At 64.5% G+C, this 225,140-nt stretch carries 214 protein-coding genes, 4 tRNA genes, 2 pseudogenes and 1 riboswitch (2 of these 221 cut by a window edge); of the genes and pseudogenes, 103 read left to right on the top strand and 117 right to left on the bottom strand.

What is annotated here, in order from left to right; all coding sequences use genetic code 11:
• The 16 genes from SIDU_RS15060 to mnmA form a co-directional block, all read right to left on the bottom strand.
• A protein-coding gene (locus SIDU_RS15060; RefSeq protein WP_007685218.1) for a hypothetical protein crosses the window boundary here: on the bottom strand, nt 1-887 show its 5' portion. Its footprint begins 103 nt before the window's first position; only the first 887 of its 990 coding nucleotides appear in the window; its start codon is at nt 885-887; its stop codon lies beyond the left edge, outside the window.
• A 6-nt stretch (nt 888-893) separates the two neighbouring features.
• The gene (locus SIDU_RS15055) at nt 894-1,466 is read right to left on the bottom strand and encodes a Maf family protein (protein ID WP_037508018.1); all 573 of its coding nucleotides are present in this window, start codon (nt 1,464-1,466) and stop codon (nt 894-896) included.
• A 12-nt stretch (nt 1,467-1,478) separates the two neighbouring features.
• Entirely contained in the window at nt 1,479-1,697 is a 219-nt protein-coding gene (gene infA, locus SIDU_RS15050) for a translation initiation factor IF-1 (protein WP_003049127.1), read from the bottom strand.
• 59 nt (nt 1,698-1,756) lie between these two features.
• Nucleotides 1,757-3,046 (bottom strand): adenosylmethionine--8-amino-7-oxononanoate transaminase, encoded by a 1,290-nt coding sequence (locus tag SIDU_RS15045; protein ID WP_007685236.1) that lies wholly within the window; start codon nt 3,044-3,046, stop codon nt 1,757-1,759.
• 238 nt (nt 3,047-3,284) lie between these two features.
• Nucleotides 3,285-3,719 (bottom strand): DUF4168 domain-containing protein, encoded by a 435-nt coding sequence (locus tag SIDU_RS15040; RefSeq protein WP_007687267.1) that lies wholly within the window; start codon nt 3,717-3,719, stop codon nt 3,285-3,287.
• A gap of 219 nt (nt 3,720-3,938) precedes the next feature.
• Nucleotides 3,939-5,948 carry a M13 family metallopeptidase gene (locus tag SIDU_RS15035; protein WP_007687270.1) on the bottom strand — a complete coding sequence of 670 codons (2,010 nt, stop codon included), beginning with the start codon at nt 5,946-5,948 and terminating at the stop codon, nt 3,939-3,941.
• Between the two features lie 220 nt (nt 5,949-6,168).
• Complete coding sequence (gene bioD / locus SIDU_RS15030) at nt 6,169-6,783, bottom strand: dethiobiotin synthase (protein WP_007687272.1); 615 nt, start codon at nt 6,781-6,783, stop codon at nt 6,169-6,171.
• Nucleotides 6,780-7,904, bottom strand: coding sequence for an 8-amino-7-oxononanoate synthase (locus tag SIDU_RS15025; protein ID WP_007687274.1), 1,125 nt, complete (start codon nt 7,902-7,904; stop codon nt 6,780-6,782). Before SIDU_RS15025 ends, bioD begins: the two co-directional genes overlap by 4 nt.
• Before the next feature lie 238 nt (nt 7,905-8,142).
• Nucleotides 8,143-8,823, bottom strand: a complete 681-nt coding sequence (locus SIDU_RS15020; protein ID WP_007687275.1) for a DUF2490 domain-containing protein — start codon at nt 8,821-8,823, stop codon at nt 8,143-8,145.
• Between the two features lie 111 nt (nt 8,824-8,934).
• A complete protein-coding gene (locus SIDU_RS15015) occupies nt 8,935-10,854 on the bottom strand; it encodes an alpha/beta hydrolase family protein (protein WP_007687276.1) in 1,920 nt (639 codons plus the stop codon).
• A 106-nt stretch (nt 10,855-10,960) separates the two neighbouring features.
• Complete coding sequence (locus tag SIDU_RS15010; protein WP_007687277.1) at nt 10,961-13,084, bottom strand: sodium-translocating pyrophosphatase; 2,124 nt, start codon at nt 13,082-13,084, stop codon at nt 10,961-10,963.
• 229 nt (nt 13,085-13,313) lie between these two features.
• On the bottom strand, nt 13,314-14,228 hold the full coding sequence (thiL, locus tag SIDU_RS15005; RefSeq protein WP_007687278.1) for a thiamine-phosphate kinase: 915 nt from the start codon (nt 14,226-14,228) through the stop codon (nt 13,314-13,316).
• Nucleotides 14,229-14,348: 120 nt separating this feature from the next.
• Entirely contained in the window at nt 14,349-14,795 is a 447-nt protein-coding gene (nusB, locus tag SIDU_RS15000; protein WP_007687279.1) for a transcription antitermination factor NusB, read from the bottom strand.
• Nucleotides 14,796-14,832: 37 nt separating this feature from the next.
• Nucleotides 14,833-16,122 (bottom strand): histidinol dehydrogenase, encoded by a 1,290-nt coding sequence (hisD, locus tag SIDU_RS14995; protein WP_007687280.1) that lies wholly within the window; start codon nt 16,120-16,122, stop codon nt 14,833-14,835.
• Between the two features lie 120 nt (nt 16,123-16,242).
• Nucleotides 16,243-16,905, bottom strand: coding sequence for an ATP phosphoribosyltransferase (hisG, locus tag SIDU_RS14990; protein WP_007687281.1), 663 nt, complete (start codon nt 16,903-16,905; stop codon nt 16,243-16,245).
• An 87-nt stretch (nt 16,906-16,992) separates the two neighbouring features.
• Complete coding sequence (gene mnmA, locus SIDU_RS14985) at nt 16,993-18,114, bottom strand: tRNA 2-thiouridine(34) synthase MnmA (RefSeq protein WP_007687282.1); 1,122 nt, start codon at nt 18,112-18,114, stop codon at nt 16,993-16,995.
• Between the two features lie 124 nt (nt 18,115-18,238).
• Between mnmA and SIDU_RS14980 the strand changes: the two genes are divergently transcribed.
• The 3 genes from SIDU_RS14980 (at nt 18,239) to SIDU_RS14970 (ending at nt 19,354) form a co-directional block, all read left to right on the top strand.
• A complete protein-coding gene (locus SIDU_RS14980; RefSeq protein ID WP_007687283.1) occupies nt 18,239-18,535 on the top strand; it encodes a hypothetical protein in 297 nt (98 codons plus the stop codon).
• Between the two features lie 106 nt (nt 18,536-18,641).
• The gene (gene sciP / locus SIDU_RS14975) at nt 18,642-18,941 is read left to right on the top strand and encodes a CtrA inhibitor SciP (protein WP_007687284.1); all 300 of its coding nucleotides are present in this window, start codon (nt 18,642-18,644) and stop codon (nt 18,939-18,941) included.
• Nucleotides 18,942-19,099: 158 nt separating this feature from the next.
• A complete protein-coding gene (locus SIDU_RS14970; protein ID WP_007687288.1) occupies nt 19,100-19,354 on the top strand; it encodes a GlsB/YeaQ/YmgE family stress response membrane protein in 255 nt (84 codons plus the stop codon).
• A gap of 60 nt (nt 19,355-19,414) precedes the next feature.
• On the opposite strand, the gene SIDU_RS14965 is transcribed toward SIDU_RS14970, so the two are convergent.
• Nucleotides 19,415-19,663, bottom strand: coding sequence for a GlsB/YeaQ/YmgE family stress response membrane protein (locus SIDU_RS14965; protein ID WP_007687290.1), 249 nt, complete (start codon nt 19,661-19,663; stop codon nt 19,415-19,417).
• A 187-nt stretch (nt 19,664-19,850) separates the two neighbouring features.
• Here SIDU_RS14965 and SIDU_RS14960 point away from each other — a divergent pair, with 187 nt between their 5' ends.
• From SIDU_RS14960 to ribH, 9 genes are all read left to right on the top strand, one after another.
• Nucleotides 19,851-21,023, top strand: a complete 1,173-nt coding sequence (locus tag SIDU_RS14960; protein WP_007687291.1) for an efflux RND transporter periplasmic adaptor subunit — start codon at nt 19,851-19,853, stop codon at nt 21,021-21,023.
• Nucleotides 21,024-21,075: 52 nt separating this feature from the next.
• Nucleotides 21,076-24,234 (top strand): efflux RND transporter permease subunit, encoded by a 3,159-nt coding sequence (locus SIDU_RS14955; RefSeq protein WP_007687292.1) that lies wholly within the window; start codon nt 21,076-21,078, stop codon nt 24,232-24,234.
• A gap of 225 nt (nt 24,235-24,459) precedes the next feature.
• A complete protein-coding gene (locus SIDU_RS14950; protein WP_007687293.1) occupies nt 24,460-25,722 on the top strand; it encodes a DUF445 domain-containing protein in 1,263 nt (420 codons plus the stop codon).
• Between the two features lie 463 nt (nt 25,723-26,185).
• The gene (locus SIDU_RS14945) at nt 26,186-26,875 is read left to right on the top strand and encodes an energy transducer TonB (RefSeq protein ID WP_007687294.1); all 690 of its coding nucleotides are present in this window, start codon (nt 26,186-26,188) and stop codon (nt 26,873-26,875) included.
• 23 nt (nt 26,876-26,898) lie between these two features.
• On the top strand, nt 26,899-27,426 hold the full coding sequence (locus tag SIDU_RS14940) for a hypothetical protein (protein ID WP_007687295.1): 528 nt from the start codon (nt 26,899-26,901) through the stop codon (nt 27,424-27,426).
• Nucleotides 27,427-27,458: 32 nt separating this feature from the next.
• Nucleotides 27,459-28,451 (top strand): bifunctional diaminohydroxyphosphoribosylaminopyrimidine deaminase/5-amino-6-(5-phosphoribosylamino)uracil reductase RibD, encoded by a 993-nt coding sequence (gene ribD, locus SIDU_RS14935; RefSeq protein ID WP_257787155.1) that lies wholly within the window; start codon nt 27,459-27,461, stop codon nt 28,449-28,451.
• A 155-nt stretch (nt 28,452-28,606) separates the two neighbouring features.
• Nucleotides 28,607-29,221 (top strand): riboflavin synthase, encoded by a 615-nt coding sequence (locus SIDU_RS14930; protein ID WP_007686997.1) that lies wholly within the window; start codon nt 28,607-28,609, stop codon nt 29,219-29,221.
• Nucleotides 29,222-29,291: 70 nt separating this feature from the next.
• Nucleotides 29,292-30,575 (top strand): 3,4-dihydroxy-2-butanone-4-phosphate synthase, encoded by a 1,284-nt coding sequence (gene ribB / locus SIDU_RS14925; protein ID WP_007686996.1) that lies wholly within the window; start codon nt 29,292-29,294, stop codon nt 30,573-30,575.
• Between the two features lie 12 nt (nt 30,576-30,587).
• A complete protein-coding gene (gene ribH / locus SIDU_RS14920; protein ID WP_007686994.1) occupies nt 30,588-31,010 on the top strand; it encodes a 6,7-dimethyl-8-ribityllumazine synthase in 423 nt (140 codons plus the stop codon).
• A gap of 54 nt (nt 31,011-31,064) precedes the next feature.
• Here ribH and SIDU_RS14915 read toward each other — a convergent pair whose 3' ends face one another.
• Nucleotides 31,065-32,147 carry an alkene reductase gene (locus SIDU_RS14915; RefSeq protein ID WP_007686992.1) on the bottom strand — a complete coding sequence of 361 codons (1,083 nt, stop codon included), beginning with the start codon at nt 32,145-32,147 and terminating at the stop codon, nt 31,065-31,067.
• A 203-nt stretch (nt 32,148-32,350) separates the two neighbouring features.
• Here SIDU_RS14915 and SIDU_RS14910 point away from each other — a divergent pair, with 203 nt between their 5' ends.
• From SIDU_RS14910 to SIDU_RS14870, 9 genes are all read left to right on the top strand, one after another.
• Nucleotides 32,351-32,995, top strand: a complete 645-nt coding sequence (locus SIDU_RS14910; protein WP_007686990.1) for a COQ9 family protein — start codon at nt 32,351-32,353, stop codon at nt 32,993-32,995.
• 88 nt (nt 32,996-33,083) lie between these two features.
• A complete protein-coding gene (locus tag SIDU_RS14905) occupies nt 33,084-33,341 on the top strand; it encodes a FeoA family protein (protein WP_007686988.1) in 258 nt (85 codons plus the stop codon).
• A complete protein-coding gene (gene feoB, locus SIDU_RS14900; RefSeq protein WP_007686987.1) occupies nt 33,338-35,197 on the top strand; it encodes a ferrous iron transporter B in 1,860 nt (619 codons plus the stop codon). The genes SIDU_RS14905 and feoB overlap by 4 nt, the downstream gene beginning before the upstream one ends.
• 26 nt (nt 35,198-35,223) lie before the next feature.
• A complete protein-coding gene (ssb, locus tag SIDU_RS14895; RefSeq protein ID WP_007686985.1) occupies nt 35,224-35,781 on the top strand; it encodes a single-stranded DNA-binding protein in 558 nt (185 codons plus the stop codon).
• Nucleotides 35,782-36,139: 358 nt separating this feature from the next.
• Nucleotides 36,140-37,729 (top strand): bifunctional phosphoribosylaminoimidazolecarboxamide formyltransferase/IMP cyclohydrolase, encoded by a 1,590-nt coding sequence (gene purH / locus SIDU_RS14890; protein WP_007686983.1) that lies wholly within the window; start codon nt 36,140-36,142, stop codon nt 37,727-37,729.
• A 568-nt stretch (nt 37,730-38,297) separates the two neighbouring features.
• Nucleotides 38,298-38,639 carry a UrcA family protein gene (locus SIDU_RS14885; RefSeq protein ID WP_007686981.1) on the top strand — a complete coding sequence of 114 codons (342 nt, stop codon included), beginning with the start codon at nt 38,298-38,300 and terminating at the stop codon, nt 38,637-38,639.
• Between the two features lie 145 nt (nt 38,640-38,784).
• Nucleotides 38,785-40,311, top strand: a complete 1,527-nt coding sequence (locus tag SIDU_RS14880; RefSeq protein WP_007686979.1) for an NAD(P)/FAD-dependent oxidoreductase — start codon at nt 38,785-38,787, stop codon at nt 40,309-40,311.
• A gap of 5 nt (nt 40,312-40,316) precedes the next feature.
• The gene (locus tag SIDU_RS14875) at nt 40,317-40,736 is read left to right on the top strand and encodes a GtrA family protein (protein ID WP_007686977.1); all 420 of its coding nucleotides are present in this window, start codon (nt 40,317-40,319) and stop codon (nt 40,734-40,736) included.
• A complete protein-coding gene (locus SIDU_RS14870) occupies nt 40,714-42,564 on the top strand; it encodes a hypothetical protein (protein WP_007686975.1) in 1,851 nt (616 codons plus the stop codon). Before SIDU_RS14875 ends, SIDU_RS14870 begins: the two co-directional genes overlap by 23 nt.
• Here the strand turns inward: SIDU_RS14870 and msrB are convergent.
• From msrB to SIDU_RS14855, 3 genes are read right to left on the bottom strand one after another with little or no spacing between them, the layout of a single operon-like run.
• A complete protein-coding gene (gene msrB / locus SIDU_RS14865; protein WP_037508194.1) occupies nt 42,522-42,995 on the bottom strand; it encodes a peptide-methionine (R)-S-oxide reductase MsrB in 474 nt (157 codons plus the stop codon). The genes SIDU_RS14870 and msrB overlap by 43 nt on opposite strands.
• A gap of 19 nt (nt 42,996-43,014) precedes the next feature.
• Nucleotides 43,015-44,205 carry an ABC transporter permease gene (locus tag SIDU_RS14860; protein WP_007686971.1) on the bottom strand — a complete coding sequence of 397 codons (1,191 nt, stop codon included), beginning with the start codon at nt 44,203-44,205 and terminating at the stop codon, nt 43,015-43,017.
• On the bottom strand, nt 44,202-45,158 hold the full coding sequence (locus tag SIDU_RS14855; protein ID WP_007686970.1) for an ABC transporter ATP-binding protein: 957 nt from the start codon (nt 45,156-45,158) through the stop codon (nt 44,202-44,204). Before SIDU_RS14855 ends, SIDU_RS14860 begins: the two co-directional genes overlap by 4 nt.
• Before the next feature lie 43 nt (nt 45,159-45,201).
• Here SIDU_RS14855 and queG point away from each other — a divergent pair, with 43 nt between their 5' ends.
• Complete coding sequence (gene queG, locus SIDU_RS14850) at nt 45,202-46,224, top strand: tRNA epoxyqueuosine(34) reductase QueG (RefSeq protein ID WP_007686968.1); 1,023 nt, start codon at nt 45,202-45,204, stop codon at nt 46,222-46,224.
• A gap of 66 nt (nt 46,225-46,290) precedes the next feature.
• Here the strand turns inward: queG and SIDU_RS14845 are convergent, their stop codons facing one another.
• Together SIDU_RS14845 and SIDU_RS14840 are read right to left on the bottom strand one after the other, a co-directional pair.
• Nucleotides 46,291-46,665 (bottom strand): hypothetical protein, encoded by a 375-nt coding sequence (locus SIDU_RS14845; protein ID WP_007686966.1) that lies wholly within the window; start codon nt 46,663-46,665, stop codon nt 46,291-46,293.
• Nucleotides 46,662-47,342 (bottom strand): EI24 domain-containing protein, encoded by a 681-nt coding sequence (locus SIDU_RS14840; RefSeq protein ID WP_007686964.1) that lies wholly within the window; start codon nt 47,340-47,342, stop codon nt 46,662-46,664. Before SIDU_RS14840 ends, SIDU_RS14845 begins: the two co-directional genes overlap by 4 nt.
• Nucleotides 47,343-47,452: 110 nt before the next feature.
• Between SIDU_RS14840 and SIDU_RS14835 the strand changes: the two genes are divergently transcribed.
• Complete coding sequence (locus tag SIDU_RS14835; RefSeq protein ID WP_007686961.1) at nt 47,453-48,454, top strand: adenosine kinase; 1,002 nt, start codon at nt 47,453-47,455, stop codon at nt 48,452-48,454.
• Nucleotides 48,455-48,493: 39 nt separating this feature from the next.
• On the opposite strand, the gene SIDU_RS14830 is transcribed toward SIDU_RS14835, so the two are convergent.
• The 3 genes from SIDU_RS14830 to tsaD form a co-directional block, all read right to left on the bottom strand.
• Complete coding sequence (locus SIDU_RS14830) at nt 48,494-50,014, bottom strand: lipopolysaccharide biosynthesis protein (RefSeq protein ID WP_409349296.1); 1,521 nt, start codon at nt 50,012-50,014, stop codon at nt 48,494-48,496.
• 64 nt (nt 50,015-50,078) lie between these two features.
• A complete protein-coding gene (locus SIDU_RS14825) occupies nt 50,079-51,050 on the bottom strand; it encodes an NAD(P)H-dependent glycerol-3-phosphate dehydrogenase (RefSeq protein ID WP_007686958.1) in 972 nt (323 codons plus the stop codon).
• Nucleotides 51,047-52,081: a tRNA (adenosine(37)-N6)-threonylcarbamoyltransferase complex transferase subunit TsaD gene (gene tsaD / locus SIDU_RS14820; protein ID WP_007686956.1), complete on the bottom strand. Its 1,035-nt coding sequence runs from the start codon at nt 52,079-52,081 to the stop codon at nt 51,047-51,049. Before tsaD ends, SIDU_RS14825 begins: the two co-directional genes overlap by 4 nt.
• Before the next feature lie 45 nt (nt 52,082-52,126).
• Between tsaD and hemC the strand changes: the two genes are divergently transcribed.
• The 4 genes from hemC to SIDU_RS14800 all read left to right on the top strand — a co-directional run bounded on the left by hemC (nt 52,127) and on the right by SIDU_RS14800 (nt 55,487).
• Nucleotides 52,127-53,053, top strand: a complete 927-nt coding sequence (gene hemC, locus SIDU_RS14815) for a hydroxymethylbilane synthase (protein WP_021223358.1) — start codon at nt 52,127-52,129, stop codon at nt 53,051-53,053.
• Nucleotides 53,050-53,718 (top strand): uroporphyrinogen-III synthase, encoded by a 669-nt coding sequence (locus SIDU_RS14810; RefSeq protein ID WP_007686951.1) that lies wholly within the window; start codon nt 53,050-53,052, stop codon nt 53,716-53,718. The genes hemC and SIDU_RS14810 overlap by 4 nt, the downstream gene beginning before the upstream one ends.
• A 10-nt stretch (nt 53,719-53,728) precedes the next feature.
• Nucleotides 53,729-54,613 carry a hypothetical protein gene (locus SIDU_RS14805; RefSeq protein ID WP_007686949.1) on the top strand — a complete coding sequence of 295 codons (885 nt, stop codon included), beginning with the start codon at nt 53,729-53,731 and terminating at the stop codon, nt 54,611-54,613.
• 124 nt (nt 54,614-54,737) lie between these two features.
• Entirely contained in the window at nt 54,738-55,487 is a 750-nt protein-coding gene (locus SIDU_RS14800; protein ID WP_007686947.1) for an esterase/lipase family protein, read from the top strand.
• Between the two features lie 153 nt (nt 55,488-55,640).
• On the opposite strand, the gene gltX is transcribed toward SIDU_RS14800, so the two are convergent.
• On the bottom strand, nt 55,641-56,972 hold the full coding sequence (gene gltX, locus SIDU_RS14795; RefSeq protein WP_007686945.1) for a glutamate--tRNA ligase: 1,332 nt from the start codon (nt 56,970-56,972) through the stop codon (nt 55,641-55,643).
• Nucleotides 56,973-57,098: 126 nt separating this feature from the next.
• Nucleotides 57,099-58,760 (bottom strand): NAD+ synthase, encoded by a 1,662-nt coding sequence (locus tag SIDU_RS14790; protein WP_007686943.1) that lies wholly within the window; start codon nt 58,758-58,760, stop codon nt 57,099-57,101.
• A gap of 131 nt (nt 58,761-58,891) precedes the next feature.
• On the opposite strand from SIDU_RS14790, the gene SIDU_RS14785 reads away from it, so the two are divergent.
• Nucleotides 58,892-59,827, top strand: a complete 936-nt coding sequence (locus tag SIDU_RS14785; protein ID WP_007686941.1) for a ribose-phosphate pyrophosphokinase — start codon at nt 58,892-58,894, stop codon at nt 59,825-59,827.
• Nucleotides 59,828-59,919: 92 nt separating this feature from the next.
• Here SIDU_RS14785 and SIDU_RS14780 read toward each other — a convergent pair whose 3' ends face one another.
• Nucleotides 59,920-60,156, bottom strand: coding sequence for a hypothetical protein (locus SIDU_RS14780; RefSeq protein ID WP_007686938.1), 237 nt, complete (start codon nt 60,154-60,156; stop codon nt 59,920-59,922).
• A gap of 55 nt (nt 60,157-60,211) precedes the next feature.
• Nucleotides 60,212-60,640 (bottom strand): VOC family protein, encoded by a 429-nt coding sequence (locus SIDU_RS14775; RefSeq protein WP_037508239.1) that lies wholly within the window; start codon nt 60,638-60,640, stop codon nt 60,212-60,214.
• Between the two features lie 128 nt (nt 60,641-60,768).
• Between SIDU_RS14775 and hisN the strand changes: the two genes are divergently transcribed.
• Nucleotides 60,769-61,554 (top strand): histidinol-phosphatase, encoded by a 786-nt coding sequence (gene hisN, locus SIDU_RS14770; RefSeq protein WP_007686935.1) that lies wholly within the window; start codon nt 60,769-60,771, stop codon nt 61,552-61,554.
• A gap of 212 nt (nt 61,555-61,766) precedes the next feature.
• Nucleotides 61,767-63,536: an AMP-dependent synthetase/ligase gene (locus SIDU_RS14765; RefSeq protein ID WP_007686933.1), complete on the top strand. Its 1,770-nt coding sequence runs from the start codon at nt 61,767-61,769 to the stop codon at nt 63,534-63,536.
• Nucleotides 63,537-63,588: 52 nt separating this feature from the next.
• On the opposite strand, the gene SIDU_RS14760 is transcribed toward SIDU_RS14765, so the two are convergent.
• Genes SIDU_RS14760 through SIDU_RS14750 form a run of 3 tightly spaced genes read right to left on the bottom strand, consistent with a single transcriptional unit; the run spans nt 63,589 to nt 65,221 of the window.
• Entirely contained in the window at nt 63,589-64,005 is a 417-nt protein-coding gene (locus SIDU_RS14760; protein ID WP_007686932.1) for a hypothetical protein, read from the bottom strand.
• Between the two features lie 54 nt (nt 64,006-64,059).
• Entirely contained in the window at nt 64,060-64,782 is a 723-nt protein-coding gene (gloB, locus tag SIDU_RS14755) for a hydroxyacylglutathione hydrolase (RefSeq protein ID WP_007686930.1), read from the bottom strand.
• A 4-nt stretch (nt 64,783-64,786) separates the two neighbouring features.
• Nucleotides 64,787-65,221: a VOC family protein gene (locus tag SIDU_RS14750; protein WP_007686928.1), complete on the bottom strand. Its 435-nt coding sequence runs from the start codon at nt 65,219-65,221 to the stop codon at nt 64,787-64,789.
• Between the two features lie 103 nt (nt 65,222-65,324).
• On the opposite strand from SIDU_RS14750, the gene SIDU_RS14745 reads away from it, so the two are divergent.
• Nucleotides 65,325-66,029: an SIMPL domain-containing protein gene (locus tag SIDU_RS14745; protein WP_007686926.1), complete on the top strand. Its 705-nt coding sequence runs from the start codon at nt 65,325-65,327 to the stop codon at nt 66,027-66,029.
• Nucleotides 66,030-66,032: 3 nt separating this feature from the next.
• On the opposite strand, the gene SIDU_RS14740 is transcribed toward SIDU_RS14745, so the two are convergent.
• The 3 genes from SIDU_RS14740 to SIDU_RS14730 all read right to left on the bottom strand — a co-directional run bounded on the left by SIDU_RS14740 (nt 66,033) and on the right by SIDU_RS14730 (nt 67,932).
• Nucleotides 66,033-66,242 carry a glycine zipper domain-containing protein gene (locus SIDU_RS14740; RefSeq protein ID WP_007686923.1) on the bottom strand — a complete coding sequence of 70 codons (210 nt, stop codon included), beginning with the start codon at nt 66,240-66,242 and terminating at the stop codon, nt 66,033-66,035.
• 77 nt (nt 66,243-66,319) lie between these two features.
• Nucleotides 66,320-67,177, bottom strand: a complete 858-nt coding sequence (locus SIDU_RS14735; RefSeq protein ID WP_007686921.1) for a tetratricopeptide repeat protein — start codon at nt 67,175-67,177, stop codon at nt 66,320-66,322.
• Nucleotides 67,177-67,932 carry an alpha/beta fold hydrolase gene (locus SIDU_RS14730; RefSeq protein WP_007686919.1) on the bottom strand — a complete coding sequence of 252 codons (756 nt, stop codon included), beginning with the start codon at nt 67,930-67,932 and terminating at the stop codon, nt 67,177-67,179. Before SIDU_RS14730 ends, SIDU_RS14735 begins: the two co-directional genes overlap by 1 nt.
• Nucleotides 67,933-68,074: 142 nt before the next feature.
• On the opposite strand from SIDU_RS14730, the gene SIDU_RS14725 reads away from it, so the two are divergent.
• Both SIDU_RS14725 and SIDU_RS14720 read left to right on the top strand, forming a co-directional pair.
• Nucleotides 68,075-68,161: transfer RNA gene (locus SIDU_RS14725), tRNA-Leu, on the top strand.
• A gap of 176 nt (nt 68,162-68,337) precedes the next feature.
• Complete coding sequence (locus SIDU_RS14720; protein WP_007686917.1) at nt 68,338-69,567, top strand: tyrosine-type recombinase/integrase; 1,230 nt, start codon at nt 68,338-68,340, stop codon at nt 69,565-69,567.
• A gap of 60 nt (nt 69,568-69,627) precedes the next feature.
• Here the strand turns inward: SIDU_RS14720 and SIDU_RS14715 are convergent, their stop codons facing one another.
• The 13 genes from SIDU_RS14715 to SIDU_RS14655 form a co-directional block, all read right to left on the bottom strand.
• Nucleotides 69,628-69,861: a helix-turn-helix domain-containing protein gene (locus SIDU_RS14715; RefSeq protein WP_007686915.1), complete on the bottom strand. Its 234-nt coding sequence runs from the start codon at nt 69,859-69,861 to the stop codon at nt 69,628-69,630.
• Nucleotides 69,858-70,088 (bottom strand): DUF2274 domain-containing protein, encoded by a 231-nt coding sequence (locus SIDU_RS14710; RefSeq protein WP_007686914.1) that lies wholly within the window; start codon nt 70,086-70,088, stop codon nt 69,858-69,860. Before SIDU_RS14710 ends, SIDU_RS14715 begins: the two co-directional genes overlap by 4 nt.
• 1 nt (nt 70,089) lies before the next feature.
• Entirely contained in the window at nt 70,090-71,289 is a 1,200-nt protein-coding gene (locus SIDU_RS14705) for a TraB/TrbI/VirB10 family type IV secretion system protein (protein ID WP_007686911.1), read from the bottom strand.
• Nucleotides 71,286-72,119 carry a P-type conjugative transfer protein TrbG gene (gene trbG / locus SIDU_RS14700; protein ID WP_007686909.1) on the bottom strand — a complete coding sequence of 278 codons (834 nt, stop codon included), beginning with the start codon at nt 72,117-72,119 and terminating at the stop codon, nt 71,286-71,288. Before trbG ends, SIDU_RS14705 begins: the two co-directional genes overlap by 4 nt.
• Complete coding sequence (gene trbF / locus SIDU_RS14695; RefSeq protein WP_007686907.1) at nt 72,116-72,937, bottom strand: conjugal transfer protein TrbF; 822 nt, start codon at nt 72,935-72,937, stop codon at nt 72,116-72,118. The genes trbG and trbF overlap by 4 nt, the downstream gene beginning before the upstream one ends.
• Before the next feature lie 3 nt (nt 72,938-72,940).
• Complete coding sequence (gene trbL / locus SIDU_RS14690; RefSeq protein ID WP_007686905.1) at nt 72,941-74,254, bottom strand: P-type conjugative transfer protein TrbL; 1,314 nt, start codon at nt 74,252-74,254, stop codon at nt 72,941-72,943.
• Between the two features lie 141 nt (nt 74,255-74,395).
• A complete protein-coding gene (gene trbJ / locus SIDU_RS14685) occupies nt 74,396-75,151 on the bottom strand; it encodes a P-type conjugative transfer protein TrbJ (RefSeq protein WP_007686903.1) in 756 nt (251 codons plus the stop codon).
• The gene (trbE, locus tag SIDU_RS14680; RefSeq protein ID WP_007686901.1) at nt 75,151-77,610 is read right to left on the bottom strand and encodes a conjugal transfer protein TrbE; all 2,460 of its coding nucleotides are present in this window, start codon (nt 77,608-77,610) and stop codon (nt 75,151-75,153) included. The genes trbJ and trbE overlap by 1 nt, the downstream gene beginning before the upstream one ends.
• On the bottom strand, nt 77,604-77,876 hold the full coding sequence (locus tag SIDU_RS14675) for a VirB3 family type IV secretion system protein (RefSeq protein ID WP_007686900.1): 273 nt from the start codon (nt 77,874-77,876) through the stop codon (nt 77,604-77,606). Before SIDU_RS14675 ends, trbE begins: the two co-directional genes overlap by 7 nt.
• Entirely contained in the window at nt 77,873-78,214 is a 342-nt protein-coding gene (locus SIDU_RS14670) for a TrbC/VirB2 family type IV secretion system protein (RefSeq protein ID WP_007686898.1), read from the bottom strand. The genes SIDU_RS14675 and SIDU_RS14670 overlap by 4 nt, the downstream gene beginning before the upstream one ends.
• A 3-nt stretch (nt 78,215-78,217) precedes the next feature.
• The gene (gene trbB, locus SIDU_RS14665; RefSeq protein ID WP_007686894.1) at nt 78,218-79,204 is read right to left on the bottom strand and encodes a P-type conjugative transfer ATPase TrbB; all 987 of its coding nucleotides are present in this window, start codon (nt 79,202-79,204) and stop codon (nt 78,218-78,220) included.
• Nucleotides 79,201-79,614, bottom strand: a complete 414-nt coding sequence (locus tag SIDU_RS14660; protein ID WP_007686893.1) for a hypothetical protein — start codon at nt 79,612-79,614, stop codon at nt 79,201-79,203. The genes trbB and SIDU_RS14660 overlap by 4 nt, the downstream gene beginning before the upstream one ends.
• 3 nt (nt 79,615-79,617) lie before the next feature.
• Nucleotides 79,618-81,660 carry a conjugal transfer protein TraG gene (locus SIDU_RS14655; RefSeq protein WP_007686891.1) on the bottom strand — a complete coding sequence of 681 codons (2,043 nt, stop codon included), beginning with the start codon at nt 81,658-81,660 and terminating at the stop codon, nt 79,618-79,620.
• 288 nt (nt 81,661-81,948) lie between these two features.
• Here SIDU_RS14655 and SIDU_RS14650 point away from each other — a divergent pair, with 288 nt between their 5' ends.
• From SIDU_RS14650 to SIDU_RS14620, 7 genes are all read left to right on the top strand, one after another.
• Nucleotides 81,949-82,563, top strand: coding sequence for an RNA polymerase sigma factor (locus SIDU_RS14650; RefSeq protein ID WP_025771216.1), 615 nt, complete (start codon nt 81,949-81,951; stop codon nt 82,561-82,563).
• On the top strand, nt 82,532-83,551 hold the full coding sequence (locus SIDU_RS14645) for a FecR family protein (RefSeq protein ID WP_025161200.1): 1,020 nt from the start codon (nt 82,532-82,534) through the stop codon (nt 83,549-83,551). Before SIDU_RS14650 ends, SIDU_RS14645 begins: the two co-directional genes overlap by 32 nt.
• A gap of 125 nt (nt 83,552-83,676) precedes the next feature.
• Complete coding sequence (locus SIDU_RS14640) at nt 83,677-86,349, top strand: TonB-dependent receptor domain-containing protein (RefSeq protein WP_233431833.1); 2,673 nt, start codon at nt 83,677-83,679, stop codon at nt 86,347-86,349.
• A 191-nt stretch (nt 86,350-86,540) separates the two neighbouring features.
• Nucleotides 86,541-89,042, top strand: a complete 2,502-nt coding sequence (locus SIDU_RS14635; protein ID WP_007686883.1) for a TonB-dependent receptor — start codon at nt 86,541-86,543, stop codon at nt 89,040-89,042.
• A gap of 113 nt (nt 89,043-89,155) precedes the next feature.
• The gene (gene treF / locus SIDU_RS14630) at nt 89,156-90,853 is read left to right on the top strand and encodes an alpha,alpha-trehalase TreF (RefSeq protein WP_007686882.1); all 1,698 of its coding nucleotides are present in this window, start codon (nt 89,156-89,158) and stop codon (nt 90,851-90,853) included.
• Between the two features lie 31 nt (nt 90,854-90,884).
• Complete coding sequence (locus tag SIDU_RS14625) at nt 90,885-92,240, top strand: ComEC/Rec2 family competence protein (protein ID WP_007686881.1); 1,356 nt, start codon at nt 90,885-90,887, stop codon at nt 92,238-92,240.
• Nucleotides 92,241-92,377: 137 nt separating this feature from the next.
• Entirely contained in the window at nt 92,378-93,694 is a 1,317-nt protein-coding gene (locus SIDU_RS14620; RefSeq protein ID WP_007686880.1) for an MFS transporter, read from the top strand.
• Here the strand turns inward: SIDU_RS14620 and SIDU_RS19445 are convergent.
• Nucleotides 93,633-94,076: an ROK family protein gene (locus tag SIDU_RS19445; protein ID WP_158514635.1), complete on the bottom strand. Its 444-nt coding sequence runs from the start codon at nt 94,074-94,076 to the stop codon at nt 93,633-93,635. The two genes, SIDU_RS14620 and SIDU_RS19445, sit on opposite strands and share 62 nt — an antisense overlap.
• A gap of 92 nt (nt 94,077-94,168) precedes the next feature.
• On the opposite strand from SIDU_RS19445, the gene SIDU_RS14615 reads away from it, so the two are divergent.
• The 6 genes from SIDU_RS14615 to SIDU_RS14590 all read left to right on the top strand — a co-directional run bounded on the left by SIDU_RS14615 (nt 94,169) and on the right by SIDU_RS14590 (nt 104,682).
• Nucleotides 94,169-94,933 (top strand): IS6-like element IS6100 family transposase, encoded by a 765-nt coding sequence (locus tag SIDU_RS14615; protein WP_001389365.1) that lies wholly within the window; start codon nt 94,169-94,171, stop codon nt 94,931-94,933.
• Between the two features lie 83 nt (nt 94,934-95,016).
• Nucleotides 95,017-98,130, top strand: coding sequence for an SNF2-related protein (locus SIDU_RS14610; protein WP_007682684.1), 3,114 nt, complete (start codon nt 95,017-95,019; stop codon nt 98,128-98,130).
• Nucleotides 98,127-99,890, top strand: a complete 1,764-nt coding sequence (locus SIDU_RS14605) for a hypothetical protein (protein WP_007682682.1) — start codon at nt 98,127-98,129, stop codon at nt 99,888-99,890. Before SIDU_RS14610 ends, SIDU_RS14605 begins: the two co-directional genes overlap by 4 nt.
• A 67-nt stretch (nt 99,891-99,957) precedes the next feature.
• Nucleotides 99,958-101,559 (top strand): hypothetical protein, encoded by a 1,602-nt coding sequence (locus SIDU_RS14600; protein WP_233431832.1) that lies wholly within the window; start codon nt 99,958-99,960, stop codon nt 101,557-101,559.
• Entirely contained in the window at nt 101,537-104,005 is a 2,469-nt protein-coding gene (locus SIDU_RS14595) for a phospholipase D-like domain-containing protein (protein ID WP_007682678.1), read from the top strand. Before SIDU_RS14600 ends, SIDU_RS14595 begins: the two co-directional genes overlap by 23 nt.
• A gap of 131 nt (nt 104,006-104,136) precedes the next feature.
• Nucleotides 104,137-104,682 (top strand): hypothetical protein, encoded by a 546-nt coding sequence (locus tag SIDU_RS14590; protein ID WP_007682677.1) that lies wholly within the window; start codon nt 104,137-104,139, stop codon nt 104,680-104,682.
• Nucleotides 104,683-104,788: 106 nt separating this feature from the next.
• Here SIDU_RS14590 and SIDU_RS14585 read toward each other — a convergent pair whose 3' ends face one another.
• Complete coding sequence (locus SIDU_RS14585) at nt 104,789-105,310, bottom strand: hypothetical protein (protein WP_007682675.1); 522 nt, start codon at nt 105,308-105,310, stop codon at nt 104,789-104,791.
• A gap of 93 nt (nt 105,311-105,403) precedes the next feature.
• Nucleotides 105,404-105,568, bottom strand: a complete 165-nt coding sequence (locus SIDU_RS14580) for a hypothetical protein (protein ID WP_007682673.1) — start codon at nt 105,566-105,568, stop codon at nt 105,404-105,406.
• Between the two features lie 306 nt (nt 105,569-105,874).
• Between SIDU_RS14580 and SIDU_RS14575 the strand changes: the two genes are divergently transcribed.
• The gene (locus tag SIDU_RS14575; protein ID WP_037508858.1) at nt 105,875-106,309 is read left to right on the top strand and encodes a thermonuclease family protein; all 435 of its coding nucleotides are present in this window, start codon (nt 105,875-105,877) and stop codon (nt 106,307-106,309) included.
• Nucleotides 106,310-106,384: 75 nt separating this feature from the next.
• Here SIDU_RS14575 and SIDU_RS14570 read toward each other — a convergent pair whose 3' ends face one another.
• The 5 genes and pseudogenes from SIDU_RS14570 to SIDU_RS14550 all read right to left on the bottom strand — a co-directional run bounded on the left by SIDU_RS14570 (nt 106,385) and on the right by SIDU_RS14550 (nt 113,030).
• Nucleotides 106,385-106,792: a single-stranded DNA-binding protein gene (locus tag SIDU_RS14570; RefSeq protein WP_007682669.1), complete on the bottom strand. Its 408-nt coding sequence runs from the start codon at nt 106,790-106,792 to the stop codon at nt 106,385-106,387.
• 432 nt (nt 106,793-107,224) lie between these two features.
• A complete protein-coding gene (locus SIDU_RS14565) occupies nt 107,225-107,860 on the bottom strand; it encodes a hypothetical protein (protein WP_007682667.1) in 636 nt (211 codons plus the stop codon).
• A 110-nt stretch (nt 107,861-107,970) separates the two neighbouring features.
• Nucleotides 107,971-108,384 (bottom strand): annotated as a pseudogene (locus SIDU_RS14560) (DUF2493 domain-containing protein); the annotation flags it as partial.
• 53 nt (nt 108,385-108,437) lie between these two features.
• Nucleotides 108,438-109,202, bottom strand: coding sequence for an IS6-like element IS6100 family transposase (locus tag SIDU_RS14555; RefSeq protein WP_001389365.1), 765 nt, complete (start codon nt 109,200-109,202; stop codon nt 108,438-108,440).
• A 351-nt stretch (nt 109,203-109,553) separates the two neighbouring features.
• A complete protein-coding gene (locus SIDU_RS14550; protein ID WP_025771300.1) occupies nt 109,554-113,030 on the bottom strand; it encodes a DUF3857 domain-containing transglutaminase family protein in 3,477 nt (1,158 codons plus the stop codon).
• 314 nt (nt 113,031-113,344) lie between these two features.
• On the opposite strand from SIDU_RS14550, the gene SIDU_RS19430 reads away from it, so the two are divergent.
• The 3 genes from SIDU_RS19430 (at nt 113,345) to SIDU_RS14540 (ending at nt 115,734) form a co-directional block, all read left to right on the top strand.
• Nucleotides 113,345-113,758: a hypothetical protein gene (locus SIDU_RS19430; RefSeq protein ID WP_129965703.1), complete on the top strand. Its 414-nt coding sequence runs from the start codon at nt 113,345-113,347 to the stop codon at nt 113,756-113,758.
• 79 nt (nt 113,759-113,837) lie between these two features.
• The gene (locus tag SIDU_RS14545) at nt 113,838-115,187 is read left to right on the top strand and encodes a DNA modification methylase (protein ID WP_073507163.1); all 1,350 of its coding nucleotides are present in this window, start codon (nt 113,838-113,840) and stop codon (nt 115,185-115,187) included.
• Complete coding sequence (locus SIDU_RS14540) at nt 115,171-115,734, top strand: DUF5681 domain-containing protein (RefSeq protein ID WP_129965701.1); 564 nt, start codon at nt 115,171-115,173, stop codon at nt 115,732-115,734. The genes SIDU_RS14545 and SIDU_RS14540 overlap by 17 nt, the downstream gene beginning before the upstream one ends.
• 44 nt (nt 115,735-115,778) lie before the next feature.
• On the opposite strand, the gene SIDU_RS14535 is transcribed toward SIDU_RS14540, so the two are convergent.
• The 3 genes from SIDU_RS14535 to SIDU_RS14525 all read right to left on the bottom strand — a co-directional run bounded on the left by SIDU_RS14535 (nt 115,779) and on the right by SIDU_RS14525 (nt 117,651).
• A complete protein-coding gene (locus tag SIDU_RS14535; protein WP_129965699.1) occupies nt 115,779-116,312 on the bottom strand; it encodes a hypothetical protein in 534 nt (177 codons plus the stop codon).
• A complete protein-coding gene (locus SIDU_RS19690; protein WP_007686770.1) occupies nt 116,309-116,878 on the bottom strand; it encodes a hypothetical protein in 570 nt (189 codons plus the stop codon). The genes SIDU_RS14535 and SIDU_RS19690 overlap by 4 nt, the downstream gene beginning before the upstream one ends.
• 410 nt (nt 116,879-117,288) lie before the next feature.
• Nucleotides 117,289-117,651 carry a hypothetical protein gene (locus tag SIDU_RS14525; RefSeq protein ID WP_007686769.1) on the bottom strand — a complete coding sequence of 121 codons (363 nt, stop codon included), beginning with the start codon at nt 117,649-117,651 and terminating at the stop codon, nt 117,289-117,291.
• A 191-nt stretch (nt 117,652-117,842) separates the two neighbouring features.
• Here SIDU_RS14525 and SIDU_RS14520 point away from each other — a divergent pair, with 191 nt between their 5' ends.
• The 3 genes from SIDU_RS14520 to SIDU_RS14510 are packed head-to-tail and all read left to right on the top strand — an operon-like array spanning nt 117,843 to nt 121,175.
• Entirely contained in the window at nt 117,843-119,336 is a 1,494-nt protein-coding gene (locus SIDU_RS14520; RefSeq protein ID WP_037507754.1) for a recombinase family protein, read from the top strand.
• Nucleotides 119,336-120,229, top strand: coding sequence for a plasmid partitioning protein RepB C-terminal domain-containing protein (locus SIDU_RS14515; RefSeq protein WP_007686767.1), 894 nt, complete (start codon nt 119,336-119,338; stop codon nt 120,227-120,229). The genes SIDU_RS14520 and SIDU_RS14515 overlap by 1 nt, the downstream gene beginning before the upstream one ends.
• Nucleotides 120,222-121,175, top strand: a complete 954-nt coding sequence (locus SIDU_RS14510; RefSeq protein ID WP_050983552.1) for a plasmid partitioning protein RepB C-terminal domain-containing protein — start codon at nt 120,222-120,224, stop codon at nt 121,173-121,175. Before SIDU_RS14515 ends, SIDU_RS14510 begins: the two co-directional genes overlap by 8 nt.
• 228 nt (nt 121,176-121,403) lie before the next feature.
• Here SIDU_RS14510 and SIDU_RS14505 read toward each other — a convergent pair whose 3' ends face one another.
• Nucleotides 121,404-122,678, bottom strand: a complete 1,275-nt coding sequence (locus SIDU_RS14505) for a DUF6946 family protein (protein ID WP_007686763.1) — start codon at nt 122,676-122,678, stop codon at nt 121,404-121,406.
• A gap of 273 nt (nt 122,679-122,951) precedes the next feature.
• Here SIDU_RS14505 and SIDU_RS14500 point away from each other — a divergent pair, with 273 nt between their 5' ends.
• From SIDU_RS14500 to SIDU_RS14480, 5 genes are all read left to right on the top strand, one after another.
• Nucleotides 122,952-123,959 carry a helix-turn-helix transcriptional regulator gene (locus tag SIDU_RS14500; protein WP_007686761.1) on the top strand — a complete coding sequence of 336 codons (1,008 nt, stop codon included), beginning with the start codon at nt 122,952-122,954 and terminating at the stop codon, nt 123,957-123,959.
• Between the two features lie 67 nt (nt 123,960-124,026).
• A complete protein-coding gene (locus SIDU_RS14495) occupies nt 124,027-125,532 on the top strand; it encodes an ATP-binding protein (protein ID WP_007686759.1) in 1,506 nt (501 codons plus the stop codon).
• Nucleotides 125,525-128,278, top strand: coding sequence for a Z1 domain-containing protein (locus tag SIDU_RS14490; protein ID WP_007686757.1), 2,754 nt, complete (start codon nt 125,525-125,527; stop codon nt 128,276-128,278). The genes SIDU_RS14495 and SIDU_RS14490 overlap by 8 nt, the downstream gene beginning before the upstream one ends.
• Nucleotides 128,265-129,230 carry a PD-(D/E)XK motif protein gene (locus SIDU_RS14485; RefSeq protein ID WP_007686755.1) on the top strand — a complete coding sequence of 322 codons (966 nt, stop codon included), beginning with the start codon at nt 128,265-128,267 and terminating at the stop codon, nt 129,228-129,230. Before SIDU_RS14490 ends, SIDU_RS14485 begins: the two co-directional genes overlap by 14 nt.
• A gap of 5 nt (nt 129,231-129,235) precedes the next feature.
• A complete protein-coding gene (locus tag SIDU_RS14480) occupies nt 129,236-131,296 on the top strand; it encodes an AIPR family protein (RefSeq protein WP_007686753.1) in 2,061 nt (686 codons plus the stop codon).
• A 16-nt stretch (nt 131,297-131,312) separates the two neighbouring features.
• On the opposite strand, the gene SIDU_RS14475 is transcribed toward SIDU_RS14480, so the two are convergent.
• Nucleotides 131,313-132,827 (bottom strand): DNA cytosine methyltransferase, encoded by a 1,515-nt coding sequence (locus SIDU_RS14475; protein ID WP_007686752.1) that lies wholly within the window; start codon nt 132,825-132,827, stop codon nt 131,313-131,315.
• A 65-nt stretch (nt 132,828-132,892) separates the two neighbouring features.
• Here SIDU_RS14475 and SIDU_RS14470 point away from each other — a divergent pair, with 65 nt between their 5' ends.
• The 4 genes from SIDU_RS14470 (at nt 132,893) to SIDU_RS14455 (ending at nt 136,118) form a co-directional block, all read left to right on the top strand.
• A complete protein-coding gene (locus SIDU_RS14470) occupies nt 132,893-133,330 on the top strand; it encodes a very short patch repair endonuclease (protein WP_007686751.1) in 438 nt (145 codons plus the stop codon).
• Between the two features lie 128 nt (nt 133,331-133,458).
• The gene (locus tag SIDU_RS14465; protein WP_007686749.1) at nt 133,459-133,785 is read left to right on the top strand and encodes a hypothetical protein; all 327 of its coding nucleotides are present in this window, start codon (nt 133,459-133,461) and stop codon (nt 133,783-133,785) included.
• Nucleotides 133,786-133,788: 3 nt separating this feature from the next.
• Nucleotides 133,789-135,183, top strand: a complete 1,395-nt coding sequence (locus SIDU_RS14460; protein WP_007686748.1) for a hypothetical protein — start codon at nt 133,789-133,791, stop codon at nt 135,181-135,183.
• On the top strand, nt 135,180-136,118 hold the full coding sequence (locus tag SIDU_RS14455) for a tryptophan synthase subunit beta (RefSeq protein ID WP_007686746.1): 939 nt from the start codon (nt 135,180-135,182) through the stop codon (nt 136,116-136,118). The genes SIDU_RS14460 and SIDU_RS14455 overlap by 4 nt, the downstream gene beginning before the upstream one ends.
• A 401-nt stretch (nt 136,119-136,519) precedes the next feature.
• Here the strand turns inward: SIDU_RS14455 and SIDU_RS14450 are convergent, their stop codons facing one another.
• Nucleotides 136,520-137,206: a pentapeptide repeat-containing protein gene (locus SIDU_RS14450; RefSeq protein ID WP_007686744.1), complete on the bottom strand. Its 687-nt coding sequence runs from the start codon at nt 137,204-137,206 to the stop codon at nt 136,520-136,522.
• Between the two features lie 221 nt (nt 137,207-137,427).
• Nucleotides 137,428-137,577: pseudogene (locus SIDU_RS14445) on the bottom strand (helix-turn-helix domain-containing protein); the annotation flags it as partial.
• A 169-nt stretch (nt 137,578-137,746) separates the two neighbouring features.
• Here SIDU_RS14445 and SIDU_RS14440 point away from each other — a divergent pair.
• The 7 genes from SIDU_RS14440 (at nt 137,747) to SIDU_RS14410 (ending at nt 151,566) form a co-directional block, all read left to right on the top strand.
• Nucleotides 137,747-138,754, top strand: coding sequence for a hypothetical protein (locus SIDU_RS14440; RefSeq protein ID WP_007686740.1), 1,008 nt, complete (start codon nt 137,747-137,749; stop codon nt 138,752-138,754).
• A gap of 34 nt (nt 138,755-138,788) precedes the next feature.
• Nucleotides 138,789-144,002 (top strand): phosphorylase family protein, encoded by a 5,214-nt coding sequence (locus SIDU_RS14435; RefSeq protein ID WP_007686738.1) that lies wholly within the window; start codon nt 138,789-138,791, stop codon nt 144,000-144,002.
• Nucleotides 144,003-144,143: 141 nt separating this feature from the next.
• Entirely contained in the window at nt 144,144-144,944 is an 801-nt protein-coding gene (locus tag SIDU_RS14430; protein ID WP_007686737.1) for a hypothetical protein, read from the top strand.
• A 174-nt stretch (nt 144,945-145,118) separates the two neighbouring features.
• Nucleotides 145,119-148,925 (top strand): SIR2 family protein, encoded by a 3,807-nt coding sequence (locus SIDU_RS14425; RefSeq protein WP_007686735.1) that lies wholly within the window; start codon nt 145,119-145,121, stop codon nt 148,923-148,925.
• A gap of 339 nt (nt 148,926-149,264) precedes the next feature.
• Nucleotides 149,265-149,501 (top strand): DUF3489 domain-containing protein, encoded by a 237-nt coding sequence (locus tag SIDU_RS14420; protein WP_007686733.1) that lies wholly within the window; start codon nt 149,265-149,267, stop codon nt 149,499-149,501.
• Nucleotides 149,501-149,932: a DUF2924 domain-containing protein gene (locus SIDU_RS14415; protein ID WP_050983549.1), complete on the top strand. Its 432-nt coding sequence runs from the start codon at nt 149,501-149,503 to the stop codon at nt 149,930-149,932. The genes SIDU_RS14420 and SIDU_RS14415 overlap by 1 nt, the downstream gene beginning before the upstream one ends.
• Nucleotides 149,929-151,566 carry a recombinase family protein gene (locus SIDU_RS14410; protein ID WP_007686730.1) on the top strand — a complete coding sequence of 546 codons (1,638 nt, stop codon included), beginning with the start codon at nt 149,929-149,931 and terminating at the stop codon, nt 151,564-151,566. Before SIDU_RS14415 ends, SIDU_RS14410 begins: the two co-directional genes overlap by 4 nt.
• A 201-nt stretch (nt 151,567-151,767) precedes the next feature.
• On the opposite strand, the gene SIDU_RS14405 is transcribed toward SIDU_RS14410, so the two are convergent.
• Nucleotides 151,768-151,854, bottom strand: a tRNA-Leu gene (locus SIDU_RS14405).
• 148 nt (nt 151,855-152,002) lie between these two features.
• On the opposite strand from SIDU_RS14405, the gene SIDU_RS14400 reads away from it, so the two are divergent.
• A complete protein-coding gene (locus tag SIDU_RS14400; RefSeq protein WP_007686728.1) occupies nt 152,003-152,479 on the top strand; it encodes a hypothetical protein in 477 nt (158 codons plus the stop codon).
• A 23-nt stretch (nt 152,480-152,502) separates the two neighbouring features.
• On the opposite strand, the gene gltB is transcribed toward SIDU_RS14400, so the two are convergent.
• The 9 genes from gltB to SIDU_RS14355 form a co-directional block, all read right to left on the bottom strand.
• Nucleotides 152,503-157,026, bottom strand: a complete 4,524-nt coding sequence (gltB, locus tag SIDU_RS14395; protein WP_007686726.1) for a glutamate synthase large subunit — start codon at nt 157,024-157,026, stop codon at nt 152,503-152,505.
• Nucleotides 157,027-157,037: 11 nt separating this feature from the next.
• On the bottom strand, nt 157,038-157,625 hold the full coding sequence (locus SIDU_RS14390) for a DUF2059 domain-containing protein (protein ID WP_007686724.1): 588 nt from the start codon (nt 157,623-157,625) through the stop codon (nt 157,038-157,040).
• Nucleotides 157,622-159,073 carry an NAD(P)-dependent oxidoreductase gene (locus tag SIDU_RS14385; protein WP_025771319.1) on the bottom strand — a complete coding sequence of 484 codons (1,452 nt, stop codon included), beginning with the start codon at nt 159,071-159,073 and terminating at the stop codon, nt 157,622-157,624. Before SIDU_RS14385 ends, SIDU_RS14390 begins: the two co-directional genes overlap by 4 nt.
• 166 nt (nt 159,074-159,239) lie before the next feature.
• Nucleotides 159,240-160,049 (bottom strand): undecaprenyl-diphosphate phosphatase, encoded by an 810-nt coding sequence (locus SIDU_RS14380; protein WP_007686720.1) that lies wholly within the window; start codon nt 160,047-160,049, stop codon nt 159,240-159,242.
• Nucleotides 160,050-160,194: 145 nt separating this feature from the next.
• Nucleotides 160,195-161,121 carry a complex I NDUFA9 subunit family protein gene (locus tag SIDU_RS14375; RefSeq protein WP_025771321.1) on the bottom strand — a complete coding sequence of 309 codons (927 nt, stop codon included), beginning with the start codon at nt 161,119-161,121 and terminating at the stop codon, nt 160,195-160,197.
• A gap of 80 nt (nt 161,122-161,201) precedes the next feature.
• Nucleotides 161,202-161,780: a TMEM165/GDT1 family protein gene (locus tag SIDU_RS14370; RefSeq protein ID WP_025771323.1), complete on the bottom strand. Its 579-nt coding sequence runs from the start codon at nt 161,778-161,780 to the stop codon at nt 161,202-161,204.
• An 18-nt stretch (nt 161,781-161,798) separates the two neighbouring features.
• Nucleotides 161,799-161,995: riboswitch (yybP-ykoY riboswitch) on the bottom strand.
• A 62-nt stretch (nt 161,996-162,057) separates the two neighbouring features.
• A complete protein-coding gene (locus SIDU_RS14365; protein ID WP_007686714.1) occupies nt 162,058-162,957 on the bottom strand; it encodes a UTP--glucose-1-phosphate uridylyltransferase in 900 nt (299 codons plus the stop codon).
• 83 nt (nt 162,958-163,040) lie between these two features.
• Complete coding sequence (locus SIDU_RS14360) at nt 163,041-163,469, bottom strand: hypothetical protein (RefSeq protein WP_013038885.1); 429 nt, start codon at nt 163,467-163,469, stop codon at nt 163,041-163,043.
• A 200-nt stretch (nt 163,470-163,669) separates the two neighbouring features.
• Nucleotides 163,670-163,843, bottom strand: a complete 174-nt coding sequence (locus tag SIDU_RS14355; RefSeq protein WP_007686711.1) for a DUF1674 domain-containing protein — start codon at nt 163,841-163,843, stop codon at nt 163,670-163,672.
• 87 nt (nt 163,844-163,930) lie between these two features.
• Here SIDU_RS14355 and htpX point away from each other — a divergent pair, with 87 nt between their 5' ends.
• On the top strand, nt 163,931-164,860 hold the full coding sequence (htpX, locus tag SIDU_RS14350; protein WP_025771325.1) for a zinc metalloprotease HtpX: 930 nt from the start codon (nt 163,931-163,933) through the stop codon (nt 164,858-164,860).
• Nucleotides 164,861-164,909: 49 nt separating this feature from the next.
• Here the strand turns inward: htpX and SIDU_RS14345 are convergent, their stop codons facing one another.
• The 10 genes from SIDU_RS14345 to SIDU_RS14300 all read right to left on the bottom strand — a co-directional run bounded on the left by SIDU_RS14345 (nt 164,910) and on the right by SIDU_RS14300 (nt 175,350).
• On the bottom strand, nt 164,910-166,676 hold the full coding sequence (locus SIDU_RS14345; RefSeq protein WP_007686707.1) for a heparinase II/III family protein: 1,767 nt from the start codon (nt 166,674-166,676) through the stop codon (nt 164,910-164,912).
• Nucleotides 166,673-167,335 carry a ribulose-phosphate 3-epimerase gene (gene rpe, locus SIDU_RS14340; RefSeq protein WP_007686706.1) on the bottom strand — a complete coding sequence of 221 codons (663 nt, stop codon included), beginning with the start codon at nt 167,333-167,335 and terminating at the stop codon, nt 166,673-166,675. The genes SIDU_RS14345 and rpe overlap by 4 nt, the downstream gene beginning before the upstream one ends.
• A 104-nt stretch (nt 167,336-167,439) precedes the next feature.
• On the bottom strand, nt 167,440-167,925 hold the full coding sequence (locus SIDU_RS14335) for a hypothetical protein (protein WP_007686705.1): 486 nt from the start codon (nt 167,923-167,925) through the stop codon (nt 167,440-167,442).
• 44 nt (nt 167,926-167,969) lie between these two features.
• Nucleotides 167,970-169,259 carry an RsmB/NOP family class I SAM-dependent RNA methyltransferase gene (locus tag SIDU_RS14330; RefSeq protein ID WP_007686704.1) on the bottom strand — a complete coding sequence of 430 codons (1,290 nt, stop codon included), beginning with the start codon at nt 169,257-169,259 and terminating at the stop codon, nt 167,970-167,972.
• Between the two features lie 79 nt (nt 169,260-169,338).
• Nucleotides 169,339-170,574 (bottom strand): murein hydrolase activator EnvC family protein, encoded by a 1,236-nt coding sequence (locus tag SIDU_RS14325; protein ID WP_073507162.1) that lies wholly within the window; start codon nt 170,572-170,574, stop codon nt 169,339-169,341.
• Between the two features lie 269 nt (nt 170,575-170,843).
• Entirely contained in the window at nt 170,844-171,266 is a 423-nt protein-coding gene (locus SIDU_RS14320; protein WP_007686702.1) for a 23S rRNA (pseudouridine(1915)-N(3))-methyltransferase RlmH, read from the bottom strand.
• 146 nt (nt 171,267-171,412) lie between these two features.
• The gene (gene rsfS / locus SIDU_RS14315) at nt 171,413-171,802 is read right to left on the bottom strand and encodes a ribosome silencing factor (protein WP_007686701.1); all 390 of its coding nucleotides are present in this window, start codon (nt 171,800-171,802) and stop codon (nt 171,413-171,415) included.
• Between the two features lie 12 nt (nt 171,803-171,814).
• Nucleotides 171,815-172,447, bottom strand: coding sequence for a nicotinate-nucleotide adenylyltransferase (locus tag SIDU_RS14310; RefSeq protein ID WP_257787154.1), 633 nt, complete (start codon nt 172,445-172,447; stop codon nt 171,815-171,817).
• Nucleotides 172,448-172,644: 197 nt separating this feature from the next.
• Entirely contained in the window at nt 172,645-174,078 is a 1,434-nt protein-coding gene (rmuC, locus tag SIDU_RS14305; RefSeq protein WP_007686697.1) for a DNA recombination protein RmuC, read from the bottom strand.
• Between the two features lie 84 nt (nt 174,079-174,162).
• Nucleotides 174,163-175,350 carry an aminotransferase gene (locus SIDU_RS14300; RefSeq protein WP_007686695.1) on the bottom strand — a complete coding sequence of 396 codons (1,188 nt, stop codon included), beginning with the start codon at nt 175,348-175,350 and terminating at the stop codon, nt 174,163-174,165.
• A 104-nt stretch (nt 175,351-175,454) separates the two neighbouring features.
• Between SIDU_RS14300 and SIDU_RS14295 the strand changes: the two genes are divergently transcribed.
• Nucleotides 175,455-175,715 carry a DUF6356 family protein gene (locus tag SIDU_RS14295; RefSeq protein WP_007686694.1) on the top strand — a complete coding sequence of 87 codons (261 nt, stop codon included), beginning with the start codon at nt 175,455-175,457 and terminating at the stop codon, nt 175,713-175,715.
• Between the two features lie 227 nt (nt 175,716-175,942).
• On the opposite strand, the gene guaA is transcribed toward SIDU_RS14295, so the two are convergent.
• The 10 genes from guaA to rpsM form a co-directional block, all read right to left on the bottom strand.
• On the bottom strand, nt 175,943-177,502 hold the full coding sequence (gene guaA, locus SIDU_RS14290; protein WP_007686691.1) for a glutamine-hydrolyzing GMP synthase: 1,560 nt from the start codon (nt 177,500-177,502) through the stop codon (nt 175,943-175,945).
• A 42-nt stretch (nt 177,503-177,544) separates the two neighbouring features.
• On the bottom strand, nt 177,545-178,204 hold the full coding sequence (locus SIDU_RS14285) for a YoaK family protein (RefSeq protein WP_007686689.1): 660 nt from the start codon (nt 178,202-178,204) through the stop codon (nt 177,545-177,547).
• An 18-nt stretch (nt 178,205-178,222) separates the two neighbouring features.
• Nucleotides 178,223-179,938: a flotillin family protein gene (locus SIDU_RS14280; RefSeq protein ID WP_007686686.1), complete on the bottom strand. Its 1,716-nt coding sequence runs from the start codon at nt 179,936-179,938 to the stop codon at nt 178,223-178,225.
• A gap of 9 nt (nt 179,939-179,947) precedes the next feature.
• The gene (locus SIDU_RS14275) at nt 179,948-180,547 is read right to left on the bottom strand and encodes a YqiJ family protein (RefSeq protein ID WP_007686684.1); all 600 of its coding nucleotides are present in this window, start codon (nt 180,545-180,547) and stop codon (nt 179,948-179,950) included.
• Between the two features lie 92 nt (nt 180,548-180,639).
• Nucleotides 180,640-181,170 (bottom strand): hypothetical protein, encoded by a 531-nt coding sequence (locus SIDU_RS14270; RefSeq protein ID WP_007686681.1) that lies wholly within the window; start codon nt 181,168-181,170, stop codon nt 180,640-180,642.
• A gap of 71 nt (nt 181,171-181,241) precedes the next feature.
• Nucleotides 181,242-183,407 carry a prolyl oligopeptidase family serine peptidase gene (locus SIDU_RS14265; RefSeq protein WP_007686679.1) on the bottom strand — a complete coding sequence of 722 codons (2,166 nt, stop codon included), beginning with the start codon at nt 183,405-183,407 and terminating at the stop codon, nt 181,242-181,244.
• A 262-nt stretch (nt 183,408-183,669) separates the two neighbouring features.
• Nucleotides 183,670-184,095 (bottom strand): 50S ribosomal protein L17, encoded by a 426-nt coding sequence (gene rplQ, locus SIDU_RS14260; RefSeq protein ID WP_007686677.1) that lies wholly within the window; start codon nt 184,093-184,095, stop codon nt 183,670-183,672.
• Between the two features lie 211 nt (nt 184,096-184,306).
• On the bottom strand, nt 184,307-185,371 hold the full coding sequence (locus SIDU_RS14255) for a DNA-directed RNA polymerase subunit alpha (RefSeq protein WP_007686674.1): 1,065 nt from the start codon (nt 185,369-185,371) through the stop codon (nt 184,307-184,309).
• Nucleotides 185,372-185,492: 121 nt separating this feature from the next.
• On the bottom strand, nt 185,493-185,882 hold the full coding sequence (rpsK, locus tag SIDU_RS14250) for a 30S ribosomal protein S11 (RefSeq protein WP_004208752.1): 390 nt from the start codon (nt 185,880-185,882) through the stop codon (nt 185,493-185,495).
• A gap of 103 nt (nt 185,883-185,985) precedes the next feature.
• Nucleotides 185,986-186,354: a 30S ribosomal protein S13 gene (gene rpsM, locus SIDU_RS14245; RefSeq protein ID WP_007686665.1), complete on the bottom strand. Its 369-nt coding sequence runs from the start codon at nt 186,352-186,354 to the stop codon at nt 185,986-185,988.
• 318 nt (nt 186,355-186,672) lie between these two features.
• Between rpsM and SIDU_RS14240 the strand changes: the two genes are divergently transcribed.
• Entirely contained in the window at nt 186,673-187,212 is a 540-nt protein-coding gene (locus tag SIDU_RS14240) for a hypothetical protein (RefSeq protein WP_007686664.1), read from the top strand.
• Between the two features lie 624 nt (nt 187,213-187,836).
• Here the strand turns inward: SIDU_RS14240 and SIDU_RS14235 are convergent.
• The gene (locus SIDU_RS14235; protein ID WP_007686662.1) at nt 187,837-189,348 is read right to left on the bottom strand and encodes an acetyl-CoA hydrolase/transferase family protein; all 1,512 of its coding nucleotides are present in this window, start codon (nt 189,346-189,348) and stop codon (nt 187,837-187,839) included.
• Between the two features lie 99 nt (nt 189,349-189,447).
• Here SIDU_RS14235 and SIDU_RS14230 point away from each other — a divergent pair, with 99 nt between their 5' ends.
• Nucleotides 189,448-190,080: a LysR family transcriptional regulator gene (locus SIDU_RS14230; RefSeq protein WP_007686661.1), complete on the top strand. Its 633-nt coding sequence runs from the start codon at nt 189,448-189,450 to the stop codon at nt 190,078-190,080.
• 18 nt (nt 190,081-190,098) lie between these two features.
• Here SIDU_RS14230 and SIDU_RS14220 read toward each other — a convergent pair whose 3' ends face one another.
• Nucleotides 190,099-190,863 carry an IS6-like element IS6100 family transposase gene (locus SIDU_RS14220; RefSeq protein WP_001389365.1) on the bottom strand — a complete coding sequence of 255 codons (765 nt, stop codon included), beginning with the start codon at nt 190,861-190,863 and terminating at the stop codon, nt 190,099-190,101.
• 28 nt (nt 190,864-190,891) lie between these two features.
• Here SIDU_RS14220 and SIDU_RS14210 point away from each other — a divergent pair, with 28 nt between their 5' ends.
• The 3 genes from SIDU_RS14210 (at nt 190,892) to SIDU_RS14200 (ending at nt 193,015) form a co-directional block, all read left to right on the top strand.
• Nucleotides 190,892-191,551, top strand: a complete 660-nt coding sequence (locus tag SIDU_RS14210; protein ID WP_007682378.1) for a LysR substrate-binding domain-containing protein — start codon at nt 190,892-190,894, stop codon at nt 191,549-191,551.
• A gap of 84 nt (nt 191,552-191,635) precedes the next feature.
• A complete protein-coding gene (locus SIDU_RS14205) occupies nt 191,636-192,409 on the top strand; it encodes a DUF2384 domain-containing protein (protein ID WP_007682377.1) in 774 nt (257 codons plus the stop codon).
• On the top strand, nt 192,410-193,015 hold the full coding sequence (locus SIDU_RS14200) for an RES family NAD+ phosphorylase (RefSeq protein WP_007682376.1): 606 nt from the start codon (nt 192,410-192,412) through the stop codon (nt 193,013-193,015). It abuts the gene before it with no gap.
• A gap of 21 nt (nt 193,016-193,036) precedes the next feature.
• Here SIDU_RS14200 and SIDU_RS14195 read toward each other — a convergent pair whose 3' ends face one another.
• The 4 genes from SIDU_RS14195 to SIDU_RS14180 all read right to left on the bottom strand — a co-directional run bounded on the left by SIDU_RS14195 (nt 193,037) and on the right by SIDU_RS14180 (nt 195,946).
• Nucleotides 193,037-193,324 carry an FAD assembly factor SdhE gene (locus SIDU_RS14195; protein WP_007682375.1) on the bottom strand — a complete coding sequence of 96 codons (288 nt, stop codon included), beginning with the start codon at nt 193,322-193,324 and terminating at the stop codon, nt 193,037-193,039.
• Nucleotides 193,325-193,518: 194 nt separating this feature from the next.
• On the bottom strand, nt 193,519-193,926 hold the full coding sequence (locus SIDU_RS14190; RefSeq protein ID WP_007682374.1) for a single-stranded DNA-binding protein: 408 nt from the start codon (nt 193,924-193,926) through the stop codon (nt 193,519-193,521).
• Nucleotides 193,927-194,613: 687 nt separating this feature from the next.
• The gene (locus tag SIDU_RS14185) at nt 194,614-195,498 is read right to left on the bottom strand and encodes a S1/P1 nuclease (protein ID WP_039979393.1); all 885 of its coding nucleotides are present in this window, start codon (nt 195,496-195,498) and stop codon (nt 194,614-194,616) included.
• Between the two features lie 79 nt (nt 195,499-195,577).
• A complete protein-coding gene (locus tag SIDU_RS14180; RefSeq protein WP_007682371.1) occupies nt 195,578-195,946 on the bottom strand; it encodes a hypothetical protein in 369 nt (122 codons plus the stop codon).
• Nucleotides 195,947-196,040: 94 nt separating this feature from the next.
• Here SIDU_RS14180 and SIDU_RS14175 point away from each other — a divergent pair, with 94 nt between their 5' ends.
• Entirely contained in the window at nt 196,041-196,514 is a 474-nt protein-coding gene (locus SIDU_RS14175; RefSeq protein ID WP_007682369.1) for a RusA family crossover junction endodeoxyribonuclease, read from the top strand.
• The gene (locus SIDU_RS14170; RefSeq protein ID WP_007682367.1) at nt 196,511-197,539 is read left to right on the top strand and encodes a hypothetical protein; all 1,029 of its coding nucleotides are present in this window, start codon (nt 196,511-196,513) and stop codon (nt 197,537-197,539) included. The genes SIDU_RS14175 and SIDU_RS14170 overlap by 4 nt, the downstream gene beginning before the upstream one ends.
• Here the strand turns inward: SIDU_RS14170 and SIDU_RS14165 are convergent.
• Entirely contained in the window at nt 197,526-197,777 is a 252-nt protein-coding gene (locus tag SIDU_RS14165) for a hypothetical protein (RefSeq protein WP_148663261.1), read from the bottom strand. The genes SIDU_RS14170 and SIDU_RS14165 overlap by 14 nt on opposite strands.
• A gap of 213 nt (nt 197,778-197,990) precedes the next feature.
• On the opposite strand from SIDU_RS14165, the gene SIDU_RS14160 reads away from it, so the two are divergent.
• The 4 genes from SIDU_RS14160 to SIDU_RS14145 all read left to right on the top strand — a co-directional run bounded on the left by SIDU_RS14160 (nt 197,991) and on the right by SIDU_RS14145 (nt 202,702).
• A complete protein-coding gene (locus SIDU_RS14160; protein ID WP_158514634.1) occupies nt 197,991-198,920 on the top strand; it encodes an AraC family transcriptional regulator in 930 nt (309 codons plus the stop codon).
• 215 nt (nt 198,921-199,135) lie between these two features.
• Nucleotides 199,136-200,551 carry an aldehyde dehydrogenase family protein gene (locus tag SIDU_RS14155; protein WP_007682355.1) on the top strand — a complete coding sequence of 472 codons (1,416 nt, stop codon included), beginning with the start codon at nt 199,136-199,138 and terminating at the stop codon, nt 200,549-200,551.
• A gap of 95 nt (nt 200,552-200,646) precedes the next feature.
• Nucleotides 200,647-201,756 carry an NAD(P)-dependent alcohol dehydrogenase gene (locus SIDU_RS14150; RefSeq protein ID WP_007682352.1) on the top strand — a complete coding sequence of 370 codons (1,110 nt, stop codon included), beginning with the start codon at nt 200,647-200,649 and terminating at the stop codon, nt 201,754-201,756.
• Entirely contained in the window at nt 201,749-202,702 is a 954-nt protein-coding gene (locus tag SIDU_RS14145; protein ID WP_007682349.1) for a LysR family transcriptional regulator, read from the top strand. Before SIDU_RS14150 ends, SIDU_RS14145 begins: the two co-directional genes overlap by 8 nt.
• A gap of 41 nt (nt 202,703-202,743) precedes the next feature.
• Here SIDU_RS14145 and SIDU_RS14140 read toward each other — a convergent pair whose 3' ends face one another.
• From SIDU_RS14140 to SIDU_RS14130, 3 genes are read right to left on the bottom strand one after another with little or no spacing between them, the layout of a single operon-like run.
• On the bottom strand, nt 202,744-203,130 hold the full coding sequence (locus SIDU_RS14140) for a VOC family protein (RefSeq protein WP_007682346.1): 387 nt from the start codon (nt 203,128-203,130) through the stop codon (nt 202,744-202,746).
• A 13-nt stretch (nt 203,131-203,143) separates the two neighbouring features.
• Complete coding sequence (locus SIDU_RS14135) at nt 203,144-204,256, bottom strand: S-(hydroxymethyl)glutathione dehydrogenase/class III alcohol dehydrogenase (RefSeq protein WP_007682343.1); 1,113 nt, start codon at nt 204,254-204,256, stop codon at nt 203,144-203,146.
• A gap of 2 nt (nt 204,257-204,258) precedes the next feature.
• Nucleotides 204,259-204,639, bottom strand: a complete 381-nt coding sequence (locus tag SIDU_RS14130) for a nuclear transport factor 2 family protein (RefSeq protein ID WP_007682338.1) — start codon at nt 204,637-204,639, stop codon at nt 204,259-204,261.
• 283 nt (nt 204,640-204,922) lie between these two features.
• Between SIDU_RS14130 and SIDU_RS19685 the strand changes: the two genes are divergently transcribed.
• Nucleotides 204,923-205,438, top strand: coding sequence for a cytochrome P450 family protein (locus tag SIDU_RS19685; RefSeq protein WP_158514633.1), 516 nt, complete (start codon nt 204,923-204,925; stop codon nt 205,436-205,438).
• A gap of 18 nt (nt 205,439-205,456) precedes the next feature.
• Here SIDU_RS19685 and SIDU_RS14120 read toward each other — a convergent pair whose 3' ends face one another.
• The 6 genes from SIDU_RS14120 to yajC all read right to left on the bottom strand — a co-directional run bounded on the left by SIDU_RS14120 (nt 205,457) and on the right by yajC (nt 210,783).
• A complete protein-coding gene (locus SIDU_RS14120; RefSeq protein ID WP_001389365.1) occupies nt 205,457-206,221 on the bottom strand; it encodes an IS6-like element IS6100 family transposase in 765 nt (254 codons plus the stop codon).
• 39 nt (nt 206,222-206,260) lie between these two features.
• Nucleotides 206,261-207,334, bottom strand: a complete 1,074-nt coding sequence (locus SIDU_RS14115; protein ID WP_007681860.1) for a Ppx/GppA phosphatase family protein — start codon at nt 207,332-207,334, stop codon at nt 206,261-206,263.
• 102 nt (nt 207,335-207,436) lie between these two features.
• Nucleotides 207,437-207,781: an MTH938/NDUFAF3 family protein gene (locus SIDU_RS14110; RefSeq protein WP_073507200.1), complete on the bottom strand. Its 345-nt coding sequence runs from the start codon at nt 207,779-207,781 to the stop codon at nt 207,437-207,439.
• Nucleotides 207,782-207,834: 53 nt separating this feature from the next.
• On the bottom strand, nt 207,835-208,821 hold the full coding sequence (gene secF / locus SIDU_RS14105; protein WP_025771335.1) for a protein translocase subunit SecF: 987 nt from the start codon (nt 208,819-208,821) through the stop codon (nt 207,835-207,837).
• Between the two features lie 15 nt (nt 208,822-208,836).
• Nucleotides 208,837-210,438 carry a protein translocase subunit SecD gene (gene secD / locus SIDU_RS14100; protein ID WP_007681878.1) on the bottom strand — a complete coding sequence of 534 codons (1,602 nt, stop codon included), beginning with the start codon at nt 210,436-210,438 and terminating at the stop codon, nt 208,837-208,839.
• Nucleotides 210,439-210,447: 9 nt separating this feature from the next.
• Nucleotides 210,448-210,783, bottom strand: a complete 336-nt coding sequence (gene yajC, locus SIDU_RS14095; RefSeq protein WP_007681879.1) for a preprotein translocase subunit YajC — start codon at nt 210,781-210,783, stop codon at nt 210,448-210,450.
• Nucleotides 210,784-210,973: 190 nt separating this feature from the next.
• Here yajC and SIDU_RS14090 point away from each other — a divergent pair.
• The 3 genes from SIDU_RS14090 to SIDU_RS14080 all read left to right on the top strand — a co-directional run bounded on the left by SIDU_RS14090 (nt 210,974) and on the right by SIDU_RS14080 (nt 212,006).
• A tRNA-Pro gene (locus tag SIDU_RS14090) sits at nt 210,974-211,050 on the top strand.
• 136 nt (nt 211,051-211,186) lie between these two features.
• The gene (locus SIDU_RS14085; protein ID WP_007681880.1) at nt 211,187-211,726 is read left to right on the top strand and encodes a glycoside hydrolase family 108 protein; all 540 of its coding nucleotides are present in this window, start codon (nt 211,187-211,189) and stop codon (nt 211,724-211,726) included.
• A 10-nt stretch (nt 211,727-211,736) separates the two neighbouring features.
• Nucleotides 211,737-212,006: a 3TM-type holin gene (locus SIDU_RS14080; RefSeq protein ID WP_007681881.1), complete on the top strand. Its 270-nt coding sequence runs from the start codon at nt 211,737-211,739 to the stop codon at nt 212,004-212,006.
• Between the two features lie 46 nt (nt 212,007-212,052).
• Here the strand turns inward: SIDU_RS14080 and SIDU_RS14075 are convergent, their stop codons facing one another.
• Nucleotides 212,053-212,376, bottom strand: coding sequence for a LysR substrate-binding domain-containing protein (locus tag SIDU_RS14075; protein ID WP_007681882.1), 324 nt, complete (start codon nt 212,374-212,376; stop codon nt 212,053-212,055).
• Nucleotides 212,377-212,424: 48 nt separating this feature from the next.
• Here SIDU_RS14075 and SIDU_RS14070 point away from each other — a divergent pair, with 48 nt between their 5' ends.
• From SIDU_RS14070 to SIDU_RS19680, 4 genes are all read left to right on the top strand, one after another.
• On the top strand, nt 212,425-213,189 hold the full coding sequence (locus SIDU_RS14070; RefSeq protein WP_001389365.1) for an IS6-like element IS6100 family transposase: 765 nt from the start codon (nt 212,425-212,427) through the stop codon (nt 213,187-213,189).
• Nucleotides 213,190-213,347: 158 nt separating this feature from the next.
• Nucleotides 213,348-213,731 (top strand): hypothetical protein, encoded by a 384-nt coding sequence (locus SIDU_RS19910; RefSeq protein WP_202969600.1) that lies wholly within the window; start codon nt 213,348-213,350, stop codon nt 213,729-213,731.
• 471 nt (nt 213,732-214,202) lie between these two features.
• Complete coding sequence (locus SIDU_RS14055) at nt 214,203-214,526, top strand: hypothetical protein (RefSeq protein WP_007686647.1); 324 nt, start codon at nt 214,203-214,205, stop codon at nt 214,524-214,526.
• A 353-nt stretch (nt 214,527-214,879) separates the two neighbouring features.
• Nucleotides 214,880-215,053 (top strand): hypothetical protein, encoded by a 174-nt coding sequence (locus SIDU_RS19680; RefSeq protein WP_158514632.1) that lies wholly within the window; start codon nt 214,880-214,882, stop codon nt 215,051-215,053.
• A 6-nt stretch (nt 215,054-215,059) separates the two neighbouring features.
• Here SIDU_RS19680 and SIDU_RS14045 read toward each other — a convergent pair whose 3' ends face one another.
• Nucleotides 215,060-215,683, bottom strand: coding sequence for a hypothetical protein (locus SIDU_RS14045; protein ID WP_007686644.1), 624 nt, complete (start codon nt 215,681-215,683; stop codon nt 215,060-215,062).
• Between the two features lie 255 nt (nt 215,684-215,938).
• On the opposite strand from SIDU_RS14045, the gene SIDU_RS20250 reads away from it, so the two are divergent.
• Nucleotides 215,939-216,067 (top strand): hypothetical protein, encoded by a 129-nt coding sequence (locus SIDU_RS20250; protein ID WP_257787140.1) that lies wholly within the window; start codon nt 215,939-215,941, stop codon nt 216,065-216,067.
• Nucleotides 216,068-216,173: 106 nt separating this feature from the next.
• On the opposite strand, the gene SIDU_RS14040 is transcribed toward SIDU_RS20250, so the two are convergent.
• Together SIDU_RS14040 and SIDU_RS14035 are read right to left on the bottom strand one after the other, a co-directional pair.
• On the bottom strand, nt 216,174-216,647 hold the full coding sequence (locus SIDU_RS14040) for a hypothetical protein (RefSeq protein WP_007686642.1): 474 nt from the start codon (nt 216,645-216,647) through the stop codon (nt 216,174-216,176).
• A gap of 11 nt (nt 216,648-216,658) precedes the next feature.
• Nucleotides 216,659-217,240 carry a thermonuclease family protein gene (locus SIDU_RS14035; RefSeq protein ID WP_084191201.1) on the bottom strand — a complete coding sequence of 194 codons (582 nt, stop codon included), beginning with the start codon at nt 217,238-217,240 and terminating at the stop codon, nt 216,659-216,661.
• 154 nt (nt 217,241-217,394) lie between these two features.
• Between SIDU_RS14035 and SIDU_RS14030 the strand changes: the two genes are divergently transcribed.
• The 3 genes from SIDU_RS14030 to SIDU_RS14020 all read left to right on the top strand — a co-directional run bounded on the left by SIDU_RS14030 (nt 217,395) and on the right by SIDU_RS14020 (nt 218,762).
• The gene (locus SIDU_RS14030; RefSeq protein WP_007686638.1) at nt 217,395-217,610 is read left to right on the top strand and encodes a hypothetical protein; all 216 of its coding nucleotides are present in this window, start codon (nt 217,395-217,397) and stop codon (nt 217,608-217,610) included.
• Entirely contained in the window at nt 217,600-218,094 is a 495-nt protein-coding gene (locus SIDU_RS14025) for a DUF3489 domain-containing protein (RefSeq protein WP_007686636.1), read from the top strand. Before SIDU_RS14030 ends, SIDU_RS14025 begins: the two co-directional genes overlap by 11 nt.
• 95 nt (nt 218,095-218,189) lie before the next feature.
• On the top strand, nt 218,190-218,762 hold the full coding sequence (locus tag SIDU_RS14020) for a hypothetical protein (RefSeq protein ID WP_007686635.1): 573 nt from the start codon (nt 218,190-218,192) through the stop codon (nt 218,760-218,762).
• Nucleotides 218,763-218,896: 134 nt separating this feature from the next.
• Here SIDU_RS14020 and SIDU_RS19675 read toward each other — a convergent pair whose 3' ends face one another.
• Nucleotides 218,897-219,082, bottom strand: a complete 186-nt coding sequence (locus SIDU_RS19675; protein WP_158514631.1) for a hypothetical protein — start codon at nt 219,080-219,082, stop codon at nt 218,897-218,899.
• Nucleotides 219,083-219,121: 39 nt separating this feature from the next.
• Here SIDU_RS19675 and SIDU_RS14010 point away from each other — a divergent pair, with 39 nt between their 5' ends.
• The 4 genes from SIDU_RS14010 to SIDU_RS13995 all read left to right on the top strand — a co-directional run bounded on the left by SIDU_RS14010 (nt 219,122) and on the right by SIDU_RS13995 (nt 221,993).
• Nucleotides 219,122-219,685 carry a hypothetical protein gene (locus tag SIDU_RS14010; RefSeq protein ID WP_007686633.1) on the top strand — a complete coding sequence of 188 codons (564 nt, stop codon included), beginning with the start codon at nt 219,122-219,124 and terminating at the stop codon, nt 219,683-219,685.
• Complete coding sequence (locus tag SIDU_RS14005; RefSeq protein ID WP_007686631.1) at nt 219,663-220,409, top strand: terminase large subunit domain-containing protein; 747 nt, start codon at nt 219,663-219,665, stop codon at nt 220,407-220,409. Before SIDU_RS14010 ends, SIDU_RS14005 begins: the two co-directional genes overlap by 23 nt.
• Nucleotides 220,406-221,098, top strand: coding sequence for a hypothetical protein (locus tag SIDU_RS14000; RefSeq protein WP_007686629.1), 693 nt, complete (start codon nt 220,406-220,408; stop codon nt 221,096-221,098). Before SIDU_RS14005 ends, SIDU_RS14000 begins: the two co-directional genes overlap by 4 nt.
• 145 nt (nt 221,099-221,243) lie before the next feature.
• Nucleotides 221,244-221,993 carry an MT-A70 family methyltransferase gene (locus SIDU_RS13995; protein ID WP_073507197.1) on the top strand — a complete coding sequence of 250 codons (750 nt, stop codon included), beginning with the start codon at nt 221,244-221,246 and terminating at the stop codon, nt 221,991-221,993.
• Here SIDU_RS13995 and SIDU_RS13990 read toward each other — a convergent pair.
• The gene (locus SIDU_RS13990) at nt 221,917-222,516 is read right to left on the bottom strand and encodes a MunI family type II restriction endonuclease (protein ID WP_007686624.1); all 600 of its coding nucleotides are present in this window, start codon (nt 222,514-222,516) and stop codon (nt 221,917-221,919) included. The two genes, SIDU_RS13995 and SIDU_RS13990, sit on opposite strands and share 77 nt — an antisense overlap.
• A gap of 124 nt (nt 222,517-222,640) precedes the next feature.
• Between SIDU_RS13990 and SIDU_RS20380 the strand changes: the two genes are divergently transcribed.
• The 3 genes from SIDU_RS20380 to SIDU_RS13975 all read left to right on the top strand — a co-directional run bounded on the left by SIDU_RS20380 (nt 222,641) and on the right by SIDU_RS13975 (nt 223,899).
• Entirely contained in the window at nt 222,641-222,913 is a 273-nt protein-coding gene (locus tag SIDU_RS20380; RefSeq protein ID WP_007686623.1) for a DUF7662 domain-containing protein, read from the top strand.
• A 111-nt stretch (nt 222,914-223,024) separates the two neighbouring features.
• Entirely contained in the window at nt 223,025-223,549 is a 525-nt protein-coding gene (locus tag SIDU_RS13980; RefSeq protein ID WP_007686621.1) for a hypothetical protein, read from the top strand.
• 77 nt (nt 223,550-223,626) lie between these two features.
• A complete protein-coding gene (locus SIDU_RS13975; RefSeq protein ID WP_007686618.1) occupies nt 223,627-223,899 on the top strand; it encodes a hypothetical protein in 273 nt (90 codons plus the stop codon).
• A 392-nt stretch (nt 223,900-224,291) separates the two neighbouring features.
• On the opposite strand, the gene SIDU_RS13970 is transcribed toward SIDU_RS13975, so the two are convergent.
• A tRNA-Gly gene (locus tag SIDU_RS13970) sits at nt 224,292-224,366 on the bottom strand.
• Nucleotides 224,367-224,620: 254 nt separating this feature from the next.
• Between SIDU_RS13970 and paoA the strand changes: the two genes are divergently transcribed.
• Nucleotides 224,621-225,140, top strand: partial view of an aldehyde dehydrogenase iron-sulfur subunit PaoA gene (gene paoA / locus SIDU_RS13965; protein ID WP_073507196.1) — the 5' portion only. Its footprint extends 119 nt past the window's final position; 520 of the gene's 639 nt are visible here — the first part of the coding sequence; its start codon is at nt 224,621-224,623; the stop codon falls past the right edge of the window.

Below are 225,140 nucleotides of genomic sequence, written 5' to 3'. Positions count from 1 at the left end.
TGCAGGCGGTCGATGATCGCGGGGGCGGCGGCGATCGTCGCCGGGCCGCCATTGCCGTGGCGTTCGGCGCGGCGCAGCAGGGCGAGCGCCGCCGTCTCGACCGGGTCGGCGCGGAGCAGCTCCATGAGGTTCATGCGTTCCCGGCGGCGGATGATCTGGACGAAGCCGAAGCCGTTGACCGCCGTGCGTTCGAAGGGGAGCGGCAGATATTTGTCGATCTGGGCGGAGGCGACGGCGCGCTCGTCCTTGTTGTTCATCGTCGGCAGGTCGATGCCGATGGAGCCGGTCAGCCCCAGGCGGCGGATCGCCTGCGCGGCCAGCTTCGCCCCCTTGGGACCGAGCTTGGCGGGCGGGAGCGAACCGTCGACGTCGATCAGGATCATCGCGGGCGTGGGAAAGATGCGCAGCGCGGCTTCCTCCGTGCCGATCTCGCCGGAAATCGCCTCTTCCATCAATTCGCTCCAGCCATGGGCTTCGAAGCGGTCTTCCTCATGCGCCGGACAGGGGATGACGGGCAGGCCGGTGGCGCGCAGGCGCTGGAGCAGGCTGGGCGCGGGATGCGCCTTCGAGCCGGGCTGGGCGATGCGGGCCTTGGCGAGCTTGGCGCGGCCTTCCTCCGGGATCGCCTCGCGCAGGATTTCGAGCAGGACGGTCGCGCCCTCCGCGATTTTCGGCGGGATGGGTTCGACCAGCACTTCCTCGCCGGAGATCAGACGGGCGATGCCGCGCTTCTTCGGGATGACGGTGCGGACGAGTTTGCCCTGGACGACCGCGCCTGCGCGGGCGGCATCGCTTTCGCGTTCGATCTGTGCTTCGACCAGGCGGCCCTTTTCGATCAGCGCGGCGCGGGCTTCGCCAATGCCTTCTTCATAGAGCCATTCGGCCATGTTCGGTCAATCCAACGGATAGCCCGCTGCCCGGAGCAGCGCGCGGGTTTCGTAGAGGGGCAGGCCCATGATGGCGCTGTGGCTGCCCTGGATGGCGCGGATGAGGCCCGCGGCGCGGCCCTGGATCGCATAGCCGCCTGCCTTGCCCTGCCATTCCTGCGACGCGAGATAGGCGTCGATCTCGGCGCGATCCAGGCGTTTGAAGGTCACGATATTGGTCGAGAGGCGGTGGCGCGCCCTGCCCTCCGCGTCGATCAGGGTGATCGCGCTCAGCACGCGGTGGCGGCGGCCGGAAAGGAGCTGGAGGCATTGGCGCGCTTCGGCCTCGCTCTCCGTCTTGGGCAGGATGCGGCGGCCCGCGGCGACCACCGTGTCGCCGGAAAGGACCAGCGCGCCGGGATGGCGAGCCGCGACCAACGCGCCCTTTTCGGCGGCCACGCGGGCGGCGTAGGCGGCGGGAAGTTCGCCCTTCAGGGGCGTTTCGTCGAGGTCGGCCGGGTCCACCGCGTCCGGAGACGCGCCGATCTGACCCAGAAGTTCACACCGTCTGGGAGAAGCAGAAGCTAGGATGAGCCGCATGCGTGAGGCGGCTTATTTGAAGCGGTAGGTGATCCGACCCTTGGTCAGGTCGTAGGGGGTGAGTTCGACCAGCACTTCGTCGCCCACCAGCACGCGGATGCGGTTCTTGCGCATCTTGCCGGCAGTGTGGCCGAGGATCTCGTGATCATTTTCAAGCCGCACGCGGAACATGGCGTTGGGGAGAAGCTCCACAACCTGTCCGCGCATTTCAAGCAGTTCTTCTTTTGCCATAATATCCTGGGAAACCGAAAAATCGCGCCGCCATAGCGCCAAAATGCCGAAAAAGAAAGTCAGGCTGACGCGCCGAATGCATCGCCGGCTTTTTGGAGCACCGCGAAGACGCGATCCAGTTGATCCGCATCGAGGCAATAGGGCGGCATGAGATAGATGGTGTTGCCGAGCGGGCGCAGCAAGAGGCCCCTTTCTTCGGCGAAGGCGCGCAGGCGCGGGGCCAGGTCGGAAAGATATCCGGCGTCGGGCGCGATCAGGTCTATCGCGGCGATGACGCCCAGTTGGCGGGGGTTGGCGAAGGCGGGATGCTGCGCCAGTTTTGCGAGTCGCTGCGCCATGCCCTGGCCGAGAGCGGCGATGCGGCCCAGCACATCCTCCTCCCGCCAGATGGCGAGGTTGGCGGCGGCGGCGGCGCAGGCGATGGCGTTCGCGGTGTAGCTGCTCGAATGGTAGAAGAGGCGGGCGCGGTCGGCGGATCTGTGCGCTTCGAAGATGCGCGGGCTGGCCAGCGTCGCGGCGAGCGGGATCGCGCCGCCGGTGATGCCCTTCGCCACCGCCATGATGTCCGGGACGACGCCCGCCTGTTCGCAGGCGAAGAGCGTGCCGGTGCGGCCCCAGCCGGTCATCACCTCGTCCGCGATGAAGAGGACGTCGTGGCGGGCGCAGATCGCCGCCATCTCCCGCAGGACATGCGCCGGATAGATCAGCATCCCCCCCGCCCCCAGGATCAGCGGTTCGACGATGAAGGCGGCTGGCTTTTGCGCGCAGGCGGCCTCCAGCGCGTCGAGGGTCGCCTGTTCCTGGTCCGCATGGGGGAAGGGGATGGTGCCGACGTCGAACAGCAGGGGCGACCAGGCGGCGTTATAGACGCCGCGCTCGCCCACCGACATCGCGCCGATGGTGTCGCCATGATAGCTGTGCTGGAGGACGAGGATGCGGTGGCGCGGTTCGGACAGGCCGTCCAGCGCCCGATTATGCCAATAGCCGAGCGCCATTTTCAGCGCGACCTCGACCGCCGTGGAGCCGCTGTCGGAGAAGAAGACATGGGCGAGCGGGTCTCGGTTCGCGGCGCGGGGGGCGATGTCGACAAGCCCTTGCGCCACTTCTTCGGCAGGGCCGTGGGTGTAGCCCGCGAAGATGAGCTGGTCGAGCTTGCCCGCCTGATCGGCGATGGCCGCCGCGATCCGGGGATGGCAATGGCCGTGGGTCGTCACCCACCAACTGGCGATGCAGTCGATGAGCGTGCCGCCGTCCGCCAGATGCAGCAAGGCCCCCTCCGCCCGTTCGACATGGGGGATTGGCTCGTTCAGGCCGTGCTGGAAGAAAGGGTGCCAGACAGGGGAGGTCATGGCCGTTGCGTAGAGGGATTTGCCCTCTGATGGAACATCTGACGGGAAATTGCCGGGATCGGCTGGGGGTGTGGGTTTCGGATTGTGAATCCTATTCCTCCCCATCGGTAGATGGGGAGGGGGACCAGCCGCAGGCTGGTGGAGGGGAAAGGGGCACGACCTGCGTATTTCCCCTCCACCACCGCCTTCGGCGGCGATCCCCCTCCCCACGCTTCGCGTAGGGAGGAATTTGTCGCGTTTATTGGGCGGGCGGGGTGGCCGGAGCAGCGGGGGCAGCGCCCGCGGCCGGAGCAGCAGGCGCGGCTGAGGTCGGCGCTGCCGCCTGGATCTTCTGCTGGAGCGCCGGGTCAGCGGCGGCGGCCTGGCCGATCTGGTTGAACTTTTCCGGCGGGATGCCCGACGCCTGGAGCGCCGCCAGCATCTTGGGCTGCTTGTCGGCGGCGGCGATGCTGCTGTCCTGCTGAATCTTCGTCACCTCGACGGCGGCGGCGGCGAACTGCTTGATTTCAGCGTCGGTGAAATTGCTGGCGCCAGCGGCCGGGGCAGCGGGCGCGGCCTGGGCAGGCGTGGACGGAGCCGGAGCGGCGGCGTCCTGGGCAAGGACCGGGGCGGCGGCGGCCAGCGCGACCGATGCGATCCCGGCCTTCAGAAGGATGGTGTTAAAACCCGACAAATTTCTTCTCCTCAAACTTAACCATGGTTTGAACGCCAAGCTGTGGAAGAGGTTGTCGGGATTAAAGAGCGATCCGATAAAATGTTGCATTTAAGAGACGGTCATCCAGCAAAATGCAGTTGATCGCAGGACCAAAACGCTTCGCCGTTGCGGAAAGTCATTGCGTTGGCGGAACTAAAAAAGGGGCCGGATTCGCGCCGATCCGGCCCCTTTCGAGTCTTACCAGATCTTCACCCGGTCTTGCGGCGCAAGATAGATTTTGCCGTCCGCCTCCGGCTTGAAGGCAGAATACCATTGGTCGAAGTTCCGCACGGTGTCGGCGCGATATTGCGATGGGGAATGCGGATCGGTGACGAGTCGCTGCCGCAGATTGGGTTCGCGATAGTTGCGCCGCCACACCTGCGCCCAGCCCAGGAAGAAGCGTTCGTCGCCGGTGGTGCCGTCGATCACCGGCGCGGGCTTGCCGCCCAGCGAGGCGTGATAGGCGTCCAGCGCCACCGCGACTCCGGCCAGGTCGCCGATATTCTCGCCCAAGGTGAAGGCGCCCTTCACATGCGCGCCGGGGAAGGGTTCATAGGCGTCATATTGCTTGACCAGCCTGTCGGTCAGCGCCTTGAAATTGGCGACGTCCTGATCGCTCCACCATTGGTTGAGCTTGCCCGTCTCGTCATATTTCGCGCCCTGATCGTCGAAATGATGGCTGAGTTCATGGCCGATCACCGCGCCGATGCCGCCATAATTGACCGCCGGATCGGCATGGGGATCGAAGAAGGGCGGTTGCAGGATGGCGGCGGGGAAGACGATCTCCACCATGCCGAAATTGGCGTAGGCGTTGATCTCCATCGGGGTCATGCCCCATTCCCAGCGATAGATGGGCTTGCCGAGCTTGCCCATCTGATAGTCGAATTCGAACTGGTTGGAGCGCAGTGCGTTGCCGAACAGGTCGTCGCGCTTCATTGTCAGGCCGCTATAATCGCGCCATTTGTCGGGATAGCCGATCTTGGGCGTGAAGGCGGCCAGCTTCTTGTGGGCGCGGGCCTTGGCCGGGTCGCTCATCCAGCTGAGGCCGTCGATGCGGCGGCCCATGGCGGCGATCACATTCTTGACGAGCCGGTCCATCGCCGCCTTGGTTTCGGGCGGGAAATATTGGGCGACATAGACCTTCCCCACTTCCTCCCCCATGGAGGATTTGAGGAAGTCCACGGCGCGTTTCCAGCGGGCTTCGCGTTCCGGCGTGCCGGACAGGGTGGTGCCGTAGAAGGCGAAATTCTCGTTCGCGATGGCGTCGGGCAGGGTGTCGGCAAAGCCGTGCAGCGTGCGCAGCAGCAGCGCGTCCTTGAGCAGGCCGACCGGGGCCTTGGCGATCAGCGCGGCTTCCCCGGCGACGGCGCTGGGCTGCGACACCAGCAGATCCTTGGGCGCGAGCTTGTTGGCGGCGAAATAAGCGGCGAAGTCGAAGCCGGGCGCGGCCTTTTGCAGGTCGGCCAGCGTCATCTTGTTGTAGGTCTTGTCGGCGTCGCGGCTGTCGACCTGGGTCCAGTGGACCTTGGCCACTTCGGTTTCGAACGCCATCAGCGCGGCGGCGCGCGCCTTGGCGTCGGCTTCGCCCGCCAGCGTCAGCATCTTTTCCAGATGGGCGACATAGGCGGTGCGGATCGCCGCCATCTTGGCGTCCGGCTCCAGATAGAAGTCGCGGTCGGGCAGGCCGAGGCCCGACTGGTGCAGGACGAGGATATAGGTTTCGGGGTCTTTGTCGTCCTGATTGACGTAGAAGCCGAAGGGACCGTCTATGCCTGCGCGAGCAGCTTCGGCGGCGAGTCTGGCGTAGGCGGCCTTGTCCTTCACCGCCCTGATCTTCGCGAGCCAGGGCTGGGCGGGGGTCAGGCCCTTCTTCTCCACCGTGGCGGCGTCGAGATAGCTGGCATAGGCGTTGCCGATCTTGCTGTCCGGGTCGGCCTGCGCGGCGTCGAGAATGGCCTTGGTCCGTTCGCGCGACAGGTCGTCCAGCGTGTTGAAGGCGCCGTAATTGGACTTGTCGGCGGGGATCGGCGTGTTCTTTGTCCAGGCGCCGTTGGCGTAATCGTAGAAATCGTCGCCGGGCTTTACCGACTTGTCCATGCCTGCGCTGTCGAAGCCGTAGCTGCCGTAGGTCGGCTTCTGATCCACTTGGGCGACGGACGCGCCCGCGGCCAGCGCAACTGCCGCTGCGCCGAGGAGGAGATATTTCATCAAAGCTTTCCCTTGCTTTATGCGATGCGGGGAATTGAGCGCCCCGAAGCGGGGATGTCCATGTCGTTGGTCGAAAAAATCGGCGGGTGTGGTTTTCCGGGAGAGGGATTCGAGTCACCCACTTCCGTTCGGGCTGAGCTTGTCGAAGCCCTTCACTTCTTTTGAAAGGAAAGTGGAGCCCTTCGACAGGCTCAGGGCGAACGGAGGTGGGGATGGGGCCTTAAGGCAGGCGGATCGAGGTCTTGAAGGCGGTTTTCAGAGTCTCCGCATCCAGCGGATCGAGATGGGGCAGGCGGCCAAGACTGGGCACTTTCCCCAGCAGCGGAACGATCCGCTCATTCTCCTCATGCGGTTCGCCGATGAAGGCGATCCCGGCGACGGGTATGGCCCGCGCCCGCAGCGCCTCCAGGCTGAGCAGGCTGTGGTTGATCGTGCCCAGTCCCGTCCGGGCGCAGAGGATGAGCGGCGCGCGCCAATATGCGAACAGGTCGATCATCAGCAGCGTCTCGCTGACCGGCACCATCAGGCCGCCCGCGCCTTCCACCACCAGCGGGCCGTCGACCTGCGGCAGGGCCAGCCGGTCGAGGTCGATCTCCACCCCGTCGATCCGCGCCGCCAGATGGGGCGAGGCGGGGGTAGTCAGGCGATAGGCTTCGGGCAGAATATGCGAGGCGGAAAGGCCGGAGAGGGCGGCCACCCTTTCCTTGTCGCCTTCGGGGTCGACGCCCGCCTGCACCGGCTTCCAATAATAAGCGCCCAGCGCTCCGGCCAGGCCTGCGGCGAACACCGTCTTGCCGATGTCCGTGTCGGTGCCGGTGACGATGAAGACGCTCATGCCGTCACCCGGCGCAGCGCCTCGCCCAGGGCGGCGATGTCGGCGCGGCCGACATTCAGGGTGAGCGAGATGCGCAGGCGGCTGGTGCCCGGCGGCACGGTCGGCGGGCGGATGCCGCGCACGTCGAACCCTGCCTCCTGCAGGGCGGCGGCGGCGGCCATGGCGCGGCGATCCTCGCCCAATATGACCGGGATGATCTGGCTGCGCGGCGCGGGCATGCCAAGCGGGGCGCAGATCGATTCGGCGGCGTCGACCTGCAGGGTCTTCAAGCGGGCGCGCAGGTCGCTCGCCTGTTCGATCCGGTCGAGCGCGGCGGACACCGCGACCGCCATCAGCGGCGAGGGCGCGGTGGAGAAGATGAAGGCCCGCGCCCGGTTGATCAGATAGTCGATCAGCAGGCGCGGCCCGCAAATCAGCGCGCCCTCCACCCCCATCGCCTTGCCGCAGGTGTGCAGCGTCACGACATTGTGGAGGCCGTCGAGACCCGCCGACAGGCCGCGACCGGACGGGCCGAAGACGCCGGTGCCATGCGCTTCGTCCAGGATCAGCATGGCGTCGTGCCGGGCCGCCAGCGTCGCCAGGTCGCCGAGCGGGGCCATGTCGCCGTCCATGGAATAGAGCGTTTCCACCGCGATCCAGACGCGGCCCTTGCCCCCCTCCTGCCGCCAGGCCACGATCAGGTCGGCGAAGCTCTGCACGTCATTATGGCGGGCGAAGACCGCCGCCGCCTTCGACATGCGGATGCCGTCATGGACGCTGGCGTGGATCAACTCGTCCGCGACGATCAGGTCGCCCCGCTGCGGCAGGGTGGAGAATAGCGCGAGATTGGCGGCGAAGCCGTTCGCCATGAACAGCGCGCCCTGGGTCTTGAAGAAGTCGGCGGCCTTCGCCTCCAGCCCCTCATGCTCCGGCGCATTGCCGCGCAGCAGGCGCGATCCGCCCGAACCCACCGGCACGCCCCGCGCCACCGCGTCCGCCACCGCCTGCGCGACGATAGGGTCGGAAGCAAGGCCGAGATAGTCGTTGGAGGCGAAATCCCGCCCGGCCCGCGGCATCAGGCGGCGCAGGCGGCCGCGCTTCTCTAGCGCCGCCAGTTGCGAGCGGAAGGGTTCGCTGGTCATGGCGCAGCGTATAGGCTGGCGGGGGCGGGCTGGGCAAGTCTGGCGGGTTGGGGGGAGAGCGGACCTATCCTATTCCTCCCCATCGGGAGATGGGGAGGGTCGAAGAGAGGCACGTGACTCTCTTCGACGCCGCTGAAAGCGGTGGTGGAGGGGAAAGGGGCACGACCTGCGCATTTCCCCTCCACCATGCTTCGCATGGTCCCCCTCCCCACGCTGCGCGCAGAGAGGATTAGGTTCGTTAGAAGCTGAAGCCCAGCGAAAAGGACGCCACATGGTCGTTGCTGTCGTCGGCGTCCGGCCGAAAGCCGTGCTGGTGCAGATAGCCGATCTCCGCATTCACATTCTTCGCGATCGGGGTGGTGATGGCGATCAGGTTGCGCATCCGCTCCTCGCCCTGCACCCGCTGGAAATTGGTGGTGTTCAAGTCGATGAAGCTCTCATGGCTGAGCAGCAGCGCGGTTTTGCCGCCTTCCCGGAACGGCAGCACATATTTGACATAGGGACGCAGCCGCCAGGCCGTGCCGTCGATCCCCTCGCGCCAGCGTTCCTCCAGCCGCAGTCGGGCGCTGAGCTGGCCGGGGCCGACCTTCACGATATTGTCGAAGGTCACCTGCTGGCGCCCGCGATGCTCCATGACCGCGAAGTCCCCGCCATTATAATTGGGATCGTGGGTGTAGCCCGCCCAGACCGTCACCTTCCCGCCGATCCTGTAGCCGATCAGCGAATTCATCTCGACCTCGTACAGCCCGTCGCGATCGTCGCTGAACCGGGCAACGACCTCTTGCGAAAAGCGCCAGCGATCGCTGAGCTTCACCGTCGCGCTGGCGGTGGTCCAAAGCTGTTCGTCCTCGCTGGCATGCGCCGCGGTGGCGGCGGCCAGCAGGGCGAGCGCGGGCAGCAGCTTGTGGATCGATCGCATGATGTCATTCTCCCTCGCCATGGTGGCGGACGGGCGCGAACTATGACCGATGCGTTACAATCATGTGACTATATCATTTCTTATTTGTGACGCGCCCCTGCCCGTCATGGTTCAGGCGGGATTATGCTCCTTCAGAAAGGCGTCGAGGCGCTGGAGGAATTCCAGCCGGTCGGCCTGGCGGGAGAAGAAATGGTCGGCCAGCGGCTGTTCGACATAGATATAGTCGCGCCCGGCGACCTTGCCCGCCGCCTTCAACTTTTCCGCCATCTCGCGCGACTGGTTCACCTGCACCCGCCGATCCTTCCTGCCGTGCATCAGCAGGATGGGGGTGGAAAATTGGGCGGCGAAATGGATGGGGGAAACGGCGGCGAAATCGGGCGCCTGCTCCTTCAGCCAATCCTTGCGCCCGCCATGATTCAGGAAACGGCTGTCATAGCGCATCATGGCCGAAAGGTCCGACACGCCGGCATAGGACACGGCGCAGCGATAGCGCGCGCCGTCGCGTTGCGCGCCGCGCATCGCCGCATAGCCGCCATAGGAGGCGCCGACGATGCAGACCCGCTTCGCGTCGGCGATCCCCTCCTTCACCGCCCAGTCAACCGCGTCGTTGAGGTCGTCCTGCATGGCAAGGCCCCATTGCCCCTCGCCCTTTTCCGCGAAGGCTGTGCCGTAGCCGGAAGAACCGCGATAATTGGGTTGCAGCACCGCATAGCCGCGATGGGCCAGGAACTGCGCCCACCAGTCCCATTCCTCGCTGTCGCGGGCGAAGGGGCCGCCATGCGGCATCAAGATCAGCGGCAGATCCTTTGCATCCCTGCCCGCCGGCAGGGTCAGCACCGCGGCGATCTCCAGCCCGTCGCGCGCCTTGTAGCGGATCGTCCTGACCGGCGAGAGATGGACCTTGGGACCGAATTTGTCGCTGATCTTCGCCAACATGCTCATCGCGCCGACGGCGGTGTCGTAATAATAATAGGTGCCCGGCTGGTCCGCGCCGCCGACATGCACGATCATGCGCTGCTGGTCCCGGCTGGTGGACACGATCCGGGCACGCCGGCCTGCCCCCACCGCCTTGTCGATGTCGGCCTGGACCTTCGCCAGCCCCTCGTCGAACCAGTGCACGCCCGGCCCGTCCGCGGTATAGCGCACGCCCGCAAGGCCGGTGCCGGCGGTATCGCGTTCGATCCGGTCGATGTCGAAGCCCGGCGCGGCGAAGATCTTTCTGCCCAGTTCCAGCCTGGACAGGTCATATTCGTACAGGGCGTCGGTGCCCTCATGATCGTCGCTGGCGATGGCCTTGGCCGGATCGGCGGTGAACAGCAGCGGCACGACCATGGATTCGTCGCGGCGGCGGTCTGCCCGGTCGATCATGCGGAAGCCGGAGCGGCCGTCGGCGCGATAGAGCAGCTTCGACGTGCGCGTCGCATCGTCATAGCCCACCCCCATGCGCACCATGCCCGCCGCATCGGCATACCAGGACATGACGTTCTGGCGCGGCTGCACCACGGTGCGCAGCTTGCCGGTGGAGACGTCCACCTCGTCCACCTGAGGCCAGAAGCCGGCGGCATTGCTGTAGATCGACGTCTGATAGGCCAGCAGGATGCGCGGGCTGCCGTCCTGGGCGACCCATATGACGTCGTCGCCATTCTGCGCCGCGACATTCTTGGCCAGCATGTTGATCTTCGACCCGTCCCGCTTGATGCTGGCGACCCGGCTGATCGACCAGGGCATGCCCTGGACATTGGCCTCGCTGCCGATGCCCGCGATCAGCCAGTCGTCATTGACCCAGCGCCACCAGTTGAGGTCATGTTCCCCCAATGGCAGGGCATGGAGCCGGTCTGGCCCATCCGCGATGGCGGCGATCAGCAGCAGCAGTTCGCCATTGCGCGCCACCCTGGCGGCCACGCGCATCCCATCGGGGGAGAGTTGCGGTTCCACCATCGCCGGCAGTTCGGCAAAGGCCTCTATCGGCCATTCCTTGGACGCGGGCGCCGTTTGCGCGCTGGCGGACAGGCAAAGCTGCGCGAGCGCCATGCCCGCGACGATAGAAAACCCCCTCAATCTTTCCCCCGTAAAATAATGGCCCCGCCTTTCTATAAGGCGGAGCCATTTCCCTGTCTTTCCCTTTTTTACCGGGGCGTTACGCGCCGTGCGCCAAAGCCGCCAGCAGCAGCAGGGCGACGATGTTGGTGATCTTGATCATCGGATTCACCGCCGGTCCCGCCGTGTCCTTGTAGGGATCGCCGACCGTGTCGCCGGTCACGGCCGCCTTATGGGCTTCGCTGCCCTTGCCGCCATGATGGCCGTCCTCGATATATTTCTTCGCATTGTCCCACGCGCCGCCGCCCGAAGTCATGGACAGCGCCACGAACAGGCCGGAGACGATGACGCCCAGCAGCAATGCGCCCAGCGCCGCGAAGCCGTTGGGCGTGCCCGCCACCGCGGAGATCGCGAAATAGACGACGATCGGCGCCAGCACGGGAAGCAGGCTGGGCACGATCATCTCCTTGATGGCGGCGCGGGTGACCAGGTCCACCGTGCGGGCGTAGTTGGGCCGCGACGTGCCCTCCATGATGCCCTTGTTGGTGGCGAACTGCTCGCGCACATCCTTGACCACGTCACCGGCTGCTCGTCCCACGGCGGTCATGCCCATCGCGCCGAACAGATAGGGCAGCAGCGCCCCCAGCAGCAGGCCGACGATGACATAGGGGTTGGAAAGGCTGAAATCGACCGGCTCGGTCAGGCCGAGAGCCGAGTTGTAGAATTTCAGATCCTCCGTATAGGCGCCGAACAGCACCAGCGCGGCCAGCCCCGCCGAACCGATGGCATAGCCCTTCGTCACCGCCTTGGTGGTGTTGCCCACCGCGTCCAGCGCATCGGTCTTGACCCGGACGCTGTCGTCCAGATGCGACATTTCCGCGATGCCGCCCGCATTGTCGGTGACGGGGCCGTATGCGTCCAGCGCCACGACCATGCCCGCCAGCGCCAGCATGGCGGTCGCGGCGAAGGCGATGCCGATCAGGCCCGCAAGCTGATGGGCGACGATGATGCCCGCCACGATCACCAGCGTCGGCAAAGCGGTGGCCTCCAGGCTGACGGCCAGCCCCTGGATGACGTTGGTGCCATGGCCGGTTTCCGAAGCGCGGGCGATGCTGCGCACCGGGCGGTAGTTGGTGCCGGTATAATATTCGGTGATCCAGACGATCAGGCCCGTGACCGCCAGGCCGACCATCATAGCCCAGAACAGCGCCATGCCGGTATAGCCGCCCGCCCCGTCCAGATCGGCGCCGAAACGGGCGTCGAGGTCGCCCAGCGCGAAGCGGGTCACGGCATAGAGGGCCGGGATCGACAGGATCGCGGTGGTCCAGAAGCCCTTGTAGAGCGCGCCCATGATCGACTGGCTCGCGCCCAGCCGCACCATATAGGTGCCGATGATGGAGGTGATGATGCACACGCCGCCGACGATCAGCGGCAGCGACATCAGGCGCATCAGGAAGGCGTTGTCGACGCCCGTCACCAGCAGCGCGGTCAGCACCATGGTCGCGCCCACCGTCACCACATAGGTTTCGAACAGGTCGGCCGCCATGCCCGCGCAGTCGCCGACATTGTCGCCGACATTGTCCGCGATGACGGCGGGGTTGCGGGGATCATCCTCCGGAATGCCCGCCTCCACCTTGCCGACCAGGTCCGCGCCGACGTCGGCCGCCTTGGTGAAGATGCCGCCGCCCAGACGGGCGAAGATGGAGATGAGGCTGGCGCCGAAGGCCAGCGCGACGAGGGAGTCGATCACGATCCGGTCGTCGGGCGCATGGCCCGCCGGTCCGGTCAGATACCAGAAGAAGACGCTGATCGCGAGCAGGGCCAGCCCCGCCACCAGCATGCCGGTGATCGCGCCCGCCCGGAAGGCGACGGTCAGCCCGCTTTGCAGCGTGCCGCGCGCGGCCTCCGCCGTGCGGACGTTCGCGCGCACGGAGATGTTCATGCCGATGAAGCCCGCCGCGCCCGAAAGGATCGCCCCGATCAGGAAGCCGACCGCCGACGTCGCGCCCAGGAAGAAGAAGACCAGCGCCGCGACGACGACGCCGACCACGGCGATGGTGGCATATTGGCGGCTGAGATAGGCCTTTGCCCCCTCCTGTATCGCGCCTGCTATCTGCTGCATGGTTTCATTGCCGGCGGACGCCGCCAGCACCTGTCGACTGGTGAACAGGCCGTAGAGCACGGCCAGCAGGCCGCACCCTATGGCAATCGTGACAATCTGCATGGATGTTCCTCTCCCCCTGTCATGTCTGTCATCGGCCGCTCCGCAGGGAATGACGGGCGGGCGAAGGGCATAGGGGCGGGCGGCCGGAACATGCGCTTCCGGCTTCGGGCACCGCGTCGATCAGCATCGTAGCTCACGCATGTCATGCGGTCCTACCGGGCTGAGAAAGGTCGGGGGTGAAGCTACAGGGCGGACGGGCTGCGTCAACCCGTTACGATATTAAGCCAAATCAGCCATGTTCCCAGCCGAGCCGGTCCGGCAGCGGGATCGCCACGCCGTCGATCTTCAGCGTCAGCCCCCTGCCCTTGGCGAAGCGGCCGATGGGTATGGCGCGCACGGGCGGCTTGACCGCGGCGGGCAGGGCGAAGAGCAGTTCATAATCGTCCCCGGCCCGCGCCGCCGCGATCTGGACCGCGTTGCTGGCGCCCCGCGTGGCCTCCAGCGCGGGGGAGAGGGGGATATGGTCGATGGTGACCGCCAGCCCGCTTGCCTCCGCCATGCGGGCGGCGTCGATCAGCAGGCCGTCCGACACGTCCATCATCGCATGGACGTGCGGCGCGAGCAGCGCCCCTTCGGCCAGGCGCGGGCGCGGGCGGCGATAGGCGTCCACCAGCGGGCCGGACGCCCCCTTCACGGTTTGCAGCAGTTCCAGGCCGATGCCCGCATCGCCCACCGGGCCGGTCAGATAGAGCCTGTCCCCCGCCTTCGCGCCGCCGCGCAGGGGGACGGGGCCGGTCGCTTGGCCCAGCGCGGTCAGGCTGTAGCTGCGCGGCGCGCCACGCGGCATCTGCACCGTGTCGCCGCCCAGCAAAGGCATGGCGTGACGCGCCAGCGCCTCGCCCAGCCCTTCCAGAAAGGCGGCGTCCCAGGATTCATCGCCGGACAGCGCATAGTTGAGCAGGCAGCCGAGCGGCTTCGCGCCCTTGGCGGCGAGATCGGAAAGGTTCACGGCGGCGAGCTTCCAGCCGATGTCGGCGGGCGGATCGGCGGGGAGATGATGCACCCCCTCCACCATCGTGTCGCTGGTCAGGATCAGCCGGGCGCCGCCGACCTCCAGCACCGCCACATCGTCCCGCAGGCCCTGAGCGGCCGGATCGTTCGCCAGCAGGCGGAGCAGGGTCAGGAAACGGGATTCAGCGGACATGGTGCCACCGCCCCTCTTTAGCGTTCCGTGCTCCTGCGCAGGCAGGAGCCCAGGCCCACCGTCTGAACTGGGCTCCTGCCTGCGCAGGAGCACATTGTTCTGTCGAGGATAGAACAGCCCCTATTTCCGCACATCCTTCGCCACCGCGTCCAGCAGGCCGTTGACGAAGCCCGCCTCGCGCTTGTCGTAGAAGGCGTGGGCGACGTCGACATATTCGCTGATCGCGGTGCCGGTCGCCACATCCTTGCGGGCGAGCAGTTCATAGGTGCCGGCGCGCAAAATCTGCCGCATCGGCTTGTCGAGCCGTTCCAGGCTCCAGCCCTTGGAAAGGCGCGCCACGATCAGCGCGTCGATCTCCTCGCGGCGGCGGTCCACGCCCTGCACGACATCGTCGAAGAAGCTCTCCTCCGCCTGCGCGTAGGTCACGTCTTCGATGGTGGCGCCCAGGCGGTGCTGGTGGAATTCATGCAGCAGCAGGTGGAGCGGCGTGCCCTCCATCTCCAGCTGGTACAGCGCCTGGACCGCGGCAAGGCGCGCGGCGGAGCGGGATTTGGAGCGGTCGTTCATCGGGATTCCCTATAGCCGTTCGGGCGGTTTGAACGAGTCATTTCAATCTCAAGGCCACCGAAGCCGCATGGGCAGGAAGCCCCTCCGCCTCCGCCAGCGCGACGGCGGCGGGGCCGATGGCGTCAATGGCGCGCCGGTCGAGGCTGAGGAAGCTGGTGCGCTTCATGAAGTCCAGCACCGACAGGCCCGAAGAGAAGCGCGCCCGGCGGCCGGTCGGCAGCACATGGTTCGGCCCGGCGACATAATCGCCCACCGCCTCCGGCGTCATCCGGCCCAGGAAGACGGACCCGGCGTGGCGCACCTGCGCGAACAGGGCGTCGGGGTCGTCCACGGCCAGTTCCAGATGCTCGGCGGCCAGGCGGTCGACCAGCGGCATGGCCTCGTCCAGGTCGCGCACGACGATGATCGCGCCGTTGGCGGTCCAGCTCGTCGTCGCCACCGCCTGCGTCGACAGCAGCGGCAGGCGCCGGTCCACCGCCGCCGCGACCGCATCGGCGAAGGCCGCGTCGTCGGTGAAGAGGATGGACTGGCTGGTCGGGTCATGTTCCGACTGGCTGAGCAGGTCGGCGGCGATCCAGTCGGGATCGTTCTTCGCGTCCGCGACCACGACGATCTCCGACGGGCCCGCCACCATGTCGATGCCGACCACGCCGTAAAGCTGGCGCTTCGCCTCCGCCACCCAGGCGTTGCCGGGGCCGGTGATGACGTCGACCGGCCTGATCCGGTCCGTGCCATAGGCGAGCGCGGCCACCGCCTGCGCCCCGCCGACGCGCCAGATTTCCTCGATCCCCGCGATGGCGGCGGCAGCGAGCACCAGCGGGTTGATCTCGCCATCGGGGGTCGGCGTGACCATGGCGATGCGCCGGACGCCCGCGACCCTGGCGGGGATGACGTTCATCAGCAGCGAACTGGGATAGGCGGCGCGGCCGCCGGGCACGTACAGCCCCGCCGCGTCCACCGCGCTCCAGCGGGCGCCGAGGCGCGCGCCCGCCGCGTCGACGCTGTCGCTGTCCTGCGGCTTCTGCTTTTCATGATAGGCCGCGATGCGCGCCGCCGCGAGTTCCAGAGCGTCGCGCAATTCGGTGGAAATGCTCTCCAGCGCCTTGCGGCATTGGGCAGGCTCCACCGCCCAGCCGCTGACGTCCAGGTCGTGCCGGTCGAAGCGGCTGGTATAGTCCGCCAGCGCCGCGTCGCCCTCTGCGCGGACGCGCTTCAGGATCGCGGCGACGTCGCGGGATACATCCTCATCGGCTTCGCGCCGGGCGTCGACCAGGGCGGCGAAGGCTGCGGCGAAGTCGCTGTCGGTGGTGGAAAGGCGGAAGGTCATCGGCCCTTTCCTTCTTTTTCCGTCATCCCCGCGGAGGCGGGGATCCATCTCCCATAAGAAGCGTCAGGCATGACGCTCTGGAGATGGGTTCCCGCCTGCGCGGGAACGACGATGCGGGGATTACGCCGCATCCTTGCCTCCCACGGCCTTGCGGAAGGCCTCCACCAGCGGCACCAGTTCGGCCGAGCGCATCTTGTAGGCGGCGCGATTGACGATCAGCCGCGCCGACACAGCCATGATGACGTTCGTCTCCACCAGCCCGTTGGCCTTCAGCGTCGCGCCGGAGGACACAAGGTCCACGATCCGCCGCGACAGGCCCAGCGACGGCGCCAGTTCCATCGCGCCGTTCAGCTTCACGCATTCGGCCTGGATGCCCCGCGCCTCATAATATTTGCGGGTAAGGTAGGGATATTTGGTCGCGACCCGGACATGGCTCATGGCCGCCTCATCCTCATCCGCCAGGCCTTCGGGTTCGGCGACCGACAGGCGGCAATGGCCCATGTCGAGGTCCACCGGCGCGTAGATTTCGGAATAATCGAACTCTTCCAGCACGTCCGATCCCACGATGCCGATCTGCGCCGCGCCATGCGCCACGAAGGTCGCCACGTCGAAGGCGCGCACGCGGATGATCGACACGTCCGGCCGGTTGGTGGCGAAGCGAAGGGCGCGGCTCTTCTTCTCATGGAACTCCGCCTCCGGCTCGATACCGGCCTGGGCGAGCAGGGGCAGCGCCTCATCGAGGATGCGCCCCTTGGGAATGGCGAAGGTGAGCGGACGAGTCATGACGCGCGGGCCTTACTTGGCGGGGCGGGAAAGGGCAAGGTCGCGCTGGCCCACCCCCAACCCCTCCCGCCTGCGGGAGGGGAGTTTTCAGGCCGCCTCCGCCAGCGCCGCCTCGGTCGCCGCGATCCAGCCGCCGCCCAGCACCCGGTCGCCCGCATAGAGCACCGCCGCCTGCCCCGGCGCGACGCCATATTCGGGCGCGTCGAAGACCAGCCGGTCTCCCTCCAGCCGCGCGGGCACGGGTTTCGCCATGGAGCGGACCTTGGCCGTCAAGGGTCCGGCAAAATCCCCGCCCAGCCAGTTGATGTCGCTCAGTCGCGCCGCCGACACCGCCAGCGCCGCCTTCGGCCCGACGATCACGCGCCGCGCCTCCGCGTCCAGCCGCACGACATAGAGCGGCTCGGCCTGGCCGCCGATCTCCAGCCCCTTGCGCTGGCCGACGGTGTAGTGGATCATCCCCTTGTGGGTGCCCATCAGGCGGCCGTCGATATGGACGATGTCGCCGCCCTCGTCCGCGTCGGGGCGCAGCTTGCGCACGATCTTCGCATAGTCGCCGTCGGGCACGAAGCAGATGTCCTGGCTGTCCGGCTTCAAGGCGACCGACAGGCCCAGTTCCGCCGCGATCTCCCGCACCTGCGGCTTGGGCAGGCCGCCCAGGGGGAAGCGCAGATAATCGAGCTGCGCCTGAGTCGTGGCGAAGAGGAAATAGCTCTGGTCCCGCGCCGGGTCGGCGGCGCGATGTAGTTCGGCGCCCTGCGGCCCTTCCACCCGGCGGACATAATGGCCGGTGGCCAGGCAGTCGGCCCCCAGGTCGCGCGCGATCTGGAACAGGTCGGTGAACTTCACCCCCATATTGCATTTCACGCAGGGAATGGGCGTGCGCCCGGCCATATATTCGTCGGCGAAGTCGGCGATCACCGAATCCCGGAACCGGCTTTCATAATCGAAGACATAATGGGCGATGCCGATGCGGTCGGCGACCGCCCGCGCATCGCGTATGTCCTGCCCCGCGCAGCAGCTTCCCGTGCGGCCCACCGCCGCGCCATGATCGTAAAGCTGGAGCGTCACGCCGATGGTTTCCGCCCCGGTGCGCGCCGCGAGCGCGGCGACGACGCTGGAATCCACGCCGCCGGACATGGCGACGACGATGCGCCGCGCATCGGGCGGAGCCTTCAGATCGAACTGGGCAGGCTGAAAAGGGGTCTGCATGGGCGCGCATATAGTCGTCCCGATCCCCGTCCACCAGACGGATTCAACGCTTTGTCGCATCCCTCCGCCATTTCGGGGTCCAAATTTACCGGACCTTATCCTTTGCTCCGTAAACCCTCCTCCCATGGATCTGGGATTCCTTCGGACGAGCGGGCTCAAGGCCGGCTTCGTCAAGCCTTCGGGCCGGCGGCGCGTGCCGGTCTGGCCGTCCTTGCGGGCCGCTTCGGCGGCGGCGCAGGCGGCCAGCCCCACCGCGCTGGCGGTCGCGGGCGTCCTGCGGGGGCAGGAAATCGAAGGGGACTGGGTCCAGGAACTGGCCGATATCCTCGCGCCACGTTCCGGCGGCAATATCGAGGCCGTGGGGCTCGCGGGCAGCTTCAACCCGTTGATCGCGAACCTTTTAAAAGTGGGACAAGGATGATGAAGGGGGCGTTTACCGTGGCGCTTTAGGGCCTGTTCAGGGCTTGAAGCGCAAACAGGGAACACTGCTGAAATCGGCAACGCCAGTGCCGCTATTGAGGGTGATAATGATCGAAAACCAGAAAATCAGACCTGCACAGGTCGTCGGGCCGCTAGGAGAACCCCTGACTCTGGAAAGCCTGCCGCCTGTCGACACCACGCGCTGGGTCGTGCGTCGCAAGGCGGAGGTCGTGGCGGCCGTGAATGGCGGCCTGCTGACCGTGGACGAAGCCTGCGCCCGCTATTCGCTGACGCTCGAGGAATTTGCGAGCTGGCAGCGCGCCGTCGACCGTTCGGGCATGCATGGCCTGCGCGTGACGCGCATCCAATATTACAAGTCCCTCTACGAACGGCAGCAGAAATACTGATCAACCGTTTCAGCAATGAAGGGTCGCACAGGAGGGCCGCCGGACATGACGTCCGGCGGCTCTCTTCTTTGTCAAGAGCGAAAGGGAACGTAACGCCGACTTCTCCGTTGAACAGATCAGCCCACCCGAAAGGGGCTATGGTCCAAGGAGAGTAAGAAATGGGCATCATCTTGTGGCTCGTCGTCGGCGGCATCATCGGCTGGCTCGCCAGCATGGTCATGCGGACCGACGCACAGCAGGGAATCCTGCTCAACATCGTCGTCGGCATTGTCGGCGCGTTCGTCGGCGGCCTGATCTTCAGCGGCGGTTCGATCAATGATGGCCTGACGCTCTACAGCTTCCTGGTGTCGCTGGTCGGCGCCATCATATTGCTGGCGATCGTCAACCTGGTTCGGCGCGGTTCGGTCCGCTAAGCAGCAGCATGGACGAGCAAAAGGGCCGCGCCCGGTAAGGGCGCGGCCCTTTTTCATGCCTCAGCCGCGCCGGGCGAAGAAGCGGTACAGCGCCAGAACGCCGATCGACCCCAGCACTGCCGCGATGAAGCTCGCCCGCTCTCCGGGCGCATAGACGCCCAGCAGCCGCCCGACATAGCCCGCCAGCAGCGCGCCGGCGATGCCCAGCAATATGGTGAGGACGCAGCCTCCCGGATCGCGCCCGGGCATGACCAGCCGCGCGATGGCGCCCGCGAACAGGCCGACCATTATCCATCCGAGCAATTCCATCGCCGCCCTCCGCCCGCTATACCGGCCATAGCGCCATAGTCGGGCCGTTTTGGCAAGGGCCCGCATCGGCGGGGGCAAGGGCTTTGCGTCCCTCCGCGCCGCCGTGACGAAGGGGGCTTGAGCCGGGTGATGTATTCATATAATACAGCAACCCGAACGGCGCCTATGGCCGAAAGATGGGTTCAGGATGAATTACGAAACTTCGTTGGTCGGCGATGCTCCGGCAAATGTCCTTGGCGAGCAGGAGGAGCGCTCCGTCTGGCGCCGCCGGCTGACGATCGGCGCCGTGGTCGCGATCGTGCTGATCGCCGTCGCCACCTGGGTCGGGATGCGCGGCAACGGCGCCGACGCGCCCGCCAATGCGGCGCAGGCGCCGGTCGTGACGGTGATCAGCCCCGGCCGGTCGACCGTGTCGAACACCGTCAGCGCCACCGGGTCGCTCGCGGCGCGGGTGGAGATGCCGGTGGGCGTGGTCGGCGAAGGCGGCGCGGTGACGCGGGTGCTGGTGCAGCCGGGCGACTGGGTGCGCGCCGGGCAGGTGCTGGCGACCGTCGAGCGTTCCGTCCAGACCGAGCAGATCCGCTCCCTCGCCGCGCAGGTGGAGGTCGCGCGCGCCGACGCCAAGCTGGCGCAGGCCCAGCTCGACCGCGCCAAGTCGCTGGTCTCGCGCGGCTTCATCAGCCAGGCCGACATCGACCAGCGCACCGCCACCCGCGACGCGGCCAATGCGCGCGTCAACGTGGCCGCCGCGCAACTGGCCGAGCAGCGCGCCCGCACCGGCCGACTCGACATCCGCGCCCCTGCCGCCGGGCTGGTGCTGACCCGCGCCGTGGAACCCGGCCAGATCGTGAGCGCGGGCAGCGCCGTGCTGTTCCGCATGGCCAAGGGCGGGGAGATGGAGATGCTGGCCCAGGTCAGCGAGGGCGACCTGGCCGCGATCCGTCCGGGCAACAGCGCCACCGTGACCCCGGTCGGCGGCACGGCGCAATTTGCCGGACGCATCTGGCAGGTGTCGCCGGTGGTCGACAACCAGACCCGCCAGGGCATAGCCCGCATCGCCATCCCCTATGATCCGGCGATCCGTCCGGGCGGCTTCGCCTCCGCCGCGATCGTCAGCGGCAGCGGCTCCGCGCCGATGCTGCCGGAATCGGCGGTGCAGAGCGACGAGAAGGGCAATTTCGTCTATGTCGTCAACGGCCGGGACGAAGTGCAGCGGCGCGACGTCAAGATCGGCCAGGTGACCGATGCGGGCGTGTCGATCCTGAACGGCCTCAACGGCGATGAACGCATCGTGGCTTCGGCCGGCGCCTTCCTGACGCCGGGGCAGAAGGTGAAGCCGGAAGCCGGCAAGTCGAAATGAAGCCGCGGAACGCGCCCATCCGGCGCTTCCACCGGCAGGCGAGGAAGCCGTCATGAGTTTTCGCAATATCTCCGCCTGGGCCATCCGCAACCCGGTGCCGCCGATCGTGCTGTTCGTCGCGCTGCTGCTGGCCGGGCTGGTCAGCTTCAGCCGGATGGACGTCAACCAGAATCCCGACGTCAGCTTCCCCATGGCCAGCGTCGTCGTGCGCCAGCCCGGCGCCGCGCCGACCGAGCTGGAAACGCAGGTGACGCAACGCGTCGAAGCCGCCGTGCGCGGCATCAGCGGCGTGGACGAGATCACGTCCTGGGTATCGGAAGGCCAGTCCAACACCAATGTGCAGTTCCAGATCGGAACGCCCGTCGACCGCGCCGTCAACGATGTGAAGAACGCCGTCGACCAGATCCGCAGCGACCTGCCAGAGGGAATATTGGAGCCGCAGGTCAGCCGCGTCGACATCGACGGCGGGCCGATCGCCTATTTCAGCGCCGAAGCGACCGACATGACGCTGGAGGAGCTGTCCTGGTATGTCGACAATACGGTGGCGAAGCGGCTGCTGGCCGTGCCGGGCATGGCGGCGGTCAAGCGCGGCGGCGGCGTTTCCCGCGAGATCCGCGTCATCCTGGACCCCACCAAGCTGCAATCGCACGGCATCACCGCTAGCCAGGTCAACCAGCAGCTCCAGCAGGTGAACCTAAACGCGGCGGGCGGCCGGACCGAGATCGCCGGCGCCGAACAGGCGATCCGGGTGCTCGGCAACGCCCGCGACGCCTATGCGCTGGGCCAGACCCAGATCGCCATTTCCGGCGGCCGCACCGTCAAGCTGGCCGACCTGGCCGACGTGCGCGACATGTATGCCGAACAGCGTTCGCTGTCCCTGATGAACGGGCGGCAGGTGACCAGTTTCAGCATGGAAAAGGCCAAGGGGTCGTCCGACGTCACCGTGTTCGACGAGGCGATGAAGGTGCTGGACCAGCTTCGGAAGGAAAATCCGAAGGTCCAGTACAAGCAGCTCTACACCAGCGTCGAATATACCAAGGGCCAATATCACAGCGCCATGCAGGCGATGATCGAGGGCGCGGTGCTGGCCGTGGTCGTCGTCTTCCTGTTCCTGCGCGACTGGCGCGCGACCATGATTTCCGCGCTGGCCATTCCGCTGTCCGCGATTCCCGCCTTCTGGTTCATGGACATGATGGGTTTCACGCTGAACGGCATCTCGCTGCTGGCATTGAGCCTGGTCGCGGGCGTGCTGGTCGACGACGCCATCGTGGAGATCGAGAATATCGTGCGCCACATGCGCATGGGCAAAAGCGCCTATCAGGCCTCCATCGACGCCGCCGACGAGATCGGCCTCGCCGTGCTGGCGACCACCATGGCGATCGTCGCGGTGTTCCTGCCCGTCGCGCTGATGCCGGGCATTTCGGGCCAGTTCTTCATCCAGTTCGGCATGACCGTGGTGGTCGCCGTGCTGCTCAGCCTGGCCGTGGCGCGCCTGATCACGCCGATGATCGCGGCCTATTTCCTGAAGGCGCATGGCCAGGAAAGCCATGGCGAGGGTTGGCTGATGGACGCCTATATGGCGGTGCTGCGCTGGTCGCTGGACGAGCGCAAGGCCATCGCCCATCGCGCGCGGGGCGGCATGGCCCGCTTCACCGCCTGGCTGCGCGACCATCGCATCTGGACGATGGGCATGGGCTTCCTGGCCTTCGTCGCCACGATCTTCGCCTTCGGCACGCTGCCCATGTCGTTCCAGCCGACGATCGACACCGATTTCAGCCAAGTGAAGATCGAAACCGTGCCCGGCAGCACGTTGCAGCAGACGACGGCGATCACGCGCAAGGTCGCCGACATGCTGGCCGCCGACAAGGACATGGTGGAGGCCGCCTTTGCCGACATCCAGACCACAGGGGCCGACATCTTCCTGACGCTCAAGAAGGACCGGCCGATCTCCTCCGTCCAGTGGGAGCGCAAGATCGCGCCCCAATTCCAGCAGGTGGCCGACGCCCGCGTCAATTTCCAGTCGCAGTCGGGCGGCGGCTTCGGCCGCGACATCATCATCATGTTCGGCAGCGACGATCCGGCGAAGCTGGAACAGACCGCCAACAAGCTGGTGGCGGAAATGGCCGGCATCCATGAAATCCGCGCGCCGCGGGTCGCGGGCGACATGAACCGGCCGGAAATCGTCATCAAGCCGCGCTTCGACCTGGCCGCCAGCCTGGGCGTCACCACCGCCGCGCTCAGCCAGACGATCCGCGTCGCGACCATCGGCGACATCGACCAGAACAGCGCCAAATTCTCCCTGTCCGACCGGCAGATCCCGATCCGCGTGGCGGTGGCGGAAAACAGCCGGCGCGACCTGGCGACGATCCAGAACATGCCGGTGCCCACGGTCAACGGCGGTTCCGTGCCGCTGAAGGTCGTGGCCGACATCGAATTCGGCGCCGGGCCGACGCAGATCCGCCGTTACAACCAGATCCGCCGCATCGTCGTGGGCGCGGACCTGGCGCCGGGCATCGTCACCAGCCAGGCCATGGCCAAGATCGACGCCCTGCCGACCATGAAGGCCATCGCCGCCGGCAAGATACCGGGCGTGCAGAAGCTGAACACCGGCGACAGCAAGTGGCAGGCGGAGATGATCCAGAATTTCGTCATCGCCGTCATTTCCGGCATCATGCTGGTGCTGGCGGTGCTGACGCTGCTCTACAAGCGGCTGATGCCGCCCTTCGTCAACCTGGGGTCGCTGCTGCTGGCGCCGCTGGGCGGGGCGCTGGCGCTGCACCTGACCGGCAATCCGGTGTCGATGCCGGTGCTGATCGGGCTGCTGATGCTGCTGGGCATCGTCGCCAAGAACTCCATCCTCGTCATCGACTTCGCGCTGGAGGAGATGGGCAAGGGCGTGCCGAAGCTGGAGGCGATCATCGACGCCGGGCACAAGCGCGCCCAGCCCATCGTCATGACCACCGTGGCGATGGTGGCGGGCATGGTGCCGACGGCCCTGTCGCTGGGCGGCGACGGCGCATGGCGGGCCCCGATGGGCATCACCGTGATCGGCGGCCTGATCCTGTCGACCGTGCTGACGCTGGTGATCGTGCCCGCGACCTTCAGCCTAGCGCTGGGGATAGAGGAATGGGTCGGCCCGCGCCTTGGCCGCCGCCTGCTGACCTACAAGCCGGGGGACGACCGCGCCGGAGCCGCGCAACCGGCGGAATAGGAAGGCGGACCTATCCGATTCCTCCCCATCGAGAGATGGGGAGGGGGACCATGCGAAGCATGGTGGAGGGAAGGGCGCGCAACCTGCGTATTTCCCCTCCACCACGCTTCGCGCGGTCCCCCTCCCCACGCTTCGCGCAGGGAGGATTTTGAAAGCCATCCCGCCGCACCCCACCGAAAAGAAGCGCTTGCCTGAACGAAACGGCGGCGTAACCGTTGGCTGGTCATGAAGATGCTCGCCCCGCCCCGTCCCGCCGCCAGCCCCGTCCATCCGGCGCGGCGCATGCGGATCGCGGCGACGGGCATGCTGATCGCCATGGCGGCGCTGTTCCTGGCGGCGCGGGCGACGGTTCACCTCCACCCCGTCATCGGCTTCGTCCAGGCCTTTGCCGAGGCAGCGATGGTCGGCGGGCTGGCCGACTGGTTCGCCGTCACCGCCCTGTTCCGCCATCCGCTGGGCCTGCCCATCCCGCACACGGCGATCATCCCGCGCAACAAGGACCGGATCGGCGACACGCTCGCCCTGTTCCTGCGCGACAATTTCCTGACCCCCGCCGTGGTGGCGCGGCGGATGCAGCGGCTGGACATGGCGGCGGCGGCCGGGCGCTTCCTCGCCAGCCCCTCCGGCGGCGACGGGCGGCTGCGGGAGGGCGCGTCCCGCCTGGCCGCCGACATATTGGAGGCGCTGGACCAGGAACGGCTGGGTGGCATGGTGAAGGGCGCCATCGCGCAAAGGCTGCGCGCCATGAACCTCGCCCCGCTGATCGGCCAGGCGCTGGAGGCGGCGATGCGCGACGGCCGCCATGCGCCGGTGATGGACGGCATCATCCTGTGGGCGGACCGGACATTGGAGGCTAACGACCATCTGATCCGCCAGATGGTGCACGACCGTTCCGGCAAGATTTTGCGCTGGACCGGCCTGGACGAGAATCTGTCCAACGCGATCATCGATGGGCTGCGCAAGCTGCTGGCGGACATGGCGCAGGACCCCGGCCACAGCCTGCGTCTGAAGGCGGAGGAGGGGCTGGCGAAGCTCGCCGCCGACCTGCAATTCGACCTGGAGATGCAGGCCCGCGTGGCGCGCATCCGCGACGAGATCGTCGACAATCCGGCGATGCAGCGCTGGATCGACGGCCTGTGGGAGCAGGCGCGGAGCGGCCTGCTGCGGGCTGTGCGCGATCCCGGCAAGGCGATGGCGGGGCGGCTGGGGGAAGCGCTGCACCAGCTTGGCGCGACCCTGCAGTGGGACGCCCGGCTGCGTTTCCTCATCAACCGCTTCGCGCGCCGCGCCGCAGTCGGGGCGACGGCGGCCTATGGCGATTCCATCGTCAAGCTGGTCAGCGAGACGGTGCGCGGATGGGATGCGGGCACCGTCACCAGCCGGCTGGAACATGCGGTCGGGCGCGACCTGCAATATATCCGCGTCAACGGGACGCTGGTGGGCGGGCTGGTGGGGCTCGCCATCCATGCGGTGGATACGCTGCTTTAGGGCGTGTGGGGATTCAGCCCATGGCGGGCTGCAAATAGCGGCTTTCTCCGCTTTCGGTGCTCACGTACTGAAGTACGCTGCGCGCCGGTTCTCGAAATCCACTATTTTCGCCGCGCCCTGAACTGAATCCCCACACACCCTAGGATAAGCGGGATTGGGCCATGAGCGGGCATTAATTCCTCCCTACGCGAAGCGTGGGGAGGGGGACCGCTCGCGAAGCGAGTGGTGGAGGGGAAATTCGGAGGTCGTGCCCCATTCCCCTCCACCAGCCTTCGGCCGGTCCCCCTCCCCATCTCCCGATGGGGAGGAATAGGATGGGTCAGCTTTCCACCTAAACGGCCAGCAACATCCCGCAGCACGTCTCTCCCCGCGCCTTAAATTTAATGTTGCAACATATCATAGAAATATGTTGTAACGTTACACATCAGTTTTCGAAGAGGAAGCGAACCACAGGAGGGCAGATATGCAGTGGATCAGCACGGGTGCGGCAGGCGGCGAGACCATTTCCGGCTATAGCGGCGGCAGGCGTTCCCCCATCGGCATAGGCGGCGCGGTGGCCGTGCATGCGCTGGTGTTTGGCGCCTATCTGCTGATGCCCAAGGAGGTGATCGACACCTTCCACAGCTCTCCGTTCACGACCTATGCCGTTCCTGAAACGCCCCCGCCGCCGCCCGAAGAAGCGGCCCCGGGAACGGACAGCAAAATCCAGCCCAAGGCCCGTTCGCAACCGACCACCGTCTCCGACCCCATCGTCGACACGGTCATCAAGGGCGGCTTCACGGCGAAGACCGACGATCATCCCACCGGAGATTCCGGCACGGGCACGATCACTCCGCCCATCATCCCGCCGGTTCCCGAACCGGTCCTGGCGGAGGCCAGCATCGATCCCCGCGCCCTGGCGGCGTTCCAGCCCGACTATCCCGGCGCAATGATCCGGCAGGGGATGGAGGGCAAGGTCGTGGTCCGCGTCACCATCGGCCCCGACGGGCGCGTCATCGACATAGAGCGGCTGTCGGCGGTCGACGAGGCCTTCTGGATCGCCACGCAGCGCCATGCCCTGCGCAAATGGCGCTTCCGTCCGGCGACTCGGGACGGCGTGCCGGTCAGTTCGACCAAGGTGCTGACCGTCCACTTCCGGCTGGCGGACGTCTGAAATCGAAGGAAAGGGGCCGGAACATGACCGCAGGCGACAGCGCTTTTGCATCCGGCCCCGCCTTCCCCTATATCGGCGGCATGGCGATCTTTCCCCGTCCGGTGTCTCCCAAGAGCGCGATGAGCGACCTGTGGAGCTATTTTCGCGAGAACCGGCCCCATAAATGGCCGCTGCTCGGCCTGTCCGTCGCGTTCACCTGGGTCATCATCTGGGCCTTCATCGTCGACGCGAACACCAACACCATGCCGACCCGCAACCAGATCTTCTATGTGCAGAGCTGGGACGCCAACCGGACCGACGCGGCGATCATCCTGCAGCAGAAGATCGACCTCGCCAAGCGCGAGGCGGCGATCCAGAAGCGGCAGAGGGAAATGCAGGGCGTGGCCGATATTTTCGGCATCGACTGGAAGAAGGACGAGGCGCGCAACACCGCCCGCCGCAAGGAAGCGCTGAAGCAGATCAACGCGCAACTCGACCGGCGTCTGGCCAAGGCTGAAGCCACGGAAAAATCCGCCCCCGCCCCCACCCAGAGCGGAGCGGCCCAGCCCTGAGCGCCCGATCCAAAACCGTCCGATCTGAACCCATATTGGCCCCCGCCGATCCCGCGCAGGACCGGCGTTACATGGCCGCCGCCATCGCCCTTTCGGAACGCGGGCGGGGGCTTTCCACGCCCAATCCCAATGTCGGCTGCCTGATCGTGAAGGACGGCCATGTCGTCGGGCGCGGCTGGACGCAGAGGGGCGGCCGCCCCCATGCGGAGGCGCAGGCGCTGGACGAGGCGCTGGACCGCGCCCGCGGCGCCACCGCCTATGTGACGCTGGAGCCATGCTTCCACCTTTCCCCGCGCGGCCCGCGCTGCGCCGACCTGATGGCCCGCGCCGGGGTGCGGCGGGTGGTGATCGCCCTGCGCGATCCCGATCCGCGCACCGACGGGCAGGGCGCCGCATGGCTGCGCCAGCACGGCGTCGCCGTCGACATGGGGCTGATGGAGGAGGAGGCCGCCGCCGCGATGCGCGGTTTCGTGCTGCGCCAGACCCTGGGCCGCCCGGCGGTGACGCTGAAGCTCGGCCTGTCGCTCGACGGCCGGATCGCGCTGGCCGACGGCAGCAGCCGCTGGATCACCGGCCCCGAAGCCCGCGCCCATGCCCATATGGAGCGGGCGCGGCATGACGCCATATTGGTGGGCGGCGGCACGCTGCGCGCCGACGCGCCCCGGCTGGACGTGCGGCTGCCGGGGCTGGAGGACCGCTCGCCCCGGCGCGTGCTGCTCAGCCATGGCGACGCGCCCGACGGCTGGGAAGTGATCGCCGCGCCGGAGGACATCGCCGCCCTGCCGCAGGTCGACCATCTGCTGGTGGAGGGCGGCGCGCAGGCCGCCGCCGCCTTCCTGCGCGCCGATCTGGTCGACCGGCTGCTGCTCTATCGCGCCCCGATCCTGATCGGCGCGGGGCTGGCGGGCGTGGGCGACATCGGCCTGACCGATCTGGCCGGGGCGCATGGCCGCTGGCGGCTCGACGACGAACGGCGGCTGGGCAATGATCGGCTGGAGGTTTACCTGCGCAGCCGGAACGCCTAGAGCGGGTTTCGATCTGATTGAATCAGATCGCCGCTCTAGATTCTTTGTTTGCCGCGATTTCTTAACCAGCGATCGGTTCCGATCGCTTGGAAATCGCTCTAGATCACCCCGAAAGCATCGCCCTTCAGGGGCACCACAAATAACAGGCGCTCTTCATGTTCACCGGCATCATCACCGACATCGGCACCATCCACACCCATGAACAGCGCGGCGACCTGCGCCTGGTGATCGGTTGCGCCTATGACATGGAAACGGTCGCCATCGGCGCGTCCATCGCCTGTTCGGGCGCCTGCCTGACGGTGGTGGAAAAGGGCGCGGACTGGTTCGCGGTCGACCTGTCGGCCGAAACCGTCGCCCGCACCGCGCCGGGCCTCTGGGAATTGGGCGGCCGACTCAATCTGGAGCGCGCATTGAAGGTTGGCGACGAACTGGGCGGCCATATCGTCACCGGCCATGTCGACGGCATCGGCACCCTGGTGTCCGCCGCGCATGAAGGCGATTCCACACGCCTCATCATCTCCGCGCCCGCCGCACTGGCGCCCGCGCTGGCGGCCAAGGGATCGATCACGGTCGACGGCATCTCGCTGACCGTCAACACGGTCGAGGACCAGGCGGACGGCTCCGTGCATTTCGGCCTCAACATCATCCCGCATACCGCCGCCGCGACCACGCTCGACAGCTTGACGCCCGGCCGCGCCTTCAACCTGGAGATCGACGTGCTGGCGCGCTATCTGGACCGGATGCAGAGCCTTCGCGCAGCCTCAATGTGATTATCGCTTGCCATAATCACATCTTGATGTGATATGCCGCTCCACCCGTCCTGGGGAAGGAGTCGTTAGCATGTCGTCAGCCCTTATCGATACCGTCCGTTCGCTGGTCACGGAGGGCGGCATGTCCCGATCCGGCCTGGCGCGCGCGGCGGGCCTTCACGCCAATTCGCTGCGCAGGCTGGGCGAGGCGGACTGGAACCCCACCGCCGAAACGCTCGGCAAGCTGGAAGGCTATCTCGCCCGGCGCGAGGGCGGCACCGCGCTCGCCAGCCCCGAAGAGATCATCAACGAGGCGCGCAACGGCCGCATGTTCATCCTGGTCGACGACGAAGACCGGGAAAATGAGGGCGACCTGGTCATCCCGGCGCAGATGGCGACGCCCGACGCGATCAACTTCATGGCGACCCATGGCCGCGGCCTCATCTGCCTCGCGCTCAGCAAGGAACGGGTCGACCATCTGGGCCTGGGCCTGATGAGCCGCAACAACGGCACCCGCCACGAAACCGCCTTCACCGTGTCGATAGAGGCGCGCGAGGGCGTCACCACCGGCATCAGCGCCGCCGACCGCGCCCGCACCATATCCGTCGCCATCGACGGGTCGAAGGGGCGCGACGACATCGTGACGCCGGGCCATGTCTTCCCGCTGGTGGCGAAGGACGGTGGCGTGCTGGTCCGCACCGGCCATACGGAGGCGGCGGTGGACGTCGCCCGGCTGGCCGGGCTCAACCCGTCCGGCGTCATCTGCGAGGTGATGAAGGACGACGGCACCATGGCGCGGCTGGACGACCTGATCCCCTTCGCGCAGAAGCACAGGATGAAGATCGGCACGATCCGCGACCTCATCGCCTATCGCCGCCGCCACGACCATATGGTGGAGCGCCGCGCCGAAACCGTCTTCAACAGCCAGTGGGGCGGCGACTGGAAGGCGATCAGCTTCTACAACAAGGCGACCCAGACCGAGCAGCTCGTGCTGCAAAAGGGCCATGTCGTGCCCGACGAGCCCACGCTGGTCCGCATGCATCAACTGTCATTGCTGGACGACGTCTATGGTTCGACCGGGCCGCGCAACGGCCTGCTTGCCAGGTCGATGGACATCATCGCCCGCGAAGGCGCCGGGATCATCGTCGTGCTCACCGTTCCGGTGCCGAGCGATTTCGTCAGCCGCAGCCTGCGCCACCATGCCGGCCAGCCCGATACGGGCATGGACGAACTGCGCGACTATGGCGTGGGGGCGCAGATCCTGGCGGAACTGGGCGTTCATGACATGATCCTGCTCAGCAACACCCATCACAGCCTGATCGCGCTTGACGGCTATGACCTGGCCGTGGTTGGGCAGCGGCCGATCGAGCTTTAAGGAACCCTATCCATGGCAAAATTCCTGATCGTCGAAGCGCGCTTCTACGAGCATCTCAACGACCTGCTGATCGAAGGCGCCGTCGCCGCGCTGGAGGATGAGGGGCATAAATATGAAGTGGTGACGGTTCCCGGCGCGCTGGAAATCCCCGGCGCGGTGGCGCTGGCGGCGGAAACCGGCCGCTATGACGGCTTCATCGCCATCGGCGTGGTGATCCGCGGCGAAACCTATCATTTCGAAGTGGTGTCGAACGAAAGCGCGCGGGGCCTGATGGCGCTCAGCATGGACGGCATCCCCATCGGCAACGGCATATTGACGGTGGAGAACGAGGCCCAGGCGCTGACCCGGGCGAAAAAGCAGGAAAAGGACAAGGGCGGCGAAGCGGCCAAGGCGGCCATGGCCATGCTCGCCCTGCGCGAGAAATTCGGCGCCTGACAGCAGGATCGCGAACCGGAAAGGGGCCGCCCGATAGAGCGGCCCCTTTTTCGTTCAGGCAACCTTTTCCAGCGCCGGATAATCGACATAGCCTTCCGCGCCCTGCGTATAGAGCGTCTCCTGCCGCAGGGGATTGAGCGGCGCGCCGGTCGACAGCCGTTCCGGCAGGTCGGGATTGGAAATGAAGGGTCGGCCGAAGCTGATCGCCTGCGCCAGCCCGCTGTCCAGATCGGCCTGGGCGCGCGCCGCGTCATAGTCGCTGTTGAGGACCAGCGGCCCGCGATAATGCTGGCGGATAAGCGGCGATTGGCGCGGCACGTCGCTGGCGCCGCGCGTGCCGTCTGACCGCAATTCGCGCAGCTCCAGGAAGGCGAGGCCGATCGGGTCCAGCGCTTGCGCCACAGCAAGCGACAGGCTGGCGGGATCGCTGTCGTCGGTGCCCTGCGAATCGCCGTTCAGCGACAGGCGGACGGCCGTGCGGTCCGCGCCGATCGCGTCGGCGACGGCCTGCGTGATCTCCCGCAACAGGCGGACGCGGTTCTCCGGCGGACCGCCATAGGCGTCCTCGCGCCTGTTGACGCCGTCGCGCAGGAACTCGTCGATCAGATAGCCATTGGCGCCGTGGATCTGCACGCCGTCGAACCCCGCCTCGATGGCATTGCGGGCGGCGGTCACATAGGTTTGGACAAGGGCCGGAATCTCCTCGATGCCCAGCGCCCGCGGCTGCTCATAGGGTTTGTTGCCGTCATAGCTGTGCGCATGGCCGGGCGCGGTGACGGGGCTGGAGGATATTGGCTGTTCGCCGGTCATGCTGCTGTGCACCAGCCGCCCCATGTGCCAAAGCTGGGCGAAGATCCGTCCGCCCGCTTCATGCACCGCCGCCGTCACGGGCTTCCAGCCTTCGACCTGTTCGGCGGACCACAGGCCCGCCGCATAGGGCCAGCCCAGGCCCTGCCGCGACACGCCGATGCCCTCGCTGATGATGAGGCCCGCCGAAGCGCGCTGGCGATAATAGTCCGCCATGATCGGCGTCGGCACATGGTCGCGGGTCGCGCGGGCGCGGGTGAGCGGCGCCATCAGCACGCGATTGGGGGCATGGATCGCCCCAAGCTGCACCGGCTCGAACAGATTGGCCATGAAATATTCCCTCTTCAAAGTTGCAGATTGCAACGGAACTTGCCCACGCCAGCTAAGGTGCCTGCGGGGCTGCTTCAAGCCCCGCCCCGGCGCCATGTCGCCAAGTTTTGCTTTGCCGGCAAACATCCCCGCTAATCCCGCCCGCGCTTGTATGCCCGCCCGGCCGGGCGTAATAGCGGATCATGACCCCGACGCACCCAGACATGACGCTAGACGAAGTGCGCGCCGCGCTCGCGCCCATCCTGCCGCGCCACGCCGCCTTCGACGGGTGGCGCGGGGAAGCCGTGGCCATGGCGGCGGAACAATGCGGCATCGACGCCGACATCGCCGCGCTCGCCTTTCCGGGCGGCGCGATGGACATGATCGACGCCTGGTTCGCAAGCGTCGATTCGCGGATGCTGGACGCGCTGCCGCCGGAAAAGCTGGCCGCCCTGCCGATCCGCCAGCGCATAACGGCCTTGGTCGAAACCCGCCTGACCCTGCTGGCGCGGGATCGGGAGGCGCTGCGCCGGGCGCAGGCGGTCATGGCCATGCCGCGCAACGCGGCGCGGGCCGCCAGGCTCGGCTGGCGGGCGGCGGACGTCATGTGGCGCGCCGCGGGCGACGCGGCGACGGACCTCAATCATTACAGCAAGCGGCTGACGCTGGCGGGGGTCTATGCCGCGACCCTGCTGGTTTTCGTCGATGACGAGAGCGATCACTGGGCGGAGACCCGCGCTTTCCTGGCCCGCCGGATCGAAGGCGTGATGCGGTTCGAGCGCGCCAAGGCCCGGTGGAAGGGCGTTGGCGGGGGCGAGAGGCTGAGCTTCGCGCGCTTCATCGGACGGCTGCGCTACCCCGCCATATGATCCGCGGCGCCGGTGCGCCGATTCGCGCTGGCCTTTTCCAATCGGTATTGATAGTCACTCGCAGAAGTAGATGACGAGTGCCTTACCCTTGCGCCTGACCGACCTGCCGTTGCGCCAACCCGCTTATGTGGACCTGATCGACTGGAACGCGCTGTCCGCGTCCGACGGCCAAAGGCTGCGCGAATTCGGCCTGTGCGAGGGCGCGAGCGTCGAGGCGCTGCACCATGGCGGGCTGCTGGGGCGCGGACCCATAGCCTGCAAGGTCGGCCGCATGACCATTGCCATGCGCCGCAGCCATGCCGCCGCCATCACCGTCCGCACCGGCCCTTCGGACGGCGACCTGTGACGAACCTGCCGCTGATCGCGCTGGTCGGCAATCCCAATGCCGGCAAGAGCGCCCTGTTCAACGCCCTGACCGGGGCGCGGCAGAAGCTGGGCAATTATCCCGGCGTCACCGTGGAGCGCAAGGCGGGCCGCTTTTCCCTCTCGGACGGCCGCCCGATCGAACTGGTCGACCTGCCCGGCACCTACAGCCTCAGCCCCACCAGCCCCGACGAGCAGGTGACGCGCGACGTCATATTGGGCAGGCAGGCGGGCGAGCGCCTGCCCGACGCGCTGGTCGTGGTGGTCGACGCCTCCAATCTCGACAATCATCTCCGCTTCGCGCTGGAACTGATCGCGCTGGGCCTGCCGACCGTCGTCGCGCTCAACATGGTCGACCTCGCCACCCGCGACGGGCTGGAACTGGACGCCCATATCCTGTCCCGCGAACTGGGCGTGCCGGTGATCTCCACCGTGGCGGTGCGCAAGCGCGGCCTGGATCATCTGCGCGGCGAGCTGGAAACCATGCTGGACGGCAGCGCCGGCAAGGCCCGCGCTCCAGGCGAACAGAGCGATTTCGAAGGATTGCGCCGGGAGGCGCGCCGCATCGCCCGCGCCGCCGTCGTGCGCGAAACCCCGTCCCGCCGCCTGACCGCGGCTGTCGACCGGGTGGCGCTGCATCCCGTCGCGGGGCTGGTCCTGCTGCTCGCGCTTCTCTTCATCATGTTCCAGGCGGTCTATGCCTGGTCCGAAGCGCCCATCGCCATGATCGAGGGCTTTGTCGCCAGCGCCGGCGACGCCGTGACGGCCGCGCTGCCCGATGGACTGCTGCGATCCTTCCTGGTCGACGGAGTGCTGAACGGCGTCGGCTCGGTCATCGTGTTCCTGCCGCAGATCCTGATCCTCTTCTTCTTCATCCTGATGCTGGAGGCGACCGGCTATATGGTCCGCGCCGCCTTCCTGATGGACGGGCTGATGGCGCGGGTGGGCCTGTCGGGGCGGGCCTTCATCCCGCTGCTGTCCTCCTTCGCCTGCGCGGTGCCGGGGATCATGGCGACGCGCACCATCGCGGACCCGAAGGACCGGCTGACCACCATATTGATCGCGCCGCTGATGACCTGCTCCGCCCGGCTGCCGGTCTATGCCGTGATCATCGGCGCCTTCATCCCGGCGCGCACGGTCGCGCTCGGCATCGGCCTTCAGGGGCTGGTCCTCTTCTGCCTCTATATATCCGGCATCGTCGGCGCGATGCTGGCGGCGCTGGTCCTGCGCCGCACCGTCACCAGGGGCGCGAGCGGCGGTTTCCTGATGGAGATGCCGAAATATCAGTGGCCGCGCCCGCAGGACATAGTGCTGGGCCTGTGGCAGCGGGCGGTGATCTTCCTCAAGCGCGCAGGCACGATCATCTTCACCTCGACCGTGATCCTCTGGGTGCTGCTCAGCTTCCCCAAGGCGCCGGAGGATGGCGCGGTCAGCCAGGTCAACTATTCCATCGCGGGCCGCGTCGCCAACGGCCTCAACCTGGTGCTGGCCCCGATCGGCTTCAACCGCGACATCTCGCTCGCGCTGATCCCCGCCATGGCGGCGCGCGAAGTGGCGGTATCCGCGCTCGCCACCGTCTATTCGCTCGACGCCGACGAGGATGAAGCGAGGCTGGAGCGCAGCCTGGGCGACCGGCTGAAGGACAATTGGCCGCTGCCCACGGCGCTCGCCTTCCTCGCCTGGTTCGTCTTCGCGCCGCAGTGCATCTCCACCATCGCGGTGACGCGGCGCGAGACCAACGGGTGGAAGTGGCCGCTGTTCATGATCGGCTATCTGTTCGCGCTGGCCTATGCCGCGGCCGGCCTTACCTACTGGACCGCCACCGCAGCGGGGCTATAAGGGCCAGCTAAAGCATCGGAGGAAACATGGCGGGTTCGGTCAACAAGGTCATTCTGGTCGGCAATCTGGGCGCCGACCCGGAGGTCAAGAGCTTTCAGAATGGCGGGAAGGTGTGCAACCTGCGGATCGCGACCTCCGAAAGCTGGAAGGACCGCATGTCGGGCGAGCGCAAGGAGCGCACCGAATGGCACAGCGTGGCGATCTTCTCCGAAGGGCTGGCGGGCGTGGCCGAACGCTTCCTGCGCAAGGGGTCGAAAGTCTATCTGGAGGGCCAGCTCCGCACCCGCAAATGGCAGGACCAGTCGGGCAATGACCGCTACACCACCGAAGTGGTGCTGCAGGGTCCGGGCGCTGTGCTGACCATGCTTGACGGCGCGCCGGGCGGCGGCGGCCAGGGCGGCGGTGGCCGCTCCCAGGGCGGCGGCGACTGGAGCGGCGGGTCGAGCGGCTTTGGCGGCGGCGATTATGACGATTTCGGCGGCGGCGGCTTCGGCGGCGGTTCCGGCCGCTCCTCCGGCGGCGGGCGCGGCAGCGCGGGCGGGCCGAATTTCGACAATGACCTGGACGATGAAGTGCCGTTCTGAGCGCCTGTCCCGGACGGAAGAAAAGCGCCCCAGCCGAAAGGATGGGGCGCTTTTTCCTTTTGGTCGTCGGGGGGGAACGGACCTTCCCCTATTCGTCACCCCGGGCTTGACCCGGGGTCCCGCTTTCTTTCTGAGTGCCCGCTTGGAGAAGGTAGCGGGATCCCGGATCAAGCCTGTCCTGAGCTTGTCGAAGGGTCCCGGGTGACGGAAAACTGATGAGGGGTATCCGACCGGAACGCGCATCCTCGCGCCGGCGGCCCGATTTCCGGCTCGGCGGATGTTCCCTTCCACGCGAAATCGCTCTAGAGGCCTGCGGCAAGCCTGAGCGGCACCCGAACAGCAGCAGGAAGCACCTCCCATGTCAGACGTCACCATCAAGCGCGCCCTTCTTTCCGTGTCGGACAAGTCCGGCCTTATCGAGCTGGGCCAGGCGCTGGGCAGGCATGGGGTCGAACTGGTGTCGACCGGCGGCACGGCCAAGGCGCTGCGCGAGGCGGGCCTGGCCGTGAAGGATATTTCCGACCTCACCGGCTTTCCCGAAATGATGGACGGCCGCGTCAAGACTTTGCACCCCAAGGTGCATGGCGGCCTGCTCGCCGTGCGCGGCAATGCAGAGCATGTCGCCGCCATGCAGGCGCATGACATCGGCGCGATCGACCTGGTCGTCGTCAACCTCTACCCCTTCGCCGCCACGGTTGCGAAAGGGGCGGATCGCGAGGAGATCATCGAGAATATCGACATTGGCGGCCCGTCCATGGTCCGCTCCGCCGCGAAAAACCATGAAAGCGTGGCCATCGTCACCGACCCGGCCGACTATGCCCGGCTGGTCGCGGAGATGGAGGAGAAGGGCGGCGCGACCAGCTACGACTTCCGCCGCATGCTCGCGGCCAAGGCCTATGCCGCCACCGCCGCCTATGATTCGATGATCGCGAGCTGGTTCGCCTTCGCCGACCAGGGCGCGCAGTTCCCCGAAAGCCTCTCGGTCTCCAGCAGGCTGGGTTCGACCCTTCGCTATGGCGAAAACCCGCACCAGTCGGCCGCGCTCTACCTGCCGGTCGGCCCGTCCGCCAACGGCATCGCCCAGGCGCGGCAGGTCCAGGGCAAGGAACTCAGCTACAATAATTACAACGACGCCGACGCCGCGCTGGAACTGGTCAGCGAATTCCGCGACGGTCCGCCGACCGTCGTGATCGTCAAGCATGCCAATCCCTGCGGCGTCGCCACCGGCGCCACGCTGATAGAGGCCTATGAAGCCGCGCTCGCCTGCGACAGCGTTTCGGCCTTCGGCGGCATCATCGCGGTCAACCGTCCGCTCGACGGCCCGACCGCCGAAGCGATCAGCGGCATCTTCACCGAAGTCGTCGCCGCCCCGGACGCGGACGAGGATGCGAAGGCGATCTTCGCGAAGAAGAAGAACCTCCGCCTGCTGCTGACCGGCGACCTGCCCGATCCGGCGCGCCCCGGCCTCCAGATCAAGAGCATTGCCGGCGGGCTGCTGGTGCAGGGCCGCGACAATGGGCGGATCACCCGCGATCAGTTGAAGGTGGTGACGAAGCGCGCCCCTACCGAGCAGGAACTGAACGATTGCCTGTTCGCCTGGACCGTCGCCAAGCATGTCAAGTCCAACGCCATCGTCTATGCCAAGGCGGGCAGCACCGCGGGCATCGGCGCGGGGCAGATGAACCGCCTGGAATCCGCCCGCATCGCCGCGTGGAAGGCGAAGGACGCCGCTGAAAAGGCGGGCTGGGCGGAGGCGCGCACACTCGGTGCGGCGGTCGCGTCGGACGCCTTCTTCCCCTTTGCCGACGGCCTGCTGGCGGCGGTCGAGGCGGGCGCGACGGCGGTGATCCAGCCCGGCGGCTCCATCCGCGACGAGGAGGTTATCGCCGCCGCCGACGAAGCCGGCCTGGCGATGGTGTTTACCGGCATGCGCCACTTCCGCCATTAGGCAGCGTGGACAAATTCGAAAATGTGGTGAAATGGCCGCTTCCCGTCATCATTTACCGTCACCCCGGACTTGATCCGGGGTCCCGCTTTCTTTCTGAGTCCGCGCCCAGCCCAAGGCAGCGGGACCCCGGATCAAGTCCGGGGTGACGAATAGGGGGAGCGGTGACGAATAGGGGGAATGACGGCTTCCCACCCAAATCACTCAGTCCGGCAAGTCTTGAATTTATCCACGCTGCCTAGGGCGATTTCCAAGCGATCGGAACCGATCCCTGATTAGGACATCGCGGAAAACAAGGAATCCTGAGCGGCAATCTGATTCAATCGAACCGAAACCGTCGCGTGGAAAAGCGCGCGCGGCCTGCATGGGCTTCAACGCAGCGCGCTTCATGGCGATTGATGCGGATGCAAAGGGGCGGGTGATCCTTTCGCATCCGCAAAAATAACGGTTTTCAGCCACTTTTTGCCAAGTGGCCCTTTTCATATGGCTCCATAAAGCCTATCTAGATGCGGACCCTTCTCCCACGTCAGGCGTTGGGCAGACCCGATAAGAGTTCGACAGGAGATACAGGATGACCAGAAAGACGTTGGTGGCGCTGACCGCCGCGATTACCCTTGCCTTGCCCGCAGCGAATGCCTTTGCCGGCATCAACGATATGGACGTGGTGGTCGACGGCCGCACCGGGATGGAAACCCGCAGCATCGCCGTGTCGATGGCTGACCTGAACCTTGCCAGCACCCATGGCGCGCGCATGGCCGATTCCCGCATCACCAAGGCCGCCAAGAAGGTCTGCGGCTGGATGAGCGGATCGATCCTGCCCGCCACGCCCGACTATCGCGCCTGCTTCGGCGAAGCGCTGGACGGCGCCCGCTCGGACCTCAACACGCTGATCCAGGCCCAGCGCCAGGGCTGATCCCGCCCGCTTGAAACGAACGCAAGGCCGGCGGCTCACCATGGCCGCCGGCCTTGCCTTTCCTTGCATTGTTACCGTCCATTAACTACTCCTTAGAAGATTTCCTTCACCTAAATCGGCAAAGGATTTCATCGGGGGGCCCTGGATGCCGCAGAACGACCACAATGTGGATGTCGCCATTATCGGCGCGGGTCCGGCCGGCCTGACCGCCGCCTATCTGCTCACCAGGAAGGGCTATTCGGTCAGCGTCATCGAAAAGGATCCCGTCTATGTCGGCGGCATCAGCCGGACGGTGGAACTGAACGGCTTTCGTTTCGACATTGGCGGCCATCGTTTCTTTTCAAAGTCGCAGGAGGTCGTCGACCTCTGGAACGAGATCCTTCCGCATGACTTCATCCAGCGCCCGCGGATGAGCCGCATCTATTATGAGGGCAAATTCTACAGCTATCCGCTGCGCGCCTTCGAAGCGCTGGGCAATCTGGGGCTGTGGCGCTCGACGCTTTGCATGGCGAGCTTCGCCAAGGCCAGGCTGTTTCCCCGGCGCGACGTCCGTTCCTTCCAGGACTGGACCGTCAACGCCTTCGGCCACAAGCTGTTCTCGATCTTCTTCAAGACCTATACGGAAAAGGTCTGGGGCATGCCCTGCGACGAGATGTCGGCGGACTGGGCGGCGCAGCGCATCAAGGGCCTGTCGCTGTGGGGGGCCGTGACCGACGGTCTCAAGCGGTCGCTGGGCCTCAACAGGAAACCCAATGACGGCATGGCGACCAAGACGCTGCTGGAGAGCTTCCGCTATCCGCGCCTCGGCCCCGGCATGATGTGGGAAGCGGCCCGCGACTTCGTGATCGCGCGGGGCAACCGCGTGCTGATGGCGCACAGCCTGGACCAGTTGTCGCAGGACCAGGCGAGCGGCGGCTGGCGCATGGTGGCGCAGGGTCCGGACGGCGAAGTCGCCATCGCCGCCCGCCATGTCATCAGTTCCGCGCCGATGCGCGAACTGGCGGGGCGCATCCGTCCCCTGCCCGCGACGCTGGGCCAGGCGATGGACCTTAAATATCGCGATTTCCTGACCGTGGCGCTGATGGTGAAGGGCGAGGACATCTTCCCCGACAACTGGATCTACATCCACGATCCCAAGGTGCAGGTCGGCCGCATCCAGAATTTTAGGAGCTGGTCGCCCGAAATGGTGCCGGACCCCGATCTGGCCTGCGTGGGCCTGGAATATTTCTGCTTCGAAGGCGACGGCCTCTGGTCGTCCAGCGACGCCGATCTGATCGAACTGGCGAAGAAGGAAATGGCCGCCCTGGGCCTGTGCGATCCCGACGATGTCGTCGGCGGCGCGGTGGTGCGGCAGGAAAAGGCCTATCCGGTCTATGACGACGGCTATGCCGACAATGTCCTGGCCATGCGCACCGAATTGCAGCGGCTCTATCCCACGCTGCACCTGGTCGGCCGCAACGGCATGCACCGCTACAACAACCAGGATCATGCGATGATGACGGCGATGCTGACCGTCCGCAATATCGAGGCGGGCGAACAGCTCTACGACATATGGGCGGTCAACGAGGATGCCGAATATCATGAAGCGGGCGAGGAAGGGCAGGACGCGGCCGGCCGGCGCGCCGCGCTCGCCAGCGAAAGGCTGGTGCCCAATCGCCTGAAGGCGGCCTGACCCCCATGCCTTATTGGGTGCGGAACATGGCCGGGCCGTTCAACGCCGTCTTCGGCCGTTTCACCTTCACGCGCTATCTGCTGGCCAGCATCTGCGCGCTGTCGGCCGATTTCGCGCTGTTCATGCTGCTTCACCGGCTGGGCGCGTCGCCTGCCCTCGCGGCATTGGGCGGCTATTCGGGCGGTCTTGTCCTCCACTGGATGATCAGCACGCAGTTCGTGTTCGAGATGCGCAAGCCCCCCACCCATGGGCAGCGCATCGCCTTCATCCTGAGCGCCCTGATCGGCATGGCGATCACCATGGGGCTGGTGGGCGGGCTGAGCGGCCTGGGGCTTCCGCCCGCCATGGCCAAGCTGGCGGCCGTGCCGGTCAGCTTCCTGTCGGTCTATGCGATCCGGAAATATGGCATCTTCGCCCGCGCCTGACGGCGGCTCCCCTTCCAGGACGGCATCCCTCGCCCGCTGGCAGATTTGCGTCGCGGCGCTGCTGCTATGGGCCTTGTGCTGCGCCGTCATGCTCTGGCTGTTCCGCAACGGGCTGACCACGCTCGAATTCCGCGATCCCGATGACGCCATGCGGCTGCAACAGGTCCGCGACTGGCTGCACGGCCAGGATTTCCGGGACGTCAGCCAGCACCGGGTGAACCCCCCGGCGGGCGGGCCGATGCACTGGTCGCGCATCGTCGACATGCCGATCGCCGCCCTGATCCTGATGCTGCAACCGCTGCTGGGGCCTGTGCGCGCCGAACTGGCGGCCTGCGCGCTGGTACCGCTGCTGTTGCTGGGGGGATTGACGGCCACGGTCTTCCTGGCGGCGCGGCGCGCTGCCGGCGGCCTCTTCGTCCCGATGCTGGCGGTCGTGCTGCTGCTGACCACGCCGACCATCCTGGTCCAGTTCACGCCGTTCCGGATCGACCATCACGGGTGGCAGATATGGATGGCGGCCGTGGCGCTGTGCGGCGCGCTGGATGCCCGCTGCCTGAGGGGGGGCGTCACGGCCGGCCTCGCGCTGGCGGTGTGGCTTCAGATTTCCAGCGAGGCGCTGCCCTATGCGGCCCTGTTCGCCGGCGCCTTAGCGCTGCGGAGCTGGTTCGACCGGCGGGAGGCGGCGCGCATCGCCGCCTATGCCGTCACGCTGGGCGGCGGCGCGCTCCTGCTCCTGCTGCTGCTGCGCGGCTCCGGCGCGGTGCTGGCCCGATATTGCGACGGGCTTTCGGCGGCCTATATCTGGCCGCTCCTGGCCTTCGCGCTGGCGATGCCGCTGGCGCTGCGCCTGATCGGCGCGACGACCGTTCGGCGGCGCTTCATGGCGACGGCGGCGGCAGGCGGCGCGGCGGCGGGCGTGTTCCTGCTGAGCGGCGGGGCCTGCCTGTCCGGCGACCCGTTCAAGGCGCTCGGCCCGGTCGCCTATCGCCTATGGTATCTCCAGGTGAAGGAAGGCCGCCCGATCTGGGAGCAGGGCCTGTTGATGGCCGGGATCATCCTGTTGCCGGCGGTCATGGGGCTGGCCAGCACGATTGTCGCAGCCTGGCGCGCCCCGGAACGGGAGGCGCGGGACCGCTGGATCGTCATCGCCCTGCTGCTGGCCGGAGCGCTGGCGGTCGCGATCCTCGTGCTGCGCGCCATGTCGGTGGCGCATGTCCTGGCGCTGCCCGGCACGGCCTGGCTGCTGCTGGCGACGTTTCAGCATATCCAGGGCTGGAGCAGGGCGGTGGCGCGCATATTGGTGACGGCGAGCGTCGCCATATTGCTCACCCCGGCGGGCCTGTGCGGCGCCTGGATATTGATCGCGAGCGGCGCGGCGGAAAAGGAGCAGCCCGAAACCGTCAATTGCCGGACGGCGGCGCTGCTGGCCCCCCTGCGGGCGCTGCCCCGATCGACCCTGTTCGCGCCGCTCGATCTGGGGCCGGACATCCTCGTGCGGACCGGGCACAACGTGATCGGCACGGCCCATCACCGCAACGCGACGGGCATCAACGCGGTCATAGACGGTTTCACGCAGCCGCCAGTCAAGGCTTTGACGACCATCATGCGCCTGAACGGCGGCAAGGGTCCGGATTACCTGCTGACCTGCAACGATATGAACGAGATCAAGCATTATCGCGCCGATTTCCCGCAAGGGCTGGCCGCGGCATTGAAGCGCGACAAGCCGCCGCGCTGGTTGCGGCCGGTCCCCAGCAAGGGGCCGCTCCGCATCTACAAGGTGATCGCTCAGCCGGCGACAAAGGCCAGCGCGACGCCGTTCATGCAGTAACGCTTGCCGGTGGGCTTCGGCCCGTCATCGAACACATGGCCCAGATGCCCGCCGCAGCGGGCGCAATGCACCTCCGTTCGCGGATAGCCCAGTTCGAAATCGCGCGAGGTGCCGACGGCGCGGGGCAGCGGCGCCCAGAAGCTGGGCCAGCCCGTGCCGCTGTCGAACTTGGTCTTCGAACTGAAAAGCCGTTGCCCGCAACCGGCGCAGGCGAAGATACCGGTGCGATGTTCCTTGTTGAGGGGACTGGTGAAGGGATATTCAGTCGATCGCTTGCGCAGCACCTGATAGGCGAGCGGGCTGAGGCGCCGGCGCCACTCCGCATCGCTGAGCGTGAAGGGATAGGCGGCGGCCCTGCCCAGCCCGGCCTGCCAGAGGACGATCATCGTCGCGGCGCAGCCGCCCATGCCCAGGAATCGCCGCCGGTTCATGGGGTCCGCCATAGCAGGGTCAGCCTGTCGCGCTTCTGAACAACTGCTTCCACCAGCCGCCGCCCGATTTCAGCACATGGCGGCGGAACAGCAGCACGCCGATGCGGATGATGAGGCCCACCCAGAGCATCTGCCAGGCGATGGCGAGGAGATGAGGCCAGAGCGTGTCCACCTGCGCCGCGCGGGCGATCATGGCGAAGGGGGAGGAGAAGGGCAGGATCACCGCCGCGACCTCCGGCGGCGATCCCATCTTGTCGACGGCATAGGTGGCGAAGAAGAAGATCAGCATCTGCCCCATGGTCACGGGCATGTTGAGCGTCTGCACTTCCCGCACGGTCGCCGCCTGCGCGCCGATGCCCAGGAACAGGGAACCGAGCAGCGTATAGGCCATGGCGAAATAGACGACGGCCAGCATCAGGAAGAGGGGCCAGCCGATGGCGGGTTCGGGCAGGCTGACGCCCGGCGTCTTCAACGCCAGGAACACGCAGAAGGCGGTCCCGCCCCAGAAAAGGATGCCCACGAAGCTCATCGCCAGCATCGCCATCAGCTTGCCCAGGAAGATCGCGTCGACCGGCACGGCGGCAGCCAGTATCTCTATGATCTTGTTGGTCTTTTCCTCGACCAGATTGGACAGGATCATGCCCGCGAGCAGGATGGTGAGGAAGAAGACGACGATCTGCGCGATCCGGCCGATCACCAGCCTGCCCTGGGTCTGCGCGCCGACGCTGGTGGCGACCTGCTGCGCCTCGACCTGGACCATGCGCAGCGACTTTTCGGCCATGGCGGCGCTGGCGAGCAGGCTGATGTCCCCTTCCAGCCGCCGGATGTCCTGCGGCTGGCCCGTCATCACCGGCCGGGCGGGCGATCCCGACACGATGACCATGACGTCGGCATTCGCCCTGGCCAGTTGGACGCGGGGCGCGGGGGACAGCGGCACGCGGCGCAGCGCCGGCAGCGCTTGCGGCCCCATGCGTTCCGCCAGCCGGGCATGGGCGCGCTCCATCCGCGCCGCATCGGCCGGGGACATGGCGATGCCGACGACCGGGCGCAGGTCGGTGGTCGAAATCTTGTCGCCCAGCCCACCGAAGGCCATGCCGATGACGATGGGGAACAGCGGACCCAGCAGGAAGAAGATGAAGGTGCGGGACAGCACCACGGCGGTGAAATCCCGCCGGGCGATGACGAAGGCGGCGCGCATCAGTTCGCTCATGCCGCTTCCTCCCGCTGCTGGTCGTCCTGCATCTGCCGGGCGGCCGCCTCGCCCGCTATGGCGACGAAGGCGTCGTGCAGGCCGGGGCGCTCGATCGAGAGGCTTTCTATCCCGGCATTGCCGTCCAGCAGGGCGCGAAGCAGCGGCTCTATGCCCTCCTGCGGCAGGGGGAAATGCCAGGTTCCGTCCTCCGCCAGGGTTTCGGCGGGCAAGGCGCGGCGCCAGCCGCCGTCGCTGGCGCGGGTGCGCAGACGCACCTGCGGGCGCAGCCGGTTGCGGGCGTCATCCACCGTGCCTTCGAAGCGGACGCGGCCGCCCGCGACGATGGCGACGCGCTCGCACAGCCGTTCGGCATGGGCGATCACATGGGTGGAGAACAGCACCGTGACGCCGCGCCGGGCCTGGTCCCGGATCAGCACCTCCAGCTTGCCCTGGTTGAAGGCGTCCAGGCCGGAAAAGGGCTCGTCCAGCACGATCAGGCGCGGTTCGTGGACGATGGTGCCGAAAAGCTGGACTGTCTGGGCCATGCCCTTCGACAATTGGCGGATCGGCTTTTCGGCGGAGGCGCCCATGCCGTAGTCCGCCAGCATGGCGCGGGCGCGTTCCCGCCCGATCCTGAGCGGCAGGCCGCGCAGCGCGCCCATGAAGGCGACGGCCTCAAACGCCTTCATCGACGGGTAGAGGCCGCGTTCCTCCGGCAGATAGCCGACATTGCGCGCCTGGCGCAGCGGCGCGGGGTCGCCCAGCAGGCTGCGGTGCCCCTCATCGGGATCGATGATGCCCAGCAGCGTGCGCAGCATCGTCGTCTTGCCCGCGCCATTGGGGCCGAGAATGCCGTAGATCGACCCGGCGGGCACCGCGACGTCGATGCCGTCCACCGCCCGGAAATCGCCGAATGTCTTGACAAGACCACGGCCTTCGACGGCATAGGTCGGTTGAGAAGCCCCGATCATCGGCCTCTGATAGTCGCATCGCATGCCAACGCAAAACGAAACATTGGAACAGCGGCTTAAGGCCGAAGCGTGGCGGCTGGGCTTTGCCGCCTGCGCCATCGCGCCGGCCGACGCCGCGCCGCGTTCGGCCGAAAGGCTGCGGCAATGGCTGGATGCGGGCCATCATGGCGAGATGCTGTGGATGGAGGAACGCGCCGGGCAGCGCGGATCGCCGCAAGGGCTCTGGCCGGACGTGCGCAGCGTCGTCATGCTGGGGATGAGCTATGCGCCGGGGCGCGATCCGCTGGCGCTGGCGGACGCGCGCGACCGGGGCCGGATTTCGGTCTATGCGCAGGGGCGCGACTATCATGACGTGGTCAAGAAGGGGTTGAAGGCCCTCGCCCGCTGGCTGGTGGAGCAGCATCCCGGCGCGCTCAAGGTCTTCGTCGATACCGCCCCGGTGATGGAAAAGCCGCTGGCGCAGGCCGCGGGCCTCGGCTGGCAGGGGAAGCACAGCAACCTCGTCAGCCGGACGCATGGAAGCTGGCTGTTCCTGGGCGCGATCTACAGCGAGATCGCGCTGGTCCCCGACGCGCCGGAGGATGACCATTGCGGCAGTTGCACCGCCTGCCAGACCGCCTGCCCGACCGACGCCTTTCCCGCGCCCTATATGGTCGATGCGCGGCGGTGCATCTCCTACCTCACCATAGAGCATAAGGGGCCGATTCCGGAGGAGTTGCGCGCCGGGATCGGCAATCGCGTCTATGGCTGCGACGATTGCCTGGCGGTGTGCCCGTGGAACAAGTTTGCGGATGCGGCGGCGGCGAACAGGGCCTTTGTCGGGCGGGCGGAACTGGCGGCGCCGGAACTGGGCGACCTGCTGGCGCTGGACGATGCGGGCTTTCGCGAGATTTTCGCAGGCTCCCCCATCAAGCGGATCGGGCGGAACCGGATGGTGCGCAATGCCGCCATCGCCGCGGGGAACAGCGGCGACAGGCGGTTGGTGGGCCGGTTGCAGGCGCTGGCGGCGGACGACGATCCAGTGGTGGCGGAGGCGGCTCGCTGGGCGCTGGAGCGGTTGGGCTAGCACTTGCCGCCCAATACACCGTGCTCCTGCCTTCGCAGGAGCACGGCATGCTTCATCCCACCATCATCACTTCGCCTGCAACGCCGCCGAGCAGCTCGCCGCGTCGACATCCGTGCCCGTGGGCGTGCGCGCATCGACATGGGTGACGAGCGGCTCCTTCCCCTGCGGCGGCAGGTAGAGATAGGCGTCCAGCACGCAGCGGCCATTGGCGAATTGCAGCTTGCGCATGGCGCTTTCGCGAATGTCGAGCCGGGGCTGGCCGAACAGGCGCATGAGCTGCTTCGCGTCCGACCCGATCAGGGGGCCTGGGCGGGTGAAGGCGCTGGCCGGAGGACCGGCGGGCGGCCGGGCGATCTGGGTCGCGGGCGGCGGCACGACGCCTCCGCAAGCGGCCAGGGTCAAGAGCGAAGCCAGGACGAGCGCCGGATGGGGACGGGTCATGGCATGTTCCTTCGGGCACCGTGCAGCATGTGGACCGCCATAGCCGCGCTCCAGATCGGCGCAAGCAGGTTGAGGCCCGGCACCAGGAAGATCAGCGCCGAAGCGAGGCCCATGAGCCACCGGCCGCCGCGCGGGATCGGCGGCAGGTCGGGATGGCGCGGCTCGACCATGTCGGCCATGTCGCGGCCGAGCAGGGCGGCGTTCAGGATCAGGAACAGGCCCAGCGTGCCGATCCCCGTCACCAGCAGCAGCAGATAGACCGGCAGGGCGAGCAGGTTCCAGCCCAAGGTCCGCAGGACGGAGCGCAGCGCGAAACCAAGGCTGCGCGCCCAGCCGACCGGCCGAGCGCGGGCCGCCGCCGCGGGATAGCTGTCCCGCTCGACGGCGACGATGATGTCGTCGGCAAAGAGGCTCATGATCGCCATGGCGGTGGCGCGGAACAGCAGCCAGCCGACGGCGATCACGGCGATGGCGGTCGCGGTCGCCTCCGCCAGCCCGCCCCAGCCCGCGCCCGTCGCCCAGCCGAAATGCAGTCGGGCGGCGTGGATGCCGGTCCACAAGGCGGCGGCGAGGAGCGCGAAGGCGAGCAGGGTCAGCAGCAGCGTCTTGACCAGCAGCCGCAGCGCGGCGCCATGGAAGATGGAGGGAAAGGCGCGAAGGGCGGCGGCAAAGACCATGGCTCAGCTATTCCCGCCTTGGCGCGCAGCGTCAATCAGCGCCGTTGCGCGCCGCGCCCCGCATCGGTAGAGACGGCGGGATTTTCTCCCTTATTCACGAAGGATTTTGCGTGATCGCTGCTGCCCCCACGCTTGATGTTGTCGCCATCGGCAACGCCATTGTCGACGTGCTCGCCCGGAGCGACGACGCTTTCCTGGCCGAACATGCGCTGACCAAGGGCGGCATGCAGTTGATCGACGCGGAAACCGCCGAAAGCCTCTATGCCGACATGGGCGCGGGCAAGGAGATCAGCGGCGGATCGGCGGCGAACACGCTGGCAGGGCTGGCCGCGCTCGGCAAGAAATGCGGTTTCATCGGGCAGGTCAATGACGACCAGCTCGGCGCCGTCTTCGCCCATGACGTGCGCGCGCTCGGCATCCGCTACGATACGCCGGCGATGCGGGGCGACGTGCCGACGGCGCGCTGCCTGATCCTGGTGACGCCCGACGCGCAGCGGACGATGAACACCTTTTTGGGCGCGTCGCAATTCCTGCCGGAGGCCGCGCTGGACCTGGACCTTATCCGTTCCGCCTCGATCCTCTATCTGGAAGGCTATCTCTGGGATCCGGAGCAGCCGCGCGCGGCGATGCGCGCCGCGATCGACGCGGCGCGGGGCGCGGGGCGGAAGGTCGCCTTCACCCTGTCGGACAATTTCGTGATCGACCGCCATCGCGCCGACTTCATCGACCTGATCGACCAGGGGCTGATCGACATCCTCTTCTCCAATGAAGGCGAAATCCAGTCGCTGGCCGGGGCGCATGATTTCGACGCCGCCGTGGCCGCCATCGCCCCGAAGGTGCCGGTGCTGGTCTCCACCCGCAGCGAGAAGGGGGCGATCGCCGTGGTAGAGGGCCTGCGGTACGAAGCGCACGCTGCCCCGGTGGCCGAAGTGATCGACACGACCGGGGCGGGCGACCTGTTCGCGGCGGGATTCCTGGCCGGTCATCTGGAGGGGCTGGAGGTCGACAAGTGCCTGAAACTGGGCGCGGCGGCGGCGGCCGAAGTGATCTCCCACTGGGGCGCGCGGCCGGAGGAGGACTTGAAGGCGATCCGGGCGAAGACGCTGGGATAAGATGAGAGGCCGGGCGAAGGTCCGGCCTTTTCCTCTGCGTCAGGCCGCCTTCTGCTTCCGGAACAGCGCGCGGTCGTCCGGGCCGAACCCCCAGCGCCAGATGACGAAGCCATAGACGCCAAGGATGGTGAACACGCCGAAGACCAGTTCCACCCATTCGAAATCGGGCGGCAGCGCGACGAACGCCGCGCCGACGATGCAGGCGACGCCGGAAGCGCTGAGCAGTGGCCAGCGCCAGGCGTTGACCCTGGCGCCGAGCAGGGTGGAAAGCAGGCGCGCCTTGACCAGCGCGCTGACGCCGAGCGCGATGCTGAGCGCCAGCGCGGGCGCGGCGGCGACCGCCATGTCGCGCAGGCCCAGGCGCCGCGCCGCGAAGATCAGCAGGAAGCTGAGCGCGGCCTGAAGCCCGATCATCAGCAGCGAGATCATCAGATTGCGGTGCCGGGCGATATAGACCAGCGCCGATTCGCTGACCACGGCGGTCGCCGCCACGACTTCGGCCAGCAACAGGAAGGCGAGCGCGCCCGTTCCGCCGACGAAATGGGGGCCGACCAGGCCCATCACCGCCTCGCCCGGAATGCCGAGCGCGAGCGCGATGCCCGCCTGCGCCGCGATGATCCAGAAGCCGACCTGGCTCACCTGCCGGGCTATGGCGGTGAGATTGCCCTCCGAAAGATTGCGGGTGATGACCGGGCCCAGGATCGGGTCGAAGCTGGTCTTCAATTTCTGGGGCAGGGAGGCGACCTGCTGCGCCACATAATAGATGCCGACCACAGCCGGGCTGACGAACAGGCCGAGGATCGCCATGTCCAGCCGGCGCGACCCCCATTCCACGCCGTCCGCCGCCGCCAGCGGCAGGTTGCGGCGCGCCAGCCGCCACAGCCGCCCGAAATCCGGGCGCCAGCCATAGGGAATGCCGTAATGGCGGGTCATCGGAATGATCGAGGCGACCAGCGCGGCGATCATCGAGACCACATAGGAGAGGATCAGCCCGTCGCGGGTCGAATAATAAGCGAAGCCGAAGGCGCCGATGCTGATCGCCCAGGGTTCGATGATGGACCGCGCCCGCACTGTGGCGCCGATGTCGAAGCGATAGGCGCAGGCGGCCAGCGCCACGTCGGACCCCGCGACCGCGATCACGATCAGGGCGAGCAGGCGGTCGAGGCCGTTGATGCCGCTGTTGGGGAACATGGCCTGGGGGAAGGCGACCAGGAGCGCGCTGCCGATCAGGGAGGCGATCAGCGTCACCACCATGGCGTCGGTGACGACATGGCTGTGCGGCCGCTCCGTCTGGGCGAGCGCGCCCGCCAGGCCGCGCTTCAGGCCCAGCGTCGCAAGCTGCGCGACGAACTCCACCACCAGCACCGCATAGGCGAAGCGGCCCAGCGCGTCGGCGCCATACCAGCGGCCGGCGATGAACAGGAACGGCAGGCGCGCCGCCAGGCGGAGCAGGAAACCGAACACATTGGTCCGTCCACCCTTGGCGAGCGCCGCAATATCGTCCTGCTGCGCGGGAGAGGCCCCTTCAGCCGCCAAAGAATTACGATCCCCCTGTGACATCAATGCTGTCGCGTCATTTTGTGAAGCCGGACTGTAGCAACAAATGGGGACGGGGCGATGAAATTTATTCGGCGCGCAGCGGACGGGCGAGCAGCGCGTCCATCACCTGGGCCAGCGGCGCGGCGTCCTCCAGAAGGGCGCAGACCGCCTCGACCACGGGCATTTCCACCCTGGCGGCGCGGGCGGCCTCGCGCAGCACGGGCGCGGTGAAGGCGCCTTCCGCCACGGTCCGGCGGTTGGTGAGCAGGTCGCGAGCCGCCCGCCCCTCGCCCAGTCCCTTGCCAAGGGAGAAGTTGCGGCTGTCGGTCGAGGAACAGGTAAGGACGAGGTCGCCCAGCCCGGAAAGGCCCGCCAGCGTTTCGGCGCGGGCGCCCCTGGCCAGCCCGAAGCGGGTCATTTCGGCAAAGCCCCGGCTGATCAGCGAAGCGCGGGCATTGAGGCCCAAGCCCGCGCCCTCCGCGACGCCGCAGGCGATGGCGAGGACATTCTTGACCGCGCCGCCGATCTCCGCGCCGACGACATCGTCGGACAGATAGGGGCGGAAGGCAGGCCGCGCGATCCGGGCGGCGATCTTCGCGGCAAGGTCCGCGTCGGTGCAGGCGAGCGTGATCGCGGTGGGCAGGCCCTTCGCCACCTCATGGGCGAAGGTCGGCCCGGAAAGGACGGCGATGGGCGAGGCGGGCTGGGCCTGCGCCGCCACTTCGGACATGAGCAGGCCGGTGCCCGCCTCTATGCCCTTGGAACAGAGGATGAGCGGGGTGCCCGCAGGCGCCTGCGCGACGACCTTGCGAAGATGCTGGGCCGGGCTGACGATCAGCAGCATGTCGCGGTCGGCCATGGCGGCGATGTCGCCGGTCGCTTCGATCGAGGGGCTGAGCGGAATTCGCGGCAAGTAGAGCGGGTTCTGGCGGTCGTTATTGACCGCTTCCACCACCTCCGGCTCCAGCGCCCAGAGGCGGACATGCTGGCCATCCGCGGCGAGCGTCTGGGCCAGCGCCGTGCCCCATGCGCCTGCGCCTATAATACCGGCCTTCATGCTTTCACTCCTGCTCCGCGCGCCTTTTCCGCGCTGGGGTCGAGCGGCCAGCGCGGGCGGGCCGGGACCGTCAGATCGTCGATCAGGCCGGCCGCATGGCGTTCCGCCCCTGCCCAGGCGATCATCGCCGCATTGTCCGTGCACAGCCAGAGCGGCGGCGCGACGAAGGGCAGGTCGTGCTTCGCGGCGAGCGCCTCCAGCGCGGCGCGGATCGACTGGTTGGCGGCGACGCCTCCTGCGACGACGAGGGCGGTGATGTCCTGAAGGCCCGCCAGTTGCCGCTCGGTGCGGTCGATCAGGCAGTCGATGACGGCCTGCTGGAAGCTGGCGGCGATGTCCTGGGTCGAATATCGGCCGGACTGGGCGGCGCGCATGACCGCGCTTTTGAGGCCCGCGAAGGAGAAATGGGGTTCCGCCGTGCCGACCAGCGGGCGCGGCAGCGGGACGGCCTTCGGATCGCCCTTGGCCGCCGCCTTCTCGACCGCCGGTCCGCCGGGATAGCCCAGGCCGAGCAGCTTCGCCGTCTTGTCGAAGGCCTCGCCGCTGGCGTCGTCGATGGTGGTGGCCAGGCGCGCATAGTCGCCCGGCCCCCGCACATGCAGCAACTGGCAATGGCCCCCCGACACCAGCAGCAGCAGATAGGGGAATTGCAGCGTCGGATCGGCCAGGCGCGGCGAGAGGGCATGGCCTTCGAGGTGGTTGACCGCGATCAACGGCTTGTTCGCGGCATGGGCAAGCGCCTTGCCGGTGACGAGGCCGACCATAACCCCGCCGATCAGGCCGGGACCGGCGGTGGCGGCGATCACGTCCACATCATCGAGCGTGAGGTCGGCGTCCTTGAGCGCCGCCTCTATCAGGGGCGCAAGCGCCTCGACATGGGCGCGGGCGGCGATTTCCGGGACGACGCCGCCATAGGGGCGATGCGCCTCCTCCTGCGTGGCGAGGCGGTGGGCGAGGATCCTGCCGTCCGCCGTCACCAGCGCCGCCGCGGTTTCGTCGCAGCTTGATTCCAGGCCGAGGATGATCGTCATTGCCGCTTCCATCTAATGCCCGCGACCATTAGAGCAAGCGGGATCATGCAAAAGCCTTCCCGACCGCTCCGCCTTGGTACCCGTGGCTCCCCGCTCGCGCTGGCGCAGGCGCATATGACGGTGGCTGCGCTGCGGGCGCGCCATGGCTGGGATGAAGGCGCGGTCGAGATCGTCGTGGTGCAGACCAGCGGCGACCGGATTCAGGACAGGGCGCTCGCGGACATCGGCGGCAAGGCGCTCTGGACCAAGGAGCTGGACCGTGCGCTGGCCAGCGGCGAGATCGATTTCGCCGTGCATTCGATGAAGGATGTGGAGACGATCCGCCCCGCCGAAATCCGCATCGCCGCCATGCTGCCCCGCGCCGATGTGCGCGACCGGCTGGTCGGCGCGGACGGTTTCGCGGCGCTGCCCGAAAGGCCGGTGGTGGGCACCAGCTCGCCGCGCCGGGCGGCGCAGGTCAGGCGGCTTCGGCCCGACGCGCAGGTCGTCCTGTTCCGCGGCAATGTCGCGACGCGGCTCGCCAGGCTGGACAGGGGAGAGGCGCATGCGACCCTGCTGGCGGCGGCCGGGCTGGACCGGCTGGGCCAGGGCGATGTGGGCGTCGCCATCCCCGTGGACGTCATGCTTCCCGCGCCGTCCCAGGGGGCCGTGGGCATCGAGACGCTGAGCGGCGATGAAGCGATGCTGGACCTGCTGGCGGCGATCAGCGACGCCGACACCTTCGATTGCGTGATGGCGGAGCGGGCGGTGCTGGCGGGGCTGGGCGGAACCTGCCATTCGCCCATCGCGGCGTTCGCCCGGCTGGAGGATGGGCAGGTCCGCCTGCGGGCCGAGATCATCAGCCCCGACGGGCAGGAGACGGTCGGCGAAACGGCGCGGATCGAACGGGGCGATGCCGCCGCCGCCGAAGCGATGGGGCGTGGCCTGCTGGACCGAGCCAGCCCGGCGTTGCGGCTTCTGTTCGAAGCGTGAGGCCCGTCGTCATCCTGCGGCCCGAACCGGGGGCGGGCAAGACGGCGGCGCGGGCGGCGGAACGGGGGCTGGAAGCGCGGGTCTTTCCGCTGTTCGCGCCTCGGGCGCTGGAGTGGCACGCGCCCGCCCCGGAAAGGTTCGACGCCCTGTTGCTGACCAGCGCCAATGCCGCCCGACTGGCGGGCGAAGGGCTGGCCCGCTATCGAAAGCTGCCCGCCTATGCGGTCGGACGGGCGACGGCGAAGGCGCTGGAGGAAGCCGGATTCGCGGATGTCGTCGTCGGAGATGGCGACGGCACCGCCGTTGCGCGGCGGATCGCGGCGGACGGGCATGGCCATGTGCTGCACCTGGCGGGGCGGACGGTGGCGCCGATCGACGCGGGCGCGCTGCGGATCGATCGGATCGCCGTCTATGAAATGCTGCGGACCGGCGAGGAGGGATGGGCGGAGCGGCTGGAGGCCGGCAGCGTCCTTCTGGTCCACTCCCCGCGCGCCGGCGAATTGCTGGCGCGCCATGTGGGCCCGGAACGGCGGAGTTCGTTCCACCTGATCGCGATCAGCCCCGCCGCTCTGGCCGCCTGCGGCGCCGGATGGGCCAGCGCCCAGGCGCCCGACAAGCCCGATGATGAGAGGATGCTGGCCCTTGCCGTCCGATTATGCGAATGATTCGCCTCATATGGAAGAAAAGCCCTTGATGAGCGATATGGACGCCCCGGCGAGCGGCGCGACGGCGCCCCTCCCGGCGCGGCGCGGACCCTGGCTGCTGGCCCTGCTGGTCTTGCTCGCCTTTGCGGTCGGGGTCGTGCTGACCGTCCTCGCCTTGCCGCGCATCCAGCGGTGGAATGCGCCGCAACGGCCATCGGTGCTGAGCGATCCGCTGCTGAATGCCGTCGCGCCGGGCGTGCCGATGCGTCCGCTTTCCGCCGATGCCGGGCAGATGCTGGACGCGCGGGTCGTGCAACTGGAGGAACGGCTGAACCGCATCACGGTGGAGGCGCAGGCGGCGTCGGGCAATGCGGCGCGGGCGGAAGGCCTGCTGGTCGCCTTCGCGGCGCGGCGGGCGCTCGATAGCGGGGCGCCGCTCGGCTATATAGAGGGCCAGTTGCGCCTGCGTTTCGGCCAGGCGCAGCCGCGCGCGGTGGCGACGATCATCAACGCCGCGCGGGAGCCGGTGACGCTGCCCGACCTGCGCGCCGGGCTGACGGCGCTCGCCGATCAGGTCACCGTTCCCCCCGCCAATGCAAGCTGGTGGGAAGCGCTGGAGCATGAGGCGCGGGAGATCATTACCATCCACCGGGCGTCCACCCCCTCTCCCCGGCCGCAGGCGGCGCTGGACCGGGCGCTGCGCTATCTGGACGGATCGCGGGTCGGCGCGGCGCTGGCGGAGGTGGAGCAGATGCCGGGGCGCGCCGCCGCCGACCGCTGGATGCAATATGCGCGGCGCTACATGGAGGCGCGGCGGGCGCTGGACCTGATCGAGACGGCTGCGATATTGGAGCCGCGCCAGTTGCGGGCGGCCGATGGCGCTGCGGTCGCGCAGACCTCTCCGCTGGCGCCCTGATCCTGCCCCCCGGCCATTGTCACAAACGGCGAACCGTTCATGCCCGCGGATAAATCTCCATGGACTTGGGAGCCTGCGTCATGAGAATGTCATTTTTCCCGCGGGAAGAAGGAAAGACATTTTCGTGCCCCCCTATGCCGACGCCATCGCCAGTTTCTGGAAGGCCCGTTTGGCCAGCGGCCCCCGTGCAGCCGAGCGGCCGTCGCTCCAGCACCTGTTGGGCAATGCGTCCTTGCCCTTCGATCTGGCGCGGACGCGGGCGCGGGCGCCTCAACTGGCGCAGGCGATCCGCGGCGATGGGCGGCGGATACTGCTGATTCCCGGCCTGCTGGCAAGCGAGCATCGGATGGAGCCTCTGCGCGCCGTGCTCAATGCGGCGGGATATGAGGCGCATGGCTGGGGCATGGGCCGGAATTTCGGACCCAGGCCCGACAGCCTGGAGCAGATCGACCGCCGGGTGGACGCCATAAGGCGGGAGACCGGAGCGCCCGTGACCCTGGTGGGATGGAGCCTGGGCGGGCTGTTCGCGCGCGAATATGCCAAATTCGCCACGCGCAAGGTCGGCGGAGTGGTGACGATGGGCACGCCCTTTTCCGGCGATCCGCGCGCCAACCATGCCTGGCGGCTCTATCAGCTCGTTTCCGGATTTCCCGTCGACCGGCCGCCCTTCACCTGCCGGCGCGAGGAAAAGCCGCCGGTGCCGACGGTCGCGCTCTGGTCGCGGCGGGACGGCGTGATCCTGCCCCGCTGCGCCAAGGGACGCGCCGGGGAGCGCGACCGGGCTATCGAGGTCGACTGCACGCATATGGGCTTCGCCGCAGCACCGGAGGGTATTTTGGCGGTGGGCGAGGCGCTGGAGGCCATGCGGGGCTGAGGTGCTGGGTCTGTGGACCTATCCTATTCCTCCCCATCGGAGATGGGGAGGTGGCAGCGCTAAGCGCTGACGGAGGGGAACGGGGCACACCTCCAAAATTCCCCTCCACCGCTTTCAGCGGCGGTCCCCACGCTTCGCGTAGGGAGGATTCGCCTATGAGGATTTCAGCCGGCTCAGCGCTTCGTCCCTGCCGATCAATGGCAGCATCTGACCCATGTCGGGGCCGTGATCCATGCCTGTCAGAGCGCGGCGCAGGGGCAGGAACAGCGCCTTGCCCTTGCGGCCTGTCTCCGCTTTCAACGCTTCGGTGAGGGTGCGCCAGACGGCGCCGTCGAAGGCCGTTTCCGTCAGAATGTCGTGCGCAAGAGCCAGGAAGTCGCGGTCTTCCTCCGCTGGAACTGGCGCATCGATCGGGCCGGTGACGATCCGCCACCAGTCGGCCGCGTCACTCACGGTTTCCAGATTGGGGCGGATGGCGTCCCACGCCACCTCGTCCATGTCCTGGGGCAGGCGGTCCGCGACGGCGGCATAGGGCAGCAGGTGGACGATCTTCTGGTTGAGGGTCGCCAGTTCCGCCTCGTCGAAGCGGGCCGGGGCGCGGCCGAAATGGGCGAAGTCGAAGCTGTCGATCAGCGGCTGCATGTCCGCGAACGGCTCGACCGGCATCGAACTGCCGAGCCGCGCCAGCAAAGAGGCGATGGCGGCAGGCTCCAGCCCGATCTCGCGAAAATGGGCGACGCCCAGCGAGCCGAGACGCTTGGAAAGCTTGCCTTCGCTGCCCGTCAGCAGCGCCTCATGGGCGAAGGCAGGCAGGCTCGCCCCCAGCGCCGCGAACATCTGGATCTGGGTGGCGGTGTTGGACACATGGTCTTCGCCGCGCAGCACATGGGTCACGCCCATGGCGATATCGTCGATCACCGAGGGGAGCATGTAGAGCCAACTTCCGTCGGCGCGGCGGATCACCGGGTCGGACAGCAGCTTCGGATCGAAGCGCTGCTCGCCGCGGATGAGGTCGGTCCAGCCGATGGGCTGGCCATGATCGAGCTTGAAACGCCAATGGGGCTGGCGGCCTTCGGCCTTATAAGCGGCGATCTGGTCAGGGGTCAGGGACAGGGCGGCGCGGTCGTAGACCGGGGGCAGGCCCCGGCCCAGCAATATCTTGCGGCGCAGGTCCAGTTCCTGCGCCGTTTCATAGGCGGGGTAGACATGGCCTGAGGCCTTGAGCGCCTCGAATCTTTCCTCATACAGGGCGAAGCGGTCGGACTGTTTCTCCTCCCCGTCCCAGTGCAGGCCCAGCCAGCGGAGGTCGGCCTTGATGGCTTGCGCATATTCCGGGCGGGAGCGTTCGAGGTCGGTGTCGTCCAGCCGCAGCAGGAACCGGCCGCCGCTCTTGCGCGCCCACAGCCAGTTGTGGAGCGCGGCGCGGATATTGCCGACATGCAGGTTGCCGGTGGGCGAGGGGGCGAAGCGGGTGATGACGGTCATATCATATGCAACCCGTTCGCGCTGAGTAGGGGGCTGAGCTTGTCGAAGACCCGTATCGAAGCATCCTTCGATACGCCATTTCGACTTCGCTCAATGGCTACTCAGGACGAACGGCCTTTTTCATGGCTAGAGCGTGCGGAAGGCGTTGGTGATCGGATAGCGCCGGTCGCGGCCGAAATTGCGCATGCCCAGCTTCACGCCGGGGGGCGACTGGCGGCGCTTATATTCGGCGACGTAGAGCAGGCGCTCGATGCGGGCGACGGTGTCCTTGTCGAAGCCGCGCGCGACCAGTTGCTCCACCGACAATTCCTCCTCCACCAAGCCGTAGAGGATCGGGTCCAGCACCTCATAGGGGGGCAGGCTGTCCTCGTCCTTCTGATTGTCGCGCAGTTCGGCGCTGGGCGGCTTGGTGATGACGCGGTCGGGCATGACCGGCCCCCTGGGACCGAAGGCCTCGCCCAGCGACGGCACATTCTCGTTCCGCCAGCGGCAGAGGTCGAACACCGTGGTCTTGTAGGCGTCCTTCAGCACCGAATAGCCGCCCGCCATGTCGCCATAGATGGTGGCGTAACCGACCGACATCTCGCTCTTGTTGCCGGTGGTCAGCAGCATATGGCCAAATTTGTTGGACAGGCCCATCAGCGTCACGCCCCGGATGCGGGACTGGATATTCTCCTCGGTCAGGTCGCGCTGGCGGCCGGTGAAGACGTCCGCCAGCATCGCGTCGAAGGCTTCCACCGCCGGTTCGATGGGGATGCTGTCGTAACGGACACCCAGCATCCGGGCGCATTCGACCGCGTCGTCCAGGCTTTCCCGGCTGGTGAAGCGGGACGGCATCATCACGCACCACACCCGGTCGGCGCCCAGCGCGTCGACGGCGACGGCGGCGGACAGGGCGGAATCGATGCCGCCCGACAGGCCCAGCACCACGCCGGGAAAGCGGTTCTTGTTCACATAGTCGCGCAGGCCGAGGACCATGGCGTTGTAGATGTCGGCCGGGCGCTCATCCAGGACATGGCGCTCGCCGGGCAGGCAGACCCACTGGCCTTCCCATTTCTCCCAGGTCGTGAGGACCAGCGCCTCTTCCCAGTCGGGAAACTGCCGGGCGATGCTGAGGTCGCCGTTCATCACGAAGGACGCGCCGTCGAACACCAGCTCGTCCTGCCCGCCGACGCGGTTCAGATAGACGAGCGGCAGGCCGGTTTCGCGGACGCGGGTTCCGGCGACGGCGTTGATGCGGCGGTCGTCCTTGTCCACCTCGAACGGGGAGCCGTTGGGGCTGATCAGGATTTCCGCGCCCTCCGCCCGCAGATGGGCGGTGACGAAGGGGAACCAGATGTCCTCGCAGATCGGCACGCCGATCTTCACGCCCCGAAAATCGATGGGCGCGGGCAGCGGGCCGGGGGCGAACAGGCGCTTTTCATCGAACGTCCCGTAATTGGGCAGTTCGCGCTTCTGCCGGATGGCGGTGACCGCGCCGTCCTCCAGCAGGGCGACGACGTTGAAGAGCACGCCCTGCGACGCGACGACGGTGCCGACCAGCATGGCCGGGCCGCCATCCGCCGTCGCCTGCGCCAGCCGGTCCAGTTCATGGTTGGCGCGGTCGACCAGGGCGGGCTTCAGCACCAGATCCTCAGGCGGATAGCCGATCAGTTGCAGTTCGGGATAGACGATGAGGTCCGCCTCCATCGCCCGCGCGCGCCATTCCAGCATCGCGTCGGCATTGGCGGCAAGGTCACCCACCGACTGCGTCATCTGGGCCAGGGCTATCACGAGTTTGTCGGTCATGGTCCGCGCCCCTAGAGCATTTTGCGGCAGCGCGCAAAAGCGCCTTTTCAGGAAGGGCCTCCGCCGCTAAAGGGGCCGCGTTCCGACAGCGTCATCAATATGTCACGCCATTTACTTTTAGGGGTTTGGCCATGAAGCTCATGACCGGCAATTCCAACAAGCCGCTCGCGGCCGCCATCGCCGACTATATCGAGATTCCCCTGACCGACGCGAGCGTCCGCCGCTTCGCCGACGAAGAGGTTTTCGTGGAAATTCACGAAAATGTCCGCGGCGAGGACGTGTTCGTGATCCAGTCGACCAGCTATCCGACGAACGACAATCTGATGGAATTGCTGATCATGATCGATGCGCTGAAACGCGCCTCGGCCAAGCGAATCACGGCAGTCGTCCCCTATTTCGGCTATGCCCGGCAGGACCGGAAGCCCGGCCCCCGCACGCCGATCTCGGCCAAGCTGGTCGCCAACCTGATCACCACGGCGGGCGCCAACCGCGTGCTGTCGGTCGACCTGCATGCCGGGCAGATCCAGGGCTTCTTCGACATTCCGACCGACAATCTGTTCGGCGCGCCGGTGATGTCGGCCGACATCCAGGCGCGCTTTGGCGACCGCAACCTGATGGTCGTGTCGCCCGACGTGGGCGGCGTGGTGCGCGCCCGCGCCCTTGCCAAGCGGCTGGACAACGCCCCGCTCGCCATCGTCGACAAGCGGCGGGAGCGCGCCGGCGAATCGGAAGTCATGAACATCATCGGCGACGTGAAGGGCCGCTTCTGCGTGCTGATCGACGACATCGTCGATTCGGCGGGCACGCTCTGCAATGCCGCGGACGCGCTCAAGGCGGCCGGGGCCGAGGAAGTGGTCGCCTATGTCAGCCATGGCGTGCTGTCGGGCGGCGCGGTGGCGCGGGTCGAGGCGTCGGAACTCAAGGAACTGGTCATCACCGATTCGATCCAGGGCACCGACGCGGTGTGCGGCGCGAGCAGCATCCGTCACCTGCCGATCGCACCCCTGCTGGGCGAGGCGATCAAGCGCATCGCGGACGAAAGCTCGGTCTCCAGCCTGTTCGACTGAGATCGCCTTGAGGGACATGAAAAACGCTGCCGGCGTGATCGTCGGCAGCGTTTTTCATGTCCGTTCGACAAAGTTGCGCGGCGCGACTTTGCTCAGTTGCGCGGAAACAGCAGCAGCGGCAGGCTGCATAGCAGCGCCATGGCCAGGAAGATGCGCTGGCTGAGCGATATGCCCAGCGGCTTGTCGCGCCACAGCCAGGGGCAGGTCAGCAGGGCCAGCATGAACAGGATGTTCGCCAATGCGGGCGAGCCGTCGGACGGCATATCCTGCCACAGCGCCAACCCCCCGAACAGGGCCATGAAACTCGCAATCCAGCCGATCAGCGCCACCAGCAACTCCTTCAAGACATGCCGAAGGAGTAGGACGACCCGAAGCGGCGGAACTTTAGGCGAAATGAGCCCAGGGATCGTAAGTGCCGAAGCTCCAGACATTGCCTTCCGGGTCCAGCGCCTCATAGCCGCGTCCGGGATAGCCGTCATTGTCATGCGGCTCGCTGACCACCACGGCGCCTTCGTTCCGGGCATGGAGGCAATGGGCGTCGGCATCGGGCACGACCACATAGATGCAGGCGGTGACGCCGCCCAGTTCGCGGGGCGTGGTCCAGCTGTAGAGCGACTCCGCCTCGCCGTCGCGGGCGCTGCCCAGCATGACCATGCCTTCCCCCAGCACGAGTTGGGCATGGTGGATGATATGCGGATCGTCCGCGTCCTCGTAACTGGCCTGCACTTCGAATCCGAAGGCCTGGCAGAGAAACCGGATGGCGGCGGGCGCGTCGGCATAGCGCAGCGCTGGGATGACGGGAGAACCGGGCATCATGTCCCTCCTTCAGGGAATCGGCGAAGTCCAGCCTATCCCTTGCATGCGATCGCCGCGACATCTGTTTGTGCATTTTCCGGTCGTCGACCGTTCCGCCCGGCCACAAAATGCTCTAGGCCGGCGGCATGACGACCCGCGACGACCTGGCCCTTGCCAACCGCCTTGCCGACGCCGCCCGCGCGGCGATCCGCCCCTTTTTCCGCGCGCGCTACGACATGGAATTCAAATCCGACCAGTCCCCCGTGACGGAGGCGGACCGGGCGGCGGAAGCGGCGATCCGCGCGATCCTGGAAAAGGAACGGCCGCAGGACGGCATCATCGGGGAGGAATATGGCGCGGCCCGCGAGGATGCGGAGCGGGTATGGATCCTCGATCCCATCGACGGCACGCGCAGCTTCATCGCCGGGCGGCCGATCTTCGGCACGCTGATCGCGCTGACGCAGGCGGGTTGGCCCACCATCGGGATCATCGACCAGCCCATAGCGGACGAACGCTGGGCGGGGATGATGGGGCAACCGACGACCTTCAACGGCAGGCCGGTGACGACCCGCGCCTGCCGCGCCCTGGACCAGGCGATCCTGGCCTCCACCGCGCCGCAGCTTTTCCCCGGCTGCACCGCCGAGCATTTCTCGCGCCTTGCGGGGCAGTGCCGCGACACCGTCTGGGGCGGCGACTGCTATAATTACGGGCTGGTCGCGTCCGGCCATGTCGACATCGTGGTCGAGGCAGGGCTGAAGCTGCACGATCTGGCGGCGCTGGTGCCGGTGGTCGAGGGCGCGGGCGGGCGGATGTGCGACTGGGCCGGCGAACCGCTCACCCATGACAGCGACGGCCAGGTAATCGCGCTTGGCGACGCGGCGCGGCTGGACGATGTGCTGGAGGCGCTGGCCGAGGGGCATGAGGATCATTAGCCCGCTAATTATTTCACGGCTAGCGGACGTCGGCGGCCGCCCCGGAATATAGCGCGCTCCTGCCACGGGCGCTTTAACGGGGGCCATGCAGGCGTTTCCGGGAAATCCGCGAAAAATCATGGCCGTTACGGCATGGCGCGGTTATAGCCTGGGAGGCAGTAAAGCGCGCCAAAAAGACGCGCCGCTAGCGAGGAGATGCCGTTTTGAGCGCGATGGAGCGTTTTCCCAATCTGGTGACCATGTTCTTCGACCGCGCCAGGGCGATGGGCGACGCCCCCTTCCTGTGGCGCAAGGCGGCGGGGGAATGGCAATCGCTCAGCTGGACCGAAGTCGCTCTGGAGGTCGCCTCGCTGGCCAGCGCATTGCAGGCGCAGGGATTGAAGCCGGGCGATCCGGTGATGCTGGTCAGCGAGAACCGGCCGGAATTCTGCATCGCGGACCTTGCCATCATGGCGGCGGGCTGCGTCACGGTGCCGACCTACACCACCAACACCACCCGCGACCACCAGCATATCCTGACCGACAGCGGCGCCCGCGCCGTCATCGTTTCCACCGCGAAGCTGGCGCAGAACCTGATGCCCGCCGTGCTGCGGTCGCAGGCCAGCTTCGTCATCGGCATGGAGCCGTTGCGCGGCATGCAGGGCGATGTCGCCTGCCATCTATGGAGCGACCTGATCGCCCATTATCCCACCGACATCGAGGCCTGCGCCGCCAGCCAGGCGGCGAAGCGCGACGATCTGGCCTGCATCATCTACACCAGCGGCACCGGCGGCGCGCCGCGCGGGGTGATGCAGCATCACGGCGCCATCCTCTGCAATATCGAGGGGGCCGACAAGTTGCTGGAGGAGGATTTCGGGCGGGGGCAGGAGGTGTTCCTGTCCTTCCTGCCCCTGTCCCACGCCTATGAGCATAGCGGGGGCCAGTTCCTGCCGATCATGGTGGCGGGTCAGATCTATTATTCCGAAGGGCTGGAAAAGCTGGCCAGCAATATCGAGGAAGCGCGGCCGACGATCATGGTCGTCGTCCCCCGCCTGTTCGAGGTGCTGCGCGCCCGCATCATCAAGTCGATCGAGAAGCAGGGCAAATTCCCCGCCTATCTGCTGGGCCAGGCGCTGCGCATCGCGGCGAAGGAGCAACGCGGGCGGAAATCGCTGCTCGACCTGCCGATGAAGGCGCTGCTGGCGCGCACCCTGAAGCCCAAGATCGCGGCCCGGTTCGGCGGGCGGATGAAGGCGCTGGTGTCGGGCGGCGCGCCGCTCAATCCCGATGTCGGCCTGTTCTTCGACGCCATGGGGCTGACGCTGCTCCAGGGCTATGGCCAGACCGAGGCGGGGCCGGTGATCAGTTGCAACCGCCCCCGCGCCGGGATCGCGATGGACACGGTGGGGCCGCCGCTGGACGGGGTGGAGGTGCGGATCGCGGACGACGGCGAAATCCTCGTCCGCGGGGAACTGGTGATGCACGGCTATTGGCGCAATGCGGCGGAAACGGAAAGGGCGCTGCAAAATGGCTGGCTGCACACCGGCGACATCGGGGAGATCGACGAAAAGGGCCGCATCCGCATCACCGACCGCAAGAAGGATCTGATCGTCAACGACAAGGGCGACAATGTCTCGCCCCAGAAGGTGGAAGGCATGCTGACGCTCCAGCCGGAGATCGGGCAGGCGATGGTCCATGGCGACCGGCGGCCGCATCTGGTGGGGCTGCTGGTGCCCGACGCCGAATGGACGCGCGAATGGGCGGCGGAGCAGGGACGCAAGGTGGAGGGCATCGAGAAGGATGCCGCCTATCAGGCTGCGCTGCGCGCCGCGGTCGACCGGGTGAATGACGATCTGTCGGTGATAGAGCGGGTGCGGCGCTTCATCCTGGCCGACGAACCCTTCACCATAGAGAATAGCGAGATGACGCCGTCGATGAAAATCCGCCGCCACGTCATCCGCGCCCGCTATCAGGATCGGCTGGACGCGCTGTACAAGGGGTGAATCCCGGCCGACCGGGTTCGTGGCAGGAACGCGGCATGACCCGCCGGCAAACCTATTTCGACGGCGCGCGATAGGACGTGAAGTCGCCCAGCGCGCAATTTCCCGTCACCATGCCGGTCATCAGGTCGGCGCTGGTTATTTGGTCCCCGCGGCAATATTGCGATCCCCACGTCCTGATGATCAGCGTGTCGCCCCGCGACAGCCCGGAACAACTGCCGATCAGGTCGTTGCGATAGACCAGCCGCCGGCTGACCCGGTACAGCAGGACGCTGTTGCTGATGGCCGTCAGGTTGGACTGGGATTCCCGATTGACGCAGCTGGTCTTTTCGCCGGGCACCTTGCCGGCCAGGGCGCGCTCCAGTTCGCTTGTCTGCTTTTCGGTCAGCCTGGGCGGCTCATGAGCGCCCGAACATCCCGCCAGCAGCAGCGGGGCCAGACACAGGCCGGAACCCAATATCCACGGACGCATGGCACCTCTCCTCATTGGTCCCGATTCCAGGACGCCGGACCGGCGCGAAAACCGTCACGCCGCATCCTTCGCCGCCCGCCGCTCGGCCAGTTGTGCAACGTCGCTGGCGCGCATGAAGACATTGGTCGCGCGCTCCTGTCCGACGCTGGTCGGCACTGTCGCCTCCCCCCGCGAGCGCGCCGCGTCGACCTCCGCCATGCGGGCGCGCAGGGCGGCGTTGTCCGGCTCCACCGTCAGCGCGAAGCGGCCGTTCGACTGCGTATATTCATGCGCGCAATAGACGACCGTATCGTCGGGCAGGGCGGCGAACCGCCGCATATTGGCGAACATCTGCGCCGCCGTCCCCTCGAACAGCCGGCCGCAGCCCATGGCGAACAGCGTGTCCCCGACGAAGATCAGGCGGTCGTCGGCCAGATGATAGGCGACATGGCCGGCGGTATGGGCAGGCACCTCCAGCACGGCGGCCTGGTGGGCGCCGATGCGGACGCTGTCCCCCTCCCGCACCATGCGGTCCAGCGTACCGATCTTCTCCGCCTCCGCGGCGGGGCCGGTGATGGTGCAGCCGGTCGCCGCCTTGATCGCCGCATTGCCGCCGACATGGTCGCCATGCCAGTGGGTGTTCCAGATCTGGCTTATCGTCCAATCCCTCTGCCGCGCCGCTTCCAGCACCGGCTCCGCCACGGCGGGATCGACGGCGACCGTCTCCCCGCTGGCGTCGTCATGCAGCAGCCAGACATAATTGTCGCTGAGCACGGGGATGCGGACGACCTCCAGCATGGCGCTACCAGGCTCCGACATTGGGCATCGACGCCCAGGGTTCGGCCGGTTCCAGATGCCCGTCCTGCAACAGTTCGATCGAGATGTTGTCCGGCGTCCGCACGAAGGCCATGTGCCCGTCGCGCGGCGGCCGGTTGATGGTCACGCCCGCGTCCATCAGCCGCTGGCAGGTTTCGTAGATATTTTCGACCCGATAGGCGAGATGCCCGAAATTTCGACCGCCGCCATAGACCTCCGCGGGGCTGCCGTCCTGGGTCGGCCAGTTGTAGGTCAGCTCGACCTGCGCATCCTCGTCCCCCGGCGCCGCCAGGAAGACCAGGGTGAACCGCCCCTGCGCGTTGTCAAAGCGCCTCTGCTCCTCCAGGCCGAGCAGGCGGAAGAATGCGACGGTGCGGTCGATGTCGGTCACGCGGATCATCGTGTGCAGATATTTGGGCAAGAGATCACTCCATTCGTCGCCATAAAGCAACGGTTCATCTCCGCAGCCTTAAGGCAGCATCAAGATAGGATGCGTCAGGCCCGGACGGAAGAGGGAGGCGGACATGGCCTTAACTTATCATGACAAGCTGCTCCTGGGATGCGCGGCCGTGCTGGCTCTGGGCATGGTCGGCGGCGGCTATCTGCTGGGCGACGGGCTCAAGCGGGCCAGGGCGGCGGACCGATCCGTCACCGTGCGCGGACTGGCGGAAAAGGACGTGACCGCGGACCTCGCCACCTGGTCGATCAGCTATTCCGCCACCGGGTTCGACCTGCCCGCCGTCCGGGCGGAGATCGACAACAACACGCGGGAACTGCGCGCCTATTTCGCCAGCCTGGGCTTCAAGCCGGATGCGCTGACCGCGACCGGCGCGGGGGTCAACCAATATATCAACAATGGCGTCAACACGATCACCATCACCCAGCGCATGTTGCTGCGCACGACCGACATCGCCCGCGCCCAGCGGGCTGTGGCCCAGCAGTTCGATCTGGTCCGGCGCGGCGTCACCCTGCAGGAGGGATCGGGTATGCGCTACAGCTTCACCCGGCTCAACGACGTGAAGCCCCCGATGGTCGCTGCCGCGACCAGGGACGCCCGCGCCGCCGCCGAACAGTTCGCCCGCGACAGCGGCGCCAGCGTCGGCGGCATCAAGAGCGCGACCCAGGGCTATTTCTCGATAGAAGCGCGCGACGGCGAGGCCGACGGGTCAAGCGACACGCCCTACAAGAAGGTGCGCGTCGTCACGACGGTCGACTTCTATCTCAACTGACGATCAATCCTTGTCGTCGCCGATGATCGCGCCGGCGGCGCCGCCGATCACCGCGCCCTCCACCGTGCCGAGGCCGGTCGCCGAGCCGACCACGGCGCCGCCCGCGCCGCCGATCAGTCCGCCGCGCGTCGCGCCGTGCGAACAGGCGGTCAACGCCAGCGCGCTTGCCGCCAGCAGGGCGAGCGCCGCGAATTTTCCATGACGATCCTGCATCCTCAGGCTCCTTTTTCCTCGCGTCCCGCCTGGCGGGCCAACGGAGAAGGAGGGGCCGAGGTTCCCTTCGCAAGCCGTCAGTCGGCGGGCTTCGGCGGCAAGCGGGACAGATTGTCGGCCGCCGCCCTGCCCGCGGGCGCATCCGCCGCCAGCTTCACCGCGCGTTGCCAGGCGGATCGGGCGATGTCCTCATGATCGGTGAGGATGGCGATATTGCCCTCCTCCAGCGCGACGGAGGCATCATCGGGCGAAAGCTGCACCGCCCGCGCTATATGCGCCTGCGCCAGCTTCATTTCCCCGGACCGGCGCGCCAGCGTGGCCGAAAGCAGCCAGGCCAGGGGATCTTGCGGCACCTGTTCCAGCGCGATGTCGAGCGATGCGCGCGCGCCCCCGCCGTCGTTCAGCGCCACCAGCGCCCGGGCGCGGTCCAGATGGACCTCGCCCTTCTCCATGCCGTCGGGCAGGCCCCGCGCCAGCGCCGCGTCGAAATCATCCCGCGCCTTCGCGGCATCGCCGCCGGCCAGCGCGGCATTGCCGGCCTGCGCCCACAGCCGGGCGCTCTGCGCCATTTCGCCGTTGCGCTCGGCTTCGTCCGCCCCCTGTTCGAAGGCGACGATGGCGGGCGCCCAGCGTTCGGCGCGGGCATAGGCAAAGCCCATGCAGTTGCGCGCATAGAAGCTGCCGCCCTCGATCCGCCATTGCTGCGCGAAGGCGACGCCTTTGTCCGGCGCCTCCGCCGCCTGGTCCAGGCAGACCTGGAATTTCGCCGCATATCTGTCCGGCACCGGAATGCGGCCGTCGCTGGCCTGCGCAACGGGCGCAACGGCGGCGGCGGAGGCCTCCGCCCTTTCCTTCCTCTTGCGGTTCATCACCGCCTCGACCTCCGGATCATAGGCCTGGGGGGCGAGCAGCAGCAGCGGGAGGAGGAAGGGCATCACAGGCTGTCCAACAGGCTGGCGAGGGTCCGGATCAGCAGCGCGATGTCCGGATCGCGGGAAAGGCGATGGTCGCCATCCTTAATCAGCAGCGTCTGCACATCGGATGAACGCAGCCGCTCCGCGATCCGCAACGCCGTCCGCCACGGCACGTCGGGGTCGGCCTGACCCTGCAACAGCCGCACCGGGCAATCGATCGCGATCTCCCCCTCCAGCAGCCGCAGCGACTGGCCCGATTCCCAGAAGGCCAGGGTGGTGACATAGGGATTATCGCCATAGGGGGTCGGCTCGACGATCCTCCCCTCCGTCGCCAGCAGCGCCTTGTCCGCGTCGGTAAAGCCCCATTCGGTGAAGTCCGGCGCCGCCGCGATGCCGACCAGCCCCGCCACCCGCTCGGGCCTGGCCAGCGCGATCAGCAGCGCCAGCCAGCCGCCCATGGAAGATCCGACCAGCACCACCGGCCCCTGGACCAGCGAATCGATCAGCAACAATGCATCGTCGCGCCAGCTTGCCAACGTGCCATCCTCGAACCGCCCCTCGCTTGCGCCATTGCCGGCATAATCGAGCCGCAGCATCGCCCGCCCCTGGCTTTGCGCCCAGCCGTCCAGCGCGACCGCCTTGCCCCCCTCCATGTCGGACATGTAGCCGGGCAGGAAGACGATCGTAGGCCCTGCGCCGGGCCGATGCCGACAGGCCAGCCGCAGCCCGTCCGGGCGAGGGTGAAAGGCGGGCGGCGCGATGTCGGGACGATCCATGCTATTCTCCAGTTCAGCGGCAGTGGCCTTGAAAAAGGGCCGTAAAAAGCTCTTGGCCGGGAAACCAGAAAAATAAAAAATAATGCGCCCGCCGCGATTGACAGCCCTACGGCCAGCGGCTAGTTGCGCGCTCCTACCCCGTGCCCAGATGGCGGAATTGGTAGACGCACCAGCTTCAGGTGCTGGCGATCGCAAGGTCGTGGAGGTTCGAGTCCTCTTCTGGGCACCAGAAACGCTTCCGGAATGATCCGGGAGCGTCCAGCAAATGGCTGGTTTTACAGCATATTTCGACCGAAAATCGCCGACTAACCGTCCGGCGAAGTCCACCGGAATCCAGCCAGAACACCAACATTTGTTGGTGTTTTTGTTGGTGGTGGATCGACCCGGCTTAGCTGGGAAATCGACATGCTGTCTCACCTCAGAATCACCGCCGCCAAGCCTGCGGCGAAGCCGTTCAACCTCTCCGACGGGCAAGGACTGTTCCTCACAGTCCAGCCCAACGGTTCCAAAATATGGAAGCTGAGCTTCCGACATCTCGGCAAGCAGAAAACACTGCACCTAGGGCTTTGGCCGGACGTCGGACTAGCCGATGCGAGAGAGCGGCGTGACGAAGCGCGCCGCCAGATCGCCGCAGGTCTCGATCCGGCGGTTGAGAAAAAGCGGGCGCGAGTCGCCGCCAAGGTCGCGGCTGCGAACACCTTCAAGGATGTTGCCGATGAATGGGTCCAGAAGTGCGAGCGAGAGGGTCGCGCGGAGATCACACTAAGCAAGATCCGTTGGCTCCTCGGCATGGCCTATCCCATGATCGGCAGTCTCCCGATCGCGAATATCACGCCACAGGAGGTGTTGGCCGTGCTTCGCAAGGTCGAATCCGATGGGCGGTATGAAAGTGCTCGCCGCATGCGGAGCGTTCTCAGCCGCGTGTTCCGGTACGGCGTCGCTACCGTGCGATGCCAGAAGGACGTTGCCGCCGATCTTCGCGGCGCCATCGCCACCCCCCGCGTGAAGCACCTGGCGGCCATCACCAACCCAGTCCAGGTGGGCAAGCTCCTCCGGGCTATCGATGGCTATGAGGGTCAGATGGTGACACTGATGGCGCTCAAGCTTTCACCGCACCTGTTCGTTCGGCCGGGCGAACTGAGGCAAGCGCAGTGGAGCGAGTTCGATTGCGATAAGGCCGTGTGGTATCTGTCAGCCGAGCGGATGAAGATGCGCCGACCGCATCGCGTCCCGCTGTCACGTCAGGTGCTGGAACTGATCGAGGAGTTGCGGGACCATACTGGCCACCGCGATTACCTGTTTCCATGTATGGGCAATCCGAAGCGGCCGATGTCCGAAAATGCGGTCAATCAGGCGCTGCGCCGTCTTGGCTACAGCCAGCAGGAAATGACCGCGCATGGCTTCCGCGCCATGGCGGCAACGCTGCTCAATGAAATGGGCATCTGGAACCCGGACGCGATCGAGAAGCAACTCGCCCACCTGGACGCCAGTGCGGTGCGACGCGCGTATACCCGCGGAGAATATTGGGACGAGCGCGTCCGGATGATGCAACACTGGTCAGATCATCTCGATGGGCTCCGCAGCGCGGGCAAGATCCTGCGTCCTGACTTCGGCGCCGGTCGGAGCGCAGGATAGGCCGACACGTCAGCGGGGCGCGACCAGCGATCGCGCCCCGCGGATTCTATGCATAGCTCTTCAGCGTTGGATGGGCGGCAAATAAGGGTCCGCCGGTGGAGCGTCTTCGCCTAGAAGCGCCAGCACGCTGCGATATTTGACGAGCATGGCGCGACCCACTTTTACGGTTTCGATGTCGCCGGACTGAATCAGCTCATAGATGCGTGAGCGGCTGAGGCTGGTAATGCGCGCTGCCGTTGCCACACGCACCGTTATGGGCGCCAAACGGCGGTCGCTCGCTGGGGGTTCGCTCATTTCACCGCCCTCCCGGCTGCTGCGCGCGCCTGATTGAACGCCCGATCGCTTTCCAGGAAGGCCGTCAACATCGCAGGGATCAGATCGACCACCGGCTCCTCGACGCCGTAGGCGGCCGCATAGACCGAAGCGTAAGCCTGCAACGATGATTGGAGGTCGGGAGTGATCGTGATCGTCAACTTCACCGGCGTTCGATCAGGCAGCTTGCCGAGTTTGATGTCCGCCATGTCAGCTTGCCCTTCCGCGCCACGGCGCAAGGATGAGATCCCGGGTCACGAGCACCCTAACCGGAATGCCGGGGCGGATCGTGATCGTCGGCTGAATGTCTAGATTGCGTTGCGTGATCTGGTCGCCGGCGCGTGCCGTGTTCGATTGAGCGGACTCGCGGATCGCCTGCACGAGATCGCTTTCGCCGGAGATCGACAGCTCCGAACCAACTCCGAGCAGGGTGGCGATCGCGACGCCCTTGAGCAGCGTCCATGTGTGGAAGTCCACCTTGTCGGCGAGGCCGGCGTACCCACCCGCGTCGGTCGCAGGCATGTTGTCGAGCCGCACCGAGCTGCCGTCGGGCAGGATCAGCCGCTGCCAAATAACCAGCGCTCGCCGCTGCCCGAAGGCGACAACCGAGTCATATTTGCCGATGAGCCGAGCGCCTTGCGGCACGAGCAGGATATTCCCGGTGACGGTGTCGAACACGTTCTGCGTCACCTGTGCCGTGACCATGCCGGGCAGGTCGGAGTTCAGCCCGGTAATGAGGCTCGCGGCGATCACGCTCCCAGCAAGCAGGCTGTTGGGCGACACTGGCGCGACCAGCCCGCCCGAGTTGAGATCACCTCCGGCATCACGCGCCGAGGCGAACTGTTCCTTCCGGGTGCCCGACGGTGTCGCACCGCCTGTTTGCGCATCGGGCGGCGCGAGAGCGCCATCGGGGGTTGCCGGCGCCACCGCGCCCCGACCACCTGTGGTCTGGACCATCAGTCCGGATTCTCGCGCGGCCTTCAGATCGGCAAGCCGCTGCTGCCGTGCAGCCGCCGCAGCATCGACCGATGTGGGCGAGGATGTCGCTTCGGCCCGCTCCTGCGCACGAAGGATCGGCCGTCCGAGATCACCTGGCAGTGGCGGACCGAGCTTGGGCGCGTCACCGTAGCTTGCTGGCAATCCCGAAAGCGCATCCGACGCCGGCTTCGCCATCGGTTGCGACAGCTCGCTTTCCTGCGCGATTTGCCGGAATACCTGCGGCTTCAATGCCATCCAGGCAACGCCCATGAGGCTGGCCGAGCCGAGCGCGGCGGCACCGATGATTGCGCCGCGACGGAAGCGGATCGCGCGTGTGGGGCGCGAGCGGATGCTCAGCGTCTCGGGATCGAGCTTTACCGGAGCGGTCTGCGGCGTCGTGGTCGGCGGATCGGTGGCGAGCGTGTCGGTCATGCGCCCCTCCGCTTCATCGTGCGGGAGATGCGATCGATGCGGACGATCTGCTGCTTCTTGAGACCGAGCCGCAGCTCTGCCGCGTCGAAGATCCGGTCGACGACGTAGAAGCGATCGCGCAACCGGTAGTTGACCAGCTCCGCCTTGCCGTCCGTGCCGACGACGAACAGCGGCGGCGCCTCACCGTCGGCGAGTGATGCCGGAAACTCGACATAGGTCTTCGCCCCATCGTCGAACACGCGCAGCGGTCGCCATGCCGGCCGGTCTCCGCTAATCGCATAGTTGAAATGCAGCTGCTCGATCGCCAGCCCAGATGCCACCGGCGCGGCGGCCTGAGCAACCTCCGCCTTGCGCCGCAGCGCCAGCAACTCATCTTGCGGATAGGTCCACCGCATTGAGGACAGGGCTGTGCCTGAGGTGCTGACCAGCCGGATATGATATGCGCGTCGGTCGGTCGTGATGACCAAATTGGTCAGCAGTCCGGCCGAAAATGGTTTCGCGAGGACATGCGTCTGCTTGCCTTCGCCCGAGCCGCTCGTCGTGTCGCCGATCACCCAGCGGGCGGTATCGCCACTCGCGACCGCGACGAGGTTCTCGCCAGGCTGGAGCGCAATATCCGTCACCAACCCCGGCGCCGCATAGACCTGATAGATCATGCCCTCGCTATACGGATAGACCTGTGCCCCGCTCACGAACCCGGTCGCAGACGGCGCGATCGTTGCGGAGCGCGTCGCGGAACGCACGGTCTTGAGGGATGCCTCGCGGTCCTGAGCAAGCGATGGACATGCGAACAACATGCCGGCGATCGCCGGCAGAATGACGCGCTTCATGGTTGTTTCTCCTGGCTGTTGAGCGAGCTCGGCGTCGTCGGTTGGGCGTCGAGCGTGGGATCGAGCGGCGACCCGAGGGGGAGGTTCGGCGTCGGCTGTGGCGCCGGCCGCGCCGCGGGCGGCGATGCCGGCGCTGTGTCGAGTTCGCGGCTCCAGTCGATCGCGTCGACGTAGATGCCGAGGGGGTTCTTGCGCAGCACATCGGCCGAGGCCGGCGGGCGCGTGACCGTGGTCAGGATCGCCGTCCAGCGGCTGACGCCCGATTGGCTGCCGCGCTCGAACGCCGTCTCCGTCCACTTCACCTGAAAGCTTTCGTCGGACGCCCGGACGACACTGGTGACCTGCACCGACACGGTCCGCTCGCCGACATTGGCGAACGGCGACGCCGAGCGCGCATATTCGCCGAGGAACTGCGCGCCACGCTTAGTTGCGAAGTCATACGCTTCGAGCCAGTCCCGCCGCATCAGCACCGGATCGAGCGACACCGCGCGGACATTGGTGATGAAGTGCGAGAGGTGCCAGGCGACCTGCGGGTCGGTCGGCCGATAATCGACATCGGCGGCCTGAACGGCGCGCGCCTCGCCGAGGCGGTCGACCTCGACCACATAGGGCGTGACACGACTTTGCAGCGACTGCCACGCGAGACCAGTGGATGTCCCCACGGTCAGGACGAGGCAGCCGAACGCCATCAGCCGCCAGTTGCGCGCCTGCACCCGGGCCGAGCCGATCCGTTCGTCCCAGAGTTGCCCGGCGCGCTGGTAGGGCGTCTCGGGAGGTGGCGTGCGCCCGTAGCGCTGCGCACTTCGCTTGAAGAACATGGCTCAGTCATTCCTTTCCTTGATGTCGGGAGTGGCGGACCCGCCGCCGCGATCGCCTTGCTGGAGCGTATGGATCGCGAGTTGGCGGCGATGGCGGCTGGTCTGCTGGTCACGCATCGCCCGTGCCCAAGCGGGCGTGCCGCCGGTCTCCCCGCCGCCGCCCCGTCCTCCCGATGACGGCGACGGAGAGTTCTGGTTGAGGGCATCCCACGCCGATTGCCGACCGCTGGCGGCGGCTTCCTTGAGACCGAGCGCACCGCTCATGCGCGAACGGACGGCGTTACCGGCCGCACGCGCAACGCCGCCGAGGCCGGCACCGACCGAAGGCGAAGACGCCGTTTCCTTGCCGAGGCTGTAGGCAGTCGATGCCGCCGAACCCATCGCAGTGCCCGAGCGGACGGCACCCAGCGCCGCGCCACCGAGCGCGCGCGCTCCGCCAACCGCCGCGCCGCCCGCCAGCATCGTGACGCCGGCCGCGCCGAGTGTGGTGCCAAGAGCTGCGCCTGCGCCGAGTTGCGGCGCGCCTGAGACGAGACCCGAGGCGATTGCCGGGCCGAAGATGCCGAGCCCGAACAGTGACAGGCTGGCGAGGACGAGGCTCATGGCCTGGCCGATGTCGGGCTCCTGGCCCTGAAGCGCGTCGGTGAACTCGGTGAAGAAATTGGAGCCGATGCCGACGATGACGGCGAGCACCATCACCTTGATGCCGGAACTGACCACGTTGCCCAGCACACGCTCGGCGAGGAAGCTGGTCCGGTTCCAGAGCGCGAACGGCACGAGGATGAAGCCGGCGAGGCTCGTCAGCTTGAACTCGAGGATGCAGACGAACATCTGCACCGCCAGAATGAAGAAGGCGACGATCACCAGCGCCCAGGCGAACAGCAGCACCATGATCGTCAGGAAATTGTCGAAGAAGGTCGTGAACCCGACCATCTCGCTCGCCTGTTCGAGCAGCGGCCATGCCGCCGAAAAGCCGGTGCCGGCCAACCGCCCGGGCTTGAGCAGGTCGTCCGCGGAGAGCGTGCCGCCACCGGCGGTCAGCCCGGCCTGCGCGAACGAGCGGAAGATGATGTCGGCGAGCGTCGAGAAGCTGTTCAGGATGAACGCGAATGCGCCGACATAGAGGATCTTCTTGAGGAAGCGGCCAATGACATTGTCCTCGCCGCCCATCGCCCAGAACAGACCCGCAAGCGTGATGTCGATGCCGATCAGCGTCGCGGTCAGGAACCCGACGTCGGGCCCGAGCAGCCCGAACCCGCTGTCGATGTAGGTGATGAACGCCTGCAGGAAGCGATCGATGACGTTCAGGTCGTTCAAGGCGGTTCTTCCTGCGTGCGTGAAAGGGATGTCGCGGGACGCGGCTGGGGGAGCTGCGCCGCGCCCCGCGACGGCGACCGGCGGCTGGAGGGGGAGCCGTCAGTCGCTTGTGACCGGATCGGGCCGTGCGGCCGACGGGGGCTATTGCGGCGTGTAGGCCGATCCGGAGCCGAGGAACTTCTTGGTCGCCGCGCGGGCTTCGGCCGCCTGGGTCGCACGGCGAGCCTGCTCGACCGCTTCGCTCCGGAACTGCGCTGCCATCATGTGCTGGAGCTGGAACTGCTGCTTGGCGGTGAGCGCGAGGAGCTGGTTGGTCGCTTGCTGCGCTTGGAGCGATCCTTCGGCACCCTGGCTGCGCGCGACGATGTCGGCGAGCGCCTCGGTGTCGGTCTGGATGTTCTCGACGACCTGCGCCTGCACGGTCATGGTCTGGCGGAATGCACCCATGCTGGCATCGAGCCGCGCGCGGGCATCGCGGATGCGGGCATCGGTGCGCAGCGCCGACGAGAAGTCCTGCGGGAACAGCGACTGGAACTTGTCGTCGAGCTGGTCGACCCGGAAGTCGATCGCCTGCGCGCGGCCCATCAGCCGGTCGATCGCCGCGAGCTTGCGCTTCAGCGCGTCGAGCTGCGGGAAGTCGATGCGGCTGAGGTTCTTGCCCATGTTCACCAGCATCTGCGCCTCGTTCTGGAGCTGCTGGATCTGCTGGTTGACGCTCTGGAGCGTGCGCGCGGCGGTCAGGATGTTCTGCGCATAGTTGCTGGGGTCGAACACGACGCCGCCGAACTGTGCATGGGCCGGCGTCGCGGTCATCGTGACCACGCCCATGCCGAGCGAGGTGCAGGCGCCAAGGCCGAGGGCGGTCGCGATCAGGTGCTTTCGAGTAGGGATACGCATTATTTGTCTCCTTCTTGGGGGGCTTGGGGATCGGGAGGACCGGGAAAGTCGGCGGCGAAATCGGCGGCCCAGTCGAGGCCGGCATCGCGCAGGAAGGCCTCGGCGAAGCGGTCGCGGCCATGTTCGGCGAGCGCCGCGTCGATCCGGGCCTGTGCCGCGGGGTCGGACGATCCGCACAGCGCGAGGGCGATCGGACCAAGGCCCAGCTCGAACAGCCGGTTGCCGCGCGCGGATTGCAGGTAATAGTGCCGCTTGGGCGTCGCCCGGGCGATCAGCTCGATCTGGCGGTCGTTGAGGCCGAAGCGCGCATAGATGTCATGGCCCTGCGGCTCTATCGCGCGGTCGTTGGGCAAGAGGATGCGCTGCGGGCAGCTCTCGATGATGGCTGGCGCGATCGCGGAGCCGGCGATGTCGGCAAGGCTTTGCGTCGCGAACAGCACCGCGACATTCTTCTTGCGAAGCACCTTGAGCCATTCGCGGATGCGCGCGGCGAACAGCGGATGGTCGAGGAAGATCCAGGCTTCGTCGAGGATCAGCAGCGTCGGCCTTCCGTCGAACCGCTCTTCCAGCCGGTGGAACAGATAGGTGAGCACCGGCGCGACCGCCCCAGTCTGGCCCATCAGCGCCTCGGTCTCGAAGCACTGAACATCGGCTAGGCTGAGATGCTGTTCGGCAGCGTCAAGCAGCCGGCCATGCGGACCTTCGAGCGTATACGGCTGGAGCGCGATGCGCAGAGCGTTCGACTGGAGCAGCAGCGCAAGGCCCGTCATGGTCCGCTCCTCACGCGGCGCAGATGCCAGGCTGCCGAGCGCTGTCCAGATCGCGTCCTTCACTTCCGGCGTGACAGGCACATTCTCGTGCGACAGCAGCGCCGAGATCCATTCGGCCGCCCAGCTGCGTTCACCGGCGTCGTCGATATGAGCGAGCGGCTGGAAGGCGAGCGCCTCGCCGTCGGCCTCGGCCGATCCGAGCGCATGATGCGCGCCGCCCATCGCCAGCACCGCAGCGCGCGCGCTGTTGCCCTTGTCGAAGATATAGACCTGTGCGCCCGGGTAGCGGCGAAACTGGAGCGCGATGAGGCTCAGCAGCACCGACTTGCCCGCACCGGTGGGCCCCACGACCATCATATGCCCGACATCGCCGACATGGGTGGAGAGCCGGAACGGCGTCGAGCCGGCGGTCTTTGCGACCAGCAGCGGCGGGCCACCCAGATGGCCGTTGCGCACCGGCCCCGCCCAGACCGACGATAGCGGCATCAGGTGCGCGAGGTTGAGCGTATGAACCAGCGGCTGCCGGACATTGGCATAGACATGCCCAGGGAGCGACGAGAGCCACGCCTCGACCGCGTTGACCGTCTCGCGAACGCAAGTGAAGCCGAGACCGTTGACGACGCGCTCGACCGCGCGGACCTTGTCCTCGACCGCGGCACGGCTGCGATCGGTGACGGTGATCGTCGTTGTCAAATAGCCGAAGGCGACATGATCGCCGCCGAGCGCTTGTAGTGCCTGATCGGCATCGACGACCTTGTTGTCGGCATCACTGTCGAGCAGCTGCGCTGGCGAGTTGTAGAGCACTTCGCGCAGCAGGGCGGTCACCGACTTGCGCTTGTTGAACCACTGGCGTCGAAGCGAGGTCAGCGTCTTGGTCGCCAGCGTCTTGTCGAGCGCGATGAACCGCGTAACCCAGCGGTAGCCGAAATCCTGGTGGTTGAGCGCGTCGAGGATGCCGGGACGGCTGAGGCTCGGGAAGCCGAGCACCGTCAGGGTGCGGACATGCAGCTCGCCGAGCTTCGGCTCCAGCCCGCCGACCAGCGATGTGTCGGCCAGGATTCCGTCGAGATACATCGGCGTGTGGGGCGCGGCGACCGGATGGCGGCGATCGGAAATCGTGCCGTGCAGGAAAGTCAGCGTCTCGCCATCGTCGAGCGGGCGGACATCGGCCATAAACCCCGACAGCAGGTCGAGCACCCGGTCGGTCTCGGCGACGAAGCTTTCGAGGGCGCCACGCCAGTCGCGCTCGCGATCGCCGTCCGGACGCTCGACGAGGCTCCGTCCCGCGCGGTCGGTCGTGTCCGCCGGCGGCAGCCAGGTCAGCGTCAGGTGAAAGCGGCATTCGAAATGGGTGCCCTCGGCTTCGAACGCGGCCTGCCGTTCGCCATCGACCAGCCAGCTCGCAGCATCGGGAAAGTCGCTGTCGGGATAGGCCAGTGCCTCGCGCCGCTCGGCGTCGAAGAACAATGCCCAGCCGCTGCCGAACCGCTTGAGCGCATTGTTCGCCCGCGCACAGGCGCCGACCAGCTCGGCCTCGGTCGCGGATTCGAGATCGGGACCGCGGAAGGCGAGCACCCGCAGGAAGCTGCCGTCCTTGTTGAGCACCACGCCGGGCGCGACCAGCGCTGCCCAGGGCAGATGATCGGCGAGGCGTTCGGCGCGATCGCGATATTCGCGCAGGCTCAGCATGCGAAATATCCCTTCTGGCGGATGTGGCGCAGGAGAACCGGCGCGAAGCTGGGATCGCGGCGGGCGGCCATCACCGCGATGCTGTGACCGACCGCCCAGAGCAGTACCCCGGCGACCCATTGCTGGAGGCCAAGGCCGACGGCGGCAGCCAGCGTCCCGTTGACGATTGCAAGGCCACGCGGCGCGCCGCCGAGCAGCAGCGGCGAGCCGAGCGAGCCGTGGATCGGCACTTCGAAGCCGTCGATATGCTGGCCGCCACCGATCATGCGATCAGCGCTCCGCCGCCGAAGCTGAAGAAGGACAGGAAGAAGCTCGACGCCGCGAACGCGATCGACAGGCCGAACACGATCTGGATCAGGCGCCGGAACCCGCCAGCGGTCTCGCCGAACGCAAGGGTCAGGCCGGTGACGATGATGATGATCACGGCCACGATCTTGGCGACCGGACCCTGCACGGACTCCAGCACCTGTTGCAGCGGCTCTTCCCACGGCATGCCGGAACCGGCGGCCTGAACCTGCGTCGCGAGCGTCAGCGCGAGGCCGATCGCGGCGCCGACCAGCAGATGCCGGTTGGCAGAGAGGCGTGAAGTGAGGGCACGGGTCATGGCTCAGGTCTCCTTGGTGTTGAGCTTGGGAAGATCGGCGAGCGCGTAGGTGCCGGTGTCGGGATCGAGCCCGGCGACGCGCGCGATGGTCGAGACGCGGCGGTCGGTGCCGCGCCCCGAGATGAAGACGACGATGTCGATGGCCTCGGCGATCAGCTGGCGCGGCACGGTGACCACCGCCTCCTGCACCAGCTGTTCGATCCGGTAGAGCGCGGCTTGTCCGCTGTTGGCATGGACCGTCGCGATCCCGCCGGGATGGCCGGTGTTCCATGCCTTGAGCATGTCGAGTGCTTCGGGGCCGCGGACCTCTCCGACGACGATGCGATCGGGGCGCAGGCGCATGGTTGATCGCACCAGCTCTGTCATCGTCACATGCGGGGGGCGCGTGCGCAGCGCTACCGTGTCGGGCAGCGGGCATTGCAACTCACGCGTGTCCTCGATCAGGATAACGCGGCTATCGACCCACGCCATCTCGGCGAGCAGCGCATTGGCGAGCGTCGTCTTGCCCGAGCTGGTGCCGCCGGCGACGAGGATATTGTAGCGCTGGGTGACCGCAGCGCGCAGCGCGTCGGCCTGCGGCGCCGACATCAACCCATCTGCGATATAATCGTCGAGCGTGTGGAGCTTCTGCGCGGGCTTGCGGATCGAGAAGCACGGCGCCGACGAGACCGGGGGCAGCACGCCTTCGAACCGTTCGCCGGCCCGGCCTTCGATATGCGGGGGCAGTTCCGCCGAGATGATCGGATGCTCGGCATGGACCTCGGCGCGCGCGTGGCTGGCGACCAGCCGAATGATGCGCTCGACCTGATCGGGTTCCATCCGGACCTCGGTGTCGGTGCGACCTTCGCCGAGCCGGTCGAGCCTGAGCGCCCCGTCGGGATTGACCATGATCTCGATGACCAGCGGGTCGCGCATCGCGGCGGCGATGTCGGTGCCGAGCGCCGTGATCAGCATGCGGCGGCGGCGTTCGGCGGAGAGCGTGGCGGTCATTCGCCGTCCTCCGCATTTGCGGCTGGTGCGGACCCGAGGGAACGACGTCCGGTCGAGACCTGACGGCCAACCTGCGTCACAAAGGCCTCGAACCGCTTCGCGCCGAGCGCGCGGCCGGCCTGGTCGTTTTCAGCAAGCGGCGTCTGGATCGCGAGTTCGAACCGGATGAACAGGGCCAGCGTCTCGAGGACGACATAGGTGTCGCGGTCGACCCGGCCGATCGCCTGGGTCAGCCGGTCGAGCCGGATCGCGAACCGATCTTCCAACTCGGAGGCTCCGCGGCGGTTGAGCCAAGCGGTGACGGCGTCGACGAGGATCGACGACTTGCTGGCGCCGGGTTTTGCGGCAAGCGCTTCGAGCCGGTCGGAGAGCGGCTTTGGCAGGAACAGTTGGTGGCGGACCTTTTCCATCGGTCAGAACCCCAGGTGCAGGTCGTCGGGGCGGCCCGAGGCGGCATCGAGGCCATAGACCGTGCGCGCGGTCCCGAGTTGCTGGACGCGATCCATGGCGCGGCGCTCCGCGGCCTGGTCACCGTCGTCCTCGCCGAGGCCGAGCGGATCGGCGATCTCGGGCTCGACCACCGGGGCGTGCTCGATCTCGTGCGCGGGATGGCGGGCCTGTTCGAGTCCGCCGGCGTCGGCGCCTTCCTCGCCATCGGCGCTGCCGACCAGGCGCATGTCGGCACCGCGGACATGTCCGGCCCAGTCGTCGGGACGGGCGGTGGGAAGATCACGGTAGCCGTCGGCGTTGAGGGCCGGCGCGGGCAGGACGCGCGCGGTGTAGCGGCGGTCCTCATAGTAGCGCAGTTTCTTGGCGCGGATCGGCGGATGCCCCGAGATCAGCACCAGCTCGTCGGTCGGCGCGAGCTGCATGACCTCGCCCGGCGTTAGCAGGGCGCGGGCGGTCTCCTGCCGGCTGACCATGACATGCGCGAGCCAGGGCGCGAGCCGGTGCCCGGCATAGTTGCGCATCGCGCGCTGCTCGGTCGCGGTGCCCAGCGCATCCGAAATCCGCTTGGCGGTGCGCTCGTCGTTCGTGGCGAAGGCGATGCGCACATGGCAGTTGTCGAGAATGGCGTTGTGCTCGCCATAGGCCTTCTCGATCTGGTTGAGGCTCTGCGCGATCAGGAAGGCGCGCACGCCATAGCCGGCGAGGAAGGCGAGGCTCGTCTCGAAGAAGTCGAGGCGGCCCAGCGCCGGGAACTCGTCCAGCATCATCAGCAGGCGATGACGGCCCTGCGCGGCTTCACCGTCCTTGCCGGTCCCGTGCAGTTCCTCGGTCAGCCGGCGACCGATCTGGTTGAGGATCAGGCGGACCAGCGGCTTGGTACGGCTGATGTCGGAGGGCGGCACGACGAGGTAGAGCGAGATCGGATGCGCTGCCTCGACAAGATCGACTATGCGCCAGTCGGACGCGGCGGTCACGGCCGCGATGGTGGGATCGCGGTAGAGACCGAGGAACGACATCGCCGTCGACAGCACGCCTGAGCGTTCATTCTCGCTCTTGTTGAGAAGTTCGCGAGCGGCTGAGGCGACGACCGGATGCACAAGCGGTGCTTCTTCGGTGCCGAGATGATTGGTCGCCATCATCCGGCACAGCGTCGCGGCAAAGCTGCGCTGCGGATCGGAGAGGAAGGTCGCGACGCGGGCCAGCGTCTTCTCTTCCTCGGCGTAGAGGACATGGAGGATGGCGCCGACCAGCAACGAATGGCTGGTCTTTTCCCAGTGGTTGCGACGCTCAAGCGCCCCTTCGGGATCGACCAGAATGTCGGCGATGTTCTGGACGTCGCGCACTTCGTTTACGCCGCGGCGAACTTCGAGCAGCGGATTGTAGCGGGCTGAGCGGGCGTCGGTCGGGTTGAACAGCAGGCAGTGCGAGAAGCGCGCGCGCCAGCCGGCGGTCAGTTGCCAGTTCTCGCCCTTGATGTCGTGAACGACGGTCGAACCGGTCCAGGACAGGAGGGTGGGCACGACGAGGCCGACGCCTTTTCCGGAGCGCGTCGGCGCGAAGGCCATGACATGTTCGGGGCCGTCATGGCGGAGATCGCTGGCACCGATCCGACCGAGCGCGACGCCGCGATCGTCGAATAGCCTGGCAGCCTTGATATCCTTGTGCACCGCCCAGCGGGCCGAACCGTATGTGGTGAGGTTATTCGGCTGGCGAGCGCGCCAAAGGGATCCGAAGATCGCGGCGCCGCACCCAATGAAACCGCCGGCCGCCGCGATTGCGCCAGCCTCATCGAAGATGATCGGGGCGTAGGCGTCGAAGGAGAACCACCACGGGAAGATTGACCAGGGATGATAAATCGGTCGGCCAAATGCGACGAACCATGGAGAACCAAGTTCGGTTTGGTAGGCCAGCTCAGCTGCCGCCCATTGAGTCGCGACCCAGATGCTCGCGAGGATGATCGCAAGCACGACGAGGATCTGTCCAATGAGTAGCTTCGTTGGGGTCATGTCGGCCTCCGCCCGCGCTCGACGGAGTGTCGGTTAGGGCGAGGTCAAAAATCGCGGAAAGGCGCCGATGTGTGGAGATGCGGGCTAGTGTCTGCACGCACCTCTCTGGTGCCACTCAGCACTTTCCCCTTTGTGTCGCTGTTGAGCGCCGGGGTGATTCTCGTTGACCTCCCGAGTGAGTAGACCTACCCAACGCTTTGGAGAGTGTATGCTGCCGCCAGAGGCCAAACGAAGGCTATCGTCGGCTCCTTACGCGCGACTGTCATAAACACGTGCGAAGCGGATTTTATGGAGGCACCTTACCTAGCGCGTAGTCGATGGTTGGCAGCACATGTGTTGCCTCACGAACCCGCTGTGCGCGCTTGGCTCAGGCGCACGACACAAATCTCCGACTCTGACATCGATGATATTGTTCAGGAGACCTACGCGGTTCTGGCCCGTATCGAGAGCGTCGACTCGATTCGCGACCCTCGAAGCTACGCTATGCAGGTCGCAAAGTCGGTATTCCTGCAGACGCTGCGGAAGAATAAGGTCATCTCAATTGGTTCGATTCTGGACTTGGCGGCCCTCGGTGACGTCGACGATGCCCCTGGTCCTGAACAACATGCGCACGGACAGAGAGAGTTGCGCCGCGTTGAGGCCGCGATTGGAGAAATGCCTCCGCAGGTTCGCAAAGTCTTCTGGCTTCGTCGTGTGGAAGGCTTGTCGCAGCGGGAAACAGCCAGCCACCTCGGACTAGCTGAGCACACCGTCGAGAAATACAGCGCCAGAGGCATAAAATTTTTGCTTCGGCACTTTGGACATGGCGGAAATGTCACCGAAGAGTCATCTAAGAGGCAGGACCCGACGCTCGTAGAGTTTGATCTGCAGAATGCCCAATCGCGAACACGCCAGCGAGATTGAAGACGCGGCCACCGTTTGGGCAGCGAAGGCGGAGCGTGGACTTACAGAGCCGGAGCGAGTAGCACTCGATCAATGGCTCGAAGGGGATAGCCGACGGCTGGGCGCATTTGTTCGTGCGCAAGCTGCATGGATCCATGCGGAGCGGGCCAATGCGCTTGGCGAGATGCCGGCTGCCGATCTCGCACCGACGGTCGACGCGCCGATGGAAGACGCGGTCCCCGTCCCTCGATTTAATCGGCGGATGGTTCTTGGAGGGGGCGGCGCTCTCGCCGCATCGGTTGCTGCAGCCTATTTGATCGGGTTGGAGCGTTACCGCACATTAGAAAGTGGCGTTGGCGAAATACGGCATATCGCTCTCAAAGATGGAACGATGCTCACGCTCGATACCGATTCCCGCGTTGATGTCGCGCTGTCATCCAACGAGCGGAAGTTGTCGCTCGTCCGAGGAAAAGCTTTTTTGGATGTCACGCGATGGCAGAAAAACCCTGTCATTATTCAAGCAGGGAGCCTTTTGCTGCAGATGGCGAAGGGTGCGTTTGGACTTCAGAATCTCGTGGACATGCCCGTTGTTGCGCTCGTTACCGAGGGACGGTTGCTGATCTCACAGTCGCCGAGCTTTTTCGGTCGGGAGCGAAAGCTCACGCTGGAAAAGGATCATGCGCTTACCCTCGCATCCGACGCTAATTTACAGGCCAGTGAAGTGCGATCAGTTGCGCCCCCACAGCAAGAGCAGTTTCTGGCGTGGCGCGAAGGCATGCTCTCCTTCGGCGGGGAATTGCTCGCAGATGCGGTCCGCGCGTTTGACCGCTACGGCTCGGCGCGGATCGTCGTGGCAGACCCCGACTTGGCTAAACAACGTATTACCGGGCTCTTCAAAGCCAACGACCCACGCGGGTTTGCGGTGGCTGTTGCAGCCAGCTTCGGCGGTAGCGTCACGAGCCAGGGCGATGTCATACGAATTTCGGGGAAAAAACTGCAATCGGCATAGCCGGAAATTGATGTGCTCAAGCATCTACCGAACGGAGCACGTTCGGGCGCGGACAATTTTCCTTGGTTAGTACGCGGTTTTCATTTCCCGGAAGGGAGTTGTGCGCCCTCCTCGCGCCAGCGTTCTTGCTCGCCCCAGCCCCTGCGCTCGCACAGAAGGTCGACTTTGATGTTCCCGAGCAACGGGCGGTCACCGGTATCCCGGAATTTGCCCGGCAGGCGAAAATACAAATCGTTGCTCCGGCGAATATCGACGGACTGAGGACGCGCGCGGTACGGGGGCGTCTGTCAGTTGACGAAGGACTCAGGCGACTGCTTCGCGGGACGGCGTTATTCGTGATCGCGCGTAACGGCAATGCAATCAGCCTGGCCGCAAGACCCCGCGTCGTGAAGCGGGTAACTAGAATGCCGTCGCCACGGCAACCTCGGGCTCCAGTTCAACCAAAGGCCGAGTTACCGCGTGAGCAAAATCCCGATCCTGATATCGTCGTGACCGGCACAATCCAGCCCGAGCGAAAATTGGATGCCGGGCTAGCGATCACGACCGTGACCCTCGACCGAATCCGTGAGCTAGCGCCGAACAACACCGCCGACATCTTAAAGTTGGCTCCCGGCATTTGGGCAGAAACCACAGGAGGAGCGACTGGAGCCAACGTCTTCGTGCGCGGTTTCCCAACGACCGGGGATGCTCCTTTTCTCACCGTGCAGTTGGACGGCGCGCCGATTTACCCTCCGACTGAACTGGCGTTCAGCGAGAATACGACCCTGTTCCGGGTCGACGACATGATCGATCGCGTCGAGATATTACGAGGCGGCACGAGTCCGATCTACGCCAACGGTCAGCCCGGCGCGGTCATGAACTTCATACAGCGCACCGGAACGCTCGAGTTGGAAGGTGGTCTCCGCCTATCGACCACGGACTACGGCACCCGGCGCGCCGATGCCTACCTCACTGGACCGATCACACCGAAAACCGTTTTCGCAATCGGCGGATTTTACCGCGCCTCCGACGGCCTCCGACATACGCAATTTCCCGCTGACTTGGGTGGCCAAATCACGGCCAACATCACGCATGAGTTCGAGGGCGGCAGGGTCACCGCCTACGCTCGCTACACGCGGGATCGAAACGCCTTTTACACCGGAGTTCCCTTGCTTGCTGACGGTAAAGGCAACTTCAACGCCTTGCCCGGCTTCGACCCTCTTCGTGATACGCTGATAGGAAACGATACGCGGCGGCTAGCGATCGAAAATGGCCCCGGGCAATCGCGCTCAGTCGACTTGAGCGAGGGACGTGGCGTTGCTCTCTTTCTCGCAGGTATGAGCTTCGAGTGGTCTCCGGACGAGAGCATCAAGATCACAAATCGACTCAATGTGACCGCTGGCGACGCGAATACGATTGGACTGTTTACAGGACCAGTCCCCGAGACCCTCGGCCAATATCTCTCCAAAACCATCGCGCGAGCCAATGGCGATCCACGTATTGTTGCCGCTGCGGGTCTCGCGTCGTCGGGACAAGGTTCTCTCGCGTCCAACGGGCTGCCAATCACGCCAGATCGCTATGTCCTTACGGCAGGGCTTTGGTCGATTAGCGAAAGAATCTCCTCGATCACGGATGAGTTTCGCGTGACCCGGACGATTGGCACGGAGCACAAGCTCACTGCGGGATTCTTCATCGCGAAATCGAAATCCGAAGACCTACGCCTCTTGGGGAACAATCTGCTACTTCTAGCAGAGCCGAATGCACGACGCATCGACCTCCGATTGAACAATGGGGTGCAGGCCAGCCGAGATGGATTCGTGAGCGCCACCACCGGCCAGGTCGTGGGCGGCAGCGACAGCACAAATGTAGCGCTGTTCCTGAGCGACAAATGGTCGGCCTCTGACTCTACCACCATCGACGCCGGTATTCGGATTGAACATCAGTCCCTACGGGGGGGCGTGCAAAATGTCCTAACCGGCAACGATTTCGACGGCAATCCACTGACGATTTACAATAACAACGGAGCCCGACTGCTGACGACGTCCAGACCGCTCGTCGATGATGCCTACCGAGTGTCCTGGGCCGCTGGCATCGTGCAAAGACTTGTCCCCGACCGTCTGACGCTTCACGCGCGCATGAATCGCGGCTCCAATCTGCAAAGCTTTGACAAGCTGCGAATCGGAGATCAGCGAACGCAGTCAGCCAACGTATTCGAAGCAGGCGTCGACTACGCCGACGGGCCGGTCCGGGCTTCGATCAACACCTTCCTTAATCTGTTTTCGGGCCTCCAGTTCACGCGATTGCTCGCACAGCCCGACGGCACGATCGGGTCGATCGTACTTACGGGGGGAGCGCGAGCGGCAGGTATCGAAATCGAGACTGAGGTTCAACCTAGCGAGGGATGGTCGATCGAGTTCCGCGGCACATATGAAGATGGTCGGTACAAGGGATTTGGCGGTAACGCGGGGCACCGCATAGTCCGTCAACCAAATCTACAATTCGCCGTCTCGCCCTCATACACAGCAAAAGTTGGCAGCGCCGACCTGAAAGTCACTGGAACCTACACATATGTGGGGGTGCGCTATTCAGATGTCGAGAACCTTCAACGGCTTCCGCCATACGCGACAGTCGATGCGGGGCTTCACTTCAGACTCGACAACGGCGTTTACATTAATTTGATCGGTCAGAATCTGCTCGACACCTTCGGCCTAACCGAAGGAAACACTCGCGTACTAGGCGCCGTTCTAACGTCGGGACCTGTCATCGCCCGCCCGTTGTTCGGCCGGAATTTGACTGTGTCCTTCGGCTATCGATTTTGAGGCGAAGCGCGCCACTCAGGTGTGAGGTAGGGCCTTTGCTTTGCGCGGCGGACCCAACTTCCTCAGAAAAATTCGCAGGCCGATAGCCGGAATTTTTTAGCCAAAAGCATCTCCTCAGCGGAAGCGGATCAACCGCGTCCAATTTGGGAGACGGAAGCGCGTCCTCCCACAAACCTGCTGGGGGGACCAAAATGCGCCTCGATTTTCGAAATTGCCTTCTCGCCACCGCCGCAGCGGTCGCCTTGCCGACCGTGGCTTACGCCCAGTCAAGCTCGGGGGCAGTAGCGCCCGCCGCTGCGACTTCGGCCGCACCGCAGACCAGCGCCGCCCGGACTACGGACGAAAACGAGATCGTTGTAGTGGGATCGGCCGACCCAAATGGCCAGCGTAAGCTGGAGGCGGGATATGCGGTGACCTCGATTTCCAGCGACGCGATCCGGACGGCCGCTCCGATCAGTGCTGCAGACGTTCTTAAGCTCGTGCCCGGCGTCTGGGCAGAAACCACCAGCGGCGTATCCGGCCCCAACGTCATGGTGCGCGGATTTCCTACCGGTGGCGACGCCAAGTTCGTTACGATGCAAATCGATTCACTTCCGATCTACCCGGCATCCAGTCTCTCCTTCCTGGACAATTCCACCCAGTTCCGTCTCGACGAGACGGTCAAGCGGGTCGAAACGACCATTGGCGGGCAAGCTGTGCTCCTCGGCAACGGCCAGCCCGGTGCCACTGTGAACTTCGTCCAGAAGAACGGAAAATCCGATCCGGGCGGCGTGCTCATGGCGACAGTGGGCACCGGGTCATTTTATCGGATCGACGGCTACTATGGGGCAGACGTCGGAAACGGCTGGTACGCAAGCGTCGGCGGCTTTTATCGTAACGCGAAGGGCGTCCGGAACACCCAATTCCCCGCAGACGACGGTCATCAGATCAGTGGAACGCTGATGAAGGAGTTTGAGGATGGTGGATCCTTCACGCTTTACGCAAGGAACACATATGATCGGAACGCCTTCTTCACGGCGGTCCCGCTCATCCGCGAGGGCACCGGCGACCAGATCTCGCTGCAACCCTATCCTGGCTTCGACCCGACCCGAGACACTTTCTTAGGTAACGCGAACCGTATCGTCACGTTCGATATCGCCTCGAACGGGACGAACACGCCCGTTTCGAAAACGGTCGATCTTTCGCGCGGGCGCGGCATAGATCTGAAGCTTGTCGGGCTCGATTTCGACAAGCAATTCGGTGCGTTCTCCTTCTCGAACAAGCTTGCCTATTCCGCTGGCAATGCACCGACAATAGCCCAATTTACTGGCGCGACTCCGGTAACCCTTGGTTCCTTCATCAACAGCCAGATCACTACGGCCAACAGCAACGCGGCAGCTCTCGCGGCGGCGGGTCGCCCTGCAACCGCTGGCACCGCAACACTCATCAGTTCGGGAGCAGCGCTCACCGACCTGAACACCCGCGTGATCGGTATCGGGGTGTTCTACGTCAACAAGAAGATCCGATCGTTTCAAGATGAGGCACGCCTGTCCACGGAGCTCTTCTCGGGCAACCGGCTGACCGCTGGTGTCTATTTCGCGGACTATAGTTCCGACGACACCTGGTACACCGGCCATCAGCAGCTGATGACGGTGCAGAACAATGCCCAGCCCATCAATTTGGTGCTGAACAACGGTGTTCGCGTCACCAACGGAAGCGGTGTCTATGGACCGACGGCTCTCGCGCTGCACAACATCTACAATGGTCGCAACACTGCGGTCTTCGTGACGGATCAGTGGGACATCACCGATCGTCTAAAGGTCGATATCGGTGGCCGCTACGAGTGGGAAACTATCGACGCGACTTTCCAGAACTCAACCAAGACAATGATCTCGACCGATCCGCTCGCGCTTTACGACTACAACGTTTCGGTCCTCCTGCCGAGCACGCGACCTGTGGACTACAGCGGCTCTCGCGGCGCGTTCAACGTTGACGCGAACTACGAAATCGCTCCTGATTTCAACGCGTTTATCGGCTATAACAAGGGCTACTCCTTGCCGACGTTCGACGATTTGCGCGCCGGTGTGACGCAGATTACCAATGTCGATCAGATCCAGGGTGGTATCAAATCACGCGGCTCTTGGTTTGCTCTGAACCTCACAGGCTTCTACAACAAGTTCCAGGGCCAACCGTCGTCGCAGCTTCTCGCCGACGGCACTCTGCTTCGCTACCTTACCAGTTCAGACACTTATGGTCTTGAGTTCGATGGCGTCATCCGTCCGTTCGAAGGCTTCTCGGTCTCCGCTTCGGGTGCGTATCAGCACGGCAAATATACTGCAGGCGGCCCCGGCATCACCGGCAATCAGGTGCTGCGCCAGCCCGATTTTCAAGCCCGCGTGACGCCGAGCTACACAATCGACACACCGATTGGCGGACTGACACTTTACGCCACCGGAACCTTTGTGACAAAGCGCTACGCCGATCTCCAGAACCTTCAACCCCTTCCGGGCTACGAGACGCTCGACATTGGCGCATCATTCGAATTCGAGAATGGAATGACACTGGCGTTTACGGGCACCAACGTAACGAACACGTTGGGGATCACTGAAGGGAACAGTCGCGTCGTCGGCAGTGGTGTCGACGGTGGCGGTGTGTTCCTGGGCCGCCCGCTTTTTGGGCCGAACTACCAGGCCAGCTTGCGGATGAAGTTCTAAAACTGGCGATGGCCCGAGCTTCGGCTCTGGCCATACCTTCCTGCTTAGGTAGTCTCCAAGTGCGTCGATCCACTTCTTCAATTCTGATTTCTTCTGGTCGCGCCCTGGCAATCATGGCGTCAGTCAGTGGCATCACTCTGGCAATGGCTGCGCCTCGCTCCTCGATCTTGAGCAGGTTGCCGGCAGGAAGTCGGCCCATAGCGGTATCGACGCCCGCGCAATCCGACGCCACGATCCGCAGAAGGCCTTCCGAAGGATCTGCGCGATCGGCGTCCGAGCGCGCATTAGAGGTTTCCCGCTCGGCCAAGACGCCCGCGGACACGTTTGGCCCGCTTTACGACGCCGTCCAGCGCGCCAAGGTTTTTCCAGACAACAAGACGTTTGTCGACCTCATCCCGAGAGAGACGCCCGACACGATCATGGCAGCTTTTCGCGCCGAGAGCCCGCAGACGCGCGATCAGCTCATGGCCTTCGTCGGCCGACACTTTCGATCGCAAAACGAGGTGGGCGCCAAGCCCAGACTGCGCGAACATATTAAGGCTCTGTGGACGATCCTCGCCAAGCCACCGCTAGCGGTCGTGCCAGGCTCTTCCTCGTTACAACTACCCAACACATTTGTCGTGGCGGGCGGCCGCTTCAACGAGATGTATTATTGGGACAGCTATTTCACGATGCTCGGTCTCAAGGCCGATGGCGAGAAGCCCCTGATCGAGGCGATGCTCGGTAACTTTATGTCGCTCGTAGAACGATATGGGCACGTTCCTAACGGCACGCGAAGCTACTATCTGACGCGATCACAGCCGCCATTTCTGTCCTTCATGATGGATCTATCGGACAACACCGATCCCGTCATCAACGCGCAGCGCCTAGAGGTTCTCAAGACCGAGCACGCATATTGGATGGCGGGGAGCGATTGCCTGGGGAAGGACGGAACCTGCCAGCACGTCGTGCGAATGCCCGACGGCAGCCTGCTCAATCGCTACTGGGATGCGCGCGACACGCCCCGCGACGAGAGTTATACGATCGACGTCGCGACTGCTGCCGAGGCTGCACCGCGACCCGCAGCCATGGTCTATCGAGATCTCCGCGCGGGTGCCGAGAGCGGATGGGATTTCAGCTCGCGCTGGTTACGCGACAGCAAACGTCTCTCGACGATCCACACGACCGAGATCGTCCCGATCGACCTCAACAGCCTCTTGTTCAATCTCGAGCGCTCGATCGCGCGTCGTTGCGCCTCGGCGGAAGACTCAACCTGTGCAGCGAAGTTTAGGCGCCTTGCCGATGCCCGCCGCACCGCAATCGACAAGTATTTATGGAACGCGACCGAGAAGCGTTTCGGCGATTGGGATAGGTCTGCGGGTAGATTGACGGCTTCGGTCAGTTCGGCGGCCTTGTACCCGCTGTTTGTTGGTTTAGCGACGACCCTTCAGGCCAACGAAACGGCGAAGCTGACCGAAGCGAGACTCCTCGCGCCAGGTGGCCTGCGCACGACGACGGTCGGGACCAGCGAGCAATGGGACGAACCCAACGGCTGGGCGCCATTGCAATGGATCGCCGTCCAGGGTCTCGATCGTTACAACCACACGGCGCTCGCTGACCAGCTCGCAAGCCGGTGGGTACGGACCGTTTCCGGCTTCTACGACTGCACAGGTCGCATGGTCGAGAAATACGACATCGAGAGCGGACTGGCAGGCGGTGGCGGGGAGTACCCCGTTCAGGACGGCTTCGGCTGGACGAACGGTGTGACACGAGCGCTCCTCGATCGACCGGGGATCGAGAGATCGATCGTCGCGTCATGCCCAGCGAAGTGATCTCATGAAATCAATTGTTCGGAGTAGAGACATGTCGGAGCGCGCCGGGTTGAGAACCACCTTTCTTGAGCGCGCAACGAGCGGACTCAGTCGCTGGCGCACGCGGAGAGAGCGCGCACTGCTGGCCATCGCGGTCGTGCTCGCGGCATCTGCTTCCGCGCCGGTCATGGCGACACCGTCCGAAGATCAACTTCCGGCCTGGACCAAGGGTTATTTCGATATCCATCACATCAGCACAGGTCGTGGCAACGCCACCTATTTTGTGTTTCCCGACGGGTCGACGATGCTGATTGATGCAGGCGAAGCTGACCCATCATTTGTCGAAATGGTACAGCCCCTGAAGGCGTTTCCGCCAAAGCCCGACGGTCAGCATTCGGCCGGTTACTGGATAGCCGACTATATCAAGCAGTTCGCCCCGGCGGGGCGTCCTGTGAAGCTCGATTACGCGCTCATTACCCATTTTCACACCGACCACATGGGTACGATCACCGCCGACAAACCGCTGTCGAAGACCGGCGCTTACCGCCTTGCCGGCATAACTGAGGTGGGAGACCTGATCCCCATCAGCACCCTGATAGACCGTGCCGCGCCCAACTATGATTATCCCGTCGATCTTCGTCGGTGCGCGGGCGAACTGTCGGGCAACAATGGGATTTCGCTCGCCAATTACCTCAGCTTCGTTGATTATCGTTTGCGGCATGGGCAAGCGGTCGTCGGTCTCACGCCTGGCGCCCTAGATCAGGTTAAAGTATCCCAGCCGTCGGCATTTCCAAGCTTTCATATCCGCAACATCTCTTCGAACGGAATCATCTGGACTGGTGCTCGTGATGAAACACAGCATTACATTCCAGAAGGTGCAGTAAAAGACTGCAAATTCGATGAAAATCCGTTTAGTAACGTGCTAACGTTTTCCTATGGACGCTTCAAGTATTACACGGGTGGTGACATTCCAGGAGTTCCAAGTTACAATCAGCCATGGTGGCGGGATATAGAAACCCCTGTTTCAGCCGTGGTGGGACCGGTAGACGTCATGTTGCTCGATCATCATGGCAATCGTGACACCGTAAATGAAAATATTCTGCGAAACCTAGCTCCGCGTGTTCTGATCCAAGAGAATTGGCTGTCACCTCAGCCGGGCGAAGAAGTAGTTAACAGGATGGCCTCGAAGGGGCTGTACTCAGGACCCAGGGACGTTTTTGCCACCGGTATGGCACCCGAAACCCGATTTGCAATCGGCCCAATCATGGACAGCATTTACAAGAGCTACAACGGTCACGTCGTCATCCGTGTCGCTCCAGGCGGTGAACGCTACGAGGTCTTTGTTCTCAATGATGAGACGAGCCGGCGCAACGTCCTGAAAAGGTTCGGTCCATACCGATCGAAATGAGTTTAGCGCGGTTGCAACGTTGAGGGCCATCAAAGGATCGCTGCCGGCTTCCGAAGCTGCTGGGCTTTACCCGAATGAAGATTGAGCGCTAGGGTTATCGATCAGGAGAATCGCCAGGAAGCCCTTACGGAAGAGTTATGGACGCCGTGTCCAACAAGGAAGTTCCCCATTCCGACGGGCAGACGCTTCGCTCGGTAGCGCTCGCTTATGCGTCTGCTCACTTCGGCAAGAGCATCTTCTGGTATGGTAGCGAGTCTCTGTTTGCGTTTTTGCTGACCGAAGTTGCCCAGCTCGGCCCCTCCTCGGTGGGTTGGGTGCTGTGCGGAAGCTTTCTGCTGAGTGCCCTACTGGACGTAGTGGTGGGTGTGCTCCTTAAACGCCGCCTCTCGAGCGCCGTATCAGCCGCCCACCTACAGTTCATGGGGGCGCTAGCCACATCGGCAGCCCTCATGTTCCTATTTGCAGTCCCAGCAATGAGATCCGAAGCTCCTTTGACTTTGTCTGCAATCGCGATCTTGCTGTTCAGGATCGCTTATGCCTTCATCGATATTCCACAGAATTCCATGCTGAGTTCAGTGGTCGGCACGGTCTCAGACAGAGCCTATCTCGCTGCTGCACGGCTCGCCGGGAGCGGTCTTGCTGCCCTCACGGTTGCCGGCACGGTGGCCTCTCTTGTCTATTCGATCGAGACGATGCGCGCGCCGCTGCTGCTCGGGCTTGGCATTTTCATGGCGATCATCACCGTCGGTGCCTGTGCGATGCTTTATTTCACGGTCCGGGATGACGGCCGTGACCCGGCCTTGCCTGTCCCAGCCGAAACTTCAGTCATGTCCCTCGGCCGAAAAATCGACTCGATGGCCTGGCTGCTGATCGCGGCAATGTTCATCACATCCTTCGCGAGCCCGGTGTTCACCAAGCTCCTTCCTTACTACGCCGCATCGCATCTTCTCGATCCGGTTCTTGGCACGATCACGATCTCACTCATCTCGGTCGGCATGGTGCTGGGGCAGCCATTTTGGCTTCGCGCTCTGAAAGATCGATCCGGTACCATGAAGATCATGGTCACTTGCCTCAGCATTTCTGCGACCGCTGCCCTCTTCGCAGCGGCGGGCACGGGCGCCGCATGGTCCATCCTGCCCACCGCCTTATTATTTGGCGTCAGCAGCGGCGGTGTTGGGACGGCCCTATGGTCGGCATATGGCGACGTCATCGCCGACACCGGTGCCGGAAATGAGGGCGTGGCCTACGGCCTGTTCACAGCCTCCGCGAAACTCTCGCTAGCGATTAGCGCGGCAGGAATCGGCTTGCTCCTTGAGGATACCTCGTTCCGCGAGGTGACAAGCAGCCGCCTGCTGTTCGGAATGACGCTACCGGCGATGATCGCCGGGGTGCTTACTGTTCTGCTCCTGCTCCTCTGGCGGCGGCGATGGGAGTACGCGCGCCCTGCGGCGTAAAAAAGGTCGCGCGTAGCGGTAGCATCGCTGCACCAATGGCCGCCGCGTCCGATAGCACTTCCGCTGGCACTAGCCTTGCGATCGGACGGGCGACCGAGCGACGCCGCTGGTCAAACATTTCAACCTTGGCCGCCAAGCGCTGGGCCAAATCGGTGGGAATGAGGCCTCCCAGAACGATGGCGTCGAGGTCTAGGATGGCCGTTGCGTTCGAGATGATGATGGAAACAGAATCATGCACACGAGAGATCCACTCATCGATCGCCTGCCAAGACGGATCGTAATTGGACACGAGCTCGTCAACAGTCTCGAAGCTGATTCCGTCACGGGCAGCTAACACACGTAGAAGCTCCAGATTCGGGAACGGGTAAATATTGGGGGGCAAGCCACCTGCGAATTCGCCGGCGTTGCCATAGGGCTCTGTTGCAAAAATCGTGAAGCTTGAGCATGCTTGGCGGAGATTGGACGGACGGAACGATGACGGATTTCAAGTGGCGCCATTTCCAGGGTGATGTGATCCTGTGGGCGGTGCGCTGGTATTGTCGCTATCCGATCAGCTATCGCGACCTTGAGGAAATGCTGGCGGAACGCGGCATTTCGGTCGACCATACGACGATCTATCGCTGGGTCCAGTGCTACGCCCCGGAGATGGAGAAGCGGCTGCGCTGGTTCTGGCGGCGTGGCTTTGATCCGAGCTGGCGCCTGGATGAAACCTACGTCAAGGTGCGGGGCAAGTGGACCTACCTGTACCGGGCAGTCGACAAGCGGGGCGACACGATCGATTTCTACCTGTCGCCGACCCGCAGCGCCAAGGCAGCGAAGCGGTTCCTGGGCAAGGCCCTGCGAGGCCTGAAGCACTGGGAAAAGCCTGCCACGCTCAATACCGACAAAGCGCCGAGCTATGGTGCAGCGATCACCGAATTGAAGCGCGAAGGAAAGCTGGACCGGGAGACGGCCCACCGGCAGGTGAAGTATCTCAATAACGTGATCGAGGCCGATCACGGAAAGCTCAAGATACTGATCAAGCCGGTGCGCGGTTTCAAATCGATCCCCACGGCCTATGCCACGATCAAGGGATTCGAAGTCATGCGAGCCCTGCGCAAAGGACAGGCTCGCCCCTGGTGCCTGCAGCCCGGCATCAGGGGCGAGGTGCGCCTTGTGGAGAGAGCTTTTGGCATTGGGCCCTCGGCGCTGACGGAGGCCATGGGCATGCTCAACCACCATTTCGCAGCAGCCGCCTGATCGGCGCAGAGCGACAGCCTACCTCTGACTGCCGCCAATCTTTGCAACAGAGCCGATCATCCTGTTAGGGGGGAAGTTTCACTATGTTCGAGGCAGGCGAACGGGTACGGCTGAAAAACGATCCGGCGGTTGTCGGTGTCGTAACCGACCGGCCGCCCGAAGAACGAGCAGGACGCACCTTCTTTCAGATTGAGCTTCCGACAGGCCGCCGAAGTCTGCCGGCAAACCAGCTCGAACATGTCCTGGCCGCCCCCGATGCGCTCGTGGATCTGCGAAACGGCAAACTCTCCGCCCCAACCGATTTGCGACGCGCTCTGACCCATCTGCGCATGACGGGCCGCCTTGCCGACATGATCTACAGCATGGGCGCGACGAACACCGAGTTTCACGCTTACCAGTTCAAGCCGGTCCTCAAGCTCCTGAACGCGCCCTCTCGTGGCTTGCTCATCGCCGATGAAGTCGGTCTCGGTAAAACCATCGAAGCAGGGCTCATTTGGACAGAGCTGGTGGCGCGGAATCACGATTGCCGTCGACTGCTGGTGGTCTGCCCCAAGCCGCTCGTCGAAAAATGGCGGGCTGAGCTGCGCAACAAATTCAATGTCGACGCGCGTATCTGCGGTGCCGCCGAGTTGCTCGACACGCTGCGTGACGACCAGGAGCGTCGCGAGGGTTTTCAGGTCATCGCATCGCTGTCCGCCATCCGTCCGCCGCGCGGGTGGGACGATCCTGACGAGCCCGCCTCGGGTGCGCGCGCAGACCTCGCGCGGTTACTCAATGATTCGGCTCAGGATCTGTTCGATCTCGCGATCTTCGATGAGGCACATCATCTGCGCAATGCCGAGACGATGAACCACAAGCTGGCAAAGCTTGTGACCGATGTGAGCGATTATTCGCTGTTTCTTTCGGCCACCCCGATCAATCTGCGCGCCAACGACCTGCGCGCGCTTTTGAAGCTCATCGATCCGGACACGTTCGAACGGGAATATCTCTTCGATATCCTCCAGGAAGAAAATGTCCCGCTGGTGCGGGCTTGGGAAGCGGCACGCGACACGCGCGTGCCGATGCACGAATTGGCGGAGCTTGTCGGGGATCTCCCCGAGGGACGGGTTCTCAAGACCGGCGAACGGCTGAAACGCCTGCGCGAAGAGCTCGAAAAAGGCATCGTCGATACCCCGGCAAACCGCGTGAAATTGGCAGCGCGGATCGAAGAGATGTCGCTGCTGGGATCCACGATCAATCGTACGCGACGGCGCGATGTTGCGGAATTCAAGGTCGAGCGCCGCCCCCAGACGGTAAAATGGCCGATGAATGAGGCGGAAGACGCCTTCTATCAGCGGGCGACACAGCGCATCGAGGCATATGCCTTTGCCAACGACATCAACGAGCGGTTCCTGCTCGCCCAAACCCAGCGACTCCTCGCCTCGAGCCTGGCCACTGCCTATCGCCATTGGGGCGAAAGAAGCGGTTTCCTCACGCTCGACGAGGAGGACGATGCATCACCCCCTGGAGCGTTGCCAGGCCCGCTGATTAGCGCGCTTGGAGAAATCTGCGATGATCCCGCCGTTCTAGCGGGACTGGAAGCCGCCGATACCAAGCTTGCAAAGCTGCTCGATTGGCTATGCCAGTTGCGCGAGCGGGACCCCGATCAAAAGTTCATCGTCTTCTCGAGCTTTCGCCGCACGATCAGCTATCTCGCTGCGAAGCTCCAGGCTGCCGGCTTTGCGATCATGGAACTCCATGGCGGCGTCAAAGCTGACCGCCAGGAAATCGTCTCGCGTTTTGCCGACGCTCCCGCAGGCTCGATCCTGCTGACGTCCGAGGTCGGCGGTGAAGGCCTCGATCTTCAATTCTGTCGCATTCTGATCAATTGGGACCTGCCCTGGAATCCCATGAAGGTGGAGCAGCGGATCGGTCGTATCGACCGTATCGGGCAGCGATCGCCATCAATCGACATCATCAATCTGATCGCCGCTGAAACGATCGAAGAGCAGGTCTATGACCGGCTCTATCTGAGGCTGGGGATCATCCAGGAGACGCTGGGCGACTTCGAACCCATCCTGGGTGAGATCATCCGCGACATCGAATTCATCCTGACCAACCCCGAGCTTTCTCCAGAGGCACGGGCACGTGAATTCGATCGCTCTATCCAGGCTGCAGAGCAGAGGAAAATGCAGGCAGAGGAGCTTGAGCGGGAAGCCCCTGGACTGGTGGCGCATGGCGACAGCATTCTTCAGAAGGTCAAGGAAGCCTATGCGCCGCACAAGCGGCTGACCGAAAGCGACCTGCGCGATTATATCGCCGGCATTCTGGTCAATACGTTCGAGGGCACGCGCTTCGAACCGATCAACGGCATCGACATCGAAGCATATGACGTTCGCCTGTCGCCAAGAGCGCAGGCCGAATTTGGGCACTTTCGGAATCTGAAAGCCCGGCGCTACCCGACCCGCTTTTCTCGAGACGCCGCCAGCGGCGTGAAAGCCGTGTTCGGCAGCAACCCAGACCCGCTGCGCCATCGCAATCTGGAAGCCATTCCGATGACCCATCCGCTGGCGCGCTTTTGCGCCCAGCTCCTCGACGGTCGGCAGGTCGGTGTCGCGCCCCGGCCCGTAACCGCATATCGCGTGCCTCATCAGCCGCATTGGCCTCTGCCCGTAGGCCGATATGTCGTGGCAGTCGAGCGTTGGTCGATCGATGGCCTTTTGCCTGTCGATCGCCTAGCATTCGCTGGCGTCGACTTCGCCACCGGCACAAGCTTGGAAGAAGATGCCGTCGAGCAAGTGCTGATGGAATCGCTGGCCAGCGCCCCTCAGCTCCGACATCTCGAACCGGCCGATCTACCCCATGTCGCGGATGTGATGGCATCGCACCTTTTGCCGGCACTCAAGGAACGCCGAACCGACTTCGAAGGGGCGGAAGCCGCCCGGCACTATGACGACGTCGCCACCCAGCGCGCGCTCATCACGCAGCACAAGGAACGAGAGAAAAGCAGGGCCGAAACCCAGATCCGCGAATTGCGCGCCTCGGGCAGCGCCAAGAAAATGAACATCACATATGCCATACAGGGCAAGCTGAATGCCTTTCTCGCCCGGATGGATCTCAAGCTGGAGCAGATAAACCGTAAGGAAAATGACCTGAGCTTTGACGAGCCAATGCTCGTCGGTATCGCAGTGGTCGAGGTCGCGGAGGCCGGCGCATGAGCAAGAAAGGCAAGAGCTTCGCAAGCTTGGCTGATGCCGCTTCCGCCCTGATGGACCTGCGCACGAGCTTGGCCGGAACAAATGCCCCGTCCCGAAGCCCTGACCGAAAGCCCCCGGCAGCGGACGGCGATTTTGCCGATATCGAGCAACAAATGCTCGCGAAGCAGGCGGTAGGGCAAGGCGAATCGACGTCGTGTCCTCCTCTTTCAACTTTTCCGGCGCGGAACGGGGCAGGCCAACGAGCCTCCAAACTGGGGGCCAAAGCGCAGAAAGCAAAAAACAAGAAGGCCCAGCCACAACCCAAGTCCAAAGGCCCGAAGAAAATCATCCTCAAAGGCCCAGGGATGAAGGCCGCCTATCAGGCCATCCTGGAAGCCGAGCGGGCCGCCGCCGCTGTGAAGCAGCCTGCTCCAGTCGTAGCGGAGCCGGCCATTCCGAGGGACACAATATTCCGCAAGGTCATTGCGGCAGTGAGCAACACCACGCCAATGATCGAGCCACGTCCGGTTTCGATCACGCCCCAGAACCAGGCGATGATCAACCGCGCAATCGTTGATGGCGCGGCGCAGCTCGCGAAAAAGCTCCAGCCTGACCTCGACGACGGTTTCATCGTCGGCTTCGATTTCGGAACGAGTTCGGTCAAGCTCGCCGTGAGCCAGCCCTATCATGCGGATAACCCGACCAAGGCCATGCCCGCGTCTGAAGGCCTACAGTCCTTCGGGCATCCTTATCTTTGGCAGACTGCCTTGTGGCTTGACCCCAAAACTGGCCGTTTTTCGCTTTACCCCCTGCCTGGTGCGGTAACGCTCGAGGGCTTCAAAACCGGTATCATCGGAGCCCATGGGGGCGAGCTGGTGAGGCCCGACGTCAGCATCACCCGGGTCGAAGCGGCTGCCGCCTTTCTCGCCCTTCATTTCGCGCATTTCTTCGGATGGTACAGGCAGGCCAAGCCGCTCGGTCCGGCGGGTGCGGATCAGTTCATGGCCGTGAATGTCGGTATCCCCGTTGCCGCGCATGATGATGCGAGATCTTTCTCGATCTTCAAAAGGATCGTTGCCGCAGCTGTCGAGCTCGCCCCTTTTGCTTCGCGATTGACCCCAGATCTGGTGCGGCAGACACATTCTCGATCGCCGGACCGATTGCCGACAGGCTTTTACCTCGTGCCGGAATTGACCGCGGCAGTCGCGGGCTATGCGTTCGCGCCGACCTCCCAACCAGGCTCCCACATGCTTGTCGATGTTGGAGCATCGACTCTCGATATCGTCGCTTTCAATCTCGTGGGCCGCGAGCGTGTCGCGGTGTTCTCAGCCGCCGTCGAACTTCTCGGCGCCGCTGCGCTAGACAGCGCGCTTAGTCGCCAGCTGAGCGCAGGAGATTTCAAGCGCGCATGCGACCATGAATTCGAGGAGGTCTTTGGCCGGGCGCGCTCGCCTGAACGCGCTCAGGACGGCTTTCACGCCGCCTACCGCAGAAAGCCGGTCCAACTGCTCGTGACCGGTGGCGGCTGCAAAACAGAAGTCCATGACCGGTTCATCGCTGAAATGCCGACGGAAAGGGTGCTGGGCGCAGCCCCGACGATCCACCCGCTCCCGCCGAAGGCCATGACCGACATGTCATGTGATCGATCACGGCTGCTGCTCGCCTATGGCCTGACCCGCGATCTACCGGATCTTCCTGAGATCAAGCTGCCATCACAAGTGCCCTCCATCACGCCGCTGGTGCGAATGGAATCCAGCTTCGTCGGGCCGGAGATGACATGATGCTCGCGCACATTCTTTGCCGAGCCACTGCCTAGAACCACGCCAATATGATTGTGGAAGTATCAAAGTGGCATTCTCCAGCGTCAAAATAATGGAAAATGGGAACGAAGTGAGCGTAGCACTCGAATTATCTGAACAGGACGGCGATCCCTATTGGACGAAGACCGGCAGCTGGACGATGGGCCTCGACCCTCTTGGCCTCCAGGCGACGAGCATCAGGATTTACCAATCTCTGGTTCCGAACATCACGAACATCACCAATCGCCTCAGATATTATGCCTATTTCCCATGGTTGATTGAACTCTACGAAAAGAAGCACCACTCGGATGATCCAGCCCGCTTTGCCCGCTTCATGAGACGGGGCGAGGCGCTTTACGCGCTCGCGACGGTTATCAATGATATGGACGGCAGCGATGGATTGGGCGGAGCAAATTGGGCCAACCAGCAGCGCGACGTAGCGCGCAGCAATGGCATCGACTTCAGGCCGTTCACCGACGACCGAACATCCGAGAAAACCTATCTGCAAGCGGCGCGGGGGAACTATGGGGCGGCTTATGCGCCCACTTTGACCGAAATGGGCTGGCTCACCGCATCTTCCGTGCCGGTCACCCAGGGTCAGGGCCAGCTGGTTTCTGCCGCTTTTGCAGGTTCGATCGGTCCGATAGCAGATGAGATCGAGACCGTCCTGCTTTCTGGAACAGCGACATCGCAGCAGCTCCAAAACATTGGTGCGGCCATCCACCCTGCACACATTCCGCACGGTTCGCCCGAACAGGCCGCGTTGCGCGACTTTCTGCTCGGGCAAGGAGACCAATCCAAGGCGAGTTTAGCGCGCCGGGCGTCTATCTGGCTCGTGCTCGACCTCTATCGCAACGGCATCGAGCCTGGCGACATCAACGGGTTGCGCCAAGCGCTTTACACGCGCGCACTTCCAAACGGGCAACCGTATCAGCCCCCGGGCAAGACCGTCGACCGATGGCGCGCCTATCAAGCCAATGAATATGGACATATTGCCCTGGAGTGCGCCCTCAATGGCCTGATAGGCCTACAATGCGAGAGCTACACCAACGGCATCGAACCACGACAACTCGTCGCCAAACTGGTGGATGAGGCGATCCCGCAGAACACATCAACCTGGTCGGATTGGGCGGACGCTCTGGTCGGGCTCGCCGACAATGACGAGGCGCTTCACGCCGAAGTCGTCCTTGAAAATTTGAGGTCGGGCTTGCAGCCAACACCGGGGACACTACTCGATGCATTCAAGCTGCTCGGCATCCTCTGGGCGAAATGGGCCGAGAACGAGGGAAATGTCCGACCTATCATCGCCGCCGTAGCCGGGCGTGACGGTCGGTCGCTGGACGGCATTTTGCGCACGCTCGATACGGCACGACAGGAGCCCGTTCAGCAAGCGATCGCCGCTGTTCTGTTCAGGCATATTATCATCGATCATCAGATCATCGCCGGCCGCAAGCTTTCGGCGGCGGGCACCTTCACCTATCATTTCCTGGTTGAAGACGGACTGCTGAGCGAAGGGCGGTTGGGGGAGTATGGCTACACCACGCCCCGGCTCTTCAATCTGACCCGGGTGCTGCGCGATGCGGGATACCTGCATGCCAGCGGCGTGACAGCGGACGGGGAGGCGTTCCTTGAACAGAATCAGCCTCTTTAAGGATCTGGCGCGGACCGGATTCCATACCTCGATCACAACGACCTACTCTGTAGACGCGGCATTCTATGATGGATCGCTCCATCATCGGCTGCGCAGCTATGGCTGCGACAACAACATCCTCATGGCCGATGCCAACATGCTGCAGCGCGCGATCGCGCAGACACCGGAATCCTTTGCGCGAGCGGGCTCAGCCTATGCCCTGCTGCCGATTTCCGTGCCCGGCGCCTTCCATCCGAAAGTCAGCATCCGCTTGGGCAGCGATGCCGGTTGCGTGATCATCGGTTCAGCCAATGCGACGGCAGCGGGTTGGGGACGCAACCGGGAGATCGTCGGTCAAATCGAATGGTGGCGCAAACGCGACGATGAGGATGCGAACGCCAGTCGCCAGCTGATCCGCAAGGCCTTCGACTATGTCGCGCCCTGGTTGAAGGACGCTGGACTTGAAGCGATGAAGCGCAAGCTTGATCTGATCGAACGCGATGCGGCCTGGCTGTTTGAGATAGACGCCAATGACGCGCCGCTCGCGCTAGGCGATGGCTCGTTTGTCGATTTGCTGTGCGAAGCCGGAAAAGGCGAGGCTGGCATCCTCATGCGCCTCGCTGGGCTTGTCGGCACCGTGCCCGTAACCCGGCTCATCGTCATGTCCCCTTACTGGGACGCAAATCTCGACGGGTTGCTCGGCCTGATCGATGCCATGCGCCCCCAGGAAATCATTATCGCGCTCAGCGCCCACCGGCCCCAATTCCCACTCGATGGCTTGCCGCTCATACCCGATGCCCGGTTCGCAAGCATCTTTGATGGTAATGACCGCGCGCGCTTCATCCATGCCAAGGCTTTGCTCATCCAGACCGAGCACTGGGATCATCTCGTTTATGGTAGCGCGAATTGCTCAGATGATGCCCTTGGCCTCGCCGACAAAGCGGCCCGCAACGCGGAGTGTTCGATCTATCGCCGGCTCAAGGCGGGCACCGGCCTAGGCGCTCTGGGTCTGGATATTTCGGTGCCGATTGATCGTAAGCATCTATATCCGCAAGCCAAGCAACTGACCGATACCCAGTCCGACGCGGGCATCCCTCCTGGCACGTTGGAAGCCGCCGGCAACACCATCCGATGGACACCCTCGAACCGCATTACGGAGCCGGAGGGTGCCACCCTCGTCATAGCAGAGGGTGAATTTCCATTCCATCCGACCCGCAGCCGTGGCCGGTCAGTCGAGCTACCCAGTAAGCCCCGCCCTCCTCTAATCGCGCGGGTGCGATTGGCCGATGGAACGCTAACCAGCGCCGTCATCGTCAACGATGAGGTCAGCTTGACCCATGCCGCACCTGGCATGGGCGACAAGCGCCTGCGCTCAGCCTTTGCGAAGGTCGAACTGGAGGATGGCGACTTTCTTGAACTGGCAAATCTGGCCGCCATCATATTTTCCGAGACGCCGCAGGGCCGACGAAAAGCGGTGACACCTGCCACGTCGGCGGGACAGGCACGAACGAAGAGCAGCGGCAGCGATGCCGAGCACGAGGTCTATGATTATGATAGCCCGGAAGCTTTCCGAACGGCCATGGCAGCAAATGTCCCGGCGACGGGCGACAGCGGGCGGCTCAATTTTGATGATCCGGACGCAGTCAACCTCCTCAGGATCATCTTGCGTGGGATCAACCTGCCCCAGCAAGAAGAGGGTGATGATGCCGACGACGATACGCTCTACACCGACGAGATGCCGCAAAGCGACGATGATCCCGGCCCGGATCATGGCAACCGCTTAGAGGATCCATCGGGTAGCGAAGACGGCAATCCACCTCCGCGAGAGCCACGGGTTTACCGCCGCGATGAAGCCGAGAGGCAAAGCCTCGACATTTTGAAGGCTCTGGATAGCTTCGAGGCCTATATTGCCCGCCTGGCCAGCGAAGAGACGCCTCCACCACGCAAACTCACGGCCGAAATCTGTTTCATCCTTCGGTTGATGGTCGAGGCCTGCCGCCGTCCCCTCCAGATCAAGGATGGCGATCAGCGCGACGAGCTCTTCGCGCTCGACCTCGTTCCCAAACAGCACGATCGTGAACGTGCCTTCGTCGTTCGCGCCGGGCGCATCCTTCAACGGTTGTGGCTGGGCAGCCGATCGGAAGCAGCGCTGCTATCCCGTATCTCTATCGGGCAGCATCAAACCGAGCTGCCCTATGACTGTTTCGCTCTGATCGTATTGAGCCGTTGGGCCCTTGCCCGCTCGGTAATGGCGGCCGATGGCAGCAAGCAAACCCAGCTTGCGGCATTCGTGACCCGCAGCACGGTCGCCATCTGGAAAACCACCCAGAACTGGCCCTCGCTTGACGGCAGCGCCGAACAGGATTTCGTCCGCAAGCTGGACGGTGCGCTTGGCATTGATCCAGAAGAAACCGAGCGTCTGCTGGGTCATTACAGCCAGCTTAGCCAGCAGATCCAAACAGGCTGAAGGCGTGTCGTCACCTACGGGTGGCGATCGCGGAGGCCAAGTTGATCACCCGTCCGGACTGACCGTTCCGGATCACGACGGCATCTGGGACACTTGAAGCGCGCCGCCTCATCTGATTTCAGCGACAGACTATGTACGATCCAACATCGATCCTCGCCCAATTGCTGGGGACGGCGCCCGCCCGCCTTGAGACGGTTCCGCAGGGCCAGGGCATATACGCGCTCTACGATCATGAAGGCCATGCGCGCTACATCGGCATTACCGCCAAATGCCTGAACGACCGGATCTTCAAGCGCCATGTGGGCGGTGATAACAACAGCCACAAATTTTCGACCGTCTACAATGCTGGCCGGATGTTTCACGCTCGCAAGGCAGCGGCCTCCTGCCCGAGGGATGGCAAAATCGCCAAGGAATTGCGCCGTCTCTTCGTCAGGGAACATTGCCGTGCGGTAGCGATTGCGCTTCCTGGCCTTTCTCGGGCGGAGCTGCTTTCGCTTGAAGCCAATGTCCTGGCAGCGGCGCCTGCAGATGCGAAGCGTTGGAATGATGCCCGCGTGCTCAGCGCCGCTGAGCCTATAGATCAGCTCAATGCCTTTCTGGCGACGATTGAATGGCCGCCTGAAAAGCACTTGGCCGTCAATCGGCAGGCAGAGCGTTGGCAATCTCTTGCGCGTTAGGCGGGAACCGCGCGGCAGGGATCGTCACCCGAATGGGCTGAGACTTGGAAATCCAAGGCTCAGGGCGAAGCCTAGAGCCCGGTCCGGCATCGCCGGAGCCGCCCGTTCAGCTCTTCACGGTTCGCCGGAAATTGCCGAGAACAGAGCAAAGCTTCTGACTTTTCCGTTTCAGATCGGTGAGACGTTCTTCCGCCTCGGCTTGTTCGAAAAGCAGCACCAGGCGTTCAGCCTGCTGCCCGCGGATCGAGACATGTCGCAAGATCACGATCCATTTTCCGGTTCGCTCGAGCGCGATCTTGGCCTGACCATGGGCAAGAAACGACCGTAGGCCCTCGAGTGTGCGGAGATCCGAAAGGGCCTTGGCGGCCGCCTTGCCTTCTTGAGCGAAAGCGCCTTCTGCCTCGATAAGTTTGCTGAGGTCATCGAACCGCTGACCGATCAAATGCCGCAGCCGTACTGCCTCCCCTCGACCCGGAATCGCCTTGAGAAGGAGCAGCGTTTCGGTGACGGCCGCTTCAGCCGCCGAGAAATGCTGCAAACACGCGCCGCGCCACGCGTTCACATCTTGGATCGCCTGGTTCCACAAGGGATCATCGTTGGCAATTTCGATTGGCGCACCTTCATCCATGCCAAATGCCTAGCGCTGCTGCCTTTATTTTCGTTGAATCAATGACACGCCCTCCATGGCAAAGCCGGGAGCCGTAGGCTCCCGGAGGAGCCATCAGGCGAATGGATCATATTCGGCCACCAAGGCAACGCTGCCGTCCGCATCCTCCGCGGTGATGACCCCATATTGCTGCCCTATCGCGATGACGAAGGTGACCACCATGAGGCTGCGCGAGAGGCTGAAGGCGTGACGACGAGCGGTTGCGATGTCGGTGAACATGTCGGGGCTCCTTTGCGCGCCGGCGGGTCCGTCCCGCTCGACTGGCGCCCGATGTGTCCGGCCGGCGGCCACGATCATTTTTTTGGCGCAGCCCAAAAAGCCGTAGCGCAGCGACCGGACCCCTTGCGGGTTGATCGCAATAGGCCGCTGGTCGGACCAAGGATTGCGCCTGATTAAGAGCGGGTGGCCCCGCCGGCCAGGCCCCCATGATCCCGCCGACTTTTGCCCAGGCGGTCACGCCCGCCCCGCCGGTCCGACGATGGCATACCCATGACAAGCGCGCGCCGCTGGGCTAGCGTCGCCGCGATGCTGTTCGCACTCCTGCTTGCCGCCACCGTCATTCCCGATGGTCAGGTTTTCGCCTGCACACCGACGCGCGTCTGGGATGGAGATGGACCGATCTGGTGCCGTGAAGGCATGCATGTCCGTCTCGCCGGAATTGCGGCCCGCGAGATGGACGGGAGTTGCCGGCCAGGTCAGCCCTGCCCCGAGGCGAGCGCTCTGGCCGCCCGTGACGCTCTTGTTAATCTGCTCGGCGGCGCTCAGGGGCGCACCAGCACGGGCCACATTCTGGTCGATGGCCCCACCATGCGCTGCCTTTCAACTGGCAATGCGCGTGGCAACAGGACCGGCGCCTGGTGCGCGGCGCCCTCTTTCGGCGATCTGAGCTGCGCCATGATCCGCACAGGCACCGTGCTGCGCTGGGACCGCTATGCCCACGGGCGATGCCGATCCCGCTGATCCGCCTGCCTCCTTTCCGGCCTGAGCAGGAATGGAGGCCCGGCGGCGATGCCGCCGGGCCTAATGGGACCGATTTCAGAATGGGATTTCATCATCCTCGGGCTCGTGGCCGCCGCCAGCATTGTCGTTCGCCTTGGCGCGGGTGAGGAAGGTCACCTCATCGGCGATGATCTCGACGCCGTAGCGCTCGATATTCTCGTTGTCGGTCCAGCGGGTGTAGTGAATGCGGCCACGGACCATGACCTTCATGCCTTTGTCGACATACTGCTCGACCGTCTTGCCGACCCCGTTGAAGCAGGTGATCCGGTGCCATTCGGTATCCTCGAGCCGGCGGTTGTTGTCGTCGCGGAGGATCTTGCCGTTGCTATCGCGCTTCGGACGCGAGGTGGCGAGGCTGAAATGCGTGATGCGGGTGCCGCCCTGGGTGGTGCGGGCTTCGGGCGTGGCGCCGACATTGCCGGCGAGGATGACGAGATTCTGCATGGCTGGAGTTCCTTCGAACTGGGTCCAAGGGACCGTCCCTTCGACTGATCCCCGGCCAAGGCGGACAGGACGGATCATCCACCGGCAGGCGCAGCGCCGGGAAACCCCGAGACAAGGGGTGGTGCGGGCAGCCGTGGTACACGGCAACTCGGCCCGAAGGATCGCGGGTTGGATGGGCCGGACGGCCGACTTAGGGGTCAGATGAGGAGAAGGACGGCTCGTCGCTTGGGCGTGCCAGGAACCCCTCATGGTAATCACAGGTATCCTCGACCTATAGGGCCACGCCGGTCCAATGCCTTGGCGAACCTCAAGCTCGACTTTGCCCCGCCTGTCGCCCAAGCCGCGCGGCGAAACGGACCATGTCCCGCGCCGCCGTCCGGCGGAACCCAAACCATGGCATGCTCATGCTAGGGGACGGGCAAGAAGGCGCAGTTACGGCGTCGGCATCGGCAGGCTCAGTCCGGCCGCCACGGCATCGAGGAGCGAGCCCATCGCGCGCAGCACGGCCGCGAAATCGCAAACATATCCATCCGCCACCAGCGCGTCGATGCGATGCGCAGCATAGGCGGCACCGAGGCTTGCAAGCAAATCGACGAGAACACAGCCCGGGGACGGGAGGCCAAGCCGCCGCGCTTCGTCGAAGGCGGCGATGAGGTCGTGACGAATATCACGCGCGACCTCATCGTGCGACCAGCCCCGGCTCATAAGATAGGCTTTGAGCCCCAGCTCGCAGGATATCGCCAGCAGGTGCAGCGCCGGGGCAAGGGCAACGGTAGCTCCAAAGCGTGCTCCTTCGTGAAACTCGCGCGCGCGATCAAGGAAGATCGAGGCCGTTTGCCGATCGCCGGGCTCCGCCAATCTCTCGATCGCGCGCCAGCGGCGTGGCGATAGCCGGCGAAGCCATGCTGGGCCGGCCTGGTTGCGCAACTGGCGCAGGCACGCGCCATCGGCCTCTTCGACGTCGCGGCCGGTCGACCACAAGAATAGCAGCTTCGCTTTCCAGCGGCGGCCATGCGCCGAGCGAAAGGCAAGGAGCGCGCGCGCCGTGGGGTGATCGGGCATGAACATGATGCAAACCTCCGGGAAACGGGACGCACCCGCCCTGCCCTCCTCCCCTCCGGAATTCGCAGCATTTCGAAACGGGGAAAGCCGGCCGCCGAAGCGGCCGGCGCGGCGGATCAGCCGCAGGGTCGCGACGCTGGCGGTGTGCCAAGCGGTCCGCGGCGATCGACTACGTGGATGCCGCGCGCCTTGGCCTCGATCACCAACCTTTCGGTGACACCATTGCCTTGAAAGGCGATGACGTAGCGCGGCTTGACCGATAGCATCTGCTCATTGCGGCGGAACCCGGCGCGATCGCCGAGCTTGCGATCGAGCCCGAACCGCAGCTGCTGGATACCGTTCTGCTCGGCCCAAGACGCGGCCAGGCGCTCAATGCCTTTCATGTCACCGCCATGGACGAGATACATGTCGCCCACCCGCTCGCGGACGGCATTGAGCGTTCGCAGCAGGTTATCCGCGAACTGCTTGGCGTCGTCGTCGCTGGCGAAACGCAGCCGCCCGCCGGCGAAGATCACGGGCGTGCCATGGAGGCTCTGTTGCAAAGATTGGCGGCAGTCAGAGGTAGGCTGTCGCTCTGCGCCGATCAGGCGGCTGCTGCGAAATGGTGGTTGAGCATGCCCATGGCCTCCGTCAGCGCCGAGGGCCCAATGCCAAAAGCTCTCTCCACAAGGCGCACCTCGCCCCTGATGCCGGGCTGCAGGCACCAGGGGCGAGCCTGTCCTTTGCGCAGGGCTCGCATGACTTCGAATCCCTTGATCGTGGCATAGGCCGTGGGGATCGATTTGAAACCGCGCACCGGCTTGATCAGTATCTTGAGCTTTCCGTGATCGGCCTCGATCACGTTATTGAGATACTTCACCTGCCGGTGGGCCGTCTCCCGGTCCAGCTTTCCTTCGCGCTTCAATTCGGTGATCGCTGCACCATAGCTCGGCGCTTTGTCGGTATTGAGCGTGGCAGGCTTTTCCCAGTGCTTCAGGCCTCGCAGGGCCTTGCCCAGGAACCGCTTCGCTGCCTTGGCGCTGCGGGTCGGCGACAGGTAGAAATCGATCGTGTCGCCCCGCTTGTCGACTGCCCGGTACAGGTAGGTCCACTTGCCCCGCACCTTGACGTAGGTTTCATCCAGGCGCCAGCTCGGATCAAAGCCACGCCGCCAGAACCAGCGCAGCCGCTTCTCCATCTCCGGGGCGTAGCACTGGACCCAGCGATAGATCGTCGTATGGTCGACCGAAATGCCGCGTTCCGCCAGCATTTCCTCAAGGTCGCGATAGCTGATCGGATAGCGACAATACCAGCGCACCGCCCACAGGATCACATCACCCTGGAAATGGCGCCACTTGAAATCCGTCATCGTTCCGTCCGTCCAATCTCCGCCAAGCATGCTCAAGCTTCACGATTTTTGCAACAGAGCCGCCCGGTCTCAGTGTGGAGAAATCCCTAAACAAGCAGATTTTAGGGAATTTCGTTCGAAAATGGCGCGGGTCAATGCCTTCGGTCTGACGTAAGGCGCTGAATTTCGGCTGGTTTCTGAAGCAAATTCCCTGGTTGAGGCGTAGGGAATTTGCTCCGCATCTTAGGGAACGGGCTGGTAGCATTTAGGGATGGTGTCGTCGAAAATCTTCACCGAGCCGCAGAGGATGGGAGCCATTCACTGAGAGCGTGGTTTTGTAGAGACGGATGCAGGGTACCACGTGCCCAGTATTCAATATTCTCCCCAATATGCCCGCGTTCCAGCGAATGTGACCGATCGCCCATATTCCTTGAGCTTCTCCTGGACAGTGGGAGCAGATCGTGCCGTGTCCATCACACGGCGAAGCTTGAGGTCAAAAGGCGAGGGCTTCTCACTCCCTTCGAACCGAACGAATCCGCCCAGCACATCGTCGCGCTTATCGGGATCAGCCATGCGGCTGAGGAGCTGCGCTTCGATCGCTATGCGATCATCGCGACAAGCGGCAGCCATGGTGACCGCTGAGACATTCTCCTCGGGTTTTTCCTGAAGTCGATCGTCCCACGCCTTGGCCTCCGCGTCGCGTTTCATCTCCCTCAGCGCACAGGCCTTACCGGCCCAGATCCACATCTTGCCGTAGAGGCTGGCATGCTGGGCATATTTGGTTTCCGCCTCGTCGAAGGCGGTAAGGGCGAGGTTGCTCCTGCCCCAATGGTTGAGCATCTCCGCCCTGTTGATCACCTGTGATACCAGGCTCGGATAGGTATCGACACCCAACGCCAACAGCCCGTCCATTTGTGCAATCGCCTGGTCCACTTGCCCTGACTCGGCAAGGGCATAGGCATATTCGTTGACGAACCAGAATGCGGGGTCGCCGCTGGCCTCGATCCGGTCCTTCTTTCCCGCCAGCACCTTGCCTGCGGTCACCGCCTGATCGGCCTTGCCCGCGACGCGGAGCGCTCGGACATAGCGCGTTGCTGCGCCAAAATCGTCAGGCGCCTGTTTGGCCGCTTCGGCGGCTTCCTTCACCTCCTCCTCGATACTGTTTCTGAAGCCGGACGCTGACAGCGGTTCAAGGTCGGGCCAAAGCGCTTGATAGCGTTTGTCCACTGCCAGCTTGGCCAATGTATCGGCGGAAGGATGCTGCGCCAGCAGAGCGCGCGCCTCGGCGGGCTGATTGCGCTTCAGATGCGCCTTGATCGCGCATTCCAGCATGCCATTGCCTTCCAGCGTGCGCGGCTGCATGCGCCACTGGCCGCTCGCCAGCAGGACGCATAACTCGTCATGTTTTTCCTCCCGCTCCGTCGGAGGAAGCGCGCGCATATGGCTGGACAGATAGCGCACCCAGTCCTGGTCCAGCGTCGCCACTACGGACGGCTGATATTGAACCGCAACCTTGAGAGTCTCGAATAGCGGCGCATATTCCAGCGCGTTGATCTGAAGTCCCGCGAGCATTCGGATCATGTCCGGACTACCCTGATATTGCTCCATGCTGGAGAGCAAAGCTGCCTTCGCCGGTGCGGCGCGATTGAGGCTGGCGAGCAGGACCCCTTTCATACCGTCGACAAGACCGGCCCCCTTGGAAGGACGTTCTACCTTTTCACTCAATTGATTGAGGATCGACAGCGCCTCAACAAAGGACGCCTGATCCCCCTTCGTCATCAGCGTACCGGCTTTTTGCACATCGTCGCGATAGGGAGCCAGGGCTTCCATATCGGCTGCAAGGGACGGTTTTGACGGCTTGGGCGACTTGTCGAGGAAGAAGCGCAGGCCGCTTTCTTCGGCAATCTTGTCGGAAATGGCGTAAACGGCCTCGGCATCCTCGGCCGGCACCATATTCTGGCTTCCGCTGCTCAGTTTGTAGACCATCCGCACCGTATCGCCCGACTGGGTGGACTGGCGGTAGAAATGAATGTCGCCTGCCTGCATATCGATGTCATCGGGTGACCAGGGGGCACGGTCCTTCGCCTTGACCTCGATCACATGCGTGCGGCTGATAGCGGTGGGCAGGGAAAGTGGCTGTTTGCGCAGTCCTGCCTGTCTGCCGGGCAGGATGTCGCTCACAGCATAGGCGTTGGTATTGAGGTCCGACAAGGTCTTGTCCTTGTCGAAGTCGGCCTTTGCCAGCGCATAATTTTCGATCATCACGACCCGGTTAGCGTCGCGATCGTCCTGCACCTCCAGCGGTTTGCTTTCGGTCAGCCCGGCAAAGCGCTTCTGGTAGAACTCCAGATTGCCCCGCGCGACGTTGGGCATGCCCCGAGTTGCAACGCGGCTGCGCATCCAGTCGGCGAGGCTGTCCGAGTAGCGGGTTTCGACGCGTAGGGTGAGCGCCGTTGGCGCCTTTTCGTCGACGGCAAACTGTTCCGTCACATCCATCGTCCCGGCCAGTCTGTCGAAGCCCTTCATCTCTTCCAGCCCCGCCTGCCCGGCGCGGATCGGCAGGGCATAGCCAAGATTGGAGGGCACGATGCCCAGCCCACGCCCGCCGCGATGGGTCGCTGTGGGATCGATCCAGAGCGGCTGCCCTCCAAGCATCACGCGCACAATCACATGGTCGAACATGCCGGGCGAGGGCAGCCGGTCCGGCAGGTCAAAACCGGGGCTGGTCGACACCAATGCCGGTACCGCATCGATTCCTACGCGGCGCAGCGCTACGGCCAACAACAGACTCTTGTCCTTGCAGTCCCCATAGCCGCGTTCGAGGACGAGCGCAGGGCGGCGGGGCACATAGGAGCCTTCACCCATTTCCTCCCCGACGTAGCGGATATTGTCCTGAATATAGCGGGTAACCTCCGTCACCCGGTCTTCCGCCTTGGGCCAGCGCTTGGCGATTTCGACCAGTCGCTTTTCGAAGTCAGCGGGTAGGCTGTCGTCCCCCGCATAGAGATTCACCGCCCATTGGGCGACTTCCGACCAGCTTTTCATAGTGGAGATGTCGACCCGGCCATATTGGGGATACCATGCCGGGACGTCGCCTTCGCCCTGCTCGAACGGCCGTTGGGCGCCGACCCATTCCCACTCGCGCATGTCGCCTGCATCCTTGGCGGCGAAACTGATCGCGCTGTTGGTTGCCTTGAAGGTCAGCGGCTGTGCCGACGGCCACAGGATACGGATTGCGCGATAGCCCAGAGGCTCGGAAAAGCGGTCCGTGAAGCTGCTGAAATAGTGATGGGGCCATAATTTGGTGCGGACATGGCGCGTCGTCGCATAGTCGATAATGTCGCCGACCCTGATATCCTTCAGATTGCTGATCACCTGAAGATTGCCGCTGATTATCCCGTCATTCAGGTCTTTCTCCCGTTCAACCACGGAAAATTGCACTTCCGCCGTTCGGTCGATCGTCTTGCCGTCGCGGATGATGTGGACGAAATTTACCGCGACATCCTCGATCCGGGGATCGAAGCCCACAGAAATCCTTCCGCCTTGTTCAAGCCCGCTGCGGTCGATGACCTTGCTGGCAAAGCGGTAATAGCTGTCATAGCCCGTATCGTTGGCGCGCACCTGCCAATCGGTCAGCAGATAGGCGGTGCCATCCTGTGCATGGCTCAACTGATCTCGTGACATTTGTGGCAGGCTGCGTGGCGTAAGCCACGTCGGGCTGGCCTCCTTCGCGATGACCGCCGCGGGACTGGTTTGCGCGATGGCGATGCCGACGGCATAGGGCGATACCGCTGCGCTGAACGACCCCAACAGAAACAGGGTGACGCGTGCCGCCCTGGCTAAGCTCATGAAATCCCCCGTCTGGGTTGCCCCTGCCTCTGCTGCTAATATCTCCTTCGCATTGTTGCAACGTCGTACAGACGGGCCGGAGGGTAGCTGTTCTGGTGCTGCTTTTCGCTCGGGTAATGGCTGCGCAGTAAACACGACCTGCTGGGTGAACGGAAAACGGCGGCGAGTGGAGAGCAGACACTCTCGATCGATCGAGTGCGATCAGCCGACAATCGGCAGAGAGTCCCCTCCCGTGATTCAGCCGCAGGGGGAGGGGGCTTCCCAATCCGGTAAAAGCTGGTCACGCTGCTCCTGTCTTGCGGGAGGTATAGGTCATGAAACGCGAAGGAGAGAACCCAGGGCGGCGCAAGGGGCGCCCTCGCGATGAGGATCGCGCCTGTGTTCTGGCTCATTTCGAAGCACAGATCGCGCTGGAGCGATCGGTCGTCGAAATAGCCGAGGCGGGTCTGACGTTATATGGTGTCGACATGGCGCCCGATGGACGAAGCGTTTTGGTCGTTCGCCGGACACTGCGGGGCCGGTCGCTCGAGCGCCGCTATCGCCAGTATCGTGCGGAAATCGCCCATTCCATTGCCAAGTTACACCCGGATCCGCTCGAACTTGTTGGGCCGAAGACGGGATCGAAAGGGCGGCGCTTAATCACCCGCACCATCGGTATTTCGTCTGCCCCGGTGTGTCTCTCATTCCCTCCCCGCGATGACCTGAAACGCGGGCGGCCAAAAAAATGAGCTTGCGGTGATTTTCCGCTTTATCCGCCGATTTTTTCCGTACCAATGAAGTGCCCTCCATCGAATCACGGAGGGCAATATGAGTTTAGGTAGCGGTGAGTTGAACGAGATTCCGGGGCTGGGGGACAATCTCTCTGCAGCGGTTGAAATCCGGGTGAATGACCTTCAGGCGCTTCCCGGTCATCCATGGAAGATCAGCAAAGCGGATATCGACCGTGCGAAGCCGATAGTTGCGCGATACGGCGACCGGGTGCTTCCGGTCCTGGTCGATGACGAAAATCGCGTGATTTCCGGCGAGATATTTGTCGAGGCGGCTCGCCTTCAGAGACGCAAGACGATCCGGGTGATCAGACAGTCAGGCCTTTCCAGCGCCGATTCGCTGATGATGGGGATGGCCATCACCAAACTCCAGACGCTGGGCAACTGGGACAATGCGGCTATGGAGGCAGCGCTTCGCGAGTTCGAGAAATCTATCGAGGATTTTTCCGCCAGTTTGATCGGTTTTGCGCCGGGAGAACTGGACCGGATCATAGGCGCCGCCTCCGTCGGGGCGGAAGCCGACCGAATCCCGGCCATGCAGCCTTTGGCGGTTTCCCAGCCGGGGACCATCTGGAAGTGCGGCAACCATCTGCTGCTTTGCGGTGACGCGACAGATTCCCAAGCGATCCTGGCGTTGCTGGATGGCGAAACGGTGTCGGTCGCCCTGTGCGATCCCCCTTTCGGTTGCAGGATAGACGGTTTTGTCTCGAAGAGGGGGCGGCACCGGGAGTTCGTCCAGGCATCGGGCGAGATGGACGGTGACGCGCTGCTGGACTTCTTCAGCAAGTTCTGCCGGGCAATGGCCACGGTCCTTGCTCCTGGGGCGCTCGTCTATCTCTTCATAGACTGGCGAAGTCTGCGCCTGCTGCAGCAGGCAGCGGAGGCCGTGTTCGGAAAGCTGATCAACCTGTGCGTCTGGGCCAAGGACCGGGCAGGCATGGGCAGCTTCTACCGATCTCAGCACGAACTGATCCTGCTGTTCGCCATGCCTGGTGCGCGCCATCGCAACAATGTGGAACTGGGGCGTCACGGCCGGGACCGGTCGAACCTCTGGTCCTGGCCCTGCGCCGCATCAAGCCGGAAGGGACGTGAGGGCGACATGCTCGCCAATCACCCCACGCCCAAGCCAGTCGAGATGATTGCCGAGGCCATCATCGACAGCAGCCTGAGAACCGAGATCGTGTTCGACTGCTTCCTGGGCTCCGGCACGACGCTGATCGCCGCGGAACGCACGGGGCGCCGTTTCAGGGGTATGGATCTCGATCCGCTCTATGTCGATCTGGCCGTTCGCCGATGGCAGCAATGGACGGGAATGGAGGCGGTTGATGCCGCTTCCGGCCGCAGCTTCAACGAGATTGCGCAGGAGGTTGGCAATGCCAAGGAAGACTGACGACTATGAAGTGGGTTATGGCAAGCCGCCCAAGCACAGCCAATTCCCTCCCGGTGTCTCCGGAAACAAGGGGCGTCGCCGAAGAGCGGAAACGCCAGCTGAGATCATTGCGAGAATCCGCGATGATAAAGTGATGGTGAATGGCAAGCGCGTTTCCAAGATCGAACTGGCGATCAATCAGGTCGTCAACAAGACCCTTTTATCCGCGAATCCGCGCAATCTGAACATCTTATTGCAAATATTCGATAAATATGGCGCGCTGCCTGAGATCGATAGGCGGGCCGAGGCCGAGGCAGGTGCCGAGGCAGCCATGCAGAAAATCTTCTCCATCTTCGATCAAACGGTCGATGACGATCCCGCTATCGGTGCGGAGCTTGATCGCCACAGTCGAGAAGAAGCAGCGTTGATCATGTCCTGCCCACATTGCGGGCCCGAATTGACGGCCCGCTGGGGAGAGGAGGACCGTAAGACCTTCTCGGCGCGGCACGGCAAGACCGGGCTTCACAAGCAGGTAGAGGCCGCGCAAATGACGAAAAAAAAGGAATAGGGTTAGAAAGGGCGGTGCAGCCTTTCTGCCGCACCGCCCTTCATTCAACCCTGCAGCTTCATCCCGCACGCGGTTGCGATTTCGGGTGCCACGACATCGAAACCGGCAAGATCGAATTCTGCATCCTGCACCTGCCGCCCAGCCATCCGGACCACCAGTCTCCTCGCTCCAGCGAAAGAAGCCAGCAGCTTCTGCGCGCTGCGGCTTTTGAATTCGCCCGCAGCCGTGCCGGTGGTGTCGATATCCCAGAGATTGGATTCGAGCTTCTGATCGTCGATGCGCCAGATCGCCATCGTCTTGGGCTGCCCGAACATATTCTCGCCATCATGGCTGACGACCTGCGGCCAGTTCACATAGACCGCGAGAGAGCCTTCGCTGCAGCGCAGTGTCAACGACGCCCGAGCTTGATAGCCTAGCATATTGAGCAGCCGGTTCGACGATTCTATGCCTGCCGACATGAAGCGTGAGCCGGTGAGAGGGGTTGTCTCGCTCGTCACGTTCCAGCGCTCATGTGCGTCGGTCTGAGCGACTGCGGGAGTTGCAAGGATGATGGCTATAGCGGCAACGAAGGATCTCATGCGGCTTCCTCCCGGATGATGGTTTCCTTGCGCGGCAGCAGCAATTTGGCCACCACGCTGGCTATCTGATTGTCGTAGGATCGAAGGGCCATCCGCTGGAGCTGGACGCGGAGCCACTCAGGCCCATAAAGGCCCCAGCCATTCGCTTCGAAATGGCTTTCGAGGATCTTGCTGTTGGCAGCGGTCGCATGACCGTAGATCAGGCCCAGCTTCGGTGTCGGATTGCCGGCGACCGTGCCGCTCTTCACAAGCTGCTGCGCAAGGCGCTGGAGCACCATCTCGCGCAATTCGGCATTGACGAACATCTTGTAGCGCTGGGCATTCCGTCCGCCCGGAAGCAGGTCGCGGGCATGGACGCCGCCGCTATCGAAGTAGCTTTTGCACTCCAGCGACAGGAGTTCCCCTGTTCCGGCCTTGTACGCGACCAGATCTATCTCCGGGCGCGGCATCGAAGGGTTTCCCAGAGCGCGCTTGTCTTCCGGGGCGAGATCGATCTTGTAACCCCGATGCACCCAGTAGCCGTCCGCGCGCAGGACCTCAGCTACCAGTTCTTCGAATGCGTCCATCCCCCGTCGCACCTCCATCCCCGTGGGCGACGGCCTGGCTCTGCACCTCGTCGTCGCACCTATGTCCTCTCGGGGCGACGGCCAGAGCCGGATGTTGGAAACCTGCTTACAGACAGGCGCATGCGCCTTTACCGTTGCCGGCTGGACATGCGCGCATGCCACCCGGCCCCGGAAAATCCGTGACCGAGTCCTGTAAGAAGGGTTTCCACGCCCCACTCCCCGGCTTTCTCGAGGAGTGTGACCAAATTGCTCGACACGCGCGAAGGTTCAAGCGGAATATGTATCGCGCCATTGGAAATCTGCCGGTTCAGGTATCCGATGAAGCGTGATCAGACGTCGGGCGCCGATCTCCGGGAGGATATGACCTGACGGGGCGGAATCGATTTGGTCGCCGTAACCATCCCGCTCCGTCATGTTCTCCCGACGGGTGAAGGGAAAAACTTGTCTATGAAGGCAAGTGTCTCGATCAGCCTTTCTCTCAGAGCGGAGACTTCGAGCGCAACCAGCACGTCGCCCCGCCCCGATGCTATGAGCAACCGCCGCAATACCTCATCCGAATTTCGCATCAGGCCGAGGAGGTGCATCCCGCGTGGCGCGTGCACCCCGGCAAGCCAATGCTTGACGCTCCGTTCACTCGCCCCTGTCCATCGCATGACGATCTTCACTGCCTGATGCGTCTGGCCCAGATGTCCCACAAGCGCTTCGGACATCATGGCCGCAAATGCCAGTTCCTCTCCACTCGGCGGCAACTTTTTGCCTGTTTTAGGAAACATGTTGCTCCTCCTCCTTACCTATATTCGCCGGGTCACCCTGCGCCCGACTCGGCGGAAACGCCTTCAGGACGGCAAGGTTGAAAGACACGCCGCGGAAAGGCGGGGAGATCGTCGAAATGCCGGAATGGCGCGCTCATCAGGATTCAGGACGGGAAACATCTCCGCCAGTCTGCGCCGCCGAATATGTTCGCATGTCCACGGATCACCAGAAATATTCCACCGAGAACCAGGCGGAGGCAATCCGCAGCTATGCCGAGGCGCGCGGCATCAGGATTGTCCGGACATATACCGACGCAGGAAAGAGCGGTCTGAAGATCGAAGGGCGCGATGCGCTCAAGCAACTGATCGAGGATGTGCAGACTCGCAACATCGATTTCACCATGGTGCTGGTTTACGATGTCAGCCGCTGGGGCAGGTTTCAGGACGCCGACGAAAGTGCATATTACGAATATATCTGCCGTCGTGCGGGCATCTCGGTCGAATATTGCGCGGAGCAATTCGAGAATGACGGCAGCCCGGTTGCCACCATCGTCAAGGGCGTCAAGCGCGCCATGGCGAGCGAATACAGCCGCGAATTATCCGCCAAGGTCTTTGCCGGACAGGGCCGACTCATCGAGAAAGGCTTTCGGCAGGGAGGTCCGGCTGGTTTCGGGCTCCGAAGAACTCTGATCGACGAACATGGTGCCGAGAAAGGTGTCCTCAGGCGCGGAGAGCACAAGAGCATCCAGACCGACAGGGTCATTCTCGCCCCGGGGCCTTGGGAGGAAGTGGCGATCGTGCGCGAGGTTTATCGCGCTTTCGTCCACGATGGTTGCAGCGAACAGGATATCGCGGACGAGCTCAATTCGCGTGGCGTAGCAACGGATCTCGGGAGGCCTTGGACACGTGGCACCGTGCACCAGTTGCTCATCAACGAGAAGTACGTCGGTGACAATGTATGGAACCGGCAGTCCTTCAAGCTCAAGAGGAAACGCGTCCGGAACGAACCGGGCTCGTGGATCCGTGCGCGGGACGCATTCGAAGCGATTGTCGAGCGTGATCTGTTCGAAGCCGCCCATTCGATCATCAGTGCACGTTCGTTCCGCCTGTCCGACGAGGAGATGCTGGGAGCACTGCGCGGCCTTTATGAGCGTCAGGGACTTCTGTCCGGGCTTATCATCGACGAATGCGATGAATTGCCTTCGAGCAGCGCCTATAGTTGCCGGTTTGGGAGCTTGCTGCGCGCCTACAGTCTTGTCGGGTTCCGACCTGATCGGGACTATAGGTATGTCGAGATCAATCGCGCACTGCGCCGAATGCATCCCGAGATTTTTTCGCAGGTACTGGACGGCCTTCGTCAGGCCGGAAGCGATGTCAGCGAAATTGATGGCAGCGCGCAGGTCCATGTCAACGGCGAGATCAGCGTTTCGGTGATAATCGTTCGCTGCATGTCCACGCCAACGGGCCTGCTGCGATGGAAGCTGCGGTTTGACACCTCGCTGGCACCTGACATTACCGTGGTTGTCCGAATGAATCAGACCAATCGTCTTCCACTGGACTATTATCTGTTTCCCCGTCTGGACATCGTATCCGAGCGCCTCAAACTCGCAGAAGAGAACGGCCTTTCCCTGGATGCTTATCGATTCGACGATCTCGACTATTTCTACGAGATCGCCGCACCCGCCCGTATCGCAGAGGCTGCTTGATGGATATGTTCGGCCCTCAGGTGATCGAAATGATCCCGATCTCGCGGATAACGGTTCTCAATCCGCGGGCGCGCAACAAGCGCCAGCACAGGGAAATTGCCAGCAATATCGAAGCGATTGGCTTGAAACGGCCAATAAAGGTCAGTCGGCGCGATGATGCCGATGGGCCGCGTTACGATCTTGTTTGCGGAGAAGGTCGGCTTGAGGCTTTCCAGATGCTTGGACAGACCGAGATTCCTGCCGTGGTGATCGATGCGCCCGAGAGCGAATGCCTTGTCATGAGCCTCGTCGAGAATATCGCGCGGCGCGTACAGAGACCGATCGACCTCATGAAGGAAATCGGCGCACTCCGTGATCGCGGCCACACGGAAGTGGCTATCGCCGAAAGGATCGGTGTCAGCGTTTCATGGGTCAGTCTGGTCCTGGCGCTCCTGGATCGCGGTGAGGAGAGGTTGCTTTCGGCCGTCGAGACCGGCCTCCTGCCCATCACCCTCGCTGTCGAAATATCACGTGCCGGAACAGCGGAAGCGCAGGATCTCCTCCTGGATGCCTATGACAGCGGCAAGCTTCGGGGCAAGAAACTGGCCGCGGTTCGGCGACTACTGGATATGCGCTTGCGCAGCGGGCACAAGGGTCTGCAGTCGGCTCGCCTTGGCCGGCGAGGCGGGAAGCGGAAGCTGACTCCCAGCGATCTCATGGAGATCTACCAGCGAGAGGCCGAGAAGCAGCGTCTTCTCGTGAAGAAATCGGATTTCACGCAAACCCGCCTTCTGTTCATCGTGGAGGCTATGAAAGATCTGCTTTCCGAGGAAAGCTTCACGACGCTGCTGCGGGCTGAGGGGCTTGAAAGAATGCCGCGGGCGCTCGAACTCAGGATGAGTGGCAATGTCTAAACCTGACGGACCTGTTGATGCACCTTGCTCCGATCATACGGCTGACGGGTCGGTGCGTGCAGCCTTCCTGAGAGAATATGTTTCGGTGCCAGTCGATGCGATAGTGCCTCTCAAGGTTTTGCGTGATGGAATCTCAGAGAGCAGGAAATATGCCCAGATAGTGAGTTCCATAAAGGCCATCGGTCTGGTTGAACCGCCAGTGGTATTGCCTGCACCTAGCGGAGACGGAAAATATTATCTGCTCGATGGCCACTTGCGCATCGAGGTGCTGAAACAGCTTGGCATCACGAGTGTCGAGTGTCTCGTCGCCACGGATGAAGATACATATACATACAACAAGCGGGTCAACCGTCTGCCTCCAGTCCAGGAGCACCGGATGATCGTCCGGGCAATCGATCGGGGCGTTTCGCCCGAACAGATTGCCGATGCCCTGGGCCTTGAGGTCCAGACGATCAGAAAGCGTTCGCGGTTGCTGGATGGCATCGGTTCCGATGCTGCAGAAATGCTCAAGGACAAGAACTGCCCCATTGTGGTCTTCGATGTGCTCCGCCGCATGTCAGCCGTGCGGCAGGCCGAAGTAGCCGATCTTATGATCGGGCAGAACAATTTTACGGCTGTCTTCGCTCGTGTGCTGCTGGCCGCCACCCCCAAGGAACAACTGGCGAAGCCGCCCGGAAAGGCAGTAAAGTCCACGGAACCACCGAACAGCCAGCAACTCGCACGCATGGAGCGTGAGCTTGTCATTCTTCAGACCCGGATAAAATCTGTCGAGGAAAATTACGGGATCGATAACCTTCATCTGACCTTGGTGCGGGGATATGTGTCGAAACTGCTTGGCAATGCGAACGTCGTGCGCTGGCTGTCATATAACCGACAGGAATATCTGACCGAATTCCAGAGGATCGCGGAAATCGAAACGATCGCTGGGGTGCCTGAGGCGGCATGAGGATAGACGGGGACCCGGACCCGACAAGCGCGGGGACCGCGGGAGACGCCGCACCGTGGGGCGGATCAATCGCGGGGGTGGGAATGGCGGCGACCCCGCACGAGGCCCACCAGGCCGGAAACCATAGGCCGGCCGCGCGGCATGGCTTGCCAATCTGGCGGTCATGCCGCGTTTCCTTTGACGCCGGTCGTTCTGGTCCTGGGACGATGTGTATTCCAATGCGTGACTTCAGGGCGTGAAGATGCCCTTGGGGTCAGCAAAGCTGGAGATCTTGCGCTCGGGATTCTCGTGCCAGCCGATGTTGAAAGCCCAGTAGGTCGGAAAGAACTGCAGCGTCGAATAGGGCAGGTTCTCGTGTATCCACCGGGCGATGATCTGCCAGTCCCCGGGTTTCTGATGCTTGGCCCAGAAGGCTGGAACGATCACGCAGGCGGTGGCGCCCATATAGCCATTGGCATCGAGCCGGTCCCAGATATGACTGGCGCAATTCGCTTCATTGGAAGCACAGGTATATCCGGGCTTCTTCTGGCGCTGCATGGCGTTGCAGAAGCCGTTCACCTCGCTGGATCGATAGGCGGATCTGATGGCGAGGCGACCCCAGTGATCCTGCAGGGGTTCTAGCAGCTCTTGGCACAGGTGGCTTCCCGCCTTGATGGCAAGCTCGGGATCGTCGGGAGCATTGTTCAGCCCATGGATCATCGCGACCTCGGAATGAAGCATCTCCCGCATGAAGAAGGATTTCGACAGCTGAACCCGTCCCAATTCGGTAAGCGCGGGCACGGTTCTTGGTGTACGCAGCCTTGTGAACGGCCCCACGACGTCCTCTGCAACCCAGCCCAGCCTCAGCGTAATTCCGTCGCAATCGCGCGTTCGGGTAAGTGCGCTGGGCGCCGCTTCGCCAAGACCCATGGCATGGACAAAAGCCTGATAATCCTCGAACCATGAGCGTTTGGGGCAGAAACTCTGGACGAGCATTGCCGCCTCGGTGGCGCAATATCTTTTCGCTTCGAGAAGTGCGGCTGCTGTCCTGTGGATCAGCTGGTAGCGGATATGATCGACCTTGCCGGGATCGAGGCCAAGCAGCCCGCACAGGCTGACGAGTCTGCGCCGACGGGTGGCCGGCTCGGTTTCGTCCTTTTCCAGCCATTCCTTCACTGTCGGCCCGAAAGTTTCGTCGACCTTCGCTTCGATCGCAAGGATTGCAAGCCGATCGCCGGTGCGGACGATCGCCATCAGATCGGTCTGGGTTGCCCGCCCCCCGTCTCCGAGATCGGTCGATCGCTCGAGAAATGCATCGACAAGGATGGCGCCGGACAGAACGGGATCTCCGGATATCACCGAAGCGACCGAAGCAGGTATCCCGTTCGCGCCGAACCATGAATCTGCGACCGACTTGGCCGATCGCCCGGGCTGCCAGTGCGTGGGAGACCCGAGATGCGGAATGACGTCTTCCGACCGCTTTATCGGCACGTGAACCCTGGGCAGAGCGGGGGTGTTCAGCATGATGGAAATTGTTCCCTGCCCTGGAGGGCAAGTCAATGCTCAAGCGAAACGAAGTGACGCTTCGGCGGTTCGCAGCCCATGTCGAACTGGTGCATCCTAATGAGTGTTGCGGACATTCCGCATCCCACCTCCTGAAAAATCAAAGAGCTATGGCACTGCTGCGATCGGTTTGCGTCAGCGGAGCTCTTCACAAGTCGTTTCATGCCTGTCATGAAAGGGAGAAACGGGGTCGCATGAGTAGTCATCTTCTGGGGGGCACGCGTGACTGCGCGCATGGCGAAGCTCGACCGCATATTGCGGCTTGCGCATCTTCTTGCTGAAACGGTCGAGGGGCTGACGCTTGACGAAATCGCTCTGGAGATCAGTGTCGATCGGCGAACAGCCGAACGCATGCGCGATGTGATCCGCATCCATTTCGATCTCGAGGAAGTGCAGGATGATCGGTCGAAACGGTTCAGGATTCGCGAGGGGCTGCGCCGTATCTACACGCGGCCGTCCGCCGCGGAGATAGCGGCCCTGCAGGCTGAGGTGGAGGCGCGGCGGCGTGACGGCTCTCCGAATGCCGAACCTTTGGCCAGTCTGCTGACGAAGGTGAGAAGCGCGCTTGATGAGCGTGAAAGGAGAAGGATCGATCCCGATCTGGATGCCTTGGCAAGGCTTCAGCGAACCTTTGTTCCAGCCGGACCGCTCGTAGCTGCTGCGCCCGAAGCGCTCACGACTGTCCAGCAGGCGATCATGGCGGGATGCTGCGTGGAATTCGAATATGTGTCGAACGAGAACGACACTCCACAATGGAGGCGGGTTGTTCCCTGCGGACTTGTTCATGGGCCGGTGACCTATCTGGTTGGCCGGATGCCGGGCCGGGATCTGCCTCCAGTGCTCTATCGTCTCGATCGCATGAGCGTGGTCCGGATGAGCAACTCGGCCGGTCTTGTGCCGGAGGACTGGGATCTCGATCACTGGTTGGCACAGAGCTTTGGTATCTGGCGCGAAGAAGACCATGACATAGTCCTGCGGGTGCGTCCTGAAGCCGTGGAGAGAGCTCTTTCCTGGCGTTTCCATCCCGTTCAGCAAGTCGAACAGCGGAATGACGAGCTGGTGGTGAGTTTTCGAAGCGGAGGCCTCAGGGAGCTGGCTGATCACCTGTTCACTTGGGGTGGCAGCGTCGTGATCGATGGCCCGCAGGAACTCAGAGACATGATGCACGAGCGGCTGATGCTGGCAGCTGGCGCATGTGAGCAAGCTGCGACCGGATCTGACGTACTGGCATGCAATCAGTGATTCGGTAACCGATCGAGAGCCATGGGTGACGGGGGACATTTGGGGGTATGATTATGGAAAGTCGGGCATGAAATTCTCTGCTGCTGCAGCGGCGAGAAGGGCGGACGCCACCCCCCATGCATCGGCTCTGATCGAAAGCATGCGGGATATCGGCTATTCGCTCGACACTGCCCTTGCGGACATCATCGACAATTCCATCACGGCGCGGGCCACGCGTATCGACATTCTTTCCGATACCTCTGGAGAAATGCCTGCGATCGGAATACTGGACAACGGTTCAGGCATGACCGAGGCGCAGCTTGTGGAGGCCATGCGCCCGGGCAGCAGAAATCCTCTCGATGATCGCGACGAACATGATCTTGGCCGTTTCGGACTGGGTCTGAAGAGTGCCAGTTTCTCTCAATGCCGTCGGCTGACCGTTCTCACACGGCGTGACGGACAGTCATGCTGTGCCATCTGGGATCTCGATGAGGTCGCCCGGACGAACGAATGGAGCATCAGCGTCCACGATGATCCTTCTGCCGTTCCATGGTCCGAGCGTCTGGGCGAAACCGGCACCCTCGTCGTGTGGCAGGAACTGGACCGGCTGTCAGGCGGGATAACTCATGACCGAGGGCGGCGTGCCGATCACATGAATCGGGCGATCTCGCAGGCGGAACGACATCTTCGTCTCGTCTTCCACCGTTTCATGGATGAACGTGCAAAGCCGATCTCGATTTGGCTCAATGGCCGATGCCTCCAGGCGATCGATCCTTTCGCGAGAAAGCATCCCGCGCATCAGGAAGATCCCGAAGACCGGCTCCAGCTCATTGGCGGGATCGTGTCCTTCCAGTGCTTCACCCTGCCTCACCACAAGGCGATGTCCAAACAGGAATGGGATGAACTGGGAGGGCCGGAGGGGCATCTGCGGTCACAGGGTTTCTACATCTACAGGGGACGCAGGTTGATCATCGCGGGAAGCTGGCTGGGGCTGGCTCGCCAGACCGAGCTGACCAAACTGTGCCGCATACGGGTCGATATCCCCAACACCATGGATGCTTCGTGGAAGATCGACGTCAAGAAGGCATCCGCGCAACTCCCGCCTGCTGTCAGGGACCGGATGCGTCATATTGTCGAGCGCTTCTCCCAGACATCGAAGCGCACCTACCAGCGCAGAGGGCAGCGTCTCGTCGATGAACACCGCATGCCTGTCTGGCAGCGCATGCAGAGGGATGGAGTCATTGTTTTCCGCCCCGACCCCGAACACCCGGCGCTTGCCAGCTTTTCCGAGAGTCTGCCGCCAGAGCTGCGGCAGGGTTTTGCCAACTGTATCTCGCTGCTTGGTGCCTCTCTGCCGATTGAGGCCCTTCATGCCGACTTCGCCGGAAGCGCGGAAGAAATCCGCGCAGATGAAGTGGACGCCGCCACGATCCGCCAGACGCTGGAAGCGATGGTTCCGAGGCTGGTCGCCCAAGGCTGTGATCGCGAGCAGGTGGATACGGTTCTGCGGCAGCTGGAGCCCTTCCGCAGCGCGTGGAACGTGACTGAAGAATTGCTTGATGAAATGATGAAGGACCCCGCGGACGATGACTGAAACTCTCGTGCTGCTGGACACCATGGTGTCCCAGCTGGTTGCCAGGCAGACGCCGCCCACGCCCGAAAGCATACGCGATGCGGTCACTACCATGCGTATCCTGCCGACATTCTCCGAGGTGTCCGACGAAGATGCCGAGATGCTGGCGCGTGAGCTCGAGGAACGGGTCGGCATCAGCATGGGTCTTGGCGCGATCGTCGAGGATCAGGAATTCAGACCCTGGCTCCATGATGCGAGAGCGAAAGGTCTCATCGACGCCTATTACTGGAAACGCTACGAGCAGCTTCTCAGGTCGCAGCGCATGCCTCGCGATGTCATCATCGCCATGGACGAGGTGACCGATCGCGTACTCGACAGGATGGGCAATCCCGGCGAGAACGCTGCGTGGGAGCGCAAGGGTATGGTCGTTGGCCATGTCCAGAGCGGCAAGACAGCAAACTACACCGGGCTGATCTGCAAGGCCGCCGATGCGGGCTATCGCCTGATCGTCGTCATCGCCGGTATCCACAACAACCTGCGCAATCAGACCCAGGGACGGATCGATGAGGGTTTCATCGGCCGCGACACCGGCCGCCTTGAACAGCGCAAGGGCAAGTCGAGGCCGCGGACCATTGGCGTAGGCAATTTCGATGATCGCCGTGTGCCGGTCAGCCTCACAAACACGATCAAGGATTTCAACAAGGCGACGGCGACCACGAATACCAGTCAGATTTCCTCCTATGCCGTGCCGGTCGTTCTCGTCATCAAGAAGAACTCTCGCACTCTGGGGAATCTGGTCGACTGGCTGAAGGAACATAGTGTCAGCCGAGGATCGGAAATGGTTGATCAGCCCATGCTGCTGATCGACGACGAAGCGGACAATGCTTCCATCAACATCAAGTACGGCAAGGATGAGGTTTCACGGATCAACGGCCAGATCCGGGAGCTGCTCGGCCTTTTCAACCGCAGCTGCTATGTGGGATACACGGCAACGCCATTCGCGAACATATTCATCGACCCGGATTCCGAGGACGAGGTCGGGAAGCAGGATCTCTTCCCGAGGCATTTTATCATCGGCCTTGATGCACCGACCAACTATTTTGGCCCCCGCAAGGTGTTCATCGATGGAATGCCCGACGATGCGCCACCACGATATTTGCGCTACATCACAGACAACGAAGATGTCCTGCCGCTGAAACACAGGATCAACCATCCGGTCGACGAACTGCCGGACAGCATGATAGCCGCGCTTCGCGCATTCGTCGTTGCACGGACGATACGCAACCTGCGTGGGCAGGCAGGCCAGCACGCCTCGATGCTCGTTAACGCGTCGCGGTTCACTGGTGTCCAGAACCTGTTGCGCAACCGGTTGCACGAGATCGTCGACCGCATCGAGAGCGCTGTCAGGGTCGATGCCGCTAAAGGCGAAGGTGCATTAGCCAATCCTGAAATTGCCGCGCTGAAGGCTTGCTGGGAGAAGGAATATTCGGACGCCTTCCCCAACTGGCCGGAGATTCAGGCTAATCTCCTGCCCGTTCTTGCATCAGCGTCCGTTGTTGCAGTTAACAGCGCGTCGCCAGGTGCGCTTGACTATGACAACGCGGGAGGAACCGGTCTCACGGTGATTGCGGTGGGAGGATTTTCCCTATCCCGCGGCCTGACTCTCGAAGGCCTCACCGTATCCTACTTCCTGCGCAATTCCATGATGTACGACACGTTGATGCAGATGGGGCGGTGGTTCGGATATCGTTCGAACTATGAGGATGTCTGCCGCATCTGGATGCTGGAGGAGGCGGCTGGCTGGTACGCGCACATAGCCGAGGCCACGGAGGAATTGCAGGCTGAACTCAAGCGGATGGAACGCGCGAAGGCCACTCCGGAAATGTTCGGCCTCGCTGTCCGCAGCCATCCCAGTGCCCTTCTGGTAACGGCGCGCAACAAGATGGGGTCGGGCGAAAAGCATGTCATGATCGGGCTTTCGAACAATTTTGTCGAAACGACGAAGCTGTCTGCAGACCCTGGCTCGCTTGACCGTAACAGGAGGGCGGCGCTTCGGTTCATCGAGGCCATGACGGTAGCGGGTCACGGGCCGGGCTCGGAAGAGAGTGTCTCTGGCGGCAAGCTGCTCAGCCAGGTCCCGGTCCGGCTGGTTGACGATTTCCTGAGAGAATATGACAACTGCCGGGATTCAGTGCTTTCGGACACAGGGCCGATCAGGAAGTATATCGCGTCCAGGGCAGAAGACGAACTGACTGAATGGGACATCCTTCTGGCGAGCCGAAGCGAGAATGGAGAGAGGCCTTCCAGAAAAATTGGTGACCGGGATATCGTGCCTCTCGAACGATCGATCGGACCGGCGGAACTTAAGAGCGGTATTCTGGCCATCAGCGGCAAGCGGTCCAGGGTTGCCTCGCGCGGCGTCGAGAAGACCGGGGTTATGTCGGAAAGTGCCAAGCTGGCTGAGGTTCAGTACCGCAAGGACGAAAAGAAGGCCGAAAGTGAATCCGTCAACTATCCCGACTGGATTTACCGCGCGGTGCGCCAACGGCCGCTCCTTGTGCTCTTCCATCTCGACATCAAGCGGGCAAATATAGATTTGGATGATCATGCCATTCTGCCCGATGCTTCTGTTGTTGCGTGGAGCATCAGCTTCCCCAAATCCTCCCGACCGGACCAGAAGGTGGAGTATATCTTCAACACGACCAAGCTGCGCGAGCTCTTCGGCGAGGACGATACGGACGAGGATGACCGCGATGACGACGATTGAGCATCCGTGGGAGGGACTTGTATCGGGTGGCATTGATGCACGCCGTGTCGATTCCGCTGGGCGATGGGATTTCTTCTGGTGGGTATCCGAACGCGGTGAGCCAGCCCTGATCCTTCGATTGGCCGCGGGCGCCGAGGAAATCATGCCGCTGCCGAAAATGCGCAGCCTGGATCTCCGGTATCGGGACATTCCGGGTACGCGGGCGCTTGTCATTGTCCTCCGGGAACCAGAGCAGCGTGAGCTGTTCGCGACGCTTTGTCATGACGTGGTGAAGGCAGGGGAGGCGGCTTCGACGGCGCGGGACGCACTGGTTCGATCGATCCGCAGGACATTGCGTTGGCATCATCTTCTGCGCGGCGGGCGTTCGGCACGTCTTTCGATCGAGGAACAGCGCGGCCTGGTCGGAGAGCTGCATTTCCTGTCACATCTCTGCGATCTCCTCGGCCCCCGGGCTGCGATCGAAGCGTGGAAGGGACCGGAAGGATCCGCGAAGGATTTCGAGATCGGCAGGTGCCTGGTGGAGGTCAAGGCGAGAAGAGGTGCGGCGCGTCCGCACGTGCAGATATCCTCGGAGGACCAACTGGCAGATGTCGACGGTGCGCGCCTGTTCCTGCGTGTCTGCGATGTGGACGTCGCATCCGGACCGTCAGGCATGACCTTGACCGACCACGTGCTTCGGGTGGGCGCGCGCTTTCTGGAGGGAGATCTTGCAGCTCTCGAGATGTGGGAAGCCGCGATCGAGGCGGCAGGCTTCGATGCTGACGACGACTATTCGGATCGTGGCTGGATTGTGGGAAGGACGCAGGATTTCGAGGTGGAGGGCGATTTTCCTCGAATTCCTGCGCCGCTGCCTTCGGGGGTGGGTTCAGTCCGCTACACGATTGCGCTCGATTCATGCCAGCCCTTCGCTGTCGAAACAGGCCTGTTGGATACCGTGATCAGGGGGGATTGAAGCGCATGGAGGAACTTGCGGAATTCCACCGGGAACTCATCGCCGATGTCCAGGGCGATGCGGATGCCATGGGGCTGATCACGGCCGAGGCGTTTCTCGAGAAGATCGGCGACATTCTCGACGAGGCGGGCGAGGTCTCGTCACTCGGTCTCTGCTATTTTGATGGCAAGGACGGAACGAAACCGCTTCACGTCGATGCTTATGGCTGGGATCAGGATGACGAGGAAGGCGTACTGACGATGGCCGTCTGCGATTTCGTTCTTTCCGACGAACCGAAGTCGATAGGCAAGGACGAGATCAACAGTCAGCTGAAGCGCCTCGCCAACTTCATCGTGGCCGCCGTGAGGCAATCCTTTCGCGAAGGGCTCGAGGAAACCAGCAAGGGGTTCGTTCTCGCCGATCTGATCGCACGTTCCTGGAAGAAGATTGGCAAGATCAAGCTGCTTCTCGTGACCAATCGGGTCAACAAGGCAAGAACGGACGCCCAACCTATCGGGGAGATCGGGGGAATTCCTGTCACCTCGAATGTCTGGGATCTGTCGCGCATCCAGCGGTTCATTTCCTCGGGGCAGACCCGCGAAGACCTGGTTATCGATTTCGCCGCGGATTATGACGGCGCGATCCCTGTTCTCAAGACCTCGTTCGATGGCGCTCCTTTCGAAAGCTACATCGCTGTCATCCCGGGCACCCAGCTGGCCGCAATCTACGACAAGTGGGGTGCCCGTTTGCTTGAGGCCAATGTCCGGAGCTTCCTCCAGGCCCGCAACAAGGTGAATCGGGGGATTCGTGACACGATCCGGGACCAGCCGGAAATGTTCTTCTCCTACAACAATGGCCTCACGGCCACGGCCGACGCGGTCGAGATTTCGGACATGGGTGAAGGCCTTTTCCTCATGTCGGCCGACAATCTGCAGATTGTGAACGGAGGGCAGACCACGGCATCGATCCATGCCGCGAGAAAGCTCGATCAGCTCAAGGACGTGTTTGTCCAGATGAAGCTGACCATAGTCCCACCTGAGCGGGCCGAGGAGATCGTTCCCCGGATATCGGAATTTGCAAACAGCCAGAACAAGGTGAACGCTGCGGATTTCTTCGCGAACCATCCGTTTCATGTGCACATGCAGGAATTCTCCCGGCGTGTTCTCGCTCCGGCTGGCGATGTTCATTATCGCGAGTCCAAGTGGTTCTACGAGCGGGCTCGCGGTCAGTTCGCTGATGAGCGGGCGAGGCGTTCGCCGGCAGAGCGCAAGCGCTTTGATGCCGAGTTTCCACGCACCCAGTTCTTCACGAAGACGGATCTGGCCAAGTTCGAGAACTCTTGGCGTTGCAAGCCGCATATCGTGAGCAGGGGTGCACAGAAGAATTTCGGCGAACTGGCCAGGGTGATCGGCGAGGAATGGAGCGACAGCAAGGCAGGGGCAGATCGGTTTGACGAGGTCTGGTACAAGCGCCTCGTTGCCAAGGCGATCATCTTCAGGAACCTCGAACGGGTGGTGCCGGCCCAGACCTGGTATGCGGGCGGCTATCGTGCCAACATCGTTACCTATGCCTTCGCCAAAGTGGTTCACGATGCCGAAGCGAGAAAGCGTACCGTCGACCTTGATCAGGTCTGGCGGATGCAGCGGGTTCCGGTTATCCTCGAAAGAGCCTGTCTGGTCGCTGCCGAAGCAGCCAATGACGTGATCACCAATCCTCCAACGGGCATCCGCAACATGAGCGAATGGGCGAAGCAGCAGGCCTGCTGGTCCCAGCTTTCTGCCCGCTCAGTCACATATGAACGAGAATTCCACGACACGTTGATCGACCCATCGCAGGCCCGCGATTTCAAGAGGGATCAGCGGCGCGAACGTGTCGAACGTGACAGCATCAATGCCCAGGCTGAGGTTGTGCTGCAGGGGGGAGAATATTGGTCGAACGTGCTGGCCTTCGGCAAGTCGATCGGCAAGCTCAACCCGAAGGAGCAATCGATACTGGGCGTATGTGCGCAGATCCCGGGCAAGGTTCCGTCGGAGAGCCAATCCCGGGCCGCTCTCCAGATAGTGACCCGTCTGGAGGCCTTTTACTGACGGATGCCTCGCTCGGTCAGCTGTTCAATATGTCTGCCACCAGCTCGGCGATCTGCCGGGCGAGCAGCGGCGGAACGGCGTTGCCGACCTGCACATATTGCTGCGTCCGGTTGCCCTCGAAGAAGTAGTTGTCCGGAAAGGTCTGCAGTCGGGCAGCTTCCCTGACGGTTAGGCTGCGGCACTGCGCGGGATCCGGATGGATGAAGTAATGACCATCCTTGGAAATGTGGCTGGTCACCGTCGTCGAGGGTGCTTTCCAGTGCTGGACGCGGAAACGATCGGCGAAATGGCCGCTCTCCCAGTTGCTGTGGTCGGGAGCCAGGGCAGCCGGGAATTCTTCGGCCTTGGGCGAGCGGTCGAATTTTTCCGCGAAGGTCGCTGCAAATGCATAACGCGCCAGATCGCTCTCCATATGTCCGCGGCTCTCGTGGTTGGGGAGGGTTGGCAATCGTTCGTCTGCAAGCCAGGCGCCCAGCCTGTTGTCCTTGATTGGTGTCACCTGCCGGCTGGAACGCGGAAGCATATTCTCTGCGGCTTCGAGTTGCCGGGCATGTTCGGAAAGCGCCTTGGCGACGTCGTTGAGCCAGGTGCCGTCATTCCGGCACGCTGATGCGGCAGTACGGAACGCGGATACCGCTGCGACGCGCCAGTTGTCGGGGGTGTCGGGGCTCCGGCTCAATCCGCTGCGCAATGCTGGCATGCCTGTCAGGACGCTTGCGACCGTGGTTCGGCTTGCCGGTTCCAACGTGCGACCGAATGTGGAAGCGGGGATATTGGCAAGCACGTCGCTCCGGATGCCCAGGAGAATCACGCGATGCCTGCACTGCGGGATGCCGAAGTCCTCGCTCCGGATCACGCGACCGGCATGTCTGCCCTTGGCCCCGTCCACGAGAGGAAGGAGGGTATAGCTGTCGGGTTCTCCGCCTGCTGCTCTCAGATCGTTCAGCACCCGCTCGAAAATGCTTTCGCCCTTCACCCTGGAAGACAGCATGCCTTTCACGTTTTCCATGACGAAAGCGATCGGTTGAAGGCGACCCAGGATGCGGATGTATTCGCGATACAGGAAATGGCGATGGTCTGTCGCGGGATCGTAATTCTTGATACCCCGGTTCCGGGCCCGCCCGACCAGCGAATATGCCTGACAGGGAGGCCCGCCTATGACGATTGTGTCGCCATCGGCCTCTTTCCTGATGCGATCGAGACAGGGATCCAGTGCCTGCTGGGCATCTTCGGTCCCCAGCTCGAGCATCGCGGTTTCGTCTTCCGCGGCTTTCCATTCTTCCGGATAGCGATCGGCCAGCGTCTGTCTGGTGATCTCGCCAGCCAGATACTGGTAGTAGCAATCCGGTAGTGCTGTGAACTGGCGGGTGAAGGCTCGCAGTCGCAACGTTGCGAACGCAGAGGGCTCCTTCTCGACAGAAAGCGCAATATCGAAGATCCGTTTGCCTTCCGCATTGCGCAGGGATGAAAACCCCTCGGCCAGGCCGCCAGGGCCCGCGAACAGGTCGACAGTCTTGAAGCTGCGGCTCATCTATCCGAAATCCCCCATGCGTCGCTCTCATACCAGGGCGGGCCGAACTAGCCAGAGGAAAAGAAATGGTCGACATTGTCGACGCAGCGACACGCTCCAGGATGATGGCAGGGATTCGGGGGAAGGATACCGGCCCTGAAGTCACACTCAGGCGTGCAATGCATGCTCGCGGTTTCAGATATCGGCTGCATGTCCGGTCGATGCCGGGGCGGCCTGATCTGGTCTTTCCCCGCTACAAGGCTGTCGTGTTCGTCCACGGATGTTTCTGGCACCGGCACGAGGGATGCCGCTATGCCACTTCACCCGCGACCCGGTCGGAATTCTGGGCAGAAAAGTTCGCGACGAACTTGGCGCGGGACCGAAACAATGAGGAACGGCTTCGAGCCGCCGGTTGGCGGATTGCGGTTGTGTGGGAGTGTGCTCTCAAGCGATCGATCGATGAGGTCGTGGAACAACTGTCTCGCTGGTTGCTAAGCCCCAGCCATGAGCGGCTGGAGCTTTAGCGTGGTTCAAGACGGTTCACCGCATTGGCGATCTTTATCTTACCATAAATATTCTCAGATAAATTACACGAAAGGTAACCAGTAAACTCCGGAATGAGCTAGGGTGCAGGCAACCAAGGAGGTTTGCCATGCAGCCTGAAGTTGCCTTTGACCGATTGACGAGACACGCCACGCAGCGCGCTCGCCAGCGCGGCGTCACACGCGCTGCGATCGACCATCTCTGGTCCTTGTCTGACCAGGAAATCCCGGTTGCTGCGGAACTTCATGTATGCAGCATCTCGCGGTCGGCAATCGCCGAGGCGATTGCAGATGGCGCCAGGCCAGCCGACATGGCTCGGCTCGCTCGACTGGCTCTTGTTGAAGCCACGGACGGCGCCATCGTCACCGTCGCCATCATTCACGGCCGCAAGGGGCGTCATTATCGGCGCCGCATTCGTCGATACTGGAGGGGTTGAATCATGTCCGACGGCAAGATCATCGCCTTTCCATCTTCGGGGAGCAATCGCGTCTCTTCGTTGTCCCTGGAGGTCGACCGCATAGAGCGAGAGATGCGCGGGCTCAGGCGCAGGGACAATGATGTGTTCATGCATCTTGCAAGGAAAGTGCATGGCTATCTGGCCGAGGTGGAGAAACTGGGGCTGCGATCCGGCAGGATCGGAGAAATCATCGGTGGCTCCGAGCATCCGTCGGCGAAGAATCGCCCGCGATTTTCTTGGAATGGAGAAAGCCGGGACTTCACTGCCAGTCCGCTCAACAAGAATGGGCTGCATTGGATCAACGTGATTGCGCGCTGCGCCGAGGCACTGGCAATTTCCCGAGATGATCTGCTTCTGGATGCCGTCAATGGTTCGCGGATAAGACCATCTGGCGGACCCTCGGAATATTCCGAAGGGAGCTGGCTCGCCGAGTTCCACTCCCTGATGGAAGCGCTCCAGACAAGATTGTCGGCACATCGGGATATGGAGGGGCTTTTTGCCTATCTCGTGCAAAGTCAATTGGACTTGGGCACGGTGGGAAACCTTTCGCATTCAGATGAACCGATCCTCTCCTGGTTTCGTGCCGAGCTTCCCGAGTGGCCGACCATTTTCGGACAGATCCCTCGCGCAATGATTTGCGGGGATCTCGTAGGAGGCTCCGCAGGAGCGATCAACGTCGATCAATTTGTTGATCAGCGTGATGCGTGGCTTGAATTCTTCAAGGGCACCTTTTCTGATTTTCAAGTAGAAGGAGCCAAATCGTACCTGATGCCTTGGGCACAGTATGGTCTGGCCATCATACCAAATTCCGATCTACGGCCTTCGTTGGCCCTTTATCGATGGGCGCAAGTAATTGTCAGCCACTTCGATGATTCTGATCGAGAGACCACCTATTCATTGCCGGTTGCCGGCTCGGACCTGGCTGGAGCAACCCTTGGTCCCTTCTTTCCGGACTTCGCTGAAGGGTTGGCAGGAAGGGTCCTGTTTGCCCCTCTAGGCACCAAGGCCTTCGACGAGATCGCGACGACCTCGTTCGATGATTTTCACGGCCGTATCGGAGGCAACGACGAGCGGTGCTGGGACCCGATCCTCGACGTGGAGCCCGGGACGCTCGAATATGCATCCAATGCTCCGGATATCACGATCGCTGCCATGATAGAGCGCAATCTTCTTTTCGCGGATCGGGCTTCCCTTCCGGAGCAGCGTCTCGACCGGATCCTGGAACAAGACATCGAGAACATGGCCAATGCCGTTCGTGGGCACCGTGATCGGATCAGGCAGATTGTGGATCCGGCGAAGCGATCACTTCTGGATTCATGGTCCGAAAGCCGTGAGCGGGCCGACAAGGGCAAGGTCGGCGAGGGGGATGTCGAATGAGATCCATCACTGCATATTTCAGATTGGGCGGATTCCTCGCGGTAATCATGTTTGTCACGAGGATCTTCGAGGACGGGGGGTGGCCCTTATTCCTGTTCATCGCCTTCGTCGTTCTGATCATCATTGGGCTTGTCCTGTCCAGGACCAAGCCGTCGAAAGTTCCAACATCCATACATACACCCACCGCAAGGGAGAAGCGCGCAGTGACCACGCCAAAGCCGATTCCCAACCATCCCGTGCATCGGGTGAACTCAGCTCCGACGAGACCCGTTTCCATCGATCAAGCTCTCGCTTCTCTCCCGCCCTGGTTGATCGAGCGGTCTGGCTCACTGTTCTATACGGGAAGGGAGGCCTTCGCCGGCAGAAGGCAGCTTTACCTTCTGGGGCTCAACCCGGGGGGTGACCCAGATCTGCAGCGGCAAGACACCATAGGCAAGGCCTTGACTGATTTCAGGGATCGCCCTCGCCCATGGTCGGCCTATCTGGATGATAGTTGGCAAGGCGCTGCGCCCGGAACCTGGGGCATGCAACCACGCGTCCTGCATATGCTGAAGGAGCTTGGCTGCGACCCGCGTCTTACACCTGCAAGCAATGTGGTGTTCGTGAGGTCAAGGGACGAAGCCGCCTTGCGAACCGAGAAGGCAAGGCTTCTCCAGTTGTGCTGGCCAGTCCATCAGGCTGTTATCGACCACCTGGGCGTCGAGGTTGTCGTCTGCTTTGGAGCAACAGCTGGCAAGTGGGTACGGGAACAGATTCGGGCCAACCGCCCCATCGGCGAATTTCGTGAACAGAACGCAAGGGGATGGAAGAGCGAGGCTCATCAAGCCATCAATGGCCGCGCTGTCATCACTGTAACCCATCCTGGCCGCGCTGACTGGCGTAATCCAGCAGCCGATCCCACGCCGTTGGTCAGGCAGATTTTGGATAGGCGATAATTAGACCGACTTGCCGGCGGATGCGCCGACGGCGGGGAATTCCCAATCGACGCCGCTAGAGGGCGGAATGCTCAGCGGAGTCCTGTTTCTCTCTGTACTGCCTTTGTTACGGAATTCGCTGATCCGATCACATTTCACTGGCGACATGTGAGCATGTTTATACCTGTACCCAGCATCCAGTCCCTGCTCCACAGGATGGGAATTTCCCCGCAGGCCAGTTTCGGGAGGAGAACCGGGGAAACCAGACATTCAGCTGCATCTGCCAAGGCGGCTGCATCCGCCAACTTAGGAGACGTAGCCACCGACGGTAGCGCCCCCGATAGCGGCCAATCGTTCATCACGTTCAAGGCTTGGAAAATATCGGCGCAGCCGTGACTTGTGTTGTGGGGCAATCTGGAACGTCAGCGGACTTTCAGTCCGAGCTCACTCAGAAGCTGACTTGCCTGCACGTTTGAGATTGTTGCACCGCGGAACTGTAATGCATCTCCAAGCCGGATGCCGCCAAGGTCCGCACCGCGCAGATCGGCACCGTCAAATCGTGCGGCATCCAGCAGCGCATCACGCAAACTGCAATTGTTGAAGGTGGCATGGCGAAAATCACATTTGCGCAGGTCAGCTTGCGAAAAATCCAGGCGCGCCAGCGTGGCTTTCCGAAAATCGCGCCCGGGCATCTTGGCATTTATGAGCAAGGTTTCCTCGAACCGGATCTCCAACGCCCTCACGTCAGTCAAATCTGCGCCCGTGAACTTGCACCCCACGACTTTTGCGCCGTCAAGATTGCTGCGTTTGAGCGTGACATTGTTGAAATCGCTATTGGTGAAGGACGCTTCGGACAGGTCGCAGCCGGCGAATGAGGCGAAGGCAGCGCGACATGACCGCCACGTGGAGCGTTCCAGTTTCGCTCCATGAAAATCGGCCTCCCGAAGGTCACATTTTTCGAACGACCATTGCGACAGATCCAGACCAGAAAGATCGACCCGAACGAGTTCGCATTCGACCACTGTGTGCGGTTTCCCCGCCAACGCTTCCATATCGCTTCTGGAAAGGGTCAGCTGTTTCAGCACCGGATGAGCAAAAGGGTCTTCCATCCGCCGTCCTTATCACTGTTATTATTGGATCATAGCCCCGGACGCAGCCGAGCAAGGCGGCCGTATCAAATGAGTTGGGTGCGGAATTTTCTGTTGAGGCCAGCCTCCTTAACAGCGGCTGCCGCCGACATAGCGGCCGCTCCTGCCCATTGAATCTGACGTCGAAACCTTCCGTTCGTTAATTCAGCGCGATCCAAGATTTCAGTAGACAAATGGCTCAATCAATTCAGCTGATTATCGCTGCGAGGCCGGCCGACGTCGGTCAGCAGCAACTTGCGGCTGGTACGAATCACCACCTGGGCGCGCAAATGGGCTTCCAGGTCTGACACGCCGCGGCTGACCATGGGCAGCGGCACGCCGAGCGAGCGTGAAGCGGCGGATAAGAGTCATCGATCTTTCGCGATCACGTCACGACAAAATCGTGCGGTGCCGGTTTCAAGAGTCGCCGAAGGCAGCCAATGATGGCAGACTCGACCCGATGCATCGACCGACCCTAGCGGTCCCTGTGGGTGCGCTCAGACACATCGAGGATTGGCTGGAATGACTGGAAACACTTCCGAGCGCTGCGCGATCTGCGAAGGTGTAGCCGGTGCCGCGAGCTCCACCTTTTCGCTTGGTGGTCGCGATGGCCTGGGTTTCGCCTGCGAGGCATGCGGCGACTATGAGGTCGCGCGGACCACGCTGGTAAACTGGTTCGGCAAGACCACGCGGTTCAATGCCCGCCAGCGCGCGGCGCTTGCGCACCAAGTGCGAAACGCCGACCGCAGCCAAGGACGCCCCTTGCTGACGGATAGCTGGATGCAGCATTTCGTCCGCACGGCGAAGTTGCCGAGTCCGGCAATGCAGGCGGTCAACCTCATCCGTATCATTGGCGACGCCGTCGCCGAGACTGGCGAGGGACATTTTCTCGACGGCATTCTCGACGCGCCGCTGATCGGCTCGTTCAACCAGCAAATGTTCGATCAGCTTGTCCGTGAACTAATCGAACAAAAAATCCTGGTGTCTATGGGCAAAGCGCAACGCGATAACCCGCGCGGCGTCGGGGTGTTGAGCGGGATGCTCTATGGCCTCTCACTGGAAGGATGGGAGCGCTACGAAGCGGAGCGGCGGGGCCAGATCGCGGGCCGCTATGGGTTCATGGCGATGAAATTCGGCGACGCGACGCTCGAAGCCCTTGTTGAGGACGTCATCAAACCGGAAGTCGCGGCGGCGCTCAGTTATACGGTGGTCGACCTGCGCAATGTCTCGCGCGCAGGGGTAATTGACAATTTAATGCGTGAGCAAATCCGCGACGCAGCCTTCATTCTGGTGGACCTCACGCACGACAACGCTGGCGCATATTGGGAGGCGGGTTACGCCGAAGGACTTGGCAAGCCAGTCATATATTTGTGCGAGCGCGGAAAGTTCGACAATACCAAGACCCACTTTGACACCAATCATTGTACAACGGTCTTGTGGTCGATCGGTGAGGAAATGCAATTTAAGAGGGAATTGGTCGCAACGCTTCGACGTTCGCTCAATTTGTTCGGCTCTGGTTATGATACTTGATTAGGTCCATCCAGACCGGCAAGCAGAACGAACCGTGGACGAATCAGCCGCCATCCTCAAAAATGCAGACGCCCGCGGGTTACGGCGGGTGCTCATTGTCACCGCGCTGCCGCTAGAGCGGGACGCGGTACGCGAGCATTTTACCGAGATCGGAACCTGTGTTGGCGACGATCAGCTCTTCTACGACTGCTATGAATATCGCTGCGGCGGCAAATGCGATGACGAGAGCGCGCAAGGGTGGCTGGTGGTCGTCGCCGAATGCGGCGCGGGCACGCATGTCGCGCAAAGCGCGGTGATCTACGCTACCCAGATGTTCAAGCCGTTCGAGCTGATCCTATTCATCGGCGTCGCGGCGTCGCGGAAAAAGGACATCCCGATTGGCAGCGTCATCGCCTCGGATCGAATCTACTACCCGCATGTCGGCAAATATGAGGGTGGCAGTTTCCACAATCGCGCACGGCTGCACAATATCGGCAAGGACCTCAAAATGCTAGCGACCTGGGTCATTCGCGAAGATGGATGGCAGGACCGGATCCTGCCGACCAAGGGCTGGCAGCGTCCTTCCGATCCCAAATATGATTTCCTGTTCACGCCGATCGCCAAGCTTGCCAGCATTGTGACCGTCGAGGCGGTATCCGCCGATGTCACAAGCGAGCTCGAGAAGAACATCGAATCCCATTATCAGGATGCGCATGCCCTCGAGATGGAAGGCTTTGGCGCGGCACTCGCAGCGGAGACCACCGGCACGCCAATCATGGTGATCCGGGGCATTTCGGACATGCGCCAAGACAAAAATCCGGAAGACGATGCAATCTACCAGCCGGTCGCCGCGATGCACGCCGCCGCTTTCGGGGTGCGGCTGCTCGACGAATGGAGCAGCCGCCAGAAGCCAAGTTCGGCGGCTTTGAAGCCGTTGGGTGATACCCTAGCCCTACCCGCCCCGGCGGTAACGGCGGCGGTGGGCCGCACCGTGTTCAATCTCGATGCCGAACTCGAGAACCTTTCCGAAGAAGCGATCGAGCGGATTCTCGAAACGCTCCGCCAGAAGACCGGCAACCCCAATCTTAAACTGGTCGGACTCGAAAAGGGATCTGTGCGGCTGATCGTCGAGGGTGGCGACGATCCTGCTCAATTCGATCAGACGCTGTTGCGCGAGGCTCTGGCGAACGAACACCAGCTCGCGCTCAAGGGCACCGTCTCGGAAGCCGATTACCGGGCCATTCAAGCGCTCGAAAGCCGGTTGCCCGCGCTCTCAGCGGGCCTCCTTAACTGGCCCCGCACTCTACCCGACGGCGAATGGATCGCCCGGCCTGAGAGCGCGGAACTCGTCGACCGTCTGCGCACCAGCGAGCAGAGCACGACGGTGCTTCTCGGCGTGCCAGGCGGCGGCAAATCGGCCATCCTCGCCGACGTCGCGCTGCAGCTCGGCGCACTTGGGTGGCCGGTACTGGCGATCAAGGCAGATCTCCTCCCGGCGACGCTGGCGTCCGACGCCGATCTTGGACAAGCGCTCGGTCTCGACCAAGCCGTATCGGCCGCCATCCACAAAATCGCGGCGTTGCGCCCGGTAGTTCTGGTCATCGATCAGCTTGATGCGCTGGCTGGCTATGTCGATTTGCGCACCGACCGGCTGAACGTGCTGATGAACCTCGTGCGCAAGCTCAGCGGATTTCGCAACGTCCATATCGTGCTATCGTCGCGCGAGTTCGAGTTCCGCCACGATGTACGGCTCCGCACGATACAGGCCGAAGAGCTGGTTCTTGCGCCGCCGCTATGGGAGGACATCTCCGCCATCCTGGCCTCCCATGGGGTCCTTTCCGATGGCTGGCCAGCGGATGCGCGCGACGTCATGTTGAAGCCGCAAGCGCTGGCGACCTTCTTGCGGCTGCTTCCGACGAGCGGGGCCGCGCCCTTCGCGACCTATCAGGCTATGCTCGACGCCATGTGGCGCGCGCAGGTGGTGGCGCATCCGCGCGGGTCGCAGCTCGACGGCTTGCTCGCCGAAATCGCGAATATCATGGCGGACGAAGAGGTACTCTGGCTGGCCCAGGTGCGGTTCGACGACCGCCACGAGGACATTGAGACACTCAAGGCGCTCGGGATATTGACCGCACACGGGCCGGGAACGATTGGCTTCGCGCATCAAACTTTGTTCGAGCATGCCTTGGCGCGCGCGTTCGCGCGCGGTGCGGTCGCGCTGTCGCAATTCGTGTTGCAGCGCAGTGGGTCGCTGTTCCTGCGCCCGAAATTATGGGCAGCCTTAAGCTATCTGCGCGGCGTCGAACTACAAGCTTATCGCCGCGAGATCGAGGCGATCTGGAATCAGCCCACGCTGCGATCGCATCTGCGGCAACTTCTCGTCGAGTTTCTTGGACAGCAGAACGAACCGCTCGACTTTGAAGAACTGATCTTGGTTCAGGCGCTTGACCAACAGCGGACACGGACAGCCGCCCTGCGCTCGATCGCAGGAAGCCCGGGCTGGTTCAAGCGCCTCGGGAAAAGCGTGATAGCGCCGATGATGACGCGGTCCGATGAAGCGGGCCTGGCACAGTATATTCTGAGCCAGGGCGCGCGGTTCGCCACGGATGCGGTGGTCGACATGATAGAGGTACGCTGGTTGCCTGATCCAGCGTTCGACAACGGCGCGATGCAGGTGCTGGTCGAGTGCCCGGTCTGGGACGATCGCATCGCGCAGATGGTGGTCGTTATGGCGCGCCGCACGGGCATGGCGCCCTTCTTTCTCGACAATATCGTTGCGACGGTCGGGGCCGACCAGCCCGCATATGCGCTGGCACTTGTCGAGGGCGTGCTCGATCGCTCGTTGGAAGCGGCTGTCGCCGAATCCAACCGGCGGCGCGCGCTGACCGCGCCCAAGGACGAAATGTCCGAAGCGGCGATCGTGTGGCGCGTCCACAACTCGCCGAGTGATCCCCTGCGTCGTCTCGTCGAAGACGAGCGCGAATGGGATAGTCTCGAGGCGCTTGCCGAGATGCATCCGCGACTCGTCGTCGATACGCTATGGCCGTGGCTGAAGCGGGTTATGGCCGCGCTTGCCGAAGTGGATAGCAGCCAGCGCTGGTCACCGGGCTTTCCGCTCAATTATGGCCTCGATTTCCGCTTCACCGACGAGAACAGCTTTGGGCTGCCCGAACCGACCTTGCTCAGCGGGTTGCGGGTCGCGCTCGAAACATTGGCCGATCGCGATCCTGATGCGGTTCGCGCCTGGATCGCCAAGGATGAAGGACTCCAAGCGGCGCCGGCACAGAGGCTGTTCGCGCATGTCCTCGCCAGCCAAGCGGAATGCTTCGCGGACACCGCCTTCTCCTTCCTCATGGCAGACGCCAACCGGCTACATATCGGCAATTTCGAAGATCAGTCGCGCACGGCAAAGCGCCTGATCACCGCCGCTAGCCCGTACTGGAGTGACGAGCAGCTGCGAGCATTCGAACAGCATGTCCTCGACCATGGTCCCGACTATGCCGGCAAGGGCACGCCCCCGGTCGAATCACGCCGGGCAGTGTTGTCGATCCTCCGGCAGGCGAAACTTGGGCTGCTTCGCGCGCTGCCAGAAGATCGCCTGTCCGATACGGCACAGCGCTTTATCCAGGAGCAAGCGCGGGTGTTCGCCGACCGCCTCGTCGGCGCGACCTATTCCGGCGTGCAGATGATCGGATCGCCGATCTCTTCGGAGTCACTCGCGCAGGCCAGCCAGGCCGACATCGTCCGCGCCTTTGAAGAAATGCCTGACGCGACCGGCTGGAATCATCCCAACCGCCGAATGGAAGGGGGCAATATCCAGCTCGCGCGTGAATTCGCCAGCTTCGCGCGCGAGGCACCCGAGCGCGCCGCGGCTGTGCTGCGCGACCTGACCGCCGAGACGGGCACGCGAGCGGCGGGCTATGCGATCGCGGCCATGGCGGAAAGCGCAGACGCCGTACTCGTCTGCGACTTGCTGCGAAACACGGTCGCGCGCGGTTTCGACAGCGAGGAGTTTCGCGGGTCATGCGCCGGTGCCGTAGCACGGCTCGTATCGCGCAACTTCCTGATCCCGAGCGATGTGGTCGCAATCCTCGAACATTGGCTTGCGCTTCCGGTATCCGACGAACCGCATTCCGAGGATACCGACGATCAGCCTGCCAGCGACCCGCATGCAGCGGCCGAAGCCGAAACCGAACATGACCGTTCGCTGCTCTGGGACTCCTACGGAATGGTGATGCTGCCGCATGGCAACTACCCGATCCTGGATGCGCTCATGGACGTCTATCTGAAGCGTGGCGACCCGGAGGGACTGATCACCTTGTTCGAGCGCCATCTCGAAAGGCAGGAGACGACCGAGATCTGGCAGGCGCTCGTCTACCACATGCTGCAGATCCACCCCGAGGATCCCAGGCGGCTCGCCGAATTCATCCGGGTGCTCTTTGCACGTCACCCTGCTTTGGTAGGCAGCCGCGAGGCCGCGTTCCTGTTGGGGCATCTACATTGGTCGCATCCTGCCTTGGTCGCCGATTTGATCTTGCCCGCCAAGGCATCGGGGAGCGCCCGCATTCAGCGCTATTTCGGCGAGCTGGTCGGCCTCATTGCGCTGGTTCAGCCCGACCAGGAGTGGGCGACGAACGAATTCCAAGCCTTGCTCGAGGCCAATGCACCGCTGCATGCCGTGCATGGCGCCATCGAATCGGCGGTCAATGTCTGGCGCGAGGAAAAGGCTCAGGACCCCGCCACAGCGTGGCTGGTGGCGGCGATGCCAATGATGGATGCCCGCGGCTGGGAGATATTCTTCGACCTGTTCCGGCAGCTCGACGAACTCCATCCTGGCCCGCAGACAACCGCCTTGCTGAGCGCAATGGCCGATCATCTTCCCGCAACGGTCGAAGCGGATCCGATGTTCGTTGTGTCCGGTCTATCGAGTTTGCTGCCGCACAATGCGACGTTGGTTGGCCGCATCGCCAATCACCTCGTGGAGGCGCAGCGGGCACGGTTGGCCGACTTGCGCACCGGCCACTCAGCCGTCGTACCGGATCTAGTCGACCTTGCGATCACCCTCCATCGCGCAGGGGAAGCATCCCGCGAAACGGGCACAGCCCTGTTCGAACAGTTGATGGACCTCGATCTGTATCTGGCGCGGCAAACGTTCGACGAGATCGACAATCGTTTCCGTAAAACCGCGCAACCGCGCCGCCGGCGATTGCTCCGGCGCTCGCAGCGTCGGCAGGCACGCCGATCGTTCGCGCGATCGAGCTCGGTATGACTAATGTTGGCCGTACCAACCGCTACCTAAGACTGAGTGCCGAGTGCCAAAATTTTGGGAACGCGCAGGATCATGCTGACGACCAATTCTAAGGTGCGTTGCCGACGGGCCATTAATACAAAGGGAGCTAAGCCACTCGCCATGAAACGAATCGAGGCCAACAAGCTACTAAAGCCGATGAGCTATATCGGCGGGGCTATATCGGAGTGGCGTCTGCTTCAGCAGCTCGAGGGACATATCGCTCCGGCAGCAATTCCCTTCGAGACTCGGGTGGGGTTCATGAAAAGCGTAGAGCTCCTGAAGGAGGCGGCTTCGGACCTGTCGATGAGGACCTCGCTGGGCGTCATAGAGGCAGAGTGGGACGACGCCTTCGCTCAGATTGCGGTCAACCGGCCACTGTCGGCTCACGAGTTGCAGCGACTTGCGAACTACGGCGAGCGAGTTTCGACTGTATTCGCTACCGAAGCCTGCTCGCTGGCGTTGATGACGCTCGCACCAGGACATGCAGCCTACGCCGCACCCGAGCGACCGCTATTTGGCGAGCAGGTTGAGGAGGCATTTCCAACCGCATCCGCCGAAATAGCGGACGCAGGCCGGTGCCGGGCAGCGGGTCTCTGGACCGCTTGTGTTACCCATTTGATGCGCGCTCTGGAGCCCGCGCTCGGTGCACTCGCCGCTTGGGTTGGCGTCACGCCGAAAGCCAATTGGAACGCCACTTTGAATCAGATTGAGGCACGCCTGCGCGAAATCCACAAAGGCGTGGACGGGGATGAGGCGGAACGTTGGGCGTCAGAGGCCGCACTTCAGCTGCGCGCCGTCAAGAATGCCTGGCGCAACCACGCGATGCACGGTCGCACCCGATACGAAGAGGATGACGCTGTAAGGGTCTTCGATTCAACCAAGTATCTAATGCAGACTTTAGCCGGACGACTAACTGAGTAGGCGCAACGCTCCAGCCATCGACGGATCAGGGAAATCCTGGACTTCCGTGCCTGCTAAGACATGGACGTTGCCATATCAGCCGTGCGACAATCGAATGATCAGCCGTTGTTACAGAGGTTGACCGAAATAAACGATTGACTTTACGGCAAGCCGCGGAAAGGTGATGAAGGCAGTATGCGGTTCACTGCTGATGGCCCAGATATTCCCGGCGACCTGCTCGATGCACGGGACGACGGCCAAGTCATATTTTTTTGTGGATCCGGCGTGTCCTTGCATCAGGCAGGCGGACCGACCTTTCCCCAGCTCGCCCAGCGCGTGATCACCGAATTGGGCGTTCCGAGCGAGAGCACTGCCGCCCAGGTCTTGGGGATCGCGCAGAACCTCCCGGCAATCGCTGGTGTGGGAAGTGTCGTCGCCACGGACCAGATTTTCGGACTGCTTGAGCGCGACTTTCCCGTGCAGGATGTACGGCGCGCGGTCTCAAAGGCAGTTAAACCTCCTGAGACTGCCATTCTTGATGCGCATCGATCGCTCCTCGACCTTTCACGCGGACCAGACGGCGTCACGCGGTTGGTAACGACCAATTTCGATTTGCTTTTCGAGGCCGCTGCGTCAACGCCGCTCGATTGCCTTGTCCCTCCCCTGTTTCCCAATCCGTCAAAGGGGACAGGGTTTCGCGGGATCGTGCACCTGCACGGCAAGGTCAACGACGCGTACGACGATATCGACAGCGAAGAGTTTGTTCTCTCCTCGGCCGACTTCGGCCGAGCCTATCTTTCTGACGGCTGGGCAACGCGCTTCATGCAAGCGCTGATCGAGCGGTTTCGCATCGTCTTCGTCGGGTACTCTGCGGACGACCCACCGTTGAAATACCTGCTCGAGGCGTTGCGGCCAAACTATGCCGGCGATCGGTTATACGCTTTCCAAAGCGGGGCCGCGAAAGCCGCTTCCGCGCTTTGGATGCAGAAGGGCGTCACCGCCATTCCGTTCGACCGCTTCGACCAACTCTGGTCGACAATAACGCTCTGGGCGGAACGCGCTCGCGATCCGGAAGCCTGGCATAATAGTATCGCCGCGCTCGCGTCACAGCCGCCGGGGTCGCTGAAGCCCTTCGAACGTGGTCAGATTGCGCACTTAGTATCGTCCCAGGCAGGCGCTCGTGCCTTTCTCGCCGCGAAGCCGACGCCGCCCGCGCAATGGCTGGGCGTCTTCGACCCAGCGATCCGGTACGCCACGCCGAGGGATCGACTGATCGATCCAAAAGGGACGGCGATCGATCCATTCGCGCAGTTCGGTCTCGACAGCGATCTGCTACCGTCTCCGAGCAACCCGCAAAATCCTAGAAGCGATCGAGCGCTCCCCGACGGCGCGTGGTCGGCGCTCGAGCCGCTGCCTACCGACACCTACCCGAACAGCGCGATACCGCGATCGAGCATGCGCGGCGGAAGTGCCCAGGATCCGCATCAACTTTCTTCGCGGCAGTTCATTTTGTCCAACTGGCTCGGCGGAGTTGCCGAGCAGCCATTCGCTATGTGGTGGGCAGCCGAACAGCATCATCTCCACCCCGCGCTCAGCGAGGCGATCGAACGAACGTTCGAAACCCCAACTGCCGATGCGGCGTTGCGCCAGACCTGGCGCGACCTGGTCGATGCGAAGCGAAAGAACAACCTGCGATATGGCGGGCACGATCTCGCCGCCTACGGCGTCGTTTCTTCCGCCACTGCTTCCGGAGGTTGGTCCGAATGGCATATGCAGCGCCTATTCGAAGCAACCGCACCCCGACTGGCGGTACGGCGCTCCTGGACGGACGTACCGATCGATCCCACTGCGTCCATCGACAACCTCATTGCGTGGGAAGTCCATTACCCGACCTACCCTGAGATCGAAATTCCCGATGAATGGCTCCGCCGATATGTCGAGGGCTTACGAAGCAATTTGACGCTCGCTGTCGCCTTGGAGACGCGACTTCGCAGCGAACCATATTTCATGCTGCGCCCCTTCGAGCCGAACGGTGGCGACGACGAACATGATTTCGGCATAAACCACGCCTCGGACTTCGCGCATTACTTGGTCGGCGCTCTGCGCAAACTCATGGCCTTTGATCCGCAGGCCGCAACCGCCGAAGCAAAGCTGCTCCCGCGCCCATCAAGCCCGATTTTCTCTCAATTACGAATCTGGGTGGCGGGCCAGCCGACCCTATCAACCGCACGAGAGGCGGCCGCGCTTTTTCGTGGGCTCGATGCGGAGCACTTTTGGGATTCGGATCTGGAGCGGGATCTGCTTGGAGCGATCAAGGCCCGTTGGAACGATCTGGCCGATCGCGACCGGGCCAAGGTGGTAAAGCGGTTCCTAAAAGGCCGCCCCTCCTGGGAGGGCGTCAATCGCCACGACTTCCGGCGCTATCGAACGGCCGGCACGCTCAATCGCCTATACTGGCTGCATCGTGAAGGCTTGGCGACGACAGCAGATATCGACGTCGGCGCCGAAATCACGCGACTGCGCCTGATCCTATCCGACTGGACACCCGAGGGTGCGGAGGCAGAACTTGAGCGCGAGCGGTATCGGTCCGGTTGGGTGCAGATCGACACCGATGCCACCAGCCTCCTCACGCTACCCCCGTCGGAGATTCTGGCAGCTATCGCGGCCGGTGGAACGCGAGCAGGCCCATTGATCGAGCGCAAACCGATCAAGGGCCTGATGGAGGCTCGGCCGGTGCGGACGTTGGCGGCGCTAAAGTTTGCCGAACGACGGGGCGAAGCCGCGGCCGGTGCTTGGTCGGACATCTTGTGGGACGAAGCGCGCGCGAAGGACGCGCCGCACGTCCGCCTGCTTATCGCACTGCGACTGGCGGCCATGCCTGAGGGCCTCCTCGTCCCGAACCTCCAATCCGCCGGCTTCTGGCTGAAACAGCGCGGGCAAGCGCTGTGGTGCACCTATCCGGAAGCCTATTTTAGGCTCTGGGATCGGCTCGCTACAACTGTCGCAACGCACCCTGATGCGGCCGGATCCGGCATCCTTTCAGACGGCGAACCCGACTGGGTGACGAGTGCCATCAACTCGGTCGCGGGCCGACTGACCGAGCTCCTGTTCGAGGAACTTGAATGGTCTGACGCACGTCCTGCAACCCAGACTGGGTGGCTGGAGCGGGCGGGTCAGCTGCTGACACTCCCGGCCGTCCAAGTGGCGTTCGTCATTCCGATCCTCACCATGCGGCTGGCATACCTGTACCACTGTGTCCCAGACTGGACCGAAGAACATGTGTTGGCAAAGCTAGAGGGAAATCCCGACGCCAGCTTGACCCGTTCGGCTCGTGCTGGATTTCTCGGCTATGGCAACGTCAATCGACAGCTGTTCGCCCGATTGAGACCGCTGCTACTGAGCCTGATGGCAGAGGACAGCGCGCCACTGCACGGTTATCGACGGATCGTTGGCATACTCTTGTCGGCGTGGCGCCAGTACGATGATGGTGGAAACCGGCTGCTTTCGAGCGAAGATCTGAGAGCGGCGCTAATGACGGCTAGCGATGCCGATCGCGTGATGGCGCTCAATCAGCTGCAGCGTTGGCACGAGGATGCGACGGCGGATCCTCCCGCGCCCAATCCGCTCGCCGACAAGCTGGCGTTTCTTGAAGAGGTCTGGCCGCGGCAGAGTTTCGTCCGATCGGGCGGCGCAATGTCTGCCCTCGCGCAGATCGCTCTTACCGGGGGTGAGCATGTCGCAATCCTCACCGAGGCAATCCTTCCACTCCTGACTGTGGTAGCTAACGCGGCCCCGTTGGGCCTGTGGTGGATGCACTCCCAAGACGAAACTGTCACCGCAAATCCAGAAGAGTATCTGGTTGTCATGTCGGCGATCCTCCCACCACGCGCTGCCGACTGGCCGTACGGCGTTCAGCAACTGGTCGAAAAGCTGGCCAGCATCGACGCGCTGAAAGGCGATCCGCGCCTGGTGGAATTGCAGCGACGGATCGCTGGCATTTAGCATATGGCGGAAACTAGGTTCGCTACCTGAAGTTTAGCGACATTAGCTGTGGTCGCTTTGGGGAACGGCCGTTCGCCTACCATACGACCGATTAGAGGGCGCGAAGCTGACACTTCGGCTCGCTGCCTAGAATGTCCGCTATGCTGATCAACGCTCCTAAAAGAAGCCGTTCCGGTTCGTCGACGAACCCGACATTCCCCTCGACTTCTGTGACACGCCGAGCATTGGTGTTCTCACTGAATCGCAGCCGCTGTGCGGCTGGAGCCCTGACCGATGCAATCGGCAGGGCCTCGGGTGGTGGAAGCGGCGCAGGGCCGCTCCATGTCAGGAGGCCACCCGATGTCCGATACCATCGAAATCAAATCCGCTCCCAAGCAGCACGTCAGCAAGACCGGCCTGGTCCTCGAACTGCTCTCACGAACAGATGGCGCGACGATCGAACAGATCGTGGAGGCAACCGGATGGCTGGCCCACTCGACCCGCGCGGCTCTCACCGGCCTTAGGAAGAAGGGGCATTTCATTACTAGCGAGAAAAGGGAGGGTGCGGGACGTGTGTACCGCGTGGAAGTCGTCTGATGGCCCGTAGGCCCTGCATAACTCTTGAACGGCTTGCCGAGCTACCACGTGAGGGTCTTAAAGTGGAGTGGGCGCGTTACTACGGCGCGCCTGCTCCCAACATGTCAGCTGACCTTCTACGCTTGGGTATCGGCTACAAGTTCCAGGCACAACGGCTGGGCGGGGTCAAACGATCGACCAAGTCGCTGCTACGACAGATTGCGGCAACGCCCAACGAGGATAGGACAACGAAGCCCATGCCACGCAAGTTGACCGTGGGCACCCGGCTGGTACGCGATTGGCATGGGGTCGGCCACACGGTGATCGTGCTCGACGAAGGCTTTGAATATAAAGGGCAACGCTGGAGATCGCTGACCGCTGTGGCCAAGGCGATCACCGGCACGCATTGGAACGGCAATCGCTTTTTCGGGCTGACGGAGCCCAGGAAGTGAAATCGCTGCGCTGCGCGGTCTACACTCGCAAGTCTACTGAAGATGGACTAGAGCAGGAGTTCAACAGCCTCGATGCCCAGCGCGAAGCTTGCGAAGCCTACATCCTGAGCCAACGTCACGAAGGCTGGAGTCTCGTTCCAGGTCACTACGACGACGGCGGCTTCTCTGGGGGCAACATGGAGCGCCCTGATCTCAAGGCATTGCTTGGCGATGTTGACGCGGGGATGGTTGATGTCATCGTCGTCTACAAGGTCGACCGACTGACCCGCAGTCTCGCCGACTTTGCCAAGATCGTCGAACGGCTCGATGCGAAGCAGGCCAGTTTCGTATCGGTGACGCAGGCATTCAACACGACTACCAGCATGGGGCGGCTGACGCTGAACGTCCTGCTGTCGTTTGCCCAGTTCGAGCGCGAAGTCACCGGGGAGCGCATCCGCGACAAGATCGCTGCTTCGAAGAAGAAGGGCCTGTGGATGGGCGGGCCTGTACCGCTCGGCTATGAGGTGGTCGAGCGCAAGCTGGTGCCGGTGCCAGAGGAGGTCGAGCGGGTCAGGACGATCATGCGACGCTACCTCGAGATCCGGTCGGTACCGGCTTTGCTCGAGCAGCTTCGTGCGGAAGGCGTTGTCACCAAGGTGCAGCGCCGAGTGAGCGGCCCCAATCGCGGCGGCATCCCGTTCCGGCGGGGCAGCCTGTTCTATCTGCTCAAGAATCCGGTTTACCGGGGCAAGATTGTCCATAAGGGCAACGTCCATGACGGGGAGCACGAGGCGATTGTGGATGAGGATCTGTGGGAGCGCATCCAGATGCAACTCCGGGAGAAGGCTCCACCGCGTAAGCGGCCCAAGAATGACCGACAGAACGCGCTGCTGGTTGGATTGCTCGTCGATCGACACCAACGGCAGATCGTGCCGACTTATACTACCAAGGGAACTCGCCGTTACGCCTATTACGAGACCCGAAAAGATCTTGCCCGCCCTGCCGATCCGCCGTCGATCCGGTTTACGCAGGGCCTGCTCGACGGGCATGTTTTGCATCACCTTGGAAGGCTGCTCGCCGATGATCATGGCTTGCGTCGGTTGGCGAACTTCGAACAGGCCGACCTGCTCCGCGCCATGTTCGGGGGAGCCAAGCTCCTCGCTGCGCGCCTGACGCAGCCAAGCGATGCACAGGCTGCGCTCCGATCTCTGGTTGCGCTGATCAAGGTGGAGAGCGGCAGTCTGGATCTTATCCTCAACCCCGCCGCTCTTGGGCTCGTCAATCAGCCATGCTGGCGATTCAGCATTCCCCTTCCGGCCCGAAAGCCGTTCCGCGAAGCCAAGCTGAGGATCGATGGCGGAAAGCCGGGAAGGCCCGTGAAAGACGACTTGCTCTCACTGCTGGCTGACGCGCACGCCGTTCTGGACCTTGCCCAATCCAACCCCGAGCTCAGCCTTCACCAGATCGGCAAGCGCGAAGGGCGGTGCCGGACCCATCTCGCTCGTCTGCTGCGCATCGCGTGGCTCAGCCCGCGGATTGTCGAAGCGATCGTCGATGGCTCCCAACCCCGGAATTGCAATCGCCAACTCCTCCTCGCGGCGAACCTGCCGATCGAATGGGCTGAGCAGGAGCGGCTGTTCGGCTTCGCTGCCTGATCGCCCAATCATCAAGCAATCCACAGTGAAGCCGGGTTATTCTTGACAGAGAATCCGGCCGTTTTCGACCCGCCAACCGAGAGCGGAGTCGCGTCTCTGACTTCAGGGCGGAAAGGACGCGCCGCGAAATGCCGCGGAACCGCGCCGCATTTCCCCGGGACGCCCCCGAGGGGGTGAATTTGGTTGGCTTTGAGAACTGAATGGTGCGGTCGAGAAGACTCGAACTTCCACGGCCTTTCGGCCACAACGACCTCAACGTTGCGCGTCTACCAATTCCGCCACGACCGCACATTTTCCGGGAACCGGCGGGGCCGGTGCCTTGGTAGGAGGCGGCCCTTAGCAAAGGCTTTTTCCTCATGCAACAACCGATCTTCATTTGCGTTGTTTTGGGCGGAGAAAGTCGGGGAGCGAGTGAAGGATAGAGGAAGGGTCGCCCATGTCCGCGCGCTTCTGGTTATTTTCATGTGCATGCGCAGGCGCTGCGCTGACCGGCGGTTTCGGCCTTGGCCTGTACGCCACGACGCCGCCCAGATTGGGAACCGAAACCGTGCTGCCGCAGGCGGTCAGCCCCGACGGGGCCGATTACGACATGATGTCGGCCAATCTGGCCGGCCCGGCCGTCGTCCGCTGCGACGGCTGCGGTCCGACGCTGGCCGACCGGCAAATGGCGGCGGACATGGCCGGCTGGGACGGGATGAACGATCCTGTCGTGCGCGATTATGCGGCGCAGGACGATGGAATGACGCCCGACCATGCCGAACCGCCCCGGCCGGTCCGGATGCTGCCTGCCTCCATCGAAAGATTCGCCGATGGGGAGGGCGAAGGCAGTTTCCAACCCGTCAGGATCGCGCGGGCGCCAGACAGCGGAACGTCCGCCGAGGAAGCCCCGGCGGACGCCGCCATGTCCTACTGAACCGGCCCTACTGAACCGGCCGTTTATTCGGCGGCGACCACTTCCGCCGGAGCGTCGCTCAGCGGATGGGAGAGGCGGCTGACCATCTCCTTCGGGCAGACCTGCCAGAAATAACGGCGCCAGCGGTCCCAGTCGTCCAATATGGTGTTCGACCATTTGCTGTCGGTCGCCACCGCATGCTGGGCGATCAGAGACTTCAGCTCCGCTTCCCAATGGGCGCTTTCCAGCCTTTGCCAGAGGATGCTTTCCGGATTGGCGCGGGTCGGGAAGCTGCCGTCCTCGTCCAGGATGAAGGCCATGCCGCCGGTCATGCCCGCGCCGAAATTGGCGCCGGTCCGGCCCAATATGACAGCGGTGCCGCCGGTCATATATTCGCAGCCATTCGCGCCGCAGCCCTCGACCACCACCTGCGCGCCCGAATTGCGGACCGCGAAGCGCTCCCCGGCCTGCCCCGCCGCGAACAGCTTGCCGCTGGTCGCGCCGTAGAGGACGGTGTTGCCGATGATGGTGTTGTCCTTGCTCGACAGCGGGCTGGAGACGGTCGTGCGCACGGTGATGATGCCGCCCGACAGGCCCTTGCCGACATAGTCGTTGGCGTCGCCGAACACCTCCAGCTTGATGCCCTTGCACAGGAATGCGCCCAGCGACTGGCCGGCCGAGCCGCGCAGGCGCACGGTCAGGTGGCCGTCGGCCAGCGTCGACATGCCGAAACGCTCGGTCACGGCGGCCGACAGGCGGGTGCCCACGGCGCGATGCGTGTTACGCACCGTGTAGGTGAGCTGCATCTTCTCGCCCCGTTCGAACACGGCGCGGGCGTCCTTCATCATCTGCGCGTCCAGGCTGTCCGGGACCGGGTTGCGCCATTTGGTCAGGCTGAACCGACGCTGGTCGTCGGGCGCGTCCACCTTGGCGAGGATCGGGTTGAGGTCCAGATCGTCCAGATGCTCGGCGCCGCGATTGACCTGCTTGAGCAATTCGGTCCGCCCGATCACCTCGTCCAGGCTGCGATAGCCGAGGCGGGCGAGGATTTCGCGAACCTCCTCCGCGATGAAGGTCATCAGGTTGATGACCTTTTCCGGCGTGCCGGTGAACTTTTCGCGCAGCCGTTCATCCTGCACGCAGACGCCGACCGGACAGGTGTTGCTGTGGCACTGACGCACCATGATGCAGCCCATGGCGACGAGGCTCAGCGTGCCGATGCCGAATTCCTCCGCGCCCAGGATCGCCGCGATCACGATGTCGCGGCCGGTCTTGAGGCCGCCGTCGGTGCGCAGCTTCACGCGATGGCGCAGGCCGTTGAGGGTCAACACCTGATTGGCTTCGGAAAGGCCCATTTCCCAGGGCGTGCCCGCATATTTCACCGACGTCTGCGGCGAAGCGCCGGTGCCGCCGACATGGCCCGCGACCAGGATGACGTCGGCGTGGGCCTTGGCCACGCCCGCCGCCACCGTGCCGATGCCCGCCTGGCTGACCAGCTTCACGCAGACGCGGGCGCGGGGGTTGATCATCTTGCAGTCGTAGATGAGCTGCGCCAGATCCTCGATGGAGTAGATGTCATGGTGCGGCGGCGGCGAGATCAAAGTCACGCCGGGCGTCGCATGACGCAGCTTCGCGATGAATTCCGTCACCTTGAAGCCGGGCAGCTGGCCGCCCTCGCCGGGCTTGGCGCCCTGGGCCACCTTGATCTCGATTTCCTCGGCGGAACCCAGATATTCGGCATGGACGCCGAAGCGGCCAGACGCGATCTGCTTGATCACGCTGTTCGCATTGTCGCCATTTTCATAGGGCTTGAAGCGATTGGCATCCTCGCCGCCCTCGCCCGACACGGCCTTGGCGCCGATGCGGTTCATGGCGATGGCCAGCGTCTCATGCGCTTCGGGGCTGAGCGCGCCGAGCGACATGCCCGGCGTCACGAAGCGCTTGCGGATTTCCGTGGTCGCCTCGACCTCATCGATGGGCACGGCTTCGCGGGCGAAGTTGAACTCCAAGAGGTCGCGGAGATAGACCGGTGGCAGGTCGCGCACGCCGCGCGAGAATTGCAGATAGGTCGAATAGCTGTCGGTCGCGACCGAGGTCTGCAACAGGTGCATCAGTTGCGCCGAATAGGCATGCGTCTCTCCGCCGTTGCGCTGGCGGTAGAAGCCGCCGACCGGCAGGCGCACGATGGCGCTATCATAGGCGGTGTCGTGGCGCAGCTTCGCGCTATAGTGGAGCGACTGATAGCCCTCGCCCGAAATCTTCGCGGGCATGCCGGGGAACAGGTCGTTGACCAGGGCGCGGGACAGGCCCACCGCTTCGAAATTATAGCCGCCGCGATAGCTGCTGATGACCGCGATGCCCATTTTGGACATGATCTTCAGCAGGCCTTCGTTGATGGCGATGCGATAACGTTCGAAGCAGGCGTCCAGCGTCAGATCGCCGAACAGCCCACGCGCATGGCGGTCGGCGATGCTGGCTTCGGCCAGATAGGCGTTCACCGTGGTCGCGCCGACGCCGATCAGCACCGCGAAATAATGGGTGTCGAGCGCTTCGGCGCAGCGCACGTTGATCGACGCATAGCTGCGCAGGCCCTTGCGGACGAGATGCGTATGCACCGCCGCCGCCGCCAGCACGCCGGCGATGGCGACGCGGTCGGCGTTGACATGCTCGTCGGTCAGGAAGATTTCGGTGCGGCCCTCGCGCACGGCCTGTTCCGCTTCCTCCCGGATGCGGGCGATGGCGGCGCGCAACTGCTCCTGCCCGCCCTCGGCCGGGAAGGTGCAGTCGATCTCGGCCACCGCAGGGCCGAAATGCCCCTTCAGCTTCGCCCATTCGGACGAAGTCAGCACCGGCGAATCCAGCACCAGCACATGGCTGTTCTGCGCGTCCTGCTCCAATATATTGTGCAGGTTGGAGAAGCGCGTCTTCAGGCTCATCACATAGCGTTCCCGCAGCGGATCGATCGGCGGGTTGGTGACCTGGCTGAAATTCTGGCGGAAGAAATGGCTGACCGTGCGCGGCTTGTCGGAAATGACGGCCAGCGGCGTGTCGTCGCCCATGGAGCCGACAGCTTCCTTCGCATCCTCGACCATGGGGGCGAGGATCAGCTCCATATCCTCCAGCGTCATGTTGGCCGCGACCTGACGGCGGGTAAGTTCGGCCTTGTCCCATGCTGCCAAAGCGCTGGGCTGGTCGGCCAGATCGCCCACCGTCATGAAGTCCTTGATCAGTTCCGAATAGGGGCGCTCGCCCGCAATCTGGTCCTTGATCTCATGATCGTCGTAGATCACGCCTTCGGCCAGGTCGACGGCGATCATCTGGCCCGGACCCATGCGGCCCTTCTTGACGATGGTGGTTTCGGGCACGACGACCATGCCGGTTTCCGAACCCACGATCAGCAGATTGTCGCCGGTCAGCGTATAGCGCAGCGGGCGCAGCGCGTTGCGGTCGACGCCCGCCACGACCCAGCGGCCGTCGGTCATCGCCAGCGCGGCGGGGCCGTCCCACGGCTCCATGACGGAGGCGAGATATTCATACATGTCGACATGGGCCTGCGGCAGTTCGGCGTCGGCCGACTGATACGCTTCGGGGACGAGCATCAGCTTCGCCGTCGGCGCGTCGCGACCGGAGCGGCAGATCGCCTCGAACACGGCGTCGAGCGCAGCGGTGTCGGACGCGCCCGCCGGGATCACGGGCTTGATGTCCTCCGACTGCTCGCCGAAGGCAAGGCTGGCCATCTTGATCTCGTGGCTCTTCATCCAGTTCTTGTTGCCGCGAATGGTGTTGATCTCACCATTATGCGCCAGCGTGCGGAAGGGCTGGGCCAGCCACCATTGCGGGAAGGTGTTGGTCGAATAGCGCTGGTGGAAGATCGCCACCCGGCTCTCGAACCGCTCGTCCTGCAGGTCGGGATAGAAGACCGACAGCGATTCCGCGAGGAACAGCCCCTTGTAGATGATCGAGCGGCAGGAGAGCGAGCAGATGTAGAAATCCTGGATCTGCGCGGCGATCACCTTCTTCTCGATCCGGCGGCGGATGAGGTAGAGATCCTTTTCGAATTCGGCCTGGTCGCGTTCCTCCGGCATGGGACCGGCGATCATGATCTGCTCGATTTCGGGGCGGGTGCGCTGCGCCTTCTCCCCGATGACGGAGACGTCGACGGGCACCTGACGCCAGCCATAGATGGTGTAGCCCGCGTCGATGATCTCCGCCTCGACGATGGTGCGGCAGGTTTCCTGCGCGCTGAGATCCGTGCGCGGCAGGAAGATCATGCCGACGGCGAGGCGGTTGGGCAACGGCTTGTGGCCGGAATCGGCGATGGCGTCGTCGAAGAAGCGCACCGGCAGGTCGACATGGATGCCCGCGCCGTCGCCGGTCTTACCGTCTGCGTCGACCGCGCCGCGGTGCCAGACGGCCTTGAGCGCGTCGATGGCGCTGGCGACGACGCGGCGGCTGGGACGGCCGTCCGTGGCGGCGACCAGACCGACGCCGCAGGCGTCGCCTTCAAATTCAGGGCGATACATGCCTTCGGAGGCGAGGCGGAGGCGTTCGGATTCCATATGGTCCATGTGCTTACCTTTCAGGACGCGGCGGACATTGCCGCCCTCATCCGTGCATCAATCTTGGGCTGAGCCTGCTGCATGAACAGGCCCATTTCTTTGGCGAGAACAGGGCGGAGGATCCCAGACCGGACGCTTTCTTTTCGCCCTGTAGCAGACGTCATGTAGCGGTTGATGGCTGCGGCATGCTGTGCTGGGGGCACGATCCGGCCAGTTCCGTTCTTAACAGCTTCCTGCATGGCGGTGGTGAACGCCTGCCCTGCCGGCGATGTCCAGAATATGGCGGCTTCCCGCAACTCTTCCTCAGAGAAGTTCTGGATATAATCCGCCTCAATCAGGTGCAGCATTTTTGGAATGCCGGTCGTCCTTAATTGTTGCGAAAGCTCCGCCTTGCCAGCCGCCTTGGCTCGGTTTTTCCGAGCCTCTTGGTCGGCCGTCATCGTTCTGCCAACGGAAGCACGCGTCACGCCAGCATCAAACTGCGCATCCCACTGAGCAAGCGCGTCAGCGATGGCACGCTCCGGCTGAAACGTCGCCTGCGCAATTTGCGTTGCCGAAGATTGCGCAGCAGTGGAAGCTGCGGCCAGCATGATGAGACATGCGATCACGCCGCTTGCCTTTCCCCGGCCGCTGCCTTGGCCTTCGCCTTCAGATAGCGGTGCATATGTTCGGTCACGTCGCGGCCGTCGCGGATCGCCCAGACCACCAGCGAAGCGCCGCGCACGATGTCGCCTGCCGCGAACACGCCGTCCATGCTGGTCATCATCGTCTTGTGATCGACGCGCAGCGTGCCCCAGCGGGTGACGGACAGGTCGTCCGCGCCGAACAGCCTGGGCAGTTCCTCCGGATCGTAACCCAGCGCCTTGATGACCAGATCGGCTTCCAGCGTATGCTCCGTGCCTGGATCGGGTTCCGGGGCGCGGCGGCCGGATGCGTCGGGCTGGCCAAGGCGCATCTTCGTCACCTTGACGCCGGTGACATGTTCCGTGCCCTCGAAGGCAATGGGGGCGGAGAGCCAGACGAATTCCACGCCCTCCTCTTCGGCATTGGCGACTTCGCGCTGCGAGCCGGGCATATTGTCGCGGTCGCGGCGGTAGAGGCATTTGACCGAGGTCGCGCCCTGGCGGATCGCGGTGCGGACGCAGTCCATCGCGGTGTCGCCGCCGCCGATGACGACGACCTTCTTGCCGTTGGCGTGCAGCGAGCCGTCCTCATGTTCCGGCACGGCGTCGCCGAAACCGGCCTTGTTGGAGGCGATGAGGAAGTCGAGCGCCTTGACCACGCCCGGCGCGCCGACGCCCGGCGCCTTGATGTCGCGGGGCTTGTAGACGCCGGTCGCGATCAGGATGGCGTCGTGGCGGCTGCGCAGTTCCTCCATGCTGGCGTCGCGACCGACCTCGAAGCTTTCGTGGAAGACGATGCCGCCGTCCTTGAGGCGCTGGACGCGGCGCATGACCACGTCCTTCTCCAGCTTGAAGCCGGGGATGCCGTAGGTCAGCAGGCCGCCCGCGCGGTCGTGCCGGTCGTAGACATGCACTTCATAGCCCGCGACGCGCAGATATTCCGCCGTGGTGAGGCCCGCCGGACCCGCCCCGATGACGCCGACCGACTGGCCCAGCGGCGCGCCGGGGACGAGCGGTTCGACCCAACCTTCCTTCCAGGCGGTGTCGGTGATGAATTTTTCGACCGAGCCGATGGTGACGGAGCCGTGGCCGGAAAATTCGATGACGCAATTGCCCTCGCACAGCCGGTCCTGCGGGCAGATGCGGCCGCAGATTTCGGGCATGGTGCTGGTCAGGTTGCTGAGTTCATAGGCTTCGCGCAGGCGGCCCTCGGCGGTGAGGCGCAGCCAGTCGGGAATATGGTTGTGCAGCGGGCAGTGGGTCGAGCAATAGGGCACCCCGCATTGCGAGCAGCGCGACGCCTGTTCCTCCGCCTTGTCGAGGATGAAGCTGCGGCTGATTTCGAGGAAGTCGTCGGCGCGATCGTCGGCCGAACGTTTCTCGGGATAGGCCTGGCCCGTTCCCACGAATTTCAGCATTGGATTGTCTGCCATGGTGAGTCCCTGAAATGGATTTGCAGGGGTGCCCATAGCAGAAAGACCCGCAGAGTCACGTGGATTCTGCGATTTAAGTCAGTATAATTGACCTATTTTCAGGGAAAAGCCGTCGGAATTTTGCAGGGACTGAAATAATCTTGCGCTAAAAAGGTCCGTTTCGGCCTTACCTGAGGGAAAGCCATGCCAATGCCGCGATTCCCGCGACGATTCGATACCAGGCGAAGGGCGCGAAGCCATGGCGCGACACCAGCCCCACAAACCATCTGATCACCAGCAGCGCGACGATGAAGGAGACGATGAAGCCCAGCACGATGCTGCCCCAGCCGACCGTGGCGGAAGTCAGCTTGTCGCCGTTTTTCAGCAGTTCCAGCGTGGTTGCCCCCAACATGGTCGGGATGGCTAGGAAGAAGCTGAATTCCGCCGCCGTGCGCCGCTCCACGCCCAGGGTCAGCGCGCCCATGATGGTCGCGCCCGACCGGCTGATGCCGGGGATCATGGCGAGGCACTGGATGAAGCCGATGCCGACCACCCGGACGAAGGGAATGTCGGCGATACCGTGGAAGCGGTTTTCCTTCACCATCCGCTCGATCCCCAGGATCGCGATGCCGCCCGCGATTAGCGCCCAGGCGACAACCCTTGGCGCGCCCAGCAATTCCTCGATATAATTGTGGAGCGCCAGGCCGATCACCGCCGCCGGGATGACGGCGACCAGCAGGTTGCGCAGGAAGCGCCAGCTTGTCGGTTCCCGGCGCAGCAGGCCCATGCCGACCGCCCAGAAGGTCCGCCAGTAGAGCACCACCACCGCCAGGATCGCGCCCAACTGGATGACGACGTTGAACATCGCCCAGGTGGATGCGTCATAGCCCAGCAATTCGCTGGCCAGGATCAGGTGGCCGGTCGAGGATACGGGCAGGAATTCGGTCAGCCCCTCGACGATGCCGAGCAGGATGACTGTCAGATAATGCAGGTCCATTTGTGGGTCCGGTCCTTATCGGCGGGCAAAGACAAGCCCTCCCCCGGACGGGAGAGGGCGGAAGGCAAACTCATTGTGCAGGCGCGAAGGGACGAGGCAAGCCATTGCCGCACGGCCGGTCGCGCTCCGTTGCCGGTCCAGCCTGTCAGGCTTGGACCCGCCCTGCGAAGCGGCCGTGCTTGCGGTAGCGGACCAGCCATTTTTCCGCGACCGCGGGCATGGGCGTGGGCGCGACGCCAAGGTCCGCCAGACCCTTCGCGCCGGGGGCGGCGACATTGTCCCTGCCCAGCATGGCCAACTGGTCCCGCGTGATCGGCCCGCCCGGCAGCAGGGCGATCAGCGAGGCGATGGAGGCGGGAACCGGGCACAGGCTGCGTTCCCGGCCGATGGCCTTGGCGATCCAGGCGTTGAGTTCCAGCATCGAATAGGTTTGCGGCCCGCCCAGTTCATAGGTCTTGCCGCCGTGCAGGCCGGGATTTTCGGCCGCGTTGGCGATGGCCTGCGCCACGTCGGCGACATAGACGGGCTGGAATCTGGTGTTCGCGCCGATCACCGGCACCACCGGGGCAAGGCGGATGATTTCGGCGAATCGGTTGAGGAACTGGTCCTCCGGTCCGAAGACGATCGACGGGCGGATAATGGTGGCGGTTGGGAAAGCGGCCTTGACCGCTTCCTCGCCCGCCGCCTTCGACCGGCCATAGGCGGACGGGCTTTGCGCGTCGGCGCCGATGGCGGAGATGTGGACCAGCGCCCTGACGCCCGCTGCCGCCGCCGCCTTCGCGACATTGGCCGCGCCGTCATGGTGCGACCCTTCGAAATCGCCGGAGAGCACGCCGACCAGATTGATGACGATGTCGCTGCCGACAATGGCGCGGGCGACGCTTTCTGGCTTGCGGATGTCGGCGGCGACGAACTGGGTCTGGCCGAGCGCGCCCAGCGGCTTCACGCGCAGGGCGGTCGCCAGGTCGCGCTGGGCCACGCGCACGCGCGCGCCGCGCGCCATCAGCGCTTGCGCAACCTGCCTGCCCAGAAAGCCGCCGCCGCCGAACACCGTAACCAGACTGTCCTTCATCACGCGTCCCATGCCTATCCGTTCAAAGGGAATGACTCTTGGCCGTTCCCTTGCAACAGCCGCCGCCCGCTGACAACTATTTACCCTATCCAGCCCTGCAAATCAGCAATCATCCACAGGCCGAGGGTCAGGAACAGCAGGGCCGCCCCGATCTGAAGGGCGCGCATCGGCACCTTCCGCGCCAGCGCGCCGCCGAACAGCACGGCAGGCACATTGGCGATCATCATGCCCAGCGTCGTGCCTGCCGTGACCGCGAGGATATTGTCGAAGCGGGCGCCCAGCATCACGGTCGCCACCTGCGTCTTGTCGCCCATCTCCACCAGGAAGAAGGCGATCAGGGTGGTCATGAACACGCCCGCCTTCGACGGCGCCTTGAGCGGTTCGTCCTCGTCGAACTTGTCGGGGATCAGCGTCCAGACGGCCATGGCGATGAAGCTGGCGGCGACGGCGTAGCGGAACCAGGGCTGGGTCAGCGCGCCCGCGACCGAATGGCCGACAAGCGCGGCGAGGAAATGGTTGGCGAGCGTCGCGGCCAATATGCCGAGGATGATCGGCGCCGGCTTGCGGAAGCGGGTGGCAAGCAGCATCGCCAGCAATTGCGTCTTGTCCCCCATTTCCGCGAGCGCGACGAGGGCGGTGGAGGTGAAAAATGCTTCCATCGGGGTCTGTCCGGGCCGGGCGAAGGTGAAGACGCAATGCCACCATCCCCTCCCGCCCGGCCGGACGGAGAAGATGATGCCATTGGTCTCGCCCGATGCGGATAGGACGTCGAACCGCCCCTCGCATCCCGCCCGCCATGGCCTCTCGGCCAAATATGTTGACGAACGGCCCGTTCCGTCAGGAACGGCTGGCTACTCCCCAGATGACGCAGCGGCCTTTAGGATAATCGGGCGGGCGGGGCAAGGCCTGTCGGACATCTTGCCCCGCATCGCCATGTCAGGCTGCGGCGGCGATCCCGCCGACGCCCAGTTCGGCCAGCGCGAACTTGCGGATATGCTCGCCCAGATCCTCGCGACCCAGCGCCAGGGCAAGGTTCGCCTCGATATAGCCCGCCTTCGATCCGCAGTCGAAACGCCGCCCGTCGAAGGTCACGCCATGGAAGGGCTGGGTGCCGATCATCGACGCCATGGCGTCGGTGAGCTGGATCTCGCCGCCCGCGCCCTTTTCCTGGGTCTCCAGGATCTTCATCACTTCGGGCTGGAGGATGTAGCGGCCCGGCAGGATCAGGTTGGATGGCGCCGTGCCCGGCGCGGGCTTTTCCACCAGCCCCCTCACCTCGGTGAGAGCGCCGTCGCGCCGGCCCGGATCGATCACGCCATAGCTCGGCGTGTCGGCCATCGGCACTTCCAGCGCGCAGACCAGATTGCCGCCGACCTTGTCATAGGCCTCGACCATCTGCTTCAGGCATCCCCGGCCCGGCGCGCCCTTCATGAATTCGTCGGGCAGCAGGATGGCGAAGGGTTCGTCCCCCACAATGTCCCGCGCGCACCATATGGCATGGCCCAGGCCCAGCGGCTCCTGCTGGCGCAGGAACACCGCATTGCCCGGCAACAGCCGCGTGCCGTCCAGCGCGGACAGATCCTTGCCCCGCTCGCGCTGCGTCGCCTCGGCCTCATAGGCCATGTCGAAATAATCTTCGATCGCGCCCTTGCCGCGGCCGGTGACGAAGATCATCTGCTCGATCCCCGCCTCCCGCGCTTCGTCGACCGCATATTGGATCAGCGGACGGTCCACCACCGGCAGCAGTTCCTTGGGCACCGACTTGGTCGCCGGCAGAAAGCGCGTGCCGAGACCCGCGACAGGGAAAACGGCTTTGCGAATCGGTTTGTAGGACATGAGGCTCCTGTTTCTTGGCTCGCGCGCAGAGAGAGTTGTCCCCTGCCGCATAAAGATCAAGCGTGGAAGATCACTTAACCCGTTCAGACAGCCAGCAGGCGCTGCGCCACCCTTTCGAGGGAAGCAATTTCCGCTTCGAGTTGCTCAAGCGAGACATGCGTCTGATTGTTCCGCGCATCGCGGCATGTGAAGCCGCCGGGCGCGGGCTGCTGAAAGCCGCCGATGATGAGCGACCGGAATCGGTCGATCCTCTGCATGTCGCGCTCTATATCCGCTATTTCCATCAGCGCGCCGGCATTGCGCCGGTCGCGCATCGACACCATGGTCCGCAATTCGGTCATCAGCTTCGTCATGCCCGGACGTGTCCGGGCGCCCACGGTCCGCACATCCCCCATGGCCTCCCGCATCATCGCGACCTTCGCCTCCAGGCTCTGTTCCAGCATCGTCCAGGCGCAGACCAGGCGACCCACCGCACATAGCAGCGCCGCATCCTCTGGCGCATAATCCGACACTGACCTTGGAATGACCTCAGCAACCACGTTCACTTCGTCCGCGCCCCGTTATCCTTCACGCTTTCCGCTCGAAGGGGAAACTGCCCGTTTTGCAGCGCGGAAGGCTAGGGGGGCGGGCGGGACCGCCCGCAGCAGCGGCACAGGCCATCGCCAACTGTGCCCAAACAGCGACGAGCCGTTGATCCTCCTCGGCGGCCGGATCAGAAATCGATAGCGATTCCCTTGCGTTCCCAGTCGCCATAGCGAACCGGGCTCAATTCCTCGTCATGGCGGGAAGGACTGTCGATCGGGTCGGGCTGCGGCACCGGCGGGCTCTTGGAAAGATGCGCGGGCGGCATCACATGCGCGGGGCGCTTGCCGTTGAAGGTTCCCATCGATCCATCCTTTCGATTGCGGGGGCGACATCGCCACCCCATATTCGGGCCTGGACGCTATCTGGGCCGTAGAGGAGATTTTCGCAAGTGAATGGGATGAAGACGGCGATGCTGTTGTCGGCGCTGACCGCGCTGTTCATGGCATTGGGCTATACGCTGGGCGGCAGCGGCGGCGCGGCGATCGCGTTGCTGGTCGCCGCGGGCATGAACCTGTTTACCTTCTGGAACGCCGACCGGATCGTGCTGTCGATGCACAATGCGCGGGAGGTGAATGCCCAGAGCGCGCCCGAATTCTATACCCTCGTCGCGGAGCTTGCCCGGCGCGCCGGCCTTCCCATGCCCCGCGTCTACCTGATCGACCAGCCGCATCCCAATGCCTTCGCGACCGGCCGCGACCCGGACCATGCCGCCGTCGCGGCCACCACGGGCCTGCTGTCGATGCTGAGCCGCGACGAAGTGGCGGGCGTCATGGCGCATGAGCTGGGCCATGTGCGCAATCGCGACACGCTGATCATGACGATGGTGGCGACCATTGCGGGCGCGATCTCCATGCTCGCCAATTTCGGCCTGTTCTTTCGCGGCGGCAATCAGGAAAACGGCCACGGCAATATCGCCGCGACCCTGCTGGCGGTGATCGTCGCGCCCTTCGCGGCCATGATCGTGCAGATGGCGATCAGCCGCACCCGCGAATATGGCGCCGACCGGGCCGGCGCGGAGATCAGCGGCAATCCCCGCGCCCTCGCCTCCGCCCTCGCCAAGATTTCCGGCCGGGCGGAAACGATCCCCAATCCGGTGGCGGAGCGCAATCCAGCCGCCGCGCAGCTCTACATCGTTCCGGTGCATGTGAGCGAGCTTTTCTCCACCCATCCGGCAACGGAAAAGCGCATCGCCGCGCTGGAGGAGATGGCGGGCGGCGCGCCCCTGCCGCGGCGCGCATCCGCCCTGTCCCCGGCCGTGTCCTCCGCCGCGCCCAAGGGCCGCAAATCGAACGCGCTCGATCCGCTACGCCGGGATTAGCAGCCGTCGGCAAGGGGCAGGGCAGGCGCCTTAGGCGGACTGTCGCACCCTAGCTCACCTTCTTCAGCAACCATCCCACGGTGGAGCCGCCCGGCAGGGCTTCGCTGATGACCGCCAACTGCCTAGTGCCATGGGGACGGCCCTCGGCATCCACCCACAGGCTTTCCTCTATCGCCAGCTTCCCCGCATTGGCGCGGAATTGCCAGGTCGCGCCCGTGTCGAGGCGCAGCAGCGCGCCCATGCCGTCGGCAGTGGGCGTGGGCTCCACGCCGGGGGCAAGGTGGAAACGGAGCTGGACGGGCAGCTTCACCGGCCTGCGGCGTCGCGCCGCGGGAGTCAGCATGTCCTCGCCGCGGATTTCCTTGCCGTCGCCGCTCATCAGCAACAGGCGGCGATGGACATAGCCCATGCGCCGCACATAGCCGTCATGGCTGAGGTCGAAACGGCTGCCGCTTTCCGTTTCCTGCCGGTTGATCTCCACCTCGGTCACGCCCTTGCCCAGTGTGCCGTCGGGCAGCAGCGCGGTGGAATTGCTGTCGTCCAGCACCAGCGTGCTGTGCGCCGCGGTGGTGCGCAGCCCCTGCGCCAGATCGCGGGGCATCCACGCGCCCTCCAGCGCGGCGCCGCCGCAATTGACGATCAGCCGTTGCTGCCCGTCGCTGATCTCTATCGCGCCGGTGGAGGCGCAACCCGCATCGGCCAGTTGGGCGACGGGCGGCGGCGCGGCGTCCACCTGCACCACCGTGCTGCCGGCGGCCAGCCGCTGATAACCCCAGCCAGTGGCCTGGCGCAGCGGGCGGGCGCGGACGCGGCTGGCGCGGACGACGGCCTCTATGGTCGCGGGATCGACGGCGCCCGCGCCCTGCCAGTTGCCCAGCCCGCCGTCGCCATGAGTCAGGCCCAGCAAAGCCGGAACCGCCCTTCCCAGGGCCTCCGTCAGGAAAGGGGGCGTCTGTTCGCGCCGCACCTCATAGACGGCGGCGACCATGGTCAGCAGCATGATCGCTTCCAACTGGTCCAGCGGGGAGCGCGAGATGATGCCGCCGTCGCCATGAAGGCCGCTGTCGAGCGCGCGCTTGAGGCCGGCTTCACCGAACAGCTTGCGCGCCGCGCCGCCGGGCAGCAGCATCGACGCCGCGACGATCCCGCCCCAGGCGACCAGGCGCGGCAGGCCGACCGGCGCCTTGTCCGCGCCGCGGTCCAGATGGCGGGCGGTGCGGGCGATGCAGTTCAGCACCAGAGAGCGATAGACGAGGTCGCTCGACGAGAGGATCAGCGGCGCATGGGCAGACCAGAACAGCAGGCGCCAGCCCGCATTGTCGGCGCGCCATGCCGGTTCGCTGGGCGTGTCGGCATGGGCGGCGAGCCATTTGCGCATCACCCCTTCGGCGATCGGCGCGGCCTGTTCGCGGGTCGCCACGGTCGCCAGGTCGCGCAGCCAGTGGAAGCCGTGCAGATAATCGGCGAAGCCCGCCGTCACGCCCGGATTGGCGAAGTCCAATTTGTCGAGGGGCATTTTCAGGCCCCGGAACAGGAAATAGCCGGCGCGGATCGCCTGGCCCGCATGGGCGTTGCCGGGGATCTCGTCATCGGGCACGGCGAGCAGCTTGAGCGGATATTTGCCCTTCAGCCGCCGGCCGTGGATCGGCGTCTTCCAGCTCAGCAGGTAGAAGCGATTGGCGATGCGCTGCGCCAGCGAAAGCCCCTTGTCATCCGCGATGCGGATGAGCCGCTTGCCCTGTTCGATCCCGTCCTCCGGGCCGGGTCCGGCCTCCTCGGGGGCGGAATGGGGGGGAAGGCGGCGGCGGTCGCTCACCCGCCGCGCAGCGTCCGAATATTGTCGGCATAGGCGGACGCGCCGCCCCGGAAGGTCGCGGTGCCCGCCACCAGCACGTCCGCGCCCGCCTCGATGGCGAGCGGCGCGGTCGTGAAGTCGATGCCGCCGTCGACCTGCAGGCGGATGTCGCGACCTGACTTCTCGATCATCTTGCGGATCGCCTCGATCTTGCGAAGCTGGTTGGCGATGAAGCTCTGCCCGCCGAAGCCGGGGTTGACGCTCATCACCAGGATCAGGTCGACATCGTCGATCAGGTAATCCAGCATCTTCGCCGGCGTGCCGGGATTGAGCACCACGCCGGCCTGCACGCCCAGCGACTTGATGTGCTGGATGGAGCGGTGGATATGCGGCCCGGCTTCGGGATGGACGGTCAATATGTCCGCGCCCGCCTCCGCAAAGGCGTTCAGATACTGGTCCACCGGGGAGATCATCAGGTGGACGTCGAACGGCTTTTTCGTGTGCGGGCGCAGCGCCTTCACCACGCCGGGGCCGATGGTGATGTTGGGCACGAAATGGCCGTCCATCACGTCGATATGGATCCAGTCGGCGCCGGCCTCGTCGATGGCGCGGACCTCCTCGCCCAGGCGGGCGAAATCGGCGGACAGGATGGATGGCGAGATCAGGATCGGGCTGGTCATTTGACCATCGGCCTTAGCCTTGGCCGAAGGTCAGGGCAACGCCCGATTAACGCTATCCACAGGCTTTTGGCCAGGGCTGTCGGCGGGCGGACTGGCCCTGTCCGTCAGGACAGGATGAACAGGGTAGGATCAAGGCGCGTCGACGGCCTGGAACCCTTGGGCAGGAACTGCTTGACGCCGTGCAGCGCAACCACCTGATTTCGCTGGATGACGGGCGCGGCTATCAGGCGCATGGCGCATTCGCCGCCGTCCGCCGGGCGGATGTCGACATCCACCGTGAAGCCGCGCCTGTGGCGGATCGCATAGGCGCGCAACCGCTCCATCGCGGCGCAGCTGTCGGGCGCGTAGAGCGACACGGCGAGCGGGCGGGGAACCGCCGTCCCGCGCTCCAGCCCGAAAATGTCATAGACCCCGTCCGTCCAGTTCAGGCTGTCGTCGCCCAGATCGCAATGCCACAGGCCCAGGCCGCGTTCCGCCAGCGCCCCGTCGTCGCGGGCGATCCGGTCGTCCAGCATCACCGGCGCCAGATGGTCACGCAACGCATAGAGCGGCCAGCTATGATTCAGGGGAAGGGGCTCGGTCGGGCGCAAGACAGGTCTTTCTGAATGCCGGATCGCACCATAGGGTTGCTTGGTTAAGGCTTGGTGGATCGTATCAGCCTTGCAACGAAAAAGCCATCCGTGCCGCCCTGCGCGGCAAGGATGTCGGGCAGGGTGCGGACCCAGCCTTGCGCCGTGGGCGCGATGCCGTCGGGCAGTTCGGCGGGCATGGCGGGCAGCGGGCCGAAATCCGGCCGGGCGTCCAGGAATCGGGCGACCTGATCCTCGCCCTCCGCCTGTTCGAGGGAACAGGTGGCGTAGACCAGCGTCCCGCCGGGCTTCAGCCATGCCGCGGCGCGGGCCAGCAGTTCGGCCTGGAGCTCGGCCATCTCCGCGATCTGGCGCGGGCCGATGCGGTGGAGCACGTCGGGATGGCGGCGGTAGATGCCTGTCGCAGTGCAGGGCGCGTCCAGCAGGACGGCGTCGGCCGGAGCTTCGGGTCGCCATGCGCGCAGGTCGTCCTGCACGATGGCGGCGGAAAGGCCGGTGCGGGCCAGGTTTTCGCTCAGTCGTTCGAGGCGCTTCTTCGACTGGTCGACCGCCGTCACGCGCCAGCCGGCGGCGGCAAGCTGCATCGTCTTGCCGCCGGGCGCGGCGCAGAGGTCAAGGACACAGCGCCCCTCTCCCGCGCCCAGCAGGCGCGCGGGGGTGGAGGCGGCCAGATCCTGCACCCACCAGGCGCCTTCGCCGAAGCCGGGAAGGTCCGGGATGACGGCGCCTTCGGGCAGGCGGACATGGCCGGGGGCAAGGCTCCGGCCGTTGAGCGCCTCGGCCCAATGCGCGGTCCGGGCGGGATCGCGCAGGCTGACGTCGACCGGCGGACGCTGGGCATAGGCGTGCGCGGCGGCCTGCGGCATGGCGTCGCCCCATTGCGCGGCCCATCGGCCGGCGGTCTCCGGCGGCAGGGCGGGGGGTGAGGGCAGCGTCGGATCGGCGCGGGTCAGCGTGCCGAAGACGCCATGCACCAGCTTGCGGGGGCCGCCATCGACCAGCGGCAGCGCTGTCGCGATCGCGGCGTGCGGCGCGGTGCCCAGCGCCAGCACCTGGATCAGGGCGATGCGCAGGACCATCCGCGCCTTCGCGTCGTGCGGCAGCGGCTGGCGCGTGGCGCCGTCGATCAGCGCGTCGAGATCGGGGAGGTGGCGCAGCGTCTCTGCCGCGATGGCATGGACCAGCGCCCTGTCGGCGGGAGCAAGCCCCTGCGCCGCGCCATGCAGCGCGAGTTCGAGCGGATCGCCGCGCCGAAGCACGGCGTCGAGCAGGCGCAGCGCCGCGCGACGGGCGGGGAGGCCGGGGACGTCCTGGGGGCGGGATGGGCGGGGCATGGAAAGCGCCTAGGGCAAAATGCGCGGGAAAGTAAGTTGTGTTCGGGGGTGGCCCGCGCCTTTGCAGGTCGCGGTCGGATCAGCCCGCGCCCACCAGCGGCACGATGTCCACGGGGCGGCCATTGCGCCGCAACTCGACCGTGATGCTGGGTCGCCCCGGACCGGCATTGCCCAGGGGATCGCCCTGCCGCACCACGTCCCCCACGGCGGCGTTGAGGCGCAGCAGCCCGGTGATCAGCGTCGTCCAGCCGCCGCCATGGTCGATGATGACGATCTGCCCATAGCCGCGATAAGGCCCGGCAAAGACGATGCGCCCCGCGGTCGGCGCCACCGCCAGGGCATCCGGGCGCGTGGCGATGGTCAGGCCCCGTGACCGGACGCCGCCTTCCGACACTTCGCCCATGCCCGTCACCAACTGGCCGACGACCGGCAGGCGATAGGGCGGCGGCGCGCCCAGGCTGCGCGGACGGGCCGGCGCCGGGGCGCGCGCCCGGTCGGGCCGCGCAGGGCGCGGCACGGGACCGGGCAGGGCGGCCAGCCGATCGCGCAGGTCGCCCGCCTCCTCCAGCCTGTCCATCAGGTCGACGATGTCGCGCGCCCGCTCCCCAAGGGCTAGGGCGCGGTCGCTTTCCAGATCGGCATTGGCCCTGTAATCCTGCGCCGCGAGCCGCTTTTGCGCTTCCAGCCTTTGCAGGGCGGCCTGCCGCTGCTTCAGGTCCTGCTGGCTTTGGGCGAGCGAATCCGCCGCCTGCTCGGCCGTGGCGCGCAGGGCGCGGCTGCGCTCGAGTTCCGCGCGCAGCCCGGCGGTCCGTTCCCGGATGACCGGCAGCACCTGCCCCAGCACGGCGCGCATATGGATGGCGTCGTCGATCGATCCCGGCTTGACCAGCGCCAGCGCCAGCGGCCGCTGCGCCATCATCTGCAAGGCCGCGGTCAGGCGGACGACAGGCTCCTGCCTGGCGGCCAGACGGGCGGCCTGCGCGCGCTGGAGCCGGGCGACGATGGCGATGCGGGCCTGCGCGGCCTGTATGTCCGCCTCCGCCTGCTGGATGCGGGCGGCCATGGCGGCGGCGCGGCGGCGGGCCTGGTCGGCTTCGCTGCGGGCGGCGGCGGCCTGCCGCTCCAGCCGTTCGGAACGCGACCGCGCTTCCTCCGACTGGCGGCGCGCGGTCTTCAGGGCGGCCTGTTCCTCATTGAGGCTGGTGCCGCCGGCGCCTGTCAGGATCACCGCCCGCCCATCGACGGCGGGCAGGCGCGATCCGGCCAGCGCCGCCGCGCCGGCAAGACATGCCGCGATGATCGCCGTCCGTCTCAACCCAAACCCCCCGCCGGCTTGGGACGCCGGCTATGCCTGACTAGGCGCAAACCCCGGCTCCTGTCGAGCGATGTCGGACCAGGGTGTGTGGGATTGAATTCAGGGCGCGGCGGAAATGGTGGATTTCGAGAACCTCGAAACGAGGCAGGTGCCTCGTTTCGACGCAGCCTAGTTCAGTATGTGAGCACCGGAAGCGCAGAAAGCCGCTATTTGCAGCCCGCCATGGGCTGAATCCCCCACACGCCCTGAAGAAGCATGGGGGCGGACATTCACCCCTCGCGATGATAGGGGTGCCCGGCCAGGATGGAGCAAGCCCGCCACAATTGCTCGGCCAGCATGGCGCGGGCCATCATATGGGGCCATGTCATCGCGCCGAAGGCGATCAGCAGGTCGGCATTGTCCCGCTCCGCATCGTCGAAGCCGTCGGCAGCGCCGATCAGGAAGCGGCATTCGCGCTTGCCGGAATCTCGCCAGCCCTCGATGCGGCGGGCGAAGTCGATGGAGCTGAGCTGCCGGCCCTTTTCATCCAGCATGACGGTGACGGTGCCCGGCGGGGCCGGCGGCAGCTTGCCGCCCCGATCGGGCAGTTCGGTGATCCTGAACGGCATGGTCAGCCGCCTGGCATAACGGTCGACCAGTTCCGCCTCTGGCGAGCGCCCGATCTTTCCGCGCGCGATGATGTGGAGGAGCATGGTCTGCCCCCTTAGAGCATCGTGCAGAAAAGCGGGAACAGGTTTTCTGCTTGAAACGATGCGACAACGGAAACTTGGACCGCGCGGCCTGCGTCCGATTTAGCGCAGCGCGCTCCAACAACTCAGGCCGCTTGTCGAAGGGCCGGTCAGGCGGTTCCCGCCACCGGCGCGTCGACGAAGCCCCACATCCGTTCCAGATTGTAGAAGCTGCGCACCTCCGGCCGGAACAGGTGGACGATCACGTCCCCGGCGTCGATCAGCACCCAATCGGCCACGGGCAGGCCCTCGACGCGGGCGGAACGCCCGGTCGCCTGCTTGATCCGCTCGGCCAGCTTCTGCGCCATCGACGCCACCTGACGGGACGAACGCCCGCTGGCGATCACCATGTGATCGGCGATGCTGCTCTTGCCTTCGAGGGGGATGGAGATGGTTTCCTGCGCCTGGTCGTCGTCAAGCGACTTCAAGACAAGGTCGTGCAGGGCGGCAACGCTGTCGGCATTATGAGCCGTGTCGTTGGCGGGATGCGGTCTGGTCAAAGATGCTCCATTCTAGACAATCAACCGGCGCGTGAGCGGGTCGCGCACGCGTGTGTGTTCATATTCGCGATGCCAGAGGGGGTCTGCCTGCCGCAGCAGGGTCGCCGATCTTGGATCAGGGCGAAAGCGCAGAAGCACAAGCGCCGGCGGTCTCCAATCCGTCCATGCTGCACTCTGGCGTGCGGGCCGGACGAAGCGCCGCAGCCAGCTCATGGCCGGTGAGCCACGGGCGGCCTCATCATAGCCGGGCCGGGCGATCACGGCAATGGGCATAATCCGGGCTATACCGCGCCAGTCCCTCCACTGGCCGAATTGGGCAAGATTGTCCGCCCCCATCAGCCAGATGAAGTGATGCCGCGGATAGCGGCGTCGCAAGGCTTTCACCGTGTCGATGGTGTATCGCGTGCGAAGCTGCGCCTCGATCGCCGTCGGCCGGATGAGGTTGCGCCGCGCGACTTTTCGGGCGCGGGCAAGGCGGGCGGGCAGGGGCGCCATGCCGGCCCTGGGCTTGAGCGGATTGCCCGGCGAGACCAGCCACCAGACTTCATCCAGCGCCAGCGCGTCGGCCGCGAACCGGGAAATGTCCCGATGCCCGTCATGCGCCGGATTGAAGGAGCCGCCAAGAAGGCCGATGCGTTTCATGATTCGCCCATGCCATCGGGCGGGGCCGGGAGCAAATGTCCTGCCGATGGATGATGCTTAGGTACCTATAGATAGACCAAGCGACAGATAGGCTCCCCGCCCCGTGCTCCTGCGAAGGCAGGAGCCAGTCCCCATGCCCGATCCCGACATCCCGCTCCACCCCGAAACAATTATCCGTCTAACATCATGCGCGGGTAAAGCTATTCCGCCGCATCCGGCAGCGCATCCGGCAAAGCCCGCACCGCCTCAGCCGAAGACGGTTCGCGGACCAGCGCCTCCACCGGCTCCAACTCCTCCAGTTCCTTGCCGCCCGTCTCGATGTTGAGGTCGCGCAGCTTGCGGCCCGTCACCAAAACGCGGCCCTCGAAGCTGCCGACGAAACTGTTGTAATCCGCCACGGCCCCGTTCAGCCGATTGCCCAGCTTCTTGAGCGACCCCGCCGCCCCGGCCAGTCGTTCGTACAGTTCCTTGCCCAGCATGCCGATTCGCTTGGCCTCGTCCGCCATCTTCTCCTGCCGCCACACCGCCGCGACGGTCCTGGCGATGGCGATCAGATTTGTCGGCGTCGCCAGCAGCACGCGCTTTGCGAAGGCATGGTCCCAAAGCTGCGGATCATGCTCCAGCGCGGCGGACAGGAAATGTTCGCCGGGCACGAACATGATCACATAATCGGGCGCATCGTCGAACTGTTCGGCATAGCTTTTCCGCCCCAGCGTCTCGACATGCGCCCGCATGGCGGCGGCGTGGGCGGACAGCAGCCGCTTCCGCTCTTCGTCCCCCTCCGCGCCATAGGCATCCTGATAGGCATTCAACGACACCTTGGCGTCAATCACCAGCGCCCGCCCGCCCGGCACGCGCAGGATCGCGTCGGGGCGCAGCCGGCCGTCCTCGCCCTCCACGCTCACCTCGGTCTGGAAATCCACATGTTCGGAAAGGCCGCATGTCTCCAGCACGTTTCGCAACTGCTGCTCGCCCCAGCGGCCGCGCGCCTTGGGCGCATGGCGCAGCGAATCGACCAGCCGCTGCGCCTCGGCGCGCACGGCTTCCTGCCCGGTCTTCATCGATTCGATCTCGCCGCGCAGGATGCCGTAGGCCTCCGTCCGCTGCTGCTCTATCTGGGTGATCTTCTGGTCGTAACGCTGGATCGTTTCGTTGACGGGATGCAGCAATTGCCTGAGCTGCGCCTCGCTTTTCTCATGCGCCTGCATCATGCGCTGGTCGGCGCGTTCCAGGAAATGGCTCTGCGCCTGGTGCAGCAGCTTGCCGCCGATCTCGCTGAACTGGGCCGAAAGCTGTTCCTTGGCGTCCTTGAGCGCGGCGATCTGCGCTTCGAAGGCTTCCGCCCGCGCCTGCGCGTCGGACCGCAAAGCCGCCAGTTCCCGCGCCGCCGCTTCCCGCCCGGCGCGCTCCGCCTCCAGCTTCCGCGCCAGGTCCGCCGCCTGCGCCGCGCGCTCCTGCGCCACCACCAGTTCCTGGATCGCCGCGTTGCGTTGCGTCGCCGCCATGTCGAGCTTGCCCGCCAGATCGGCCTTTTCCGCCAGCAGCGGCGCCATGGACCGGCCCTTCGCCAGCCAGCCGATCCCCAACCCCGCGACCAGGGCGACAATGACGAGAATGGCGGCCAGGCTGTCCATATATGCCCCTTTACAGAACGAAAGGTGAACCTAGCCGCATGACGTCACCGCCGCAAGCCGCATCAGTCGGTCGCTAGTCTCGCTTCAGATCAGGGAAGCGCGGAAAGCCGCCAGTCGCGCCACCGCTTCGTCCAATATCCCGTCCGCCTTGGAAAAGCAGAGGCGGACCAGGTGCGTCACGGGTTCAGCGGGATAGAAGGCGGAAATCGGGATCGCCGCCACGCCCGCTTCCTCGATGATCCGCTCGCAAAAGGCGACATCGTCCATGTCGATGCCGGAAGCGGGCAGGTCGACGGTCACGAACCATGTCGCCGCGCAGGCATTGACGACATAGCCCGCGCCGCGCAGCCCCGCGACGAGACGGTCGCGGGAAGCCTGATAGGCGCCCCGCATGGCGTCGAACCAGCTTTCCGGCCTGGCCAGCCCCTCGGCCACCGCCCATTGCAGGTGGGGCGGGGTGGTGAAGGTGATGAACTGGTGAGCGCGGGCAAGCAGCGTCGCAAGGGGCAGGGCGGCGCACATCCAGCCGACTTTCCAGCCGGTGAGGGAAAATATCTTGCCCGCCGAACCGATCTTCACCGTCCGATCCCGCATGCCGGGAAAGCCGATCAGTGGCCTGTGCGCGACGCCGTCATAGATGACATGCTCCCACACCTCGTCGCAAATGGCGATCAGGTCGTTTTCCACGCACAATTCCGCCAACAGCGCCAGTTCCTGTTCGCGCAGGGCGATGCCGGTCGGGTTCACCGGATTGTTCATCAGCAGCAGGCGCGTGTTTGGCGTGACCGCCGCCGCCAGCGCCTCTCGCCCGATCCGCCAGTCGGGCGGGGTGAGCCGCAGCACCCGCGCCACGCCGCCCGCCCGCTCGATCAGCGGCAGATAGGCGTCATAGAGCGGCGCCAGCACCAGCACTTCATCGCCGGGCCGGACCAGCGCCAGCAGACTGGCCGCAATCGTCTCCGTCGCGCCGGATGTGACGATCACCTCCTGCGGCGACAGGTCGATCCCCTGATGCCGCGCATAATGCGCCGCCACCGCCCCGCGCAGTTCGGCAAGGCCAGCCATGGGCGGATATTGATTGGACCGGGTCAGCAGCGCGTCGGCGGCGGCGCGCAATATCTCCTCCGGCCCCTGCGCGTCGGGAAAGCCTTGCCCCAGGTTGATCGCGCCCGTCTCCCGCGCCCGGCCGGACATTTTTTCGAAGATGGTGGTCGGCATGTCCCGATAGACGGGATGGCCCAGGGGGTCGCGTTCGCTCATGCCGGCCGACATGCCGGTTTTCGGGGCGAGGGGTCAAGTTCCGCGCAATCGGCCCTCTGCCGCCGCCCGCTTATGCCTTAGGGTGCGGCTTTGCCACGATCACGAGTAGAGCAGACATGATCGACCGCCTTTTCCTGAAACATCCCAGAGACGTCCATGAAAGCTATGGCGAGCATTTCGAGGTGGCGACGCGCTTCGGCTTCCTGATGGTGCGCGCGGGGCTGGCCTGCATGGTCCACGGGCTCGTCCCGGCTTTCTTCACCCGCACCGGCAGCGCGACGGTGAAGCGGCTGTACGACGAAATGCGGCAGCGCCAGCCGGACCTTCCGGAACCCGCCTATCTCAGCCCGAAATGGCGCCCGGAATATGAGATCTGAAGGCAAGCGGCGGAGCCCAAGGTCTCAAGGGCTACCGCTTGCAGAGCTGCTCCTGCCTTCGCAGGAGCACTCACTTCATCTTGCTGTCGCCCTGCAATCGCTGCGGCGGCTTGCGCCGCCGAGTAAATCGGATGACCGTCCCCCCGGACGGTCATTAATCCTGCCCGCGGCCGTTTACCCGGCCGAGTAAAGCCGGCGAATGTCCCCGGACATTCGCTATTTCGGCTTTACTCCCACTCGATCGTGCCCGGCGGCTTCGACGTATAGTCATAGACCACCCGGTTGATGCCCTTCACCTCATTGATGATCCGCGTCGCCACCCTGCTCAGGAAGGCGGCGTCGAACGGGTAGATGTCCGCCGTCATCCCGTCGGTGGAGGTCACCGCCCGCAGCGCGCAGACGCTGTCATAGGTGCGATAGTCGCCCATCACCCCCACCGTCCGCACCGGCAGCAGCACCGCGAAGGCCTGCCAGATCGCGTCGTACAGCCCGGCGTTCCGGATTTCCTCCAGATAGACGGCGTCGGCCTTCCGCAATATGTCGCACCGCTCCTTGCTCACCTCGCCGGGGATGCGGATCGCCAGGCCTGGACCGGGGAAGGGGTGCCGCCCGACGAAAATCTCCGGCAGGCCCAGTTCCCGGCCCAGCACGCGCACCTCGTCCTTGAACAGTTCGCGCAGCGGCTCGACCAGCTTCATGTTCATGCGTTCGGGCAGGCCGCCGACATTATGGTGCGACTTGATCGTCACCGAAGGCCCGCCCGTAAAGCTCACCGACTCGATCACGTCCGGATAGAGCGTGCCCTGCGCCAGGAAGTCCGCCCCGCCGATCTTCTTCGCTTCCTCCTCGAACACGGCAATGAACTCGCCGCCGATGAACTTGCGCTTCTTCTCCGGATCGGTCAGCCCCGCCAGCCCGCCCAGGAAGCGCTCCTCGGCGTTCACATGGACCAGCTTGATGCCATAATGCTCGCGGAACAGGCTGACGACCTGCTCCGCCTCGCCCAGCCGCATCAGCCCATGGTCCACAAACACGCAGGTCAACTGGTCGCCAATGGCTTCATGGATCAGCACGGCGGCCACCGCGCTGTCGACCCCGCCCGAAAGCCCGCAAATCACCCGGCCTTCGCCCACCTGCGCCCGGATGTCGGCGATCTTGGTGGCGCGGAATTCCGCCATGGTCCAGTCGCCCTTGAGGCCGCAGACATGCCGCACGAAATTGGCGAGCAGCTTCGCGCCGTCCGGCGTATGCACCACCTCCGGATGGAATTGCGTGGCGTAGAAACGCTTTTCCTCATTGGCGGTGATGGCATAGGGCGCGCCCTCGCTGACCGCCACCACCTCGAAACCAGGGGCAAGCCGCGTCACCTTGTCGCCATGGCTCATCCACACCTGATGCTTTTCGCCCTCGGCCCACAGGCCGTCGAACAGCGCGCAGCCCTTCTTCACCTCGATGAAGGCGCGGCCGAACTCGCCGCTCTCGCCCCCTTCGACATTGCCGCCCAACTGCTGCATCATCGTCTGCTGGCCATAGCATATGCCCAGCACGGGCACGCCCGCGTCGAAGAAATGCTGCGGGGCGCGGGGGCTGTCCTCCCACATGACGGAGGAGGGGCCGCCGGACAGGATGATGCCCTTGGGCTTCAGCCGCTCGAAGGCTTCGGCGGCGTTGTTGAAGGGCGCGATCTCGGAATAGACGCCCGCCTCGCGCACGCGGCGGGCGATGAGCTGCGTCACCTGGCTGCCGAAATCCACGATGAGGATGGAATCCTGAAGGGGCAGCGTCATCGAATCGCCTTTATATGTCCAGAGGAAGGGATTCGCGCCCGGTTAGTGCCCTTGACGTCCCTTGTCCAGCGGTCCCAGGCGGCCGCTCCACAGCAGCAACAGCCCGGAAAAGGCCACGGCGACCCACAGCGCATGCAGGCCCATCAGCGCAAAGAGGCCGCCCCCCGCCACAGCGCCCGCCACCAGCCCCAGCCACAGCAGCAGATAGGGCAGCCAGTTCCATCGCGGCCCGCCGCTCAGCGCCACCGCCAGTTGCTGTCCCAGCTTCACCAGCGCGCCGGTCATGTAGGTGACGCCGATGCTGACCTCGCCATCGCGCTGGAAGACGTTGTTCACCGCGCCCATCGCCGCCGTCATCAGCAGCGTCAGCCCCATGCCCGGCCCGTCCGGCAGGGCCAGCAGCGCGGCGCAGACCAGCAGCGCGGTCGAAAGGCCCAGCACCGCCTGCTTGCGCCAGCGCCCCGCCCGGCGCGCGACCAGCGCGCCCGCCAGCACGCCGCCGACAAAGGCCCCGATCAATCCCGCCGCCATCCCCGCGACCGCCGCGCCGCTGGCCAGCCCTACGCCCAGCCGCGTCGAATTGCCGCTCATGAAGGAAACGAAAAGCCCGCCGAGCTTCAGGAACCCCAGCGCGTCAATGAACCCCGCCTGCGCCGCCAGGCCGATGGCCAGCATGAGGCGGGAAGCATCATATCCGCGCATGGACCGGCCCTCGCCCCATCAGGCCTGGGACGGCGCCTTGCGCCCGTCCTCCACGGGTTCGACGACGATCGGGGCGACCGACGTCACGGCAGGTTCCACAGCGCCCTTCACCAGCGAATCCAGGTTGGCGCCGTCCAGCCCCAATTCCTTCATCAGGCCATCGATCACCGGCGCCTGCGCCCGGTAACGCAAGGCGGCCGACACGGCGGCATTGGCGAGGTTCTGCTCGCCGCCGCCGATCACCGCCGCGCCATCCGCATGCGATCCAGTGAGGCCGTCGACCTGCACGATCCTGATCGAATCAATCGCTTCCATCGGCTTGGCCGCCTCCCGCACGAGATCGGGCAGCACCTTAAGCAGCGCCATCTTCGTCTGGAGCGACATCTGGTCCGACGACAGGATATTCGCGGCTTCATTGACCGCGCGCTGACCCGCCGCCTCAACTTCGAATCGCACCCGGTCCGCCTCGGCGCGCAGCTTGGCGGCTTCCGCTTCGCCCTCGGCGGCCAGCCGCAGCGCTTCGGCGCGGTCGGCCGCCGCCTGCTTCTCGGCTTCGGCTTCGACCCGGACCTGGATCGCTGCGCGTTCCGCCTCCCTGGCCGCGTCGATCAGTTCGATCCGCTTGGTGCGCTCGGCAATCTCCGTCTGGCGAGACGTCTGGACCTGCTCCTCCGCCGCGACCGCCTTGGCGCGGGCTTCGTCGGCCTGCGCCTTGGCCTGGCTTTCCTCGCGGCTCTTGTTCTGCACCGCGATCTGCTGTTCCTGCCGCGCCAGTTCGAGCGCCTGTTCCTGCGCGATGCGCGCCTGCTGGACGGCGCGATCCGCCTCGATCTGCTGGCTGTCGACCAGCTTCTTCGCTTCGATCCGCGCCTGATCCGCTTCCTGCTGGCGCAGCGACTGTTCGCGGGCGACTTCGGCGATCTGAGCGGCGCGGCGCATCTCGACCTCCCGCTCCTGCTCCAGCCGCGCGAATTCGGTGTCGCGCGAAATCAGCAGCGACTGGCGCTCCGCCTCCAGATTCTTGGTTTCGATCTGGACGCGGGTTTCCTGCTCGATGTCGTTGCGCGATTTCTTGCGCAGTTCGATCTGCTCGGTCAGCTTGGTCAGACCCTCTGCATCGAAGGCGTTGTTGGCGTTGAAATGCTCGATCGACGTCTGGTCGAGTCCGGTCAGCGACACGCTCTCCAGTTCCAGCCCGTTCATGGCGAGGTCGACCGAGGACACCTGCTGCACCTTCTGCACGAACTCGCTGCGCTGCTCATGCAACTGGTTCATCGTCATCCCCGCCGCGACGGAACGCAGCGCGTCGACGAACTTGCCCTCGACCAGTTCCTTCAGCGCCTCCGGATTCATCGTCCGCGACCCCAAGGTCTGCGCGGCGGTAGCGATGGATTGGGCATCGGGCTTCACGCGGACGTAGAATTCCGCCTTCACATCGATGCGCAGGCGGTCCAGCGTGATCAGCGCGTCGCTGTTCTTCCGCTCCACCGCCAGGCGCACCGTGTTCATGTTGACCGGCATGGTTTCATGAAAGATCGGCAGCACCAGCGCGCCGCCGTTCATCACCACCTTCTCCCCGCCGAAGCCGGTGCGCACGAAGCCGATTTCCTTCGACGCCCGCTTGTATAGCCGCGCCAGCACGACGCCGAGCACGATCAGGAGGAGAAGCCCGGTCCCGGAGATGATCAGATAGGGCATGAGCGAAAAGCTCTCCTGCACGGCAGGCAGATTCATGGGAAACTCCTAGAGACGGGGCAGATAATGGTCGCCATGCGAGATGGCGCGAAAGATATGATCCTCGCGACGGACCAGCAGGATGGTCTCGCCCTCTTCCAGCGTCTGGCCGGCATTGTCGGGTTCGACCATGATATAATGCGCCTGGCCAAAGCCATCTTCGACCCGGGCGCGCGCGGGGGAGCCGCTCCGCGCCACCCCGGTGACGATACGGGCGAAGCTGCCGGTCAGCGCATCGAGGGGCACGGCGCTGCTCTGATCGCGGGGAAGCAGGGGAGCAAGCCGCCGCGCGGCAAAGCCGGTCGCAGGCAGGCTGGTCATCAGGGCGGCGGGGGCGGCGATCAGCGGCGGCAGCATGGCACCGGCGAAATCGAGCAGCAGATGCTGGCCGATCAGCCCGATCATGCCGAACAGCGCCAGAAATATCGCCAGCAGCATCAACAGCGGCAGGCGCCCGACGCCCAGCCAGCCCAGCAGGTCTGCATCGCCGTCAATGTCGAGATCGAAGTCTCCCGCAATGCCGATGGCCTGCACCGCCCCGACGAGCAGCATCAGCACGATCGCCGAGACGAAAACGATGTTCTCGGTCGCGAAAAGGAACGCGGCCACCCCTGACTCCCCCTGATTCGCGTCGATGCTAATATATTGACGTAAAACGGGATAGGGCAAAGCGTGGCCGCGCTGCGGCGAACCGGGCTCGCCTATCGGGCGGCGCGGTCCCGCCGGAAATAAAGGTCCGCGATCCGGCCATTCTGCACCGAACAGGTGAAGTGGCGCGAACGGCCGTCCTGCGTCCGCCAGCCGGACCGAATCTCCACATCGCCCTCCACGTCATAGCCGTTGCGGGTCTCGCGGGGTTCCTGCACCTGGCGCACCTCGGCATAGCCGCCGTCGCGCTCGGCCTCGTCGCGGGCGGCGAGCGCGCAATAGGTGATCGCATCCTCGCTTTCCCGGTCGGCGGGGGCTGCGCCTGCCGGATCGTCCTGGGAGCCGTAGCGCTCGGAGGGCGCGGCCGCGCCGCCACGTTCCTGGTCCGCCGCCACCACGTCGGAGAAGTCGTCGTCCGCCTGCGGCGGGCCGGGGTCATCTGCGGGCGGCTGTGCCTCGTCCGACAGGTCGTCCTGCTCCTGCGGCGCGCCGTTCCGCGGCTGGAAGGCCTGCGCCGATGCGACGCCTCCCGTCAGCAGCGCCAGCGCGATCAGCGAACCCGTCATCCACCTCATCTCGTTCATGACCCTCGTCCCTCAGCAGAATTCTGCCGGTGGCTAGGCCCCTATGGCTGTCGGAGGCCTGAACGTCCCCGCTATTTCGGCGCCGCGTCCAGTTTCAGCCCGGCATAATAAGCGGCAAAGGCGTAGCTGTCGGCATATTCGTCGATCAGCTTGTCCACGGGCTTGCCCGCGCCATGCCCGGCCTTGGTGTCGATCCGGATCAGGCGCGGCTTCGGCCCCAGTTCCGCCGCCTGCAATGCCGCCGCATATTTGAAGCTGTGCGCGGGCACCACCCGGTCGTCGGTATCGCCCGTGGTGACGAGGATCGCCGGATAATCCTTCCCGCCCATGATGTTGTGATAGGGCGAATAGGCGTGGAGCAGGCGGAAATCCTCCTCCCGGTCGGGCGACCCATAATCGTCGATCCAGTAACGCCCGGCGGTGAAGCGGTCGAAGCGCAGCATGTCCATCACGCCCACCGCCGGCAGGGCGGCGGCGAACAGGTCCGGCCGCTGGTTCACCACCGCGCCCACCAGCAAGCCGCCATTGGACCGCCCCTCGATGGCGAGGCCATCCTTCGCCGTATAGCCGTTGGCCTTCAGATATTCGCCCGCCGCGATGAAATCGTCGAACACATTCTGCTTGTTGGCCAGACGGCCCGCATCGTGCCACGCCTTGCCGAATTCCCCGCCGCCGCGCAGATTGGCGATGGCATAGACGCCCCCCTGCTCCAGCCACGCCATGCGCGTCGCCGAATAGCCGGGCGTCAGCGCGATGTTGAAGCCGCCATAGCCGTAGAGGATGGTCGGCGCGGGCGTCTTCGACAGCGCCAGCGCCTTCTTGCGGATCACCGTCATCGGGATCATCGTGCCGTCCTTCGATGGATAGCTGACCTGCTCTATGCCGTAATCGTCGGGGTTAAAGGGCAGGTCGGGCCGGGCGAACAGTTCATAGCGCAGCGTCGCCGTGTCGAAGCGGTAGATGCTGGACGGCGTGGTGAAGCCGGAAAAGCTGAAGAAGGTTTCGGGATCGCCGTCGCGCCCGCCGAAGCCCGCCGCCGTGCCGATGCCGGGCAGCGGAACGTCGCTGACCTTCCGCCCGTCAAGGCCGACCAGTTCCGCCACCGTCTCCGCGTCGGACAGATAGGCCAGGATCAGCCGGTCCCCCACCAGCGATCCGCCCGCCAGCGTGTCCCCGCGCTCCGCCACGACCTGCGTGCCGCTGCGGCGGGGATGGCGGGCGTCGATGCTGACGACGCGCAGGCGCGGGGCATATTGATCGGTGATGAAATAGAGCGTCGGCCCCCGGCTGCCGATCAGCCGCCAGTCGTTGGTCATGCCCCTGACCAGCGACCGGACCTTCACCTTGCCCCCGGTCAGTTCCGCGACATGCAGTTCGCGGCGCGGATCGGTGCCCTGGAAACTGGCGATGACCAGCCAGCGCCCGTCCTGCGTCACTTGCGCCGTGTGGCCGAGGCGCGGCTGGTCCGGCGTGGCGTAGATAAGCTGGTCCTGCGCCTGCGCCGTGCCCAGCCGATGATAGAAAAGCTGCTGCCCCACGGTGGAGGATCGCGGGTCAGCCCCGTCCTGCAGCGCGGCGAAGCGGGAATAGAAGAATCCCTGACCCCGCCCGTCCCAGGCGAGTTGGGAAAATTTCACCCACTGCACCACGTCTTCCAGCGGCCTGGCCGTCGCCACGTCCAGTATCTTCAGCGTGCGCCAGTCGCTCCCGGCCTCCTGCACGGCATAGAGCAGGAAACGGCCGTCGGGGGAGGGCGCCCATTCCGCCAGCGCGTCCGACCCGTCCTCCGCCCAGTCATTGGGATCGATCAGCAGCCGCTGCCGCCCGGTCAGCCCTTCGCGCACATAGAGCGGCGTCTGGTTCTGAAGCCCCTTGTTATAGCCGTAGAAATAGCGCCCCCCGGCCTTGCGCGGGATGGTGTAGCGGCCATGGGCGAACAGCGCCTGCATGCGCCGCTTTAGGATGTCGCGCCCCGGCAGGCCGTCGATGAAGCGGCGGGTGAGGGCATTTTCCTGCGCCACCCAGTCGCGCACGGCGGGATCGCCGCGCAGGTCGTTTTCCAGCCAGCGATAGGGATCGGTCACCTTGACCCCGAAATGATCCTCGACCAGGTCGATCCGCCGGGCGGCGGGATAGCGCAGTTCCGAAGCGCCAGCGACCGCCGCATCCGGCTCCGCCTGCGCGGGGAGGGCCGCGAACAACAGCGCCGCCAAAGCAAAGCAGCCAAAGGCGCGCATCCGATCCCCCCGAAATCCCATTCCCATTCTCTGGCTTCTCATGGCGCGGAAAGGCAAGAAAACAAAGAATATTTCCGCGACCGCGTCTTCACCCCTCCCAGGTTCAAACGAGGCACGTGACTCGTTTGAAGGGCCGGGGGAGGGGGCTAACCGAATGGCTCAACGCCCCGCGCATCCACGCCCCCAAAAAGAAAAAGGGCCGCGCCCCCTTCCGGAAGCCACGGCCCTCTTCATCTGCCCGCTTGCGCGAACCGTCAGCGGATCAAGCCGCTTCCAGTTCGTCGGCGTCGGCGTTCTGGACCGGACCGGAATCCTGACCCTTGGCGTCGACGTCGCGGTCCACCAGTTCGATGATCGCGATCGGCGCCGCGTCCGAAGCGCGGATGCCGGCCTTGATCACGCGGGTATAGCCGCCGTTGCGATCCTTGTAGCGCTCGGCCAGCACGTCGAACAGCTTGGTGAGCTGCGCATCGTCCTGCAGGCGCGCATGGGCCAGACGACGGTTCGACAGGCCACCCTTCTTGGCGAGGGTGATCAGCTTCTCGACATAGGGACGCAGTTCCTTCGCCTTGGGCGTGGTCGTCAGGATCTGCTCATGCTTGATGAGCGAAGCCGCGAGGTTGCGGAGCAGCGAGTTGCGATGCCCGGCGCTGCGCTGCAGCTTGCGATGACCAACCTTGTGACGCATGATGTTCTTCCTTCCGTTCGTTAAGGGGCCGTGCGAGGTACCCCAGACCAGGCACAGTTTAGGTCGTGCCCATCACCTGGCTCCGTTCGTGCTGAGTAGGGACTGAGCGAAGCCGAAGGCCCGTATCGAAGCACTTCGCGCTGCACTCAGTCCTTCGATACACCGCTTCGACTTCGCTCAGCGGCTACTCAGGACGAACGGCCTGTTCTTTTCAGCCCAGCAGCTCCTGTTCGAGCTTCTTGGCCATTTCCTCGATATTCTCCGGCGGCCAGCCGGGGATGTCCATGCCCAGGCGCAGGCCCATGGACGACAGCACTTCCTTGATTTCGTTCAGCGACTTGCGGCCGAAATTCGGGGTGCGCAGCATCTCGGCCTCGGTCTTCTGGACCAGGTCGCCGATATAGATGATGTTGTCGTTCTTGAGGCAGTTCGCCGAACGGACCGACAGTTCCAGCTCGTCCACCTTCTTGAGCAGATAGCGGTTGATCTGGTTCGCGTCGCTCTCGCCCTCGCTGGCCGAACCGCCGGCGGCGGCGCCGGCAGCCGGAGCGGCGGCGGGCAGCGCGTCCTCGAAGTGGACGAACAACTGAAGCTGGTCCTGCAGGATGCGGGCGGCATAGGCCACCGCATCTTCCGGCGTGACGGTGCCGTCGGTCTCGACGGTCAGCGACAGCTTGTCATAGTCCAGTTCCTGGCCGACGCGGGTATTGTCGACCTTGTAGGCGACCTGACGGACCGGCGAGTAGAGCGCGTCGATCGGGATCAGGCCGATCGGGGCGTCCGCCGGACGGTTGGCGACGGCGGGGACATAGCCCTTGCCGACGTCGGCGGTCAGTTCCATGTTCAGCGTCGCGCCCTGGTCCAGGTGGCAGATCACCAGGTCGGGGTTCATCACTTCGATGTCGCCCACCGTGGTGATGTCGCCCGCGCGCACCTCTGCGGGGCCGGTGGCGGAAAGCTGGAGACGGCGAGGACCGTCGCCTTCCATCTTGAGCGCGACCTGCTTGATGTTGAGGACGATGTCCGTGACGTCCTCACGCACCCCCGCGAGCGAGGAGAATTCGTGGAGGACGTTCTCGATCTTGATCGAGGTGACCGCCGCGCCCTGGAGCGAGGACAGAAGAACCCGGCGCAGCGCATTGCCGAGCGTCAGGCCGAAGCCGCGCTCCAGAGGTTCGGCGACGAAGGTCGCCTTGCGCCTGCCGTCGCCCGCGACCTTGATTTCAAGGCTGTTGGGCTTCTTCAATTCCTGCCAGTTCTTCATGTTGACAGTCATGTATTTCCCCTGGGGATGAGGCCGAAACGTTCAAAATCCTGACCCGACAGGACGTTCCGACCGATGCAGATGGGTGAGCGGGCGACGCGTCCGCCGCCCGCCGACAAGCCGCGCGTCTTTATTAGACGCGGCGGCGCTTGGAAGGACGCACGCCATTGTGCGGGATCGGCGTCACGTCGCGGATGGAGGTGATGTGGAAGCCGACGGCCTGCAAGGCGCGCAGGGCCGATTCGCGGCCCGAACCCGGACCCTTCACTTCGACTTCCAGCGTGCGCACGCCATGTTCGGCGGCCTTGCGACCGGCGTCCTCGGCGCAGACCTGCGCGGCGTAGGGGGTCGACTTGCGGCTGCCCTTGAAGCCCATCATGCCCGCCGAGGACCAGGAGATCGCGTTGCCCTGGGCGTCGGTGATGGTCACCATGGTGTTGTTGAAGCTGGCGTTGACGTGCGCGACGCCGGCCGAGATGTTCTTGCGTTCGCGGCGCTTGATGCGCTGGGGTTCGCGTGCCATTTTTTAGCTCTTCCTACAGAAATCTTATGTTGCTGGAGGCGTCTCGCTTGGGGAGAGCTGCCTCCGGCGGAGAAGAAGACGAAATAGTCCCCCGGACTATTTCTTACTTCTTCTTGCCAGCGATCGGCTTCGCCTTGCCCTTGCGGGTGCGCGCATTGGTGTGCGTGCGCTGGCCGCGGACCGGCAGGCCCTTGCGATGACGCAGGCCGCGATAGCAGGCCAGGTCCATCAGCCGCTTGATGTTCATCGCGGTCTCGCGGCGCAGGTCGCCCTCGACCGTCAGGTCGGCGTCGATTGTCTCGCGGATCTGCAGCACTTCGGCGTCGGACAGGTCCTGAACGCGGCGGCTGTGGTCGATGCCCAGCTTGTCGGCGATGTCGACGGCGGTCTTGCGGCCGATGCCGTGGATGTAGGTGAGCGCGATGATCACGCGCTTGTTGGTCGGGATGTTGACACCCGCAATACGTGCCATGGTAATCTGTACTCCTGCTCCACGGGGCGGTTGGCGCCGCCCCATCTCAAAGCGTCCGGGCTGACGTCCTTAGGCGGACGACAACCGATTCGATAGGCCCCCAAGACGCAAAAAAGACGGCCAGTGCCACTGCACTGCCGCTCGTCAGCGTGTCGGGAAGGGGTGCCCTTAGCGATTCGGCCCTTGGCTGTCAATGACGGAAGGGGACGAAAGCGGCGAAATCCCGCGCTTCCGCAGCCGTTTATTTCGGCCCGCCCGACGCGTCGCTCCGCCCTTTTCGGGTTGATGCGATCCCGTCGCCTGAGGCATGGAGGCGGGATGCGCTTCACTCTGCCCTCCGCCATGCCGACGGCCGCCTTCGTCCTGCTGGCCTCCTGCGTCGGCGCGCCCCAGCAGCGCGCGCCTGCTCCCGCGCCCGCGCCCAGGCCGACCCCGGCGGCCCGGCCTGCTCCGCCTCCGCCCCCGCCGGCCGACTGGCAGGACCGGGCGACGACCGCGGGCGACTGGCGCTATCAGCTCGACGGCGCCGGATCGGCCGCCCTGTTCGGCGCGGATGGGCAAGGCAGTCTGCTCATCATCCGCTGCGACCGGCCGACGCGCCGCATCACCCTTTTGCGGCCCGGCGCGGCGCAGGCGGCCATGACGGTGCGGACCAGCTATGGTGCGGTCAACTGGCCCGCCGGCGCCGCCCCCGGAACCATCGCGGCGACAGAGGCGACCCGCGCCGCCAGCGACGCGACGCTCGACCAGATCGCCTACAGCCGGGGCCGTTTCGCGGTCGAGGTGCAGGGGTTGGAGATGCTGGTGTTGCCAAGCTGGGCGGAGGTCGGCCGCGTCGTCGAGGACTGCCGCGGCTAAGCCGTTGATTTCAGGCAATTCGGACGAATTCTGCCGCAAATCGCCTGCGAAAGGCGGACGCAGAAGTATGATTCGAAAAAAGAATTTTACAAGCCTTGAAGTGGCGGCTCGTCTGATTCACATATCATTTCATAGACGGCGAAGGACCAGTATCCGGGAACGGCTATAGGGGCTTCAACTAGCGAAAGGAGGTGATCCGATGTCTCATGGTTCAGCAATGGGGTCGGTCAAGTCCATTCGGGGAACGCGCCGCTGAGCGACGCCATAGCGTCGGTTTTCCAGAATAGAGGCGACTGTCGGCCGCGTTCTCGCGGGCGAAGCGCCGCATCTGGAAAATAGCGCGATCAACGTTTCCCATGGGCGGCACTTCCGGCCGCTGACCATGTCAATGACGGGCCGCTGGAGGCTTTACTCCAGCGGCCCCTCTCATTTTGCGGCGGTTTTGGGGTGTAAAGCGGCCCTATCTTATTCCTCCCCATCGGTAGATGGGGAGGGGGACCGCGCGAAGCGTGGTGGAGGGGAAGAGGCGCGACCTCCGAATTTCCCCTCCACCATGCTTCGCATGGTCCCCCTCCCCACGCTGCGCGTAGGGAGGATTATGGACGGACCACATCTCCCAATTCCCTACCCCCGCATCGTCCCCGTATCGATGAACCGCTGGTGCCACGCCAGAGCCTCGCCCGGCAGCATCGGCGACTGCAACCCGTACGACCCCGCCATCGCCCGCCGGAAATACTCCTTCAGCATCGGCCGGAAGTCCGGATGCGCGCACTTCCCCATGATGACCTCCGCCCGCTGCCGGGGCGCCAGCCCGCGCAGGTCGGCCAGACCCTGTTCGGTCACGATCACCTGCACGTCCTGGTCGATATGGTCGACATGGCTGCAATGCGGCACGATGGCGGAAATTGCCCCGCCCTTGGCCGTCGAGGGCGTCATGAAGATCGACAGGAAGGCGTTGCGCGCGAAATCGCCCGACCCGCCGATGCCGTTCTGGATGCGCGACCCCATCAGATGCGTCGAATTGACGTTGCCGTAGATGTCCGCCTCGATCAGACCGTTCATCGCGATGCAGCCCAGCCGCCGCACCAGTTCGGGATGATTGCTGATCTCCTGCGGCCGCAGGACGATGCGGTCCCGGTAATGCCCCATGTCGGCGTTCAGCCGCGCCGCCGCCTCCGGACTGAGTGACAGGGACGTCGCGCTCGCCATGCGCAGCTTGCCGGCGTCGAGCAGGTCCAGCATCCCGTCCTGGATCACCTCGGTAAAGGCGACCATGTCCCCGAACGGCGCGTCGATCAGGCCGGTCAGCACCGCATTGGCGATATTCCCCACCCCCGATTGCAGCGGCAGCAGCGAAGCGGGCAGGCGGCCCTTCCTCACCTCATGGCCCAGAAATTCCAGCAGATGCCCGGCAATCGCCCGCGCCTTGCCGTCCGGCGCCTTGAAGGGGGCGTTGCGGTCCGGCGCGTCGGTCTCCACCACCGCGATCACCTTGCCGGGATCGCAGCGGAAGGTCGGCTGGCCGATGCGCTGGTCCGCCCGCACCAGCGGAATGGGCACGCGATGCGGCGGCAGCGCCGTGCCGTAATAAATATCGTGCATCCCCTCCAGCGCCGGGTTCTGCCAGCGATTGACCTCCAGGATCACGCCCTTCGCCCGGTCGATCCACGTCTTGTTGTTGCCGACGGAGGCGGACGGGATCAGTTCGCCATCGGCGGCGATCCCCGTCACCTCGATCACGGCGATGTCCAGATCGCCCAGAAAACCCTGCCACGCCATCGGCGCGACCTGGCTCAGATGCATGTCGAAATATTGCATATGCCCGCTGTTGATCCGCTCGCGGGCGATGGGGTCGCTGTTATAGGGCAGGCGGAACTCCACGCCGTCGGCCTGCGCCAGCGCGCCGTCCAGTTCCGGCCCGGTCGACGCGCCGGTCCACACCTTGACCCGGAAAGGCTCGCCCGCCGCATGGGCGGCGGTCATCCGCTCCGCCAGCGCCAGCGGCACCGCCTTGGGATAGCCCGACCCGGTAAAGCCGCTCATCCCCACGGCCATGCCGTCCTGGATCAGCGCGGCGGCCTCCTGCGCGGTGCGGCGCCTGGCGGCCAGCCCGGCATGGGCGATGCGGTTCGACATGGGGCATCCTTCTCCGATTGCTGACGGTGGGACATCTGGCTTTTCCGGGCTGGAGACAATAAGGATAAGCCGCACAATATCCGTGCGAGTCCCGTTCAAATGTCGGACCTGTTGATCGCCCTGCGGACATTCGTCCGCCTCTGCGAAAAGCCCAATTTCTCCCGCGTGGCGAAAGAACTGCACGCCAGCCACACCACCGTCGCCCGCCGCCTCGACCAGGTGGAGGCGCATTTCGGCGCGGTCCTCTTCCACCGCACCACCCGCAGGCTGATCGCCACCCCCGAAGCCGACCGCCTGCTGGCCCACGCCCGCGCCATGCTGGACGCGCTGGAGGGCGCGGAACGGGATTTCGGCCCGGTGCGGGGCGAACCGGGCGGGCTGGTCCGCATCGGCTTCACCACCGCGCTCGGCCTCCATTATGTCGAGCGTCTGGGTGAACTGACCTCCCGCTATCCGGCGCTCCAGTTGGATTGCGCCATGACCGACTGGCAACGCGACATGGTGGAGGACCGGCTGGACCTTGCCCTGCGCGTCGGCCCGGTCGGGGACGACAGGCTGGTGGTCCATCCGCTGGGCAGGCTGCCCCGCCTGCTGGTGGCGCGGCCCGCCTATCTCGCCGCGCGCGGCATGCCCGCCTCCGCCGAAGACCTCTCCGCCCATCAATGCATCGCCTATGCCTATGGCGACGTGCCCGCGGGCTCTGTTGCAAAGATTGGCGGCAGTCAGAGGTAGGCTGTCGCTCTGCGCCGATCAGGCGGCTGCTGCGAAATGGTGGTTGAGCATGCCCATGGCCTCCGTCAGCGCCGAGGGCCCAATGCCAAAAGCTCTCTCCACAAGGCGCACCTCGCCCCTGATGCCGGGCTGCAGGCACCAGGGGCGAGCCTGTCCTTTGCGCAGGGCTCGCATGACTTCGAATCCCTTGATCGTGGCATAGGCCGTGGGGATCGATTTGAAACCGCGCACCGGCTTGATCAGTATCTTGAGCTTTCCGTGATCGGCCTCGATCACGTTATTGAGATACTTCACCTGCCGGTGGGCCGTCTCCCGGTCCAGCTTTCCTTCGCGCTTCAATTCGGTGATCGCTGCACCATAGCTCGGCGCTTTGTCGGTATTGAGCGTGGCAGGCTTTTCCCAGTGCTTCAGGCCTCGCAGGGCCTTGCCCAGGAACCGCTTCGCTGCCTTGGCGCTGCGGGTCGGCGACAGGTAGAAATCGATCGTGTCGCCCCGCTTGTCGACTGCCCGGTACAGGTAGGTCCACTTGCCCCGCACCTTGACGTAGGTTTCATCCAGGCGCCAGCTCGGATCAAAGCCACGCCGCCAGAACCAGCGCAGCCGCTTCTCCATCTCCGGGGCGTAGCACTGGACCCAGCGATAGATCGTCGTATGGTCGACCGAAATGCCGCGTTCCGCCAGCATTTCCTCAAGGTCGCGATAGCTGATCGGATAGCGACAATACCAGCGCACCGCCCACAGGATCACATCACCCTGGAAATGGCGCCACTTGAAATCCGTCATCGTTCCGTCCGTCCAATCTCCGCCAAGCATGCTCAAGCTTCACGATTTTTGCAACAGAGCCGACGCGCGCACCTTCTCGATCTCGGCGTCGGACTATGCGATCCTGATCCTGCTCGCGCCTTTCGTGCGCGCGATCTCGACCGAGGCGCCCAACGTCACCATCCACCTGCTGCCCCGGACCAGCGATCCGGCGGGCGCGCTGCGCATGGCCAAGGCCGACCTGGTGATCGAGCCCAAGGCGCTCTTCCCCGAGGAGGATTATCCCTCGCAGCATCTGTTCAGCGACCGCTGGCTGTGCGCGGTCGACCGGCATGTCGGCGGCGGCAAGCGGATGAACAAGACGCAGTTCCTCGCACTTCCCCACCTCATCTATTCGATCGGCGCCGAGCGCCAGCTCAACACCGCTGACATGGAACTCGCCGAGATGGGAATCGCGCGGCGCATCGAGGTGACGGTCGAAAGCTTTCTGCTCGCGCCTTTCCTGATCCAGGGCACCAGCCTGATCAGCCTCGTCCTCGAACGCGCGACCAAGCGCCTGTCGGGGCTTGAGGAGATCTCGATCCGCGAACTGCCCTATCAGCTGCGTCCGCTCGAGGAGATGATGTACTGGCATCCGCGCAACACCACCGACCCCGCGCATCGCTGGCTGCGCGAGCGGCTGCTGACGGTGGCGCAGAAGCTCGACTGATCCGGGAACGCTGATCCGGGACAGGGAGGCGCACCCCTGCTACGAAGACATGCGAGATCGTACCAATCGGACGAACTTGACGAAATGCACGAAACCGCCCATATCGGAGCCATGAAGGACGTAGCGATCAAGGCGAAGGCGCGCGACGGCGCGAGGACGACGCGGTACGCGATGCGCGACGCGCGCACCGGCGAGTGGCTGACGGTCAGCGAGCAGGCCGGGACGCCGCCTGCCGAGACCCGCGAGATCGGGCGCGCGCTCGCTTTGTCGACCAACTCGGTGGCGGTGGTGCTCGACGCGTTGCGCGCGGCGACGGTGCGGAGCCGCAGCGCGCGGACGCCGCTCCAGTTCATCGTCGAGGTCAAGCCCAATGGCGCGCCGCGGATCGTCGCGGCGCCCGAGGCGCCGGACACACAAGGCGACGAGTTCGAGATCGACGCCGCCGAGGAGGCCGCGCTCGGCGAGGCGCTCGAGTCAGCGCGCGCGCGCGGGCGCCATCGGGTCGCCGAGATCCTGGCCGGACAGGACATGCTGACCGGCGAGGCGTTCGCGCGCCATGTCGATGCGACCCGCGGAACGGTCAATGAGTGGCGCCAGGCACAGCAGGTGCTGGCGCTGCAGGGGGCGACGCGCGGCTATCGCTATCCGGTCTGGCAGATCGGCGCCGACGGCAAGCCGTTCGCCGAGATCCCCCAATTGTTCGCGATCTTTGGCCGTGACGCCTGGGCGGTCTACCGCTTCCTCGTCCAGCATCATCCCGAGCTCGACGGCCTGAGCGCAAGCGAGGCGCTCGCGTCCGGCCTCGGCGCCGAGACGGTCGCGGTGGCCGAAGCCGTGGCGGAGGGGACGTTCGCCTGAATGTCGCTGAAGCCCACGGCCGCCTTCGCCGGCGTCGCGCTCGATACGGCGAGCGTGGCGGCGGGCACGGTCCACACCCGCATCTATTTCGCGCACCATCCTGACCCGCTCGGCTTCGGCAAGACGCCGAGCCGGTTCAGCGACCCGCGCCGGCGGATCGCCGCCAACCGCTTCGGGCTCGTCTATCTCGGCTCCTCGCTCAAGGTGAGTTTCTTAGAGGCGATCCTGCGCGACGAGCGCAACGGGCTGGTCGGCGACTATCCGATCGCCGAGACCGAGTTGGACGCCCGCAACGTCGCGTTCGTCGCGCCGACGCGCGCGCTGACGCTGATCGACCTGACCGGCGACGGGCCGGTCCGCATGGGCATTCCGAGCGATGTCGCGCGCGGCGCGACGCAGACGCTCGCGCGCGCCTGGTCGGTCGCGATCCACGACCATCCGGCCCATGTCGACGGGATCCTCTATCCCTCGCGGCTGAACGGCGAGGTCAATGTCGCGGTCTATGATCGCGCGGTGCCGGTGCTCGCCGCCCGGGCGACATTGCCGCTGCTGCGCGCGCGCGGGCTCGCGCGCGTGCTCGACGATCTCAAGGTGGCTTTGGTTTGAGGGCGTCGCCGGACGCGCAGCTCAATGCTTGCGGGATTCGGGCGAACCCGGCAGCGGCACATAATCGAGCACCTGCATCGCCTGCATGAGCGGGCCATCGAAGGCTTGCGGCACGGGCTGCATGTCCATCGCCCAGGCCATGATGTCGACGTCATCCTCCTCGAGCAGCCGCTCGAACCAGGCGATCTCCGCCTCGCCCCAGCGTGGCGCATGCGCGTCGAAAAAGCCGCCCATCAGATAATCGGCCTCGCGCGTGCCGCGATGCCAGGCGCGAAACTCGAGACGCTTCAGCCGTTGATCCTGATCCATGGCGTTCGCCTCGCGAAGGCCGTTCGCCTGGAGTGGCGATCCGGGTGACGCCAGCGAGGCGTAGGTGCGGCTCGCGCGCGCCTCAAACCAATAGTTGTGAATTCGAGGTCGCTTGGGGTCGTCCGACCCGACCCGTCGGACCAGAGCCGAGAGGCCCGGCGGCGTGCGCCGCCGGGCCTTGAGCTGTCGGGCGATCAATAGGGGATGTCGTCCTCGGGCTCGCCGCGCTGGCCGCCCTGCTGCTGGCGGGACTTGCCGTAGGTGAGGAACTTCACGTCCTCGGCGATGATCTCGGCCCCGTAGCGCTCGATCCCGTCCTTGTCGGTCCAGCGCGTATAGTGAATGCGACCGGTGACCATGACCTTCTGGCCCTTCTCGACATTGTCGGCGACGACCTTGCCGAGGCCGTTGAAGCAGATGATCCGGTGCCACTCGGTGTCTTCCTGGCGGCGGCCTTCGCCGTCCTTGAGGACCTTGCCCTCGCTGTCGCGCTTGGGACGCGAGGTGGCGAGCGAGAAGGAGGTGATCTTGGTGGTGCCCTGGGTGCTGCGGGTCTCGGGCGCGGTGCCGACATTGCCGGCGAGGATGACGAGGTTCTGCATTTCGAGGTTCCTTGATGTTCGCCGGGGGGACCGTCCCCTCGACTGAACACCGTCAAAGGCGGCCAGGATGGCGCTTCCACCGGAGCGGGCACCGCGACGGGAAACCCCCTGATGGAGGGGTGGTGCGGGCAGCCGTGAAACACGGCAACTCGGCCCGAACAGCGGGCGGGTTGGAGGCGACGGACGGCCGACTTAGGTCGTTCAGCACAGAGAGGGGAGGGGACCTCCCGCCGGATGTCCTGCCGGGAACCGCATGCGAACGTGTCTCGACCGCCTCGCTTCGTTGCGTGTCACCAAGCCCGAACCAGGAACCGCCACCAGGCGGCCAGCCATCTCCGCAGCCTGCTCTCCCCTCGCACCAGCCCGGCCTCGGGACGTGTCCGATCGGGGGAAGCCGCCGCCTGAGGCAAAAGAGGCTCCGTTCTGCTCGCCACGGCCTCGCGTCGCCGCGCGCGCTGTCGCGAGGCCCGGTCCGCACCCGGCCGTCGTCCGCTCGCCATGGACCGGCAGGATCGTGTCGTCCGGTCTCGGGGTGAGCGTCGCCGGCTCATCGCAAGCGCCTCGCAGCGCAGCCGCGCCCCGAAGCAGGCCGCCGCCAGCACGCGCACCCGACGGCATGCACGCCCGAGCCGATACCCGGCCCTGGCGCGGCGCCGCCGCCGGGCCTCGACCTCGCTCCGGGACGGGTCAGGATCGGCCTGCGCCGGCCTTCGCCGCCGCGGTGTCGAGCAACCAGGCGAGCCTGACGCCGGCGCGTTCGATCTGGCGCTCGGCGATGGCGAGCGCCTGCGCCTGATAGGCGGACGAGAGCGCGATCGGCGCCTGGTCGCCGGCGCAGCCGGCGGGCGAGCCGATCGTATAGGCATGCGCCTTGGCCTCGCCATAGCTCTCGACCGCCCAGGACGACGCACTGCCCGAGGCCCAGCTGTGCGCGTCCGCGCTCGTGATCGAGCCCTCGAGGCGGTGCGCGATCGCTGCGGGATCCGACCCCAGCGGGGCGAGCACGGCCGTGTCCCAGAAGCTGTGGAGGTTGGTCGTGCGCTGGTCGCCCAACCCCACATGGACGCAATTGCCGCCGCGATCCTGATGGTCGGACGCGTGGAGCGGTTGGTGCACGTCGCCGACGAAATGGAGGATATATTTGAGCGCGAGGAGGCGCTCGGCGGGCGCCGTCGCGGGGTCGGAGAGCTCGCGCGCGAAGGCGTCGATCCGGTCGACGACGCAATCCTGCGCCGGTCCGGCGCTCGCCGGGACGGCGGGTGCGGGATGGCCGAAGCAGGCGCTGTCGAGCGAGGGCGCGCCGAGCTCCTGGTCGACGAAATGCCAGCTCGCCGTCTCGCGATGCCCCGAATCGCGCCATTTGTCCGCCCAGGTCGCGCGCGAGACCATGTCGGGCGCGGTCAGCGTGTCGGTGTCGGTGGCGAGGATCGCATCGACCCAGGCGCGGGTGGCGGGCGCGATCCGGTCGCGCGCGATCGTGGCGATGATCTCATGGCCCTTGTCGCCCCAGGCGAAGGCGGGCGCGGGGATCAGACCCACAACGAGGAGGCCGGCGAGAAGCAGTGTGCGCATCGCCTGGCTATTCGCCGTCCGCCGATGGCGCGCAAGCCGGCCGGCGGACCGCGCGAGGCGGAGCGGGCGTGCGATCGGATCAGGCACCGCCGCTCGTCGCGGCGCGTCGCGCACGCTCGACCAGGTCGATCGTCTCGCGCACGATGAAGACCCAGGGCTCACCCTTTGGGGTCGGGCTGTCATAATAGAGGATCTCGTCGCCCGCGAGCAGGCGCGCGCCGTGCAGCTCCATATGATTGTAGCGATCGGGCTTCCAACCCTCGCCGAGGTCGACCGCATGGCCGTCGCGCAGGAAGACGAGCGGATAGGTTTCGGCGCTGTCGAGGCTCTCCCACTCGCCATAATAACGAAAAGGCGCGACGACATGGTCGCTCGCGTCGAGCAGCACGTCGAGCGTGAGCTTGACCGCCTCGGTCTGGTCGATGAGTTCGCAGCGCCACCATTTCATCGTGCTTCTCCTGCAAGGCCGGATCGCGATCGCAAAACGGGCGATATAGGCATCGGGCTTGGCGAATGCGTGACGGCGAGGCAGAGATCTCGCCATGACGACGCCGCGCTCGCTCCCCCATGAATTCTTCGTCCCTGGTTCCCCGGTCTCGGTCAATCGCTATGGGACGGCCGCCTATCGCGACTGGCGGCGCGACGTGCACGCCGAGAGCGTGCGCGGGGTCGGATGGACCGGCGTGTTCCTCGCGAGCCCCTGCTCGGTCGCAATCCGTTACTATCAGCATCTCGATGCGAGGAAGGACGTCGACAACATCCTGAAGGCGATCCTCGACGGCCTCGACGGCAAGGCCGGCACGGGGGCGAAGCAGGCGCATCGCGTGCTTCACGACGATCGCGACGTCGAACGCGTGGTCAGCCAGCGGACCAAGATCGACTATCGCACCAGGATCGATGGGCGCAGGCTGCGGCCCCATGAGTTCGCCGCAGCATATGCCGCGCTGGCGAACCAGGCATCGGTCTTCGTGTCGGTCGGCGACGCACCGGTCCATGGCCGCTCGGTGACACGATGAACGAGGCGACGCAGCTCGAGGCGATGAAGGCCGAGCTTCTGGCCGCGGGTTACGAGCCGGTGACCGACATGACGCTCGGCGAGCTCGGGTTTGCGGCGCCGCTGGTCGGCTCGGACGGGATGCGTCTCGACCTGGTGGGCAAGCGCAAGGATCGCGGCGAGGCCGATCCCGACCGGCCCGGGCCCGACCGACCCGGGATGGTGGTGATCGAGATCGCCAACCGGACGCGCGAGACGCCGGACCAGCGCGGCCGGCGGCGCCCGCGCTTCACCGACGAGGAGGAGGCGGTCCACCGCTTCGGGGCAATCTCGCAGGCCATCGCCGAGCGGCCCGACATCGCCTTCGAGATCCGCTTCTTCGATGTCTCGGCCGACCAGGCGGCGGCGCGCCAGCTCAAGCGCGGCTTCAGCGGCAAGGAGACGATGGAAGCGCGCATCCGCGACGCCCGGCGCCTGCTCATCACCGCATCCGGGCGCGACGATCTCTCGCGTGGGCTCGTCGTCGCGCGGCTTTGGGCGCATTGGGTCCGGATCGCGGGCACGATCCATCCCGGGCGCGAACGGCGCGAGCTCAAGACCGCCGACCTTCGGACGATCCAGAAGGATCTGTTCGACCAGAAGGTGCTGCTGATGCTGCCGGCCAATTATGCGCCGCTGCACCGCGCGCTGCTGGCGGCGTTCGAGGGCGGCGATGTCGAGCCGCGGCGGCTGCTCGACCTCGAGCCGCAGGTCCAGCGCCTGCTCGACTGGGCGGCCGAGCGATACGGCGTCGCCGACGCGGAGATGCCCGAGGAAACCGGCGACCTGTTCAGCCGGGTGCTGAAGGCGGTCGAGGAGCGGAGCTCGGGCGGCCGGCGCGAGGAACTGCAGGCGGCGACGATGATGATGTATCTCATGCAATCGAGCAGCGAATTGCCGCGAGAGGTCGTCAATTTCCTGATCGCGCTGGGTCGCGAGCCGCTCCTGCCGGACGATCTCATGACCGAGCTGCTCGAGCGCGCGAACAACGCGCCTAGTGCGGCGTGATGCCGCCGTCCGCGCCGAGATAGGCGCCGCCGCGCCGATGGCCCCTGTGGTGCTGCGCCGGGGCCGCCTGGTCGGGGGTCGATGACGCCGTGCGCGCGGCGGGAGCCGCCGACGGCGGCGCGACCGGGGCGGGCGGGCCATAGAGACCAGGCTGGGGCGCGGATGCCGCTGGCGTCGCGCCCGGCGCGACGGTTGCTTGCGCGTACGCGATCGTCGGCATGGCGGCGAGCGCGATCATGATCGTCCATCCACGCATAGGGCCTCCTCACCAACACGGGAGCGGGATCGCGCGACCAATAAACGGATCAAGCAAGCTGGCAGGTGAACGAAAGGCCCAGATTGGTCTCTTCGCAGTCCGGGACAAAGCATTCCGGCACGCACATCTATGCTTCTTGAGGGCGACGACGTTCCTGCTATCATTCCGCCTGGACGGAGGGTCGCAGGGATGCAGGTGGCTCGCGCATCGCAGGACATCATAGCCGGCAGCCCGGCCGTGCCCTTTGTCGACCTCTTCCGCGACGCCTTTCCCAATTATCGACTGCGCCGGTCGGCGGGGCCTGCGCCGCAAAGCATGATGGCGCGCCGGGTGGGCCATCATCGGCTGGTGTCGCTGCGCGCCACCTCGGCAGGCCTCCTGTCGGCGGTGCCGACGCCCGGCGCCAGCGCCAATGACGACGTGAAATTGCTCTGGCAGATCGAAGGAACGAGCCGGCTGGCCGGTCCCGAGCTCGAGGCGCTAGTGCGTCCGGGCGATGCGATCATCCTGCTGCCCGGACGCGGCTATGAGCTCGAGACGTCGCCCAATTACAGCATGTTGTCGCTGACCTTCCATCGCGAGGCGTTCGGCAGCTGGACCCGCCTTGTCGAGCGCCAGTTCGGATCGGTCATTCCGTCGAACAGCGCGCTCCACGCGGCAGCGGCCGCCTTGCGCGCGATCCTTGGCGCGCGCTCGCAACCGGCGTTCGATGCGCTCGGCGTGCGCGACGTCGTGCGCTCCTTCTTCAACGCGGCCGCGCTTCACGAGGAGCTCGCCAGCAACAGCCCGTCGCATCTCCCCTATCGCCTGCGCCAGGCGCGCGAGGCGATCCTCGACAATCTCGCCAATGGCGAGTTCGGACCAGCCGACCTCGCCCGCGAGATCGGCATCTCGTCGCGATTGCTCTATCTGGAATTCAGCCGTCACCGCATGACGCCGCGGCAGTTCATCCAGGATCTGCGGCTCGAGCAATGCCGGCAGCAGATCGAGGCGGCGGGCGGCGCGCGCAACCTGACTGCGATCGCGCTCGCCAACGGCTTCTCGTCGAGCTCGCAGTTCAGCCGCGCCTTCCGCGCGAAATTCGGCGCATCGCCCAGCGCCTATCGCACGCAGCTGACCGAATAGGATCGGCCCGACGCTCACGCCGCCACCGTCGCCCGGGCGACTTTTCGAAAAGCTCGCATATCTGCGGCGCGGCCACGCAAAAATGCGCGAAAGTTTTGCGCGCGGCGAACACCTCTTGCGCTTGCACGCAAGCATGGGCCGGCCAAAATCTGTTTCATCCTGCTCGAGACGGACAGTTGGGGCGAAGACCCCGAGCGCGCGCCGAGGAGCAGGATATGGCACAGAAGATCTATGTCGACGGACAGTGGCGGACGCCGACCGGCGAGCGCCACATCGACGTCGTCAATCCCGCGACCGAGGCGGTTATCGGCAGCATCGGGGTGGCGAGCAAGGCCGATGTCGACGATGCGGTCGCAGCGGCCCGGCGCGCCTTCCTGACCTTCTCGCGGACCTCGCGCGAGGAGCGGATCGATCTCCTTGGCCGTGTGCTCGGCGCCTATGTCGCGCGCCGCCAGGAGCTTGCCGACGCTTTGGTCGAGGAACTGGGCGCGCCGGCCAAGTTCGCCTTCGAGACCCAGTCGGCGACCGGGCTCATGCATCTCCAGACCACGATCGAGCTGCTGCGCGACTATCCGTTCGAAACGCGGCAGTCGGACCGGACGATGGTGCGTCACGAGCCGATCGGGGTCGTCGCGCTGATCACGCCGTGGAACTGGCCGATCAACCAGATCATGTGCAAGATCGCGCCGGCCCTCGCGACGGGCAACACGATGGTGCACAAGCCGTCCGAACTGACGCCCTTCACCGCCCATGTCATTGCCCAGATCCTCGACGATGCGGGCGTCCCCAAGGGCGTCTACAATCTCGTCGACGGCGACGGCACGGTCGGCGCGATGCTGGCCGAGCACGCGAACGTCGACATGGTGTCGTTCACCGGCTCGACGCGCGCCGGGATCGACGTCGCCAAGCGCGCCGCCGATACGGTCAAGCGCGTCCACCAGGAATTGGGCGGCAAGTCGCCCAACATCATCCTCGACGACGCCGATCTCGGCGCCGCGATCGGGGGCAATCTCTACCGGCTGATGCTGAACAGCGGCCAGAGCTGCCACGCGCCGACGCGCATGCTGGTGCCAAGATCGCGGATGGAGGAGGCCAAGGGGGTCATCGCCCACATCCTGCAGGGGATCACGGTCGGCGACCCCCATGGCGACGCCTATATGGGTCCGGTCGTCTCGCGCACCCAGTGGGAGCGCATCCAATCCTATATCGACGCCGGACAGAAGGAAGGCGCGACCCTGCTTGCCGGCGGCGGCGGCCGCCCCAACGGTCTGTCCAAAGGCTATTATGTGAAGCCGACGGTTTTCGTCGACGTGACCAACGACATGCGGATCGCGCGCGAGGAGATCTTCGGACCCGTGCTCTGCGTGATCGGCTATGACGATCTCGACGAGGCGGTCCGCATCGCCAACGACACGCCTTATGGCCTCGCCGCCTTCGTCCAGTCGGCGAGCGACGACAAGGCGGCCGAGGTCGGCGCCCGGCTCGACGCCGGCATGATCTTCCTCAACGGCGCCGGCGAGGATCCGCTGGCGCCGTTCGGCGGCACCAAGATGTCGGGCAACGGGCGCGAATGGGGATTGGCCGCGTTCGGCGAGTTCATGGAATCGAAAGCGCTGATCCGGGCGGCCTGATCGCGCGCGAAGACGCGACGATCCGCCCGGGCGCCGCCCAACCCCCGCACGGGACCGGCGCGAACCACGATGCGAAGAGCAGAAAGGCGTGAGAGATGATCGATGCCGTTGCAGCCTTGCTGGCCGAACCCGGCGGCGATTGGACGATCGACCCGATCGCCATCGAGGAGCCGCGAGGCGACGAGATCCTGGTGCGGATCGTCGCCTGCGGGCTCTGCCACACCGATCTCGCGGTCCGCGATCGGCATCTGCCGACGCCCTTTCCGTGCGTGCTCGGGCATGAGGGATCGGGCATCGTCGAGCGGGTCGGCGACCAGGTCACCGAGTTCGAGCCCGGTGATCATGTCGTGCTCACCTGCCATCATTGCGGGAGCTGCCCCAATTGCCTCCAGGGCAAGCCGACCTACTGCCATCACTTCATGCAGCTCAATTTCTCGGGCCGCCGCGCCGACGGGACTTCGCCCGTCCACGCGCACGGCGCACCGGTGGCGGGTGCCTTTTTCGGCCAGTCGAGCTTCGCCACCTACGCGCTCGCGCACCAGCGCAACGCGGTGAAGGTCGCGAAGGATATCGACCTGCGGCTGCTGGGCCCACTCGGCTGCGGTATCCAGACGGGGGCGGGCACGGTCATGAACGTGCTGCGCGCCGAGCCCGGCAGCGCAATCGCGGTGTTCGGCTCGGGCGCGGTCGGTCTGTCGGCGGTGATGGCGGCACGCGTCGCCGGATGCACGCGGATCATCGCGGTCGATGTCCATCAGTCGCGGCTCGATCTCGCGCTGGAACTGGGCGCGACGCACGCCGTCCACTGCGCCGAGCGCCCGGCGCTCGACCAGATCCGGGCGCTGGGCGGCGGCGTCCATTATGCGATCGACACGACCGGCATCCCGAGCGTCGTCGCCGAAGCGGTCGAAAGCCTCTATCCGCTCGGGACGTGCATCATGGTCGGCGTCGGCGCGCCCGATGCCGAGCTTCGGCTGCCGATCAACAGCCTGTTCCTCGGCAAGACGCTCGCCGGCGCGATCGAGGGCAACAGCGTGCCCAAGGTCTTCATCCCGCGGCTGATTGAGCTGTGGCGCCAGGGCCGGTTCCCGTTCGAGAAGCTGCTGCAATTCTATCCGCTGGCGCAGATCAACGAGGCGGCCAGCGATTCGAAAGCCGGCACGACGCTGAAGCCGGTGCTGCTGCTCGAGGAGCAGGATGGATGAGGGCGCGCGCGCCGAACGCCCGGGCTGGGATCGGGTGACCAACTGGGACCTCATCCGCGCCTTTCTGGCGCTCCAGCGGGCGGGCACGTTCGAGGGCGCTGCGCAGGCGCTGTCAGTCGATCATTCGACGCTGCGGCGGCGCATCCAGACGCTCGAGAAGAATGTCGGCGCGCAGCTCTTCACGCGCCGCGACGGCCGCTATGCCGTGGTGCCCGCGATGCAGGCCTATCTCGACGCCGCGATCCAGATGGACGTATCGGCACGGGTCTTCTCGGATTCGGCCTGGGAGCAGCAGGGAATCGTGCGGGTGACGATGCTCGACTTTCTCGCCACCTGGATCGCCCCGCAGCTGGTCGATCTGAGAGCCGAATTCCCCGCGCTCGAGCTCGACATCACCACCGAACATTATTTCGTCGACCTCGAGACCGAGCTGGTCGACATCGCGGTCCGGCTGGCGCGTCCGACGCGCGGGCGCGGCAAGCTCCAGAAGGTCGCCGACATGGCCTATGGCGTCTATGCGAGCCACGCGTATCTCGCGCGCTTCACGGGCAAGCGCCACCAGATCGTCGCGCTCTCGGCGCATGTCATGCGCCAGGACCACGATTTCCTGGTTGGCGAGACCACCTGGGCGCTCGAACGGCTGCCGCCGGGCGATGTCGTCTGCTACACCGACAGCTATCTCGTGCTGCGCCAGATGTGCGAGGACGGGCTCGGCATCTGCCTGATGCCGACCATCCTCGGCGACGCGAGCCCGCAGCTCGTGCGTCTTCCCGACGTCGATGGCGGCACGGCGAGCTGCGAGGTCTGGCTGATCACCAATTCGGAGACGGGGACGGCACCCAAGGTGCGCCACGTCGCGCGCTTCATGGGCGAGCTTTTGCGCGCGAGCGGCGAGCCGAGCCGGGCCGTCAAGCCAAGCAGCGGGTTGAGCCTGGTTCGCGCCTGAGCCCACGTGCCCGAGCCTCTGGCGCGCCGCCACTCGCCCGGTCAGCCGCTCACCTTGAAATAGGCGCAGACCTTGTTGCCGGCGGGATCGCGCAGGTAAGCGAGATAGACGGTCCGACCCTCGGTCGCGTGGCGGATGCCGGGCGGGCTTTCGATCGCGGTGCCGCCATGGGCGAGGCCGGCGGCGTGCCAGGCATCGACCAACTCGGGCGAGCCGGCGTGGAAGCCGAGCGTGCCGCCATTCGCGAAGGTCGCCGGCGCGCCGTTGATCGGGCGGGTGATGAGGAAGCGCCCGCCCTTGTGCATGTAGACGAGCCGGCCTTTCTCGTCGATCACGCCGGGCGGCACGTCGAGCACGCCGAGCGCGGCGTCGTAGAAGATCTTGGCCTCGTCGACGTCGTCGGTGCCGATCATGACGTGGCTGAACATCGCTTCTTCCCTCTCAATAGACGACGACCGAGCGGATGCTTGTCCCCTCGTGCATCAGATCGAAGCCTTTGTTGATCTCGTCCAGTGACAATATGTGGGTGATCATCGGGTCGATCTGGATCTTGCCGTTCATATACCAGTCGACGATCCTAGGCACGTCGGTGCGGCCCTTGGCGCCGCCGAAGGCGGTGCCGCGCCAGTTGCGCCCGGTGACGAGCTGGAAGGGCCGCGTTGCGATCTCCTTGCCGGCTTCCGCCACGCCGATGATGATCGAGGTGCCCCAGCCGCGATGGCAGGCCTCCAAGGCTGTGCGCATCACCTCGGTGTTACCGGTGCAGTCGAAGGTATAATCCGCGCCGCCGTCGGTAAGCTCCACCACCTTGGCAACGGTCTCCTCGCGGCTCATGCCCTTCGAGTTGAGGAAGTCGGTCATGCCGAACCGGCGGCCCCATGCCTCGCGATCGGGATTGATGTCGACGCCGATGATCCGGCTCGCCCCGGCGAGGCGCGCGCCCTGCAGCACGTTCAAGCCGATGCCGCCTAGGCCGAACACCACGACATTGTCGCCGACCTGCACCTTCGCCGTGTTCACCACCGCGCCGACGCCCGTCGTCACACCGCAGCCGATGTAGCAGCTGGTCTGGAACGGCGCGTCCTCGCGGATCTTGGCCACCGCGATCTCGGGCAGGACGGTGAAGTTCGAGAAGGTCGAGCAGCCCATATAATGGAAGACGGACATGCCCTTGTAGCTGAAGCGGCTGGTGCCGTCGGGCATCAGGCCCTTGCCCTGCGTCGCGCGGATCGCGGTGCACAGGTTGGTCTTGCCCGAGAGGCACGACTTACACTGGCGGCATTCCGGCGTGTAGAGCGGGATGACGTGATCGCCGGGCTTCACGCTGGTCACGCCCGCCCCCACCTCGCGCACGATGCCGGCGCCTTCGTGACCCAGCACGCTCGGGAAGATCCCCTCGCTGTCGAAGCCGTCGAGCGTATAGGCGTCGGTGTGGCAGATGCCGGTCGCCATGATCTCGACCAGCACCTCGCCTGCCTTCGGCCCTTCCAGATCGAGCTCGACGATTTCCAGAGGCTTCTTCGCCTCGAAGGCGACGGCCGCGCGAGTCTTCATGGTCAGAACATTCCGTTGGCGTTGAGCGAGGTCGCGGCGACCGGCTCGGACACGTCCCAATGCTCGACCACCTTGCCGTCCTCGACGCGGAAGATCTCGATCACCGCCACGCCGGGATCGGCCGTGCCCTTGAGCACATGGGCGTGGACGACGACCAGATCCTCCTCGGCGATCATCCGCTTGATATCGACACTCAGGCCCGGGAACTGCGCGAGCAGGCCGCGCACGAAGGCGACGAAGCCCGGCCTGTCGTCGGCGACCCGCGGATTGTGCTGGACGTAGCGGGTGCCGGCATAGGTCTCGGCCGCGCGCTCGGGATCGCCGGCGAACGCCATCTCGTAATAGCGACGAACGACATCCTTGTTGGCCTGAAGATCGGGCACGGCGATGCTCCCTTATGGGCGGTCGTTGAGAAGGCCGACCCGGATCGGGACGGGCGAGCGTCATGGACCATGTCCGTGAGGGCTGCGCAATGCGCGCGCGGGGAGCGTGTGGCCAGCCAGCCCGCGCAACCGGCCGTATGGCGACGCGAAATTCGCCCATGCTTTGAACATGTTAGCCTGGTAGAAGCCAGTCCCGCTTTCACGCCGCTCGCAGGAACACGAACGTGTTCGCAAAATCGCATTTCGACAGAACCGGCCCGCTTCGCCTTAATGCCGGCATGCGGTGAGACGCAAGACCGGCCGGCACGAACCGTCCGACGAGCTCACGACAAGAGAGATCATCCACCTGGTCGAGCGAAGGCTCGGCCAGTCCATGATGAAGCATCAACCTGGAGAGGTGACCATGACGAGCGAGACGACATCCGGCGAACAGAGGCCCGAGCGGCGCTGCCCGGTCGCGCATGACTTCGATCCCTTCGAAGGCATGCCGCATGCTTTCTTCGCAGACGCGCGTCGTGATCGCCCGGTCTTCTTTCATGAGGGGCTGAACGCCTATGTGCTGACCCGCTACGAGGATTGCCGGGCGTTGCTCACCGACACGTCGGGACGGGTCAGTGCGCGGCCGGCGGTGATGCAGCATCTGAACGTCGCGCCGAGCCCGGCGGCGATGAAGATCATCGCCGATGCGGGCTTCCCCCGCGTGCCCGGCCTCGTCGATGTCGACGGCGCCGTGCACCAGCTCAACCGCCGGGTCACCCAGGCGGGCTCTGTTGCAAAGATTGGCGGCAGTCAGAGGTAGGCTGTCGCTCTGCGCCGATCAGGCGGCTGCTGCGAAATGGTGGTTGAGCATGCCCATGGCCTCCGTCAGCGCCGAGGGCCCAATGCCAAAAGCTCTCTCCACAAGGCGCACCTCGCCCCTGATGCCGGGCTGCAGGCACCAGGGGCGAGCCTGTCCTTTGCGCAGGGCTCGCATGACTTCGAATCCCTTGATCGTGGCATAGGCCGTGGGGATCGATTTGAAACCGCGCACCGGCTTGATCAGTATCTTGAGCTTTCCGTGATCGGCCTCGATCACGTTATTGAGATACTTCACCTGCCGGTGGGCCGTCTCCCGGTCCAGCTTTCCTTCGCGCTTCAATTCGGTGATCGCTGCACCATAGCTCGGCGCTTTGTCGGTATTGAGCGTGGCAGGCTTTTCCCAGTGCTTCAGGCCTCGCAGGGCCTTGCCCAGGAACCGCTTCGCTGCCTTGGCGCTGCGGGTCGGCGACAGGTAGAAATCGATCGTGTCGCCCCGCTTGTCGACTGCCCGGTACAGGTAGGTCCACTTGCCCCGCACCTTGACGTAGGTTTCATCCAGGCGCCAGCTCGGATCAAAGCCACGCCGCCAGAACCAGCGCAGCCGCTTCTCCATCTCCGGGGCGTAGCACTGGACCCAGCGATAGATCGTCGTATGGTCGACCGAAATGCCGCGTTCCGCCAGCATTTCCTCAAGGTCGCGATAGCTGATCGGATAGCGACAATACCAGCGCACCGCCCACAGGATCACATCACCCTGGAAATGGCGCCACTTGAAATCCGTCATCGTTCCGTCCGTCCAATCTCCGCCAAGCATGCTCAAGCTTCACGATTTTTGCAACAGAGCCCCCTCGCGAATGCCGCGATCAGCCACGCCCAGGCGCTGGGCGGGCCAGATGTCGAGGATGGATTCCAATATGGCGCAGCCCGCCACGACCAGGTCGGCCCGCTCCGTGCCGATGCAGGGCAGCTTCTGCCGCTCCGCCAGGGGCATGGAGGACAGCCGCGCAGAAATCGCCCGCATCGACGTCGACGGCACGATCAGCCCGTCGATCGCCTGCCGGTCGTAGCGCGGCAGGTCGAGATGCAGGCTGGCGAGCGTCGTCACCGTGCCCGACGTGCCGAGCAGGCGGATATCGGCCTGCGGGGACGGCAGGCGGCGGGCCAGCGGCGCGAAGGCATCCGCCACGCGGGCGCGCATCCGGGCATAGGCCGCCAGCCGGTCCAGGGGGTCGGCATGGTCGAAGGGTTCGCTTTCCGTCAGGGAGACCACGCCCCAGGGCGCGCTCACCCAATCGACGATGTGCGGCGCGCCGGCGCTGTTGGCGTTCACCAGCACCAGTTCGGTCGATCCGCCGCCAATGTCGAAGATGAGCGCGGGGCCGTCGCCCGGCTCCAGCAGCGCGTGGCAGCCCAGCACCGCCAGCCGCGCCTCCTCCTGCGCGCTGATGATGTCGAGGGCGATGCCGGTTTCGCGATAGACGCGCTGGATGAATTCGGCCCCGTTGGAGGCGCGGCGGCACGCCTCCGTCGCGACCGAGCGGGCCAGGGTGACGTGCCGGCGGCGCAGCTTGTCGGCGCAGACGGACAGGGCGGAAATCGCCCTTTCTATGGCGGCGTCGCTGATCCGGCCGGAGGCGGCAAGCCCCTCCCCCAACCGCACGATTCGCGAAAAGGCGTCGATGACGACGAAGCCGTCCGCCGAGGGCTTGGCGATCAGCAGGCGGCAATTGTTGGTGCCAAGGTCGATGGCCGCGTAGGAGCGGCGCCCGCGTAGCGGATGAGGCAGGGTGAGGGCCGCAGCCTTGCTCCCATTGCCCTGACCGGAACGGACCCCCTTGCCCGAAATTCCGCCGGCCGGGCCGGAACTCTGCGGCGATGGGCGGCTGTGCTGCACCATGGCCGTATCTCTTTTCTTCTTCGCCAGCGCCGAAAAGCGCCGGAACTTGGCGACAAGAGTAGGCAAAGGAAGAGGAAAGCGCAAGGCGGGGCGGACGCCCCTTCAGACAAGTGGCATGAGCGCCGCGACGATCCACCGATCCTCGGCGCGCAGCACGCCCCAGGCGCGGGCGGCGGCGCGGCTGTCCATCGCCTCCACGCCGATGCCGCGTCCTTCCAGTTCGCGCACGAAGGCGCGGGGCGGCTGTCGCAGGCCCGCGCCGGTGCCGACCAGCAGGAATTCGGGCTGGATTTCAAGGTCGAACAGGTCGCCCAGATGCGCCACCGTCAGCGCGTCGATGGCCGGCGCGTCCGGCCAGGCGAGCGCCCGCACCGGCGAGAGCAGCAGGCCATCGGGAAAGACATCGTCCCTGACCCGGAAGCCGCGGCCTGAAAAGCCGGTGACGATCGGCCCCTGCCCCGCGTCATCGCGGCGCAGTTCGATGCCGGAGCGGTTGCCGTTCAGGGCCGCGCCCCGTCGTCGCGCGGGCCCATGCGCTCGGCCTGGGCGGCGATATTGGCCTTGCTCGCCTTCTTCTCCGCCGTGGCGGGGGACAGGCCCAGGCTGATCAGCAGCGAGGAGGAGACATAGACCGACGAATAGGTGCCGACGATGATGCCCAGCATCATGGCGGCCGTGAAGCCGCGCAGCACATGGCCGCCCAGCAGCAGCAGCGCGCCCAGCGCCAGCAGCACGGTGACGGAGGTCATGACCGTGCGCGGCAGCGTTTCGTTGACCGACAGGTCGATCAGCGCCTTCATGTCCATCTTGCGATATTTGCGCATATTTTCGCGGATGCGGTCGTCGATCACCATCTTGTCGTTGATCGAATAGCCCACGATGGTCAGCACGGCGGCGACGATGTTGAGGTCGAATTCGAGCTGGGTGACGGCGAAGAAGCCCAGCGTCATCAGCACGTCGTGCATGATCGCGACGAAGGTCGAGACGCCGAACTGCCATTCATAGCGGAACCAGGAGAAGATCGCGATGCCGATCACCGCCAGCATCACCGCCAGCACGCCGTTCTGGATCAGTTCGCCCGACACCTTGCCCGACACCGTGTCGTAGCGGGAGAAGGTGACGCCGGGGAATTCGGCCGTCATCGCCTTGCGCGCCTTTTCGACGATGGCGTTGGCCGCGCCCGCGCCGCCCTGTTCCGGCAGAGGCAGGCGGATCTGCACCGTTTTCGGATCGCCGAACTGCTGGAGCGAGCCGTCGCCCACGCCCAGCCGGTCGATCACGCTGCGCACCCTGTCGGTCTGGGGCGGGGTTTCGAACTTCGCCTCTATCATCAGGCCGCCGACGAAGTCGACGCCCAGGTTCAGCCCCTTGTAGAAGGTCGCGCCGACCGCCAGCACCGTCAGCAGCGCCGTCAGGGCAAAGGCCCAGTGGCGCAGCTTGACGAAGCCGATATTGGTGTTGTCCGGGACGAGCTTAAGCAGTTTCATGTTTCTCTCCGCCCGTCAGATGTGGATTTCGGTCGGGCGCTTGGCGCGGACCCAACGCGACACCAGCAGGCGCGTGAAAGTGACGGCGGTGAACACGCTGGTCGCGATGCCGATGAGCAGCACGATCGCGAAGCCCTTGACCGGACCCGATCCCAGAGCAAGCATGATGCCGCCGGCGATGGCGTGGGTCACATTTGCCTCGAAGATGGTGCGGCTGGCTTCCTTATAGCCATGTTCGATGGCCTGCACGACCCCGCGGCCGCGCCGCCGCTCCTCGCGGATGCGTTCGTAGATCAGCACGTTGGCGTCGACCGCCGTGCCGATGGTCAGCACGAAGCCGGCAATGCCCGGCAGCGTCAGCGTCGCGCCCAATATGCCCATCACGCCCAGGATCACCAGCACGTTGATGGCGACGGCGAGGTTGGCGTACATGCCGAAGCGGCCGTAGCTGACGAACATGAACGCGGCGACGGCGGCGACGGCGATGACCGAGGCCATCAGGCCGGCGCGGATCGAATCGGCGCCAAGCTGCGGCCCGACCGTGCGTTCCTCCACCACAACGAAGTTCACAGGCAGCTTGCCCGAGCGCAGCGCGATCGCAAGCTGGTTGGCGCTTTCGACGGTGAAGCTGCCGCTGATCTGCGCGCTGCCGCCCAGGATCGGTTCGTTGATGTTGGGGGCGGACAGCACCTGGCCGTCCAGGATGATGGCGAAGGGGCGGTTGACGTTCTGCGACGTCACCTGGCCGAATTTGCGCCCGCCCGCGCCGTTGAAGCGGATGTTGACGATCGGCTGGTTGCCGGTCTGGTCATAGCCCTGCTGCGCGTCTGTCAGGTCTTCGCCCGACACCATGACCTGCCGGTAGACGGCGATCACCGGCGGTCCGGCGGGGTTGGTCGGGTAGGGCAGAACTTCGCTGCCGACCGGCGCGCGGCCCTGCGCGACTTCGGCGGGGTTGGCGTTGACGTCGACCAGCTTGAATTCCAGCTTCGCGGTCTGGCCGAGCAGATCCTTGAGCGCCTTGGGATCCTGAAGGCCGGGCACCTGCACGACGATGCGGTTGTCGCCCTGCTGCTGGATGGTGGGTTCGCGCGTGCCCATTTCGTCGATGCGCTTGCGGATCACCTCCGTCGCGACTTCCATCGTGCTCTTGACGGCGTTGTCGATGCCCGCCTTGGTCGGCGTGATGACGATGGTGGAACTGTTCACCACCTCCACATTGAAATCGCGCTGGCCGGTGAGGCCCGCACCCTGGGTCAGCGGCCGGATGCGCTCCACGGCGGCGTCGACCTGCGACGGGTTGCGCACCATGAAGCTCAATTTCCCGTCGCGGCTAGAAATGTCGCCGATCGCGATCTTGGTGTCGCCCCGGCGCAGTTCCGTGCGGACCTGCTCCTCCATATTGGCGATGCGCTGCTTCGCCACGTCCTGGGTCGAGGCTTCGAGCAGCAGGTGGCTGCCGCCCGACAGGTCGAGGCCCAGGTTCACGCGGGTCTGCATGAATTTGGGCAGTTGCCCGACCACCGAATCCGGCAGGAAGCTCGGCACGGCGCAGGCTATGCCGATCAGCAGCGGCAGCAGGATCGCGACGACAGCCCAGCGAGGGAAGTTCAGCATGCGTGCGGCTCAGTCGTTCGCGGGTTTGGCGGTGGCGGGGTCGATCACGTCGGTCAGGGTGGACTTCACCGCCTTCACCTTCATGCCCGGCGCCAGTTCGACATCGGCGTAGAATTCATCGACGCGGACCACCTTGCCGACCAGACCGCCGCCGGTCACGACCTGGTCGCCCTTCTTCACGGCGTCGATCTTGGCCTTATGCTCCTTCATCTTCTTCTGCTGCGGACGGATCAGCAGGAAATAGAAGACGACGAAGATGAGGACCAGCGGGGCCATCTGAACCAGCATGGAGGCGCCGGAGGATTCCCCGCCCGCGGTCTGGGCAAAGGCTGGAGATATGAACATGGTTGGGACTTTCGCCTTATTGTCTTGTCCAGTCGCGGGCGCCGGATAAACGCCCACCGATCAAAGGCGCGCGGCTAACACAGATCGCACGGCAGAGGCAACATGATTAGGCTTTGGGACGAATGCGCAAAAAGCCTGCATCGAATGGCTTGCATATTCCCCAAACTGCTTCTAATTGCGCCGCTCCGGTCGGGACGTAGCGCAGCCTGGTAGCGCATCACACTGGGGGTGTGGGGGTCGGAGGTTCGAATCCTCTCGTCCCGACCAAATTTCCGGCAGGGCCTTTCCGGCCTGCCGGCCTTTTCCCATTGTCTTCATTTCGCCTGCGTCGCCGCTTTTCGGCTGTCCTACAGATAACCAAATGGGATAAATGATCTGTCTTTCCGCAACAGGAGGGCGTTTCATGGATATTGCGGCTCTGATCGACGAGGTCATCGCGCGGGAGGGTGGTTACAGCAACCATCCGGCGGATCGCGGCGGACCCACTCATTTCGGCATCACCCAGGCCGTGGCGCGGGCGAACGGCTATGGCGGCGACATGCGGGCGATGCCCCGGACGGTCGCCGAGGCGATCTATCGCAGGCTCTATTGGGAAAGGCCGGGCTTCGCCTTCGTCGCCGAACTGGCGCCGGCCGTGGCGGAGGAGCTGTTCGACACGGCGGTGAACATGGGGCCGGGCACTGCCGGCGGCTTCCTGCAACGGGCGTTGAACGCGCTCAACCGCAACGGGCGGGACTATCCCGACCTGAAGGTGGACCAGGCCGTGGGCGCGAAGACGATCGCCGCGCTGGGTGCCTTTCTGGCCGTTCGCGGGCGGGCGGGCGAGAAGGTGCTGCTCAAGGCGCTCGAAGCGCTCCAGGGCGAGCGCTATCTGGCGCTGGCCGAGAGCAGGCCCGCCAACGAGGCCTTTCTTTACGGCTGGCTCGCCAACCGCATTGGTTAGAAGAGGGAGCATGACCTCTTCACGCAGGCGAATCGCGGGGGATCGGTGGACGCTGCGGGCGCGGCCGGCCTTTCTCTATGTCATGTACGGGTTGCTGCTGTGGTCGGTGCCGCTGGGGCTGATCGGCGGGGTGCGGCCCGACGTGGCGGCGGGGATCATCCGGGCGATGCATGCCTATTTCAACGCCCTGCCGGAGCCGCTCTATGCGCTCTTCGGCACTGGCTATCTGGGCTATACGGCGGCGCGGGCCTGGGGGAAGGCCAAGGGGGTGGAGCGGTAAGGGCTTCGGCCTTTTACCGTTTTCCGTGTTCCTGCGCAGGAGCACGCTACATTTGGGGCGGGTACGAAATCGGTTCGCCCGGAAACTTGGCTTTCAGAAAATCCAGCACCACCCGCGCCTTGGGGGCCAGGCTTTTGTGGGAGGGGTGGACGGCCGCTATGTCGAGCGGGGCGATATGGCTGTCGGGCAGGACCGGCGCCAATCGCCCCGCCGCTATATCGTCCCGCACCCGCACGGCGGGGAGCAGGGCGATGCCGAGGCCGCTGAGCGCGGCGCGGTGGACCGCTTCGCTGCTGTCGCTGCGGAAGGCGCCGGCCGCCACCCTTTCCCGCCCGTCGATCGTCCAGCGCGCGGGCAGGCTCTGTTGCAAAAATCGTGAAGCTTGAGCATGCTTGGCGGAGATTGGACGGACGGAACGATGACGGATTTCAAGTGGCGCCATTTCCAGGGTGATGTGATCCTGTGGGCGGTGCGCTGGTATTGTCGCTATCCGATCAGCTATCGCGACCTTGAGGAAATGCTGGCGGAACGCGGCATTTCGGTCGACCATACGACGATCTATCGCTGGGTCCAGTGCTACGCCCCGGAGATGGAGAAGCGGCTGCGCTGGTTCTGGCGGCGTGGCTTTGATCCGAGCTGGCGCCTGGATGAAACCTACGTCAAGGTGCGGGGCAAGTGGACCTACCTGTACCGGGCAGTCGACAAGCGGGGCGACACGATCGATTTCTACCTGTCGCCGACCCGCAGCGCCAAGGCAGCGAAGCGGTTCCTGGGCAAGGCCCTGCGAGGCCTGAAGCACTGGGAAAAGCCTGCCACGCTCAATACCGACAAAGCGCCGAGCTATGGTGCAGCGATCACCGAATTGAAGCGCGAAGGAAAGCTGGACCGGGAGACGGCCCACCGGCAGGTGAAGTATCTCAATAACGTGATCGAGGCCGATCACGGAAAGCTCAAGATACTGATCAAGCCGGTGCGCGGTTTCAAATCGATCCCCACGGCCTATGCCACGATCAAGGGATTCGAAGTCATGCGAGCCCTGCGCAAAGGACAGGCTCGCCCCTGGTGCCTGCAGCCCGGCATCAGGGGCGAGGTGCGCCTTGTGGAGAGAGCTTTTGGCATTGGGCCCTCGGCGCTGACGGAGGCCATGGGCATGCTCAACCACCATTTCGCAGCAGCCGCCTGATCGGCGCAGAGCGACAGCCTACCTCTGACTGCCGCCAATCTTTGCAACAGAGCCCCGCGGCCCGCCTTGACCGGATCATTGAGCTTGTTCGCGGGTCCAAATTCGGAATCCACGACCTAAGCCGCTGCAAGTCCACTACTGCGAACGAATACGCTCGGATGAACATGCCGTTCGAGCTTGGCATCGACCATGCGTGCCGCCGCTATGGTGGTGGGCAGATGGAAACCAAGATGATCTTGGTGCTTGAGCGCACTCGCTACGATTATCAGAAGGCGCTTTCCGACATCTCAGGCTGGGACATCCAAGTTCACGGTGAGGACCACCAGAAAGCCGTGCGCCGCGTTCGCGACTGGCTCGTTGATCGAGCGGGAGCAGAGGCTATCGGGGCCGCGAAGATTCTTGGCGAGTATGCCGCTTTTCAGGAATGGTACTGGGAGCGCGAGTTGGCGACCGGCGCGGACGAGGATGACATCAAGGAATATCCAACGAACCTGATTCTGCGCGCGATGCACGATTGGATCGACGCCGGGAAACCACTCTAGCCGGTGCCACGGTAGCGGGCGGTTGCAACGGTAGCTTGGTCGATCTCAACACTAATCGCTATCAATAGATGGTTGGATGTATCGTCCATCCATCCAATTATCTTTTGCGCGAAGTCTTGCGGAACTGGCGGTCGACCGTCCCGACCGTTGCAGTCCGCTGCTATACCGAGTCCCACTCCTTCCGCTGGCTCCGCGCCAGCCGCAACCGAAGCGCGGATCACCTAAACCGCCCGTGGCAGGCGTGTGCCGGTCGCTTTCTGCCACAAGCTCGGCGGCGCAAAGCAAGTAAATTGGCGCGATCACCTACGCACTGCCTACGCAGCGCAGCATTAGTCCGGGGAAATCGGCTGATCGTTCAAGCGGTTCGCCAGCCGCGACCCCAACCTTGATTGGGTTGGAGTGCAAAAGACGCTTGCTTGTATAGGGTCATGTAGATATATAGCCCCTTATCACATAAGGAGGTGCAAAGGCATGACTACTCTCACGGCAAATGACATCAATCTGGTCCTCACCCTTTTGGGGGCGGCACGCGAGAACTTGGACCGCATCGAGAAAAAGCTCCGGCCTTCGGAATCACAGCCGGGCGACGACCTCGATCCCGGTAATCCGTTGAACAAGATCGGCGACAACCTTTCGCCTCGCGGTGTCGAGGTCTGCTACCGCCTCTACGATCAGGGCAAGACTCGGTACGCCGTCTCGCAGGCCCTAAAGATCAGTTACGGCGCGGCCACGCACCGCTTCCATGCTTGGGAGAAGCTCGGCGGCGTGAACCGCCAGCGCCAACCGCTGGAATAGCGCCCCGGTTGATCGCTCCCGGCGATGGCGACGATGATGCGGGCAGCAACGGAGATCAGCATGTCCGCGACCATCATCCCGCTCACAGACCCGCAGAACGGCGAGACGGCTTCGCCCCTGTGCTCACCCCTCCAACCGACGCATCGCGCGTCTCTGACCGGCGCTAGGCGACCTCTGTGGATGTTTGTCCGGCGATGGGTCGAAGGACTAGGCTGGCTGGTAATCGTCGCCTCGATCATAGCGGCGATCCTATGAAGGCCCTGATCACTCCCGCGCGCGGTAGGCCCTTCCATCTTTGGTGGGAGGGCCGGGTCGTTGCCGACACCCGAAGTAGCGTCGCCCGCCGTGCCGTCATGCTGCTCAACGGCGAACTGGACCTGCCGACGAGCCGAGCCAATCCGGGCGGCACGGACAGCCATTGGACACAGCCAGGACGGTTGATGACGCCTGACGACTTCCTGCTGACGGTCGGATCGCTCGTGGACCGCCTAGACGGCATCCTGACCGTCGATCTAGTCGCTTCGTAGCGGGCGCTATCCGCCAGCTTGCGGCTTTGGAGGCACCCGTTTCGGTTTGTAGCCCCCACGTTGGCGCGCGCACGGGCCGAGGTTCCGGCTAAAGCCTGACCGTTTCCCGATCACAATTCCCTGATCGACGTGCCGAACGCCGAGGTGCGCCGCCCAAGCGGGGTCGACCCCTTTCAGAACGTAACGTCGCAGCCCAATCAGATTGTGGATCGGTTGAACCTTGATCGCTCCAGCGTCGGGAGCGCCGCCGGTAAGCGACGCCAGCCAATCACCGACTTTCCGCTCGAAGCTGCGGCCACAATCCTTCGGGACGTGCACGAGCCAGTGGGCGGCAATCTGCCTTCCACCGGCTTCCATCGTCCAAACATAGGTTGGGACGACCCCTTGAACATTGCGGGCCGTTCTACGGAGCCAAGGGGCGAACCGCTCGCACAGCATTTTCCTGAAGGTTCGGCTCTCTTGGTTATCGTTGCAGCCGGTAAGGTTGAAATTGACGGTCACGAGCCGGTTGAGCGGCAGGCCGATCATCTCGCAGTAGCGCGTGGCATGATGCAAATTCACCGCCGGACGCCGATTGATATGGCGGGTCACACGATAGGTACCGCCGTTCCACACCCGTTCCCTGTTCATACGCAACTGTTCTTATCTCAGCCATATATACTTTGGAAGAGAGAATGCGCGGTTGAGCACAAATGCTGGTAGCGGATCGGCCACGCATCCCCAAGATTCTGTGCCGGTTAGCGAAAAAGGACTCGACTCCGGGGACCGCGTTCGGAATCCTACAGCCGGGTCCAAGCCCTGCATCCGCCGAGCCTGTCGCGAGGGGCACACGCGGTGCTCCTGGGCGGACGGCCCATCCGTCTGCTTGAGGCGTGGAGAAATCCCATGAGCAACAAGCGCGGACGGGATGCTGGCAGCGGCCAGTTCATTCCGGTCAAGGTCGCGATCAACCGCCCGAAGACGGCGATTGTCGAGACCTTCAAGACGGACAAGAACGGTCGGCCTGTAAACTGAACCGTTCTTAGACGTTGAGGGGTCGCCGGGGTTCCTTGTGAATCCCGGCGATTCGTCCGTCAAGGGTCCTTATTAGCATCAAGGCCGACACCGGCTCGGGTGTAGCTTACCAATCCTCTTTCTTCGGACCCGCTATCACGCAGGCAGCAACGGCATCAGCGGACGCCTTGAACGCCGCCTCGGCCTTCTTCCACGGCGATCCCCACCACTTTCCGATGCCGCCCCAACCGCCGCCCATGTCGTTGAACATTTCGAGGCCGGTTTGGCTTATGCGGAACCGACCGTCGCGCGCCTCGAAGGTAAACCGGCTGCGTATCTGCCAGTCGTTCAATTGAGTGAACCTCAGGGCATTCTGAGCGACCACTATCCCATTATCGAGGTCGCTGCTCACGATCTGGGGCGCGTTGACCGTGCCGGAACGAAGGTTCTGCGCTATGCACGTCTGCGCCCGCGTGGCGATCTCCTTCGGCGTTCCCGGCGTCTGGTAAACCTGACTCGTCACTTCGGTCAGATACTCGGCGGCAGCGGCAGGCGATGCCAACGCAGTCAGGACGATCACAGCAGCAACGCGACGAACCATGTTCCCCCCAATCAACACCAAGGTCGACGCCCGCCCGCATACCAGCGAGCAAGGCCTTCGCTTACGAGCGTGTCCCCGACGCTCTCCCCATTGACGAGCACGATCCGCAGCTTGCGCCCGTAGGTGTCCTCGTCCCGGTCGATACTCTGCAACGTGATCGACCCGCTCTCAAGCAGCTCCTCAAGCCGTCTCGTTGCTCGATCGCCAAGCTCCTTTTCGGACGCGCAGCGGTAATCGTGGGTCTCTGGCGCATCTATGTCGGCAATCCTGATCTTATCGCCTTTCAGCCAGATCGTATCGCCGTCCACGACGCAGTTATAACCGGCCCCGACATGACAGAAGGAGAAGCTGGTGCGCTCGCCAGTCCCAAAGCTCGCCGCGGCCTGCACCTGTACCGGCTTCCCGATCCCATCGAGCCAGCCCGCGCCATAGGCGGTGCCGAGTAGCGCAGCCCCGCCCCACAGCGGAACAAACGCCAGCCACCCGCCGCGCCGTCGCTTCCTAGGCAGTTCAGGCGGATAGGCGTTCGCACTCGTCCAGCGCGGCTTGCGCCCGCCGAATTGTCCCCGAACCACGTTGCCTCGTCGCCGCATTGGGCAACGCTAAGCGGAACTAGGCACTTCCTCAATCACCGGCACACCTGATCGCAGCCATCCTTATCGTGATCTTCGCCCGAACGCGCGGACGGGCCGGGGCAGCGACCTTTCTCCTTGTGTCGCCGCCCCGTTCCTCAATCGGAGAACGATCATGGCCGCACTCGAAAGCGACCGCCTCGACCATGTGACGACCAACTGGGATGCCGCGACGAGCACGTTGCTCGCCCATGCGCTGCCAGTGTTGCGGGTGACGGAATCATTCCCCGGCGGCAGCGTCACCCTGATCTGGCGGAATGAGCCGACGCCGGAGCAGCAGATGCAAGCCAACCGCCTGATCCGGGGCGTCGTTCCGACACATGCTTGGTGATCTCGGCTCGCTCGCAGCCGGTGTCATCTACCAAGCATGGGCCGACGCTGGCGCTGGCATCGTTCGCGGAGCACGGCGAGCGGAGAGCGAGAAGGATCGGCATGAAGCGGCGCGCTTCCTGACGGCCGATCACGGCCCTTGGGCGCAGTCGCGAAGACATTGGGCGGAGATTGCTGGCGTCTGTCCCGATCAAATCCGACAACGTGCTTTGGAGGCGCTCGGGCCGAAGGTGCCAGTGGAACAGCCGTTCGCACCCGTTCCGCAGCGGATGCCTCGCCCCGGCACAAAGCTCTCGGCTCTCGTCGAACTGCTCCGCCACCCCGAAGGGATCACGTTTGACGAGATGCAGGAGCGTTTCGGCTGGTCGCGAGTGACTTGCTCGACGGCGATCTCGGGCGATCTCCCACACAAGTTCGGCATCCGCAGCAAGCGCGGACCTGATGGCCGCTACCGGCTAGTTCAGGTGGAACACGCCTCTACCTAGAAAGCCGGTCACGCCGCTCCGCCTTGTCCTCGCATGATCGGTACGAAGGCGGGGTGCCTTGTTCGGTCCTCTCCGCCCAAACCACGGAGACAATCATGGACCTCGAACAACTCCTAAAGAACATCGACGCCTTCAAGGCGCGGCTGGACACGCTGGAAAGCGAGCTTGCAGCAAAGAACATCGAGCTTGAGCGCGTGACCACGAACAGGGACAGCATCCTCAAGGAGAAGCGCGCCCTCGAAGGACGGGAATCAGAGAGTGAGTTTGACCGCCGCCTTCGCGAGTCCGCGATGCCGTCGCACATCAACCACGGCGAGATTCGCCTGTCGCGCGAGCAGGCGCGCAGTGGGCAGGCCTACCGCGAAGCGAAGGCGCAGGCCGAAAAGCTGGGCGTGCCGCTGCGCATCGTGGACGAACACGCGCCTGCGCCGCAGCAGGGCAGGCGTTCGAGCCCGGTTAAATATGTGAAGGACGCGGACGCTGGCGTTCTCTACGTCAATGCCGACATGATCTCACGGCATGGACAGGCGCGCTGCCGTCAGATCGCAGCGGAGCAGGGCGCATCCACTGTCCGCGCTTTCCGCTCGGTCGAAGACCTGCCGGCGCCGATGCAGCAGGCCCATGCGCAGGCGATGGCTGATCGCTCGAATTTGCTCGGCGGTGAGTGATGCTTACGCCGCTCTACAGGGCCTTGTGCGAGGCTGCGCTGCGGCGTGACGGAGTGCTAGAGCCGAGCGTTAACGCCACCGGCTGCTTCCGCGACGAGTCAGGCGACCTGCTGCAAGCCGGGGACGGTGTTGCTCTAATTCTGCAAGCGCTCGCCTTTGCCGACGCGGCGACGGGTGCGACCGTTGGCCGCGAAGTCTGCCAAGCGCTCGCGAAGCAGCACGGCATCGAGGGATTGGAAGCGCGATACGATGTTGAGCGCAGCAACGGTCATGGCGTCATCTCCGGTGATCTCATTGATGCCCTGCACGATGCGACCCACGCCCTCGCTGCTCAACCCTCGATCTAGGAGGCACCTGACATGGAGCAGAAGAAGAATGGGCGGAAATGCACCGTCTGCATCCATCCCTTCCGCGCAAAGATCGACCGCTTCCTCGTCACCAAGGAAATGTCGCACCGGGCAATGGCGGCCAAGTTCGACCTTCATTCGGATGCGCTGCATCGCCACCTGAAAGGCCACGTCAGCGAGGAGCAGAAGCGCCAAATCCTGCTCGACGTGAAGCGCGAGGCGGATCAGGCGGTCGCGGACGAACTGAACGGCGAGGCGGTCGAGATCAAAGGCGGCCTCGCGCGCATCGTCCGTGAACTCGAAACGATCCTGAATAAGGCGAAGGCGCGCGGCGACGATCCGCTGGCGCTCGTCTCGCTGCGCGAACTTCGGTCCACGCTGCTCGATCTCGCCAAGGTCTATGGCTCGCTCAAGTCGGAGCTGACCGTCAACGTCAACCTCAACGACTCCCCGCAGTGGCTCGCGTTGCGGGAAGTCTTGTTCGATGTGCTGTCACGCCACCCGCAGGCGAAACAGGACTTCATCGAGCGCGCCCGCTTCCTGCGGCTCGAACATGCTCGACACAGCCCTTCTTGATTATCTCGACGGCCTGCACGTCGCGCTTGATCCCTCCACCCGCTTTGAGCGGGTGATCGGGGAGCCTGACGACTGGCAGCGCGACTTCCTGTGCTCGACGAGCGAGTTTGCGCTGGTCCTCTGCTCGCGCCAGGTCGGCAAGAGCACGTCCACGGCCTGTCTCGCTTGGGCGGCGATGAGCCTCGGCCAGATGGTGCTGATCGTCGCGCCATCGGAGCGGCAGTCGAAGGAACTGCTGCGCAAGGTCATCGACTTCAAGAATGCCGATCCGACCGCGCCGCGCGTCGTCCGCTCGACCCTGACAGAGCTAGAGCTTGCCAACGGCGGGCGCTGCCTCGTTGCTCCGGCCTCGTCTGACACGATCCGAGGCTTCACCGTCGATCTGCTGATCGTCGAGGAAGCCGCCTTCGTGCCGGATGAGGTGATCACGGCCATTCTGCCGATGCGCAAGGAAAGCGGGCGCGTGGTGATGATCTCGACGCCAGCAGGCCGCCAAGGGATCTTCTACGATCTGTGGCAGGCGGGGAAGGTGCACCGCATCTTTGCGCGCTCGGTCGATATTCCGCGTCTCAAGGCCAAGGTGGACTTCGACCGCCGCTTCATGCCGCTCGTGAAGTTCCGGCAGGAGCATCTTTGCGAGTTTCTTGGCTCCGGCACTCCTTTCTTCGATCCGCTCTCGCTCGAGACCGCGATCACCACCGACATGAAGGCCCTCGTCCTATGAATTATGTCCACCAAGGCGACTGCGTCATCCTGCCGACTGGCAACGATCCCGCTATCCAGCGCGTCACCGGCCATCACCGCTTCCACATCGGCCTCGATCTCGGCCAGAGCGATCCGACCGCCATCGTGATCGTCGAGGATAAGCAGTACCCGGTCTGGGCGGATGCCCGTCAGACCCTAGAGAAACGGCAGCGCTCGATCGTTTACGCGGACAGGATAACAGACACCCGCTACGTCGAGATTGCGCGTCACGCCGCAGCACTGACGCAGCGCTCGCCCATTGCTGATCGTTGGACGCTGACAGTGGACGCGACCGGCGTTGGCCGCGCCTTCGTGGACGTGCTGGCTGACATGCGGATCAAGCACATGCCGGTGCAGATGGTCGGCGGGACGACGATCACAAACTCCGGGCGGTTCACCAACGTCGCAAAGAACCTGCTGATCACGTCCCTCGCGGGCGCGTTCGAAACGCAGCAGCTGACCATCGCCGCCGATTTGCCCCTGAAGAACGATCTGCTGACCGAGCTTGAGTCCTTCTCAGTGAAGTTCACGGCGGCCGGAAATCAGGTCTTCGAAGGCGGCGGGGCGGGGCACCATGCCGACATGGCGATTGCTGCCGCGCTGGCGTGGTTTCGCTCGGAGCAGCACCACGGCTTCGTCGGCGAGGGCCAGCTTGAGGGCTGGTACTAGCGACCCTTGGTTTTCCCCATCTTATTTCTGCGCCCACAACGATTTACGGTTCAGCAACCTGCAGGACTGGGTTAGCTTGGTTGATGATCCGGTGAGCATTGCTTAATGGAACAGAACGAGAACTTATGATGTGCTGCGAGGGACGATGAATCAGGAATCACCGAGGTCCGGTTATGCATTGTATGATCCAGAGGCGAAGCGCCGGAGGGTGAGGAACACTCTAGCGGACCTTTATCCAGAACTTCCAAGTGAGAAGTTCTCGATCATCTACGCCGATCCGCCGTGGGATTATGGCGGGAAGATGCAGTTCGACAAATCTGCGATTAAGCATGAGAACCCGGGTTTCAAAAAGGGTGTCTTCATCAGTTCGGCCGACTTTAAATATCCGACCCTGAAGACTGATGAATTAAAGAAACTAGACGTCGCCAGCATCGCGGAGGACGACTGTCTTCTATTTATGTGGGCAACGAATCCACACTTGGCGCAGGCAATCGAACTAGGTCAGGCTTGGGGTTTTGAGTACAAGACAGTTGCATTTGTTTGGAACAAGATGGTTCACAACCCCGGAAAATACACCGTCTCCTATTGTGAGCTGTGTCTAGTTTTCAAGCGAGGTCGAATTCCTAATCCTCGCGGCGCGCGCAACATTAAGCAACTCGTTGAAGTGCCTCGCGGTCAGCATAGTGAGAAGCCGAAAGAGATTCGGCGCAACATCGAACTGATGTTCCCACATCATAAGCGAATCGAGCTGTTTGCTCGACATACGGAGCCGGGCTGGGCCGTATGGGGTCTGGAGGTGTTTCCTGACGACGTGATCGCTAGGCCAGAAGAGGCCGGAGGTGCTCGTCGAAATGGCGCAAAAGAGCAGTTGGATCTGAATTATCGCGCCACATGAAATAATGGCCCGGGTAGCCATCGTACCATAACGTGATCTCGCGCACCCGGCACGGGTCGCGCGCAATGTCGCCCTGAAACACTGTCCAGAAAGGCAGTGCGTCAGGGCCGAGGTTGCCCCGTTTCCTGAGAGTCTTCAGCAGGCCGGGCGTGAAGAACTTATTGGACCTCTCGTGCGCGTTCCCGCGACCGGCGCTGCGCGGTTTGCCTTCAACCCAGCCGTCTTGCCTTTTCACCTCGACGTAAAGGGTCTTGCCCGCGCCTTTGTTGTCGATTGCATAATCCGGCGTGATCCCATGCTTGGTGATGCCGCACTCCGGATTGTAGATTTCGGCTATCACGTCATCGGCGAGTGGCACGTCTACGTAAATGTGCTTGAACTCCTGCGGCTTGGCCCGGATCGAAAGCTCCGTGCCTCTAAACGCTTCGGTGAAAACGGCGAAGAAACTTTGCTCGGCAAAGCCCGCGTTGGCCCCGCTATAGTCCTGCCAAACCGCACGCCCCCTAAGTGCTTCAGTACCCATGCCACTCCACCTTTGTTGAAGGGGCAACTTACCAAGCGGGGTTGTTCAGGCAAGGGCATGATGAAAAAGGGAAGGCTGAGCCACAACGCCCGAACTGCGGAAGCGATTCTGAGGAAAGACAAGAGTGAACCAGAGGACCACACACCGCCTCCAGCCGCTAAGCGACTTCTTACGCGGCCGAACTGACGCATTGATCACGTTGTCTTTCTCGGAGATCGAAGAAATTATTCAGAGCGAGTTGCCTGAGTATGCGAAGTCTGGATTCGGATACTGGGCAAACTCGAAAAGCGATGAGGGCCGCAGGCGGCGGGCATTCGCTTGGTTGGATAATCACTACAAAGCCTTTGTCGATAAAGACTTTGACAGCATAACGTTCAGGCGAGTGGCCGAAGGTTGATGGCGACCCCTGCTGGATTGAAACGAGCGACCTGCTCACTGACCTCCATTTCGACTTTCGCCGCCCCGTTCGCCGTTGACCATTGCCGAGCCGAACGCGACCAACGCAACCATGCGCAAGACAGACATCCTCCGCTATCTCGCCGCTAGGTTCGAATTCGAGCCGCTGCCGCACTACGCGATGATAGCGGTCGCGCTGTGTGGCGAAGCCGAGGCGCTGCCCGCGTTCGCCCGTGGGTCGTTGTCCTGGCTCGCTTGGCGGTTCATCGAGGATGACGAGGGCAAGCCGCGAGGCGTGTTCCCTTCGCTCACGTCCAACGAGGACAAGGCATCTGATCAATGGCGACGTGCCGAGGATTGCGCGCTTTTTCTGACGGACGAGGCAGCGGCGCTCGATCAGCAGAGGCATCGGCTGTGGCTCGTCGAGGAAGTCGAGAAGCGACACGCTGCCGGCCTGACCTACGAACAGATATTCAACGACCTGTCCCTTGAAGGCAACGAGGAGCAGTCGGAATTCGCGCTCAAGCGCCAGTGGCAATCCATCGTCGGTCAGCGCAGCGGGTTCGAAGACGCGATACCTATTACCCTGATGCCTGACGGCGAGATCGTCTATCGAGCGGTCAAAGCGCGAACCTGAAACTACGTGCTTAGACCCTGCTGCCGATCACCGTTCACTTTCCGCGAGCCAATCACGGCAAGTGAAAGGAATGAAACATGCCTACTATCGAACCCGGAATGATCCGCTTCGGCGCTGAAGACATCGAAAGGATCGAGATGATCCTTTGGTTCAAGGAGCTCGGCCCCGCATCAATGAACGTTGCCTTGGGTCAAGACGAAGCGAAGGCGGAGACCGAAGCGCAAATGCGGGAGACGATGTTTGAGGTCTTCAAGGACGTAATGATGGAATGCGCAGCGAATGGCAGAATCGAAGTTACCGCCTACGACCCAGAACCTGACAGCGAGCCAGCGCACGAGGGGGTGGCGTGATCCCGAACGAGGATCACTTGCTGGCTGAACTCGACGCTGCCTCGACGCTTTGGTCAGCAGCGGATGTTGCCGACAAGCTCGCCAAGAGCGGGACCAACCACGTATATCCGATCATGGCTCGGCTGCTTCGACGATTCTCGTTGAGCACTTGGTCGAAGAAGCCGCGCGGTTCGAAATGACGAAGGGGCGGCACCTATTCGGGCCGCCCCTTCTGATTCGACACGCTGCGCCGATTGAATGGCACCCGCCGGGGAAATCGCCAACCGCCTGCGCAGCACCGTCTCATTCTGACAACGGCGCGGCACCAATCCGCAAACCTACGCAAAACCTACGCAGCGGCTCGACCGGCCCCATCGAGGGGTCGCTATCCGGTTCAATTCTTTAGTGATTTCTGGAGCGGGCGAAGGGATTCGAACCCTCGACCCCAACCTTGGCAAGGTTGTGCTCTACCCCTGAGCTACGCCCGCTCTGGCGGCCGGAGGAATGTCCCTCTCGGCGGGTGGGGGGCAACTAGCAGCGGCTTCCCACCTCGGCAAGGGAGAATCTGCATAAAGTCATTTTTTTCGCCTCACGCCCGATTTGGCCCTCAGTAGCCGGTTTATCCACCTTGCGGCTTGGCGTTGCATGGCCATATGCTACCATCCTGCCTGTCAAATCAGTGAGCAACGACGGATATGATCGCCCTTCGCCTCTTATGGCGGGGCAGGAGGAGGAGCATCGCATGCCAGAACCGTTGACGCGCCGCGGCTTGCTTCAGGGCAGCGCCGTCGCCGCTGCCGCCATTCCCGTGCTGGGCGAGGCGCAGGCCGCCGCCCCTGGCCGCCCGCAACGCCAGAAGGAGCAGGCCCGCATGAACGCCGTAGGACTGACCGTGAACGGCCGCGAGGTGCATCTGCAGCTCGATCCCCGCACCACCCTGCTCGATGCGCTGCGCGAGCATCTGCACCTGACCGGCACCAAGAAGGGCTGTGACCATGGCCAGTGCGGCGCCTGCACGGTGATCGTGGAGGGACGGCGGATCAATAGCTGCCTGACCCTGGCGGTGATGCATGAGGGCGACCATGTGACCACCATCGAAGGACTCGGCACGCCGGAGAAACTCCACCCGATGCAGCGCGCCTTCATCACCCATGACGGCTATCAATGCGGCTATTGCACGCCCGGCCAGATCTGCTCGGCAGTGGCGGTGCTGGAGGAGATTGAGGCGGGCATCCCCAGCCATGCCACCGAAGATCTCGACC

The organism is Sphingobium indicum B90A (assembly GCF_000264945.2).
GTDB classification, from domain to species: Bacteria; Pseudomonadota; Alphaproteobacteria; order Sphingomonadales; family Sphingomonadaceae; genus Sphingobium; species Sphingobium indicum.
This window is presented reverse-complemented; position numbering and strand designations above follow the sequence as displayed.

What these genes read in the sequence shown, in the direction of transcription:
- SIDU_RS15055 (WP_037508018.1), bottom strand. Translation starts at nt 1,466, where the DNA reads ATGCGGCTCATCCTAGCTTCTGCTTCTCCCAGACGGTGTGAACTTCTG.
- infA (WP_003049127.1), bottom strand. Translation starts at nt 1,697, where the DNA reads ATGGCAAAAGAAGAACTGCTTGAAATGCGCGGACAGGTTGTGGAGCTT.
- SIDU_RS15045 (WP_007685236.1), bottom strand. Translation starts at nt 3,046, where the DNA reads ATGACCTCCCCTGTCTGGCACCCTTTCTTCCAGCACGGCCTGAACGAG.
- SIDU_RS15035 (WP_007687270.1), bottom strand. Translation starts at nt 5,948, where the DNA reads ATGAAATATCTCCTCCTCGGCGCAGCGGCAGTTGCGCTGGCCGCGGGC.
- bioD (WP_007687272.1), bottom strand. Translation starts at nt 6,783, where the DNA reads ATGAGCGTCTTCATCGTCACCGGCACCGACACGGACATCGGCAAGACG.
- SIDU_RS15025 (WP_007687274.1), bottom strand. Translation starts at nt 7,904, where the DNA reads ATGACCAGCGAACCCTTCCGCTCGCAACTGGCGGCGCTAGAGAAGCGC.
- SIDU_RS15020 (WP_007687275.1), bottom strand. Translation starts at nt 8,823, where the DNA reads ATGCGATCGATCCACAAGCTGCTGCCCGCGCTCGCCCTGCTGGCCGCC.
- SIDU_RS15015 (WP_007687276.1), bottom strand. Translation starts at nt 10,854, where the DNA reads ATGGCGCTCGCGCAGCTTTGCCTGTCCGCCAGCGCGCAAACGGCGCCC.
- SIDU_RS15010 (WP_007687277.1), bottom strand. Translation starts at nt 13,084, where the DNA reads ATGCAGATTGTCACGATTGCCATAGGGTGCGGCCTGCTGGCCGTGCTC.
- thiL (WP_007687278.1), bottom strand. Translation starts at nt 14,228, where the DNA reads ATGTCCGCTGAATCCCGTTTCCTGACCCTGCTCCGCCTGCTGGCGAAC.
- nusB (WP_007687279.1), bottom strand. Translation starts at nt 14,795, where the DNA reads ATGAACGACCGCTCCAAATCCCGCTCCGCCGCGCGCCTTGCCGCGGTC.
- hisD (WP_007687280.1), bottom strand. Translation starts at nt 16,122, where the DNA reads ATGACCTTCCGCCTTTCCACCACCGACAGCGACTTCGCCGCAGCCTTC.
- hisG (WP_007687281.1), bottom strand. Translation starts at nt 16,905, where the DNA reads ATGACTCGTCCGCTCACCTTCGCCATTCCCAAGGGGCGCATCCTCGAT.
- mnmA (WP_007687282.1), bottom strand. Translation starts at nt 18,114, where the DNA reads ATGCAGACCCCTTTTCAGCCTGCCCAGTTCGATCTGAAGGCTCCGCCC.
- SIDU_RS14980 (WP_007687283.1), top strand. Translation starts at nt 18,239, where the DNA reads ATGGATCTGGGATTCCTTCGGACGAGCGGGCTCAAGGCCGGCTTCGTC.
- sciP (WP_007687284.1), top strand. Translation starts at nt 18,642, where the DNA reads ATGATCGAAAACCAGAAAATCAGACCTGCACAGGTCGTCGGGCCGCTA.
- SIDU_RS14970 (WP_007687288.1), top strand. Translation starts at nt 19,100, where the DNA reads ATGGGCATCATCTTGTGGCTCGTCGTCGGCGGCATCATCGGCTGGCTC.
- SIDU_RS14965 (WP_007687290.1), bottom strand. Translation starts at nt 19,663, where the DNA reads ATGGAATTGCTCGGATGGATAATGGTCGGCCTGTTCGCGGGCGCCATC.
- SIDU_RS14960 (WP_007687291.1), top strand. Translation starts at nt 19,851, where the DNA reads ATGAATTACGAAACTTCGTTGGTCGGCGATGCTCCGGCAAATGTCCTT.
- SIDU_RS14955 (WP_007687292.1), top strand. Translation starts at nt 21,076, where the DNA reads ATGAGTTTTCGCAATATCTCCGCCTGGGCCATCCGCAACCCGGTGCCG.
- SIDU_RS14950 (WP_007687293.1), top strand. Translation starts at nt 24,460, where the DNA reads ATGAAGATGCTCGCCCCGCCCCGTCCCGCCGCCAGCCCCGTCCATCCG.
- SIDU_RS14945 (WP_007687294.1), top strand. Translation starts at nt 26,186, where the DNA reads ATGCAGTGGATCAGCACGGGTGCGGCAGGCGGCGAGACCATTTCCGGC.
- SIDU_RS14940 (WP_007687295.1), top strand. Translation starts at nt 26,899, where the DNA reads ATGACCGCAGGCGACAGCGCTTTTGCATCCGGCCCCGCCTTCCCCTAT.
- SIDU_RS14930 (WP_007686997.1), top strand. Translation starts at nt 28,607, where the DNA reads ATGTTCACCGGCATCATCACCGACATCGGCACCATCCACACCCATGAA.
- ribB (WP_007686996.1), top strand. Translation starts at nt 29,292, where the DNA reads ATGTCGTCAGCCCTTATCGATACCGTCCGTTCGCTGGTCACGGAGGGC.
- ribH (WP_007686994.1), top strand. Translation starts at nt 30,588, where the DNA reads ATGGCAAAATTCCTGATCGTCGAAGCGCGCTTCTACGAGCATCTCAAC.
- SIDU_RS14915 (WP_007686992.1), bottom strand. Translation starts at nt 32,147, where the DNA reads ATGGCCAATCTGTTCGAGCCGGTGCAGCTTGGGGCGATCCATGCCCCC.
- SIDU_RS14910 (WP_007686990.1), top strand. Translation starts at nt 32,351, where the DNA reads ATGACGCTAGACGAAGTGCGCGCCGCGCTCGCGCCCATCCTGCCGCGC.
- ssb (WP_007686985.1), top strand. Translation starts at nt 35,224, where the DNA reads ATGGCGGGTTCGGTCAACAAGGTCATTCTGGTCGGCAATCTGGGCGCC.
- purH (WP_007686983.1), top strand. Translation starts at nt 36,140, where the DNA reads ATGTCAGACGTCACCATCAAGCGCGCCCTTCTTTCCGTGTCGGACAAG.
- SIDU_RS14885 (WP_007686981.1), top strand. Translation starts at nt 38,298, where the DNA reads ATGACCAGAAAGACGTTGGTGGCGCTGACCGCCGCGATTACCCTTGCC.
- SIDU_RS14880 (WP_007686979.1), top strand. Translation starts at nt 38,785, where the DNA reads ATGCCGCAGAACGACCACAATGTGGATGTCGCCATTATCGGCGCGGGT.
- SIDU_RS14875 (WP_007686977.1), top strand. Translation starts at nt 40,317, where the DNA reads ATGCCTTATTGGGTGCGGAACATGGCCGGGCCGTTCAACGCCGTCTTC.
- SIDU_RS14870 (WP_007686975.1), top strand. Translation starts at nt 40,714, where the DNA reads ATGGCATCTTCGCCCGCGCCTGACGGCGGCTCCCCTTCCAGGACGGCA.
- msrB (WP_037508194.1), bottom strand. Translation starts at nt 42,995, where the DNA reads ATGAACCGGCGGCGATTCCTGGGCATGGGCGGCTGCGCCGCGACGATG.
- SIDU_RS14860 (WP_007686971.1), bottom strand. Translation starts at nt 44,205, where the DNA reads ATGAGCGAACTGATGCGCGCCGCCTTCGTCATCGCCCGGCGGGATTTC.
- SIDU_RS14855 (WP_007686970.1), bottom strand. Translation starts at nt 45,158, where the DNA reads ATGATCGGGGCTTCTCAACCGACCTATGCCGTCGAAGGCCGTGGTCTT.
- SIDU_RS14845 (WP_007686966.1), bottom strand. Translation starts at nt 46,665, where the DNA reads ATGACCCGTCCCCATCCGGCGCTCGTCCTGGCTTCGCTCTTGACCCTG.
- SIDU_RS14840 (WP_007686964.1), bottom strand. Translation starts at nt 47,342, where the DNA reads ATGGTCTTTGCCGCCGCCCTTCGCGCCTTTCCCTCCATCTTCCATGGC.
- SIDU_RS14830 (WP_409349296.1), bottom strand. Translation starts at nt 50,014, where the DNA reads ATGTCACAGGGGGATCGTAATTCTTTGGCGGCTGAAGGGGCCTCTCCC.
- SIDU_RS14825 (WP_007686958.1), bottom strand. Translation starts at nt 51,050, where the DNA reads ATGAAGGCCGGTATTATAGGCGCAGGCGCATGGGGCACGGCGCTGGCC.
- tsaD (WP_007686956.1), bottom strand. Translation starts at nt 52,081, where the DNA reads ATGACGATCATCCTCGGCCTGGAATCAAGCTGCGACGAAACCGCGGCG.
- hemC (WP_021223358.1), top strand. Translation starts at nt 52,127, where the DNA reads ATGCAAAAGCCTTCCCGACCGCTCCGCCTTGGTACCCGTGGCTCCCCG.
- SIDU_RS14805 (WP_007686949.1), top strand. Translation starts at nt 53,729, where the DNA reads ATGGAAGAAAAGCCCTTGATGAGCGATATGGACGCCCCGGCGAGCGGC.
- gltX (WP_007686945.1), bottom strand. Translation starts at nt 56,972, where the DNA reads ATGACCGTCATCACCCGCTTCGCCCCCTCGCCCACCGGCAACCTGCAT.
- SIDU_RS14790 (WP_007686943.1), bottom strand. Translation starts at nt 58,760, where the DNA reads ATGACCGACAAACTCGTGATAGCCCTGGCCCAGATGACGCAGTCGGTG.
- SIDU_RS14785 (WP_007686941.1), top strand. Translation starts at nt 58,892, where the DNA reads ATGAAGCTCATGACCGGCAATTCCAACAAGCCGCTCGCGGCCGCCATC.
- SIDU_RS14775 (WP_037508239.1), bottom strand. Translation starts at nt 60,640, where the DNA reads ATGCCCGGTTCTCCCGTCATCCCAGCGCTGCGCTATGCCGACGCGCCC.
- hisN (WP_007686935.1), top strand. Translation starts at nt 60,769, where the DNA reads ATGACGACCCGCGACGACCTGGCCCTTGCCAACCGCCTTGCCGACGCC.
- SIDU_RS14765 (WP_007686933.1), top strand. Translation starts at nt 61,767, where the DNA reads ATGGAGCGTTTTCCCAATCTGGTGACCATGTTCTTCGACCGCGCCAGG.
- SIDU_RS14760 (WP_007686932.1), bottom strand. Translation starts at nt 64,005, where the DNA reads ATGCGTCCGTGGATATTGGGTTCCGGCCTGTGTCTGGCCCCGCTGCTG.
- gloB (WP_007686930.1), bottom strand. Translation starts at nt 64,782, where the DNA reads ATGCTGGAGGTCGTCCGCATCCCCGTGCTCAGCGACAATTATGTCTGG.
- SIDU_RS14745 (WP_007686926.1), top strand. Translation starts at nt 65,325, where the DNA reads ATGGCCTTAACTTATCATGACAAGCTGCTCCTGGGATGCGCGGCCGTG.
- SIDU_RS14740 (WP_007686923.1), bottom strand. Translation starts at nt 66,242, where the DNA reads ATGCAGGATCGTCATGGAAAATTCGCGGCGCTCGCCCTGCTGGCGGCA.
- SIDU_RS14735 (WP_007686921.1), bottom strand. Translation starts at nt 67,177, where the DNA reads ATGCCCTTCCTCCTCCCGCTGCTGCTGCTCGCCCCCCAGGCCTATGAT.
- SIDU_RS14730 (WP_007686919.1), bottom strand. Translation starts at nt 67,932, where the DNA reads ATGGATCGTCCCGACATCGCGCCGCCCGCCTTTCACCCTCGCCCGGAC.
- SIDU_RS14720 (WP_007686917.1), top strand. Translation starts at nt 68,338, where the DNA reads ATGCTGTCTCACCTCAGAATCACCGCCGCCAAGCCTGCGGCGAAGCCG.
- SIDU_RS14715 (WP_007686915.1), bottom strand. Translation starts at nt 69,861, where the DNA reads ATGAGCGAACCCCCAGCGAGCGACCGCCGTTTGGCGCCCATAACGGTG.
- SIDU_RS14710 (WP_007686914.1), bottom strand. Translation starts at nt 70,088, where the DNA reads ATGGCGGACATCAAACTCGGCAAGCTGCCTGATCGAACGCCGGTGAAG.
- SIDU_RS14705 (WP_007686911.1), bottom strand. Translation starts at nt 71,289, where the DNA reads ATGACCGACACGCTCGCCACCGATCCGCCGACCACGACGCCGCAGACC.
- trbG (WP_007686909.1), bottom strand. Translation starts at nt 72,119, where the DNA reads ATGAAGCGCGTCATTCTGCCGGCGATCGCCGGCATGTTGTTCGCATGT.
- trbF (WP_007686907.1), bottom strand. Translation starts at nt 72,937, where the DNA reads ATGTTCTTCAAGCGAAGTGCGCAGCGCTACGGGCGCACGCCACCTCCC.
- trbJ (WP_007686903.1), bottom strand. Translation starts at nt 75,151, where the DNA reads ATGCGTATCCCTACTCGAAAGCACCTGATCGCGACCGCCCTCGGCCTT.
- trbE (WP_007686901.1), bottom strand. Translation starts at nt 77,610, where the DNA reads ATGCTGAGCCTGCGCGAATATCGCGATCGCGCCGAACGCCTCGCCGAT.
- SIDU_RS14675 (WP_007686900.1), bottom strand. Translation starts at nt 77,876, where the DNA reads ATGATCGGTGGCGGCCAGCATATCGACGGCTTCGAAGTGCCGATCCAC.
- SIDU_RS14670 (WP_007686898.1), bottom strand. Translation starts at nt 78,214, where the DNA reads ATGACCCGTGCCCTCACTTCACGCCTCTCTGCCAACCGGCATCTGCTG.
- trbB (WP_007686894.1), bottom strand. Translation starts at nt 79,204, where the DNA reads ATGACCGCCACGCTCTCCGCCGAACGCCGCCGCCGCATGCTGATCACG.
- SIDU_RS14660 (WP_007686893.1), bottom strand. Translation starts at nt 79,614, where the DNA reads ATGGAAAAGGTCCGCCACCAACTGTTCCTGCCAAAGCCGCTCTCCGAC.
- SIDU_RS14655 (WP_007686891.1), bottom strand. Translation starts at nt 81,660, where the DNA reads ATGACCCCAACGAAGCTACTCATTGGACAGATCCTCGTCGTGCTTGCG.
- SIDU_RS14650 (WP_025771216.1), top strand. Translation starts at nt 81,949, where the DNA reads ATGGAGGCACCTTACCTAGCGCGTAGTCGATGGTTGGCAGCACATGTG.
- SIDU_RS14645 (WP_025161200.1), top strand. Translation starts at nt 82,532, where the DNA reads ATGCCCAATCGCGAACACGCCAGCGAGATTGAAGACGCGGCCACCGTT.
- SIDU_RS14635 (WP_007686883.1), top strand. Translation starts at nt 86,541, where the DNA reads ATGCGCCTCGATTTTCGAAATTGCCTTCTCGCCACCGCCGCAGCGGTC.
- treF (WP_007686882.1), top strand. Translation starts at nt 89,156, where the DNA reads ATGGCGTCAGTCAGTGGCATCACTCTGGCAATGGCTGCGCCTCGCTCC.
- SIDU_RS14625 (WP_007686881.1), top strand. Translation starts at nt 90,885, where the DNA reads ATGTCGGAGCGCGCCGGGTTGAGAACCACCTTTCTTGAGCGCGCAACG.
- SIDU_RS14620 (WP_007686880.1), top strand. Translation starts at nt 92,378, where the DNA reads ATGGACGCCGTGTCCAACAAGGAAGTTCCCCATTCCGACGGGCAGACG.
- SIDU_RS14615 (WP_001389365.1), top strand. Translation starts at nt 94,169, where the DNA reads ATGACGGATTTCAAGTGGCGCCATTTCCAGGGTGATGTGATCCTGTGG.
- SIDU_RS14610 (WP_007682684.1), top strand. Translation starts at nt 95,017, where the DNA reads ATGTTCGAGGCAGGCGAACGGGTACGGCTGAAAAACGATCCGGCGGTT.
- SIDU_RS14605 (WP_007682682.1), top strand. Translation starts at nt 98,127, where the DNA reads ATGAGCAAGAAAGGCAAGAGCTTCGCAAGCTTGGCTGATGCCGCTTCC.
- SIDU_RS14590 (WP_007682677.1), top strand. Translation starts at nt 104,137, where the DNA reads ATGTACGATCCAACATCGATCCTCGCCCAATTGCTGGGGACGGCGCCC.
- SIDU_RS14585 (WP_007682675.1), bottom strand. Translation starts at nt 105,310, where the DNA reads ATGGATGAAGGTGCGCCAATCGAAATTGCCAACGATGATCCCTTGTGG.
- SIDU_RS14580 (WP_007682673.1), bottom strand. Translation starts at nt 105,568, where the DNA reads ATGTTCACCGACATCGCAACCGCTCGTCGTCACGCCTTCAGCCTCTCG.
- SIDU_RS14575 (WP_037508858.1), top strand. Translation starts at nt 105,875, where the DNA reads ATGCTGTTCGCACTCCTGCTTGCCGCCACCGTCATTCCCGATGGTCAG.
- SIDU_RS14570 (WP_007682669.1), bottom strand. Translation starts at nt 106,792, where the DNA reads ATGCAGAATCTCGTCATCCTCGCCGGCAATGTCGGCGCCACGCCCGAA.
- SIDU_RS14565 (WP_007682667.1), bottom strand. Translation starts at nt 107,860, where the DNA reads ATGTTCATGCCCGATCACCCCACGGCGCGCGCGCTCCTTGCCTTTCGC.
- SIDU_RS14555 (WP_001389365.1), bottom strand. Translation starts at nt 109,202, where the DNA reads ATGACGGATTTCAAGTGGCGCCATTTCCAGGGTGATGTGATCCTGTGG.
- SIDU_RS14550 (WP_025771300.1), bottom strand. Translation starts at nt 113,030, where the DNA reads ATGAGCTTAGCCAGGGCGGCACGCGTCACCCTGTTTCTGTTGGGGTCG.
- SIDU_RS19430 (WP_129965703.1), top strand. Translation starts at nt 113,345, where the DNA reads ATGAAACGCGAAGGAGAGAACCCAGGGCGGCGCAAGGGGCGCCCTCGC.
- SIDU_RS14545 (WP_073507163.1), top strand. Translation starts at nt 113,838, where the DNA reads ATGAGTTTAGGTAGCGGTGAGTTGAACGAGATTCCGGGGCTGGGGGAC.
- SIDU_RS14540 (WP_129965701.1), top strand. Translation starts at nt 115,171, where the DNA reads ATGCCAAGGAAGACTGACGACTATGAAGTGGGTTATGGCAAGCCGCCC.
- SIDU_RS14535 (WP_129965699.1), bottom strand. Translation starts at nt 116,312, where the DNA reads ATGAGATCCTTCGTTGCCGCTATAGCCATCATCCTTGCAACTCCCGCA.
- SIDU_RS19690 (WP_007686770.1), bottom strand. Translation starts at nt 116,878, where the DNA reads ATGGACGCATTCGAAGAACTGGTAGCTGAGGTCCTGCGCGCGGACGGC.
- SIDU_RS14525 (WP_007686769.1), bottom strand. Translation starts at nt 117,651, where the DNA reads ATGTTTCCTAAAACAGGCAAAAAGTTGCCGCCGAGTGGAGAGGAACTG.
- SIDU_RS14520 (WP_037507754.1), top strand. Translation starts at nt 117,843, where the DNA reads ATGTCCACGGATCACCAGAAATATTCCACCGAGAACCAGGCGGAGGCA.
- SIDU_RS14515 (WP_007686767.1), top strand. Translation starts at nt 119,336, where the DNA reads ATGGATATGTTCGGCCCTCAGGTGATCGAAATGATCCCGATCTCGCGG.
- SIDU_RS14510 (WP_050983552.1), top strand. Translation starts at nt 120,222, where the DNA reads ATGTCTAAACCTGACGGACCTGTTGATGCACCTTGCTCCGATCATACG.
- SIDU_RS14505 (WP_007686763.1), bottom strand. Translation starts at nt 122,678, where the DNA reads ATGCTGAACACCCCCGCTCTGCCCAGGGTTCACGTGCCGATAAAGCGG.
- SIDU_RS14500 (WP_007686761.1), top strand. Translation starts at nt 122,952, where the DNA reads ATGGCGAAGCTCGACCGCATATTGCGGCTTGCGCATCTTCTTGCTGAA.
- SIDU_RS14495 (WP_007686759.1), top strand. Translation starts at nt 124,027, where the DNA reads ATGAAATTCTCTGCTGCTGCAGCGGCGAGAAGGGCGGACGCCACCCCC.
- SIDU_RS14490 (WP_007686757.1), top strand. Translation starts at nt 125,525, where the DNA reads ATGACTGAAACTCTCGTGCTGCTGGACACCATGGTGTCCCAGCTGGTT.
- SIDU_RS14485 (WP_007686755.1), top strand. Translation starts at nt 128,265, where the DNA reads ATGACGACGATTGAGCATCCGTGGGAGGGACTTGTATCGGGTGGCATT.
- SIDU_RS14480 (WP_007686753.1), top strand. Translation starts at nt 129,236, where the DNA reads ATGGAGGAACTTGCGGAATTCCACCGGGAACTCATCGCCGATGTCCAG.
- SIDU_RS14475 (WP_007686752.1), bottom strand. Translation starts at nt 132,827, where the DNA reads ATGAGCCGCAGCTTCAAGACTGTCGACCTGTTCGCGGGCCCTGGCGGC.
- SIDU_RS14470 (WP_007686751.1), top strand. Translation starts at nt 132,893, where the DNA reads ATGGTCGACATTGTCGACGCAGCGACACGCTCCAGGATGATGGCAGGG.
- SIDU_RS14465 (WP_007686749.1), top strand. Translation starts at nt 133,459, where the DNA reads ATGCAGCCTGAAGTTGCCTTTGACCGATTGACGAGACACGCCACGCAG.
- SIDU_RS14460 (WP_007686748.1), top strand. Translation starts at nt 133,789, where the DNA reads ATGTCCGACGGCAAGATCATCGCCTTTCCATCTTCGGGGAGCAATCGC.
- SIDU_RS14455 (WP_007686746.1), top strand. Translation starts at nt 135,180, where the DNA reads ATGAGATCCATCACTGCATATTTCAGATTGGGCGGATTCCTCGCGGTA.
- SIDU_RS14450 (WP_007686744.1), bottom strand. Translation starts at nt 137,206, where the DNA reads ATGGAAGACCCTTTTGCTCATCCGGTGCTGAAACAGCTGACCCTTTCC.
- SIDU_RS14440 (WP_007686740.1), top strand. Translation starts at nt 137,747, where the DNA reads ATGACTGGAAACACTTCCGAGCGCTGCGCGATCTGCGAAGGTGTAGCC.
- SIDU_RS14430 (WP_007686737.1), top strand. Translation starts at nt 144,144, where the DNA reads ATGAAACGAATCGAGGCCAACAAGCTACTAAAGCCGATGAGCTATATC.
- SIDU_RS14425 (WP_007686735.1), top strand. Translation starts at nt 145,119, where the DNA reads ATGCGGTTCACTGCTGATGGCCCAGATATTCCCGGCGACCTGCTCGAT.
- SIDU_RS14420 (WP_007686733.1), top strand. Translation starts at nt 149,265, where the DNA reads ATGTCCGATACCATCGAAATCAAATCCGCTCCCAAGCAGCACGTCAGC.
- SIDU_RS14415 (WP_050983549.1), top strand. Translation starts at nt 149,501, where the DNA reads ATGGCCCGTAGGCCCTGCATAACTCTTGAACGGCTTGCCGAGCTACCA.
- SIDU_RS14400 (WP_007686728.1), top strand. Translation starts at nt 152,003, where the DNA reads ATGTCCGCGCGCTTCTGGTTATTTTCATGTGCATGCGCAGGCGCTGCG.
- gltB (WP_007686726.1), bottom strand. Translation starts at nt 157,026, where the DNA reads ATGGACCATATGGAATCCGAACGCCTCCGCCTCGCCTCCGAAGGCATG.
- SIDU_RS14385 (WP_025771319.1), bottom strand. Translation starts at nt 159,073, where the DNA reads ATGGCAGACAATCCAATGCTGAAATTCGTGGGAACGGGCCAGGCCTAT.
- SIDU_RS14380 (WP_007686720.1), bottom strand. Translation starts at nt 160,049, where the DNA reads ATGGACCTGCATTATCTGACAGTCATCCTGCTCGGCATCGTCGAGGGG.
- SIDU_RS14375 (WP_025771321.1), bottom strand. Translation starts at nt 161,121, where the DNA reads ATGAAGGACAGTCTGGTTACGGTGTTCGGCGGCGGCGGCTTTCTGGGC.
- SIDU_RS14370 (WP_025771323.1), bottom strand. Translation starts at nt 161,780, where the DNA reads ATGGAAGCATTTTTCACCTCCACCGCCCTCGTCGCGCTCGCGGAAATG.
- SIDU_RS14365 (WP_007686714.1), bottom strand. Translation starts at nt 162,957, where the DNA reads ATGTCCTACAAACCGATTCGCAAAGCCGTTTTCCCTGTCGCGGGTCTC.
- SIDU_RS14355 (WP_007686711.1), bottom strand. Translation starts at nt 163,843, where the DNA reads ATGGGAACCTTCAACGGCAAGCGCCCCGCGCATGTGATGCCGCCCGCG.
- rpe (WP_007686706.1), bottom strand. Translation starts at nt 167,335, where the DNA reads ATGACCAGCCCGATCCTGATCTCGCCATCCATCCTGTCCGCCGATTTC.
- SIDU_RS14330 (WP_007686704.1), bottom strand. Translation starts at nt 169,259, where the DNA reads ATGCCCCGCCCATCCCGCCCCCAGGACGTCCCCGGCCTCCCCGCCCGT.
- SIDU_RS14320 (WP_007686702.1), bottom strand. Translation starts at nt 171,266, where the DNA reads ATGCTCCTCCACATCATCGCGCGCGGAAAGATCGGGCGCTCGCCAGAG.
- rmuC (WP_007686697.1), bottom strand. Translation starts at nt 174,078, where the DNA reads ATGGACAGCCTGGCCGCCATTCTCGTCATTGTCGCCCTGGTCGCGGGG.
- SIDU_RS14300 (WP_007686695.1), bottom strand. Translation starts at nt 175,350, where the DNA reads ATGTCGGCCGGCATGAGCGAACGCGACCCCCTGGGCCATCCCGTCTAT.
- SIDU_RS14295 (WP_007686694.1), top strand. Translation starts at nt 175,455, where the DNA reads ATGATCGACCGCCTTTTCCTGAAACATCCCAGAGACGTCCATGAAAGC.
- guaA (WP_007686691.1), bottom strand. Translation starts at nt 177,502, where the DNA reads ATGACGCTGCCCCTTCAGGATTCCATCCTCATCGTGGATTTCGGCAGC.
- SIDU_RS14285 (WP_007686689.1), bottom strand. Translation starts at nt 178,204, where the DNA reads ATGCGCGGATATGATGCTTCCCGCCTCATGCTGGCCATCGGCCTGGCG.
- SIDU_RS14280 (WP_007686686.1), bottom strand. Translation starts at nt 179,938, where the DNA reads ATGAATCTGCCTGCCGTGCAGGAGAGCTTTTCGCTCATGCCCTATCTG.
- SIDU_RS14270 (WP_007686681.1), bottom strand. Translation starts at nt 181,170, where the DNA reads ATGAACGAGATGAGGTGGATGACGGGTTCGCTGATCGCGCTGGCGCTG.
- SIDU_RS14265 (WP_007686679.1), bottom strand. Translation starts at nt 183,407, where the DNA reads ATGCGCGCCTTTGGCTGCTTTGCTTTGGCGGCGCTGTTGTTCGCGGCC.
- rplQ (WP_007686677.1), bottom strand. Translation starts at nt 184,095, where the DNA reads ATGCGTCACAAGGTTGGTCATCGCAAGCTGCAGCGCAGCGCCGGGCAT.
- SIDU_RS14255 (WP_007686674.1), bottom strand. Translation starts at nt 185,371, where the DNA reads ATGACTGTCAACATGAAGAACTGGCAGGAATTGAAGAAGCCCAACAGC.
- rpsK (WP_004208752.1), bottom strand. Translation starts at nt 185,882, where the DNA reads ATGGCACGCGAACCCCAGCGCATCAAGCGCCGCGAACGCAAGAACATC.
- rpsM (WP_007686665.1), bottom strand. Translation starts at nt 186,354, where the DNA reads ATGGCACGTATTGCGGGTGTCAACATCCCGACCAACAAGCGCGTGATC.
- SIDU_RS14240 (WP_007686664.1), top strand. Translation starts at nt 186,673, where the DNA reads ATGCGCTTCACTCTGCCCTCCGCCATGCCGACGGCCGCCTTCGTCCTG.
- SIDU_RS14235 (WP_007686662.1), bottom strand. Translation starts at nt 189,348, where the DNA reads ATGTCGAACCGCATCGCCCATGCCGGGCTGGCCGCCAGGCGCCGCACC.
- SIDU_RS14230 (WP_007686661.1), top strand. Translation starts at nt 189,448, where the DNA reads ATGTCGGACCTGTTGATCGCCCTGCGGACATTCGTCCGCCTCTGCGAA.
- SIDU_RS14220 (WP_001389365.1), bottom strand. Translation starts at nt 190,863, where the DNA reads ATGACGGATTTCAAGTGGCGCCATTTCCAGGGTGATGTGATCCTGTGG.
- SIDU_RS14210 (WP_007682378.1), top strand. Translation starts at nt 190,892, where the DNA reads ATGCTCAAGCTTCACGATTTTTGCAACAGAGCCGACGCGCGCACCTTC.
- SIDU_RS14205 (WP_007682377.1), top strand. Translation starts at nt 191,636, where the DNA reads ATGCACGAAACCGCCCATATCGGAGCCATGAAGGACGTAGCGATCAAG.
- SIDU_RS14200 (WP_007682376.1), top strand. Translation starts at nt 192,410, where the DNA reads ATGTCGCTGAAGCCCACGGCCGCCTTCGCCGGCGTCGCGCTCGATACG.
- SIDU_RS14195 (WP_007682375.1), bottom strand. Translation starts at nt 193,324, where the DNA reads ATGGATCAGGATCAACGGCTGAAGCGTCTCGAGTTTCGCGCCTGGCAT.
- SIDU_RS14190 (WP_007682374.1), bottom strand. Translation starts at nt 193,926, where the DNA reads ATGCAGAACCTCGTCATCCTCGCCGGCAATGTCGGCACCGCGCCCGAG.
- SIDU_RS14185 (WP_039979393.1), bottom strand. Translation starts at nt 195,498, where the DNA reads ATGCGCACACTGCTTCTCGCCGGCCTCCTCGTTGTGGGTCTGATCCCC.
- SIDU_RS14180 (WP_007682371.1), bottom strand. Translation starts at nt 195,946, where the DNA reads ATGAAATGGTGGCGCTGCGAACTCATCGACCAGACCGAGGCGGTCAAG.
- SIDU_RS14175 (WP_007682369.1), top strand. Translation starts at nt 196,041, where the DNA reads ATGACGACGCCGCGCTCGCTCCCCCATGAATTCTTCGTCCCTGGTTCC.
- SIDU_RS14170 (WP_007682367.1), top strand. Translation starts at nt 196,511, where the DNA reads ATGAACGAGGCGACGCAGCTCGAGGCGATGAAGGCCGAGCTTCTGGCC.
- SIDU_RS14165 (WP_148663261.1), bottom strand. Translation starts at nt 197,777, where the DNA reads ATGATCGCGCTCGCCGCCATGCCGACGATCGCGTACGCGCAAGCAACC.
- SIDU_RS14155 (WP_007682355.1), top strand. Translation starts at nt 199,136, where the DNA reads ATGGCACAGAAGATCTATGTCGACGGACAGTGGCGGACGCCGACCGGC.
- SIDU_RS14150 (WP_007682352.1), top strand. Translation starts at nt 200,647, where the DNA reads ATGATCGATGCCGTTGCAGCCTTGCTGGCCGAACCCGGCGGCGATTGG.
- SIDU_RS14145 (WP_007682349.1), top strand. Translation starts at nt 201,749, where the DNA reads ATGGATGAGGGCGCGCGCGCCGAACGCCCGGGCTGGGATCGGGTGACC.
- SIDU_RS14140 (WP_007682346.1), bottom strand. Translation starts at nt 203,130, where the DNA reads ATGTTCAGCCACGTCATGATCGGCACCGACGACGTCGACGAGGCCAAG.
- SIDU_RS14135 (WP_007682343.1), bottom strand. Translation starts at nt 204,256, where the DNA reads ATGAAGACTCGCGCGGCCGTCGCCTTCGAGGCGAAGAAGCCTCTGGAA.
- SIDU_RS14120 (WP_001389365.1), bottom strand. Translation starts at nt 206,221, where the DNA reads ATGACGGATTTCAAGTGGCGCCATTTCCAGGGTGATGTGATCCTGTGG.
- SIDU_RS14115 (WP_007681860.1), bottom strand. Translation starts at nt 207,334, where the DNA reads ATGGTGCAGCACAGCCGCCCATCGCCGCAGAGTTCCGGCCCGGCCGGC.
- secF (WP_025771335.1), bottom strand. Translation starts at nt 208,821, where the DNA reads ATGAAACTGCTTAAGCTCGTCCCGGACAACACCAATATCGGCTTCGTC.
- secD (WP_007681878.1), bottom strand. Translation starts at nt 210,438, where the DNA reads ATGCTGAACTTCCCTCGCTGGGCTGTCGTCGCGATCCTGCTGCCGCTG.
- yajC (WP_007681879.1), bottom strand. Translation starts at nt 210,783, where the DNA reads ATGTTCATATCTCCAGCCTTTGCCCAGACCGCGGGCGGGGAATCCTCC.
- SIDU_RS14085 (WP_007681880.1), top strand. Translation starts at nt 211,187, where the DNA reads ATGGATATTGCGGCTCTGATCGACGAGGTCATCGCGCGGGAGGGTGGT.
- SIDU_RS14080 (WP_007681881.1), top strand. Translation starts at nt 211,737, where the DNA reads ATGACCTCTTCACGCAGGCGAATCGCGGGGGATCGGTGGACGCTGCGG.
- SIDU_RS14070 (WP_001389365.1), top strand. Translation starts at nt 212,425, where the DNA reads ATGACGGATTTCAAGTGGCGCCATTTCCAGGGTGATGTGATCCTGTGG.
- SIDU_RS19910 (WP_202969600.1), top strand. Translation starts at nt 213,348, where the DNA reads ATGAACATGCCGTTCGAGCTTGGCATCGACCATGCGTGCCGCCGCTAT.
- SIDU_RS14055 (WP_007686647.1), top strand. Translation starts at nt 214,203, where the DNA reads ATGACTACTCTCACGGCAAATGACATCAATCTGGTCCTCACCCTTTTG.
- SIDU_RS19680 (WP_158514632.1), top strand. Translation starts at nt 214,880, where the DNA reads ATGCTGCTCAACGGCGAACTGGACCTGCCGACGAGCCGAGCCAATCCG.
- SIDU_RS14045 (WP_007686644.1), bottom strand. Translation starts at nt 215,683, where the DNA reads ATGAACAGGGAACGGGTGTGGAACGGCGGTACCTATCGTGTGACCCGC.
- SIDU_RS20250 (WP_257787140.1), top strand. Translation starts at nt 215,939, where the DNA reads ATGAGCAACAAGCGCGGACGGGATGCTGGCAGCGGCCAGTTCATTCCG.
- SIDU_RS14040 (WP_007686642.1), bottom strand. Translation starts at nt 216,647, where the DNA reads ATGGTTCGTCGCGTTGCTGCTGTGATCGTCCTGACTGCGTTGGCATCG.
- SIDU_RS14035 (WP_084191201.1), bottom strand. Translation starts at nt 217,240, where the DNA reads ATGCGGCGACGAGGCAACGTGGTTCGGGGACAATTCGGCGGGCGCAAG.
- SIDU_RS14030 (WP_007686638.1), top strand. Translation starts at nt 217,395, where the DNA reads ATGGCCGCACTCGAAAGCGACCGCCTCGACCATGTGACGACCAACTGG.
- SIDU_RS14025 (WP_007686636.1), top strand. Translation starts at nt 217,600, where the DNA reads ATGCTTGGTGATCTCGGCTCGCTCGCAGCCGGTGTCATCTACCAAGCA.
- SIDU_RS14020 (WP_007686635.1), top strand. Translation starts at nt 218,190, where the DNA reads ATGGACCTCGAACAACTCCTAAAGAACATCGACGCCTTCAAGGCGCGG.
- SIDU_RS14010 (WP_007686633.1), top strand. Translation starts at nt 219,122, where the DNA reads ATGGAGCAGAAGAAGAATGGGCGGAAATGCACCGTCTGCATCCATCCC.
- SIDU_RS14005 (WP_007686631.1), top strand. Translation starts at nt 219,663, where the DNA reads ATGCTCGACACAGCCCTTCTTGATTATCTCGACGGCCTGCACGTCGCG.
- SIDU_RS14000 (WP_007686629.1), top strand. Translation starts at nt 220,406, where the DNA reads ATGAATTATGTCCACCAAGGCGACTGCGTCATCCTGCCGACTGGCAAC.
- SIDU_RS13995 (WP_073507197.1), top strand. Translation starts at nt 221,244, where the DNA reads ATGAATCAGGAATCACCGAGGTCCGGTTATGCATTGTATGATCCAGAG.
- SIDU_RS13990 (WP_007686624.1), bottom strand. Translation starts at nt 222,516, where the DNA reads ATGGGTACTGAAGCACTTAGGGGGCGTGCGGTTTGGCAGGACTATAGC.
- SIDU_RS13980 (WP_007686621.1), top strand. Translation starts at nt 223,025, where the DNA reads ATGCGCAAGACAGACATCCTCCGCTATCTCGCCGCTAGGTTCGAATTC.
- SIDU_RS13975 (WP_007686618.1), top strand. Translation starts at nt 223,627, where the DNA reads ATGCCTACTATCGAACCCGGAATGATCCGCTTCGGCGCTGAAGACATC.